Raw genomic sequence first — 230,686 nt, 5'->3', positions numbered from 1 at the left:
ACCAGAACGAGTAACAAAGCGTTTGGATAAGTCGTTAACTTCAAGTAAGGACTCATGCATTATTTTGTCTCCGTATTAAGCGGGAAATGACAGGAAAATTTATGTCCTTTAATGATTTTAGAATACGGTATCTCCACACATTGTCGTTGAGCATAAGGACAACGAGGTCCCAATCGACAGCCGATTGGTAAATGCTGTAAAGGAGGAATGGAGCCCGGTAACGATTGCAGCTTCTGTTTATGAGGGATCCAATTATTAAAGTCCGGCATCGCTTTAAGTAGTGCGACAGTGTACGGATGCTTAGGTTTAGTGAGTATTTGCTTGGTTGCAGCCGATTCAACAGACTGACCACAATACATCACCGTAATACGAGTTGCCCACTGAGTAATAGTGGTCAAATCATGACCAATCAATAATATGGTTGTATTGTGTATTTGATTCATCCGACTCAACAATTTGAGTATTTGAGTCTGAGTAATTGGGTCTAAATCATTGGTTGGTTCATCTGCGATCAGCATTCTAGGTTTGGCTGCTATTGCCATCGCTATCATTACTTTTTGGCACTCACCATCGGTTAGCTCGTACGGGTAACTGCCCATGACTCGACGATGATCTTTGATGCCCACTTTGTGTAATAAAGCTTTCGCTTGTTTTTTTCGCCATTTTAGGCGCTGCCACCATCGACCTTGGAAGGTTTTAGACGGTATTGATTCGGCTAATTGATTACCAACCGCTTCGGAAGGATCTAAACAAGTTGAGGGTTCTTGGAAAATAATGGCAATATCTCGAGCAATGACTTTTCGCCGCTCTCTTGCGGTTAATTGCAATAAATCCACATCGCCAAAACGCATTCTATCGGCACTAACGCGCCAATTTTCTTTGCAGATGCCAACGATAGCTTTGGCCACCAAGCTTTTTCCTGAACCGGATTCTCCAACTAAACCACGAATATCACCTTCTTGAATGGTTAGGCTCATACGATCGACGGCTTTAACCAAACCATGTGGTGTTTCTATTTCTATCGTTAGATGTCTAAAATCAAGTAAAGGCATTATTCGACCCCTGCATTTAAGGCTTGTCGAACGCCTTCACCAACTAAATTGATTGAGATAACCGTAAACATAATGGCAAGTCCCGGAAGCGTCACCGTCCATGGAGCAAGGTAAATAAGCTCCACTGAATCACCTAAAATAGAGCCCCATTCTGTGCTAGGTGATTGGGCACCTAATCCTAGAAAACCTAATGCCGTGATATCCATAATGGCAATGGTAATCGCCATAGTAACTTCGGCAGCGATAATCGACAAAATATTGGGAAAAATGGAATTGATCAGTAAATAAATATCATCGGCACCATCGAGTCTAGCCGCGATTATGTAGTCTTTTTCTAATTCACCGTGTATCGCGGTGTAAATAGAACGTATAAATCGAGGGATCAGAGCCAGCCCTATCGCTAATAAAATATTAAACTCGCCAAAACCTAAAAAGGCGACAAATATAATGGCTAGCAGTAACGAAGGAATAGACATGATTACATCAAGCATATGGTTTAACGTACTGGATAAGAGCCCTTTGGTCATTCCGGCTAAAATGCCAATGAAGCAACCAATAATGCCAGCAATGAAGGTAACCAGTACCGCCGCACCAAAAGTGTATTGTGATCCAATTAATATTCGCGACAAAATATCTCGGCCTAGATCATCGGTACCTAAAAAGTAGTCAATACTGCCTTCGGTTGCCCAAGATGGAGGAATGAGTAAATGTCCGGTTTGTAAGTTAGGGTCGTGTGGACTTATCCATGGAGACGTTATGGTGACGATAATTACGATGGAGAGACACCACATTCCGAACATTGCTAGATTATTACTTTTATAGCTTTTAGCGAAACGTTCAAACTGAGTTGGAATATGTTCTTCTTGATAAATATTATTGGTTAACATACCACTCTTTCCTTACTAATGGGTTTGCTAACGTGCCGAGCAGGTCAGATAGAATATTGGCTGATAATACAAAAGATGCGACCACAATCACGCCAGCTTGAATAGACGCGAAGTCTTGATTGGATAAAGCATTCAGAAGCCATCTACCAATGCCTGGCCAATTAAAAATGGATTCAGTGATTATCGCAAAAGTAAGCATACTAGATAACTGAACGCCAAATTTAGGAAAAATAGGTGGTAAGGCGTTTCTAACCACATGTTGGGTGACGATCTCCCATTTTGATAAACCTTTAATTCGTGCTGCACGGATGTAATTTTGTGTCATAACTTCAGCAACTGAAGCGCGCATTAAACGAATAATTTGGGTGGTTGGTGCTAAGGCTAATACCAAACAAGGCAGTATTAAATGGCCCAATACACTTTGTAAGGCTTCGGAACGATAGTGTCGATCAGACAAAAAAGCATCAATAATAGCAAAGCCAGTCACGTGATCTATTTCGTAAAGTAAATCGTATCGACCAGAAACTGGCAGAAGTTCTAGATCCAGTGAAAAGAACATAATAAGTAGTAAAGCTACCCAGAACAATGGAGCAGAATAACCGGACATCGATACAAACGAAATGACGTTATCTATCATCTTGCCTTGGCGCATACCAGCCAAAGTACCTAATGGAAGACCAATAAGCAAAGCAAGCGCAAAGGCGATAAAAACTAATTCTAGTGTGGCAGGAAACACGACAACAATATCATCGATGATAGGCGTCCCTTGTTTGTTAATGCCTAAATCTAGATGCCATAAATTTTGAACATAACGCGCCCATCCTTGCAGATAATTCATGTCAGCCCATGGCGAATTTGGATCCAAGTTAGTAATGCTAAAACCAACAATGGTCAACATTACCAAGGTGATGGCAAAGAGGTTAAAACGACGAATAGTATAACGAAACATCTATTTTACTCTCCTTACTTTATGGAAGCTCTGAGTGCTGAAAGGGCTAGATTCGAAGCCTTGTAGCGATTCATGATAAGCTAAAAATTGTGCCCCATGCGCGAGAGGAATGATAGGGACTTCTTCATTCATTATATATTGCGCTTCTTTATATAAGTTTAGTCGGTATCTTTCTTGATTGGTCTCTTTTGCTAGATCTAGCAAAAAATCAAAATCTGGATTACACCACATGGAAACATTTAACCCCGATTGTTCGGCACTACACGACAGCAATGGTCGCAAAAAATTATCTGGGTCACCGGTACTAGCATTCCATCCAGTAAGAATTAAATCCATAGACGCATGAGTATTCAAGTCGGTTCGGTTAAATCGGTCGCTGGTAAATAGTTCTAACTCTATGCCAATATCGGCGTAATTAGACTGTATTAATTCTGCCGTCTTTCTTGGACTAGGGTTGAATGGTGTCGCTTCCAGTGGCACCCACATGGACAATTTTAGTCCAGTCATATATCCCGCTTCTTTCAATAAGCCTAATGCATAATTTTTATCGAATCGAATTTGGTTAGAATCATTTTCGTAAGCCCAAGAGCTTGGTGGGAGAAGTGAATATGCTTGCTCACCGGTTCCATAGTACACCGAGTCTAATATGTTCTTTCTATTTATCGATAAGCTTAGGGCTTTTCTTACGCGCGGATCACTTAGGGCAGGGTGGTCGGTATTGATGGCGATAAATGAAACATTCATCGAAGGTTTCGCTTCCAGTACTAAGTTTTCATCTTGTTTTATTATTGGGATTTGACTAGATAACGGAGCATATAATACGTCACATTCTCTACGTAATAATTTGGCTAATGGGCCAGTGCCACGTGATGAAATGTCAAAAACGACTTGGTCTAAATCAGGAGTACCTTGCCAATATTTTGGATGTCTTTTTAATCGAACTAAATCTCCTACTTGGTATTCTGACAAATAGAAAGGACCAGTACCGACAGGGCGTTCATCAATCAGGTTCTTCTGGCCATTTTTTTCTAGTTGCTGTGCATATTCACGTGACAGAATAACCGCATGCGTAGTCGCAATGTTAGATAGAAAGGTATTATCTGCTTTACTTAATGTAAACTGAACAGTTTGAGAATCTAATGCTTCGACTTTTTGCAGAAGACGACTAAAATCAATACTTTCAAACCATGGGTAACTGGCATCACCAACGGCGTGGTAAGAATTGGAGTTATCAATAATACGATTAAAACTAAAAACAACGTCTGACGCATTTAACGGTCTGGTAGGTGTAAACCAAGCAGTAGTCTGGAATTCAACATCGTGTCTTAGCTTGAATGTGTAAACCGTGCCTTCTTGATCAACCGTCCATGACGAAGCAATGTTTGTTGTTGGCTTTAAAGAAGTAGGATCAAGGGTAAGTAAGGAATCGTAGATCTGAGGGCTTAAAGATTCATCGGTAAATCCACCTTCAACTACTTGTGGATTGAATGAGTCAGGAGAGCTGTGTCCACAAGAGACAAATCCTTGTTTACGAATCGTCGAGTGATCAATACTGTTGTCACATCCTGCAAGTAAGCCTAAGCCCATAATACCTGCGGTAAACTTTAAAATTGCTTTCATAGATAGAGCTATCATTGATTGAAAATAGGCGAATTAAATACCCATAGAACGGACTAATTTAACATTTTTTCTTAGTCATACCAATTCTTTAGTGTGTAACACCTATTCTGGAAGAAAAAATCGTTTGACGATATAAGGATTAATCCGCTTTTGAATCGGTTAAGAGGTTGATTAAATCGTATTTTCTTAACATTCCTCTTAGTTGGTGATAACTAAGATTTAATAAACGCGCTGCGTTACGTTGGTTGTATTTTGCTTTTATCATTACTTGTGTAAGTAATTGTATATCATGTTGTTTCTGCCACTCTTTGTAATCAATGGGGAGTGAATAATCGTTTTTAGCGAGACCTGCCACAGTGGTTGAATCAAGGTGATCACGGTTGAGGCGCTCATTATTATTGTTCGAATCATCCACCTCCAATTCACTAATAAAATGCTCTTGGGTTATTGAAGGGGTATGATCATCACTTTGCCATTCTGCTATAAAGGGATCGAATATTAATTTTGCAATTGGTGTTTCCGAAGTGCCATGCTGATATACCGCTCTTTCAATCACATTTTTAAGTTCTCGAACATTTCCAGGCCAACGATAATGAATTAACTGATCAATACAATCATCACTGAATCCAACAAACAAGGGTAGAGATAATTCTCGACACATCTTCATTGCATAGTGCTGCGCGAGTGAAATAATGTCTTGTTGTCGCTCTCTTAATGGTGGAAGGTGGACGACATCGAAGGCTAATCTATCAAGTAAATCCGCACGAAAACTATTATTGGCGGCCATGGCGGGAAGGTTGGCATTAGTAGCACAAATCAATCTAACATTGGCGTTTAATAACTTACTACCACCCACTCGTTCATATTGGCCGTACTCAATAACCCGTAATAATTTTTCTTGTACCGATAACGGTGCAGTAGCCAGTTCATCTAAAAAGAGTGTACCGCCTTCTGCTCGTTCAAATCTGCCTTGATGTTTTGCTTTTGCTCCCGTAAACGACCCCGCTTCATGACCAAATAATTCCGAGTCTATAAGTCCTTCACTCAAACTTGAACAATTGAGCGTAATTAGTGGTTGATCCCAACGTTTGGAAAGGTAATGCAATCTTTGGGCGATAAGTTCTTTACCGGTTCCTCTTTCCCCAATGATGAGAACAGAGCGCTCTATTGGCGCAAGTCGCGACACTTTATCTAATACAGATAAAAACAGCGGTGACTCGCCAATCAGGGTTTGCTTTTCCATATTAGAGACCTATTTGAGTGGTTATTTTTACCAACTATTGGTTATATTCATCATAGCATATCAAAAATAAGATGTTTATTTTTATAAGCGACTGTATTTTAACAACTAAATTTTTGGCATGGATGTTGTATTGTAATAAATGTGCTGAACAAGTTTTTTGAAATACACTAACCGGTTCAAAAATGACGATAATGATTAATTAAGGAATTCAATTATGGGTATTTTTTCTCGTTTCGCTGATATTATCAATTCAAACGTAGGTGCTTTACTAGATAAAGCCGAAGATCCTGAAAAAATGATTCGACTGATTTTACAGGAAATGGAAGACACGTTGGTTGAAGTCCGTACCAATTCGGCCAAATCTATTGCCGACAAAAAAGAGCTAAGTCGACGGGTTAATTCAATGGAATTACATATCGAAGAATGGCAAGCAAAAGCAACATTAGCTTTGACTAAAAATCGTGAAGATCTAGCCAGAGCGGCTTTAATTGAAAAGCAAAAGCTACAAGATTTAGTGAAAAATTTGCACACCGAGCAAACTCTAGTTGAAGAGACGATTGATAAACTTACTGGCGAAATTAGTAAGTTAGAAAGCAAAATAAATGAGACTCGCGCCAAACAACAAGCGTTGATTATTCGTCGAGAAACGGCAGGAAATAGAAGAGATGTGCAAAAGCACCTGCATACCAGCCGTACTAACGAAGCATTTTCAAAATTTGAACAGTATGAACGTAAAATAGATCAATTAGAGGCGGAAGCTGATACGTTTGAAATGTCGGGTAAAGCGAAATCTTTAGATCAAGAATTTGCAGAACTACAAGCAAATGATGAAATAGAAAAAGAGCTGGAAAAGCTTAAACAGCAAATGAATCAAGATAAATAATTAGGAGTGAATTTATGACAGCGGCCATTATTACAGGACCTGTAATTGTATTTTTGATCTTTGTGGCTCCGCTTTGGTTGTTTCTTCACTATCGTGGTAAAAGAAAATCAGAGCATGGATTAACTACGGAAGATTATGAGCGATTAGAATCTTTAACCTCACAAGCGGAATCATTGAAAAAAAGAGTGGATACATTAGAACGAATCCTAGATTCAGAATCACCTAGTTGGAGACAGAAGCATGAGAGATAGGCAACTCTATCGGGATCCATTTAACGGTAAATTAACCGGTGTTTGTGCTGGTATTGCGAATTTTTTTGGTTTAGAAATTTGGCTTGTTCGTATTTTGGTAGTGTCTGCCGCGCTGCTTGGTGGCAGTTTTCTGGTAGTGTTAGCGTATATTGCTTTTACCTTGATGCTTGAAAAACAACCTTATGAATACCAAGAAAGCATAAAGGAAAAGCAAGAGCACATTATCAAGAATAAGGCATGGAAAACGGGTCAAACACCAGAACAGTTACTCAATAATATCGACCGAGAATTACAGCAAGTTGATGTTGGTGTTAGAAATATAGAGGCATACGTTACGTCTGAGTCATTTCAAGTCAACCGAGAGTTTAGTAAGCTGTAATTACTAAAAAGTGCGCTAATAAAATAACAAGAAGTTAAATATGTGAAGGAACAATAGATGGCACGATGTGGATGGTTAGATGAGACAAAAAAAGATTATGTCGAATATCATGATCAGGAATGGGGTGTGCCAGTCTATGACGATAAGGTTTTCTTTGAGTTCTTACTTTTAGAGTCCGCTCAAGCAGGGTTAAGCTGGTACACGATCCTCAAAAGACGACAAGGCTACCGAGAAGCTTTTGCTCAATTTGACCCAGCTAAAGTGGCAGAATTTGACGCGGCTAAAGTTGAAATATTACTGCAAAACGAAGCAATAATAAGGCATCGAGCAAAAATTGAAGCAGCGATTAATAATGCCAAGCAATTCATTGCCATTCAAAATGAGTTTGGCAGTTTTAGTGATTATGTTTGGGGTTTTGTCGGGCATAAACCGATAGATCAGCGTTCAGAAAATCAGGCTATTCCAGCCACAACCAAACAGTCTGATTTGCTATTTAATGATTTGAAAAAACGTGGTTTTAAGTTTTTAGGCAGTACAACGGTTTATGCTTTTATGCAAGCAACCGGGTTGGTCAATGACCATGATTTAAATTGCATCGCAAGACAGAATAGGTCGATGTAAGCAAACTTATAAACTTATAAACTTATAAACTTATAAACTTATAAATTTGTAAATTTTTGTAAGACTATGGGAGAAAAGTCTTCATTTTTGCCGTTTTACAACTAAACTTAAATTAGCAACGCCCGAGAGGTATTTATATTGAATATTTCAAAAAAGGGCTTAAAAGGCTAATTTAGGAATTTGTAATGGATAGGTCCATAGAACGCTTACAACCAGTGCAAAGTACCTCTAAAAAGCTAGATTCTTTATATCATGAGTTAGACGATATTCATCAACGTATTAGAGGCGAAGTTGCATCGGTAGATAGGGTAGCCTTAGTACTATATAACCCGAAATCAGGCAACCTTCATACTCACGCTGAAAGCAGTGCAACCACTTCACGGTTTTCTAGTTATTCTTATCCTCTGGATGCGTGTCCTGAACTTAAAAAATGTGCTGAACATGGTGCAACCAGAGTGATTGATGATATTGCGGAAAAACGTCGCTCTGACAGGAAACACGCTAACTGGTTAGTTAAAAATAGTTTTAACTCGTCTTATACGGTTCCTTTGTACAAAGGGGATAATTTTGTCGGTTTTGTGTTTTATGATTCTCATCAAAAGGCGGCATTTACAAACAAAGTTCAGCAACAGCTTGCTTATTTTAGCGAGTTAATTTGTCACGCTGTAAATACCGAGCACTCCTTGTTAGATGCGATTTTATGTTCTGCAGAGCTAACTAAAGAATTGTCTCCAGGGTATAAAAATGAGTCCAAGGAGCACATGGAGCGTGTAAGTACCTATGCGTTGTTGATTGCTAAAGAAGTTGCCGACATATACGACCTTGATGACGAATTGATTGAAAATGTGCATCTGTTTTCTCGTGTACATGATATCGGAAAATCGACATTATCGTCAGATATCCTGTTAAGCCCTGATTTTTTAGCTGGGTTAGAACGGGAGCAAATACGAAATTATGTGACGGATGGAGTAATAGTCGTCGATCAAATTATTGAAAATTTAGGTTGTCCCTCACACCGTTGTATTGAAATCTTAAAAGAGATTACTGCTTGTCACCAAGAATTCCTCGATGGTTCTGGTTACCCAAATGGCTTAGTTGGTGATGAAGTGCCTATTTCAGCGCGTATTGTTACAGTTGCTAATGTATTTGACGCGTTAACCAGCCATAGGCCATATAAGCAAGCGTGTTCGGTAACATCCGCATTACTTGAACTGGAGAAAATGGTCTGGAGTGGAAAACTAGATAAGAATTGTGTCAATGCGTTACGCAACCATCAACAGTACCTAGCGAGTATTATCCGCACTTTCCCAGAGTCTGATCCTAGTACTTAGATACTTAGGTGTTTATGTGCTTAATGGCTTTACTCTCTCGGCAGGCTAAAGTGTTTGTAACAAACCGGACCTACCAAACACGTAATTTTTCATAAGTGTTTGATAGGTAAATGGTCGCCGATTAACAGATAGCGTGTTGATAAACGGTTAGACCTTGTTCTAAATCAGCAATTAATTCATCAACATTCTCAAGTCCGATATGCAGTCGAATTAATGTACCTGTAAACTTAGGGTTGGCAACGGTCCTAAGGCTATTAAACGAGCTAGGTTCGTTAGCCAAGATTAAACTTTCAAACCCACCCCAAGAGTAGCCCATACTAAAATGCTGCATACTATCGAGTAAAGCGGTAGTGGCTGCTGGTTTAGAGTGTTTCAGGACAAACGAGAATAAGCCGTTACAACCACCAAAGTCTCTTTCATAAAATTGATGACCGGGACAAGTTTCTAAAGCTGGGTGACGAACATGGTCGACAAGTGGATGGTCTGCTAACCATTTAGCGACTTTTATGCTGTTTTCTTCATGTTGACGCAATCTAACATCAAGAGTTCTCAACCCTCGTAAACCTAAATAGGCATCGTCTGGCGAAATACACTGCCCCATTAAGTAGCTTTGATGTTGCAATTGAGGCCAGCATTTTTCATTGGCTACCGCCGTTCCAAGCATAACGTCTGAATGCCCAACGATATATTTGGTACCAGCTTGTACCGAAATGTCGATACCGAAATCAAAAGGAGAAAAATTGACACCTGCCGCCCAAGTATTATCGAGGATAGTGATAATATCGGATTGTTTTGCTATTTCGGTAAGAGTTGGCACATCTTGAACTTCCATAGTAATCGAGCCAGGAGATTCTAGAAAGAGTACTTTAGTGTTGTCTTGAATCAGCTGTTTAATTCCACTGCCTATCATTGGGTCATAGTACGTTGTTTCGATGCCCATTTTTTTCATGATGACATCGCAAAACTCTCGAGTTGGTTCATAGCATGTATCAACCATTAAAATGTGATCGCCAGTTTGAACAAATGAGAGAATGGCATTTGCAATTGCTGCCGTTCCACAAGGATAGAGAGCACAACCTGCACCGCCTTCAATTTGGTTCATTGCTTCTTGGAACGCAAAATGAGTATTCGTCCCTCTGCGACCATAGAATAAAGTCTTGTTGTTACGTTCTTTTGTCGCTTGATTCTTTTCCGCTACGGTATTAAAAACTACAGTTGAAGCCCGTTGGACTGGTGGGTTTACTACACCATTGGTCCATTTTTTATTTCGGCCAGCGGTAACAAGCTTGGTTTGTTTATGTTGGGACATCGATCTTCCTTGTATCAATTTTTATATAAGTTGATTAATTTAAAGCATGATATACCAATTCTACTTGAAGTTGCAGCGGTGTTGATGGCCTGTTTCTGCGATGTGCTACCCGGATTATGATAGAACAGATAAAAATGCCAGTATTGGACTAAAAATTATAATAGCGGACTAAAAAGATAAAAAACTCGCTCAAAAAATCGAGAGCGCATACCACGTTTACGCCATTGTTTAATGTTGATTTGTTGAGAGTCTTGTTTGTATTGATTAAGTAAATTAACCATTTCTAAGGTGAAATCAGGGCTGTCTACTGCAAGCGTTAGCTCGAAATTCAACCATAAACTGCGCATATCAATATTAACCGTACCAACTAAACAATATAAATCGTCTACGACCACCGATTTGGTATGCAAAAGCCCACCATCAAATTCGTATATTTTAACTCCTGCATCAAGTAACTCATCATAATAGGCGCGTGATGCCCATTTCACCATAAGTGAGTCGTTGTTTTTTGGGATAATAATTTCTACGTTGACACCACGTTGAGCGGTCATACGCAACTCTTCAAATAGTTCATCGCTTGGCACAAAATACGGTGTGGTGATACAAATAGATTTAGTTGCTTGGTTAATTGCTAAGGTAAGCACTTGTTGTATCAAGTTTTCAGGCATGCCCGGACCAGAAGGTACGACTTGAATAGGGAGGGCTTTTTTATCATGCGCTATAATACATTGTGGAAATGAAGGCATAATACGATCACCTGTTTCCACTTCCCAATCCCACGCATGAATAGCGGAAAGGACATTTACCGTCGGTCCAGTAATTCGAACCATGACATCAATCCACTGGCCAACCCCAGAATTTTTTTTAAAAAAAGCAGGGTCGACCATATTCATTGAACCGGTATAAGCAACATTGTCATCAACAACAATTATCTTTCTATGTTGTCGTAAATCCAACCGCCTTAAAAAAAAACGTAACGGATTAACTTCTAAAGCTTGGATAATATCAATGCCTTCTTTACGCATCATTTTTATCCAGTGGCTGCGGAAAAAGCGATAACTGCCTGCAGAATCGAGTAAAATTTTTACATCGACCCCTCTTTTGGCCGCTTTGATTAAAGCATAGCTGACAGCGTCGACAAGGCCTTCGTGGTTCCAAATATAAAACACCGCTCGAACATGGCTGGTCGACTGATCTATATCACGAATAATCGACCGCAAAATGTCATTGGGTGAGGATTTGAGCGATAAGGTATTACCACATAATGCAGGTAGCTTCATTCTATGATTACACAGATCATCTATTTTACTGATTTGGTGACTCATTAACTTGGGTAAATGAGCCTCGCAATCGTGTAATTGATAAAACCATTGTTGATAAGGGGTGAACATCTTTTGCGCACGTTCTGCACGTTTCCGACCAAGATTGAGTTCCCCAATCAGAAAATAGAACACGACACCAATAATAGGGAGGATGTAGATAATCATTAACCATGCTAGCGAGACACTAACAGCACGGCGTTTCAGTACCACCCTTATTGTTACGCCAGCTATGACAATCCAATAGATAGCAATGCTTGCAAGCGTCATTATGTGGTAAAATTTGTCCATTTTTCCTCGTAGGCTTTGTTTTATCTAATGTCAATAATGTGCGTATATTAATACGTTTTATACGTTAAGTTTTAGCATACTTACAATTAATTTTAATAAGTAAGACATTTATAAAAACGACCAGCCCCAGACTCAATTATTACAGACTAGCCAGAATATATTATTGAACTGAATTTTTACAAACTGGTTTGGAATATTATCGAGGAATTGTTGGTATGCATAAGGATAAGCGATATAACGACTAAAAGTGCGACATTTATCAATGATTTTGCTTGTAAGCAATAAATTTTAAGCCAACAAGACTTCCAATCTTACTCGCAAACTGTTTTACTTGCCGCGCTTGGCACGTTAAAAACTTAAAATGATATCTGTTCAAAAATATTTACGATTTTAGAGCGTGCTTTTACAGTCCACAAAAATTATTTGGTATAAAAAATGGCAACGAATTCGAGAGCCCAGTTTTCTTCAAAATTTGGCTTCATTATGGCGGCAGCAGGTTCGGCTGTTGGTTTAGGTAACATTTGGGGGTTTCCTACTCAAGCAGCAAGTAATGGCGGTGCAGTCTTTCTGATTGTTTATCTTATTATGGTTTGTGTTTTAGCGTTTCCAATGTTGGTTGCAGAGCTTACTATCGGTCGATATGGACAGTCGAATCCGATTGGTTCTGTAAAAGCGATTTGGCCAAAAGGAAAACTTGGTGCCTCTTTACTCGGTCTTACCGCTATGATCTGCGCGTCTCTTATCTTGGCGTTCTATTCAATTGTTGCTGGTTGGTTAGTTGGCGGATTTGTTGGTAGTGCTTTTGATTTAGTCGGTTTATCGGCTGCTTCTGACTGGGTTAATGGCTTTGGTTCTAGCAGAAATTTATTGCTAATGGTCATTTTTATGGCTTTGACTATGTATGTGGTTAAGAATGGTGTGGCCGATGGTATTGAGCGTTGGTCGACAAGATTGATGCCACTACTTTTCGGACTGTTTGCTGTTCTCATCATTTATATTCTTACTCAAAAAGGCGCTTCGGAAGGCCTTAAAATGTATTTTGTTCCTGATTTGTCACATTTTTCTCCACAACTACTGGTGAGTGCGATGGGGCAAGCCTTTTTCTCGTTGTCATTAGGCGTCGGTTCAATCATGGTTTACGGCTCGTATTTGCCTAAAAACGTCAATATTCCTAAAACTGCCGCGCAAGTTGCTGCGATTGATACAGGTGTAGCGGTTGGTGCCGGCTTGCTTATATTACCTGCGATGTTTGTAGCAAAAGAACATGGCGTAGAAATATTTTCTGCTGCTGGAGAACTACTGAGTTCCGACACACTAGTATTTACTGTACTGCCAGCACTGTTTGATACCATGGGTTCGGTTGGTCTGTTGGTTAGTTTAGTGTTTTTCTTGCTCATGATGATTGCTGCGCTCACTTCTTCAATTTCCCTGTTAGAGGTGCCCGTTTCTAGTGCAATTGAAGAGCTTAAACAAACCAGAGCATTTGCTGTTTTATGGATCGGTGGTTTAATAACGGCTTTCTCCGCTATAATTGTGTTTAATTTTGCTAGCATGTTTGGCTTGGTGATAGAGATTTCGACTGTTTATGGCCAACCAATTTTAGGTTTGTGTTGGGCATTATTAGTTGGATGGATATGGAAGCGTGACCAAGTATTGCAAGAAATAAAGCAAGGCAACCCAGAAGTTGAGCAAGGACTATTCTGGAAAATATGGCCTTGGTATGTGCGTGTTGTATGTCCTGTCTTTATGTTATTAGTATTTTTCGCCTAGTTGTTTTATGAGCAGTGATTGAATGTTCGCTTTTCGGTTGGTTATATCGTTAACTTATTACATTTTAATAGGCTCTGTTTATTGCAGAGCCTTATTCGTTTATACCGCTAGAGTGCGCCAGTTTGGTTGTATTAATTGACCTAAAGAAAAAGCCAATACGTGATAGAACCGTATTGTTGTATGGAGTGTCGTTATGTTTGATATTCTTCGCGTAGAAGACGATTTTGTTGTAATTAACAAGCATCCTAATGTCAGTGTACATAAAGATGACGGCGATACTATGCTGTTGCAAGAGGTGGCTAAAGTCACTCATGACAGCCAGTTATATCTGGTTCACCGTTTAGATAAAATGACTTCTGGTATTTTACTTTTAGCCAGAAACAAACATGCAGCACGGGATTTGTCTGAGGCGTTTGCCCATCGTTTGGTTGAAAAGTACTATCTTGCTATCGGCAGTAAAAAACCGAAGAAAAAACAAGGTGTCATTCGCGGAGATATGCAACGATCTCGCCGAGCGAGCTGGAAGTTGATGGCAAGCCAAGATAACCCCGCTATTACACAGTTTTTTTCTTTTGCTGGCGATTCAGGGGAGCGGTTGTTTTTATGCAAACCGTACACTGGGAAAACACATCAGATCAGAGTAGCACTCAAGTCTATTGGCTCGGGTATTGTTGGAGATTCGATTTATAATTTATCATCAAAAAGCGATAGGGGCTATTTACATGCCTTTGCGATTTGTTTTGAATACGCTGGCAAGAACTATCGTATAACGGCTCAACCAGATCTGGGCATAAAATGGCAGACAGAAGAAATGAAACAGGCGTTACGCCAATGGGAACATCCTTGGGAGCTACCTTGGCCAAGAGTAAAATAGAATATGAAAACAGATAGTTTAACGGTATTTTTTGCACACTTATTAGATGAAATAGCTCACGCACCAGATGAGGTTCGTCGGTTGTTTCATGGCAGAGGACAAATGTGGCCAGGTCTTGAACAACTCACTTGTGATTGGGTGTCGGGTCAACTAATTGTGGGTTTGTTTAAACCGGATTCTTCTGCTTTTTTGCAGGCACTAAGGAGTGGGTTGGTTCAAATCTCTAATCATCAGAGTTGGCAAGAAAAAAATGGCCGAACTATTGTCTTACAACATCGTTATCAGGATGGTGCTCCAGCGGAAGTTATTGTTGGTGAGTTGGATGTTCATCCGGTTGTACTTGAAAATGGCCTTAAATTCAAAATGGATTTAGGTAGAAACCAAAACTCGGGTCTGTTTCTTGATATGAGATATGGACGACAATGGGTACAGCAACGAGCGCAAGGCAAGCGAGTTTTAAATTTATTTGCTTATACCTGTGGATTTTCGGTGGCGGCAATTGAAGGCGGTGCCGAAAGTGTGGTTAATGTAGACATGGCGAAAGCATCATTAAGTAAAGGCAGGGAAAATCATCGCTTAAATGGACATGATGTAAGTAAAGTAAGCTTTTTAGGTTATGATATTTTTAAATCTTGGGGGAAAATAAGAAAAAATGGCCCTTATGATTTAATAGTGATTGACCCGCCGTCTTTTCAAAAAGGCAGTTTTGCTCTGAGTAAAGATTATAAAAGGATTTTACGAAAACTGCCGGAATTGCTTAACAAAGAAGGTGAAGTGTTAGCATGTGTTAATTCACCATCTGTAACGCCTGAGTTTTTAATTGAAAGTATGCAACAAGAAGCACCTCAGTTTCAATTTCAAACAAGACTAGATAATCCACCTGAATTTGCCGATGTAGATGAAAAGTCGAGTCTGAAAGCGTTGGTATTTAAATAGCTAGCCAACAATGCGACCGTGTCTTTATCTTGTTTTTAACGACCGTGTCGCATTTCATTGGAATGACTCTACTGTTTATTCGCTAGTTTTGATTTAACTCTTCTTGTTTTACTGAACGTTTTTGCTGCTGAGACTCACGCTGTTCATGGTCTTTTAAAGTGGTAAAACCGGCCCATATTCTGTTTGTTGTGGTTATCCAACATAAGGCGCTATATATATACGCAATGGTTGAGAAATTGTCATGAAACAAGCAGAATAAAACAAAACAGGCAATAGTTTCGGTTCCTTCGGTTAAACCGGTCATGTAGTACAAGGATTTGTTTTTATAAACTGGACTTTCAATATCTCGTTTACCCGCCATCACTGCAAAGGCTAAAAAGCTAGAGCCTGTGCCTATAAAAGAGAAGATAAGCAATGCGCCAGCTAAGGAATTTTGTTGCGGATCAGCCAGTATAAATCCAAATGGGATCAGTGAATAAAACAAAAAATCTAAACTAATATCTAAAAATCCACCTGAATCGGAAATACCTTGTATCCGAGCAAGTGAACCATCTAAGCCATCACAGATGCGATTAAGCACGATAAATAACAGAGCTAAGTCATATTGCTGAAACGCTAGGCTAGGTAATGCTAAGCAGCCTAGAAAAAAGCCAAATAGAGTCGTTTGATTAGCGGTGATATTGAACTTATTTAGTACTACAGCGGATCGTTCTAACGGCTTTTTGATTATTTTAATACTGAATCTATCTAGCATGCTTTATCACTCCATGGCCAACCTAATCGTTCACTGTTAGAAGGAATATCAGAGTCATCATGGGTCACCATTAAAGCAGGGACTTGTGCATCTGATAATTGCTGAAATACCCAATCTCTAAATTGTTCACGTAGCGTTTTATCCAGTTTGCTGAACGGTTCATCGAGTAACACTAACTTCGGCTTTGCAAGTAACATGCGCACTAAGCTTATTCTGGCTCGTTGTCCGCCTGAAACTTGTTCCGGCATGGAGTCAGCAAGAGCAGATAACTGTACTTTTTCTAGTGCTATTAGAGCTTCTGCATGTCTTTGTTCCGGTTTTACATTATTAGGTAAAGCAAACGCTAAATTTTCCCAAACAGATAAATGAGGAAAAAGCAGATCGTCTTGAAAAAGAATACCGACTTCTCGACGATGAGCTGGCAATTCGCTTATGGCGATATTGTTTAGCGTAAACTCACCTTCAAAAGAGAAATCATCGCCCAGGTGGCCCGCTATTACGCTTAATAGAGTAGATTTTCCACAGCCACTTGGGCCCATCAAGCTGAGTACTTGTCCTGGCTTAACTTCTAAGCAAAGAGGATTAAACAGCGCCACTTTCTTATTGTTATAAATGGTGAGTTTTTTTAGACAAAGGCTCATTAATTGTAAGTTTCCTAATTGGTGTCATCGGCTTTTTTTGTAAGCGATTTATGACAAAAGCAAAAGTAAAAAAGAGGAGAGGGAGTAGAGCTTGCCACAATGCATAAATAGCAGTTACTCGTCTATCATAGCCACTGCTAAGTGCAACTGCTTCAGTTGTTATGGTTACGACTCTACCTGCTCCTAACATCAGCGTTGGTAGGTACTGAGCAAGGCTAACACTTGCACCCACAGCCCAAGCAAACGTGATAGCAGGGAATAAAATCGGCATTTTTATTTTAAACCAAACATGCAAGGGGGGTTTGCCAAGGCTTAATGCTGTATCAGTGTAGCCTTGATTGTAACTGCGCCACGGACCATCGAGTGCTAAGTAGACGTAGGGAAAAGCAAAAAATACATGTGACCAAATAACCCAAAATAAAGTCAATGATGAATTGAGATATAAAGTGGTAACTTGGAGACCAAACAGCAAGGAGAGCTGAGGCACCAACATTGGGATAGCAATCACCAGATTGGGTATACGCAACGAATGTTTGATTTTATATTCATGGGCAATTAAAGCTAATATCAAGGCGGAAAAAGCTGAAATGGTAGCGATAATTAGACTGGTGCTAATGGTCGGGATAATGCTGTCCCACTCTTGTTGCCAAAAACGGACACTAAATGTAGAAGGCAGTAAATCTGGGAAACGCCACCGTTGTGCAACCGACCAAAGAAGTGTAATTGGCAGCAAGCAAAGGTTAATAATCAACAAACCAATAAAAAACTTCACGCCATGTAACGTGACACCGTAGCGACCGGATATTTGCCAAGTGCGTTTTTTGTGCACAATTAATTGTTCAATTAATTTGGTCATTAATACTAACAAGCTACAAATAACAAACAGTATTACTGCACCTGCCGCTGCCCGAGGAAATAGAGTTAGGTCTGGTTCAGAAAACCACTGCCAAACTAATACTGCGAAAGTGGGTGGGTTTGTTGGACCTAAAATTAAGCTCATATCCACAACCGATACGCTATAAGCGATGATGGATAATAAAGGAAAACGGATTTTGGATAGCCATTGTGGCAGTACACATTTCCACCAGAACTGTGCTTGAGAATAACCAAGGCTGGTTGCAACTTTGTATGATTGTTCAAGCTTTAACTGCTGAGTAATAGGAATGCTCATCAACAGTAAAAAAGGCAGCTCTTTGAAAGCTAAAGCGATGGTTAAACCAATGCCATATTGGTCGTTAACTAATATAGAGAAATAGTCTGAATCGAGAATAGGGGAGAAAATACGAGCAAATAACCCTGTTGGAGAAAACAAAAAAGCAAAACCGATTGCGAAGGCGATGTGTGGTACCGCTAGTAATGGTGATAAACTTTTGCTAACCCATTTCCAATAACGACTATTCCATGTTGTTTGTAGAATACAAAATGTGAGAAAGCACGCGAGATAACTGCTCACGAGTGAAGTGAAAATCGTCAATGAAATGGATTTGGTGACGCCACTCCAAGTAAATACATCCGCAAATCCTTGTAGCGAAAACTGGCTAAGTCCCAGAGGGGGAATGTAACTTAATGCAGATAAAACTACCCCTAATACACCAGGTATAGTAGGGGCAATACAAGTGAGAATAACAAATATATATAAGGGACGTAACATAACTGTGATTAGTTTCCGTACCGTTCAAGCCATGCTGCTTCAAGTGCGGTTTGCCAACTCGGGTGAGGTTCGGCAATGGACTTGAATAATTGGGTTTTTTTGGCGCTGCCAGTTAAATATTGGTTCGATAACACCGAAGGATCCCCCCATATATTCAGATCGCCTTTACGCGATTGTGCTTCTGGACTGAGTAAAAAATTGATGGCAACCAGCGCGGCTTCTTTAGCGCTTGCGTTCCATGGAATTGCTAGGAAATGGATATTAGACAAAGCGCCATTGTTCATCGCATAGGCGGTGGTGGTTTCGGCAAGCGTACCGTTATGTTGAGCCGAAAATACCGAGTTAGGGTTAAAGGTGATAGCAAGGTCAATCTGTCTGTCATCTAATAACTGAATGGTTTCAGAGGAGCCTGCGGGAAATTGTTGCCCGTCACGCCACGCGTTTTGGTGTAACTGATCTAGATACTGCCATAATGGTTTAGTGATCAACTCAAAGTCCGCATCGTTTACTGGTAAGTAAAGCGTTGGATCGCCATTGGTTAATTCAATCAGCAGCGCTTTGAGGAAGCTGGTTCCATGAAATTCTGGTGGTTTAGGATAGCTTATTCGGTTTGGATAGGCCTGACTATAACTCAGTAATTCATCGAATGATTGTGGCGGGTTATTTAGTGTTTTAGTGTCATGTATAAACACTAATTGACCAACACCCCAAGGCGCTTCTAGGCCATTGGTTGGCTCGGAGAAGTCATTATCGATAGGCAGTGACTTATCAACAAATTCCCAGTTAGGTAAGGACTGAGTGAACGGACCGTACAGTAAACCATTATTTTTCATTGATTTGAAGTTTTCACCGTTGATCCAAACCATATCAACACTGCCTTGATCGTTCTTATTTGCTGTTTTTTCGGCAAGTAATAATGAGGTGGTTTTGGAAATATCAGTGACTTTAACGTGATTAAAATTGATGCCATAACGGCTTTTAAGTTCTTTTGCAGTCCACTTTAAATAAGCATTAATTTCAGGGCTTCCACCCCAAGCATGAAAATAGACGTCTTGATCTTTGGCTGTCTCTTCGATTTTTTGCCAAGATGTCTGTGCGTAGCTGCTAGTACAGGCAAGTGTCGCGGCTAAAAATAATCTTATTTTATTCATTGGAGCCCTTTTATATAGCTTAATTGAAAAAACTTAATGAGAAAAAGGTAGTAGGGAACTTATCTCTTTTATATTCTAGCTACATAGACCAGAACTTTACTATTTTTCGTTCACGATACGGTAAAAAAAATGAAATAAAAAATGGGCATCGTAAAATGCCCATTTAAAAGTTGAATAATTGAGTTAATTTATTTGTTCTCGACGTTTTTTTTATTAAGTAATTCGCAGGTTTCTAATGAGACAACTTGGTCAATTAATAATTGACCTCGTGGACTACGCATTTTTAGATTGTAAACAACGCCATGTTGCAAATTGCCTTCAACATCGGTATTGGTACAGTAATAACGAACACTGTTGTCCATCAATTGTTGTGGTGAAATAGTGCCATCGTCATTGTATAGCATCATTAATTCGACAATATGACCGTTCGCTTTAGCTTGCATGATAGTCAACGGACCATGTTCAATAGGCAAACTATTTGACAGAATAGTGGCTCTGTGTGAGGCAATCGCTTCAATTTGACGCTCTTTATCACCACTGGACGAACAGCCAGCCACAATGAGTAAGAGTAAAGCGCTAGCAGCAAGCTTTAAAATCGGTTTTTTCATAGTCAAAATACTTTCTTGAAAGGCTTAACAATAACCTGCTGATAGACACCGGCTTCAATATAAGGATCAGCATCCGCCCATTGTTTCGCTGCACTTAATGAATTGAATTCAGCGATAACCGTTGAGCCAGTAAAGCCGGCTTCGCCAGGGTTATCAGCGTCAATAGCTGGCATTGGCCCAGCGGTCAATAACCGGCCTTCATCACGAAGTGCTTGCAATCGTGCGAGATGCTTGTCCCGTACCGATAATCTTGCTGCTAAAGAGTCTTTAACATCTTGAGAAAATATGACATACCACATGGTGAATTACTTCCTTTTTCAACGAGTTAACTCGAGTCTACTAAATACTTTAACTAAATGTGTAAGCAAAGCGAAACAATGTGAATCAATACTTATATTTTATTATCGCGCTCGTTCACTATTGGTCAGTTTAGTGGTTAGTTAGTTCACTAATATTGTAGCTTATTGACGATTGGCTTTTATAGGCCTTGGTTTTCCATTACTGTCGATGGCAACATAATTAAATGTGGCTTCACAAACCTGATAACGTTCACCCACACCGTCAACACTTACCGGTTTAACCCATACTTCTAAATTAACCGACATCGATGTGCGTCCAATTTTGGTGCATTCTCCATGGCAACATACTACGTCACCAACTCTAACCGGTTGTTTAAAAGTAATACTGGATACTGAAACTGTAACTACTCTTCCGCATGAAATTTCTTTTGCTAAGATCGCACCGGCAAGGTCGAGTTGAGACATTATCCAACCACCAAAGATGTCACCGTTAGCATTAGTATCAGCAGGCATAGCCAGTGTACGAAGTAGCATTTGCCCTTTAGGGGCGGTATTTAAGTTATTGCTCATTTACAAATTCCGAAAATAATCCTGACATAGGGGTTATTAACCGCATGTGCCAGGAATACCTTTATTTTGATTGTTCTTTTGGAAGGTGTTTATAAATATAAAACCCAGTAAGTAAGGTGAAGCCAAACGTGGCTGCGAGTAACCCGAAGACTTTAAAGTTCACCCAAACATCTAGTGGTAAACTGAATGCGACATAAATATTTACTAATGCACAGATGGTAAAAAAAGCAACCCAAGCCCAGTTAATTTTATTCCAAACCGTATCAGGTAAGGTTATTTCTTTTCCTAGCATCCCTTTGATTACTGGTTTACCGATTAAGTGAGTAATGAGTAAGCCTAGTGCGAATAACGCATAAACAATGGTGACCTTCCATTTAATAAAATTATCATCATGGAAAAACAGAGTCATACCGCCAAAAACCGCCACAATAACAAAAGTGACTAATTGCATTTTCTCTACTTTCTTATAAATACAATAAGTTAGTACAATTTGTACGGCAGTAGCAACAATTAGTGCGCCCGTTGCTACGTAGATGTCATACATCTTATAGAGTGCGAAAAATATAATTAATGGAATAAAATCAATAAGTTGTTTCATAAAATACTATGGTGTCCTATTAAGATAGCCCACAGTCTACCCAATTTAACGTCAATGCTAAATAGCTGAGTTAAATCTGGATACAAAAATGACCGCCTGTGCGGTCATTTTTGTCGATAATATCTGATTTAAACAGTCAGAGTATTTGCACATACAACGTTTAGCTTGGTAATGTTGCCGCTTTCATTGGTTTAACAAAATCAGCTAATTCAGCGAGCATTTTCTGCGAGTCATCAAGATTGTTCTCGATGATTTTAACCACTGCTGAACCAGAGATAGCACCAGCGGCACCGGCGCTAATGGCTTCTTTTACTTGTTCTGGTTGAGAAATACCAAAACCGAGTAAAGCAGGTGGAGCGTCGTATTGGTTAAGACGTTGCATTAAATGGCTAACCGGCATATTGGCTTTGGTTTCCGTCCCCGTTACACCTGAACGTGATAACAGGTAAGTGTAGCCACCCCCTAGTTCGGCAACCGATTTTAATGTTTCGTCACTGGCTGTTGGAGGCGCAATAAAAATAGGGTCGATTGAATGTTTTTTTGCCGCACTAATAAATTCGGCACTTTCGTTGGTCGGTACATCGGCGATAAGAACGGAATCGATTCCTGCCTCTGCGCAGTCTTGATAAAAACGGTCAATACCACGTGCGAACACTAGGTTAGCATACATTAACAAACCAATCGGAAGTTGAGGGTGTTTTTCTCGAATCTTTCCTATTAACTCAAAGCATATACTTGGTGTGGTATTGGACTCAAGTGCTCGCATGTTAGCGGCTTGAATCGTTGGACCATCCGCCAGAGGATCAGAAAATGGAATGCCTAACTCTAGAGCATCAGCACCCGATTCAACTAAGGTTTCCATTATTTTTAACGACAGTTCAGGGTTTGGATCGCCTACGGTAACGAATGGAACAAAGGCGCCTTGGTTATTGTCTGCTAAACGCTGAAAAAGAGTTTGATAGCGATCCATTATAGCGCTCCTTTTGAGTTTAAAATATCGTGAACAGTGAAGATGTCTTTATCACCACGACCAGAGAGGTTTACCACTAGAAGCTGCTCTTTATCTGGATTATTTCTTACCATCTTCAAAGCATGTGCAAGAGCATGAGCCGATTCTAGAGCAGGAATAATGCCTTCACTACGAGCGAGTTCCTGAAAAGCTTCTAATGCTTCATCATCGGTAACAGAATCGTACTCTGCACGGCCAATTGAGTGTAGATGTGCATGCTGTGGCCCTACCGATGGGAAATCTAACCCCGCTGAAACTGAATACGATTCTTCTACTTGGCCATCCACATTTTGCATTAGTGGCGATTTCATACCGAAATAGATGCCGGTTTTACCGTGTTTCAGTGGCGCGCCATGTTGTGGAGTGTCGATACCTTTACCGGCGGGTTCTACGCCAATCAGTTTTACGTCGGTTTCTTCGATGAAGTCGGCAAACATACCAATAGCATTTGAGCCGCCACCCACGCAGGCAATAACCGCATCTGGTAGACGGCCTTCACGAGCAAGAATCTGATTTTTGGTTTCTTCACCAATCATGTGTTGGAATTCTCGAACAATGGTTGGGAAAGGGTGAGGTCCGGCAGCAGTACCGAGTAAATAGTGTGCCTCTTCATAGGTGGCAGACCAGTCGCGTAGTGCTTCATTACACGCATCTTTGAGTGTTGAGGAACCAGAATGAACTGGAATCACTTCTGCGCCCATTAATTTCATTCGGAAGACGTTAGGGCTTTGACGTTCTACGTCTTTAGCACCCATGTAAACTCGGCATTTTAAGTCGAGTAATGCGCAAGCTAATGCAGTTGCCACACCATGTTGACCGGCTCCTGTTTCTGCGATGACTTCTTTTTTACCCATGCGCTTGGCTAATAAAGCTTGCCCGAGTACTTGGTTGGTTTTGTGCGCGCCGCCGTGCAGTAAGTCTTCACGTTTAAGATATAACTTACTTTTTGTCCCTTTAGTTAAGTTACGAGTTAATGTCAACGCGGTTGGACGCCCTGCATACTCTTGCAGTAACGTCATAAATTCAGCCTGAAATTCAGGATCTTGTTGTGCTTTGATGAATTCGTCTTCTAATTGGTCCAATGCTGGTACGAGTATCTGTGGTACGTATTGTCCACCGAATTCACCAAAGTAGGCATCTAATTTAGCCATGATAATTCCCTTAAATTCTTAAAAATCTTTAATTTCTGCAAACGCTTGTTTTAGTAAGGTTGGATCTTTTATTCCTGGTGATGATTCGACTCCAGAATTTAAGTCCAGTCCAAGGCAACCAAGAGCAGCGGCTTGCTTAATGTTTTGTGGAGAAAGGCCGCCTGCTAGCATGATGTTACTGGTTGTGTTAAGCAGTGACCAGTCAAAACGTTGTCCTGTACCACCAGATTGGTCGCCTACTTTACTATCAAGTAAGTGGCGCGATACATCGTTTTGAATGAGTTGTGGTATAGAATCGGTTACACCATACGCTTTCCAAATAACGCAGTCATTGGATAATTTTTCCTTTAACTCAGTTATATAGCGTTGATCTTCATTGCCATGTAACTGAACCGCATGCAATTTTAAATTATTTGCTATGTCGGCAACGTGTTCTAGTGCCTGATTTTGAAATACACCAACATAGTTTAGCGGTGCGCCTGTCATGATTTGTTGGGCTGTTTGACTATCGACTTTACGCTTGGATTTTTCTGCAAATATTAATCCGCCATACACTGCGCCAGATTGATAAGCAAGGTCAGCATCATCAGCGCGAGTTAATCCGCAAACTTTGTTATCGCCAATCACGACTTTTCGTACCGCGAGCTCTAAGTTTTCTTCTGCCATAAGAGAGCTGCCAATTAAAAAACCAGAAGCATATGGCCTTAGATCTCTCACTTGCTGGTTAGTGTAGATGCCAGACTCGGAAATGATAGTGGTTCCTTTAGGGAGCAAAGGTGCCAGTTGTTTTGTCCTAGATAAATCGGTTGATAAGTCACGAAGGTTGCGATTATTAATGCCGACAACTTTGGCTTTCAAAGCGATAGCACGAGCAACTTCTTGTTCGTTACTGGTTTCGGTGAGGATACCAAGTCCAAGCGAGTGCGCGACGTCAGCCAGTTGGATATATTCTTCATCAGTTAATACGGACAGCATTAATAAGATGGCATCGGCTTTATAGTAACGAGCAAGGTAGACTTGGTAAGTGTCTACCATAAAATCTTTGCACAATACAGGTTGACTGACCTGATCTCTTACTTGAGGCAGAAAATCGAAATTACCCTGAAAATACTTTTCGTCAGTCAGCACAGAGATAGCACTGGCGTGATTACCATATACAGAAGCGATATAGTCTAGATCGAAATCGTCTCTAATCAATCCTTTTGAAGGTGACGCTTTTTTACATTCGAGGATAAACGCACTTTTTGGATTCGATAGTGCATCATAAAAGCTACGATCAGTTGGTTCTAGTTGATCTTTAAAGCTCTCTAATGGTTGAGATTGCTTTCTCTTTTCTAGCCAAATACGTTTATCTTTCACTATTTTTGCTAACACTTCCGCCATGTCGCGGTTTTGCTTAGTGATGTGTTCTGACATGATTAGCCTCTTTGCGCCAGTTGAGTAACAAGTTGATACGCTTTTCCTGAATTCATCACTTCGATGGCCTGTTTGGTATTGGCTTTTAAGTCTTCTTGGCCAAACAAGCGGAGTAATAAAGCGACATTGACAGCAACAGCTGAGATTTGGGCTTCCGTTCCTTTACCGGTCAAAATATCGGTAATAATGGCACGATTTTCGGTAGGCTCTCCACCTTTAATCGCTTCTAATGGGTGTGAGTTTACGCCAAAATCTGCAGGAGAAAGAGTGTATTCGCTAATAGTGCCCTGTTTGATTTCCGCCACCATGGTTTCCCCATGTATCGCGACTTCATCTAGTCCACTTCCATGAACGACTGCGGCACGTTCTAAGCCCATTTTTGCGAGCGTTTCTGCGATTGGTCTGACTAATGATGCATCATACACACCCATCAATTGAATATTGGGTCTCGCAGGGTTAATCAACGGCCCTAAAATATTAAAAATCGTGCGAGTTTTCATTGCTTGTCTTACCGGCATCGCATGGCGAACACCACCGTGATACTGTGGTGCAAATAGAAATGCTACACCTAAATCGTCGATTGCTTTGGCGGTATCTGCTGCACTCATGGCTAAATTAATACCGAACGAGTCGAGCAAATCGGATGAGCCGGATTTACTAGACACACCACGGTTGCCGTGTTTAGCGACTTTAACACCACAACCGGCTGCTACGAATGCGGCCGTGGTTGAAATATTGATGGTGTTAGAGCCATCTCCACCAGTTCCTACAATGTCGGCAAAATCGTAATCTAAACGAGGAAAAGGGTTGGCGTTAGCAAGTAACGCTGTTGCTGCTCCCGCTATTTCATCGGGTGTTTCGCCTTTAATTTTTAGAGCAGTGAGTACTGCAGCTAACAATATTGGATCCATGTCGCCTTTAATAATGGTATCGAATAGTTGTTGGCTCTCCGGTTGTGTTAGCGAAACTTGATCATAGAGTTTATTTATAATGTCTTGTACGGTTTGATTGTTTTGCATAGTTTTCTGTCCAAATTCTGTATTTAAATCCATTTAAGCTAACGGCCTATCGACTGAGACGGTGTGCTTTTTTATTATGATGTTAGTTTAGTAATGAGTTTAGCTTTGCTTGTCACTCAATGCCCATTCAATTGTATTGGCTAGCAGAGTGGCACCATTAGTCGTCATAATCGATTCAGGATGGAATTGATAACCACAAACTTTGTCTTGCTCGTTGACTACCGACATGACTAATCCATCAACCTCTGCGGTAATTGTTAAACTTTCCGGTACTGCGGTTGCAACGAGCGAATGATAACGCGCAATGGCTAGAGGTGATGGCAATCCTTGATAAACGGTATGGTTTTGATGTTCCATCATGGAAACCTTGCCATGAATGATTTCACCGGCACCTTCCACCGTGCCACCATAGGCTTCTACAATGGCTTGATGACCTAAACAAATACCAATAATTGGCACTTCACCTTTTACTCGCTGTAATAATTCAGGCATACAGCCCGCTTCAGAAGGCGTTCCCGGTCCTGGAGACAAAATGATTACAGGATTGTCTAATTGGTTAATCGCCACTTCAATTTTTGTTGCCGCTATATTGTTGCGGTAGATGGTGACAGCGTGCCCTAACGAACGAAACTGATCGACTAAGTTGTAAGTAAAGGAATCAAAATTATCGATAAATACTAAATTTGCCATGGGCCTTACTCCTGATGCGCATGTTGAATGGCGGAAATCACGGCTTGAGCTTTGCCACGCGTTTCATCTGTTTCTGCTTGCGGATCGGAATCGTAAACCACACCTGCTCCAGCTTGTACTTGAGCGATGCCATTTTCTACATAAGCAGAACGAATTACGATACAAGTATCTAAATCACCTTCGCCGGTTAAATAGCCGACCGCACCGCCATAACTGCCTCGTCGAGTTTTTTCAACATCGCGTATTAGTTGCATGGCTCGGATCTTAGGCGCACCAGTCAATGTGCCCATATTCATGCTAGCCTGATAAGCGTGCAGTGCGTCTAAATCGGTTCTAAGTTGGCCGACGACGCGGGAGACGAGGTGCATTACATGGCTATATCTGTCAACTTTGAGCAAATCTGCTACGTGGCGTGTGCCTGCAGTACTGATTCTGGCCACATCGTTTCGTGCTAGATCAACCAGCATCATATGTTCGGCGTTTTCCTTCATATCACTGCGTAGTTCTAATTCAATACGACCATCTAAATCGAGATTAATCGAACCGTCTCGGTTTTTACCGCGTTGACGAGTACCTGCAATTGGATAAATCTCAACTTGATTGGTTGTCGTGCTGTATTTGAGCGCACTTTCTGGCGAGGCACCGAATAGAGTAAACAACTCATCATGCATATAAAACATATACGGGCTTGGGTTACTTTTTTTCAAGCCTTTATAGGCGTTGAGTGGTGAAGGACAAGGCAAAGAGAATCGGCGCGATGGAACCACTTGAAAAACGTCACCTTTAACGACAAATTGTTTTAAGTCGCGAACAATTTGGCAAAAATCTTGGTCCGTAACACTTGGTGTCGCTTGGCAGTTTTTTAATTTTACGGTATCGCGTAGTGGTGCTGGGTCGGTACTGTGACTGACTATTTCTTGCAAACGCTGAGTAACCTGCTGAGTGGTTTGCTGTGTGGCATCAAATACGGAGCCTTGAACCGAGCATGTTTTCTGTTGATGATCGATAATCATCAGTGTTTCAGCTAGGTAAAATACGTAATCTGGGCAGTTTGTTGTGGTGTCTGCTTTACCTAATGGTTCAAAGTTTGCCACTAAATCGTAGGAAAATAATCCCCCGATAAAAAGTGCAAATTTATTTTTATTTTCAATATCAAAGCTGTGACGAATTATTCTCAACGCATCAAAAGAAGACGCTTCTCTTAGTCTGCTATCTTCATCGATTTCAGTATCGGGCTGAGGAAAAATTAAAACCAGATTGCCGTTTTGATACTCATTGATGATGTTGTGGGACAATTGTGATTGAATACGCTTAATTGCATGGTGACCATTTTCTGTTAATGGCTGCATTTCTACGGTATGCCCGTTACATACGATTCTAACTGCTGCGTCAATTAACAGCATACTTTTTAAATCTTCTTTAGAATCAACATCCGCTGATTCAAGCAGTAAGCTATTAGTTTTATCTGCACACAAAACCTGAAAAATGCGAGTCGGATCTTCACTGTAAGGGACAGTCTGCGAGATAACTTCTAATTGGCCTTTCTTTTTAATTTCAATCGCCTTATTCATTAAGACATCCTCTAAATAATACAGCATACTTTAAACCACAGCGTCGATGTTTATACTCTCATAAAGGTTTACTAACCCCAATCTTTAATGAAATCAGATTGCTTTGATCACACTTGATTGCTGAAAAATTGTTCAAACCAAACGCTAATTACTTCTTATTGGTAAAAATATCAACTGGTGTAACAATATTAAAAACATAAAAAAACCCGCTGAAATAAGCGGGTTTTGAATTCGATTCTGTCCATTAAACAGTTTCGTTAACCCACCTAGTTTCAGAATCAATACGCCACCAACACAGAGCTAGTTTGCTTTTATCGCTAGGTTTTTTGATAGATTCTTGTAACATAGGTGACTTACTCCTGTTTGAAATTATGTACTAGTAAGCTAGTACTGAGAGAAAAAGTCAAGTAATAAATGAAAATAGATCTTCACTGCCACACTACAGCGTCAGATGGACGTTTGTCTGCGAAGCAATTAGTAGATAGGGCGATTGATTTTAATATCAATGTGTTAGCTATAACTGACCACGACACAATGGCTGGATATTTAACGGCTAATGAGTATATTCAAACCAATGAACTTGATATAAAATTAATTAGTGGCATTGAACTGTCAACGGTATGGCAAAATAAAGATATTCATATTGTTGGATTAAACGTAGATGTTAATAATGCTGAGTTGCTTACACTTATCGAAGAACAAAAGCAGCGCCGAATTGCTCGCTCAGAACTCATAGCTCAACGGTTAGCGAAAGTGACTAAAGCGTCGATTCTTGCAGAAGTACAAGTGATAGCTGATGGAGCACCGATAACTCGATCTCATTTTGCCAAGTGGCTTGTCGATAACGGTTACGCTAAAACGATGCAACAGGTGTTTAAAAAATATTTAACTAGAGATAAACCAGGTTATGTTCCGCCGAATTGGTGTTCTATTGCTCAAGCAGTACGCGCAATACATGCGGCGGGTGGTAAAGCTGTTTTGGCGCATCCTGGCCGTTATCAATTGACAGCTAAGTGGATAAAACGACTTATTTCGGCCTTCAGTGACGCTGGGGGGATAGGCATTGAAGTTGCACTTCCTCAGCAAAGTCAACAAGAAAGACGAAACTTGGCAGATTATGCTATACAATACAATCTATTAGCCTCTCAAGGCTCGGACTTTCATTATCCATCACCATGGACAGAGCTAGGACGCAACTTATGGTTGCCTGCTGGTGTAGAACCTATTTGGCAAGACTGGGGGTTAGCTCCCACTTTAAGTACCGATAGTATTCGGTAGTGAGGAATTATTATGAGTCAATTTTTTTATGTGCATCCGGAAAACCCACAAGCGAGACTGATTAATCAGGCGGTTGCTATTATTCGTAATGGTGGTGTCGTTGTTTATCCAACAGATTCAGGCTACGCACTAGGTTGTCAATTAGAGAATAAAAAGGCATTGGATACTATTTGTCGTATACGTAAATTGGACGATAAGCACAATTTTACTCTGCTTTGTAGAGACCTTTCTGAATTGTCTATTTACGCACGAGTAGATAACACCGCATTTCGTTTACTGAAAAACAATACCCCGGGAGCGTACACCTTTATTTTTAAAGGAACTAAAGAAGTTCCTCGTCGGTTGATGAATGCAAAAAGAAAAACCATTGGTATTCGAGTACCAGATAATAAGATCGCACTTGATTTACTTGAAGCGTTAGGTGAGCCGCTAATGTCTACCAGTTTGATTTTGCCTAAAAGCGATGTTGCAGAGTCTGATCCGGATGAAATTCGCGATAAATTAGAAAATATGGTGGATCTTATCTTAAATGGCGGCTATTTGGGTGAACAACCAACAACAGTTATAGATTTTAGTGACGATACACCAACCGTAATTAGGTTAGGAGCAGGTGACCCTAGCCCTTTTGAATAACATAAGTACTATTAATGAGTTCAATCAAATTCTAATGTGTGCCAAACATTAAACGCCTTCATTGTGAGGCGTTTTTTTATTGTTTGCAGTTTTAGGTCATCTGATTAATAAAATAAAGCAATTTATCTTTTAAACTTTACTTATGTGCTGCCGATATACTATGTATTAAGCATTGGTATTTTTTTCTGGGTAGTTAATCAACTAATAAGAAAAAATTACTAGATAAAGGTAGTGTCTATGAATCGACAGGATAATAGAATGAATTTTTTCTCCAAGTTATCAATTAAAAATAAACTAATAATCGCAATGCTTTTAGCAGTGGTTGTTTCAACTAGTGTTGTTGCGTTTGTTGGTCAAGTGAAGACCAAAGAACTACTCGTGACTCGCTTAGAACAATCAGATTTGCCTAACTTAGTTTTGCGAGTAAGAAACGCGGTAGATAGCGAAATTTTACGTATGGAAGTGGTAACAAGGTCTATTGCTAACAACGTAATGATATTAGATTGGTTTGAACAGGGGCAAAGTGAGTCTGGTGAACAAAATCTAATTGAGTATTTAGGAAATCTAGCCAATGATAATGGCTTTACTAATGCTTCTTTTGTACATAGAGAAACGGCTAAATATTGGAACCAAGATGGTTTTCTAAGAACATTATTACCAGATAGAGATTCTTGGTTTTTTCAGTTTAAAGACAGTGGAAAAGCTGAGTCTGCGAGTGTGTATTATGGTAGTGAAGGCGATGTTGATATTTTTGTAAACTATCAACAATTAAATGGTCAAGGTGCTGCTGGTGTCTCTAAATCTTTTAAAGAAATGGTGACGTATTTAAATAGTTTTCAAATTGAGCAGACAGGTTTTGTTTACTTAGTCGATAGCTCAGGTAGAGTGAAAGTACATAACGATCAAAGCCTGAATGAGAAGGCGATGATCAAGGATTTATACCCTGAGATCGATTCCGTAAGCTTAATCAATAAGAAAGACTTTGCTTTCCAGTCAACTACCGATTTACTCATCGCGTCAAGCTATATTCCTACTCTAGGTTGGTACGTTATTGCTGAAGTACCAACAAAAGAGTTATACGCAGGTTTGAACAGCTCACGAGATTACATGATCATGACTTTTGGCGTTATTTCATTAGTCTTTATAGCGATTAGTATAATGTTAGCTAATAGTTTGGTTAAACCACTTGATAAAATGGCGGTGGCATTCGAAGAACTTGGTGAAGGTGAGGGCGACCTTACTACTAAAATCGATGAAAATGGTTCGGAAGAAATAGCACGTTTAGCTAAAGGCTTTAATATTTTTGTATTGAAAATAAGAAACGTTGTGAGAGATGTTTCGACTACTGCTATAGAAGTAAAAGGTGCGTCTGAAGAGGTACATCGCGATTCAGAGGGGTCAAGGGTCTCCTCTGACAATCAACGTGATGAGGCTCATCAAGTGTCTGTAGCAATAAATGAAATGGGCAGCACAATTGCAGAAATTGCCAGTAATGCTGGTGTTGCTGCACATTCTACTAATGAAGCAACAGAGATGACGTTAAATGCGCAAGGAGTTGTTACTGAATCTAATTCAACTATTACCCAAATGGCTGAAAATATGGAAGATGTTTCGTCTAATATTGAATCTCTGGCGCAAAAAACAGAGTCTATTACTAGTGTGTTGGACGTTATAAGAGGCATTTCTGAACAGACCAATTTGCTGGCATTGAATGCTGCCATTGAAGCTGCACGTGCAGGGGAACAAGGTCGAGGCTTTGCGGTAGTAGCAGACGAAGTGAGAAATTTGGCACAAAGAACCAGTGAATCTACTGACGAGATTCATAAAATGATCACAGAACTTCAGGATGGAGCTAAAGCTGCAGTTCTATCGGTTCATGAAGGTAAACAGCATGCTGAATTAGGTGTTTCAGCTGCGATTAAAACAAGTGATGCATTACAAGAGATAGTGGGGAATATTCAACATATTTCTGATTTGAATACGCAAATAGCTACCGCTACTGAAGAACAATCAGCGGTAATTAATGAAATAAATGTTCATGTAGTGAATATAAGCGACAGTAGTGATCGAAGTGCACTTTCTGCAGCAAGCATGGAGCGATCAAGTGAGTCTTTAAAATCAATGGCATTAACATTGGATGACTTAGTGAAAAAATTTAAAGTATAAATTAGAGTGTAATTGCGCGAGCGGTATCGGTAGATATCGCTCGCATTCGAGAAACAGCGTAATACTTGTTCTGTATAAAGGACACACATCAAACAGTACCTTGACACTTTAAACAGGACACACACTTTAAAAAGGACACACACCAAATAGTATGAGAAAGCGACTGAGTTTCTGTCACACTTGTTCAATTTATACACGCTCAATTTCCTTTAAATACTCAGCTTGTTATTGTGGTACAAAACACATAAGGATCACCATGACGACGGCACGAAAACAACTCATTTCTTTGGAAGCAACAGCCTATTATCACTGTGTCTCTAGATGTGTCAGGCACAGTTTTTTATGCGGTTTTGATCGCACCTCCAATATAAACTATGAACATCGACGAGAGTGGGTTGAGCATAAAATACAAGCGCTGACTTATACTTATTGCATCGATATTTGTGCCTATGCCGTGATGCATAATCACTATCATTTAGTGGTACATATTAATCGCGATAAAGCTAACGCACTGTCTCAGTTAGGCGTAGTTCAACGGTGGCAGTTTCAACATAAACTGCCCGATTTAATTCAACGTTGGCTGAACCATCAGCTAACCAGCCAAGCAGAACAGAAAAAGTGCCACGAAATCATTGAGATATGGCGTACACGATTATGGTCGTTAAGTTGGTTTATGAAGGAGCTCAACTACGACATTGCCTGTAAGGTGAATCAAGAAGACCAATGCACTGGGCACTTTTGGGAAAGTCGATTCAAAAGTCAGGCTTTGTTGGATGAAAATGCCCTCGCGGCCGCAATGACGTATGTTGACTTAAATCCGATTCGTTCCGGTGTAGCAAAAACAGTTGAAACATCGGAATACACTTCCATAAAATTGAGGTTAAAGTCACTCAACAGTGATGAGTTTACGCCACCGTGCTTGCATCCATTCATTGGTCAATCAGACAACAAAATGCAAAGTGGTCTGCCTTTCAAATTACTCGATTATCTAGAATTAGTTGACTGGACAGCAAGGCAATTCCGAGAGAACAGAGCATCGATGGATGAAACCTTACCCCCGATCCTACAACGATTGAATATCAACCAACAAAACTGGTTACATGTCTGCTCTCGATTGGAACAAAAACGAGCAACAGCCATAGGCTCTGCGAATAGCCTGATCCTAGCAAGAACGGCATTTGATCGAACTAAAATTCACTTATATAAACTCGAATAAAATCTTAGTGAAAATAGTATCTTCCCTCCCTACGCCAGTATAAGACTGGTTAGCTTTGTTTCCCTATCCTTGTTGAATTAGCTCTAATTTTTCGTATCTGCATCAATTTATTAATTTCCATTATGAAATGAGACAGAAAAAGTAGTGTGCGAGACTGTAGTTATCCTCGGTTTACTGGTGCTATTTGTTTAGTGACTGTCCAATATTCGTTATTCGTATATACGAGGTGGTTGTTTCAGTGTATGTCCTAATGGTTCTAATGGTTGGAGCTAGTTGTTAGTGGTGTGTGTCCTAGTGGAGAAGACGTTTAAATAAAGAGCTATCAACTTTAACAATAATTAATGTATAATCTCCGACCGTAAAAAATATTGCACCTGCTCTTATGAATAGAGTCGTCGCAAATTTTACTTTATACAATTATTGACGTCTGTGAAGACGACAACGACGGATATTTTAATGAGCGAAAAATTACAAAAAGTCCTTGCTAGGGCTGGTCATGGTTCAAGGCGAGAGCTAGAAACATTAATAAAATCAGGTCGCGTAAGCGTCAACGGACAAGTGGCAAAACTGGGCGAACGCCTGGAAGATGAAAGTGCAACTATCCGTATAGATGGGCATGTCGTTTCTATCAAAGAAGAAGATGATACGGTATGTCGGGTGTTAGCGTACTACAAACCTGAAGGTGAATTGTGTACCCGTTCTGATCCAGAGGGGCGCAGGACGGTGTTTGACCGATTACCCAAAATTCGGGGCGCACGTTGGATCTCTGTTGGCCGTTTAGATGCTAATACATCGGGTCTTTTGTTGTTTACTACTGATGGTGAACTGGCTAATCGCCTTATGCACCCAAGCCGTCAAGTTGAGCGTGAATATCTTGTTCGTGTTTTTGGTGAAATTAACGAACAAAAAGTACGTAATGTAGTAAAAGGCGTCAAACTTGAAGATGGCATGGCTAGATTCGAAGACGTAGTATATTCTGGTGGTGAAGGTATGAATCATACTTTCTATGTGGTTATAAATGAAGGTCGTAATCGTGAAGTGCGACGTTTATGGGAATCACAAGATACCACAGTCAGTCGTTTAAAGCGTGTTCGTTACGGTGATATTTTCTTAGAGAAAACATTACCGCGTGGTGGCTGGATGGAGTTGGAGCTAAAAGAAGTTAACTATCTGCGTGAACTTGTTGATCTTAAACCAGAAAAAAACACCATGATTGATCCGGATAAAGATTCACGTAAAAGAGAACGTTCACGCCATCAAAAAATTCGTCGAGCAGTAAAACGTCACGAAGAGAGAGTGAGCACTCCTAAAGGTCGCGGAAACCGTAATCGAAAAGTAAGAAAATAGAGTCTAATAAAGAACGGTTTTGAGAGCCGTTCTTTTTATTTCATCGATGGTAATTAGAAACTAGTCTCTTTTCCAAAATATATGACAAAACTTGTGCTCTGCTGAGCGACTAACGAGCATCCTGGCAAAAACATCGTCTAATATATCTGATTCTTCATTAACTAAACCAATTTTTACTTCAGCATAAACTTGTTTGTCTACTTCGAAGCCGACTTCTGCAGACCAATCATCTCCAGTCTCAACTAACTCAGCTGCTCCTCTGTCTTCAAATTGAGCAGTAAATAGCAGTACGTCAGCTGGCTCTAGATTATCTGGCGCCATTTCTAAAAAAATGTCATAAGCCGTATCAATTACGTCATCGTATGACATTAGCTCATTGTTTTCAGTGTTGTCTGTCATTTTTAATCCTTAATCGGCACGACTCATATATTTAGTTTCAGACGTGTTGATTTTTACTTTGTCGCCAGTACTAATGTATTCCGGTACTTGAATGGTTAAGCCTGTAGCAAATTTTGCCGGCTTAGAGCGTGCAGACGCTGACGCCCCTTTAATGGATGGGTCGGTTTCTTCTATCACCATTTCAACCGCAGCAGGCAGTTCGATACCGGCCGGTTTTTCGTCAATCAATACAACTTGAATGCCTTGGGTTTGTTCATTGATGAACAGCAATTCATCCTTAATATCATCGTGATTGAAGGTGTATTGTGAATAATCTTCATTATCCATAAAGATATATTCATCACCATCAACATAAGAAAACATCACATTACGTTTCGTCATTTCTACGGTATCTAGCAGTTCATCACTCTTGAAAGCTTCTTCTACTTTTCCGCCCGTAGCGAGATCTTTAAAACGAAACTTATAGATTTTAGCGCCACCGCGTCCACCTGGAGTTGTAATGTCAAAATCTTTAACCAATAAGATTTTTCCGTTGAGGCTTACGGCAAAGCCTTTTTTGATATCACTTGCCTTTGGCATTGTGTTTTACCTTTACATGAATAAGTTAACCCATAAATTGGGGTATTAAGGATAGAATACAACCTCTAGATTGAAATCCAATTATAACAAGGCATAATTGAAGTTAATATTAGATTTGGTTCTAATTTTGCTAACTTTCATGCTTAATTATCTATGCTAGGCTTATTACATACACACATAAGTATCATTGACATGAAAGCGTTTTATTTGTCTTAAATAGTGAGTATTACTTTGTCATTGCCGGTTATAGACCCTTCTGTTCCTTTTCAAGATGATTATCAACGGGTCATTAAAGAGTTGGTACAAGCACTAGAGAGTGGGTTAGGTAATAATCTACATAGCATTTATTTATACGGAAGTGTTGCTAGAAAAAGTGCAATAAAGCATCGTTCCAATATGGATTTAGTTGTCGCAATTCGGCATACGCCAGATGCTCGTTTTCAAACTTTACTAAGTACGATTAAATGGCGTTTTAGAAAGGCATTTCCATTTGTAACTGAACTCAATTTTCAATTTCCGCTTGTGAATGAAATTTTGCAGATCGACAATATTATTACTTGGGGTTTTATGCTCAAGCATTGTTGTGTTTGTGTGTCGGGTGATGATTTGTCAACACGGTATGGTGAGTTTGAACCAAGTTGGGAAATTGCTAAATTTTGGAATATGGATGTAGAGCAATGGATCGTTAATTACCGAAAAAAAATAGCCGCGGCGACCCGCAAAGATGAACAAGTGCAATATCAAATTGTGATTGCCAAAAAGCTAATGAGAGCCAGTTATAGCCTAATTATGCATAAAGATAAACATTGGTTTGATGATCCGATTCGATGTGCTGAAGTATTTTTATTTTATCATCCTGATAAGCAAAAAGAGATTGAAAGACTCACCATACTGCTTTCAGGACGCTATATTCCCAAACGTTCAGTCGTCGCTTTATTAGATGAATATGGTTCATGGCTTATTAGTGCTTATAAGAAAACTGAGTTTAGGATCGGCTAAACAGTACAGTCACACCTTAACCTGATAATTCATCCAAACCGAGAATAATTAGGCGCTAGAATAAGCCCAATTGCGGGGCATTAATACTATCAAAATCGAGCCCAATGAACGGAAGAATTGCATCTGCAACTGGTCGTAATTGTTTGTTGATATAGTGCTGATAATCGATGGTGCTTTTAAGATATTCGGCAGGTTCTGGACCATTTAGGGTAATAATATATTCGATACGGCCTCTATTTTGGTACTGAAGTGGACGTCCAAGTTTAGTATTAATTTCATCAGCCAGCCTTGCCGCTTTTACTTGCGGAGGGATATTTTTTTGATAATCGCTGAGCTTGCGTCGCAGTCTTTTTTGGTAGATAAGCTTATGGTCAAAATCGCCATTCATGGTTGCTTCAACGTATTGACGGATATATTCACATGGGTCAGCACCATGAAAAACCAATTTATATAGCTCTAGTTGAAATTCTTGGGAAAGTGTTGTCCAGTCGGTGCGCGCACTTTCTAATCCTTTAAAAATAATTTGTTCATTCGTGTCTTCACCAATTAATCCTGCGTATCTTTTCTTTGAACCAGTTTCCGAACCTCGAATGGTTGGCATAAGAAATTTTCGATAATGGGTTTCGTACTCGATTTCTAAGCAGGACGTGAGTCCGTAATGATCTTGTAAATGTGTCGTCCACCAACTATTGATATAATCCACTAACTGTTTGCCGATTTTATTAGCTTCAGAATGGGGTAAAGCTTGTTGTAAGGAAATAAAAGTTGAATCAGTATCGCCATAAATAACGTAATAACCTTTTTCTTCTACCAATTGTTTTGTTTTTTTCATTATTTCATGACCGCGCATAGTGATTGAAGAAGCGAGGCGAACATCAAAAAAGCGGCATCCAGCTGAGCCTAAAACACCATAGAATGAATTCATTATGATTTTTATTGCTTGAGAGAACGCTTTATTGTTGTTTCGTTTCGCGCTATCTCTAGCTGTCCATAAATCACTAATCATCTTAGGTAAGAAATGCTGACTTCGGTGGAATTGGCCCCCGACATAACCTTCAACTGCTTGGTTATCTTTGGCTCCAACCTCAATTTTTAGCCCCTCAATGAGCCCTAAAGGATCGATCAAAAAGGAGCGAATAATTGAGGGGTAAAGACTCTTATAGTCGAGTACTAATACTGAATTGTATAGACCGGGCAAAGAATCCATCACATAACCACCTGGGCTCGGTTGCCAATTATCTGCATGCAGATTAGGGGCAACGTAGCCAGCACGATGCAACTGAGGTAGGTATAAATTAGTAAACGCGGCGACAGAACCGCCCATTCGATCCAATTCAACTCCGGTTAATCGTGAGCGTTCTACAACAAAATCAATTAGCTGGGTGTGCTCAAATATTCGATTCACCAATACACAATCTTGTAAATTGTACTTAGCCAATGCTGGTTTGTCGTGTTTAAACATATGGTTTATTTCAGCCATACGATCATGAACGTTATGGATCGCTTTACCTTCAGAAAGAAGTTGCTGGGATACCGATTCTAATGCCCATGAGCGAAAAGAGTAGGTCGCGCTTTTAAGTGTATCAATACCGTCAAGTACAACGCGTCCGGGAATAGAAATGAAACCCTGTTGAGTTTTGCTAGATACCCTAAAATAGGCGTTTTGATTTGCTCGACCTATGCTTAGCTTGAGTCCATGCACTTCTGCTCGTCTTACTAGCAATTTGAAATCAAAGTCGATAACCATCCAACCGAGAATAAGGTCGGGGTCGTAGCGAGAAAACCATTCAATAAGTGCAATTAATAATTGTTTTTCATTTTCAACCCATTGAACCGGCGTAGAGCAAGGCTCTGGTGAACCAATCATGATAACTCTGTTATCCAAAGTAGAAGCTAGGCCTACAGAATAAAGCTCCCCTGTTTGGGAACATTCTATATCAAGCGAAACGTAACTAAGTTTAGGCTGAAAATCTCCTTTACGGCACTTAGCTTGGGTTACTTCAACATAACTATGGTGATTTTGATTGTCATTCTGTTTAGACGGCGCAGATCGATTACGAAAAACACCAGTAAATTCAACACTACCGCGTATGAACCGCTCCATAAGATATCGTTCTGTTAGACGAATATCGGCTTCGATCGTATCAACGCCTTTCGCTTTGCATTGTGCGATCAGTTGATTTGAAATATGTTGCGTTGGACAGTAGCAAGCCACGATACGATTCTGTTCGAAATCAAGCAAAGATAACGATTTAAATTCCACATGAAAATTGAGATGACCACACAGAGATTCTACATTGGCCAAATCTTCTTGCTTTATGAAGAATAGGACTCTTTCTCCTTGAATCTTTATTTGGGTCGGCCCGCTATCGGTATTCAACCAGAGTTCAATTTGTGTTGACCCGTTGATGTCGCGAGCATGGCGTGTGAGTATAAAGCCCTTATCTAGATTCAAGTTATGACCTTGTGTGCTTAATATAGTTGGATAGTCGCAATTAAAGTTGGCAAATAGCCAGTTGGTAGAGTAATGTTACCTGCGTTGCGCGTTTAGAGCTAAAAAATAAACGATATTTTAGTGAGTTGCTAAGCAATATTACTAATAATTAATCGAAAGTTTGCGCTAGGCCTATATGGCAAATAAGTAATATTACGTAATATAAGTATTCTTAAGTAATATAGGTTAATATCATTATCGTATAGCGTTCAGTACTCAGGTTGAGTACTGAATTGTAAATGTTAGTTGTGTGGAGATACAAGTTTGATAAATGTTTTCCTTGTAGATGATCACGAGCTGGTTCGCACAGGGATAAGACGTATTATAGAAGACGTCCGTGGTATGAACGTAGCAGGGGAAGCTGAAAGCGGTGAAGAGTCTGTAAAATGGTGTCGTAGTCATCATGCTGATGTCATCCTTATGGATATGAACATGCCAGGTATTGGCGGTTTAGAAGCGACAAAAAAAATAATACGCTTTAATCCAGATATGAAGATTATTGTGTTAACAGTACATACTGAAAATCCTTTTCCGACCAAAGTGATGCAGGCAGGTGCGTCTGGTTACCTAACCAAAGGCGCAGCACCCGACGAGATGGTGAATGCGATTCGTATGGTAAACAGTGGCCAGAGATACATTTCACCTGAAATAGCCCAACAAATGGCATTAAGTCAATTTTCTTCTGCTTCTGAAAATCCTTTTAAAGATCTTTCTGAGCGAGAATTGCAGATAATGCTGATGATCACTAAAGGGCAGAGAGTCACTGATATTTCAGAACAATTGAATCTTAGCCCTAAAACGGTAAATAGCTATCGCTACCGTTTATTCAATAAATTGGATATAAATGGTGACGTTGAGTTAACGCATTTAGCCATTCGTCATGGAATGTTAGATACCGAGTCGTTGTAGTGCCTAGTTGTTTTGATTCTGGCTCTTTTTTAAAGACAGTAACCAGTCAGCCCGGTGTATACAGAATGTATAACACCGCGTCTGACATTATTTATGTTGGCAAAGCTAAAGACCTCAAAAAGCGATTAACCAGTTATTTTCGTAAAAACGTTGATGGTGAAAAAACTCGAGCTTTAGTCAGTCATATTGCTAAAATCGACGTTACGGTGACTCACACTGAAACGGAAGCATTGATTCTTGAACACAATTATATTAAGCAGTATTTGCCAAAATATAATGTCTTGCTACGTGACGACAAATCCTACCCTTATATTTTTATAAGTGCCCACAAACATCCAAGAATTTCCTCACATAGAGGAGCCAAAAAACGCAAAGGCGAGTATTTTGGACCGTACCCAGAATCTTCAGCGGTTAGAGAGACATTGCATCTCATTCAAAAAATATTTCCCATCAGGCAATGTGAAGATACCGTTTATGCGAACCGCACAAGGCCTTGCTTAATGTATCAGATAGGTCGGTGTGCGGCACCTTGTGTTTCGAGCATTATTAACGATGAGCAATACGCAGAGTTAGTCTCTCTGGTTCGGTTGTTTTTGCAAGGTAAAGATAATCAGGTTATCTCTGAACTTGTCGACAAAATGGAACAAGCAAGTGCTTCACTACGTTTTGAAGATGCTGCAAAATTGCGTGACCAAATTCAAGCAATTAGACGTATACAAGAACAACAATTTGTATCAGAAGATAGTATGGACGATCTTGATATATTGGGTTTTGCCCAAGAAAATGGTCTTGCGTGCATACACATATTAATGGTACGACAAGGTAAAATTTTAGGTAGTCGCAGTCATTTTCCTAAGATCCCAAATAATACTGAGTCTGAAGAGGTGTTTTATAGTTTCCTGAGTCAGTACTATATAGGACATAACGAGGCTAGAACGATCCCCAGCCGAATTATTTTAAACCAAGGATTACTTGCAGATAGTGAACCTTTGCGACAAGCACTGTCTAGTTTAGCGGGTAGAAAAGTGCATTTTGACCAAAAACCCAACGGTGCTCGTCGTCAGTATTTAAAACTAGCGAATACTAATGCTCTTACTGCAATTACTAGTAAAATAAATCATAAAATGACGATAAAGCAACGGGTCACAGCACTGCAAGATGAATTGGGTATCGATTCTATTCGGCGTATGGAATGCTTTGATATTAGTCATACTATGGGTGAAAGTACCGTCGCATCTTGTGTTGTGTTTAACCATGAAGGGCCGATGAAACACGAATATAGACGTTATAACATTACTGGAATTACCGGCGGTGATGACTACGCAGCGATGGGACAAGTTCTGGACAGACGGTATAGCAAGCAACTTGACGTTGATAAAATTCCCGACATTATTTTTATTGATGGTGGCAAAGGGCAACTGAACCGTGCTTATGAAATAATTTCTTCCCATTGGCAAGATTGGCCTAAGCGTCCACGTTTAATTGGTATCGCTAAAGGGGTGACAAGAAAGCCAGGGTTAGAAACGATGATTACAATAGAAGGACGCGAGTTTAATATGGCGAGCGATGCGCCTGCGCTTCATCTTATTCAACATATACGAGATGAGAGCCATAACCATGCAATTGCTGGCCATCGAGCGAAAAGAGCCAAAACTCGTCGAGTCAGTCCGCTAGAAGGAATTGAAGGTATCGGGCCTAAAAGAAGGCAAGCCTTACTCAAGTACATGGGTGGGTTGCAAGAATTAAAGCGGGCAAGTGTTGAAGATATAAGCAAAATACCTGGAATTAGTATTTCTTTGGCAGAAAAGATACATCAATCATTGAAAGAATAAGTATTTTCGCGCAACATAAGAAAGCAATCTATAAGAGCTAATTAACCATGCGTTATACCATACCAAATATTCTTACTTTATTACGACTAGTACTTATTCCAGTGTTAGTTGTTATTTTCTATCTTCCCTATACTTGGGCACCCTTCGCCGCTGCTATGGTGTTTTGGTTTGCCGCTATTACCGATTATTTTGATGGTATGTTAGCACGTAAGCTAGGGCAAACCTCTAGATTTGGCGCTTTTCTCGATCCAGTAGCAGATAAAGTCATAGTTGCTACCGCCTTGATTTTGATTACTGAATATTATGGCAGCATCTGGATCACTATACCCGCGCTAACTATGATCTCTCGCGAAGTTATTATTTCTGCATTGAGAGAGTGGATGGCAGAGATCGGTAAACGAGCCAATGTGGCGGTGTCCTGGATAGGCAAAGTAAAAACCATGACACAAATGACAGCTTTATGGTTATTGATATGGCGTTATGATGATTGGATGGTATGGTTGGGGTATGCTGCACTCTATGTGGCTATGTTCTTGACTTATTGGTCTATGTTCCAATATTTAGCCGCAGCGAAGGATGATCTTTTAGATAAAGAGAACCAATAGAACCTAAATAACTTAAGAGAAAAGCGAGCATAGGCTCGCTTTTTTTACTTAATAAACCCGAGGTATTTTTTCCCTTTTAAATAAATCAGGTTTTCTTTCCAATTTAGAAGCAATTATGCTTTTAAAATAAGCAATTAAAGAATAATTGATCGCAAAGTAGTCAAACGATCTAAAAAACGAAAATTAGTGTTGACTCAACTCAATGAATCCGTAAAATGCGTCCCGTACTCAAGGGGAACTGAACTAAGCTTTAACAAGCAATTAGTTAACCGATAAGAATACGGCGCGTTGGCAGAGTGGCTATGCAGCGGATTGCAAATCCGTGGACCTCGGTTCGATTCCGGGACGCGCCTCCATTTTCATTGTAGAAAATGATATGCGACACTAGCTCAGTTGGTAGAGCGCAACCTTGCCAAGGTTGAGGTCACGAGTTCGAACCTCGTGTGTCGCTCCAGATAAAAATAAAAAAGCCCTAACATTAGTGTTAGGGCTTTTTTATTTTTATATTTACCAACTTAGACATGGTTTTAAAAAAACAACGCCTCTTAAGGAAAAATAGACTCAAGAGGCAAGGAATAACATTCTGTGCTGAATAAAATGACGGTGTTTGTCGGGTTTTAAGCCGCTTCAATAGTTGAGATAAGGCTATTATCCGAACCAAACTCATTGCTTACATAGTCATCTGCAGCGTGGTCATTTTCCCAAGTTTCACCGTCGATTAAATAGCGAAATTGAAAAGTCTGTCCTTTAGGTAAACGAAGTTTAAGTGAATACACTTTATTTTTTTTGTTAAGTTTTAATGGAGTCGCTTGCCAATCATTAAAGTCGCCAGCAATCCCAACAGTCGTTACGTCGCCTTGTGGCCATTCGAATGTGACCTCAACTTCATCTTTAGTTTTAAAAAAACGCTTCTTTAACATTATTTATCCTATAAGTACCGTGCGAATGCCTAATTTGTAGACGATTTTGTGATGTAGTTCAAGCGTTTTTGCTAGATTATCCACTATTTATGTAAGGAATTTTTAAGGTTTATCGCGAAGGAAAGTTGCTTAACTACATTAACTAATTGGTAACTATAGACATATTATTATTTGCAACGAACAATCGATATCACAAAAAAATTAATGGCTAGATTATCAATAATGGGCACTTTGTGGTGTAATCGTTAAATAATTCTCTTTAATATTTGAATTCTCTACTTTGGAAGGTTGCATTGTCTACACACTATTTAACAAAGACACTATTTAGCAATAAGCGGTACCAGCAATCTGCAGAGAAGGCCGCGCAAAAGGTTACTGAGCAGACCTTAATAAGGCATGCAAAATGGCTTGTTAGTATGAAATATCTAATGGAACAATCAGATATTGACACCGTTCTCAGTGCGCAAGGTGAATATTGCGACCCGGTTATTTTCGAAGAGAAACAGCGTATAACAGAAAACCAGCGAGTGCTGCTTCAATGTGAAAAACTCAAAGTTATTCAACGTAGAGAGCAAATTGAAGAACGACAACTAATATTAGACAAAGTGGTGACACGTGTTTCGATGAAAACCGAAAATCTAATGATTGAACGTTTGGTGTCGATGAGTGTGCCTAAACTACTATGGTCATTTCCTGCTTTTGAACATTTTGCGTCATTTGCTTATTCGCCCACGCTTAATTTTTCAAAGTTAGGCACATTGACAACACTTAGTCCGTCATTAAAGTCGAATATTCTAGATTTGGTCGGTAATGCTAAATTTTGTGAGTTACTAGGTAAAATGCCAAAACACATTAATGACCCGCAAATGGCGATTGGCATTATTGGAATTGAAAATTGCCGTAGATTGTTTCCCGTTTTAATGGCTAAACCGTTACTTCGATGGGCGGACAGCAATACTAAGTTAATTGCACCTAAATTATGGCAGCAATTGATAATTACTGCCAATGTTACTCGTATGAGATTAGCAGCAGCGGGTTATAAAGAGCCTGACGAAGGTGTTTTACTGGGTGTAATTCGTTCGTTGTCTCAAATTGCTATTTGTAACTATTTTTCTCAAATCTTTGAAGATGCGTTAGTGTCAATTATGAAAGAATGTCGCGAGAGTGATGATATGGAATCATACTTTGCTTGTTCGGAGGTGAAACCTACTTTATCGATATTGCCGAATGTGATCTATAAATTAGATAGAGTGTTAACCAAGAACATCGTGGAGCACATCGAATGGGATCCTAAAGTCTCTCATTTACGTAGCGCTTTATTGGAAGACGCGTCGAATAAACCGATTCTCGAACGTAGCTTGCACGGTGTGGCGTTAGGTCAGGGGAGAGCTTATGCGATTTATGATATGTTGCAAAAAAGCTCTGTATTTGTTGAAAGTCATACACCGTATTGGTTTGCAAATGCACAGTTGGATGTTAAAGCGTTGCGACAGCTAAAAAATAGTAGCCCAGGTAAGTTAACGCTTTCTATGTAGTTTTTACATAAAATGTTGAATAATTAAGCCTTGAGATTAAAAAGTGACCATACAGTTAAAAAGTTCATAATTTTTAGTTGACTCATTTTCTGAATACAGTAAAGTACAGCCCTGTTCTGAAGCGAAACATTAGCGCTTTGGAAAAATAAATTTGCGATATTGATTAGTCAGTATCTTGATGGTGTCTAACTAAAATCAGTTAGTAGCACAGCAATAAAGAATTGCGTGCCCTGGTGGTGGAATTGGTAGACACAAGGGATTTAAAATCCCTCGGCGTTCGCGCTGTGCCGGTTCAAGTCCGGCCCGGGGCACCATCTATAAAGTCTATACTCATTGAGTATAGCAATGCGACACTAGCTCAGTTGGTAGAGCGCAACCTTGCCAAGGTTGAGGTCACGAGTTCGAACCTCGTGTGTCGCTCCAAATCGCCTAAGTAGGATCTCATTTCTACAAGCAAAAATAGAAGCCTTAGCAGAAATGCTAAGGCTTTTTACTTTCTAAACCACGAGCTATCTATTCCACAAGTTAATTCTTGTAAAACCTGTCCTAATGAATAAAACGGCTAAAGGCAATGCTCTAATTGGGCAAGTTATCTGAGCCCCGTTTTTTATGACTCAATTTGTATATAAACAAACGTTTAAGCCTTTAGGCTTATTTACGCATATTCATCAGTAATACCTAACAGAAGAGTTATTACAAGGCGGTGATAAATAATGCTAGTTAGCCAATGTTTTCTTACCACAAAAATAACATTGCTAACGGAAAATTTGTTAACTTATATGCTCACTGATTAAGCAGATCGTTGGCACAATATACTGATGGGCTCGTTTTTTAAGCGGTTGAATCAATTGGCTAACATTTTTTGTTGACGCGTTCTGAAAATCGGTTAAAGTACTCAACGTTCTCAGAGAGAAGTTCTGAAAACCCAAATTTTGTAGCATAGGTTTTACCGATGCTTAGATGGTGTCTTACTTTTCAGTAATCCGCATCGCAATAAGAAATTGCGTGCCCTGGTGGTGGAATTGGTAGACACAAGGGATTTAAAATCCCTCGGCGTTCGCGCTGTGCCGGTTCAAGTCCGGCCCGGGGCACCATCTTTAAAAAAGCCTCTGCATTTTTTGCAGAGGCTTTTTACTTTTTCATCGGTGATATTTTACCACTTCAGTTCTGTTTAACCTTAACCTCAATAGTAATGACCTGATTAGTTATTGCTGCAACGACATTTGATTTTCTTGTAGCATTAAATTGCAGGGGCTTTCGGACATTTTCATCGAATCAATAATATCTCTGTCTAGTGTTTCTCTCACCTTTAATGTCTCATTGTAACTCTCAATTCTATAACTATTATTTAAAATCATCTTTTTAAAGCCATCAAGCTCTGTAGCATCAAATCCATTACTAAACCAACATTCAATCGCGTTCTTTTCTTCTAGATAAATTGAATACTGTTTTGAAATACGACCTCGGCCTCGTTCTTTTGCTATTGTATCAATCACATTAAACATTTGAATATAGCTAGCGCGCTTAATGGGTGCCTCAGGAAATTTGTGACCAATATAGACTTCTATGTCATCTCTTATCCCATTGCCGTTGCTGTCGATTTCTACTGCGTCTTTAGGTAGGGTTTTAAGGAAATAACGTGTATCAACCAGTTTAGTCTTGTTATTTGCTATCAACTCATCAGTCAGTTCCTCAACTGATGGCTGCGTTTGTTCATCTATTAAATTCAAAATAGAGTTTGGTCTTAATGCTTGTGAGCGTTCGGGTTGAAAAATTAACACGATCAAACAGACAAGAATGATCGCAATTAAGACATAAATTAGATACTTGAATACTTTCATACAGTCTAGAGAATTTTTTACTGGAAAATTATAAATCCGAGTCTATAACATGGCGTATGACTATTCTAGTTGAGAAAGTAAAATTTGAGTTTCTCACATCTAAAAGTTTAATTAATACAACTTATTATATCGTCAATTATATTAGTAAATACTGTCAAACTATCATTGTATATTTGGAAAAATCGAGGTTTTTTAGATAAATAATGCTTACTTAGTTACGCTTGTTGCGCATGATTACTACTTGGTTTGTCTTAATTATAAGATTTCGTAATGGTTTGTTGATAAAGATAATAATAATTGAGATTTTATATGCTGATAAGACGGAAGAGCTGATAGTATGGTTCGCTTGTTAAAGTAGCTCGTAGTTTGTTCAAGCAACGAAATGGAATTTCAGTTCGCTAACCGCAAAGCTATCAATGATTGGATTTATAACTAACAATGCCCCAGCAAAATAATAGTCGTTTTATCAGCATGTTTGATTCAGCAGTAGAAGGCCTTTGGATCATGGATGTTGATGGAAAAGTCTCTTTCTATAATTATACCTTTTATCAACAATTCGATCTGGTTCTTGATAATTCTACCCTCGATGATTGGTTAGCATTAATACATCCTCTCGATCAGAAAATATTTTCAGCCCAAGTTGATGAACATATTGATGAGTCAGATTCGGAAGAACGGGTTCAGAGTCAATATCGGGTGAGAAAAAAAGACGGCAATTACTGCTGGATAGAAGCGACAGGTGTAATGAAGGAAGATCATTCTGGCCGTTTTATGGTAGGTAACCATCGTGACATTTCTGAACAAAAGCTATTAGAGTCCTATATCAAGCAGTTGGCCTATTACGACAAAGCCTCTGGATTGCCTAACAGCGACAAATTGAAACAAGATCTATCTGAAACAGATTCGAATTATATCTTAGTTCATATACACCTTGAGAAGATTAAATCATACATTAATCAATATGGCGAAGACTTCATTAGCAAGATACTGAAGCGTGTTATTGTCTGCCTAAAAGCGTTTGAAAGTTATCAGTGCCAGTATTATCGAAATTCTATGAATACATTTTCGGTACTTATACACAGTGCGATATCGGAAAATCAGCTTGCAGATATGTGCCAACAATTTGTTGCTGATTTTCGTGAAATGTCACGTGCTGATGGTCAATTTTTTGCTGGTGATGCATTTGTAGGCGCTTATCCATGTACAGACAGTAATAAATCTGCTGAAGAAGTAATCAGCTGGGCTGCTCAAACGTGTGAATATGCACAAAGACATGAAGCGGCACATTGGGCAATAAGCAATCGCGAGGTTCAGAAAAAGGTCGAGCGGTTCTTTTATATAGAAAGTAAAATTAAAAGTGCTATAGAAGAAAATGAAATTAGCATTCGTTTACAACCCATCGTATGTGCTGAAACATTTCGTATAACGAGTTTTGAAGCATTGGCCCGTTGGGAAGAGTGTGAAATAGGAGAAATATATCCTACCGAATTTGTTCCTGTTGCCGAGCGGAAAGGTTTAATCGATCTACTGGGTGAGTACGTGTTAATCAAAGCGTGTAAGTTCCTTTCTGCATATAATAAGAAATGGGGCAGTGATGTTAAAATGAATGTTAACGTTTCTGTTTTACAGCTTTTAGGAGGTAACTTCCCGCAACGAGCTGCTGAAATTGCAATGGAATGTGCCGTTCCTGCCAACTTGTTGAATTTAGAATTAACAGAATCAGTATTACTTGAAGATAAATACCAAGCAATGGGTAAAATTAGGCAACTGAAAGCGTTGGGTTTTAATTTGTCTATGGACGACTTCGGCTCAGGGCACAGTTCTTTAACAGGCTTTTTTAGATTGCCTTTTAAACAGTTAAAAATAGACCGTGAACTCGCTCTTGAAGCGACTAAAGCAACAGAGCCATTTTCTTATTTAAAGTTTCTTAATGAGATGAATCAAGAGCGTGGTGTCTCTGTAACCATTGAAGGCATAGAAACTGAAGAAATGTTGCATCACCTAACCAAGCTAGGTGTTAACTCTTTTCAAGGTTACCTATTTTCTAGACCAATGAAGAGCCTTGACGCATTAATGCTAGATAATAGCTGGAATTTACGTTCTTTCTCATAATTTATATTAGCTAAATTTGGTTTATAAACGACATTTTAGAGAGGGCAAAAGCCACCCTCTATACCTGCTCATTGCTTGGTGCCAATAATAATTATTTATTACTCAAAACTAACAGTCATCATTCAATTTGTATCGATAATCAATTTAGCCAGAATAGCTTTCTACTCAATTACTGCAATTTAAATTGATCGACAATTTTTACCAATTGCTGATTTGAGCTATCTAGATGGTGAGTGCTATTTACCGCATCCGCACCATTGGCATTAAGCGTTTCAATCATCCCTTGAATTGCCACCATATTACGATTAATCTCTTCAGTCACCGAGCTTTGTTCTTCTGCTGATGTTGCTATTTGCGCGGCCAAATCATTTATTTCAATCACGGACTCAGTCATTAAATCTAATGATGTCATTACTTTAGAGGTTGTTTCAGCTGTTTGCTGACAACTCTGTTTAGTTGAGTCCATGCTAGTCACGACGGCTTGCGAACCTTTATTCAGTTTATCAAGCATTTCGTTTATTTCCGTCGTGCTGACTCTTGTTCGTGCCGCTAGCGCTCTAACTTCATCAGCCACAACCGCAAAACCACGGCCGTGTTCTCCTGCTCTCGCGGCTTCTATTGCAGCGTTAAGTGCCAGTAAATTTGTTTGCTCTGCTATATCGCCAATAACATTCAATACCTGACCAATTTGTGAAGTATGCTCGTTCATCGAGATAATCGTTTCAGAGGTATGCTCAACTTCATCAACTAACGCAGTCACACTGTTAACTGCTTCAAGTACGATGTTTTTTGACTGTTCAGCTTCTTTATTCGTCGCTTGAGTTTGTTTAGCCGCTGCGGCGGCACTTTCTGCAACAGAATCGGCTGTAGAGCTCATCTCATTGATTGATGTAACCGCCATTTCCATCTCTGAACTATGATCGGTTAGCAGCCCTTGGTTCGATCTTGCTTGCTCTTGAAGTTGAGAAATTTCTTGTCCGATTTTTAAACTTGAAGACGATACATCAAGCATCATTGATTGTAGGTTTTGTATAAACTGGTTTATTCCTGCTGCAATTTTTCCAAGATCATCTTTCGTATCAACTTTAAGACGATGGGTTAAATCACCGTTACCACTGGCTAAATCTGTCACTACCTGCCTAAGTGAAACGATTGGCTTAAAGGCAATATTTAACGCGATAATACTTAAAGGAATGATAATGGCGGCGGCAATTAGTAAAGCAATGGTAATTGAACGGCTCAAGGTGTCTGTATTTGCTTCGATGTAACCTTTATCAATATATCCTGTGAGTTGCCACTGCTTACCACCTACATCAAAACTATTTTGAACTGGAATAAGTTCGCCTTCCACTTTGTTTGAAAATAGTATATTGCCCGCAGAGTCAGCTAATTCAACATAACTTCCTTTAACTGAAGATGATCTCAATAGTTCTTGAATACGAGTCAGGTCAACAACAAATAAGTCACCACTGTCTGGACCTCTGGAAATGGCAATTGAAAGTAAAGGCGTGTCATTTGAAAAATAAATATCACTGATTATAACTTTTGGGTCTCCTATAGGAATGAGCGACTTATATTTTTCCATAGTTTCGGGATCTTCGATGCCACCATCTTTGTCAAATATCAAACCGTAAGTTAATTTAACAATATTATTGAAATCGGTGGTATCGAGAGTGCTATTTATTTGTGTGATGTTGATGATAGAGTTTTGCGCTAGGGTAACATCATTGTGAATATCACCTACTAGTTTATCTTTTACTAAGTTTAGTTGCGCCTGTATATTATCAGTATCAGAACTAGCAATATAACGGCTAATGAAATAGTTAGCACTAAGAAAAGAGGTCAGTACAGTGACCGAAATAATTACGATTAACAATGTAACGATTTTGGCTTTGAACGGAAATTGATTCATAATATTGTCTATGTTGTTGTCGCCAGAGAAACGTATGTTTATTTAGAAGTGTTAATTTCTAAATGAAGTATTGGTTTGATAACTTAATGTTAGCTTTAAACGTTATGCTTAATTGTAACTTGAAATAATAAATACCTTGAAAAATATGATACCAGATCATTTTTGTTTAGAGCATATAAGAATCTAACTTTTCATTTTAAAGCTCATAGTTTAGAGGTTGTTAACAAATTTAGATGATTTTTATGAAAAGTGATCTATTCAGTTTGCTAATGAAGACGATGCCCAATTTTTATATTTAGACGAATGTGATACAAAATTAATAAAAAAGTCGGCTACGGTTTACATTGTTATGAATTAAGTTCTGCCAATAGTAAAAAGCAACAATGCAATAAGCTATAATGATTATAAACGCATAAATGGATTTTTTGATGGAAGATAAGACGGACAATAAGCGCAATAGTAATTCTCCTTATAAGACGAGTTCTGCACAGCGAACTCATTTATTGCGTTGGCTGGAATGGCCAGTACGTATGCCTTGGTGGGCACTAATTAGTTGCGTTATTTTGATTGTATCGGCAGTAGTCGGTGGAAAAAACCTCTATTTCAGAGGTGATTACAATATTTTCTTTGACAACAACAATCCGCAATTACTTGCTTTTGAAGAGATTCAAGCTCGATTTGCGAAGACCGATAGTTTAGCTATTGTTATTGGCCCAAATGATGGTGATATTTTTACAGAAAGTACACTTAAGTTAATCCAAGAGTTAACCGATAGTGCATGGCAAACACCGTATTCTAGTCGAGTTGATTCATTGTCTAATTATCAGCATACCGAAGCCTTTGAAGATGACCTTTTAGTTCAAGACCTGATTCCAGAGGATTTCGACTTTACTGTGGAACAGATAGAAAAAGTAAAACAAATAGCATTAAATGAGCCGGTAACGAAAAGGTCGATGATCTCTCGTAAAGGTGATGTGTCGGTAATTAATATCACGGTACAACTGCCTGAAATAGATAAGACTGCGGAAGTTGTTGAAGTATATGATTTTGTATCCAATATTATAGATGTTCAGCAAGCCAAGCATCCAGATATTGCCTTTTATAAAACCGGTATTGTGGCGATGAATTATGCGTTTATGTCCTCTGCCGAGAAAGATATTGTTACTTTAGTACCGATAATGCTTTTAGTCGTTTTGGTGTTTTTATCGCTCATGCTTAGATCAATGACCAGTGTCTTGGCTACTTTGGTTATTGTCATTGTTTCTGTTGTTTCGACGCTGGGTATTTCCGGTTGGTTAGGCATGCAGCTAAATATCGCTACCGTTAATATTCCAACCTTGATACTTACTTTGGCCGTTGCCGATTGCGTGCATATCGTCGCGACAATGAAATATCACATGCAAAAATCCATAGCGAAAACAGAAGCTATCTTATTAAGTATCAAAGCGAATGCTATGCCGGTAATTATTACCTCTGTGACGACAGCAGTGGGCTTTTTTATGATGAATATGTCAGATTCGCCAGTGTTGCGAGATTTTGGCAGCTTGGCTGCATTAGGCGTTATGCTCGCGTGCAGCCTGTCATTGATATTGTTACCAGCTTTGTTGGCTTTATTACCTATTAAAATTAAAGCAAGTGAAAATAATACCAGTAGTAATTTGATGGATCATTTAGCCGATTTTGTGGTTTTGAATAAAATTAAGTTATTAGTCTTTTCGACCATTGTAATCATTGCGGCAGTTGCACTCATCCCATTAAATACGGTTAGTGATGATTCTGTTAAATATTTTGATCAAGAAAGCGAATTTAGAACCGCTGTTGACTTTATGCAAGATAATATTAGCGGTATGGGTAGTATCAGTATTGCTATTGACTCTAATGTTTCTCAAGGGATTGTAGCAAATGAGTTTCTGCAGACCGTTGATGATTTTACAAATTGGTTAAGGGCACAACCAGAAGTTAATCATGTATCTTCTATGACAGATATTTTTAAACGCCTAAATAAAAATATGTATGCCGATGATGTAGCCTATTATCAATTGCCAGAGAGCCGTGAATTGGCAGCCCAGTATTTGTTGATGTATGAAATGTCGCTGCCTTATGGCTTGGATTTAAATAATCAAATTAGTCTTGATAAGTCATCACTTAAACTTCAGGTAACAACTGATAACTTAGGTAGCATAGAAATGATTTCGCTAGAGAATCGTATTTATGATTGGTTTGACAACACAGACTATACAATAAAAGCCTCAAGTCCTTCCTTAATGTTTGCACATATAGGTGAAACCAACATGCGTAGTATGTTAATTTCACTTCCGGTTAGCCTGTTGTTTATTTCTTGTTTGTTAATATTTGCATTACGATCATTTAAATTGGGAATATTAAGTATCATTCCTAATATGATTCCTGCAGTTATTGGCTTTGCTATTTGGGCATTGATTTCAGGTGAGGTCAATTTAGGTCTGTCAGTCGTAGCCTCATTAACCCTCGGTATTGTGGTAGACGATGGAGTACATTTCTTAACCAAATATCAATTGGCTAGAAAAGAAGGAAAGTCACCTGAAAATGCAGTGCGTTATGCTTTTCATACTGTCGGTCGAGCTCTTTGGATTACCACGGTTGTTTTAATAGCGGGTTTTTTGGTATTAGCCAATTCTACCTTTAGACTAAATTCAGACATGGGGCAGTTAAGCAGTATAGTGATATTGTTGGCATTGATAGTCGACTTTCTGTTACTACCTTGTTTACTTATGCAGTTTGACAGAGTGAGCAATAAACGTCGATAAGCGCAGCGTTGCGTAATATAACGAAACATACACAAACAGTTATCAGCTGCTAATGATTAGACACGGATCATTACATTGATTGTAGTTATGTGTAGCTTTGATGATAATAAGCTAAATTGTACTGATGAATGTTTGTTAACGAGGAGAATAATATGGGTTTGTACAGTATTTCGCGTTCGATTAAGCGTGTTAAAAGTACAGTAATTTGTAGTGCTGTATTAGGGACTTTGCTTACGATGTCGCCGTTCGTATATGCTGACGCAGACAAAGGCCTTGAGATAGCAAAAGAAAGAAAGCTACGCGACAAAGGTTGGAAAGATAGTACTGCCTCAATGGAGATGCTGTTGAAAAATGCTCATGGCGACACGAGTAACCGCTTAATGAGAATGAAATCTTTAGAAGTCGATAATGATGGCGATAAAGGGTTAACTATTTTTGACGAACCTAGAGACGTCAAAGGAACCGCATTTTTAACGCACTCTCATGTCGAAGGCTCGGATGATCAATGGTTGTACTTGCCTGCATTAAAAAGAGTTAAACGTATTTCGACTAGAAATAAGTCAGGCCCTTTTATGGGCAGTGAATTTGCTTATGAAGATCTAAGCTCGTTTGAAATTGCAAAATATAATTACAACTATTTGAAAGACGAGCAAATACAAGGCATGGATTCTTTTGTGGTGGAACAAACTCCTATCGACAGTAAATCTGGGTACACCAAACAAATTGTGTGGTTAGATAAACAGCATTATAGACCGCTTAAAGTTGAGTATTTTGATAGAAAAAAGGCACTGCTAAAAACGCTTACCTTATCAGACTACAAATTGTATTTAGACAAATATTGGAGAGCACTGAAGCTTGAAATGGTCAATCATCAATCTGGAAAAAGTACGATTTTGAACACCAGCGAAATAACTTTCCAAAATGGACTGGATGATAAAGAGTTCAATCAAAATACGCTTAAACGAATCAAGTAGCTACTGGATTAATAATGACGAAACGTAAATTAGTAAATGGCCTTTGTAATGGCATTATTTCGGTAAGTATTGGTTTGTTATCGTTGCCGATTTACGCAACATCATTATCTGACTATCAGTTAAGTGGACAAGCTAATCTAGAATATAGACAGTTTTTTAATGATGGAGTCTTAGGTCAAGAGAATAACCAGCCATCGATTGTTGTTCAACCTGAGTTATATTGGCAGCTTGAAGATGGTGTGTCCGCTGTTACTTTCATGCCATTTTATCGTTACGACAATATGGACAAAGAGCGTACTCATGCCGATCTTCGTGAACTTCAGTTTATTACCGCTTGGGATGATTACGAATACAAAATTGGTTTTAGCAAAGTGTTCTGGGGAGTAACTGAATCTGCACATTTGGTTGATGTTATTAATCAAACCGATGCAGTCGAAGATGTTGATGGTGAAGATAAACTTGGCCAACCAATGATGCAGTTCACGTTACTCAAAGATTGGGGTATTACGGATTTATTTATCTTGCCTTATTTTCGCGAGCGTACCTTTGCTGGCGAAGATGGCCGATTAAGACCAGCGTTAGTAATAAACACAGACAAAGTGACTTATCAATCTGACCAAGAACAAAAGCACATTGATTATGCTGTTCGGTACTCACAAATGCTTGGTGATTGGGACATTGGCTTAAGTTATTTCAATGGTACAAACCGAGACCCTGATCTCCTTTACCAAGGTGGAGAATTGGTTCCATATTATGCACAAATGGAACATGTTGGCGTCGATGTTCAAGGATTTATTGGCGACTGGCTTTGGAAGTTAGAGGCAATTTATCGTGATAGCACCAATAATTATACGGCGGTTATTTCAGGGTTTGAATATACATTGGTCGGTGCTTTTGATACCGCGATAGACTTAGGGCTGATATCGGAGTTTCTCTACGACACAAGAGGTGAAGGTTCTACCGCGATAGGGCAACGTGATATATTTGCCGGTATTAGGTTTGGTTTTAATAATGAAGATAGTACCGAGTTATTGGTTGGCGTGACACAAGATCTAGATAATACCGATGTTCAAATGTTTAAGCTAGAAGCGTCAAGTAGACTAACTAATCACGTCCGATTAGTTGTCGAAGCGTGGAGCTTTGATAGTGATACCATCGTTGATCCGCTATATTCTGTTAGAGACGATGACTTTGTTGAGCTCGGGCTGCAGTACTTTTTTTAGCTGATACTAGTTTTACTTAGTCCTAATTTAAGTTGTTGATGAGCGAATGTTATTAAAAGCTAATCAACAGCTTGCACTAAATATCGATTGTTAATGTTCGTTCAGTTCAGATTAGTTAGCGTCTGCAAAAGGAAAACACGGTTTACTGTCGGTTACCGTCGAATCAAAAGCACCAATGAATGTTTGTCTATCGGTTATTTCTTGGCTACAAAAATCGACTAAGCTCGGCTTATCACTGCTTGGAAAGCTCACCGCATGCTTATTCAGATCCGAGTGATCGGCATTAATAGAGAAATCTTCGGTTTCTGGAGCGGTGAAAATTGCTCCTAATGGCTCATCGTTTCTAATAAAGCCTCTGGCTAATATTAGATTGCCTTCCGATAACATTGCCGTTGAATTGTCTCTTAGTCTTAGCTTACCGCCAATAACATTATTGATGACATTGGCACTGGTTTGTGGAAAACGTAGGTCAAGTCCCATCGTGTTATATAATGTATTATTATTTATGGTGGCGTTTTTGCCTCGATTGATGTAAATACCAACATCACTGCAATGAATAATTAAATTATTACGTATAGTTATATTTTCCGCTTCGTAAGGCGCATTATTCCTTCTCGATTTCATTCCGCCTCCACCCACAGATAATCCAACAGATGAACTAGGGTATTGGGTTTGAGATGAATTACAAATAACAAGGTTATTCTCGAAATATCCACCGTTTGCGCCGCCTTTAATATAAGCACCATAACTTACTTTATTACCACCTGTCTTAACAAAATCTCTAATAATATTGTGTGAAACAATCCAATCATTTGCATGATCAATATTAATAGGTGTGACCGAGCTAGAGGTGTTTCTAGGTGCGTTGGCATAAAAGTGATTGTGGGTAACCAAACCTGAATCAGGGTATTTATTTTTTGTGCCATTAACTTTAATTGCCGCGTTATAGTCAATGAATTCATTATGTGATATTTCAATGCTGTGAGCATTGCCGACTATATGCATAGCATGCTCACAATTACCTCCGCAATCACCAATAAAACGTAACCCAGAGATCAACCAGTAGGGCTGACTAAGATACAAACCTTCGTTTGAATTCATTGAAATGTTAACTTTACCCGGATTTTGCGCCATTAATCTTATTGGCCTAGTGCGTGTTGGTGTTGTTTTACTGACGTTGATGCGTTTACCGGAAAGCTGATAATCACCATCTTTAATAATAATAGAGGTTCCAGGAAGTGCGCTTTTAATTGCTTGAGCCAGTTGTTTAGAGTTAGATACAAACAAGCGAGAAGTAGAACCGACTAACGAGTGATGGAGGCTAAAGTTAGGGCCGACAGTGGGCCAGTCTTGGGCGTTAAAAGGTTGAGAATAATAGATAGGCGAATATAGTGCATCACTAGCCGATTGTAAGGTTGCCGCAATAGGTTTAATAATTGGTTTGTCCAGTTTTTGTGCAGCAAGCTTTAAAAAACCAGGAAGTGATCCTTTTGCAACGATAGCTTGCGTAGCATAATAACCAGCAACGCCTAAGCCAAGATTGAATATTATCCCAGACAATAGTAAATATTTAGTGACTATTTTATTTAAAACACCCATTGAACACCTTCAGTAGTAGCCTTAGGACACATTTCGTTAATTTAAACAAACGTTTTTACTCTTTCAAAATCAGTATTAAAAACCATTACAAAACACTTAAAATATTAAATCAGACTCTTTATCGTCTTTTTCAACTAAACTTTTTATCGATTTAACGATGAGATGGGGCACTAACATATGTAAAGGCATACGTTTTAAATGACCACGTACGTAAAGTATAGTTTCAACCATAGAATGTGTCGTTCGTCTATGTGGTGGGAAATGATGGCTAAATATTTGTTGAAAAGCAACATCCAAAACCTTTAGGTTTATTGGATTAGGCCGATAGCGGTTATAAAAGGCTTGTATATCGGTTGGTACAGGCATATTAAATAATTTATTGCAGTATCTTAACGCATAGAATACTGAATCACCATTACCTAATTTTTTCTGCAATTCGGTCAATTCTGACCAAAATCGCGGTTGTTGGCTAAATGTTGAAAATAACAAAAATAAGTCGTATAAATCGCGTAATCCTTTATTAAATTCACCTTCATGAAAAAGATGAATAGCGCTATGAATTACCATAGCTTGTGGATTCAAAATTTGTGCGCCAGATTGTTCTTTATTTATATCAATTGTCTGGTTTAGTAGTTCAGTTGGATCGGGTGATTTTTTAAGCGTATTGGGCAGAATATTAAAATGCAAATCGATCTCGGTTTGCCTTTCAACATGCTTTAATGGTGGAATCTCTTGTGACTTCTCTCGATAATATTTATCGTCATAATCATTTAATGCGGTGTGAACCCAACCATTTGCTTTAAGAGCCACTTCAACGCGATTAAGCGCGGTTTGAGAAACTAGAATGTCAATATCTGCCATAATACGGCCTTGAAATTCATTCAATTCAGCTAATTGATAAGCCGAACCTTTTAAATAAATCCACTTAACATTTAGTGCATCAAAAATATTAGCTAATACTGAAGCTTCATAGCGCAGTTGTTTTTGCTGGTTGATAAAAGTGTAGTTTGCTGCATTCATGTGTTGACGCAATTTATCGGGCAAATCAGCCCAAATCTGACAGCGTTCACAGGCGGCCTTTAATTGCGCTAACATATTAAAATATCGAGCTTCAGCGATAATATCTGACTGCATCACCGGTGTAAGTGACAATAAAATATCTGGCTTTGCTAACACATCGATAAGTTTAGTCATGACTACTCTCTTCACTGGTGTAGGTGCAATTGTTATTGATGATGTTGAGCAATTCGTGTTCACAGGCCTGAAAGTTGTTATATTCGATATAATGAACTTCCGATTGACTCACTAAGCGGCGAGCACAATCAAAGCCCTTTTTATTGAGTAGACCGAAGTTAAAACTGTTGCGGACGATTTCAGTAAGCGCGAGGCATTTTTCCACTGGTTCAACGTAGCACCTTTCTGTTTCATTATATTTAACAAAAACAATATGATCTGGCTTGACGGTAAGAGTGGCTTGTTCACAGCTAGAAAGAGGTGGTTTGATTAAACTGATGCTGCCTTTGTGTGTATCTATAGCCATTTGGCTAAAGTCTGACGGCTGATAATAAGCCTGCATAAGCTCAATAGATCTGTTTTTTAAGTTTATGGGTCTGGCTAATCCAACCATATCTAACGAATCTGGTGATAATAGGGCGAGCTCATCCGACAATAATCGCCACCCTTGTGAGACCAGATAAGCGCATAAAGTACTTTTACCAGAACCAGACGGAGCAGAAATAACGATGCCTTTGCCATTTTTTTCTAATGTGGCGGCATGAATAATATAATAGTTGTTTGCCTGACTAGAAATCACCCAATTCATTCCCCACTCGAGCATTGCATGAGCTTGATCTAGAGGCAGAGGTTTGAATGGTGCTGAGTGATTAAAGGTAAAAAGAGCTTGAGGTTTGTATTTTCTACGGTACAAAGGACCGTGTTCAATAGCCACGTGATAATCAATAAAATGGGTACGGTCTGCACTAAAAAGATTATGTTGGTAGTGATGTTGCAAATACGTTTGTACCGCTTTTATGTCAGTTTTGACTGAAAAATTAAAAGGGCCAACTTTTAGAGTGTATGTTTTACTCACGCTTACCACGTTTTAGTCACTTAATTATAGAGATTGAATGATGTTCATCGTCAGTAGTTTATCGATCATATCTTTTGCATGTTGTGGGTAGGTGTCGATAAATTCTAATGTACACGAACTAGAATTTGGGTCGGATTCTAGTTGAGATAAAAACTGAATAACCGATTGGTCGCATAGCATGGTTTCAGATTTCACCGGACTAAAAACTACAGCGAGATTTTTATCAACAAAAATGCATTCCTCAAGGGTAAATGATGGATGCAGAGTGAATTTATTCGACATTGTAATCACGGCTGTAGTTAACGTTGTTTTGGTTCATTACTCGACTATCGATGCCACATTAAGGCCAAATTCGAGGTTAAATTTTTAAGTGGAGTAGAGTAAGGTACATTACTGCTTCGGTTATTACCCAATGTTGTAGCGATCATATGAATAGATTGTGTTACCGCATTCTTAATATCCGTGGGATAGTAATCAGACCGAATGACATCTGGCGTTAATACACTATTTAAAAATCCACACGTCACATTTTTGTGGAAATCATCGTTACAAATGTCTGCCTCATAACGCTGATTTCTATTGTATTTATTTTGCACTCTGACAATTAGTTTTGTTTGCTCATTGCCTGCAAGCGAGCCATAAAACGTGTTGCTACTACATTTATTCTTAACCAACTTATATTTCCAATTGGCATTACTGCAGTTTTGCCAATTAAAACTATTGGCCAAAAACAGAGAGCTGAAAGAACTAGAATGATAAATATTGCTATATTCTAGGGCTTTTCTTATTGCGTATAATGAATCGTGTTCGTAAGCTTTGAATATTTTTTTCCACTGTTCAGGCGGCTGGCAATCTGCTGTTGTGCAGCTACCAATTGCAGAAGCATTACCAGAAACATAAGTGGTAATACTACCATTAGTTGATGTACCGCAACCCCAAGCCATTGGGCTTTTAACTGATAGAAGCAGAGGAGATGCCGCCACCCCTGATTGTAAAAACCTACGGCGCGAAAATCGAGATGACTGAGAATTATCCTCGTTATTTTCACCTGTGGTTTTATTTATATTATTATCTTCCATTCTTAACTCCAGCTACATACCAAACTTGCATGTATTCAAAACACTCAATTAACATTCACTCAACATATATTATCGGCCAGATAACCTATTTCTGCAATGCATATTTTTCCATCAATGCATAAAGTGTGGGGCGTGTGATTCCAAGTAAACTGGCTGTGTTTGACATGTTTCCATTTGATATAGAATAAGCCCTGCTAATTGCTTGTTTTTCCGCTGTTTCTCTCACTTTTTTCAAGTTCAGTCCGATAGATTCTTTGTTTTCATCAATAATAAGATTGAGATCTTGAGTGTTGATTTGTTTTCCATCTGACATTATTACTGCGGTTTTTATTTTGTTTTGTAACTCTCGGACGTTTCCAGGCCAATTGTGTTGGAGCAGTGCATGAATGGCATCATCGCTTAGACCGTTTATATTTTTACCAAGTTGTTGGTTACAGCTTTGCAAAATAGATCGAGCAAGCAATATTATATCTTCGCCACGCTCTCTCAGAGGAGGAATATTAATCGAAATCTCACTGATGCGATAGAAAAGATCTTCTCGAAACTCTTTACTTTCAACCATTTGTTGTAAGTTTTGGTGAGTAGCGCAAACAATTCTAACATCGACAGGAATATCTTCTCTTCCACCTACTCGCGTGACCACTTTTTCTTGTAAGAAACGCAATATTTTGGCTTGAAGTGAATAGGGCATATCACCAATTTCATCTAAAAAGAGTGTACCGCCCTCAGCGCATTCAATTTTTCCCTTAGTGGTTTTATGAGCGCCGGTAAATGCGCCTTTTTCATAGCCAAATAATTCACTTTCAAGTAGGTTTTCTGGAATAGAAGCACAGTTAATGGCTACGAATGCGTTTTTCTCTCGCAAACTTAAATTATGAATCGAACGCGCAATTACCTCTTTACCTGTACCACTTTCGCCAAGTAGTAAAGTGGTGACTTCTGTTGGGGCAATACGATCTACTAAACGACAAACTTGTTGTATTTCAGCACTATCACCAATAAAACCATTCTTATCAAGAGAATAGCGTTTAAGGTTTTCGTTTTCTTGTTCGATATTTGCCAGAAAAAAAGCTCTATTGATAATAACGGATAATATTTCGTCATCGATAGGTTTCTGATAAAAATCATGCGCCCCCATGCTTATAGCTTTTAGCGCATTTTCTTTTTCATCGTTTCCGGTAATGACAATAACTTTGGTTTTTGGAGCAAGCGTCAAAATTTCTTGTAGTGTGGCAAGCCCTTCACTGGCATTATCTTCATCTGGAGGGAGGCCTAAATCGAGTGTGACTACTCTTGGTTCGTGGCGACGAAGAGCCGCGATAGCTGTTACTCTGTCGGTTGCCGCTACGAAGCTATAATCGGAAAAAGTCCACTTAAGTTGTTTTTGAATGCCAAGATCATCTTCTATAACAAGTAGTGTTTCCATTTAATTCTATTCCTATATATCCCAAGTTGAATATTAGCTGAGTTGGGCGCAATGAGACAACATAATATTTATTGCATATGCAGCGGTTAAGCTATTTACTGAATTTCATAAATAAATTATTCATTTATGAGACATTTTTGGTATATCGGTTACAAGTTATTTTGTTCAAACGGTATATGGAGTAGAAATTTAGTACCTTTACCCGGTGATGTTTGTACTTCGACATAGCCACCTAACTGTTCAATCATTTTTTTCGCATCGTAGGCACCGATTCCCATTCCTGAGTTGCCTTTTGTGGTATCAAAAGGTTTAAAAAGCCGATGCTCTACAAAATCATCAGACATACCTTGGCCGTTATCTTCAATACAAATAGTATAAACGTTATCGTTTATGGATGTAGCAACGCGCACCCAATCTTGATTGGGGGTCGCTTCCTGAGCGTTCTGAATGATATGTGCGATAGTACTGCCAAACCTCTCTTTATCGGTCGTAATTGATATGTCGCAACTAGTGTGACTCACAAAAGAGGGGATAGGCTTTGATACGGATCTTTCGGTACAAATTTGCTCAACTAACTGGTCCAAATTAAAGGTTTCATTGAAATTAACGTCGATATTTTTCTTTTTCAAATGGTTAACCACTTTGGTTAGCCGAGCAACAGATGAATCGATGGTTTCAAATGCATCATCTATAAACTCAGGATTATGTCGGTGACGTGTGGCATTTTTTGACAGTAATTGCAGCTGAGCCAGTACATTTTTTAGATCATGAGCTAAGAACGCTGACATACGATTAAAGGTATCGAATTGTTGATTCTCCGCCAATGTTTGGTTGGTATTATGAAGGTTAAGGTAGACCGATAACTGTTTGCTTATTGCCCACATTAAATCGCGATCTTCCCAATTTAATGAATGTGTAGAGGTTGGTTTTGAAATGAAACAGGCACTGCCAATACCGGATTGACTAATAATAGGAACGATATAGCTAAAACAGCTGAGTTCTGACAACTGTTGAGCGTCAAACTCAAATGGGATTTTGCTATTATCTTGTTTCAGTTCATTTATATCGATTATCCATCGTTGGCTAATGGCTTCTTTTGCTAAGTCACGTAAAATCTGCTCATTCGGCTTATAATCGATGTTGAGGTTATAACACGCTCGTTGTTTTAGTTTGCCGCTTTCTACTGTGGCTAGCATGCCATATTCGCAGTCAAAAGGGCGGATCATGGCATTAAGAGCGATTTGATAAGGAGAGTCGATGTTTTCTTCTAAAACTGAAGCAAAGCGCATCCATTCTTCACGATATTCATATTTATTGGCGTAGAAATGTTTAGTGATAAACACTTTGAGCTTTCGTCGTAATACTTCTGATAAAAATAGACTGGCTAATAGCAGGCCACTCAGTGCAAAAAAGATATTCTGTACGGCACTACCCCAATTACCTCCTGCATAGCGAATGTAATATCCAGCCATTGCCATGACCAACAAATAAGCTCCAGCAACCAGTAGTAAAGTGCCTTGATAGACGACATCTCTTGAGATATAAACGCGGGTTGACCAGTGTTTCACTCTACGAGTAGTAAGGAGAATAAAAGGTAAAGTAAGTAATGTGACCCATCCTCTACCATACCAGAATCCGGTATCAATAATATTGGTTAGCAGGGCATTCGCATATAAAGAAAAATCATACGCATAAGTCATGCCTAAGCCTAAACAAAGTGGCTTTATTGCCCAGCGATGGTGTCTTTCGGTTCTACGATACAGCTGTTCAATTAACCACAGGCCAATAACCGATTGGGTTAGGTGGAGCATTAAAATGTGGCGGTAGTCGAGCCATAGCAACCAAGGATAAGCGAGTTCAAATAGTAATATTAGGCTGAAAAACAGGCTGATTGTTCTAACTATGGGGTCAGAGACGAGCAGTGCTGATAATCGTTTTTTATCGGTTAGCGCACTGGCAAGTAGAAGAAACCAACTGAGATTACGCACCGTTTCTGAAGCTAGATGTTGTATTAAGGAATACTGATACTGGATTTGTAAGGCAGAACTTAGTGCCCATAAAGAACCGAGAGAAAAAGAATACAATAGAATACGGCGTTGGAGACTATGCTGCTTGGTCGTGAGTAATAATAAGAATAGAAAGAGAAATCCCAACGAGGTTAATGTATAACCTGCAACACCAAACAGTATATCCAACGTTCAATCCTTTTAATTTTTAACAGGTGCCATTACTTTTAGGTGCTCAATGGCTTCTAACTGAATAATAGTTTACCTAAATTGTTTTTTTTTAATAGCTTGTTGTTAACAAAAATGCTTGGCAAATAAAAAACCTCTGCCAGAGTAAAGGCAGAGGTTTGAGAGGCTTAAAGCTTTTAGTTTTTATTAGGTTCTAGTCACACTATCTTAATTGCAGTATCAGAAATATTACAGTGTGAGAACTTAACCTTGTTGCTTACGGCGACGTTGGAAACCGGCCATACCAAGGAAAGCTAGACCCATTAGGCTCAGCATTCCAGGTTCTGGAATAGTTGCCATAGAATAGTTACCAGTATTCTGTGTAAAGAAGTCACCGCGGTCAGCAGTTAATTCATCATAAGTTACACCAAGACTAGCGAGTAAGGCGTCCAAAGTGTCGTTAGATTCAGATACAATTTGGTTAGTAGAACTTGAGTAACCAAAGTAATATGGTTCATCTTCTGGATAAAGACCCAATAGATAAGAAAGTTCTTCATCGTCGGTAAATACGCCATCTTCATTTACGTCAACAAAGAAGTAGTCTTCTGCTGCTGAGGTAATTTCAAATTGGATATTGATCTGACCATTTTGATCGCCATCTAAGTTTAAATCACCAGTACCATTAACAATTTCAGCTGTTAAAATTAAGTCATCGCCCGAATACCAGTTGATCGTTTTTCCAGCATCGAACGCAAAGTTCACTTCGTCTTCACTAGCATCATAGCTAGTGTAATATCCTGTCCAATCTGTGAACTCAGCGGTGATCGGGTTGTTGTAATCCTGTAGGTCCCAAACCTGATAATCAGGGTATGAAGCAAATTGGTCGCCAGCATCGGTGCCGTTGTAGTAGTAACTACCTACATAGAGATAACCATAATCTGTGAAGCTAGTTAAGCTTGCATCAGAATCGGTATAGCTGTAGCCATCGAAGTTAATATAGTCGACTGCTAGAATAACACCACTAGTAGTACCACCACCTGCAGAGTTAATACCCCAAGTTGAAAGATCATCTAAGCTAACATAAGCTGCGTTAGCTTGACTACTTAGTAGTAACGCTCCACTTAGTGCTAATGTTTTAATTATCTGCTTGTTCATAAAAGCCATCCTCAGTTTTTTTGATTTGATGTCACTATCCCTTAGATTAAAGCAATTTTGATGCCAGCTATAAAAATTATTTTTTATTGTTTAATATCAGATGGTTATAAAGCTTGCTGTGTGAGGTGTTAACGGTCTGGTGACTAACTGTAAAAATAACTGTCACCTTTGTTTGACTTATTGCTGCCAGTTAATTATCAATATTAATATTAAGTTTCAGAGCATTAATTTATATTGTTAATTTACATGAACTTATAATTGAGTACTATATCTATTAATGCGCCCGGACAAGGTTGTAAAATTTTCTGACACTTGTCATTGTGGCGTATGTTTATCTTTATGGTGTGCCTGACATTGGCTTAACAATGGCTTGACATAACCATTAAGTATTTTATTTATTATCCGCAAGTAAACCATGGATATATTTGTTTGCCATTTTCGGATATTTGTCCTTTGAGTAATATGATTATTACGTATATTACTTTTTAATTATCAAGCGGTAATCGGCATCAAAAACTATATAACGAGAGGTTCTGATTGCTTTTATAATACGACACAGTCCTATTTTATTTGATATAGGTAGAATATTCATTTTTTTTTGAGTAATTCATTCTCCTGCTTTAGTTAATTGTTATATACTAATTTTACTTACTTAAATTAATTTTATTACTAAATAAGGAGTATTGTGTGGTTGATACTCATACTAAAGCACCGGAGCTAAACGGAAGGAATGTACCTGTGGAAAGACGTAAAGATGTGCGTATTTCTAAAGACAGTACAAAAGATAAACCTGAGGTGCGTGCTGTGACCTATAAGATCGCGGTTGAAAAACAAGAATTGGAAAAAGCATTTTCATTGGTATGGGAAAACTATGTAGAAACAGGGTTACAACAAAATGATAATTTAGGACTTCGTTTTACTAAATATCATTTGTTACCAGATACACGAGTATTTATTGCCAACTTTCATGAAGAACTAGCCGACCAAAAACCAGAAAAATACACAGGTAAAGGTATCTGTGTGGGTACTGTCACCCTAGTTATGGATGGACCCATGGGTTTACCTATGGAAGAATTTTGTGGCGAAGCTATCGATAAAATGCGAAAAGAAGGCCGTAAAGTTGCTGAAGTGGTTGCATTTGCAGTTGACCCAAAATACACCAAACATAAAGTTTTCTTGCATATGTTTAAGCTATTATTTCAATTTGCTGCAATGAAAGGCGTTACAGATATATGTTGTTCTGTTACAGAAAGACATATTCGATTTTATAGAAGAGTTTGTTTATTCGAACCAATTGGTGAATTGACGCCATATTCAGCCGCTTATAAGCATAGAGTTCAAGGGCATAGGTTAGATATTAGCAGAGCAAAAGAAAGGGCTAAAGAATTTTACGGTGGTCGTGAGTTTGATGCGGATTTATTTCGTTTCTTCTTTGGTGAAACATACAATCGCCAGAAAGGGGAAGGTAAACCGTTGTCTGAAGAACATATTGAATATTTTGCCAATAAAAAGACCAAATTTATAGAAACATTAGAAGGACAAGAATTAGAGGTGCTCCGATCTGAATATAATAAAGTCGGGATGTCATTTCCTTTTTAGATGTTGGTTTTTAGAGTATTAATTATTCTGATAATAGTACAGTAGTTTCAAGACGATAATATAGTCAACAAAAATTCCAAGGATATAATAAAGGATAGAAATAACGATGGATAATGATGAATATTATAAATTAGCGGTTACCCGTAATCTCGGACTTGTTAATGAGCAAGAACAAGAAATATTAAAAAATGCTCGAGTAGCGGTAGCAGGATGTGGTGGGCTAGGCGGCAGAGAATTAATCGATTTAGTAAGAATGGGTATCGGTGCGTTTAATATTGCTGATTTTGATGAATTTAGTATTAAAAACATTAATCGTCAGATAGGTGCGACTTCTAAAACGGTGGATCAGTCAAAAGTAGAAGTAATGGCTGAATTATCTCGTGATATTCATCCTGGCGTTGACATCACCGTATTTGATAAGGGGATTCAACCAGAAAATATCGATGAATTTGTTCGCTCTGCTGATGTTATTGTTGACGCGGTGGATTTTTTTGCGATGCCTGCTCGACTTCTTTTGTACAGAACCGCGAGGAAGCATGGCAAACCAGTGGTGTTTTCTGCTCCACTAGGTTTTTCAGGCACATTAAACGTATTTATGCCGGATGGGATGACTTTCGAAGAGTATTTCGATATCAATGATGACATGGATTTGTTTGATCAGCTTATTGCCTTTACTGTTGGTGTAGTACCGTGGGGCACGCATTGGAAATACATGGATACCGGTAAGGTTGATTCTTCTGATCATGCTGGACCGTCGTTATCTTGCGCTTGTAATATTGCAACAGGCATGTTGACTGCCGAAGTTCTTATTTTACTACTCAACAAACGACCACCGATGGCAGCACCACATTATGCTCAGTTCGACCCTTACCGTTGTGTGTATAGAAAGGGTAAATTACGTTGGGGTAATAGAGGTCCATTGCAACGTATAAAGAGAATATTAGCAGCGAAGAAATTTGCTAGTCAGCGTCACTTATTAGATCAGAGTTAATTATTAATTTAATGGCTGCGTTGAATCAATTTGAACAAGTTCAACTTGATTCAACATGGTCTTTTCAGTGATCAGATTTTAAGGTGGTTTAAGTGGCAACTATGATTGATCGTGATGTATTACTTGAGTTTGTTTCTGCTGGTATCCGGGCATCTTCTCCCGATAACAGTGAACCGTGGAAATTTAAACTTACGGATGATGGTATTGAGTTATATCTCGATAAACGATTTTTAGGGATGTTTTTTGATGTTAACTGCTATGCAAGTTTGTTAGGTTGTGGTGGTGTAATAGAAAACATTCGCCTCACGGCGTCGACAAAAGGCTATCAGACCAGCATTACTAAATGCTCTGCTACTCAACCAGAATATAAGGTCGCTTCTCTTTCGTTTCAACCTAGCCAAGATATCCAAGTTGATCCTTTAACCAGTGCTATATATCAACGTAGTACTCATCGAGGATTTTACTATCGTGACCAAGTTATCTCACCGACCATTATTGATAATTTAGAAACAACCGTAAAACAATCATATTCGGATGCATATATTCATTGGTTTACTGGCGAACAAAAAAATCAGTTAACGGATATTATTACCGATACTGATCGTCTACGTTATACCCATCAAGAGTTGCATAACGATTTTTATTCTAAACTACGCTTTGGCAAACAGAGTGATGTGAAAAACGATGGTTTAGCAGTCGACACATTGGGATTAGAGCGAATATTTTGTTGGGCGCTGCCATTATTGAAATCTTGGTCTTTTGTCAAACTACTGAACAAATTCGGCATGCATTACTTTATGGCCTTTAGAGGCGCTAAAATGCCATTGCAAAATGCCGCTCGTGTTGGAGCATTAGTTATGCCAAGGCATGCTGATACTCTCTCTAAAGGGACTGCTCTACATCGCCTGTGGTTAGCAATCAACGCCAATCAAGACTTATACTGCCAACCGTTTGGCGCTCTACCGCTATTTATTTACCGAATGAACGAAGTAGCCGGAGAAGGCTTCGATGAACAGCAAAGAAGGTTTTTAGCCACTGAAATAAATAAACTTAATCAACTTATCGGGTTAGATTCCGATAGCGAACAGGTGATTATTATTTTCCGCATTGGTTACTCAACGCCACCTGCTGCTTATTCTAGACGTCGTCCAGTTGAGAGTTTTTTGTTACAAGATTAGTGGTTCGCATAAAGAGAACACCAAACACAATTCCTGTAATGTTAGCCAAAAAATCATTAATCGAAGGCTCTCTTAGTGGAACGAGTGTTTGGGCCAGTTCAAGTAACAAGCTGTAAACAGCAATAGCTAGGCAAGATAGTATTACGCCTTTTCTGGATGAAAATAGCCATAGTGCACTGCAAATTAATAATCCGTAAGCAGCGAAATGGGCCAATTTATCTAAGTGTTCAATACCATAACTATTGAGATCGGGGACAGGCGGAGGATCGTCAACGGAATCATCAACCAGAGATAAGTAGCCAATGAGTACTGTACAACTTGCTAGTAACGCTACTTTGAAAAACTTAACAATATCATCCATCATTTCAGACTATCCAACATCTCACTTAAATAACTAATCGGAATGGCATAAGTAATAGCACTTGGATCAGATAATAACGATTCCTTACTTGATTTTACCAGTACTTTATTAATTATCGCAATCACTTCACCTGTTTCAGGGTAATAGACTGGGCTACCACTATTTCCTGGGTAGGCGGTAGCGTCTAGTTGATACACTAAATATGGGTTGTTTTTAAGTCTTTTCAGCTGTTTTATTGATAGCTCTTTAGACGAGCGAGCTGGAATAGCAATGGGCGTAATACTGGAAATAATCCCCCGATGGGTAACAGGATATAGCCCTAAAACTGAGCCTATCGGATAACCAGTAAAGCTAATATCTTGGCCTTCATGCACTGATTTACTCGACAGTTGCATAGGGTTTAGCGCTTTACCACTAATCTGTAATATCGCAATATCTTGCTCTTTGTTAATAGCAACAACTTCCGCAGAACGAATTTCAGGGCTACGGCCTTGGCCAACAAATACCACGAGTTTCTGCTTTTTTCCCAAATCTAATTGTTCAGGGACAACGTGCGCGTTTGTAGCAACATATTGGCCATTAGCAATGGCGAAGCCTGTGCCTAAAAAGCGAGAATTCGGTGATGCTAATCTACTGTATGTACCAACAGCAACGATAGAAGGCTTAATGGACGCAATGGTTTCTGGCAGCCCCGCTAAAGCAGTATTGATGCCTGAAAATAACAATGCAAAGCAGTAAAGTAATCGCAATAATGTCGTCATTTGATTGATTTATTTGGCTTATTTACCCGTCATATTTCCTTTATCAAACTATTTCTTTTATCAAACAAAGAAATATGACGGTAAAGTGGTTAATAATCTATAATTTACTCTCTAAAGTCTGTTTTAGAGAAACGAAGTTCGGTTCTTCAGTATTGATACCAGCTAATACTGTTCTAGCCAAGTCGTCTTGATTATTTTCGATTAAACTTTCTGCATAATGCAGTGCTATTTCAGTATTATCAGGTAGCTGCTCGTAAGCTGATTGTAACACCTTCACCGACTCGTTAGTTTGACCCGTTTTCAATAAACTATAACCATATGTATCAGAGACTAATGGACTCTTACTAGCCAGTTTATAAGCTTGTTCTGCAAGTGTGTGTCCTTTTTCAAATTCACCACTATTAATATATAGCCACGCGAGATTATTAGCGGCAACAAAGTTTTTTGGTTCTCTGACAATAATGGTTTGATACTTTTCAATTGCGGCTTGTGGGTTTGACCTAATCTGTAGATCAGCGAGCTTAATTTCTAATGCTCTTGCTTTTTCCGGTTCTTTGGCGATGACATCTTCCAAAAAGTCTACCGCTTGTTGGCGTTGATCGTTCAAAACATAAATCGAGGCGAGCTCATTGGCCGTCTGTAATCCTGGCTGTTTGTTATATCTTAATTTATGGACTTCAATTGCAGCGGGTAAGTCATTCTGCGCTATATAAATTAACCCTTGTAGTTTTAACCCTAGCGGCGTTTCTTGCGCTTGTTTATCTAAACTATTCAACACCAGTTGACTATTTTCTGGCTGGCCTGCTTTTAACAATAGACCGGCTTTCATCATAGGGAATCGAGGGTCATTAGGGAAAGTGGTTGCTGCTTTATCCGCTATATTGACACCAACAAGATATTTTCTCGTCATTTCCTTAATGTTGATGTTTCTAACATAGGCTTGTGGATTTGCTGGAGTGAGAGCAAGCCATTGTTCATACGCGCGTTCTGCATCTGTCCATTTTTTTTGTGTATAGTAAACATCACCGATTAGCTGCCAAGTTTTAGAACCTTTATCCGTATCTGGAATATTTTCTAATAAATTAACCGCATTCGAAGCTTGGTTATCTAATGTTAATGCACGAGCTTTTTGATGCAATAAAGTAATGTTCGACGGATCGTCTGCTAATTGTGTATCGATCAATTCTAGTACTTCTGAAATACGATCCAGCTGTTTACCAGTTAACAGTAAAATTTGATTTGCCGTAGTATTAGTCGCTTCTTGTAGTTTTGCTTGATAGGCCATTTGATAGGCTTTATCAAACTCTTGTTGCTCAGCTAATAGTTGCGAATAGTAAATTAACGCTCGTACATTATTGGGTTCAGATTCAAGTACTGATTTAAAAATAGCTTCTGATTGTTCTCTATTGCCTTCTGCTTTAAGTATTTGTGCTTTAAGTAATTGTGCATCAAAATTTTCTTTGTTGTTGGATAATAATTCATCCGCGATCGTTTTTGCTTCTTCGAAACGACCAAACTTCAAATAATAGTAAGCTAAGCCTACGCGAGTTTTGTCAGTATTAGGTTGTTGAGCAATCGCGGCCTGAATATTGTCAAAGCCACTCTCATCATCTCCTGACAACTTAATTAACCCAAGCATCAGTTCATCTGTCGAATTACCTGAGTTTTCTGATACTTTCTGAACCAGCTTCAACGCTTCTTCATCTCTACCTAATTTAGATAGTTGTAAACTGGCAGTGGATAAAAACTGGCTATCATTTTCAGATTCGACTTTAAAATCATTCATTGATTCGATAGCTTCATCTATATATCCCAAATGAAGTTCTGTCGCGATATATAATCTTCTGGCAAAGTGATTCTCTGGCAATTGAGATTCTATTTGTGAAAGTCGACTGTACGCTTGCTCAAATAGTTTTAACTGATAAGCCGAAACTCCCGCAATAAGGGAAGTTGATATTTGTTGTGATCCGTTTTGCAAGGCTCTATCGGCGTATTCTTTGGCTTTAGCATAGTCTTTACGATCATATTCGATAGTGGCCTTAAGCTCATTACTAATAGTATGGTTTGGGGCTTGGGCTAGGATGTTATCTATATATTTTTCTGCGCTATCAAACTGCTTTGCATAAACCAATGATCGAGCGATATAAATAGTATATTGAAATGCATCCGGTGTTAATTCATAGGCGGTTGTATAACTAGTCACCGCATCGTCATATTGCTGTTTTGCACTATCTAAATGGCCTTTAAATAACCAAACATCACTGTTGTCTTTTGTTTCAGCTAAAATACTTTCAACTGACACCATAGCCGTGTCGATATCGTTTTTAGCAGCGCTTAATCTAGCTTGAGCTAACTGAGCGTATAAGCGAGTATCACCCGCATCCTTTACTCGTTTGATTGTTTCTTCTGCGCCAGATACATCCCCAATGTTTAGTTGCGACAGAGCTTTTAGTGATAATAATTCTGTTTGTACTTCGTTATCGGTAATTGAGGCGTCATCAATCAATGTAATTGCTTCATCATTTCGGCCTTGGGCTGCGATCGTTCTAATTAATGCAGGCAATACAGTATCTAATTGAGCTCCCAGTTGTATAGCTCGAGACAATTCTTTTTCCGCACTAAGGTAATTACCACGATTTAAATAGATTTCGCCCAACATTATTCTTGGTTGAGCTTCTTTAGGGGTAGATTGAATTGCATTTTTTAATTCAATGATCGCTGAATTGACATCTTTCTCTTGCAGATATTTTTCAGCACTTTCTATATATTTATTGGCATAAGTCGTGCCACTAGTAATAACTGCAGTAGAAACTAGACTAAAGAATGCAATTTTTTTTAAAACCTTGTACGCTTGATAAGACATAATGTTCCTTGTACTTGCCTAACAATTGGGTCAACTTATTCATAATAGACTTAAAATTTGCTGCATATAAGTGGTAATGTGTTTTTTTTCTTTGTTCTCATATATTTTACGCTTAAAAGGCTATATTTTTACCGAACGACTCGATATCGTGAGTGACAATTTTATTACTCATAATATGAGAGATATATAAGGAAGTATTTTGACAGTGCGAAAACGTAGTAATATTCAATGTGAGTGGTTTGAAAACCCTGATCGACAATGGTTAGAAAAAGCTTGGATTGAGCTGGAACAAGACACTCAAGCTAGTTTCTTTTTAAGTTGGTTGTGGATTGGCACATGGTTAGATACTTTTGTTGAAAATTTTACCGTTATTGAAGCAAGACGAAATGGAAAAACAGTAGGTTTAGGAATTTTAGTTACTCAACCCTTTTTATCTAAAATGAATCCATTTAGACGTAAGCATTATTTGCATCGAACAGGGATAGGTCAAGAGGATCAGATTTGGATAGAATACAATGATTTTCTAGTCGCCAGCGACCATGCAGCCGAGATTCGTACAGCGATGCTTTCTAGCTGTGCTTATTGGATGAACAAATCGGATGCATTAATTGTTGGTGCATGTGGGACTAAAGATTTCAGTTTTACCAAGCAATTGGGTTTATTAGATCGAACAACGTGGGAAACAACTCACTACTTTTTACAGCTTGAGCCTCTTAAGCAAAGCAAAGATGCATTGCTCAAATCTATTTCACGAAGCGCACGTTATCAAATTACCCGCAGCTTACGAAAATATAGTGAAATTGGTGACATAAAGATAGAGAGAGCGACTACGTTTCCAGAAGCCGTAAATTTGTTATCCATAGCAGAACCTTATCATAAAGCTCGCTGGGGAAATGGTAAGCAAGGAAGTGGCTTTTATAATTCTAAGTTTATGAAGTTTCATATGAAATTAATACAGAATGGGCTCTCAACCTCTGCTATTGAAATAAACCATGTTCGAGCTGGAGATGAGACGATTGGCATTGTTTATAATTTTCGATACAAGAATAGGGTGTATTTTTATCTTGGAGCGATGAATTACAAACACAGCGAACCTCAATATAAACCCGGGTTAGTTGCTCATTATTTATTGATAGAAAAAGCAATAGAAGAAGGGGTTGATATATACGACTTCATGGGAGGTGTTGCGCGCTATAAAGCGACATTTTCTGATGTGCAGGGTAATTTGGCGGTATATCAATTCGAACATCCGCGACCTCTACTTTCTTGTGAAAATCAGATCCGAAAAGTTAAGCAAAAGATAATCGAAAAGAAGCAACAACATTATTGCAAATAATAATGGATGCCAAACTAGCTTACTGGTGAGGGTTTTCTGGTCAATAATATTTGTTCTTAATAAACATTTGATGGCCGAATAACAGGATACCATCAAGGATGCCGCTAAAATCAGCTTAATATAATAAGTAAGCATACAACGAGTGCTATTGCTAAATGAGTGCAAAATTAGAAAAAAAAATGGCGATTGGTTACATTTGGAATTTACTTTCGAAGTGGGTTAACCGCTCAATCGGCGTTATCAGTTCTATTATTCTAATTCGATTACTAGAACCGGAAGATTTTGGTATTGCCGCACTAGCAAGTATTGTTATTGCTTTATTTGTTATGTTTTCCGATTCTGGTGCGGAAAAATATGCAATAAAAGCAGAAGATTGTAATGATGAATTGCTTAATAGTGCTTGGTCATTAAATATTCTCCTAAAGTTATGCTGTGCTATGTTAATTGCTGCTTTCTCGCATTTGATCGCAGAATTAACTTATGAGCCCGTTTTAAAAAACGTACTATTGCTTTGTAGTTTCCTTCCAATTATCAGTGGTTTTAAAAATATTGGTTTAGTTCATTATGAGCGAGAGCTAAACTATAAACCACTGGCACGTTTGTCAGTAATAACTAAACTGATTGTTTTTCCAGTTACTATTGGTCTAGCGCTATGGTGGCAAAATTATTGGGCATTAATATTAGGAAGTATCATTAGTGAATTAATGCTAGTCATTGGTTCTTATTGGATACATCCATACCGTCCGAAATGGTCATCAAAACTGTGGCGTACTCAATGGTCGTTTTCACAATGGGTGATGATCTCTACTGCGACAGGGTATATTCGTTCTCGATTAGACGTGTTGCTCATTGGACGTTTTCTGCCTAGCGAATCGGTGGGCGTTTATCGCGTTAGTCAAGAGTTCGCATGGTTGCCATTTTCCGAATTGATATCGCCAGCAACTGCCTCTTTTTATGCAGGAATTACAAAAATTTCTCACAATAGAGACGAGTTGAACGATAAACTGCTGCGGTATTTAACAGTTACTTATATTTTGGTTGTGCCGTCTGCATTTGGTATCTATGCGTTACAAGATCAAATTGTAGCGGTCGTGATGGGAGAACGGTGGATATCGGCTGCGCCAATAATGGGTTTGCTCAGTTTGCTGATGTTGTCAATGCCATTAAATGTTGCGTTACAAACCGTGCTAATAAGTTTGAATAAAGTTAAGTATTTAGTCGTCATTGATATCGTAATGATCGCAGCGATACTATTTAGTTTTATGACACTTAATCAGGTCAGTTTTACTGAGCAATCTCGGTTATACGGTGTAGAAGGGTACACGTTAGTCAGAGTAGGGTTGGTGGGACTATTTATTCCTTTACTGTTCCTAGTTTATAAAACTGTTTTGAATATCAATTGTATGCGAGCATTTTGTGCTTGTTTTATACCAGTTATACCTAGCTTATTTATGCTATTTGTGATTGAACACTTTGAAAGCGTTTTAGCGTTTTCTGAGTGGATTAATTTGTGCATTTTAATTGTTTGTGGTGTTGTAGTTTTTTTACCTAGCATGATAGTCGTTATTTTCGCGACTAGGAATATACTTTCAGAGAGTGATTATTTATATAAAGTCATGTGCAATAGCGTATTAAAAATTCGTAAAAAATTCAGAGCATAAGTAAATTAATAACCTGATGTTTTGTTACAAATATTTTGCTGAAATAAAGGTTTTATGGCAATCTAAATGAGATTTTTATGCGCACAGATTAAGGCTTACGTCTTGATGATATAGACGAATATTTTCTAGTATCGCCAGTTTAGTTAAGTAAATTAATATTAAAAATGAATAAAAATCAAAGTAAATCAGAGTCAGTGATGGATGTTGGAATTTTAGGTTAAGTGAGTAACCATGGCGAAGAAAAATAAAAAGCAAAAGCCGTCTGTATTGGTATTAGGTGAAGATACTCGCAGTTTTTTATCTGTCGTACGATCGTTAGGTAAAGCAGGCTATAGAGTACATGTTGTCTGTTATGATCAATTAAGTCCTGCACTTAGAAGTAAACATATCCAGTCGGCACAATACTACAATTACCAATCTTGCAGTCCTAACGAGTGGCTTGATAACGTTATTGCGCTAATAGAGCGCTATAATATTGATCTCGTTATCCCATGTGATGAAAGAGCGATTTATCCTTTATGGAGTGCTAAAAATCGCATGTCACCGAACGTGCAGTTAGCTATCGCTAATCAGGAAGCGTTAGATGTGTTGTTTGACAAATGGGAAACGAAACAGGTCGCGTTAGCGTGTGATGTTCCGGTTGCTAAAGGCCAGATTGTAGATCTTTCTAGTACCAGTTATTCCACATTACAACAACAATTTGGCGACAAATTTGTAGTTAAGCCTTTGCAGTCCTTTGAACACACAAAATTACACCAAAGACAAAAAGTCGCTATTGTTAAAACTGACGCCGATTATGTTGCGTATCAAAAACATGTTGCCAGTAATCAACCTTATTTAATCGAAGCATTTTTTACAGGTAAAGGTGAAGGGGTATCAGTCTTATCTGTGGATGGAGAAGTGCAAGCAGCGTTCGCCCATGTGCGCGTGGCAGAACCAGAAGAAGGTGGGGGCAGTTCTTATCGTAAAAGTATTCCGCTAGATTCACAACTTCTTGAAGCGACAAAAGCCGTGTGCAAAAAAACCAAGCTTACTGGTGTCGCGATGTTTGAGTATCGCCGCAATTTAGAGACGAATGAATGGATATTAGTCGAAGTGAATGCAAGGTTTTGGGGATCGCTGCCACTGGCTGTATTCGCTGGGGTCGACTTTCCAAGCTTGTATGCAGATTATTTATATTATCAACGCCAACCAAGTGAGCCTATCCTCAGTTATGCCAATGATGTTTATGCTCGGGTATTAACATCAGATATTTATGAGATTAAAAGAGAGTTTGAATTAAAGCGACACAAAGAATCAACCGTTACAGCGTTTAAACACATGATACTGCGTATGCTGAATATACTCCGTTTTTTAGGACCTAGCGAAACGATCGACAGTTTTACGCTTTCCGATATGCGACCATTTTTCATTGAAGTCACCGCGATAGTTAAAGCGCTTAGTTGGTCTATTGCGAGAAAGAGTAGTCTGTTTTTACGGGTGCGCAGAATTGTTGCTCGGCGTAAGTTAGTAAAACTATTCGAAGTGAATCAAAACAGAAAAATCTTATTTGTCTGTTATGGCAATATTATGCGTAGTCCTTTAGCTGAACAGAGCTTTCGTTTGTTGGCCGCTCAATCAGCTAGTCAGCTGAGTGTTGATTCTTTCGGTTTTCATTTGCAAGAACAGCGTAACAGCCCCGAAAAAGCAATTGAAGCAGCTAAAAGTCTCAATATTGACTTATCTGCACATCATTCAAAATGGTTAACGCAAATGGACATCGGAGATTCAGATATTATCATTTACTTTGATGATAAAAATAAGGATAAATTAGCCTCTTATTATCGAATTAATCACGCATTTTGTGCGGCTGACTTCGTTGATAATTCATTGTCGATATCCGCTGAAATTGACGATCCTTATGGTGGCGATTTAGACACGGTACTTGGTTGTTATCAGCAAATCGAAAACTCAATGCTAAATTTATTGGCACTTTCAAAGGGACCAAATTGATGACATCTGCAGTTAAGTTATCTGTCGTTATTCATGCTGAAGAAGAGTTTGATTGGGATGGTGGGTTTTATCGTTCAAACCATCAAGTGACCCACCATAATGGGCTCATTGCGGTTGTTGATCAGATTATTGAACATGGCGGAAAAGTAACGTTAGCAATGGATTACGCGTTTGTTACCAGTGCAGGTGGCCAAAAAGTTGTCGATTATTATCGACAACAAGAAGGGGATAATATTGAGTTCGCTACCCATCTTCATCCTTGGGTTAATCCACCATATGAAAATGAACAAAATAAAATAGAGAGTCGCTATTCTTATCCGTGCAATTTAGAGCAGGAACAGGAATACCAAAAGTTAAAATACTTAACCGAGACAATCGAAACCATTACTGGTGTAAGACCAACGACTTACTTAGCCGGTCGATACGGAATTGGAGACAATACGGCTAAAATTCTGAAAGAGTTGGGTTACTCGGTTGATCTTAGCATTAGTGCCTATGTTGATTTTACTCACCAACAAGGGCCGAATTTTAGTCAGTTTACTAATCGTTGTTTTACACAAAATGACATTCAGTATTTTCCACATACAGGGTCAGTTTTGTCTTTATTGCCACCATTGACCAATTATCTCAATCGGAATCCTGAATTGTTCACCCGTATTGGCGAGAATAAGCTTTCAAGTTTAGTTGGTAAATTTCTAAGGATTCGCCGTTATAGACTCTCGCCAGAAGGCTTTACGTTCAAGCAAATGAAACAAGTGACAGAATCACAAATGGCGGTTGGCCAAGAGGAATTTATCTTGTCTTTCCATTCGCCTAGTGCTAAGCCAGGGCTAACACCATACGTAAATACTCAAGCTGACTTGACGGAGTTTAGAAGTCAAATTGCTCAGTATCTTTCATGGTTTTTTACACTAGAAAATAGTTGTTCGCTATTGCCAAAACAAAAATAAGGAAGGCCATCCAATGGAACTCAATACGCATGTGGACCCGTTTTTTTCCGTCGTTATTCCGACTAGAAATCGACCTGAACTATTTAAATTGGCTTTAGATTCGGTTTTATCGCAAAAATTTGACCGATTTGAAGTGATTATTGTTAACGATGGTTCAACAGACGAATTTTTACAGCGCTACCAAGTAATACAAGACCAAGCGGATGACAAGGTTACCTTTTGTCGTTTAGTTCATCGCCCAAACGGTCATGGTCAAAGTTACTCTATGAACTATGGTGTCCATCAAGCAAAAGGTGAATATGTCTGTTTTCTAGATGATGACGATTTTTGGATTGATGATATGCATTTGCAGAAGGCTTATGATTCTATAAGTCATTCTCAGGATCAGGTTGATGCTTATTATACAAATCAGGATGCCTACTTTGCCGATGGTAGCAAACAAACTAATAATGTTTGGATCGAAGATCTGCAATATAAGTTAGCTGACCAAAAATGTGATAGTGCAGGCAGTTATCAAGTGGACTTGGGTTTTTTACTTTCTAGCCAAGGCTTTGCACATCTAAATTGCAGTATTGTTAGAAAAGAGTTGTACCAACGCATTGGCGGAATGGATGAAAATATTCGATATGAATGTGATCGTGATATTTACAATCGAACCATTGATGCGTCTGATAATATACTCTATAACCCAGCAGTAATATCAAAGCACCATATTCCTGATGTCAGCAAAAAAGATAATATGTCTACATTAGTGAGTTTTTCCGAAAAATTGATTTATCAATTACGAGTGTACGAAAAAGGTATTGCTTTATCTAAAAATCACCAAATGGTTAAGTATTGTGCCACTGGTAACATGTATATATTAAAAAAATTGGCTCAAGGTTTTTATGAGCGACAAGATATTAAACGTGCAGCTTACTTTGCAAGACAGGCGTTAGGATTGAAATTCACGCCTCAGTGGTTTGCATTTTCGATGTATTTAACCATTATGTCGTTTAAAAAAAAACCTTCACTAAATGATAAACGTCGTTCAATCGAATAGTAGCGACGTTGCACTTTGTATCTCAAGCTAATTAATAAATATCTAGGTCTGAATATATGATTCATCAACTTATCAAAAGCCCACAAATCATTTTCCCCAAAGAGCATATCTTTTTAATCAGTCATATGAGGGCGAATACAAGCTTATTTGGGCATTTACTTGGTAGTTCAGATGAAATTTCTGGGTATTATGAAATGCATATTGGTTATTACAGTTGGAAGAGTCTCATTCGCCAACAGTTAATTTATAAACAACAGCATGAAAACTCAAAGCCAACTCGTTTCTATTTTGACAAGTTATTGCATAATGAACATGACTTAAGAAAGACGATAATGGATAAGTCCAACTGTAAGTTCATTTTCATGCTGAGGAATCCAGCAAGAACCATACAGAGTACCTGTAATCTGTATCAAAAAGTTGAACCTGAGCATGAGTTTGCCACGGTAGAAGGTGCGGCGAACTATTACCTTGAGAGAGTAGAGCATATAGGTGCGATGTTAAATCAATTTGATGATTTTAGTCGTTGCTATTATTTAGACGCAGAAGCGTTAATCTCTAGTACAGAAGACACCTTAGAGTCGTTATCGACTTGGTTAGGCTTACGGCAACCTTTATCTCCAGAATATAAGAAATTCGAACTAACCGGTTCGAAAAAACATGGAGACTCTTCTTCTTATATTAACCAAGGAAAAGTAAGAGCAAGTAGAGAATCATATAACAATATCGAATTGCCTGAAGAGCTTATACAACAGTGTGACGAAAAATATCGCCTAGTACGTGACGGTATGATCAATAAATGTACCATGCTGTCGCTAGATACTCCTAATGGCGGTACGTAATATGATATTAGCATCAAAAATGGGTGCGTAAGGGTAGTAATTGTAATGATAGGTAATATAACAAATATTTGTTATGAGTAATAACGTAATGCTTAGGTTTGGTACGGTGTAGTAATGACTGACAAAGTAAAAAAAGTAATGAAAGCATCTTTCTGGATGCTAACTGTATCTTGGTATTCAAAAATACTCTCTATGTTTACTGTGATTATTTTAGCGAGAAATTTAACAAAATATGATTTTGGGATCTTAGCAGGATGTTTTGTCGCGAGAGCCTTTTTTAACGCGATATCAAATGTTGGTAGCGAAAATTATCTTATAAGAAAAAAAAACATATCAAACGATCAAATTAATACAGCATGGACAATAAGCATTTTTTCTAAGTTTTTAGTTGGATGTATGATTTTTTTGCTATCAGATCTTGTTGCGAATTTTATGAAAATTCCTGAACTTAGTTTAGTTTTAAAAGTGATGTGCTTATCCACGATATTTAGGAGTTTCCAGAGTCCAGCTTTAACTATTAACATGAAAAAGTTAGAGTATAAAAAAATTGCTTTTTTAGAGGCTTGTGCCAAGTCTTTTTCTAGCACAATCTCAATTGTTATCGTTGTGCTTTATCAGACTTATTGGGGTGTTATAGTAGCAGAAGTATTATTCAGTTTTGTTTATGCATTAGGAAGTCAATTCATAGTTAAACATAAGTTAAAATTATCTTTAATTGGTCTGTCAGAACAATGGACCTTTTCCAAATGGATTTTATTGAAAGGAATAGTTAGCTATACCAAGTCAGGTTTTGACCGAATAATGGTAAGCCGAAGTTACTCAATTGGAGAGCTTGGGCTTTATAATTTTGCACTCGAGTCGTCAATAACAGCGTTACAATTTATCATTGATCCAGTCAAAAATCTAATCAACCCTAGCTTATCTGATTATATTTATGATTCAAAAGTTTTTGCGGATAAAATTCATAAATCATTATTAGTTCTCAGTATTATATATATGCCAGTGGTAGTTGGTGGCGTCACTCTTTCTGATCTTATAGTACCCATTGTTTTTGGTGAAAAATGGAACGATGCAATACCATTTTTCGATCTGTTTTTAAGCATGACGTTTGTAGGTATGTTAATTTCTGTATTGACTGACATTTTTACACTTACTGGCAGAGTTAAGTTGCAATTTTATTTTGAATTAGTTACATCTTTTATAGTTGTTTTATTATTAATGAATGCAATTTCTTTAGAACTAGAAATGTTTGCATTGTATCGAGCGTTAATACCATGCCTAATGTTGTTTTTATTACTTTTTACCTTAAAGTACTGTGTTGATCTTTCAATCTTTAGGTTGTTTATCTTATATATCCCTTTACTTATATCCTCATTAATAATGTTATTGAATGTAAGTTGGGTAGCCACATATTTATTTGAGGATGTTTCTATTTTTTCTTTGTTTATTTTGATTCTTATAGGTGCGATAACTTATGTGTTTACAATGCTGCTGATGATTTACTTGTTGAAATTTAAAGTTAAAGAATATGATTTTTTATATAGTAGTTTTGTTTTGCCGATTATGAACTTGATTAAAATAAAGAACCTACAATAAAATGAAAAATGTATTTAGAATTATCAATAGCCAAATAGTACTCAGTTTTGATTTTTCTATATTCACAAGGTTTAGTTTTGCATATTCTGATGGCTTAATCGTATTTGAATTCAATATTTTTCCTTTTCGAATGTTATCAGACATATCTCCAATGCCAGCTATTTGAGTATCGGAATGAACTTCATAAGTTTGGGTTAAAGGAGAAGGTAAATCTAAAAAATCAGTGAGTCTAGCTAAAATAATATCTGTTTCATTTGTCAATTCATGTGAGTTGATATATTTTTTCATTTTTTAAATTACTCCAATAATTCTTGAGGATAGCTAATTGTTCTAGATAATACTCTTCTAGTTTGAATACTGTTTCGACGCTATTACATTGTAAATGCCTATTAATCAAACTTAACATTGTTCGTTCAGGTTCTTTCTATAAAAAGATATATCGAATTTTTAAATTAAAAGTACGTTCATCAACAACTAATCTATTATGAAGTGATTTATCTAGTAGGTAATCTGATTAGACAAAATCATCATTGTTTTTAAAATAAACTAGATCTTGACCATATTAAGTCTAATTTTTTTGATATCTTGAATGGAGTTCTTCTTTATGGCTAGTTATTTTTGAATGAGATGCAATACATGGATTAATAATGTATTTGTTAAACTCATATGATTCATGATAATGAATCCACTATTTTGTTCAACTTTATCTGAAATTTCAGAAAGTGGGCGATTTACTATGATATCTGAATTAAGTTGAATCACGTAGCTATCTTCTACTAAACTAGCGACACAAAACAATCGCTTCCAGGAAATATAGCTAAGGCCTTCATGAGTGTTGAAATCATTTGCATTCACAATAGTTAAATTGCAATGTGCTAATGTAAAGTATCGAGGTCGTCATTAGTTATTGGGCTATCGCTAATCGCAACAATAAGTCCGTATTTAAAATTACTCATAAATGTTTTTATTGCCATTAAATAGATAAATAAAACAAGAATTGTGTCCTACCATTGATACAATTTTTACTTTGTCATTATAATTGTATGTAATTAATTCGGTTTTTACTATTTGGGTGATGATTCTCTCGAATTTTAATCTTTCTATTTTTTCTAGTAATTTTCTTAACATGATTATTGTTTGATAAATTTGGCTTATTTTGGATATAGAGCAATCAACCTATGCGCTTACCCTTCATGTGATAAAATAGTTGTAAAGCAAAAGAAGCTGTATCGAGTGTTATATCTCAGCTCTATTTGAAAGCTGTATCTTTTTGAGAAACTAGCTACAAAAAATAGTGAGAATAATATCGTGTATTTATTAGTATTTTCATATAGTTATGATAAATATTATTTGTGTCGAAAAACTTGCTAAAAAGTTTATAATATAGCGTGTTAGAACGCTAGACATTAAGCATTCAATTATGTATAAATTATAATATATTTATATAAAAGAAATTTTTATAATGCACAATGATAAAATACATGTTTGCCACTTGGTTTATTGTTTTGACGTCGGTGGGTTAGAAAGAGTTGTATTAAATTGTATTAATAACCTTCCTAGTGAAAAATTTCGTCACAGTATCATTTCATTGACTAACGTTGGTGCTTTTATTACCGAACTTCCACAATCGGTTGAATACCATTCTTTGAATAAGAAATCAGGCAATGATCCTTCAATATATTTCAAACTTTATCGATTGTTAAAACAGATTAAACCAGATGTGTTACACAGCTATAATTTAGCTACAATCGAGTATCAGTGGATAGCTCTTCTGGCCAGAGTTAACTTACGTGTTCATGCGGAACATGGCCGTGATACATATGATCCGAATGGTTCGGTAAAAAAATATCAATTGATTCGACGCTTTTGTAGCCATGCTATTCATCGCATAATTTCGGTTTCAGGTGATTTGGATGATTGGCTGTCTACTGACGTAAAAATCCCGAAAAATAAATTACGTTTGATTAAAAATGGCATAGATACCCATTATTTTGATCGGAGTTGTGTTGAAGTAGAACAGAGAGAGAATCCTTTTAAAGATAAATTTGTAATTGGTCATGTGGCCCGGTTACACGGTATAAAAAACCAAATGTTATTGCTGGAATCTTATGAATTAGCCTGTCAACAATGTGCAGATTTTAATCGCGATAGCGTGCTCGTGATTGTCGGTGATGGCCCTGATAGAGAGATGCTCGAAAACTATGTATCTAATAGTGACGTGATCACTGAAAACGTGCATTTTGAAGGCGCTAGAAATAATGTTCATGATTACTATACACTCTTTGATATATTTGCGATGAGTTCAATTGCAGAAGGAATACCGATGACATTGCTGGAATCAATGTCTATGTCAATACCACACTTAGTTACCTCAGTAGGTGGAATAAAAGAAGTGGTGATTCAAGGACAAACGGGTTTAGCGGTAGAACCAAATGATATCAGTGAATTTTGTGCTGGCTTGATTGATTTGTATTCAAATACAGAGTTGAGAGATAAGATGTCAATAAATGCCAGAAAGCGCATCGTATCTGAATTTAATCAACAGATTATGATGGAACAATATACAAATATTTATTTACGGAAAAACTGAGGGATTATGGAAACAATATTATTTGCTGGTTGTTTGATTTTTATTGTCTATCTTGCTGTGATGGCAATAAAAGCGGATAACAACAGTAATAAGAAGGATTAGTTATGCGTGACCTGTTTTTTCTTGGCATTTTTTGTATTTTATTACCACTGGCCTTGAAGCGGCCCTTTATCAGTCTATCTCTTTGGTTTTGGTCTGGATTATTTGTTCCGGTGTATTGGTTATATGGAATAGCTCAATCTATCAGTTATAATACGGTGTTTGCCGCATGTACTATAGTTGGCTATCTGGTTATGAAAAATAAACCACAGTTCCAAATCAATTCTTTGTTTTTATCAGTTTGTCTTTTTTTTATACACACCACGATTACCAGTTTTACTACTATTGCATTGCCTGAGATTGTTTGGATCTCGTGGGAGAACTTCTTCAAAGTTATTTTACTGTTTGTTTTGACTTGTTTAATTATTCGAGAAAAACATCAGTTTGAATTTTATATCTGGATGTTACTTCTTTCTATTGGTTTTCTTGGTTTTGTCGAAGCACTCAAGTTTGTTGCATCGGCTGGTGGCCACCATATCAAAGGCCCTGCTGGACATATATTGTCGGATAATAATCATATGGCGCTGGCACTTTGCATGACACTACCGATGATCATTTACTTAATCAGTGAAACCAAACAACGGGTTATTAGACTTGGGCTGATTGCAATGCTTTTGTTATGTACCTTAGCGATTCTAGGTACATTCTCTCGTGGTGGTTTTATTGGATTGTCGGTTGTTGGCGGCTATTTTTGGTTAAAGAGTCAAAGTAAATTGAAAAGTTTGCTTCTTTTTTCTATTGTCGTTGCTATTGCATTATCGATTCTTCCTGAACGATGGTTTGTTAGAATGAATACCATGGAAAGTGTAGAAAGTACCCTTGAAGATAGTTCTTTTGCTACTCGACTAAACTCATGGAAAATACATACTTTAATGGCGATGGATAGACCATTAGTCGGCGGTGGTTTTAAAGCGCCTCAGTTTGGTTTTGTTTGGCGTGAGTTAGCATTAGATATTGATAAACTTAATTTTGTTGAGACGCCAGATCCAGGTGAAAAGGGTTGGGCTGCGCACAGTATCTATTTTCAAGTATTGGGTGATCATGGTTTTGTCGGTTTGATGTTGTTTCTTGCCATTATTATTCAAGCTTTTATCAGATTATATATAATAGAAAACTTTTATAAGAAAAATAATATGATGACCTGTTGGCAAGCTAATTTGACCAAGAATTTACGCTTATCCTTAATGGCATTTTGTATCGCTGGTGCTGCTTTATCTTTGGCTTACGTAGAAATACTCTATGCGCTAGTTGGACTTATTTTTTGTTTATCTGTTCAACTGTCTTTGCCAGATGAATCTAACTCAAAGCAAACAGCTGAAAGCCCATAAAGTTTTGTCGCTCACTAGTTAAGATTTGTAGTTTACTAAGAAAAGCGGCTCTTACATCGAGCCGCTTTCTGAACTGCTTAGTGATTGGCGATATGACTTATGTGGCTGATTTGGATGTATCAACCATTAATTCGGTAATCACCTCAGCGTTTTGCAACCATGTTAATCGCAGATCGGTAATCGTTTGATGAGCGTTATGCTGTAAGTTTTTACGTAATTGTTCGTCATTTACAATAGTTCTGATTGAATCAATCATGTCACTTTGGTTGTGGTTATCAAACAATAACGCATTGTGATTATGGGTGAGTAACTCTTGAATGTTATCGGTGTCTGGTGCAACAATCGCTTTGCCCTTAGCTAAATATTCGATCAATTTTAGTGGTGAACACCAAGGCGTAACCGCAGATTGAATAGCAATATCGATTTGATCTAACCAATGCGGCATATCAGTTCGTTCCACCAGGCCAGTGATATGGAAGTTATCCTCAATACCAAGGTTAATTGCATGTTGCTGAAGTTGTTCGGCAACAGGGCCGTCACCGACGATTAAGAACATCAAATTTGGATTATTCTCGTTGGCGATGAGTGTCATTACTTCATCAAGTTTGTGCCACTCGCGACAAAAACCAACGAAACCGATGGTTAATTTATCACGAAATCTCTCATCGCGATTGTTGTCTGTTGTTGGAAAGAATCGACTGCGGTCGATGCCATTATGTAACACTGTGATTCGAGAAGAGGGAACACCCGCTGTAATAACGTAGTTAGATAGCACTTTAGTGACTGGCAACACATGATCGGCATTGCGCCATGTATAGACCTCTGTCCATTTTGCTAACCAATCTAACGTGATCCCACCATATTTTTTTCGTTCATCATATAAGGGAGAATTTACTTCTAGGATAAGTTTTAGATCAAACAGCTTTTTAACCCATATACCCGAAGGTAAAAAGAGGTTGCATCGTTCATAAATGGCATCTGGACGATGTTTTATAATGGCCAAGCATAATTTAAAAAATACATAAAAAGCATAAGCAAACTCTAGTAGCTCAGAGACAAACCTTGGCACGCTAGAACGTATTTTCGATACCCAGCCACCGTCACTACCAAAGTCTCCTTTTTCCGCAACCTCTGGAGCAACAATGATAACTTCATGCCCAAGAGCTCGCATGGCTTTAATAATTTCTTCGACATGTACATATTGCCCGTCTTTGGATGCAATGCGATGGTGGTACAGAATTTTCATGTTGGCTTCCTAGGCTTTAATAAGTTTTAATTATTAATTTTCGTTCGAGAATCACGTATTTCAGAGTTTCAGGTAGCACTCTTATCGGCCAGCTAATATCAAGACTAATGTGGAGTATTTTTTCAAATAACGAAAATTTTTCATAGGATTCAATATATCCCATAGAGAGCATGCTATCGCCTGCGATCCATTCAAACCGTCTAGCTTTAAATTTACTCCAGTGTGCGAACCTATTTAGTGGCTTGAAGTCATCAGATTTCTTTACAGGTTTCCAATCAATATTTTTACTCTGTTTTTTTTGTTCGGAGGAGCCCGATATATGTAGTCCTTTTATATCGTCAACGGAAACATTATCTTCAGGTAAATTTAAAAAACGAAAAATGTCTGCTACTTCTTTGTCTGGTGACTTTATTAAGTTTTCGTAGCACACTAATTTTATATTATCGTTATTTTGGATGTTATCTAATTGAAATTTTTTGATTTTTTTTGCTGCATAATTCCAATCAAAGCAGGCTTTTTCAAAATCCCAATTAAAAGACCGACAACCAGATTCAACAAGTGACCGCCCGTCTCGAATTAAAATGATTAATTTAGTATCCGGGAACAAATCTATAAAGTTTTTAATGTTCTTAACCGATGGAGTTTTACTAATTAAAACAGTGTGTTCTACAACAGTTTGTGTTTGGGACTGCAAATAGGATGCAGATAAAAACTGTTGTAAGCCGTTGCCAACTGCTTTTAGCAAGGAGCTTGTAGTAACGTGTTTACTATCCTTTTCCCAATCAGAGTTCCAGCGTCGATTAACACTTTGCGCGTATTTGACTAATTTATCTGATTCACTTACCAAAAAATCTTCATAGATTGGTGCACAATCAGTACACTGATCATGCAAAGTAATGATGTTTTCTAGATAATTTGTTCCAGATCTTGGCATTATACCAAGAATAAAGCAAAGCTTAGCCATGTAAGGTCCCTAATAGTATTAGTCTTTTTTTAATATACTTTTAATCAATTGATATTTTTTATTAATGGTTTCATCCCAAGAAAATACTTCGGCGTACTGTCTAGTTAACCGTCGATTGTTATTGTTATTCAAAACTTTTTCGATGCCGGATGCGATATCGACTGGATTGCGTTCAACTAATACACCTGCGCTTTCTGTTTTAACCACTTCTGGCGTTCCCCATATGTTTGTTGCTACAACAGGGGTGCCACATGCCATGGCTTCTAGCAATACGTTCGCCCATCCTTCACGACTAGAGGCTAAAACCATTAAATCACAAGCGCCATAATATTCAGCGAGTTGTGATTGGCTTATACTGCCTAAAAAAGTCACTCTTGAGCCTAAATTGAGTTTTTGTACTAATTGCTGCAAATTTTTCTGCTCAGGACCATCACCCGCAATTAATAAGGTCAGTTTAGGTAAGTGGCTAAGTGCTTCTATAACTAGATTGTGTCCTTTACGTTCAATTAAATGTCCTACTGAAATAATAATAGAGTTATCAGTGGGCAAATTAAGTTGTTCTCTTAACTGGTGTTGTTGTTTATCATCTGAAAATGAAAACAGCTCAAGGTCGACACCATTACGTAAGGTAGTGACTGTAGTTGGCTCTGCGCCTAACTTTATCATTTCTTGTCTAAGAGCTTCACACACAGCAATATTATGATTACTGTCTTGCAGTACCTGTTGTATTTGCCTTTTTGGTTTATCAAATTCAGGGATAAGGTTAATATCTGTTCCGCGAGCAGTGACAGTAAAAGGTTTATTAAGTTTTTTTGCTACATTAGCAATGGCGATACCATCGGGATAAAAATAGTGACCATCGATTAAATCAAAGTCATAACCATCTGCCAATAGTTTTTTCGCTTGCTGATAAATGGCTTTTTCTAACGTAATAGGTGTTATTGTCATACCTATTTTTGGAATGACTAGATAGCGCGGATGGTAAACCTGCATACCATATCTTTCTTCAACCATCGGTGCTTTATTAAACTCAGCATAATGGCCAAACATTTTGTTTGAAAAAGGAAAGTAAGGAATAGGGGCGATAACCTTAATCTCTACATTTGGGTACTGTTTTTGTAAATGACGTAAACGAGTCTCTACAAAAATCCCATGTTTAGGATTGTTGTCATACGGAAAAAGAGTCGTTATTGTTAGTAATTTCATTGTTTATTTATTGCCGATTTAAGAATTGAGAAAACATCAATAGGCACCATAAAGCATCGCCATGATCGCTTCTTCCACTAGTATGTTCATTAACCATATTGGTTAAGTTTTTGGCATCAAAATAGCCGCTATCGAACATTTTCTCTGACAATACGTTACTTCTCAGTTTGTCTTGTAAAGGCCCTCTGAACCACTGTGATATTGGAATACTAAAGCCCATTTTAGGTCGATATAAAATGTCGCTATTAACGTATGGTTCTAACGCTTTTTTAAAGGCAAACTTACCTTGGTTACCGCGAATATTGTCTTGATTTTGGATAGAGAATGCCCATTGCATAAAGTTGTGATCCAATAAAGGTGCACGGACTTCTAATGAGTTTGCCATGCTTGCACGATCCACTTTGGTCAGTATATCGCCAGGAAGCCATGTTTTAATATCTAGGTATTGTATCAGCTTCAAAGGGTCGTCAGTTGGCGCATTAGTGGCTTGCTTTTTGATGATCTCTAAACCAGTGTACCCGTCAAGCTGTTGTAAATATTCTGGCTTGAATAAGGCATTCCTTTGTTCGAGACGCAATCTAGACATAGTATTGCCATAGGCTTCTACCGTGTTCATCGCCAGTGATTGGAATGTGGTTTTTGCTCTAAGGTAACGTGGCGCCCAATCTGCTTTTGGGTAAAGACTTCCAAGCGTTCCGAACAATGGTTTTCGGATAGAGTAGGGAATGCGTTCACGCAATTTACTTTCATTCATTTGCAAGCGATGACGACGATATCCAGCAAAAATTTCATCACCACCGTCGCCAGAAAGCGCGACTTTTACTGATTGTCTGGCGAGTTTACAGACTTGATAAGTTGGTAAAGCTGAACTGTCGGCAAACGGTTCATCATAAATATCGATTAGCTGGTCAATTAGGCTATGTTCGTCAGCGGAAACTATTTGCGATACATGATTGGTTTTGTATCTACTTGCTATCTGATTAGCGTATTCGGTTTCATCAAACGCAGCTTCATTGAATCCAATTGCGCAAGTATTAACTGGGTCTTGTTGTTGGCTAGACATTAATGCAACGATTGCACTCGAATCCACACCGCCGGATAGAAAAGCTCCAAGTGGAACGTCGGCTAACATGCGTAAACGAACGGCTTCTTGTAACTGCTCGATTAATGAATCTTGGGTATCTTGCCAAGATAGATCGCTTTCTGGTGCCGCAAGATCCCAATATGGCTTTTGCTCAATAGGACTTTCTGGAGACATTAATAAATAGTGCCCCGGGTTGAGCTTGAAGACGTTTTTGAAAGCGGTGTACGGATCAGGGATATAACCGTACATCAAAAACTCTTCAGCCATTTCGGTTCGTAACGTTGAGTCAACGTCTGGGTGAGCTTGTATTACTTTTAACTCTGAACCAAACACCAGTTGGCCGTTAGCGGTTTTGGTATAGTAAAGCGGTTTTTTTCCTAATCTATCTCGGGCGATGAAGAGTTGCCTTTTATTGATATCCCAAAGGGCAAAGGTGAACATGCCTCTAAATCGTTCTAGGCAGTCTGTACCCCATTGCTCCCAAGCATGAACAATAACTTCGGTATCGGAATGAGTAGAAAAAACATGTCCTAATTCGCGAAGTTCAACCACTAATGATTCGAAATTGTATATTTCACCGTTAAAAACAACACAAACGGAATTGTCTTCGTTAAATACAGGTTGATGGCCACCGGAAAGGTCGATAATAGATAAACGACGGTGAGCAAGTCCAACATTGTCATCAATATAATAGCCTTCATCATCAGGGCCGCGATGCGATTGAACTCTATTTATAGCTTGTAATATGCCACTGTTTATTGGAGGCGCTTTGTGTATATTAAAAATCCCTGATATACCGCACATAGTTGATTCCTATTTCTTTTTAGCGTCATTGGCTAGCCAATTTTGTGCCAACACCAGCAGTTGGTTTTGAGACAATTTCTTACTTGCAATAGCGTGTATATCTGAATAGCCGCCATTGCCTATGATCAGTTGGTAAGCTTTATAAAGCTTGAGTTTGATTCTGCTATTAGAGCAATAATTGTTAATACAGTGCCAATAAACAACATTCATTGGTTCGCCCAAGTAATTGATTATCTGAATGTATTTAATTTTTATATTTGTTTCATTATCGACTAATAGCAGGTCTTTAGATGAATTTATTGACCAATAATTTTTATTAAATAACTGATTTTCATAACTGACTAACTCGCCATCTAATTGATTTAACGCGTAGCGTGCTACAAAGTATTCTGTTTGAGTTTTGTGTGCGACTACATGGGTTTTCAATTGAGCTTTAGGATAGGTGATACCCCATTCCGATGAATTAATAGCAGATGTTTGTTCTGGTATAACATTTGCCGCAGCAACCAATGTTTCACCGGTTGTTATCCATTTACTCCATTGAGAGGCACTAATCAGTATCGCCATCAGTAAAACACTGACCACCAAAACCATAGATGAACTTTCTGCTTTGTTGGTCGCTTTTACAGTTTGGCTATCATGTGATGATGTTTGGCTAGATAAGGTTTCTGTTGCCAATTTAGCTTTAGACGAAGCCAAGGGTTTGTCTGAAAATCGCAATGCGGTAAAGAACATCAGCAAGATGATAAGACTAAAGAACACCCAACCGTATATCAAATGATCGGCACCGGTAGCTAAGGTCATATCACTCAGATGACCAATGATTATAATACCGTAGGCTCTAATGCCGTTGGCAATGATTGGAAATAGGCAGGAAAATAGGACAAATAAGCCACTTTTCCACCAAGTTGAGAAAAACAAGTAGGCAAACAAACTGCCTAGTGCGATGCTGGAAATAAGAAAACGGATCCCTGAACAAGCTTCTGCTACTTCGAATTTACCATTTGGAATGGTTAAAAATAGACCTTCCCTATAAATCGGAATTCCTGTCCATTGTACAGCGATAACAGAAATATCGGCCGTGAACGACTGTAAGTAGGGGACCAATTCTTCACCAAATGGCACGCAGAACAGTAAATATAGTATTGGGAAGAAATAGGCTTTGGCTAATTGATTGCCTAATAAGCTCCATAAGATCAGTTGCAGGCTGATTACGGCTGCCAGATGCTCAAAGAAAGCGATTCCAGCGATATTGCCAATTAACCAAAGTAGTGCAGGAAAAATTAAACCTATGCAGGGGAGCCAAGCAGTTGATAAACGGAACTGTTGAAATTTTTCTTTTTCGTTCCAAACTATCCAAAGACTGATAGGGATTATCAAAAAACCATGTTCGTAGGTTTTAGATTGATTCCATACCGTGACCATTCCAACAATTGAATCGAAATATACCCAGCCCCAAATCAATAGAGGTAAGGTCAACCTTTTCATCAGCATACTAATCACTTGTACGGTCCAAATAGTTAAGTAGAGGCGCGAGTTTGGCATCCCAGCTGTAATTTTCTTGCAGCCAAAGTCGAGAATGTGGTTGTGGCTGGATATCTTGCTGTAATTTATCAATCACCCACTGCGCGGTTGGTTGCGGTTTACTTGCCAGTGTTATTCCGTTTTGTGGGTAATCTTCAATTCCTTCCATGCCTAATTCAGTCGTCAAGATAGAACGTTCCATAGACATCGCTTCGAGAATTTTATTTTGGATGCCTCGAGCAGTTTGCATCGGTGCTACTGCACCTTTTGCATTGCTTATATAAGGTCTTATGTCTTCTACCCGTCCGGTAACAATAACACCTGGCTCTTGTTGTAAGCTCAAGACTTGTTTTGATGGTGACGATCCAACAATGTAAAACTTACCATCAGGCACTTGCTCTTTAACCAGTGGCCAAACTTCATTTACAAACCATACTACCGCTTCTACATTGGGTCTGTAGCCCATTGCGCCAGTAAATACCACGTAGTTATCTTGCTCAATGGGATAGCTTTCGTGTTTCAGTGCATTGTTTTCTTGTTTATATGAATCGTTGTCGTGTGTCGGTGATCTGGTGACAGGTTCAGTTTTAGGGCAAAAGTATTCACTGTCGATTCCATTACTTAATGTACACACTTTATATTGTTGTTCTGGAGGGAGCATGTCACGAAACATGGCGCATTCGCTATCAGAAACGAAGCAACTTACTTCGGTTTGGTTGGCAACATGCTTTTCGTAGTCAGCGAGTTTCTTTTGTTCTCTGGCATAAACCCAGCGCACCAATCCGGTACTTTTTTGTGCGTATTGCCCCCATTTGTCTGAATCAATATCGACAAAATGCATGACTTTATGGGCGTGACGGTTTGATTCCGTTAAGGCAAATTGCGCGACACATGCCGAAAACATAAAGATTTTTTCAATCCCATTATCAGCCATAGTGCGTTTTACCCATTTATGCATATTTGGGCTATGGTAGTGCGGTACAGTGAGTGGTTTGCCGGTAATAAATGCGCTCAGGCTTTTTAATTTTGATTGCAAAGGAGACGCTTGAACAAAATGTGCTTCTTTACACATCGCTCGAACGTCGTCTTGGTATTTATTGTCGAATGGGTCGTCAATAAAACAGCCAAGATATACGTCATAGTGTTTATTTAAGTATCTTAAAATATGGTACGCAGCAATCTTATCCCCTTTATTTGGGGGATAAGGTATGCGGTGACATAAATAAAGTAGCTTTTCTTTCATAATATCGGCTTATTACCCTAGATACTTTGACAACATAGGGCCAACAATTCGGCTTAATTGAAGTGGCATCTTCTGCCATAAATTAATAAACAATTTATACTTAGGGTTATTCGGCGATAAATTTGGCCGTTCTTTACTCTGCACTAATGCAATACGATAGTGCAGTTTATCTTCTTGCATACCCCAGTGTTTTTTGTATTTGTAAGAACCAGAATCATTTTTGCTGCGTCCAAAATCAAAGCTTGTAAAGCCTTTTTCTCGTGCGATACACATCAACTGATAATACATATAATCGTTACTTTTCAAATCTCGCGCCTGTCGATTTCCGCCTCCATAGTATGGTAATACCGTGTCTTTGTAGTAGAAGCTCAATACGCTGGAAACGGCTTGCCCGACATCATCTCGGATAATCAGAGTTTCGCAACGGTCGGAAAATACACTTTTCAGTGTCGTAAAGAGTTTTTGACTAAAGACAGGTGTACCCAAATTACGCACACTTTCAGCATAGATGTCATAGCAGAGTTTGGGGTCATCACTATTACTCCATGTTAAATCATTTTTTAATGAATGACGTATCACGGCACGTTGTTTACGTTTAACGGATGTTAAAATTTGCTCTGGCGTCTCTTCTATCTCGCAAGAAAAGGTAGAATGATGGCAATGAGATAACCAAGGGCCTTCTATTGAATATTCTTGTTTATCACGTAGCTCTACGTAATCAACTTTGAGTGAACAGCCCAGTTGGTAAGCTTGTTGTTCTAACGCGATGCGGATCTCATCATTGTCAGCTACTACACCGCCGTAAACACAAAACGGTGTTGACACTAAAGCATGGCCAAATATTAGGCTTTTTTGTTCAATTAATGGTAAAACACCGACGATTCCGTGGTTAGATTCTGCTACCAAGTAGTGATGTTTATGGCCAAAGACTGACCGAGCAATTTCTATCCAACCAGTTAGATGGAAGAAACTTCCTTGAACATGGCTATCTACGTATTTATCCCAGTTGGCAAAGTCTTGATCAGTTATTTTTCTGATCTTCAGATCTGCTATCATCTAATTGTCCATTTAGTTGGTAAACATTACTCATCGTATCCCAGTTGAAATCACTAAGAAGCGAGTTCAAGCGGTTTTCCATACGATGAAGGTTCAAATAATGACGCACTCGAGATTTAAAGGGCGCGTCTGTCATCTTGGGTTGATCATGATCAATTTCCCAAGGATGAAAATAAAAACTGTATGGTTTATTGGTTTCGGTTAAAAATTTGTTGATAAGGTATTTACTTAACGCGTACGGATATAAACGGAAGAATCCGCCACCACCAATTGGTATGTTTTTGCCAAAACTTTGGGTTGTTGGAATAGGTATTTCTATAATTCCTTCCGGTCGTAGGTACTTATGTCGAGGCCAATCAGGTGCGCCATATAAATCGTGTTTTACTGGATAAGTACTGCTGCTGTAGATAAAACCAAGATCTTTAAGCACTTGGAATGCCCATTCATTGCTTGGATCTATTGAAAAACTCGGTGCTCGATAACCGATTATTTGTTGACCAGACGTATCTTCTAAAAAGGCTTTGCTACGATAAACGTCTTGTTTAAACACATCGAGCGATTGCTGGTTCGCTCTTTGATGAGCATAACCGTGACTGGCCAATTCATGTCCTTGATCAACAATATGCCTTACTAGTTGTGGGCAAGCTTCTGCTACCCAACCCAATACGAAAAAAGTGGCTTTCACATCGTGCTGCGAGAAAATATCGAGTATTCGATGTGTGCTTTTTTCTACTCGTAATGGATACTTTGTTCCCCAGTCAGAGAGCTTTACGTTGTTGCTAAACGCTGACACCTGAAAGTAGTCTTCTACATCGACAGTCATGACACTACTGCTTGAATGTTTCATGAATGTTAACCTTCTAAATATTCTTTAATGGCCATCGTGGTGTTTTAACATTAGCTACAAGGTAACTATAGCGAAAACCCAACTATCAATTAATTACACATCTATGAACTTATACACAACTATGGCCATCGCTGGCCATGTTGTTATCGACCTTTACCAAACAAAATTATTTCTGCTGTTCTGAGCAAAATGAGTAGATCAAATAAAAAAGCTCGATTCTTAATGTAGTAAAGGTCATATTTCAATTTTTCCAATGCATCTTCTTGGCTGCTTCCATATGGATATTTCAACTGTGCCCACCCGGTTAACCCTGGTTTTACATTAAGACGATGATTGTAATAGGGGATGGATGTTTCAAAATCATCAGAAAACTGAGGACGTTCAGGTCTTGGCCCTACAAAACCCATGTCACCTTTAATTACGTTATAAAGTTGCGGAAGTTCGTCAACTCTATATTTACGAATAAAGTTGCCAACTTTCGTTGTTCGAGGATCTTGCTTAACCGCCCATTGAGCACCATTTTGTTCAGCATCTGTCCTCATACTTCTAAATTTATAAATATCAAATAGTTTTCCGTTTAATCCGGTTCTTTTTTGGCTGTAAATAATAGGGGCTTTTAAGCCTTCTTCCAGTTTAATTGCGATAACGGTGATTATCATCAAAGGGAAGGTTAGGGAGAATATAAACAGCGCTAAGGCACAGTTAAATGCCCATTCAAATATAAGTTGAGCGGTGTTTGTTGTTGTTCGTTTACTGTATATCATCCATGATGGATAAATATGGTTTACTGCAACCTGGCCGGTTTCTTTTTCGACGAAATCAATAATATCAGTAACTCGGATACCTAATTGTTTGCATTTAAATAATTTTTGGTTGGGCAGTACGTTTCGTCGTTCATCAGATGCAATTACTATTTCCGCAACATTGTTTTTGGTTGCGAATATTTCAAGCGATTCATCCAGTTCAATGATAGTTTCACGTTTCAAGCCATCTTCAGAGCAATCACCCGGCATAGCAACAAAACCAATAAATTTGATTCCAACACGGTCTGCCTGCCTACGCATGCTTTTTTCTATTATCGTAGCGCGTTTACCTGCACCTAAAACTAAAACGCGTCTTGAACCAATTTGTTTAAATTGTGTTTTGCTAATAATGAATCGGCTTAAAACGAAGAGAGCAAATATGCTAAAAAAGTAAACTTCATTAAAGTAACCTGGTAAGTCTTTAATAACAGTAACTTTAAATATGATTATTGTTATTAAGTATGCAGAAGTAATACTAACTAAAATTCTAACAATAATACCATTGAATGTTTCACGTAGTTTTTCGTTATATAGCCCCACTGCAAATACGGACAATAGTACCACTGGCGCTATAACAAGTAACTGAATGATAAAGGTGTGGAAAATATCATTAGTTGCTAATAAATCGTCAATATTCGATGAATTATAATAATTCGAAAATATTGTCGCATTAATAAGAAATATTGCAGTTAATACAATTAGATCTGTTAATATAATAATAACGGAACTGGTTTTTAGTTCACGAAAATGTGATTCACCCATAGACACAATTCTCTACACTGTATGGAGTACCATTAGTAGGTATCAGTTTTTATATAAATTATTAACGGTACTAAAGTATGGATAGGTAGGGAAATCTAGTTACATGTCTTTGATATTACCCTCTCTTATGTCTAGGTATATAGGCGATAAGAGGTGGTATATCTCGCAACAGCGCTAGCTTTACATTTTGGTAAAATAGTTTAATGAGAATAATAAGCAATGTTTGTGCTTTACTGTTACATACTGATTTTCACTCACACTATTTTTACTTAGAAGATATCCCTATCTAGCTTTAGTTAATACCAATATAATCTGCTTAACATCAGATCAATGTCATATATTATCGTATTTTTATAGTTAAGTCTTTCATTAAACGTTTGTCTAAAGTAATTTTTTATATGTGTCAGTGTAAAAGCTAAATAAGAGTGATCAAGAATTAAACTAATCGCCTGTATAGTAAAAAATAATATACAAAATACGTAATATCGCGATAGTATTATGCGTCTAGTGATGGTTTGTGTTGAGAGATCAATTATTTCAACTAAAGTATAGGATAACTGTTGGTATAAAATGGTAAACATGGATGAATATAAATCATATTTTGGAGAATACTATGTTGCGGGTTAGAAGATTATTAGGTTGGTTTTCAAGGGCAGGGGTAATATTTAGTTTACTGTTTATTGTGGCTTGTTCGTCGCAGTCTTCAGTGGAGTTGCCGGCGGCTACAGTTCGTGCTTCTTTGACTGACAATATTAATGATTATAACTATTTAATTGGCCCAGGTGATGAGCTAGAAGTATTTGTATGGGGTAATCCAGACATTTCAAGTTCATATACTGTGCGTCCTGATGGGAAAATTTCTACCTCATTAGTTGATGACTTAGAAGTGTCAGGTAAAACACCAACCGAGTTGGCACGAGAATTAGAATCTCATTTGAATGAATATATACGCGACCCTATAGTTTCGGTAATAGTAAATGAATTTATTGGACCGTTTAGCGAGCAGATTCGAGTTATTGGTGAAGCATCAGATCCTCAAGCAATTAATTACACTGAAGATATGACGTTATTGGACGTTATGATTCAAGTAGGTGGCCTGACTGAATATGCAGATGGTAATGACGCAAGTTTAATTCGCGTAATAGATGGGCAACATAAGAAATTTGCTCTAAGAATGGACGATTTACTGACCTATGGCGAAATCGAAGCTAACGTAGATATCTTACCCGGCGATATAATTATTATCCCAGAAGCATGGTTTTAGAATAGTTAGAATAGGAAGTTAAAAAATATGCAGGAAATGTTAGATGATGTCCTTCAGTTGGTTCGGGGTGTATGGTTAAAACGCCGATATATTTTGATATTTGGTTGGTTGTTATGCCCTGTAGGTTGGACTCTCGTTACTATGCTTCCGGCTCAGTACACGTCAGAAGCTAGAGTATACGCTGACACTAGGTCTATTCTTCAACCTTTATTACGTGGTTTAGCCATACAAACTGACCCTACTCGCGAACTTCAGTTGATGGTTAAAACGCTGTTGAGTCGTTCTAATCTAGAGATAATTGCACGGGACATAGATGCCGATATTCGAGCTTCTACCAGTCAAGAATATGAAGCGATTATTGATGATCTAGAATCTAATATAAAAATTCGTTCCGCAGGAAGAGAGAATTTATACACAATAAGCTACATCGGTAATGAAGCTAATTACGCGAAAGACGTCGTGCAATCTGCTCTGAATGTGTTTGTTGAAAATACACTCAGTGAACAGAGAATCGATACTGACCAAGCGAATGAAATTATTGGTAGTCAAATAGCTGATTATGAAACTAGGCTTATTGATGCAGAAGTTAAGTTGGCCGACTTTAAGCGTGAATATCGTGGCTTTATGCCTGGTAGTGGCACTGGATATTATTCTCAGTTAGAGCAAAATCAAACCGCTTTGGAAGATACTCAGCTTGCGTTGAGTGAAGCAAAAACAAGATTGGAGTCGGTGAGAAGTCAGCTTTACAGAGAAGAATCTAGAGCGACAGATCAGTTGTCACGAGTTCGTACCAAGCACGATGAACGAATTGATGCGTTACAAACACGTTTGGATGATTTGGTGTTTAGATATACTGAAAACCATCCAGATGTGATTGAAACTCGTCGTCAACTAAAAGTATTAGAAGATTTGAGAAGTAAAGATCTGGCTTCTTATTCGGTCAAAGAAATACTGGTTAATAATCCAGTTTATCAAGATCTTAAATTAACGGTCAATCAGCTAGACAATGAAGTTGCATCGCTCACGGTACGTGAAAGACGTTACGTAGATAAAATAGCCGATCTGCAGAACAGACTGGATACAGTGCCAGATGTAGAAGCAAAACTAACGGCTCTTACACGTAACTATAATATTACGAAAGAAAAATATGAGCAGCTTTTATCTCGCAAAGAGAGTGCTCAAATTTCACAGAGTGTCGGAGACTCATCTGACGAAATTAAATTCCGTATTATTGATGCACCAAGAGTCCCTTTAGAGCCGTCAGGTCCACCAAGAGTACTGTTTTTAACCGTAGTGCTTATCTTTGGTTTGGGTAGTGGTGCCGCAGTGTCATTCGCACTAAGTCAAATTACGCCAGTGATTTCATCTACTAATCAGTTACATCAGATGTTGGATTATCCAGTGTTGGGCGTTGTGTCAGCTAGTAAAGTGTCGGGTCTTGCCGAGAGAGCAAAAAGACGAACTAGATGGTTTGCGTTACTCAGTGCTTTATTATTGTTGGTTTTTGTTGCCTTTATTGCCGTCAGTGCTTTTCCACCCGTTCATGAACGATTAATGCAGGCAGCAAACGTTATAATTCAAGGAAGCGATTTTCTCAAAGAATGGTTCAGTGTTTTGATTCGTAAGGTGAATTTCTAGTGAGCACAATCGAAAAAGCGATGGGGAAGCTTAAACAAGCCCCAACACAAAATGATGAGGTGTCTGCTGATAAAGAATCGGCTCATGAGCCAAATTCTGCGATAAGCACAACTCAAGCCAATGTAACCGTACAACAGCAAAGCGCTGCAAGCGGAGTTGAACTTGGTCAGACAGAATTTAATGATGACAAAGAAACACTTCAAATCGACCGAACGCATTTAACTAAATTAGGTGTGATATCTAAAGGAAACGATATTAATGAACGGTTGATGAAAGATGAGTTTCGTACCATAAAACGTAAGTTGATTAGTAGTGCATTTGGTGGCAGCTCTGAATATCTAACCAATGGTAATTTAGTCATGGTTACCAGTGCCAATATGAATGAAGGTAAAACGTTCGTTGCGATAAACCTTGCTATGAGTATTGCTTCCGAAAAGGATAAAACAGTCTTGTTGGTTGATGCAGATGTTTTGAGTCCTAGTATTGCTCAAATGCTTGAATTCGGCGATAAACCGGGACTTATAGATTATCTACTTGGCAATATTGATGATGTGTCTGACATTATCTACCAAACTAACATTCCCGGCTTAAGAATTATGCCAGCAGGTGAGTACCATGATTTGAGTAATGAACTTTTATCCAGTGATAGAATGGCAGCCTTAACTCAAGAATTAGCCACTCGTTATCCTGATAGGATGATTGTAATGGACAGTCCTCCAATTCTGGGTGTGGTAGAAACGGTTACCTTATCAAGTTTAGTCGGACAAGCAGCGGTGGTTGTCGAGCAAAATAAAACCAAAGTGTCAGACGTTAAACAGGCAGTGTCATTGTTGAATAGTGAGATGTCAATAGGGTTCATTATCAATAAAACTTTGAAGAAAGCGGATTATGGATATGGCTATGGATACGGCTACGGATATGGTGGGAAAGACAAGAAGGCATAACGTTTTTCTTGTTGGAATAATATCAACACTGGTGAGTTACAACTTATCGGCCGCAGACGTGAAAATGTCTCCTTTTGTGGAAAGCGGAATAACATTTACCGATAATGTCGATCTCACTAGTTCAAATAAGCAGAGCAGTGAAATACTCACGCTTACAGCAGGAATTGATGTGTCCGTTGATGGTAATGACGGCAACTTATTATTGGCATATCAAGCTAATCAATTGGCTTATTCTCATGATTCTAATGAAAACGAATTATATAATCAGCTAACGTTTAGTGCCGATAAAGGGTTGTTTAACACTGGTTTTGCTGTGGATGCGGTCGCTTCAATAGACAATGTTGCACGTTCTATATTGGATGATGCGAGTAATGATATTTATACGGGTGAGACTGTAGAGACTAAATCATTTGATACCGGTCTTTCTTATCAAAGTAATCCGGCTGGTATCGTGGATCTGTATAGTCGGTTGTCGGCTGGTATGTACGCCTACGATGATGGTGAAGGCGACTACAGTGCTTATAATGCGGTGGTTGATTTTACCGAAGGCGAGCGAGTTAAAGACTATTTTTGGCAATTGAACTATTCTGGAACGAGAAATATTGGTAAAGAGAGTTCTACTCGTTCGAGCTTGCAGACGTTGGATCAAGAGCTGGGTATTCAACGAGGCAAAGGGTTGAGTCCGTTTGTACGTTCGTATTATGAGAAATACACCAGTGAAGCAAGCGATGAAACGACAGAATTTTCTAGTTGGGGTATAGGATTACGCTACTATATTCATGACGACTCATATGTTGAATTTAGTCGTGATTTTGCTTTAGACGATGAGAGTGACGATTACTGGCAAGGTGCAGTACATTTAAACCCGAATCAGAGAACGTCTTTAGATTTTGAATATACCAATCGTTTTTATGGTGATGCATATGAATTTAATTTAAGTCACCGTAGCCGTCGGCTAACCAATGAAATTAGCTATACCGAAGAAGTAAAAAATTACGATAGAGATATTTTTATTGATGGTGAATCAATAGAAGAACTGACTCTTGAACGCCAGTTAGCATGGACATCCACGCTAAATTTACGACGTAGTACGTTTTCAGTCGAGATTAATGGTGGTAAAACCACACCAATTAATGAGTCATCCACTAATTCAGATACGCTGAGATATGGCAGCAGCATTGAGCTATCGCATAATTTGACTCGTAAGATGTCCATATCATCAAGTTTTACTTATGATTACTACCAGTTTGATCAAGACGTCTCTAACCCACAGAAAGATTATTATCGAACTTGGGATCTTGGTTTGTCACGTCAATTTGCCAGAGATTTTTCTATGGATGTTACACTTACGCACCAAGATAAATCGTCTTCTGAAGATGATGGGTATAAAGAAAATAAAATTGATTTGAGTGTAAGGAAAACCTTTTAATTATGTACGAGTCTTATTTTGAGCTGTCAGGAAAGCCGTTTAAACTTAGCCCTGATCCTAACTTTTTTTACGCTAGTCCTCATCACGGTAAGGCGATTTCTTATTTGCGCTACGGTTTAGAATTAGGCGAGGGCTTTATTGTTATTACTGGTCCTATTGGTACCGGAAAAACAACCATCGGACGCAGTTTACTCTCCTCGCTGAATGACTCTATTGTTGCTGCTCAAATTGCTACAAGTAGTTTGTCACCTGAAGAATTGGTTAAGATGGTCGCCGCAGAATTCGGTCTGCAAGTAGAAGGTTTGAGCAAAGCCGATATTCTAATAAGACTTGAACACTTTTTGGGGAATTTGCATCTCAAAAATAAGCGCGCATTATTGATTATTGATGAAGCGCAAAACTTATCTTCAGATACGATTGAAGAGTTAAGAATGTTATCCAATTTTCAGGTGGATGATAAACCTTTAATACAAAGCTTTTTGCTAGGACAGGAAGAACTAAAACCTATTATTGAATTGCCTCAAATGGAGCAATTTAGGCAGAGGATCATTGCTTCTTGTCACCTTAAGGCATTCTCGAAAGAAGAAACTCGAGATTATATTTTACATAGGCTGAAACAAGTAGGTTGGGCCAATAAACCTGAATTACCGGATGTGATATTTGAGCCTATAACCAATTACACTCAAGGCATACCACGTAAAATCAACCTATTTATGGATAGACTGTTCCTGTTTGCTTTTATGGAAAATATTACCTCGATTAATGTTGGTCATGTAGAAAGTATGATCAAAGAAATGGGAGGAGAGCTATCCGGGAGCCTTCAAGCTCCATCGGCAAAGCAGATTAATAAACCGGCCAGCAGACCACAACCGTTGCCATCGCACAGCACCGATAGCGGTTATGATGTCTCTAAGCAGCACAAGATATTATTTGATGTGACTCGCATTTTGGATGATGTGGTGTATCGCAAAACGTTGACCATAAAACATCTTGATAAACTGATTAGAGAAAAACGCAAAATTTTGTCAAATTCCACTGATGACCCATTTGATAAACGTTTAGCGGAAAGCAAACTACCCGAAAATAAATTTGCAGAGAGTGAATTAGCTAATAGACACTGGTTTAAGCAACTCAGCAAAGATCAACAATCGGACTGATTGGCTTTTAACCAGTCAGTCCAAACAATCCTTAAAAATCGAATTAAAACCAGATATTATGTTCGGTCCAAGTTATGTTTAGGTTCAATGTAACGTAAGCAATGATATGAAAGGCCCAACCCTTTATATCTTTAATTTACTGTTTTTATTAAATTATTTTAGGTGAGTTTCGTGCGTAAAAGTGTGTTAGTTATTTGTACTGGAAATATATGTCGCTCTCCTTATGCAGAATCAAAATTAAAGCAGTTATTACCTGGTTCAATTATTGAATCTGCCGGGTTAGCGACTAAAGTTAGCCGCTTACAAGGTAAGCCGGCTAATAGCGTGGCAATCAAAACCGCAGAAGAAAATGATGTTGATATCAGTCAGCATAAAGCTAATCAACTTACTGATGAATTAGTGGACAAATACAATATTATATTGGTAATGGAACAAGATCAGATGGATGAAATCATTGATAGGTTCCCTGCGGCTAAGCATAAAACCTTCCTTTTTGGTCAATGGATAAATGTAAACTGTATTGACGATCCATATCGACAAGGTAAACATGTCTTTAGATACGTATTTTCTACTATTAATAAAGCAGCAGAAGAGTGGGCTAAAAAGTTAGCGTTATTTTAACGTTAACATCTTACTCTATTAACCATCGTTATTTTGTATGCCACAACAACCAGCCATTATCCTTAAATCAGTTTGTCAGCAATTAATCTAGTTGAGGTCTTGCTGATACGGCGCCTATTTGAGCACAACAGTCTCCCTGATGGTTGGCTGTTGTCGCTTACTCCATTTTGTACTTAGCACCATTTATTCCCAGCATTAGATTATTCAATATACCGATGAATTTATATCGCTTTGTCATGTAATTTTAATACATCAATGAAAAAATAGTTCTTATGAAAAGTGAATTTGTTGGCGTAAAAACTCTAGTAATTGGTTAAATTTACGTGTTATTAGCGTCTAATGTTTTTTGTGTTGATATTTTAGGCGGTTTAATAATCTTGATGTCATTTTCGTAATATTTCTGTCTCAGATATGAAACAAATGGACAATGATGTTACTCATTTGTTGAATTTATGAGAGTTACATCACACAATGAATTTGTAGTTTATATACGGAAATTAAACACAAACTTTCGGCTAAGAATCGGAATGAGTATTTAGGATTGGAACCCTGTGAGGGGTTCAGGCTTCCTACTTTTAGGATAGAGAAATGTCAGTTGTTAGCGCATTAGGAGCTAAAAACCTAAGGGCGGTAGCGTACTTAAACGAAAGTTTTGCTAGGGATTAGTTATGTTATATGTCGAAAGGATTCGAAATCAGGGCGAAGAAGCGTCTTCCGCCTACCGTATCTTTGATATTGCTTTAATCATATCGATTCTGTGTGCTTCTACTATTATTTATATAGGAGAAGTTAACCACAGCTACTTGCTTGTTGGTTTTGCGGCTATCGCTTTATTTACCATCATTGCAGAACTGACGGGTGTCTACCGGTCAGTCCATCCCTGTCCTCTGCGTGAAACTCTCATACTTATTTTTATCTCTTGGTTTCTTTGCGCCACTGTTCTTCTTTTCGCTGCATTCATTTTCAAATCTACTGATACCTATTCTCGCGTTGTAATGGGCGCGTGGTTTTCTTTTACGCCAATAACATTAGTCGCTTGGCGATGGCTAAATAAACAAGTGGTTAAGTTTTACGACAGAAACAATGATTACAAGCAAAAAACGGTCATTATTGGTGCGACAGCCTCTGGCTTACAACTTGCAGAAGAAATACAAGAGCATACAGATTTAGGCTTAAAGCTGATTGGCATTTATGATGATCGACCTTTAGAACGTCTCAAGCTCAATCCTGATGAAATGCCCGTCATGTACAAGGGTACGATTGATGACGCGTTACAGTTAGCCAAGTCGAGCAGTATAAAAAACGTATATGTTACTTTACCACTTGAAGCATCAAAACGAATAAAAGAGATACTGCATCACTTTAGCGATAGCGCTGCTAAAGTTCATATAGTACCTGATTTTTTTGTGTACGATTTGATGCAAGCTAAATGGGGTAACGTAGGGTCTCTTGCAACGCTCAGTGTTCATGATACGCCGTTTTATGGTTCAAGTCGTTTCATGAAACGGTTGCAGGATTTAGTTATCTCTTCTCTTATTATCTGTTTAATTAGTCCAGTATTGATTGCTGTGGCAATCGGTGTAAAACTCTCTTCTAAAGGCCCTATTTTATTCAAACAGCAACGTTACGGTTTAGACGGCCGTTCTATCTCTGTTTGGAAATTCCGCTCAATGAGCACCATGGAAAATGGTGCGGTGGTGAAACAAGCCACTCAAAATGACCCTCGCGTTACCCCTTTTGGTCGCTTTATTCGCAGAACTTCTCTTGATGAATTACCACAGTTTTTTAATGTGCTGACCGGCCAAATGTCGATCGTCGGTCCGAGACCTCATGCCGTTGCACATAACGAAGAATATCGAGGCTTAGTTGACAAGTATATGTTACGTCATCACGTTAAACCGGGTATTACTGGTTGGGCGCAAATAAATGGTTATCGTGGTGAAACCGACACATTAGACAAAATGGAAAAACGTATCGAGCATGACTTGATCTACATTCGTCACTGGTCCTTATGGCTTGATATGAAAATTATTTTCCTTACAGCTTTTAAAGGTTTTGTAAGCAAGACTGCTTATTAAACATTTTGTTGTTATACCTTGTTGTATTACATATTGGGTGAAAAATGCACAAACAGATTTATAAACTGATCATACTTTTTTTTCTTACTACTTCTGCTGCGTATGCTAATACAGGTTACGTGTTATCAGCAGGGGATACGATTCGTATTTCAGTTTATGGCGAGGAAGATTTGACCTTTGAAGAGCTCATTATCGACAGTAGCCAGAGTTTTGACTTTCCATATTTAGGTATTCTCAGCACCAGAGGTAAGACATTGAAGCAAGTTCAGCAGATGATTACCGACGGATTATTAGGTGATTATTTAGTTGACCCTAAAGTGAATGTTAGCATTATCAAATATCGCAATGTTTATGTTAATGGCGTGGTTAATAAACCCGGAGCGTATGAGTATCAACCCGAGTTAACTGTTGAAAAAGCCATTACATTGGCGGGTGGCTTTATGGCCAAATACCGCAAGACTAAAGGTATCTATTTAACAAAAAATGAAGAAGTAAAAGGGCTAAGTGATGCTCAAATCAAGACACTACTAAAAGAGCGCGAAACTGTTTCGGTTACTGAAACGGTTAATCCAGGCGACACGATTTATGTGGTTAGTTCGTTTTGGTAATCCGATTTAAGGGCACGTCTTGTGGGTTACTTTTTAATTTAATTACTTATTTAGGTTTTTCATGCAGCAGATATTAGAAGAAAAAAAACGGTCAACTGAAGAACTAGTAGACTTGTCGCATTATTTTAAATTATTGAAAAAGAATTGGTTTTATATTTTATTGTTTACAACACTGGTCACAGGTCTGGCTGTGTTAGTGGCATTGTCTCTTACGCCTAAATATACTGCCACTGCTACGTTGCTGATTGAAGCAAAGCAAAAACAAGTGGTATCTATCGAAGATGTTGTTGGGATTGATAGCACTCAAGCAGAATATTACCTAACCCAGTTTGAAATATTAAAGTCTAATAGCATTGCCGAAAAAGTCATCAAGTCGTTGAAACTTAATGAAATCCCAGAGTTTAATGCAACACTTCGAAATGAGAAGTCAATATTAGATGACATCAAGGCGTTGCCACTGATTGCTTCACTGCTCAATAAAGAAGCAGTGAAAGCACCAAGTGAAGAGGCAGTTAGACAATCAGTTTTAGGTACGTTTAAAAGTAAATTATCGATATCTCCTTTACGTAAAACCCAGTTAGTTAAAATTAGCTTTACCTCCGAAGACCCAAAACTTGCGGCGCAAATTGCTAATGCTGTTGGGTATGCCTACATAGACATTAATCTGGAAGCCCGTTTATCTGCCACTCAATACGCGTCAGGTTGGATTACAGAACGTTTAACCGCATTAAAGTCAGAGCTGGCAAATTCTGAAAAAGCGCTGTCAGACTTTTTAGTTGAGGAAAAGCTTATTGATGATAGCGGTATTGACGCGCTTGCTAGCCAAGAATTATCTAATTTAACCACACGTTTATCTGAAGTGCGTGACCGACGTATTGAAGTCGAATCGGCTTATACGGCTCTTCGCGCAACTAATGCTACCGATATTTCTGCTATCTCGTCTATACCTAGCATTTCATCTCACCCCCAAGTAATTTCTATTCGCCAAGCTGAAATTGAAGCAACTAATGACGTGCAACAACTTGCTAAACGTTACGGTCCTAAGCATGACAAAATGCAAGAAGCCATTGCCAAGTTGAAATCTGTACAGGCTCAATCGAGCAGTATCATTAAGAAACTTATCAACGGGATAGGCAAAGAATTACAAGCAGTCCGTAAACAAGAAGCTCTCATTTCTTCAGAAATTAATAGTCGAAAAGGCGAGTTTCAACAGATTACTCTAAAGAAAAGCCAATATGAGGCTTTGAAGCGGGAAGTAGAGACGAATCGAAACGTATTAAATGTATTCTTAAATAGACAAAAAGAAACCACGGCGACCAGTGACTTTCAATCTGCCAATGCACGTTTTACTGATCAAGCACTTATTCCTCAATTTCCAAGTGCACCAAAGAAAAAAATTATTGTTGCGTTAGCCATCGTTGCTAGCCTTGGTTTTGCGGTAGTAATGGTCTTTATTGTCGATGCAATGAAAAATACCATCGAATCGATGAAAAACTTCGAGGATAACTTTGGTTTGATGCCATTAGGTGGATTGCCAAAAATTAAAGTTAGAAAATTCAGAAAGAAACCGCTTGATAACAGTGTCTTTTTTGATTCGAAGTATGGTGTATTTATCGAATCAATCCGTTCGATACGAACATCACTTATGCTTAGCTTGATGGGCTCTGAAAATAAGAAAATCGCAATTACTTCATCGGTAGCAGAGGAAGGTAAAACAACCTTGTCTATCAACTTGGCGATGTCATTTGCTAAAGTAGAAAAAGTGTTACTCATTGATTGTGACTTGCGTAAACCTTCTATTGCCTCCCGTTTTGGCTATAAAAAATACCAACAAGGGCTTACTAACCACTTATTAATGGGCTCTCATCTAGACGATTGTCTTCTTTCTGATGAACAATCTGGGTTAACGATCTTGCCTGCAGGTATGTTAACACCTAACCCGCAAGAGTTGCTGAGTTCTAAAGCATTTGCACAATTATTAACTACATTAGAAAGTAAATTTGACCGGATTGTCATTGATACGCCGCCAACTTTACCAGTGAGCGATTCTTTAATTGTTAGTCAATTAACGAAATCTGTGTTGTTGGTTGCCAAAGCTAATTCGACTAAGCAACAAGTCGTTCGAAGTGCGATATCCAAATTGCTTGCTCATCATATAAAAATTGACGGAGTAGTCATCAATCAGGTTAACGCAAAAACTGCTTTGTCTGATTATGGTTATGGTGAATATAGCCAATATGGCGATGCGACCAATTAGTGCGCTTAATTGAAGTGGATTCGTCTACTTTATGTTTTTTTAGAAAATAACAATTAGAAGTTGGATATGAAAAAAAGTAGACGCATTCTAGGGTTAGAATTCTGTACGGAAAATGTAGATAAGATAGTTGAGCTGGTTATTAATGAACAAGTTCTTAATACGCTGAACGAAGACAAGCTGTCTTCACCTCAACAGCCACATCCATCTAGAGAGTTACAGTTGTTGGTTACACCTAATGTAGACCATGTTGTCACCATGACAAAAGATCCGCAGTTTAAAGAGTTGTGTCAAAATGCATGGCTACTTACTGCAGATGGCTTTCCGGTAGTGAAATTGCTCAGATATTGTGATGTGGATATTCCGGGCCGTATTACTGGTGCTGATTTATTCCCCGCGATAATGGATAGACTCACCGTCGATGTCCACAGTCCATTCTTTGTCTGTTCTTCTACTCAAACCGCTGAATTTTTGTCTGACTGGCTTAGAAAGAATGGCTTTTCAAGCGCAGAACAACGTGTAGTTGTTCCTGATTTTGGTTTCGAAAATGACCCGGCGTATAACCAGCAACTTATCCAACAGATTAACGCGTTAGATACTACCCATCTATTTTTTGGTGTTGGTGCGCCTAAGTCAGAGAAATGGATGTACACCCATCGAAATGAATTGCCCAACATGCTTGGTTTTGGTTTTGGTGCAGGCTTAGATTTTTTTGCTGGGGTAAAAAAACGCGCACCGTTATGGGTACAAAATATTAAAATGGAGTGGTTTTGGCGTTTATCTAGCGAGCCTAAACGCCTAGCTAAACGTTATCTTATCAACTCTTGGGTGTTCTTAGGCGTTGCGTTAAAGGAAATGAAACAGCACAAAAGGGACTTCGGTTAATGGATTTTCACAACGATAAACGTCCTGACTTGATTATTGATTGTACTCACTTAGGACGGCATACCACTGGATTAGAACGCATCACAGAAGAGTTGTTTTCTGCTGAGGCATTGTCTCTAGAGACTTGCTCTGCCGAAGAGGTGGTCAGCGAAGAACGTATTGTGAAAGAAGACAATGTGATTGAAAAGGACAATAGTGCCAGTCAAGAGCGCGTTTCACTAGCACACAGTAGCAATAGAATTCAGCATGTGCCAGGCGGAAACATTGGTCTGATGATAATGCAGCAGTGGTTTGGTATCCTCATTAGAGCATTGCGGCACACTAAAGCTATCGTGATTACTCCGGGGTTTCCTCCTAGCATTTTGTTGTCGTTATTTATCGGTAAAAGAGTTATTCCATATATTCACGACCTATTTTTATTAACTCGTACTGAAGAGCTGAATTTTAGAGCAAAGTATTACATGAGACCGTCGCTGGCTTTTGCTGTTCGACATTTAGATACGTTTTTTGTTAATTCAATAAAAACTAAAAATGAATTGATACCATTTTGCAAAAAAGATGCTGAAATCATTACTTATCGACCTAAAGTTAGAAATGTTTTTTCGGTCGAAAATAACCACTCACGCTATGAAGCGTTTGAGCTGAACAAACTGAAAATATTAATGATTGGTACAGTGGAGCCTCGTAAAAACTATTCAGGGGCAGTCCGCTTATTCACTGCCTTGCGACAAAAACTAGGCGACAATATAGAGTTACATATTGTAGGTCGTATAGGATGGGGAGAAGATGCCGACCTGCTTCAATCGACAGAAGGTATCGTCTGCCATGGGTACGCAAGCAGCGATACAGTAAAAGATCTTATCGCTCAATGTTCATTCTTTCTTTCTACATCACATGATGAGGGGTTAGGGTTACCTTTATTAGAAGTTCAATATGGCGGGATTGCCGTAGTAGCATCTGATATCGAAGTTTACCGTGAAGTGCTAGGCAGCAGTGGATTGCTGATTGATTCAGATAAGGTTGACCACGCAGTCGAGCAAATTATTACTCAGTTTAGCGACCCAACTTGGCTTGCTACTGCAGCAGAACAATCTTTTGCAAACGTGATATCTTGGAATCAAGAAGCGGAAAAAGACCAGCATGTTGTTTTGCAACGATTAAAAGGACATAAATCGTGAATAAAAAGCCGGTTATTTTAGTCAATCATCTTTTGGAACCAGGCAACAAAATTTCTGGTATTTCCAATTATCTATTTTATCTTTTGAATAAACTTCTGGATAGTGAGCAATTTACCTATGTAATGCTGACGTGTTGGGACGAAAATAAGTTACCAGATATGTTAAAAGGAAAAGGACTGACGGTGGTTACCTTGCCGTATATTGAGTCTACCCCCAAGAATATCTTGTCCCAGTTTAGCCGAGTAAGAAAGTATGCTCGCCAATATAAGGTGGATTTGGAGTTTAATCCAAATCCTTTGGCTGGTATCGATGGACCTGGAATGCCACCGCTAGTCAATGTGGTTCACGACTTGTATTTTGATGTATCGCCTTCGTCATACAAATTTCATCATCGTCTTTGGTGGAGAATGTTTTTTCCATCGACCTTAAAGAGAGCAAAAAAAACCATTTGTGTATCTAATAATACTCAAAATGACCTGATTAAATACCATGAAAAATTTCGACACAAAACAACGGTAGTAAAAGAAGCCGCATGTTTGAATGGTGAATTTGTACGTCGGGAAAGAGAAGACTACGGTTTATTCGTCGCAAGTGTGTCACCGAATAAAGGTGCTGAAGTTCTCATTAGAGCGATGAAGCTACTGGAATATCGCGGTACACCAGTAAAGATAATTCATACGGGACGAGACCCTGTTGGATATTTAACCACGTTTGCTAATCAATATGGTCTGAAAGAAGGGCCTTTTACTGTGGGTTATTTATCAGAACAACAATTAGTCGAAAAATACTCTAAAGCTAAATTTTTAGCATTTCCGTCTTTTTATGAAGGATTTGGACTACCAGTATTGGAAGCGCAGAAATATGGTGTACCAGTCATTGCCACCGACATTGCGGTACTAAGAGAAGTAGCAGGACAAGGCGCTCAGTTTTTTCCATTAGGCGATGCAGAAGCGCTCGCTGACTCAATAGAAAATGTGATTAGTAATCCAGAACAGTTTGAAGACTTATCCAATAAAGCCATTCAAAACGAATCTCAGTTTAGTTGGACTAAAGCAGCGAAGCAGACTGAACAAGTATTTTTGAATGCAATCTAAAGAAAGTTAGGGAAATAATGACTATGAATGGAACGCATAGATTAATATCTATACATCCTTTTGATCCTACAGGAACAAAGGTAGGTGGGATAGAGACCCATATACGACATGTAATTAAATTAGCCCCACCGCATATTGACCTGATTTTTGTTGGGGTAGATGAGAGCAACACGCTTGAGCTGGGGAAATTAGTGTCATTAAAAAGTTCGACTGGGCGTGAATACCAATTTCTACCGGTTATGCATACGCAGCCTCAAGAGATTAATAAAGTCGCTAGGAACGTATTTCAATCTTTAACCTTTAACTATTTTATGGCGCTATTAAAGTATCGAAAGATATTAAAAAGCCTGTATAAAGAACAAAAGTCGACAGTTGAAATTCAACGGTATGAATTTTCTTGGATATGTAAATTATTAGGTTTCGATCATGTGTTACTTACTCATGGTGATATTCCCAAGGGCAGTAATTTCGACTCCCTTATTAGTAAACTATGGTTTATTAACAAGTTTAATGAGAAACGCGCCATTCTTTCTGCTAATAAAGTTATTTCTGTTAGTTCAGCGCAAACAGAAAGACTCAAAAAAGATTATCCTCGAAAAGCGCAAGATATCAACTATATGACGGTTAGCGTTGACGATACTTTATTTAAACCAACCCCTTATGACTGCTCCGATGGGGTTCTAAAACTGGCCTTCGCAGGACGATTGGATATTTTTAAACGTCCAGAAATGATGTTTGATATCGTCGACATACTGTCTAAAAAACTGGATGGTAAAGTTGAGTTTCACTATGTCGGTGTATCTGATACTAATCAATTCCCTGAATACCAGAAAGTCAAAGACAAAGTTATTTTGCATGGCTATAAACAGTCGGCAGAAATATCACAACTTTGGCAACAAATGCATGTCGGTTTAGTCACTTCAACGTTTGAAGGATGGCCAGTTTATGTGATGGAAGCGGTATGCAGTGGTCGTCCTGTCGTGTCATTGAAATTAGATCAGATGGCTGACACGTTTGAAGATGGGCAGTGCGGCACTATGCTACCTATTAACCAAGATGATGCAGCAAACGATATGGCTGATGAGATACTGATTGTCTGGGAAAAAATTCAAAAAGGAGCCGTAACTCCAGAAAGTGTCAACGCTAAAATATCGCCATTTAAAGCCAGTAAGCAAATGAATCGCTTATTTGAAATGCATTTGGGTTTAGTATGAAAAATCCATTAATTAGTATCGTTATCAATAATTACAACTATCAAGAATACGTTGCTAAGGCACTAAATAGTGCATTGGAGCAAGATTATGCAAACGTGGAAGTGGTTATTGTAGATGATGGCTCGACAGATAAATCGGCTGAGATCATACGGTCATTTAATTTAGAAAAAGCCGTGTTTCAAACTAACGCAGGGCAAATTTCAGCTATGAATGCTGGTTTCAACCTATCGTCAGGAGAAGTGGTGATTTTCCTAGATTCTGATGATTATTTATATCCAGAATGTTGCAGCGAAATAGCCAAATGTTTTAAAGAAAATATTATGGCTTATCAATATAAGTTAGATACTGTTCGAGCTGACGAAACAAAGATGAATATAGATGCGCCTCCTTGTGATCTTCTTTTAGATAAGCATCAAGACTTTATTTATAAACACGGTTATATACCTTCCGCACCCATGTCTGGTATGGCGTATTCGAGACAATATCTTCAATCGGTATTGCCAGCCGATCCAAGTATTTGGCAATCTGCTTATGATGGTTATTTAATTTATGTTGCAGCGGCAACGGGTGATGTTGTATCGATTAACCGCTGTTTAGGGGCATATCGACAACATAATAAAAGTGAATCTGAACACGGAAACACGAGCATGAGAAAACATAGACATATGCTCGATTGCCAAATCCTCTATGCCAAAGGAATCAAGAAAAGAGCCTTTCAAGTTTCTTCATTGTCATTGCAGTTAGATAACTTATTAGGAGCTTATCACTGGAAACGCCGATTAGATTCGTATTTGTTGGATCGATCTAATCACCGATATAGCACTGATAACAAGTTTTTCTTAGCAAAAAATATGTTCAAAGCGTTCTATCACGACCCTTTGATTGACAGCAAGCGCAAAACTAAAAATTTATTTCTTTCTCTTTTATATATGCTTGCTCCCACTAAGCTGTCTGTTTATTTATCAGGCAAATTATCTGACTATCCTGATCTTAAATCAGGAAAAATTTAGACACTTCCTATGTTAATTAAACGTTCGTTACAGTTTTTACCTGCACAGCTATTAACGCCATTAGCTCAGTTTGTCTCTATTGTTGTGTGGACATATTATTGTTCAGCAGAAACGATAGGTGTGATTACTTTGTTGGCGGTCTTTCAAGAGTTAGCACAAAAAGTAGTCTTCGGTTGGTGGACCCATTATACGTTGCGTTACCACGGAGATTCAAATGAGCACTGGAGCGAATCAGATTCGTTTTTGCTGTTGTTACTGTTCGTACAAATTGCCGTCTCGTTTGTTGCTTTATATTGGTGGTTTGGCACTGGTTACGACATGGTGTTTTATTCAATAGTGGCATTATATATGGCGCTTAGAAGCCTAAATCAATACTTTGTAATAGTATGCTCAATTAAAGGACAGGCTTTAGGGTTTAATATTTGTTCTTTATCTGGCCCTGTTATTGGACTATTGATTAGTATAATACTTATTATCAATTTTGGTGATCACCCCATTTATCCAATTACTGGATTTGCAATAGGGGAGAGCCTGTCGATTATTTATTATTACTTTACTTCAAACTACGCGATACAAATGTTATCTAAGCAAGTGGTTAAGAAGGCACTTTATTATGGAGCACCTTTATTAATTGCAGGTGTTTTTTCATGGACGGCACTGAATATTTCTCGCTTCATGGTTGAATGGAACTTGGGGCTGGCTGCAGTTGGTGAATTCGCAGTTGGATTTGGGTTAGGGCAACGGGCTGCCAGTCTTGCATCTATGTTAGTTACACCCGCAGCTTTGCCAATGGCAATGCAAAAGATGCGAGATGAAGGTCAAGTAGCCGCTATGAAACAACTCGCGGATAATTTTGCGTTATTGATGGCAGTTATGTTACCTGCATTGGTAGGAATCTTCATGATAAAGGATGAATTTATCCCATTAGTTATAGCCGATGATTTTCAGTTAGCTGCATTAGCGACATTTCCTTGGGCATTATTGTCTGGTGGTCTATTTGCTGTAATTTACAACTATTGCAATCATTACTTTCTGGTAGTAGCAAATACTAAACCATTAATTTGGGTAGACTTTTCATTAGCCATCGGTGCCGCGGTATTTTCGTGGTGGCTAGTTCAAAGCCAAGGTATGGTTGGTGGTGTAATTGCAATGGCAATTGCGTCGGCAATAGTGACCGCGGTGCTGTTAATTTATTTAGTGAATTATAAGGGGCTAGTTGTTCCTGTTAAACCTCTATTGGTGACTTTTTCTGCTGCTATTGCAATGGCAATTTCTGTTGAGCTAGTGCGAGGCTCTGTTGCTACTGGGTGGTTAGGTGTTGTTATGTTAATTTTAGTCGGCGCTAGCGTATATACGGCTGTGATGTACCCGTTTTATAGAAAAGGGATAGTATTAAAATATGCTTAGTGATTACGATGAAGGTTTGCCTAGATTGGCCTTTATTTTTTTTGCAGCTTCTGTAATTTCGTTGATTACGTTGTCGACTGATGTATTAGCATTGTTTGGCTATCGTTATGGAGATCCTTACGCGAATTTTATATTTAAATTTCATCCTCAAGTTTATTTTATATGTATTTGCTTTTTGATGGTTTGTATGAAACAAGGCTTGTCTGGTTTAAAAAATATTTTGTTGGCGAAGAATATATTTTGGTCTTTAGTTATTTGTATTTTATGTTTTTTATACGTCACCATTATATTAAAAAAACCGCTAACAACTATAATTACCACTTGGTTATGTCCAATGTTTTTGTTGGCTTTATATTTACATTGCTCAAATTCGCAAAAGCAATTTCTCTACAAAATTTGTATCTATATCATTATAGTTAATGCCTTGTTAGGAGTATATGAATATGTGTTTTCACATCATGTAATCCCAAAGAATTATTTTTCAGCTGTGGATGGTGAATTGCTTGATCTAAGCGAATGGGACTTTTATCGTTCAGTCGCTTTATACGGTCATCCATTGACAGCGACTTTAATCTCAGGTCTTGTTGTAATTGGTTTGAGCGCTAAAGCTAGAACTACGAACTTGTGCAAGTTAGACCGAATAGCGTTAATGGTTTCCTGGGTTTCTTTGCCTGCTTTCGGTGGACGTACCGCAATTGCAGTAACAGTAATGTTGGTTTTTATTATGATGTTATCCAACATTTCAAATGTTATTAAGCAGGGTGTTAGTCATAAAAAAATGATTTTGTTTCTTGTTGGATTATTTGTCACTCCACTTATTATTTTGTTAGCTTTTGATTTCGGTCTTTTTGATAAATTGATAGACCGATTAAATGATGATAATGGCAGCGCAGCTACTAGACTTGTTGCCCTCCAAATTTTCTTTGACACACCGGTGTTAAGTTTATTGTTAGGTGACTTTAGTAACGAGCTTTTCAACAGACAAATATCATTTGGTACATCATATGGTATAGAAGTGTTTTGGCTCGCAATAATATTGAGTTGGGGGTTTATTGTTTCTATACCTTTGTTTTTTGTTTTATTTTACTCTTTTAGAATATTAATTCTTAATGTTGGTGGACACGTTTTTTGGGTCAACCTCGGTTTTGCATTAATCCTCTCGTCTGGTGTTGGCCTAAGTGTTAAATCTTTATTGTTTTCTCAATTTATGACCATTGTTCTGTTTGTTTTAAATGGAGGCAATGTTTCGACTAAGAGACTTAAAAATGCAACTGATATCTAAATATAGAAGTGAGGTTATGGGGGGTTGCTATTTTATGGGTGATGTTATTTCATTCTAAAATAGTAATATCTGAAAGTATATTTTATATACCTATTAAAATATTAAAATCTAGTGGCTATATAGGCGTTGATATTTTTATACTTCTCTCGGGTATGGGAGTGTATCATAGCATTAATGATGGGTTTTGTTTTAAAAAATATATTTCTCGAAGATTATTGAAAATAATACCAGCATTTTGGTTTTCTTTGACGATTTTTTATATTTTGAAGTCATATGATGGATTTCAATATGAAGCCTCAGAGATAATTTATTCCTTTCTAGGATTGGATTTATTTATAAATGATTCAATAGTGTACTGGTTTATTCCTTCCATATTTATTTGTTATCTTATAGCGCCTATTTTGGTTAAAGTTTTGGATTCGTGTTATTCTGATAGATATAAACTCACTTCCTTGCTTATTTTATATATTCTAGGTTTGATTATAGTTTATAATTTTTTGAGCGTAATACTGATTTTTTATATTAGAGTGCCTGTTTTTTTCTTAGGTCTGTATGTAGGGAAATGTATCGTTAGAACTTCTGTGACACCTCAAAATCTGGTTCGTAATAGCACAATCATCACTATAGTTGGTATGCTTGTCGTTGCGTTGATTTTAGGTATGTTTGATTGGCAATATCGAAAGGAAACTGGTATCTCATGGTATATATCAGCAGTGTTAGCATTCCCTATTACTATCGTTATTTGTGAATTTTTTGAAAGAAACAAAGTAAATACTAGATTACTTAACGTATTTTTTAGAAAGTTAGGTGTATTAAGCCTAGAGTTGTATTTGTTTCATATTATTATATTTGAATTTTTGGTTAATGTTGAATTTTGGCGTGGTGATTGGAATTTTCTTCGAATCCCAGAATATATCTTGTACGTTATTTTTTCATTCTTACTTTCAGTTTTATTTGTGAGGTTTTTAAAAACATTTCAAGTAATAAATATATTAAACAGGTCAAGATGAAGTCTTTGGTTTTTTGTTTTAAACTTAATTTCACATTTTTGCTATATCAGTAATTAGTATGCTGATTTTTGGTGACCATGGTAATATTTTGTTAATCAAGTGCTAAATTTTCCAAGGTGCTATTAGTGTAATGATAGTTCTTGCTTCTACTTTTTACTAAGTACAGATCTAAATGTTAAATCTATTTTTAGTTTCTGTTTTGTTAACCGTTTTGTAATTAGGTTATATTAATAATTAAATTTAAAATTTTATGGTGCGATTTTTAGTTATGTGGATTAAATAAATATTATGGATAATAGAAATTTAAAAATTGATACGTTGAGAGGTATTGCTTGTCTGTTGTTGGTTGCATATCATGTAATCGGTTCTTCCCCCGGAAATGGTCTAAAAATTTCCGAGGGTTTTTATCGTGATATTAACGATACCTTAGCATATATACGTATGCCATTGTTTACATTTCTTTCCGGATTTGTTTATGCTTACAGACCATTTAGTAAAAATATACCTCTATTTTTATCTAAGAAAGTGCGAAGATTAATTATTCCAATGTTCACTGTCGGCACTATTTTTGCTGTGTTACAAATGCTCGTTCCAGGATCTAATACATCAATCGATAATTGGTATCTTTTGCATATAAAACCTGTCGCGCATTTTTGGTTTGTCGAATCATTATTTTTAGTGTTTATTTTAATTGTTTTTTTGGAGTCGCTTAAATTATTAGATGGTTTTTTTAAATGTGCACTAGTGATTTTCTTTATGTCTATAATATATTGTTCTCCTATTGGAGGTGAATATTTTTCTTTTTCTGGATTTTTTTACCTGGCACCGTTTTTTTTATTAGGAATGAGTATTGAAAGATACGATTTGCTTAAAAAAATCCCTGTTAAAGTGAAATTGTTGGTTGTGATTTTATCCATTACTCTTCTAGCTTGTGTCTATTTTGGGCTTATACCTATGTATGGAAATCGCACTCTTTTCGCACTCGTTTTAGGTGCTGTTAGTTGTTGTTCTATGCTCTTCTCAGAACTGAAAGTCAGTCTTTTTGCAAGAATTGGAGCATATTCATATTCAATTTATTTGTTTCATGTGTTTTTTACAGCAGGTAGTAGAATATTTTTATTCAATTTTAATATTTATAATACTGAATTGGTTTTTGTTTTGTCTTTATTTTTAGGTGTTTTGGGTCCAATGGTTACAGAAGTAATATTGTGTAGATTTAATTCCACTAGAGTGTTTTTTTTGGGGAAGGCACCAAAGAGAATAAAATCAAATGTTAGCTCAGTTTATTTTTTTAAATAATAAATCATTCTTATATTAAAAATAAGTCTTCTTATTTATCTATACACCAGTGATTATGATTAAAAACGTATTACACAATGCCATCTATTATTGTATACCTAGAGTGATGTAGACTTATTTGCGTTATAAAAGAGATAACATTATGAAAAGAAGGGATTTTCTTGCTAAGGCTGCGGTAGGTACTTTGGTCGGTACGAGCCTGACACAATCTGTTGCTTGTTCACAAGTTATTCAAAGCTTGGATAAACAAATCGATGTCGAAGGTCATCGAGTTTTTACCATTGAAGATGCGGGATTTTCTCTAGATTCATACAAAAATACACCAATCAATATTATTAATCGAACCTTAGCTTATATGGCGTCTTTTGGTGGGGGTACGTTAATTCTACCTAATATAAGTGTACGTATTAATATTGGTGAAGAGAACGATCATTCTTATTCTGGCTTAGCGCGAGTAATCATTCCCGCTAGAAAAGGGCTTTGGTTTCGTATTGTGGGTGGGGGCATGAATGCTCCATTTTATTTAACACAAGATAAGCTAACAGGAAAAGATACTAAAGATTGGAATTTGTTTAATGTTGGCGATCAGAAAAGTGGTAAAGAGTGTTGGTCGTTCATTACTAAACGCTCCGGAAGTGACGACCCTGCTGCTATCGGATATGAGAACTCTCGCATACTTGATTTTGTTCAATTGCAAGATATTACTATCATTGGTGATGAACCTGATGGGAAAATTGGCCTAAAAAGGAATGAGAGTTACCAATATCACATAGGTGGTGTTCGCCTCTCAGGTGCCCGCATTATAAAAGTTAATAATGTACAAGTTTATAATGTATTGAATAGCTGTATTGTGTTGGCATTTGCTGAATTGATGATTGCAGAAGATTGCTATGGTGCTCAATCTGGTCATCGTAAAGCAAAATATCAACCGGCTAATTTTATTGATATTGTCGGCATGGGCTCAAATTATGCCGTAAAATCCAAAGCTATCATTCGCAACTGTCATTGTGCTGATATTTATAACGTTGCTTATATGGGTATTTGGTCTGACGTTACTATTTCACAAAGTTCCTGTATTCGAACTTTGATCGCAGTTGAGCATCAAGCATCGTGGGCTGAAACTCAGCAAACTGATATTGGTGGTAATTATACCGTTGAAAACTGTTATTTCGACTGTGATGTAAGCTATTGGCAGAACGAACAAGAGTTTCTTCGTTTGGGCGATGCCATTATCACTAATGGCGGTAAAAACAAAACGTTTACTCTGCGTGATACTCGAATCACCAGCCCTTCTAACATGGCTGTCGCAGGATATATGCAAGATTCTTCTGTACTATTAGACAATGTCACTATCGAGAATGTTGGTCATGGCCGTTATTCATTTCCAGAATTTCCCGCCATACTTGCGCGTAATGGTGACCTACATATTTCAGGTGGGCGTGTAGTAAAATGCAATAAAGGGTTGATTCAATTACTTGGTCGAGCAAATTTAACGTGGGGTAATCGCAGTATTATCCAACAACTCGATACGAAAGTATTATTGAGTAAAGGAGCCGACACTCTGTTTCATTCACGATTACATTTGATCGATTCAAAAGCCAGAATGTATCTCGGTGAAAGCGATCAGCCTAGTTACAATTATGATGTTGATATTAAATTTGATAATTTCCAAGGCAAGCATTTTATCGATCTGGCTTCTTGGAACGGAAAGAGTGTTGAGGTCAGTGGAAAATTCAAGTTGGATTGCGCGGGAACCAAAGCCGATTTTGTGCCGCTACATAGCCAGATAATCGGCAATAAAGCGCAGATTGAGTTACAACTAGATAATATCTCTCATTTAACGCCACCTAAAAAAAGTAACACTTTATATGGTTACATTCATCCGGATAGTTACGTTTATATAAATCATTTTGAACCGCTACGTGCTACGCAGCAAAAAGGTATCGGTGTCGATTTTATAAGGTGTAAAGACTCTACTGGCACTTTTGGACGCAAGCTGGATAATTTGCGCTTTGGTTTTATTAATCAAATGGGGTTGCAGTTAAACCAACTATCTTCTCTTGGTAGTGAGGTAGCATCGAAAGACGATTCTCTAGAAGACGCGTTGCAAGTTACCCCTAATGAAGTGGAAAAAGTATTCTCAACTCAACAATGGACGGTACTGATGAGAGTCGGTGATTTTCGTTTCTATTTACGAGATGTTGATGAATTACAGAGTGCTGATTTTAAAGAAAATAGCACAACAAAACCTGTTAAGCCTCTTGCGATGGCGTATTATGATTATGCCAATAAAACAGCAACAACTGGCCAACAAAAATTAGAGTTGTTTTGGTCGGATAATGATGATGTCGAACAAATTGTCTTGAAGTTAGAGGAACAACAAATATCATTGCCTCAATCACCTGTAGACGGTGATATTAGTTTGGCTTTGTCGTGTCATGGTGATGGCCGCTATACGCTGGCTGTAAATGGTCGAAGTCAGCAATTACATACCAATACTTTGATTAAAATACATGCGTTCTTTATCGGTTTAAACGATAGTCGTTTTACTGATTCAAATCCAGAAATGGTTGATTGTTTTCTGAAGAGCTTTACTGTGGTGCAAACTAGTTTTCATCCACAGATTTTACAAGAAATAACTAGTAAATAGAAAGGCTTACAATAGACGGTTGTAGCTGGTTTAGTTTATAATTATCAAATTTGAGTACCACTTAGTTCAGAGTGGGTAGTTACTAATTAAATTACTTAGTGGCGAAATAAATGGTTCAACTAATTAATATTCTCGACATATTTAATATAAATTTTAGCGATATAGGCTTAAATCTTTAAGGGAAAAATATGATTCTTCCAGTAATAATGGCAGGCGGAAGTGGAAGTCGTTTATGGCCACTTTCACGTACTGAATACCCAAAGCAATTCCTTTCTTTGGTTTCTGATAACACGATGCTTCAAGACACGGTGACTAGACTATCGGATATCGAACATCTGGCTCCGTTGTTTATTTGTAATAATGAGCATCGATTTATTGTTGCAGAGCAACTAAGAGAATTAGATTCAAAGCATAGTGGCATTATTTTAGAACCTGTCGGGAGAAATACCGCGCCAGCAGTTGCTCTTGCTGCATTGCAAGCAATGAAAGACGGCGATGATCCGTTGTTGCTTGTTTTAGCTGCCGACCATTTAATCAAAGATGAACCCGCTTTTATTCAATCGGTAAATAGTGCCGTTGTTCAAGCAGAACAGGGTAATCTAGTGACGTTTAGTATTGTGCCTACTGCGCCAGAAACAGGCTACGGTTATATTCGTAAAGGCGAAGCAAAAGGTAACACCAGTTATGAGGTGGATGCGTTCGTCGAAAAACCTGATTTGGAAAAAGCACAACAGTATTTATCTAGTGGCGAATATTACTGGAACAGCGGTATGTTTTTATTTAAGGCTTCTGTTTATTTAGAAGAGCTACAAAAATACCGCCCAGATATTCTAGCGGCGTGCAAAGAGGCGTATATCGGTAGTTATACCGACCTTGATTTTATTCGGTTAAATGAGCAGGTTTTTTCAAATTGTCCTGATGAATCGATAGATTACGCAGTAATGGAGCCAACAAAGAGTGCTGTCGTTGTGCCAATGGATGCGGCGTGGAGTGATGTTGGTAGTTGGTCTTCTATTTGGGATGTATGTGATAAAGATAGCCAAGGCAATACTCAACGTGGCGATGTGATGATTGAGGACAGCAGCAACAGTTATTTTTACTCTCAAAGTAAATTGGTAGCAGCGGTTGGGGTTGACGATTTAATTGTTATCGAAACTAAAGATGCAATATTAGTCGCTAATAAGGACAAAGTTCAAGACGTTAAGAATATTGTGAACCGAGTGAAAAAAGAAGGGCGTACTGAAGCTCAACACCACCGACAAATTTATCGTCCTTGGGGCTCTCATGATGCGATAGCTGAAGGCGATCGATTTCATGTTAAACACCTTTTAGTCAAACCTGGCGAGAGAATGGCAATTCAAAAACACTACCATAGAGCAGAGCATTGGGTTGTGGTGTCAGGAACAGCAAACGTTATTCGTGGTGATGAAGAGTTTTTATTAAGTGAAAACCAATCTACTTATATCCCTATTGGTTTAGAACATGCAATTGAAAACCCTGGAAAAGTACCATTAGAAATCATTGAAGTGCGTTCAGGGAGTTATTTAGCAGAAGACGATATTGTCCGAATTGATCGCAAGGGATACGTTGATTCTGAAATTGCTCTGCTTGAGTCGAGTTCTATGTTGGATAACAAAGCTAAGGAAATAAAAAAATAACATGGCTATGCAAAATAATCACAAAGAAATTACTTGTTTTAAGGCATATGATATTCGCGGCAGACTTGGTGAACAACTGGATGAAGATGTTGCCTATCGTATAGGTCGAGCTTACGGTGAAGTACTTAAAGCAGAAAAAGTGGTGGTAGGTGGTGACGTAAGATTATCTTCTGAATCGCTTAAAGCGTCTTTGGCTGAAGGTTTACTTGATGCAGGGGTTGATGTTATTGACCTTGGCTTAACGGGTACCGAAGAGATCTATTTTGCCACTGCCGATATGGGAGTTGATGGTGGGATAGAAGTGACGGCTAGCCACAATCCGATTGACTACAATGGCATGAAACCCGTTGGCAAAGGCTCTGCTCCGATAGGTTATTCAAATGGGCTGGGTGAAATAAAAACCTTGGCAGAAAAAGGCGAGTTTGCACAAGTAGAACAAAAGGGTAAGTTAACCGTTGTTGACCACAAGAAAACTTATGCGCAACATATTGTTAGTTATATCGACCCAGCAAAAATAAAGCCGTTAAAACTCGTCGTAAATGCAGGCAACGGTGCGGCGGGCCCTGCTTTTGATGAAATACAAAGGCAACTTGAACAATTAAATGTGCCTATTGAATTTATCAAAATTCACCATCAACCAGATGGCAATTTCCCTCATGGTATTCCAAACCCTCTTTTACCTGAGAACAGAGCCGCGACTTCAGAGGCAGTATTAGAGCATAATGCTGATATGGGAATAGCGTGGGATGGTGATTTTGACCGCTGTTTTTTGTTTGATGAAAAAGGTCGATTTATCGAAGGTTACTATATTGTCGGCTTGTTAGCAGAAGCGTTTTTACAAAAACAGCCTAAGCAAAAAATTATTTTCGATCCTCGTACCTATTGGAATACTGAAAAAATTATAGCTGACAATGATGGTGTTCCAGTAATGTGTCCATCTGGTCATGCGCTAATTAAAGATAAAATGCGCGAAGTTGACGCAGTGTATGGTGGAGAGATGAGTGCGCATCATTACTTCAAACAATTTGCTTACTGCGATTCTGGGATGATTCCTTGGTTATTAGTAGCAGAGTTGCTTTCTGTGAAGCAACAAAAATTATCCTTTTTAGTCAATGATATGATTGAAGCATTTCCATCATCAGGAGAAATTAATTTTAAATTGGATAATCCTAAAGCCGCGATAAAAAGAGTTACGGATTGTTATATTGATAGCGCTAGCAGTATAGATCACATTGATGGGATAAGTATGGCGTTTGACAACACGGACATCGCATGGCGCTTTAATTTACGCTCGTCAAATACTGAGCCTGTGGTACGTTTAAATATTGAATCGGCGGGCGACCAAGCAATTGTAGATGAAAAGGTGATAGAAATTTCTCGGTTACTCAATAATGAATCGTTCTAGTTTTGCTTTAGTTTTAATGTCACTGATTTCGGTGGCATTAATTTTTTATGCTTCTCATTTTGCTATGGGCTCGTTATATAAAATCGGCTTAGAGAATGAATTTAAGCAGTATGAGCATTACGTTAATCAAACCCATTCTCAAGGCGTTGATCAAAGTGTATTGGATAAAAAGTACGATATGCTTACTCGAGTAAATTTGTTAACCGACCAAATGATGGTCTGGAATCAATATGATCCTAATCATCTCTCTATGGCGGCGTACACTCAATTACTCAATAGCTACGCAAATCAGAACTTAGATATATATGATTCATTCTTAACTGAAGGTTTAATGTTGAGTAATAAAGCGATTGCTTTGCGACCAATATTTCCCGACGTTCATGCACAAAAAACCTACCTATTGAGTAGTTTAAAATACCCAGTAGAAGATGTATTTGACCAACTATATACTGCCGAAAAATTTGGTCGTTATGAAGAAGTGACTACGAGGGCAGGTTTAGATTTCTACTTTGCTTTTTGGGGAAGCATTACTAATCAAGATAAAATCAAGGCTACCAGATATTTATTAGACCCAGAAAAATATGGGTTTGCCTTTGGAAATTTTGATAGATTTATTGCTAATGCTAGTTACCGAGACAAAGCCTGTAATATTCTATCGATTAGTCGACAGTCAATTCCCGCTTGCAATGAAAAACCAACTAAATAGTATAAGAATTGTGTGCTATTGATTTGAATGTATTGTTGACAATTTTTGACCGACATTTATCCAGTTAAGGAGACGCTTATTTTTTCTGTTTATTATCGTTTGGTCATATTCTATGGGTGTATATTCTTCGCAGGGTTGGCATCTGTGGCAAAGAGTACAGGTTTGTTTGCTGATGATATTAAATCTTTTGAGAATTGGCTTGGCGGCGATCAATATCTACATTTTATTGTTGCTACCATAGTAGGGTTCTTAGCATTGTGGTCAACTAAAGCAAATCAAAAAAAATGGTTATTTAACCTAGTTGGTTGGCAATCTATTGCGGTACTTTGCCTAGTGATTAGTGACGAGATTATGCAGTACTTTATTCCTAGTCGTGATTACTCATTAGTCGATTTATCCATCAATACTGCTGGTGTTGCACTAGGAAGTGGCATTGCAATTATGATTAGTCTCAATAAAGATAATAGTGTGAACTTGATCAAATAACTTCTTGCTTGTTTGCTAAGCAATTAATATTATTTAATTTGTTAAACAATTTTAACTAAACTTTACCGTTGCTAAGGATTAATACGGTTATCTACGATCTAAAGTTTTTAAAAGGGATATTATATGAACTTAAATCCAATCGCATTTGCCCTTGCGGCCAGTTTTTCGTTGGTGTCATTGCCAACTTATGCTAATACCGATACAGAGATACAAACGGGTGCTGATACACAAGTTATTGAATCGACAACTTCAGTTCCTGAATATGTTATTAGTGACGCTGAACAAGCGCAAATTGAGGCATACTATAACGACAATCAAACAGACAGTTTGTCGGGTTTAGTTAACGGCTTGGTTGAGACATTTCCGTCGATACCTGAGCCAAATTTAGTTGTCGCTCTCCTAGATCTTCTTCCTGAAGTTCCTTCTGCCGATTTCGTTATTGCGGGTTTGCTAGAACTCTTTCCCGATTTATCCATCGAGGATATTGTAGCCAGTGTTCTGACTGCCATGCCTGATCAGCAAGAAACCATCGTCCTTTCCGCTATGACGCTTGCACCAGAGCAAGCAGCAGAAATCGCTAGAACTGCTGCAGATATGGGCGTGTCCGCTGAAGTTATTACTCTGGCTGCTGTTAGTGTTCCTAGTGTTGATATTGCTGCTGTTACTATCGCTATTGAAGCTCAAACAGCGGCGGGTATTCCTACTCCAGCTGCTGCTGCGCCAACACCTACGCTGAATACTTTTGCTAATCGAGGTAACGGTGTTTCTCCTAGCTAGTTTTCTTTATTGCTAATTGATAACGTTTGTTAGCAATAAAGATCGTTAATCTTTTAGATTATTAGTTAGTCGATCATCAAGCGAATTTATATAATGGACTTATAATGACAAAAATAGAAATAGTTTGTTTCTATAGTTTTTTGTTGCTTGTTATTTGGCTGCCGATTCCATTAGCAAGTAACCGTGTTTGGGCTTGGTCGATTTTTGAAGTGTGGATTGCGCTCCAGACACTAGCATTAATTTTTTCTCTTAGAACTCACTTCCCTTGGCAGCGACTAAAACGATTTTTATGGTTACTGCTACCACTTATTCTGTTTCAGGTTTGGATTGCCATTCAGATTATTCCTTTACCTGACGCGCTACTTAATGTTATTTCACCCAGTGCATTTCGCATCTATAGCTTTTTAAATTTAGAGTCTAAAACTATTTCATTAGATTGGTTTGCTACGGTTTCTGGATTATTAAAAGGTGTTGCTTATACCTTGTTTACTTTTAACGCGATCATTTTAATAAACAGTATCAAAAGAATAAAACAAGTGATTCTGGCTGTGGTGTTTAGTGGAACCCTTCAAGCATTTTATGCTGCGTTGATGATACTAACCGCAAGTACACAGAGTTGGGTTTTTGGTCTACCGCAAGGAAGTAGGGCAACTGGCTCATTTGTGTACCATAATCACTTGGCGAACTATTTGATTATGACTTTGTCATTGGGTATCGGTTTAATCGTGTCTCAAATGCATCAAAGCGAATCTGGTTCTTGGCAGGTACGTTTTCGTCGTTGGTTTGAAGCTATATTGTCACCTAAAATGATTATTCGTTTGTGTCTGGTGGTTATGGTGATCGCTTTAGTAATGACTCGTTCAAGAATGGGTAATACCGCGTTTTTCTCGATAACCATTATTGGTGGTCTCGTCGCACTGTTTTTCTATAAAAATAAACCGCGAGCGTTAACGGCGTTAGTGATTTCCTTTTTGATCATAGATACTTTAGCTGTAGGGACGATATTCGGTTTAGACAAAGTAAAGGAACGTTTAGAAAATACAGCAATGAATACTGAAACTCGTGACCAAGCCGTTTTGTGGAGTATGGATATTATTAAAGATTATCCGTTAACGGGAACAGGCTTAGGTAGCTTTTATTCTACATTTCCAAGTTATAGCCAATATAATATTGGTTATTATGATTTTACCCATAACGATTATATTCAATTTGCAGCTGAAGTTGGTATTCCAGCTGTGTTGGTTTTAGGTTGCATGGTACTTATTGGTTTGTGGTTTAGTTTTAATGCAATGAGAACAAGAAACAGCAGAATATTAAAAGGAACAGCGTTGGGGTGTTTTATGGCTATTATTGGCATGTTGATACATATTACAGTCGATTTTAATCTACAAGCACCTGCAAATGCGGTGACTTTTTTATTGGTCTTGGTCTTGGCGGGCTGTACTCGTGTTATTAAGAATACGGTTGTTAGCAAGCCTATTCAGTAAACAGCGTTGTTAATAAAAGATATATAGCACCAAAAATACTATTTTCGCAATATTCAGTATAGTCGATTGACATTTTTAACCTATATATTGACTCAATATTGCACAAGGAATGAATAATAAAGGGAGAATTAATAATGAAAAAGTCACTATTAGCCATAGCGGTATTTGCGGCTGCCACTCAAGTTAATGCGGCAGAAATGTATGCACAGGATGGCGTGACCATTGATATTAGTGGTGAGGTTGACGTTCAGTATTTTAAAACAATGGCCGAGACGAAAGACTATTCAACAGAAATAAAAGATGCTCAATGGAGAGTAGATGAGGCTAACTTTGGATTTAATCTTGGCTTTGAAATGAGTGAAGATTTTAGCATGGGTGGTCATTTTGATATTGACGCAAATAATGAAGATGACAGTGTAACCAGAGGCGATGTTTATTTTTATGTTGATATATTAGATGCACATGTTATTTCTGCGGGTATTCAGCCAACAATTTTAGATGACGCAGGCATTGGTGAGGATTACGAGTTTGGCTTTAATGCTTTTATTGAGAATTTAGACTCATCTGGTGAACAGGTTATAAAGTACAGATATGATGGTGGTAATTCTTTTTATGCAGGAGCGGCTTATTCAGCGTATAAAAATGAAAGCGCAAGCACAGAAGATGATTTTGAGTTAGATGGCAATGTAGGTGTGCGTTTAGGCGATTTGGAAGCCACTTTATTTGTTGCAATGGGCGAACATGACTCGCTAAATGCCAATGCTTATATTGCTGAAGTGCGTTATGTTCTTGGTGATATAGGTATTGCGGGGACATATTCTTATGCAACCACTGAAACGGTTTCTGGGGAAGATAGTGATATTAATGCAATGGGCTTAACGGGTGTTTATCGACCTGAAGGCCGTTTTGAATACGCTGCAGGTTGGGCGGTAATTGATAATGATTCGAATGATAATGGTACGGTAAACGATATCTATATTAATACTTCTTTCTATTTTACCGACGCTGTTAGTGCATACGCTGAATTAGGCTTAACCGATGAAGACAATACTGACGTAGGTTATGTAATTGGTATAGCGGGAAGCTTTTAATTTTGCGCATAGTCTCAATTATATTTGAAATATATTGTCCACCAGCAGGCCAATTTATTTCAATAGTCTATAATTAGTTATTTATCGCTATGTACTAATGATTTTATCGTTGTAAATATCCAAGGATTTTTGTGTTCAAGAGTATACTTGTTTTATGCACTGGCAATATATGCCGGTCACCTTTTGCAGAAGCTGCGTTGAATAAGTTATTACCGAATATTGAAGTAACCTCAGCGGGTATTGCAACGGATAAAAATGGTTTACAGGGTGTTCCTGCTGATAAGGTTGCAGTAGAAATGGCGTTGAAGTACGGCGTTGATATGAGTGAGCATCGAGCCAAACAAGTTGATCAATTTTTGATTGATCAACATGACCTTATTCTCACGATGGATCGAGAGCAACTCGAGCAGTTATGTCAATTGTTTCCTGAAGCTCGCGCAAAGTCTTGGGTACTTGGCCACTGGATAGGAATGAGTAGTATCGATGATCCATACCAGAAAAGTGATGTTATTTTCAATCAGGTATATTCTGTTATCGACAATTCTGTTAGAGCATGGGTGAGAAAATTCAAAGCATAATCAGAAGTTTTTATCGGTATATGCCATGGAGAAATCATTATTGAAGGTATTTATTTAGCTTTAAGCACAAGATTACACGTTAGAAAATCACGAAATTAAAATGAAATTAATAGCGAGATATTAAAGTGTACTAATAATATGACAATTTTCGAGTGTTTTACCAATAACGATATACGCGGAAGTGCTAGTCATTTACTGACTCCCGATGCTGTCTCGCGTATTTCTAGAGCTTATGCTCTACACTTAAAACCACTAAATGTGGTTGTTGGTTGTGATGGTAGTGTCGCGTCAGGCTACCTCAAAGAAATTATCGTGCACAGCTTACTTGAGTTTGGAACCGATGTGATTGATTTGGGGCGAGTTGGCAAAGAGGAGCTTTTTTATGCTCTTGGTCAAGGCTCATACGCTGGCGGTATAATGGTCAATGCGGCGGTTAACTCAGTCAATTGCCATGTTCTTAATTTGATTGGTAAAAATTGTCAGCCTATAAATAACAGCAATGGGCTACTCGATATTAAGAAAATGCTATCTTCCCCAGAAACTAATCACCATCCCTCCGTAGTCAAAGGTTTACTTCAACGCGGTTATTCGAGAGAGCATTATATTTCGCGACTGCTCGAGGATATAGATAGCCAATGCTTTAAACCTATGACGCTAGTAGTAAATTCCGGTTACGGTGCGGCAAGCATGGTAATTGATGAGTTAGAAACAGTGTTTAATCAGACCAACGTCCCTATTAATTTCATTAAGATCAATCATGCTAACGAGAATGAGCCGATTGAAATTGCGTCTGGCGTATCTATCCATGATTTTAGATTGGATACGGCTAAACTGGTGGTAGAGTCAGGTGCAGATTTTGGTATTGCTTGGGATAGTGATTTTAACCGTTGTTTCATTATTGATGATACCGGGCATCATGTTCCAGCTTATTATATGGTTGGTTTTATTGCCGAAGCTCTATTAAGAAAAAATCCGGGCTCTAAAATAGTGCACGACCATGTTTTATATTGGAATACGCTTCAAACAATAGTAGCCAATGGAGGAGTAGCCGTAGCAACTAAAATTGGCCGAGAATACTTTAAACAGAAAATGCGTGAAGTAAATGCAATTTACGGCGGAGAAAGTAGTGCTTATCACTATTTCAAAGACTTCACTTATTGCGGTTCAGGTATGATTCCGTGGTTATTACTTATAGAACTAATGTCATTGCGTGATGCGAAATTATCACAGTTGGTTGCTGAACGGGAAAAAGCGTTTCCTATTTCAGGGGAAATAAAAATTCCGGTACAGAATCCTAAACGCTCAGCTTGTTATTTACTCGAATATTTTAAAAATAAGTACAGTTATAAAGAACTGAGTGATGGAATAGGTTTAGAGTTTGAAGATTATGATAATGCGTGGCGTTTAAACCTGAGGATGTCCACCAAACAGCAGGTATTAAAACTCAACGTTGAAGGTTATTCTGATAGCCATTTGGTTAATACTAAAGCCAGTGAAATCTTGGATATTCTTGCTCATACGTGATGAGTTGGCGCTTGTTACTTTTGACCGCCAATGGTTAAATATTAGATGTTTGGATAAAGAAAACGTAATCACCAAACTACAAAGCAGTTATTTAAGCTTTGTAGTTTGGGCTCTCAATTTTATTTTTACGCACAAATTTTAGTTCAAGCCATAGATGACATTTTAAGCTAGGATTTGCTGAACACGTTGTGGCTTAGATAAAAAGTGTCCATACAATCGTTATTCAATCAGGTTTTTAATATCACTCTTGTATCTTCACTCAACGATTCTAATTCCTTAGTTACATCATCTATATTGAGTTCTTCTGGTAAGCGAATTGCTAAATTCGCGGTAAATAGGCTAGAACTGACCCCTCCACCTCCCGCAATAAATACCCTATGACAATCCATATCCAAAATATGGATGGCTTGACCATCAAGCATGCTGGTTATTTCGTTGACGATTCCGGCTCTATCATTGGCATCAAGACGCAATTCAAACACTTCCTCTTTTCCGTTCGATGTTGAGTCACTATCAACAAACTTAACTAATAGATCAGAGTTACTCGAAATTGCATCTTTAACGATTTGTTCGTTTTGTTGGGGTAACTCAATCTTGATTACAGCTGCAACTTGATCTTCTATAAAGTTCACTTTGCTGATCAACCATTTGCCATCATTCTCATGCGTGACAGCGGCGAATTCTTTGATTGTAGCGGGCGTCGCTTTTCCTACAAAATTTGCAATAAACGTAGTCATCATAAATGCATCTCCCGTATAAGCCTAATAGGCTAACTATATGAATTAATTTATTATATTAAGTGTAGAAGTATTCGTAACATAAAGCTTGACTCTAGTCCATTTTTTGAACGGAAGTACTGTTAAATCTTAATTTTTTCTTTAATTTGCTAAATTTGGTTATGATGATAGCAAATGTTTGTACAATACTTGGTAAGCTAACCATTGGGTAACAGAAATAGGCTGAGAAATGATTAATATTGCAATGCTAAGTACAGGGGAAGAAGTACTTCACGGAGACATAATCGATACTAATGCTGCGTGGTTATCTCGTCGTTGTTATGACGAAGGATTTAGTCTTTCTAAACGAACAACAGTCGGAGATCAGAAGAAAGAACTTGTGAATGAACTGGTTGCGCTTAGCTTAAACCATGATGTGGTTATTGTTAATGGTGGATTAGGGCCAACAAGTGATGATCTCACATCAGAAGCCGCCGCTATTGCCGCTGATACTGAACTTGAACTTTTTTCGGAATGGTTAGAAGCGATGGAGAAGATGTTTGCGCGTACAGGGCGTAAAATGCATGAGAGTAACCTTAAACAAGCGATGCTTCCTAAAACCTCACAAATTGTCAATAACCCAGTGGGTACTGCATGCGGATTCACTATGCAGATAAATAATGCACGTTTTTTCTTTACCCCGGGTGTCCCTAGTGAATTTAAAGTCATGGTTAATGAACAAATTCTACCGTCACTCAAACGTTTATTTCCTGAGAACAAACCGTTTGAAGTTAGCCGGTTATATACGTTTGGTTTAGGAGAATCCGGCATTGCAATGAACTTGGATAATATTGTTATGCCTGAAGGATTTGAATTGGGTTATCGATCTTATTTGCCTTTCATTGAAGTGAAGCTTTTTGGTCCTGCCGATCAGCCAGAGTCTCGGATTGATTTATTAAAAATCATTTATTCTCATTTGGGTGATAATGTGGTGAGTGTAGATGAACCTATGCTGGAAAATTTGGGTAGCTTGCTGATTGATTCTAACAAGCAAGTTTCTGTTGCCGAGTGTGCAACGGGAGGATATTTATCAAGTTCTCTCCAGTTGAATGAAAAGACTTGTGGACAATTTAAACAAGCTTGGGTTTTAAATAAGGTAGAGTCGCTTGAGAATACGGATCAGGACCCAATAGCCTCTGCATTGGCATTAGCGGCATCCATTCGTGAAAAAACAGTGGTTGATATTGGATTATCGATAGGTTCAATAATGGATAAAAAGTTCGCGATAGCGTTATCTACACCACTTGGTGAGTGGGGACAGTTGTTTGAACTTCGTCGCCAATATGACCGAGAAGATCAAGCAAAAATCATCTCAACTCTGTTACTTGATATGCTTCGACGCCATGAAGAGAAGAAGCCGATTTTTGGCCAATATGGTTCTGTGGAAAGAATTCGAGAGTTATATATTCCTGTCTCACATTTGTGATCTTTTATGCGAAATATTCAGTGAATCATCTTAAATTTAACGCTGAAATTTCGCTATGCACTTGCTAAATATTGCTACTAAAACTACTTATAACAACAAGGTATAAGTATTATCTTATTGATTCTTAAATGATTTAATTTATTGGTGTATATTGTCTCAATATTGGTGCTCACATAAGGTTTGAATTGTCGTACACTTGATCCATTCGTTGAATAAAATACGAATTCCACAGGTGCTAGGAGGTTTTGCCGATGTTAAGTCAATCTAAAATTGAAGTTTGGTATAAAGTTGCTGGTGATAGAATTCTGCTCGGAGAGACTTTTAGTTCGAATAAATTGGATGTAATTTCTCTGTGGGTAGATCTACACAGTGATCAAAGATCTTCTACAAGTAGTGGCTACCGGGTATCACTTTTTGATGATGGTGGGCGACATATCGCTGACAAAGGTATTAGTGCTCTCGATGCTGAACGATTGCTGGAACATAATGAACCATCAGACGTGTATCAGGTGGTCAATCAGCTCAGTTTTTGTGTTGAAAGTTATTGTAGTATTAATAACCGTCGTGACCTTGAAGCGAATAACGGTGTTGATACCAGTTGTAGAGTTGAAAAAATTAATGACGGAAATGACAATCAAGCCAATTTAGCTTTTATCTGATAATTTACTTTTGCTAACACTAGATCTGATTTTGCCTTGCTTATACAGGGCAAAATTTCATTTGTGTTAGTGTAAGCCATTTTAATATTACTTTCTTCTACTTCTCCTCCGATTAATTCACAGCGGCATGCACCACAGTGGCCGTCTCTGCAGTGATATTCAGGTTGTAACCCTGCCAATTCCATCGCTTGTAAAATGGTATTTTCTGGTTGCACATGAATAGGGGTTAAGTCATTAATCGTCAGTTTAAACATGAAGTTTTAGGTGTCTCTGTGTTTTTAGTCGTATCAGTTTGATTCCCTTTCTTATCAGAGAATCAAACTGTTTCAGCTAAGTGTTTTTATAATTCGAAATATGGTTTTTATAGCTCGAAATCTTCAAAGTCGTCTGCATCGACTTCATTATCTATTTGCCCAACAAGATAAGAGCTGATTTCAGCTTCTTGAGGTGCAACTTGTACGTTATCAGATGAAAGCCAAGCATTTATCCATGGAATTGGATTGGATGTTGCTTCTGGGTAAGCGATACCTAGTCCGACGGCTTGCATACGAGTATTGGTAATGTATTCAACATATTGAGAAAGAATATCTTTATTTAACCCAATCATTGAACCATCTTTGAATAGGTATTCGGCCCATTCTTTTTCTTGCTCTGCCGCTGCTTTGAATAGATCGAAACACTCTTGCTTGCACTCTTCTGCTATCTGCATGAATTCGAAATCATCTTGCCCATTACGCAGAAGATTTATCATATATTGGGTGCCAGTAAGATGCAACGCTTCATCTCTTGCGATTAATTTGATTATTTTAGCATTGCCTTCCATTAGCTCACGCTCGGCAAAGGCAAATGAACAGGCAAAACTCACGTAAAAGCGAATGGCTTCTAACGCATTCACGGACATTAGGCACAGATAAAGCTGCTTTTTAAGCGCATGTAGATCAACAACAACGTTTTCGCCATTAATAGTATGATTACCGACACCATAGCGGTGATAATCATTAGTTAAGACAATAAGGTCGTCATAGTAACGAGAAATATCTTTTGCACGATTGCGTATGTATTCGTTTTCAACTATGTCATCAAATACAACGCCTGGGTCATTAACGATATTACGAATAATATGCGTATAAGAACGAGAATGAATAGTTTCAGAAAATGACCAAGTCTCAATCCATGTTTCCACTTCAGGTAACGAGACTAATGGAAGTAACGCCACATTAGGGCTGCGACCTTGAATAGAATCCAGTAATGTTTGATATTTTAAATTACTAATAAATATATGTTTTTCGTGCTCTGGTAATTTATTGTAGTCAATGCGGTCACTAGACACATCCACTTCTTCTGGACGCCAAAAAAAACTCAGTTGTTTTTCAATCAGCTTTTCAAAAATGTCGAATTTTTGTTGATCATAACGCGCGACGTTAACAGGTTGCCCTAAAAACATCGGTTCTTTTAATTGATTATTTTTGGTTTGCGTAAAAGTACTGTAAGCCATAGTCGCTTGTGTTCCTTTTGTTTACTATTTTAATGGTTGTGCGCAATTACTGAGGCTTTCAACAGCCTCAGCCCATAATATTCCAACGTAAGTCGCTATATCTTACAACCGCCGCCTTCACAATCTTCTTCAGCAACGGCAACATCCTTACCTTGTGCATCTGACGCACCATCACGTGTATTATGATAATACAGTGTTTTTACGCCGTATTTGTAAGCGGTTAGTAGGTCTTTAAGCAGAAGTTTCATGGGTACTTTACCGCTTTCATGTATTGCTGGGTCGTAGTTGGTGTTAGCTGAAATCGCTTGGTCTACAAATTTTTGCATAATACCGACTAAGTGCAGATAACCATCATTGTTAGGGATAGACCATAGCAGTTGGTAGTTTTCTTTTAGTGCAATGTAATCTGGTACAACTTGTTTCAAAATACCATCTTTAGATGCTTTCACTGAAACGAATCCACGTGGAGGCTCAATACCATTAGTCGCATTTGAAATCTGCGAAGAAGTTTCTGATGGCATCAGAGCGGTCAGGGTCGAATTTCTTAAACCGTGAGTTTTGATTTCTTCACGCAGTGCTTCCCAATCGTAATGTAACTGCTCATCACAGATTGTATCGACGTCCTTTTTATAGGTATCAATAGGTAAAATGCCTTGAGCATAACGTGTTTCATTAAATGATGGGCAAGCACCTTGCTCTTTAGCCAAGTTAACTGATGCTTTTAATAGATAGTATTGAATCGCCTCAAACGTTCTATGAGTGAGTCCATTGGCACTGCCGTCAGAATAACGAACGCCGTTCTTAGCTAAATAATAAGCATAGTTTATAACACCAACACCGAGAGTGCGTCGGTTCATAGTCGATTTATACGCAGCTGGTAATGGATAATCTTGGTAGTCAAGTAGCGCATCGAGTGCACGAACAACCAATTCCGATAGCTCTTCGAAATCATCGAGTGATTTTATAGCACCTAAGTTGAAAGCGGAAAGGGTACAAAGCGCGATTTCACCTTGGTCATCTTCGACGTTGTTCAACGGTTTTGTTGGTAATGCTATTTCTAGACAAAGATTCGATTGACGAATGGGTGCAACACTTGGGTCAAACGGGCTATGCGTATTACAGTGGTCAACATTTTGTACGTAAATACGGCCTGTTGACGCTCTTTCTTGCATTAGCAGTGAGAATAAATCCACTGCTTTAACGGTTTCTCGTTTGATACTCTGGTCGGCTTCATACTGAGTATAAAGCTGTTCGAATTTTTGTTGATCTTCAAAGAAAGCATCATAGAGACCCGGTACGTCAGAAGGAGAAAATAGGCTAATATTCTGCCCTTTAACCAGTCTTGAATACATGGTTTTATTTATTTGCACACCATAATCCATATGACGCACACGGTTTTCTTCTACACCGCGATTATTTTTCAACACTAGAAGTGATTGAACTTCACCATGCCAAATTGGATAGAAAACGGTTGCCGCGCCGCCACGTACTCCACCTTGTGAGCAGCACTTAACCGCGGTTTGGAAATATTTGTAGAATGGGATACAACCAGTATGGAATGCTTCACCACCTCTAATTTCAGAACCTAATGCTCTAATTCTACCGGCATTGATACCAATACCCGCACGTTGAGATACATAACGAACAATAGAACTAGAGGTGGCATTTATTGAATTTAAGCTGTCATCACACTCGATCAAAACACAAGAACTGAATTGACGAGTAGGGGTACGTACGCCCGACATTATAGGAGTTGGTAAAGAAATTTTGAATGTCGATACCGCGTCGTAAAACCGTTTGATGTAATCTAAACGTGTTTCTTTTGGGTATTTTGCAAATAGACAGGCAGCAACCAATATATAGAGGAACTGAGCACTTTCATAAATTTCTTTTGTTACACGATTTTGAACGAAGTATTTACCTTCTAATTGCTTCACCGCTGCGTAAGAAAAATCAAGGTCACGTTTATGATCAATAAACGCATCCATTTTGGCGAACTCTTCGGTTGTATAGTCTTCTATTAGGTGTTTATCATATTTACCTGCATCAACCAGCTTTTTAACATGATCGTATAGTGCAGGTGGTTCGTATTGACCATACGCTTTTTTGCGTAAATGGAAGACGGCGAGGCGTGCTGCTAAGTATTGATAATCTGGAGTCTCTTCTGAGATAAGATCAGCAGCCGATTTAATAATGGTTTCGTGAATATCACTCGTACTGATTCCATCATAAAATTGAATGTGAGATTTGATTTCCACTTGGGAGACGGAAACGTTTTTTAGTCCTTCCGCAGCCCATGTGATCACTCTATGGATCTTCTCTAGATCGATGTTTTCTTTACGGCCATTACGCTTAGCAACGGTAAGTTGTTGGTTCATTCTGGTTGATATCCCTAATAAGACTGACGAAAGCCCGATTTTTTTTAATTTTTTGAAAACGCTAAGGGCTTCAGTGATCAAAACCCCCTAAATGAAAATAAAACAAACACAACATGTAGGGGTGTGGTGTAGAACGGATTACAAGATAGTGCGTTTTGCTTAACTTTTCAAGAGTGTTAGTTTGTGGATAACTTGGGGAAAATATAAAAGGGTTAGTAATTGCTTACCGAGGACTTTAGGTGCTAATTAGTAGTCAAAAGTAGCCGCTTCATTGAATGTTATTTTTCAAAGAAAATAAAAATATTTCGCTTGATCTTTGCCAACTTTTCAAGATGAGGATCTTTGTTTAATATTTATAAAATAGTGGTATTAAAAATGAGCGAATGCATGGCGAAATTCTAATCTTTTGCCGCTATTTATAGTGAGTGTTTTTTGTTCTAACTGATTTTTATCGATGTTGTTTTTACTGAAAAACAAACCGCATTTGAAAGTTATGTAATACCAATACAGTTAACTGAATAAGTTGTCTCTATTGAGGGGATATTTTACTTGGTAAGCCGTTTCAAAGCGGTTTGATAACGGCTGTTTAGATAATAAATTTTCATGCTTGTCGGCATGTATGGACAATGTAGTTTACATCCACTTTTTCCCCTAAACGATAGCTATCCGTCAGCGGGTTATAATGTAATCCAGTGATCCCTAGTTCTACTAAGGTGGTTTTATCAAGCATATTGAGGAGTTCAGATGGCTTAATAAATTTTTCATGATGATGCGTACCTTTTGGTACCAGTTTTAAGACTTGTTCGGCACCAACAATAGCAAATAAGTAGGACTTAATATTACGGTTTAAGGTAGAAAAAAATACATGTCCACCGGGTTTTACTAATTTTTCACACGATCTTATGACAGAAAGCGGATCGGGAACATGCTCTAACATTTCCATACAAGTAATAACATCGTAACTGTGTGGATTCTGTTCTGCATGATCTTCTATCGTACTTTGAATGTAATTGAGTGTTGTTTGGGTTTCTAGTGCATGTAGCCTAGCAACTTCTAAAGGCTCTTTTCCCATATCTAAGCCGGTTACTTTAGCACCTTGTTTCGCCATACTTTCAGACAGAATACCTCCGCCGCAACCCACATCTAATACCGTTTTATCGAACAAGCCATTCGCTTTCTCTAGTACATAATTGAGTCTGAGTGGATTAATTTGATGTAGAGGTTTAAATTCTCCATCTAAATCCCACCATCTTGAAGCCATATCTTCGAATTTTTTAATTTCAGCTAAATCAACATTTACTACAGGTGACATTGTTTGGTTCTTACTTTTATATAGATGATCGGATGATTATAAACGCTAATGATTCATTCTGAAATCGAAACTGGACGATCTTGTTAATTTTATCAGTGCCATACCAACGCTACTGCCAGACTTTACTAAGATAAATGGATTCACTAACTATATCTGTGAACCTTTAGTATCAGCAGTGAATTGGCGAATCGAACTGACTAGACTAAATAATAAGCAATTTAAGTTGATTAATTCACCGATTATCAATTGATTAGACTGGATTCGATAATATTTATTTGGATTAATCGCAAATAAATGCAATAACGAGGTAAAAGGTGAGTGAAAGAGGTGCGATATAGCATCTTTTTGTGTTATATTTTCCGACCTTGCACGTATTCAATATACGATCAAAATACAGAGGGATAATGGCTCTATGAGCGATTTAGCTAAAGAAATCACGCCCATAAACATTGAAGATGAACTACGAGGTTCATACTTAGACTATGCGATGTCAGTTATCGTAGGACGTGCACTTCCAGATGTACGTGATGGTTTGAAACCTGTTCACCGTCGCGTTTTGTTTGCGATGAATGTACTGGGTAATGATTGGAACAAAGCATATAAAAAATCTGCCCGCGTAGTGGGCGATGTTATTGGTAAATACCATCCACACGGTGATAGTGCTGTTTACGATACGATTGTACGTATGGCACAGCCTTTTTCTTTGCGTTACATGTTGGTCGATGGCCAAGGTAACTTTGGTTCGATAGATGGCGACTCAGCCGCTGCAATGCGTTATACCGAAGTTCGTATGTCGAAAATTGCACACGAACTACTTGCTGATCTAGACAAAGAAACGGTTGACTACGTACCTAACTATGATGGTACAGAATTTATTCCAGCAGTGCTGCCAACCAAAGTACCTGCTTTATTGGTTAATGGTTCTTCTGGTATTGCTGTTGGTATGGCAACCAATATCCCACCTCATAACTTAACTGAGGTAATAGAAGGCTGTCTTGCCTTTATTGATAATGAAGACATCACTATCGATGAGTTGATGGAATTTATTCCAGGCCCTGACTTTCCTACCGCCGCGTTAATCAGTGGCCGTAAAGGGATTGTTGATGCTTATAAAACTGGTCGTGGTAAGGTTTATATGCGTTCTAAAGCGCATATAGAAGCGGATAAAAATGGTAGAGAAACTATCATTGTTACTGAAATTCCTTATCAAGTGAACAAAGCCCGTGTTATTGAAAAAATTGCAGAGCTTGTAAAAGATAAAAAAGTTGAAGGTATAAGTGCATTACGTGACGAGTCTGATAAAGATGGTATGCGTATTGTTATTGAATGTAAGCGTGATGCAGTTGGTGAAGTTGTTTTAAATAACCTTTACTCACTCACGCAACTTCAAACTACCTTTGGCATCAATATGGTTGCGCTTGATAATGGCCAGCCTAAGCTTTTCAACTTGAAAGAGATGTTGAAATGCTTTGTTAATCACCGTCGTGAAGTGGTTACTCGCCGTACTATTTTTGAACTGCGCAAAGCTCGTGAACGCGCACATATTCTGGAAAGTCTAGCGTTAGCGTTAGCGAATATAGATGAAATTATCGAATTGATTCGTAATGCAGCAACGCCGGCAGAAGCAAAAGCAGGTTTGATTGCTCGCGGTTGGGATCTTGGTAATGTTGCAGAGATGCTTGAACGTGCTGGCACCGATGCCGCTCGTCCAGAATGGCTAGAAGATCAATATGGTATTCGTGATGGTCAGTACTATTTAACTGAACAACAAGCTCAAGCTATTCTAGAACTTCGTCTACATCGTTTGACTGGGTTAGAGCACGAGAAAATTCTTGATGAATATAAAGCGCTGTTAGAAGAAATTGCAGAGCTGATGCTTATTCTGTCTAGCACTGAACGTTTGATGGAAGTGATTCGCGAAGAACTAGAAATTGTCCGTGACAATTTTGGTGATGAACGTAGAACTGAAATCATTGCTGCTGTGCATGATATGGACATGGAAGAACTGATTGCGCAAGAAGATGTGGTTGTTACTTTATCGCATGAAGGTTACGTTAAATATCAAATTTTAAATGATTATGAAGCGCAACGTCGTGGTGGTAAAGGTAAGAGCGCGACTAAAATGAAAGATGAAGATTTCATTGAACGCTTACTTGTCGCTAATACCCATGACAATATTCTTTGCTTCTCAACTAGAGGTAAGGCGTATCGCCTTAAAGTATTCCAACTTCCTCAAGCAAGCCGAAATGCTCGCGGTAAGCCTATTGTTAATATTCTTCCACTTGAAGAGAATGAACGCATCACAGCTATTCTTCCAGTAACGGAATATTCCGATGACAAATTTATCTTTATGGCTACTGGTGATGGTACGGTTAAGAAAACATCATTAGCAAGTTTTGCTAATGTCCGCTCTAACGGCTTGATTGCAGTTAATTTGAGAGATGATGATTCTTTAATTGGTGTTGATATTACCGATGGCAATAGTGACATTATGCTGTTTTCTAAGTCAGGTAAAGTTGTTCGTTTCAAAGAAGAGTTGGTTCGAGCTATGGGTCGAACTGCCGCTGGCGTACGTGGTATGAAACTGGCTAATGGTGATCAAGTTGTGTCACTTATTGTACCTGCCAATCAAGGTAATATTCTTACCGTTACCCAAAACGGATACGGCAAACAAACACCGCTAGACGAGTACCCAACTAAAGGTAGGGCAACTCAGGGTGTTGTTTCGATTAAAGTATCTGAGCGTAATGGTCAAGTTGTTGGCGCCGTACAAGTTGAAGAGCGTGATGAGTTTATGATGATCACCGACGCTGGTACTCTGGTACGTACACGCGTTTCTGAAATCAGTCAGGTTGGCCGTAATACCCTTGGTGTTACGTTAATCAAGACAGCTGAAGATGAGAGTGTTGTGGGTCTTCAAAGAATCGATGAGATTGAAGAAGCTGAAATTGAACAAGTCGAAGGCGATGAAGTCGCAGCGACGAGTCAAATAGATAGCGATTTATCTGCCCAAGATTCCGACCCTGAAGTCGATGATTCTGAACCATCATCAGAACAGTAATTTGTATCTAAATCTAGAAAAACCGGGCTGATAGTCCGGTTTTTTTTTGCTTACAATGTTACGGTTATGAGATTATGAATTGAGCTAGAATTGTTTTTATATGTCTTTTTTTATTTTATGCGTAATACTCACTTTAGTTGTATTTATTGGTCACTTTAAATGGCAAAAATCAACCAGTGTAACCACTCCGATTATAGTCTCTATTTGTTTATCCGCATCAAGCTTATTTGTCTGGTCGTTTATTGTTTCACCTGAACACCGAGTATCAAAAATGACCAAGCTTGAACAACCTATGACGATTGATGAAATTATTGTAGAAATACAAGATAAATTAACACAAGACAGAAACAATCAAGATTTATGGTTTCAATTAGGGCAGGGCTACTTTGCTAATGGCGAGTTTGCTAATGCCAATACATGTTTTGATTACGTTATTCGGTTAACAGAGTCACCTTCTTCTACGGTATATGCAGCGAAAGCAACAGCACTGTATTATCTAAGTTCTCAAAGAATGACCAAGCAAGTACAATACCTACTTGACCAGGCTTTAACAAAAGATCAACTAAATGATACGGCTTTGATGTTAATCGCCAACGATCACTTTATCAGTTTCAGATATGACAAAGCGATAGAAATATGGCAGAAAGTTTTGGATTCTGAACGACAAGGTATTGATAGAGTCGCGATTATAAACTCGATTAATAAAACCCGAGAACTGAGTCATAAATAGTTTTTGCGCTATTTAATATTAGCCTTATTTACATTTTTATCGGTTAGTTATTTACCCTGAGATCGGATTAATTGTTCATACCCAAAAATGCCAGCGTAAGCTGGCATTGATGTTTAAGACTAACTAAATAATAATTTACTTGGCTAGTAACTATACTTAGCTTGGCGTTCCGCCGCTTTCTCTTCCCACTGAGGGACAAGAGTTTTCAAGAACTCTGCTTTCTCTGCCTCCATCTTATCCATGTCCATGCCGAGTGCTTTCTGCGCAGCAGCTTTGGTTGAGATATCTGGAATAGTGACAGGATCATTGATTCCTTTCTTAGCTAACAAGCGGATGATTTTAGTTCGAGCATCAGCAGCTCTATCAACCGCTGTTCCAAGGATTTCTAGAGCAACTTCAGGAGCATGCATATGCACACCATGAGAAGCAATAGCATAATCCCAACGCCACTGTGCATGACGGATATCCATCAGAATAGATTGCATCTCTTCTTCAGTTGCTCCTGCTTTCCATGCTTCGCCTGCTTCAAAATGAGCAGCAACGATTTGTTTTTCAGCAATAAGTTTCATGTTAGTGACTTGAGCTTTACGAGTCGAAACAACTTCTACGAAGTACTCTTTCTCTTGCGTATGGCACTGTGCACATGTGTTGTCGAAGGCATCTAATGGATTACCGACTTTATGATCAGTGTAGATAGTGCCATCATCTTGTTCAACTTTCGGCATATGACAGTCAGCACAAACGACACCATTTTTACCGTGAATGCCCATTCGCCAAGTTTCAAAACCTGGGTGCTGTGCTTTCAACATCGGTGCTTTAGATACTTTATGTGTCCAATCTTTAAAGTTGATTGAATCGTAGTATTGCTCCATTTCGTCAACTGTCGTCCCGTTATCCCATGGAAATTTAACGGTTTTGTTCGGGCCAGTAAAGTAGTACTCAACATGACATTGGGCACAAACAGTGGCCTGCTTTTCTAGATCAGATTGCTCTGAAAAAGGCATATCAATCGTTTCAAAAGCTCGCTCAACGTAAGGTCGAGTGATCATTAGATCTGGCTCACCATTTTTGAATGCTTCGCTTTTTGTGTTGTGGCAATCTGAACAGCCAATAGGATTGACTATTTCATGGCCTAAACGAGCCCATTTACCTTGGAAATATCCATCTTCTCCTTTTTCTTCAATGACGCGTGCTACATCAGGCGATTTACAACTCCAACATGCCATTGGCATAGGACCTGTTTTTTCGTCTGTTGGTGCTCCTGTACGAAGTGTTTCACGTATATCATCGATGGCATAAAAGTGCCCGCGTGCTTTGTTGTAGTCTTTTGCAAAACCGTAACCAGCCCACATGATTACCATATTTGGATCACTCGCTAACGCATCTTCAATAGTACTGCTCTCAGAAGTGGACTTCCAAGTTTCGTACTGTTGACTATGCGCACTTTCAAAGCTTTCATTACGAGGATCGCCTATTTTGCTCTCTTCAGCGACAACATTAGTGACGCTTAATAAGCCCGCCGCTAATATTGTTACTGACTTCGATACCCAGTGCTTATTCATGGTGTTTATCTCCATGTTTGTATGATTATTAAAATAATTACTCCATGATGTTTCTTTTTGTTACCTAGCGTTGTGGACTGGTATCCAAAATAAAAATTGGAAGTACATAGATATGTTAAACATAATATTTAAATAAGATAGAAAGCCTTATTACTTAATTGTTTTAGATCAATTTAAGTAAGTGATCAGGAGCACGGTTTATTCTTTATACCTCTAAAGTGGTATTCGTTGGTGTTTTAATAGTTGTTTTTATTCAAATAGTTATGATGGTTGCTTTTATATTAAGATTGATATTTAGCTTGAGATACGTCACTGTTTTGTAGTAAAAACCAGTATTTTTTTGTGGTTTATTTATAATGGTTTGTATAGCGTTGTGGCTGTCCTAAAATAAGAATTGTTATCGTTTGAAAAAATTTAATAATGTTCAAACGTTTTTATTACTTATTTAGATCTGTTTTCTACACTAAATTAAAATATATATTAATTTAATGTATATATTCTAATTATTTTTTGTAGAAACATTCTGAACTGAGGAAAGGATAAATGGCCAATATAAAATTGACCGTAGCCATAATGCTGAAGTCTCTTCTCATATTATGTCTCTATGGTTTTTCTATAAATGTCTATGCGGACACAGCGAGTGATAATGTCAAAGTTGAACCAGAGCGAAAGAAACTGGTTATCTCTCGTAAAGATAAACAATGCGTAAAATGTCATAAGAAATCTTACGACTCTTTGCATGGTTCTCATGGATACAATGCAGTGGATGAGTTAGGTAAACAAGTTAAGTGTGCTGATTGTCATAATAAAATAAGTTCTCGTCATCGTAATGGCGCACCTAAAGTTACCAAATATTTTGAAGCTCAATCTAAAGTAGGCACGAATAAACGAGTGCTTAGTCAGACCGAAATACTCGCGGCAAATAAAGAATGTACTGATTGTCATAAGCCAGAAGATTTACGAGAAAATTACTGGACACATGATGTACATGCAAAAAACCTCACCTGTACCAATTGCCATAATGTTCACGCAAGTAACGCTAAAGTGCTTGGTTTTGACCATAAGCAGAAAGTTCAGCTGTGTGTTGATTGTCACTCAGATTTTAGCGACGTTAAGCAAGCGATGCCAAAACAGAAAGACAATGAGTAGGAGAGATAACATGAGTTGTTCTAGACGAAACTTTTTAACCGGTGCTGGTGCCGTTATCTTTACTACTAGTATTGCTAGTACCAGTGCTTTGAGTAATAAAACACTCGCGAACACAATGGAAGATGGTAAAAAACGCTATGGTATGGTTCATGATGAAACTGCGTGTATCGGTTGTACAGCATGTATGGATGCGTGCCGAGATGTGAATAATGTCCCCGAAGGCGTTGCTAGATTAGAAATAATTAGAAGTGAACCACAAGGTGAATACCCTGATGTTGATTACCGTTTCACGCGTAAATCTTGTCAACATTGTGATAATGCCCCTTGTGTGATGGTTTGCCCAACAGGTGCGGCTTATAAAGATGAAGAAACAGGTATTATTGACGTTCATCATGATAAATGTGTCGGCTGTGGTTATTGTTTAGCAGCGTGTCCTTATCAAGTTCGATTTTTCCATCCGGGACACAGATCGGCTGATAAATGTAATTTCTGTCGCGATACCAATTTAGCTCAAGGTAAATTACCTGCTTGTGTTGAATCTTGTCCTACCAATGCACTTATTTTTGGAGACTTAAACGATCCCACCTCAGACATTAACACTGTACTGAAGAGTAATATTATCTATAGAGATAAGCTAGAACTGGGTACTAAACCTAAGTTGTATAAAATTCCACACCAGAAAGGGGAGATTTAGCAATGGAAACTGCATTTAATTTCGATACTTTGGTCTGGGACTGGATTATCGCTATCTATCTATTTTTAGCAGGTATGTCCGCTGGTGCGGTAATGATTTCAATTTACTTAAAGCGTAAAGTTATAGAGGGCGACCCGGCGCAAGATGGCATATTGAAAGCCACAGCGTGGATAGCGCCATTTGGTATCATTTCAGGTTTGACTATCTTAATTTTCCATCTAACAAAACCGTTAATGTTTTGGAAAATCATGATCCACTTTAATACCAGCTCAGTGATGTCCATGGGAGTTATTCTATTCCAAGTTTATCTAATGGTTCTGTTCGTTTGGATAGCGATTATATTCAGACAAACCATCAGAAAATATACGCCCAACTCCCTTTCGTTTGTTGATGGTATGATAGTGAAACTGGCTAAATTGGAAAACTTTTGGGAGCTTTTCTTAGGTTTTATGGCGATTATGCTCGCCGCGTACACTGGCTTTTTACTTTCTGCGCTAAAAACTTATCCTATGCTTAATAATCCTGTATTGCCTATTTTGTTCCTGTTTTCAAGTTTATCGTCGGGAGCCGCGGCATGTATGCTGGGCGGGATTGTGTTCTTCAAGCAATCACCAACAAGTATAACCGCTAAATGGGTACACAGTTTTGAACGTCCTGTCGTGATGTTCGAGCTGTTTGTTATGCTGTGCTTTTTTACTGGGCTTATTTTTGGTGGTGGGCAAGGGGAGCTTGCGGCATATAATGCGATCGGTAGTGGTTTTTGGGCTAGCTGGTTCTGGTGGGGAGTGATTGTATTTGGAATGTTAACGCCCTTGGCACTTAACTTCTTTATGCCCGCAACCATACGTCATAAACACAGCTTTATTTTTGTTGTCACTATACTTAGCTTGGTGGGCGTACTGATGTTACGCACGTTTGTTCTTTATGCTGGTCAAATGACCGTTGTATAGGAAATATAGGCTCAACGTTAATCGTACGAGATTTTAACCATTAGGGTTGAGCCTAATTATAATTTTATGTATTCAGATATAGGTCAGTTCTCTCTTATTATTGTTGCTATTAGTTCACTCTTCTGCGTAATTTCAGTTTTAGCGACATGGTTATGGGACAAACAAACCGCTATTGGCAGCGTGATAACGTTGGTTCATGTGTGTTTGCTTTTTTCTTTGTTCTCTATCTTAGCGTTGGCAACTGCGTTTATCTTGGATGATTTCTCGTTAGTTTATGTGGCGGCGCATTCAAATACTCAACTGCCGGTATTTTTTAAAGGCGCGGCAGTATGGGGTGGGCATGAAGGCTCATTATTATTCTGGGTGCTCACACTATCAATTTGGAATTCTGCGATAGCACTTAAGCATAAAACCTTACCTGCGGCTTATTTGTCCAAAGTGCTATTAGTTTCATCATCTTTAGTTTCTATTTTTGCTTTCTTTACGCTTCTAGCTTCGAATCCATTCGAATTAAGTGGTATTTTTCCTCAAGAGGGAAGAGATTTAAACCCGATGTTGCAAGATGTTGCACTCATATTTCATCCTCCACTTTTGTATATTGGTTATATTGGTTTTGCTTCTAGTTTTGCGTTTGCGTTGGCGGCATTGTGGCAAAAAGAGATCCCAAGTGCATGGTTAGCGGTTAGTCGCCAGTTTAGTCTTTTTGCTTGGACTTTTTTAACCGGCGGAATATTACTCGGTGCGTGGTGGGCTTATTATGAATTAGGTTGGGGAGGATGGTGGTTTTGGGATCCAGTTGAAAACGCATCATTGCTTCCTTGGTTGACAGCAACAGCATTAATACACAGTTTATTAATTAGTCAACAGGAAAAACGGCTACTTAAATGGACCTATGGGTTATCATTTATTACGTTCTCTTTAAGTATATTAGGCACTTTTGTCGTTCGTTCAGGTGTCATCACTTCAGTGCATGCCTTCGCAGTTGATCCTACTCGGGGCTTAGTTTTAATTGGTATATTGGTCGTGTTAGTGCTGTTGGGATTTGGTAGCCAAATTATACGAAGCAATGATATTCGCTCAGCGGTTATTACGCGTTACAGAAGTCGAAGTTTTGTATTTTTACTGGGTAACGGTTTATTTACTATTGCTATGATCACTGTGTTACTTGGTACTTTTTATCCGATGATTTTTCAAATTTTCGGCCTTGGTAAAATATCAGTAGGTGCGCCATATTTTAATACGCTGTTTGCTCCTTTAACGTTTTTGGCGTTGGTTTTAATGACGAGTAGTACCATGCTAGTTCGTGCAAAATTGCAGCTAAAATCTATTTTTTGGTTGACGTTAGCGGCCATTTTGTTAGGCGTTATTTTATATCGTGCTCAGTATCAGGCCTTACAGCCAATGGTTTTAACTACTTGGGTTTTGAGTCTATTGGTCAGTTTTGGTTTGTTAGATAGAGTGATTATCACCAAGTTGAATAAGCAGCGGTTCGCTCTATTGCCAATGATTTTGGCCCACACCGGTATGATTTTGCTTTGTATCGGTGCCAGTATGAACGCTTACCACTCGGTTGAAACCAGTGCCAAACTTGGAGTTGGTGATCAGATAGAGTTTGAACGTTTTCAGATTGATATTGAAAAACATCAGTTATTTGTTGGTCCGAACTATACGGCTGAACAAGTGTATGTAGTGATAAATAGACAAGATAGAGTGGTTGCTGAACGAAGGCATTACCAGGTGCGAGTAATGAATATGACAGAACCGGCTATTGCCACTTATTGGCATGGCGATCTGTATATTACCTTGGGAGAAAAGCTTCACGATGGTTCTTTTGCAGTACGTATTCAGTATAAAGCTTATATACAATGGATCTGGTTTGGAGGGTTGCTAATGGTCATGGGAGGGGCATTGGCTGTATTGATAAATAGCGGCCAATCTAAATTCTATTTATCTAAACGTACAAAGAATCTTGACGAGCAAAAGCATGAAAATAGTTAACATACAATTTGTTAAGCTAGCCAGTTTGTGTGGTCTATTGATCGGTATATTTATGCTGTTTTATTTTGGCTTAGTAAACTCTAATCAGCAATCGACTACGCCGCTGCTTAACAAGCCCGTTCCTCATTTTAATTTACAGTCGCTACTGAATAATAATGGGTTAGATGAAACCATATTGCTTGGTGAGCACTATAAAATTTTAAATGTTTGGGCGTCTTGGTGTGCTGCTTGCAAAGTAGAACATCCTTTTCTGCTTGAATTATCCACAGCAGGTATTGATATAATTGGCTTAAATTATAGAGATAATAGAGCTGATGCAATCAAAGTTATTGAATCAGAAGGGAACCCGTACCGAGAAATTATTTTTGATCCAAATGGTCTACTTGCATTAGATCTTGGCGTACTAGGCGCCCCTGAAACGTTTTTAATTGATCCGCAAGGTAAAATTCAGGCACGTTTCAGCGGCACTATTGATTCAACCATATGGCAGCAACAATTTTATCCTTACTTAATAAAGTAATGGTAAAACTTAGCTAGCGTATTCACGTTTGTTTTTCAGCATGGCCACTTATATTTTTAGTAGGAAATATGAATAAGTTAACCGCTCTATTTACCTTTTTTATTGTTTCAGTATCCATTGTATTGCCAGCGTATGCGCAAGATAGTAACAACACGGTTATTTTTTATGATGATAATAAAGAAGTGGCTATTCAAGCGGAGCTATTCGAATTTGAATCGGAACAGCAACGGCAAGATGCAGTGCAGCTGGCCAAAAGTCTACGTTGTCCTCAGTGTCAGAACCAAAACTTGGTCGAATCTAATGCACCGGTTGCCAAAGATCTGCGTTTAAAAGTGTATCAGATGGTAAAGCAAGGTAAGAGCGATGAAGAAATTATCCAATTTATGACTTACAGGTTTGGTGATTTTGTTCTTTATGATCCAGTGTTATCGTACCGAACATTAGTTTTGTGGCTGTTGCCTATTGTATTGACAGTAATGGGCTTGTTTTTAGCGTTTAAAATGGTCAAAACCAGTCCTTCCGTTGATTGAACTAAAAATGATGTGCTGCCGAATTAATCTCAAGTGCTTACAAACATCCCGATGGTTTAGCTATATTGGTCGATCCAGAGTGAATATCGCTTGAATAGCTAGATAGTTGTTATAGTATAACAATCTGTTAAAAACTGACCTTTGTTAATCGTTGGTTTAAGACTAATAGTGATAACCTAAAGCTATTGTTATGACTTAAAGCTATGATGGTAAAGTTGTTGCTAACAAAGGGTTCGTTGAAATAGAATTATTCACCCCCATGTTGTAATTAATCCAAATAATCCCAAGCTTGTGATGCCATATAGGCGACATGAGTGTGTTAAGTGAGTATAAATATGGCTGAAGTTCGTGCCAGAGTCGCCTTAAAAGTAGGTTTAAACAGTAACATTGATGCAGAAATTCTGTCGTTTCATGGTCTTAAAAGCGATAAAGAACACGTCGCGCTTGTGTTTAAGAATGCAGATCAATCGGGTGAAACTCCATTGGTCAGAATGCATTCAGAATGCTTGACTGGTGATGTTTTTCATTCATCGCGATGTGATTGCGGTGAACAACTAGAAGAAACGATCAACAAAATGGGTGAGCAGGGCGGTATTATCCTTTATTTACGACAAGAAGGTCGAGGGATAGGTTTGTACAATAAAATTGATGCCTATTTATTGCAGAGTGAAGGCATGAATACTTACGAAGCGAATAACCATTTAGGTTTTGGTGATGACTTACGAGATTTTACCGAAGCCGCTGAAATGTTATTTGCTTTAGGGTTGAAAAAAATCAAGCTCATTACTAATAATCCTAAAAAAATCAAGGAAATAAAAGAGTTAGGTATTGAACTTGAAGATGTCATTAACACTTCTGCACATGTAAAGAGTGGTAACGAAAATTACCTTAAAGCTAAAGTTTCTCATGGTAAACATAATTTAGATCTATAAGAATTTCACCGGCACCATTTATCTATAAAACCACTCGTTAAAGCGGGTGGTTTTTTCGTTTTTACCGCTATACCTGACAGCATATTGCTTTTCTTCTATATCTAGCTTTTTCTGCTTGTTGCAATAACTTTCCAATTTAGTATTATACCGAACACGAATAGTAATGATAACCTTTATCATTCGTAACACAGATAGCCAAAAATATAAAACTAATAATATAAAGTTAATAATATTAAACAAGGACAGAATATGCTCAACAAATCGAAAATTGCGCTAGCTACATCGATGTTACTTATCAGTGGTGTAAGTAACGCTGCAACTGTAACTGAAAAGCAAGTAGTAGAACACTATACTGATCTAGCTCACGCTGTATTTTCAGATGCATTAACCACAGCGGAACAATTGGATGCTTCGATCTCAGCCTTTCTTAAATCACCTTCAGAAGAAACATTCCAACAAGTAAAAAATGCATGGTATGAATCTCGTGTTCCATATCAGCAAACAGAAGTTTTCCGTTTTGGTAATGCCATTGTTGATGACTGGGAAGGTCAATTGAATGCTTGGCCGTTAGATGAAGGTTTAATCGATTATGTTGCTTCTGACTATCAATATGAACTCGGTAACCAAGGCGCTACTGCAAATATTGTTGCTAATACGTCTGTACAAGTTGGTGCTGAAAAAATTGACACGGCAAAGATTACTCCTGAGCTTATAGCTAATTTAAATGAAATTGGTGGTTCTGAAGCTAACGTTGCTTCTGGTTACCACGCTATTGAATTTCTATTGTGGGGACAAGATTTAAACGGCACCGGTGCGGGTGCAGGTGCTAGACCTTATACCGATTATGTTATTGGTGAAGCGTGTACGAATGGTAACTGTGAGCGAAGAGCTGAATACCTTAAAGCGACGGCTGAATTATTGAAAACTGATTTAGCTTGGATGGTAGACCAGTGGGAACCAAACCAAACTAACAACTACCGCGCAGAATTGTTATCTAACTCGTCTAAAGATGGCCTACGTAAAATGCTATTCGGTATGGGTTCTCTTTCTCTAGGTGAGTTGGCTGGTGAACGAATGAAGGTTGCATTAGAAGCGCACTCAACTGAAGATGAGCATGATTGTTTTTCTGATAATACTCATAACTCCCACTATTACAACGAGCAAGGTATCTACAACGTTTACACTGGTACTTATGTACAACAAAATGGTGAGTTACTTGCAGGGCCAAGTATTCATGATTTAGTTAAGCAAGTTGATGTGCAATCAGCAAAACAAATTCAATCTGATTTTGATAAAGCACGTGTACAAGTAGGGGAATTGGTGCATTCAGCTGAAGTTGATGGTGTCTACTTTGATCAACTTATTGCGGCTAACAACAGTACAGGTAATGAATTAGTGAATGATTCAATTAAAGCCTTGGTTGTACAAACTGAAGCTATCGAAAAAGCAGCAAGTCTTGTTGGTATCGACAGTTTAAGCCCAGATACTGCTGACCACGAATTCTAAGTAAGTATAAAAATAACAATAATTAATATTAAGGGCTCATTAGAGCCCATTTATCTCTGGAAATATAATGAAGTTATCTACATCTGCAGCGATGCTATTAGCGTCGTTCATTTGTTCCGCCTCGGCAAGTGATCCCAATACAATACGCTCCGGTGGCAAAACAAGTACTAATAAATTAGGTCCGAATGCTTTTTCACAACCGGCTAGCAATTTGTCATTGAGTAAAAAGCTTGATTTTAGCGTGGGCAACAGTTTCTTTCGTAACCCTTGGATCCCTGCGCCAGCCTCAACTGATGCTAGAGATGGCTTAGGGCCTATCTTTAATACCAACGCTTGCCAGAGTTGTCATATAAAAGATGGCCGAGGTCACGCACCAGAAAGTGAAGATGATAATGCCGTTTCGATGTTGGTTCGCTTAAGCATACCTGCTGTTACGGATATACAAAAAGAAATGTACGCAAAAGATGGCGTGGTTCCTGAACCAACTTATGGTGGCCAACTTCAAGACTTATCTATTCCTGGCGCTGAGCCAGAAGGTCAAATCAATATTACTTATCAGGATGTTGTGGTTAACTTTGCTGATGGTGAACATGTCACGCTGCGTAAACCAACCCTAAAAATTACCGACCTAAATTATGGAGATATGCACCCTGATACTCAATTCTCTGCTCGTGTTGCTCCTCCAATGATAGGACTAGGGTTATTAGAAGCGATTCCAGAAAAAGTTATCCAAGATATAGCGGCGAAACAAGCCGCTAGCACCGATTCTATAACAGGGAAAGCAAATAGAGTTTGGGATGTACTTAAGCAAGATTATTCAATGGGTCGATTTGGTTGGAAAGCGGGACAACCAACCTTAATGCAGCAAAATGCGTCAGCTTTTAATGGTGATTTAGGTTTAACCTCAAAGCTGTTTCCAAATCACAACTGCACAGAAAATCAACCAGCATGTGAGCAGTTAGCTAATGGTGGCTCACCGGAAGTGAGTGATAATATTTTAAAGTTTGTTGAGTTTTATTCACAACATTTAGCGGTACCAATTCGCAGAAACGTATCTGATCCTAAGGTTAAAAAAGGTCAAAAGCTATTTGAAAGCAGCGATTGTTCAACCTGTCATCAAAACAACTTAACTACTGCAGTAGTACAAGATAGACCAGCTTTGTCGAATCAATTAATTCATCCTTATACTGATATGCTATTGCATGACATGGGTGATGGATTGGCTGATAATCGTCCAGAGTATTTAGCCAATGGCAGAGAGTGGAGAACCACGCCGCTTTGGGGTTTAGGTTATACCCAAGAAGTGAATGGTCATACTTATTTACTCCATGATGGCAGAGCGAGAAATGTGATGGAAGCCATTTTATGGCATGGCGGTGAAGCACAGAATGCACGAGATAAAGTTATTGCGATGGACAAAAATGATCGCGAAGCTCTACTTGCGTTTTTAAACTCTTTATAAGGACTCGCTAAGATGCGTTTTATACTACCTGTAGTTTTAAGTACTTTTATAGGCGGCGTTCATGCGGGAACCTCTGATACAGATGTTCTTTCTACAACAAATAGTAGCCGTAGCGTTTATCTTGAATTTAAAGGTTCAAGTGCAGCATTTGCTCAATCGACTAAGCAATTGAGTGGCAGCATCAGTCACTATTGTGAAGCTCCGAATAACCAATCAATACAAGAGGTGAGAAACAGCTGGCATTCTGCAATGCTTAACTGGAATCGTCTTCAAGGTTTTGATAGAGGTCCAATCGAGGCTTTAGAAAAGAATTGGTCGATTCAGTTTTGGCCAGACAAAAAGAATACCACTGGTCGAAAAATGCAAAATTTGGTTAACGAAAATAAACCAATTAGTGTCGATGACATTGCGAATAGTAGTGTTACCGTACAAGGATTAGGAGCAATTGAATGGCTGTATTTTGAGCCTAAATCACCACTGTCAAGTGACGGTGTAACAACGTGTCAATTGGCAAGCGTAATCAGTGAAAATCTTGATAACAATGCCACATTTATTGCTCAAGCATGGAATGTGAATCCATGGGTTGAACTCGATGAGCAAGAGTGGACACAAGAGTACGTTAGTTTGTTATCAAATCAGCTAGATTTTAGTATGAAGAAGTTGAGTCGTCCTTTAGCGAAAATAGGCCAGCCTAGACCGTATTTTTCTGAATCTTGGCGTTCTCATTCATCGTTGGATAACTTACAAAGCAATGTAGAATCGTTTAAAGCGGTCTATTTTGCCAATGGTAATGGTATGCACGCAGCATTGATTAATCATGGACATGCGGACTTAGCCACACGAATTGAAAATCAAATTAATCTGCTTGCTGAAAACTGGCCTGAAGAATCTAGTTTATTTCGTTCGCTACAATCTAAAGATGGCTACCGTGAAATATTGAGTGTTTATAACAAGTTTGAATATCTTAAATACTTAGTTTCAGAAGAACTAGCGGTTAACCTAGGTGTTGTCGTGGGGTTCAATTCAACTGATGGCGATTGATTCAACTAGGCGAAATCTAATCAAAGCGGCGTTGTTGGCTAGCATTTCGCCTATGTCACAAGCATTGCCGCTTATTAGCAGTACGGTTGCTACCAGCCGCAAGGTTACTGGGACAGGCGCTTTTATCGGTTGCGCTGTCGATTCCAGTGGTCAATATACTGCGGTTGTTGCTTCTGAAAATGGCGCCCCTGTTCATTCGATCACTCTTCCTGCAAGAGGGCACGGCATAGCCGTGTCTCCAAATCAATTGAAAACTGAAGCGGTGGTATTTGCTCGTAGGCCAGGCGTGTTTTTTCAAGTAATAGATTACGTAACTGGCGAACGCTTACCCTTTATTTCAGCCCAACCTAACCGTCATTTTTACGGACATGGCGCCTATTCGAATGATGGAAATTGGTTGTTTGTTACCGAAGGTGAATCAAAAACCAGTGCCGGTATTATTGGTGTATATGATGCGACAAATTCTTATAAAAAAGTTGAAGAATTAACTGGGTTTGGTATTGGCCCACATGAAATTCGAGTATTAGATAATGATGATATCGTCGTTGCTGTTGGTGGGGTTCATACCAATGGTAGAAGGCCGCTCAACCTTGAATCGATGTTACCTGCTCTGTGTTATTTTAATTCAAAAGGCCAGTTATCAGAACAAGTAAGTCTTAGCGATAAAAAGCTTAGTATTCGGCATTTATGTACGCCTAGTTCGAGTATGGTGATTTCTGGTCAGCAATACAGAGGAGATACCGATGATACTCCGCCATTAATTGCTGTGCACAAAAGAGGGCAAGCATTTTATCATTTACAAGCGGAAGATGAGCAATGGGCTCGCTTTAATCACTATATAGCCAGTATCGAAGTGGTCGACGATTTGCTGTTAGCTACTTCTCCTCGAGGGAACTGTTATGGTATTTGGTCGCTAGCGGATAATCAATTATTGGAAATTGACGTGCTTCCTGAAGCTTCGGGTGTCGTTAAGTACAAGCAAGGTTTCTTTGTTAGTTCAGGTTCAGGTAGGGTGGCAGAAATTAGTCGCAGTGGTGACAGTCACCTGCATAAAACATCGGTCTTGTGGGATAATCATTTAGCTAGGTTAGGGTAATTCGCACAGTATCATAAATGCAAATACTAGAATTTGTTATCCAGTTTGTTGCATGCTCTATTATGCTTAAGCATTCCACATGCTATATTAAGTTTAATTATAAGAGTAATTAAACGGTTGTAGTATGAAGTGTCGTCTGTTCGTATCGTTTTGGGTTTTATGGTTTTCAGCGTCAGCCACAGCGTTAGAAGACCTACCTGATCTTAAAAGTATCGATTTTGTCAATCAAACCGCCTTAGAGATCACTTATCCAGATATTGTGAAGGAAGTTTATGCGACTGAAGAGTTCCAACTGATATGGCATGATCCGACACTTAGCCAGCAATTTGAGTCTATGCTTATTATCATGCATTACTCTGGCCTGAGTGAGCTGTTTTCATCGCGGTTGACTACTTTACAACAGTATAGACATGCTGGTTTATGGTACAAATATGACGTAACGGCGACAGATACCTTATTAAACTACATGCACTATGTTTCGTTAGTCTCAGCACAAGGAGCTGAGTGGTACTACGGCAACAATATTCAATTGCCAATAACTCAGTTAGAGCCAGCTCTTATCCACTCACTCATTAACACTATCAATGAAAATAGGTTGAGTGACTTTATTACTGCATTACATGCAACACCTGAACATCGAGATTCGCTAACACAAGCCGTAACCTTACTTACCGATGCCATAGACACAGGTATCGACAAGTACCAACAAGATGGTGTCGCGCGTAAAGGCGATGTATTACTTAATAAAGCGCAATTATTAGCAAGATTAGATGTGGTTGGTTTGACGTATACTTCCAACACAGAAGCCTCATTGATATTTGATGATGAACTGTATCAATTGGTTAAACAGTTTCAAACAATGCATGGTTTAAAACCTGACGGTATTATAGGTAAGGAAACGTTGTATTGGATAAACGTCGCACCGCAACAACGGTTACATTCATTAGCCTTAAATACCGAACGATCACGCTTAATACCGAGAGATAGACAAAATATTATCATCGTTAATTTGCCCAGTTTTCATCTGTCGTATTGGCATGATGGCGAGACGCGTTTTACTTCAAAAGTTATTGTAGGTAATAAGAAAAGAAAAACGCCATTGCTATCGATAAAAATGGATACATTAATATTTAATCCATCTTGGAATGTTCCTAAAAAATTAGTTCGCGAAGATATTATTCCTAAAATCAAAAAGGATGAGACTTATCTTGACCGTATGAACATGAAAGTGATTAAAAACTGGCGTACCAGAGAGGAAATAGATCCGAGTACGATAGATTGGCAAAATATTGAAGCGGATAATTTTGCTTATAATATGACGCAAGGTCCAGGCAAACAAAATGCACTAGGTGAATTGAAGTTTAATACACCCAATGCACGAGCTATTTACTTACATGATACGCCAGCTAAATATTTATTTAATAAAACCTATAGAGCCTTCAGTGCCGGCTGTATTCGAGTGCAATATGCAGATAAATTTGCGAAGACCTTAATGCAGGTTCAAGGTATTGAACCGCCAAAACAGTCTATCGGCCCGCCAGTTAGTGCTAAAGTTGCGTTACGTCAGCAAATTCCTGTCCACTTAGTGTATCAAACAGCATGGATTAAAGATGACGTTGTCCAGTATAGAAAAGACATATACGATTATGACAAAGTGCCATCAACGTTAGTTTTAACACAAAATTGACAGTTGGCTTAGGTTAATAAAAACGTTGATAAAACTACTGACAATTCGAGTTATTTAATCGGTGTTTGATGCTAAGTGTGATCCGTTTGTTTGACGCTGTTCGATTTATAGGCTAGTTTGCCAAAAATAATTTATTAACTGTTAATTTAATAACTAATTCTTATATGTCTTTTACAAAAAATGATCGCCGTGAATTTTTGAAACGTGTCAGTGGTACAGCTGCGTTTGCAGTTTGTATCCCTTCTAGTGCATTTGCTAGCCTTATTAGTGATAATAAATCAACGACTAAGCAGACACAGCTCAATCAAGTCTTACATAATAATGGTGAGATGAGGTTTAATAATTTGCATACTGGTGAAGTGCTGAATACAGTCATTTCGGCCAATAAGACGATAACGACAAGCGAATTTAGTAAGATTAATCATATTTGCCGTGATTTCAGAAAAAATGAAATTTATCAAATGGATGAACAGTTAATACTTCAATTACATAATATACAAAGTGTGTTGAAAACCGATGCTGAAATTCAAATTATCTCTGGTTATCGTTCACCTGCAACCAATGAAGCATTGAGATCAAAGTCAAATAATAGTGGTGTTGCGAAAAAAAGTTTCCATATGTTAGGTAAAGCAATGGATTTTCGTTTAGAAGGGGTGCGTTTGAGTGACGTACGTGATGCTGCTCGAGGGCTTGCCATGGGTGGAGTCGGATACTATCCCAACAGTAATTTTGTTCATATCGATACAGGACCCGTTCGAACTTGGTAACTCGCTTGTAATATCCACTCTGCAATGTCATAGTTTTGCTATTAGTTTAATTATATGAGCAAAATTATGAGTCTTAAATATCAAATCGTCCCTGTCACTTCTTACGCACAAAACTGCTCTATTGTTTGGTGCGATGAAACCATGAAAGGTATTGTTATCGATCCTGGCGGGGATGTTAAGCAACTCATTATGCTGATCAACGAATTACAAGTTGATGTAGTCAATTTAGTTTTAACTCACGGACACCTTGACCATGTGGGTGGCGCTCAAGAGCTCGCCGAGGCACTATCTGTTGATATTATTGGTCCACATAAAGCAGACAATTTTTGGTTGCAAGGGCTTGAGGGACAAAGTCAAATGTTTGGTTTTCCCCTTACCGAGGCGTTTGAACCACAGCAGTGGTTAGAAGAAGGGGATACCATTTCTTTCGGTAACTTGTCGTTGGATGTTTATCACACTCCCGGTCATACACCTGGTCATGTTGTACTGTACAACGCGAATGCAAAAATTTCTTTTGTCGGTGATGTGTTGTTCGCCGGAGGCGTAGGAAGAAGTGATTTTCCTCAAGGTGACCACGCTACACTTATCTCTTCGATTAAAAATAAACTCTGGCCGCTTGGTAACGATGTTGAATTTGTGCCAGGACACGGACCGATGTCTACTTTCGGTAAAGAGCGTAAAACCAATCCATTTGTCGCTGACGAAATGCCGCTTTACTAATCTTGCCTTAAATAACCCGGGCGTGAGTATTACTTACCCATAATAGAAATTCTTATTTCAATAAAAGTAAGTTCAAAAAACGCCCAAGGTTATGATTAAAAACATTCATATTTGTTTATTTATTAATCTGGCTAATGGCTAGTACTATAAATAGTGTGCTGTTTTTGTTATAAATGCGCCTTTATTTTTTATCGCTAATATAATTTATTTACTACTACTAAAATTTAGGTCGCTAGCTTGTCGTTATTTTGCTTATTTACGTGACTTAGTGGCGCTTTAATTGCTGATGTTAATACGTCGATTAAAACCGAATGCTAACGATTTAAACTTGCTTAGGTAGTGAATTTGGGAAATATATAAATGAGACTTGCTCACAAACGCAAAGTGCAGATGAAACTGCAAAAACAACTAAAAGCCACTGTTATTACTACGGCTAATAAAACTAAAGAAATATTAAATTCAGCGGCATCAATAACCGAGCCTATGCTAGCGGAAGCAAAACCTACTGTTTCTGATCGAGCGAAATCGGTAAGCTTGACGCCTAAGCAACAACAAGTCCTAGATATTGTTCTAAAACAGCCTCAAGGAATCAACTCTAAGAGCATTGGAATAGAAGCAGGTCAAGAAGAAGCAAAAGCGGCGTCTTGGGCAACAGGTGCACTCAAAAAATTGTTAGAAGAAAATTTAGTAGAGAAGATTCAACTTTCTGGTAACAAAGTGCACTATAAAGCAATTTAATTTGAACATAGGTTCTAAATTGCTGAAGTTAAGTTAAAACAGACAAAAGCCCCTTAAGGGGCTTTTGTCTGTTTTATGATCAAATTTTTACATTATTGGTTTTAACTTCTCATCAATACTCGACTTCTCGTCAGGTTTTACTGCGTGATATCACATATTTGTAACAAATAATTTAAATTATCTATTGGTATTTACGTAAGTGAAATTATTAACTCGTGTTAAATATTTTAATTTTTAAACTTTTATAATCAATTGGTTGCTATTTCTTGTGCAATATAGATTACGTATAACTACGTACGACTTAAGTATTTTAACCTCGAAAAATTTTACTCTACTGCGTGTTCTTTCTCATTTTATAGCATTCATAAATTGTTCATTGTTATTGACTCTGCTTATTTAAAATAAGCAAGAATAAAACCACAAAGGACGTAGAGATGAGCCTAATTTTGAAATCAGTGAAACGAGTATTTACAGGTACAGCGATAGTAGCCGCTGCTTGTTCTGTTTTGGTTGCAACGAGTGCAACAGCAGCAGATAAAGTATATAGATTAAAACTTGCTGAAACATGGGGGCCAAACTTTCCTGTTTTTGGTGATGCAACTAAAAACATGGCAGAGATGGCAGAGAAAATGTCCAACGGACGCTTAGTTATTCGTATAGATTCAGCCAATAAACACAAAGCACCATTAGGTGTGTTTGATATGGTGAAATCTGGCCAATATGACATGGGGCATTCAGGCTCATATTATTGGAAGGGAAAAGTACCGAATACACTCTATTTCACATCTATGCCATTTGGTATGACGCCATCTGAACAGTATGCATGGTTTTATCATGGCGGCGGTATGGAGTTAATGGATAAAGTCTACTCGCCACATAACCTACTGTCTTTTCCTGGCGGTAACACTGATATTCAAATGGGCGGCTGGTTTCAAAAAGAAATTAACACCTTGGATGATCTCAAAGGGTTAAAAATGCGTATTCCAGGATTTGCTGGTGAAGTATTAGCGGAATTGGGCGCAAAACCAACCAATATTGCACCGGGAGAACTTTATACCTCTTTGGAGCGTAAAACGATTGATGCATTAGAGTGGGTCGGTCCATCGTTAGATTTACGTATGGGATTCCATAAAATTGCACCTTATTATTATACTGGATGGCACGAGCCAGGTTCTGAACTGCAGTTTTTAGTCAATAAGCGTGTATGGGAAAAATTGCCAGATGACCTTCGTGAAATTCTTAGAATTTCGATGCGTACTGCGGCTTATGATATGTACACGCAAGCAACGCATGAAAGTGGAAAAAACTGGGTATCGATTAAAACAGAATATCCTGATGTTCAGGTTAAAGACTTCCCACCAGAAGTAATGAAAGCGATGCGCGCAGCGAACGATAAACTTTTAGCTGAGCATGCGGCGACTGATCCATTAACAAAAGAGATTCAAGAATCTCAAGCAAGTTACCTAAAACAAGTGCGTTCTTGGACTGATATTTCTCATCGAGCATACCTAAATAGCCAAGCAGCGACGAAATAATTGGAAATTGGCAAAAAAGAACAAGAAAACTAACCGCTTGGTCTAGTAGATAGAGTAGAAATCCATAATAATAGCGAACGCTGCCACTAGGCAGCGTTATATTTTCTAATTATATATTCCACGGAGTACGGAATGAGAAGTCTGATCAAGATGGAACAGATGTTCAATCGTATAGGTGATCTATTAGGCGTCATAGCCAGTGTATTATTTATTCTTCTTGTTATTAATGTCGTTTATGATGTTGTTATGCGCTATGCATTCAATGATGTCTCTATCGCTTTCCAAGAATTAGAATGGCACTTATTTTCGGCGGTATTTTTACTTGGTGTTCCTTATGCTATTCGTGCTGCGGGACATGTTAGAGTTGATATTATTTACGAAAGATTATCAGTAAGAGCGCAATCAATTATCGACCTGCTTGGTACAATTTTTTTATTACTGCCTTTTTGTTTATTGGTAGCTTGGTATGGAATTGATTTCGCGAAAGAGAGTTATGCATTAGGGGAAACCTCGGGCGATCCAGGTGGGCTTCCATATCGCTGGATAATAAAAGCTATGATCCCACTGTGCTTTTTATTTATGGCGGTTAGCGGAGTAGGGCTATTGTTACGCTCCCTCAATAATATTATTCGTCCTAACAGAATGGTTCAAGAATCTCAGGGGAGTGAGTCATGATCGGTATCGTCATGTTTGTAGTTGCCTTGTTGGCGTTATTACTTGGGTTTCCTGTTGCTTTCACTTTCGGTGGTATTGCACTGCTATTTGGCGTCTGGGCCGAAGGGTTCGACATGTTTGCTTTTATGCCCTATCGCATTCAATCGATCATGCAGAATACGGTACTAATGGCAGTACCCCTGTTTGTCTTTATGGGGTTAGTATTGCAAAAAACCAAATTGGCTGAACAACTTTTAGAGTCGATGGGGCGTTTATTTGGTGGGGTGAAAGGTGGCATCGCAATTTCTACTGTTTTGGTTGGTGCGTTGCTTGCAGCATCAACAGGTGTCGTTGGAGCATCAGTTGTTGCAATGGGGCTAATTTCTTTGCCCGTGATGCTTAAATATAATTACGATAAGGGCCTAGCTTGTGGCACTATCTGTGCCTCCGGTACGTTAGGGCAGATTATTCCTCCGTCTATTGTATTGATTTTATTAGGTGATGTTCTAGGTGTGCCAGTTGGTGATTTATTCCATGCCGCAATTGGCCCAGGTTTTGTTTTAGTTGCAGCGTATGTGATATATATCTTGATATACGCTAAACTCAATCCAGAAGCCGCTCAGCCTCTTGAACGAGATTCTAGTATATCTCGTAAGCAAGAAGTGATTACCGCATTGAAAGCAGTCATTCCACCATTGGCTTTGATTGTGGTTGTGCTTGGGTCTATTTTTGCAGGGATCGCGACGCCGACAGAATCTGCTGCGTTGGGTGGTATGGGCGCAATCGTATTGTCACTATTGTATAAGCAATTCAGCTTCAGAATGGTTTACGATGCCTCTAAAGAAACTGTTAAAGTTACGGCCATGGTATTCGCAATACTTCTTGGTGCAACCGCTTTTTCAATGGCATTTAGTTATACTGGTGGCGACCTTCTGGTTGAAGAGTGGATGCTGGAACTACCGGGTGAAAAATGGGGCTTCTTAATCATCGTTATGTTGGTTATTTTAGTCTTAGGTTTCTTTATTGATTTCGTTGAAATTTGTTTTATTATTGTGCCGATTATTTCACCCGTTGCTGAGCTAATGGGCATTAATATGGTGTGGTTTGCTATTTTAATCGCGATGAACCTCCAAACCTCTTTCTTAACCCCGCCCTTTGGCTTTAGTTTGTTTTATTTGAAGGGGGTAGCACCTAAAGGTGTCACAACGTCCGATATTTATCGTGGTGTTTTACCCTTTATTTTGATCCAGATGGCGGTGTTAATCAGTATTTTGATTTTCCCAAGTTTCTACGGAATGTGATCAAATACGAGCTTAAAAGCATGTAATTACAATTTGTTAACATAACTTGATATGATGAAGCCGCTCCTACTGATGAGCGGCTTTTTTATTCAAGGAATACAATGCATCTCAAAGTAAAATTAATCTTATTAACACTTATTCCGTTGATAATGGTTTCAGCGAGCATTAGTTGGATTTCTATTTTTCAAGCCAAATCTCTCGGTAATAAAGAGGTCGAAATATTTCGTGAAAACTTGATTCGAGCTAGTGAATCCGCATTGAAAGATAGCATTGATATGGCCATTAGTGCTATTGACCCTATCTATCAAAGCACCCGTCTAACGGAGAATGAAGCTAAAAATCAAGTCAAAAAAATATTAAATCAATTGAGTTACGGCAGTGACGGCTACTTCTTTGTTTATGACAAAAATGGGACAAATCTGGTTCATCCTATCTTGCCATCTCTAGTTGGTCAGAACCTTATTGATCTGCAAGATAATAACGGTGATTTTCTTATTGAAGCTCTGCTATTTAAGGCTCAATCGGGTGGAGGCTTTCATCACTATTTATGGCAAAAACCTTCGACTAACGAAGTGGTGCAGAAGCTCAGTTACGTCACTTGGTTGGAAAAATGGCAATGGACAGTTGGCACAGGCTTATATATAGAAGACATTAGTACTAAAGTTCTTGAAATGCAGCAGACGGTGAACAGCAATATTGAAACCACGTTTTTCTCTGTAGTCTCTATTTTAGCCGTTACGGTCGCTGTGATTATTGTGCTAACGCTAGCAATTAATTTACATGAACATCGATTAGCTGACCGAAACTTAAAAGAGTTGGCGCATAAAACGGTAATGTTCCAAGAAGATGAAAAAAAACATCTAGCACGAGAGTTGCACGATGGAATAAATCAACTGTTAGTATCAAGTAAGTGTCATTTGGAATTGCTCGATAATAAACTAGATTCAATTGCAATGAGTGACGACCTTAATCAACATATCGTAAAGTCTCAACGTTCTTTATCAATGGCGATTAATGAGGTGAGAAGAATATCTCATAACTTGAGGCCGAGTGCTTTAGATGATATTGGCTTAGAAGCGGCTTTAACGACGTTACTAAAAGATTTTAAGTTACATACAGAAATTGAAATAGAAACTGTATTTGATACTCAACAAGGCAAATTGCATTCAGAAATTGCGACCACCTTGTATCGAGTGACGCAAGAATCGTTAACCAATATAGAAAAACACGCACAAGCGTCTAAGATTACCGTTATTCTGAGCCAGTTAGGTGACATGCTGCAACTGATTATTCGCGATGATGGTAAAGGGTTTAATGAATCAGACGTTTCGGTGAAAAATGGCATTGGTTTGCGCAATATGCGTGAAAGAGTCGAATTTATTGGTGGCGAATTTGAGTTATCGAGTGAACCGCAGCTTGGTACGGAAATTACAGTATTGCTTAATTTGGATGGGTTAATGGTATGGAAACAGCGATAAGAATAATAATTGTAGATGACCATCAAGTCGTGCTCGAAGGATTTATGGCTAGACTAGAACTTGAACCAGAAATTAAAGTCGTGGCTACGGCATCCAATGGTTTGAAAGCGATAGAGTTAGTCAAACAATTTGAGCCTGATGTGGTTTTGATGGATGTCAGTATGCCAGTAATGAATGGTATAGAAGCAACTCAGTTGATAAAAGAAGAACACCCAAAAGTAAAAGTATTGATGCTGACGATGCATGATAACCGTGAATACATTATGAATGTAATGCAAGCGGGTGCGGTGGGTTACATGCTAAAAGAAATTTCAGCGATTAAAATGGTTCAAGCGATTAAAACTGTGAATTTAGGTTCAACTTACTTTTGTGAATCGACAACTCAAACTTTGTTTGCGGAACAAATTATTCCATCAGCGCCAAAAGCAAATCCGTTAAGTCGACGCGAAGAAGCGGTTTTAAAGTTAGTTGCGCAGGGCAGTAGCAGTAAAAAAATTGCTACGTTATTGAGCATAAGTTATCGCACAGTAGAAACTCACCGACAAAATATCAAGCATAAGCTGAATATTCATTCTACCGCCGAAATGGCCAAATACGCAGTCGAGAATGGATTGGTTAATTAAACATATAGCCTATTAAAAAGGTCGGCAAATGCCGACCTTTGGGTTGTTCAAATTTGATTTAAGCGCGTTGGCTATAAAACCGCGGCAATACCTTTACAAAGTGGTCCCATATTAGCTTTAGTCATGCCCGCGACACTTACGCGACCTGAACCAACTATATAAATAGAGAACTCTTCTTTAAGGCGTTCTACTTGATCTTTATTTAGACCAGAAAATGAAAACATGCCGTTTTGACGTGCAATGAAACTAAAGTCTTTAGTTACGCCTTCTGCTTTTAATGTATCAACAAATAATGTTCTCATTTCTTGAATACGGTCTCGCATTTCCGCTACTTCTTGTTCCCATTCTGCTCTAAGTTCAGCATTGTTCAAGATAGTCGTAACCACTGCCGCACCATGTGCTGGTGGGTTAGAGTAGATTGAGCGAATAATGGCTTTTACTTGTGAGAATGCCGTCGTTGCGATTTCATTAGATTCTGCCACAAGAGTAAATGCACCAACACGTTCATTATACAGACCAAAGTTTTTAGAGAATGAACTCGCAACCAACATTTCTTTATTGTATTGAGTAAATGCTCGTAGACCTGCCGCATCTTCTTCCACACCTTTGGCAAAACCTTGATATGCGAAATCGAATAATGGGATAAGTTTTTTATCTGCACAAAGTTTCGCTAATTCTTGCCACTCTTCAAGTGTAGGGTCGATTCCTGTTGGGTTATGACAACAACCGTGCAATAACACAATATCGCCCTCTGAGGCTTTTGATAGATCGGCAACCATACCAGCGAAATCTTTCTCTTTTAATTCAGCGTTGTAATAGCTGTATTGTACAGTTTCTAACCCTGCACCAGTAAATACACCATTATGGTTAGCCCATGTTGGGTTGCTTATCCAAATTTTTGGTGAACCGAGTTGACGTTTAATAAATTCACCAGCAACACGCAACGCACCCGTTCCTCCAGGTGCTTGCGCTGTTTTAGCTCTTTGTGAGCTAACAATTTCAGCATCGGCACCAAACAGCAGTTTTTGAACTGCTAATCCGTATTCGGCAGTACCTTCAATAGTAAGATAAGATTTTGTTTTTTCAGATTCTAGTAATGCAGCTTCTGCTTTTTTTACAGTCGCAAGAACAGGGGTAGTGCCTTGTTCATCTTTATAAATACCAGCGCCTAGGTTAATTTTCTCTGGATTAGTATCTTTTTTAAATAGTTCAGTGAGACCAAGAATCGGGTCAGCAGGTGCGGCATTTACTTTCTCAAACATAATCTTTTTCTTCCGTGTGAATGTGTAATGGATTGCTTTCTTTATACCTGTATGTAAGAAAGCTGACAACCGTAAAAAAGCAGAAAAACACAAATAAAGTTAATTTGCTGGAAATTAATGATGTAAGTCAGAATTCTGGTTATTTTTAGGCTAAATGAAATAGTATTTATTGTTTTTTACAGGGTGTCATTCTCAATAATGGGAGGGATTTAGCAATAAAAAAGCCACTCATAACATGAGTAGCTTCTTTTGTTAATTAACGTATAGACAGCGTTAAATTACGTCGAATTAGAAATTAGCACTTCTTGGAGTACGTGGGAATGGGATAACATCTCTGACGTTAGACATACCTGTTACATAGCTAACAAGACGTTCAAATCCTAAACCGAACCCAGCGTGTGGCACCGTACCATAACGTCTAAGGTCGCGATACCAACTCATGTGTTCAGGGTCGATATTCATTTCTCTCATACGGTTATCTAGTACGTCTAGACGCTCTTCACGTTGAGAGCCACCAATGATTTCACCAATGCCCGGTGCAAGAACATCCATTGCGGCAACGGTTTTTCCGTCGTCATTCATACGCATATAAAATGCTTTGATGTCTTTAGGGTAATTTTTTACAATAACCGGTGCTTTAAAGTGCTCTTCTGCTAGGAATCGCTCATGCTCAGAAGACATATCGATACCCCATTCAACAGGGAATTCGAAGGTCTTACCTGAATCTAACAATATTTGAATTGCATCAGTATAATCAACTTGCGCAAAGTCGGTATCAACAAACTGTTCTAGGCGTGAAATAGCTTGCTTATTAATACGCTGAGCAAAAAATTCAAGATCATCTCTGCGTTCATTAAGTACGGCGTTAAACACATACTTAAGCATATCTTCAGCTAGTTTTGCTACATCGTCCAAATCGGCGAAAGCAACTTCAGGTTCTACCATCCAGAATTCTGCTAAGTGTCGGCTAGTATTTGAGTTTTCTGCACGGAAAGTTGGACCAAATGTGTACACTTTACTCAAGGCACAGGCATACGCTTCGGCATTAAGTTGACCGGATACGGTTAAGAAGGTCTCTTTACCAAAAAAGTCTTCGTTATAGTCAATATCGCCTTTGTCGGTGCGAGGTAGGTTGGTCATATCAAGAGTGGATACACGGAACATTTCACCTGCGCCTTCTGCATCTGATGACGTAATCAGTGGGGCAGACATCCAGTAATAACCATTTTCATGGTAAAAACGGTGAATAGCTTGTGATAGACAGTTACGAACACGAGCAACCGCACCGATCACATTAGTACGTGGTCTCAAGTGAGCAACTTCACGCAAATATTCAATGGAATGGCGAGTTTTAGCCATTGGGTAAGTGTCGGCATCTTCAACCCAACCAACAACTTTAACAGCTGTTGCCGCTAGCTCGAAATCTTGTCCTTTTGCAGGGGATTCTACGATAGTACCTGTTACTTCAACAGAACAGCCAGCGGTCAGTTTTAACACTTCATTAGAATAATTATCTAAATTATTAGGGACCACGGCCTGAATCGGGTCGAAACAAGAGCCGTCATAGATGGCAAGAAAAGAGATACCAGCTTTTGAATCTCGACGTGTACGGATCCAACCACGAACAGTCACTTCACTGTCAACAGTCAATTTTCCGCCTAAGACGTCTTTTACAGGCGCGTAAGTCATTTTTATTTTATTCTCCATAAAGAATTAGATGCGAATAGTAGGATGGATAATATCGAAATCAGCATCGCAGCTAATAAGTGTCATATTTTTATTCAAGGTGAGATATTACCTGTCACATGAATAGCTTCAAGCATAAATGACAAATAAACCAAGAAAAAATGAAAATAAACAACAACTGAGTACAAAATATGCGAGTAAAGGTAAAAAGCTGCTGTGTAAATAGGTCTGCTATGCGCTAAATGTTGCTTTTAAGCTCAATTGAGGAGCTTGCTAACTGCAATTGAAGCGCTTGAATAATTTGTGCGGTGACACCCCATATAAAATGTTGTTTGTATGGAATGGCAAATACACGATGCGAATAAGATTTGAATTGAAAAATCTGGCTATACAATTGTCTAATATCGAATAGATGGCTAGCAGGCACTTCAAAAACAGTTTCCACTTCATTTCGATCAATTTTGGTTTGGTAACGATGATCTATCAAAGCGATAATTGGTGTTACCATAAACTTACTAAACGTCATAAGGGGGGGTAATGAACCAATAATATCGATCCAATCGGATTGTAGACCAATTTCTTCTTCCGACTCTCGAATAGCAGTATGCACCAGTGACGTATCGGTTTTCTCAAGCTTACCGCCTGGAAAGCTAATTTGTCCCGGATGATGGCGTAAATGACGGGCTCGCTTAGTTAAAATAATATTTAAACCGTTGGCTCGTTCAACACAACCGATTAACACCGCCGCAGGCCGTAATGTCTCTGTTTGCATGTTTTTCAGTCGTTGTAGTGATTCGGCATGGTAATCGACTGGTAGATACAAATTAAAGTGGGTTAAGAGTGTTGAACGATCCATGCCTATATTTCCTTTTCCATTAGCTTAATAGCTATTTCTATACACTATTGGTTTGACCAGCCAATTATTTAAATTAACCTGCCAGTCTTATAAACCGATCCGTCTTCACAGACTAAATGCTCCTGTAAACCGACCAGTTAGAGGTTTTCCAGTATAGGGAGTATTTTACTGAGCTTATCGATGGTTTCTTGGTATTCACTTTCCGCATTACTGTCCGCCACTAATCCCCCCCCAGCCCAAGCATAAATAGAATCGTTTTCTGCAACCAAGGTTCGAATAGTAATACTGGTATCCATTTTTCCACAACGACTGATATAACCGATACTACCGCAATAAATATTACGCCGATGCGGCTCTAGTTCTTCGATGATTTCCATCGCTCTAACCTTGGGCGCACCCGTAATTGAACCTCCGGGGAAACATGCTCTTAGACAATCCATGGCACTGAAATTACTGTCTAGTTTCGCTGTTACTGTGCTGACTAGGTGATGAACAGCGGGAAAACTTTCTATTTGAAACAGTGCTGGTACATCAACCGAACCGGGTTCAGCTACTCTCCCAATATCATTGCGCAGCAGGTCAACAATCATCAAATTTTCTGCTTGATCTTTTTCCGCTGTCGCAAGACTAGAGGCATTGGCCATATCTTGAATTTTATTGTTTGATCTTGGTCTGGTGCCTTTAATCGGTTTAGTTTCTATATTTTGATCTTGTATCTGTAAAAATCGTTCAGGAGAAACACTTAGCACGGTGGCATTTTCCAATTGGATAAATGCAGAAAAAGGCGCTTGATTATGATGTTCTAACTGCTGGTAGGCTTGCCAAAGTGAGCCTTTGTATTGTGCATGATAACGTTGGGCTAGGTTAATTTGGTAGCAGTCACCAGAAAGTAAATAGCCCATTACTTTATCGAACTTGGCTGTATAGCTTTGTTTTGACATGTTGGAATGCCAACTTGATGTAAGCTCAAAAGTGTCTTGCGTCTGTTGCTGACTTTGAAGCCAGCGCAGATGAAAATTTAGGTTGTCACCGACCATACAAGCTTTTTGTTCTTGGTGGTCAACGATAATAGCCCAATCGTAGATACCCACCGCCATATCTGGAGCGTCAATATCTTTTTCTGCTAGATTAGGCAGCGACTCCACTCGTCGTCCTAAATCGTAACCAAAGTAACCAAGCGCCCCGCCAATAAAGGGTAAATTTAAGTTATTATTGGAAACAGTAGGTAATAACGAGTTGACTTGCTGCTGAATAAGCGTAAACGGATCGTCAGCCGAACGTTTTACAGATTGACCAACTTTAATGGTAGTCTGGTTATCAATGGTCACTAAAGTCGCGATTGGCTGAGCGACTAGAATATCGTAGCGGCTATCTGGATGAGCCGAGGAAGCTGATCGAAGTAGCATTGACCATGGCTTATTAGCAATGGGAGCAAAAAATGCGTTGGCCAGTTGACGATGATAGTCGAGTGGCATTGTTTTGATATCGTGTTTTTTATCGTTGTTCATTTGTTTAATTTGTGACAAAGGCTTTAATCACTGAATGGCGCTAACTTGTTAGCAAGAGTATCATAATTTAAAAATTAAATAATATTCACTTGATGGTGACTCATCTTCTGAATACATAACGAAATAAAAGAGGCAAGCAATGACAGTCATTCGTAAACAAGATTTAATCAGCAGTGTTGCTGATGCACTTCAATATATCTCTTATTATCATCCACTGGATTTCGTACAAGCCCTTGAAAAAGCCTACGAGAAAGAAGAGAGCCAAGCAGCCAAAGATGCGATGGCACAGATCCTTATTAATTCACGAATGTCTGCCGAAGGGCGACGTCCAATTTGTCAAGACACAGGTATCGTCACATGTTTTGTTAACATTGGAATGAAGGTTCAGTGGGACAGTGATATGACGGTACAAGAGATGGTGGATGAAGGCGTTCGTCAAGCTTATACCAACCCAGATAATCCGCTGCGAGCCTCTATTCTTTCTGATCCAGCGGGCAAGCGAATCAATACCCAAGACAACACGCCAGCGGTAGTACATATTAATATGGTTCCAGGCGATAAAGTTGATGTACAAATAGCGGCTAAAGGCGGCGGTTCTGAAAACAAAACTAAAATGGTGATGTTAAATCCATCCGACGATATTGCCGAATGGGTAGAAAAAACCTTGCCGACAATGGGGGCAGGTTGGTGTCCTCCAGGTATGTTAGGAATAGGCATTGGTGGTACGGCTGAAAAAGCAGCGGTATTGGCTAAAGAGTCATTAATGGAACACATCGACATTCAAGAATTGATAGAACGTGGTCCATCTAATGCAGAAGAAGAACTAAGATTAGATATTTTCGACCGCGTAAACAAACTGGGAATTGGCGCGCAAGGTCTTGGTGGTTTAACTACCGTTGTCGACGTAAAAATTAAAACAGCGCCTACTCACGCGGCGTCTAAACCTGTTTGTTTGATCCCAAATTGTGCGGCAACTCGCCACACACACTTTACACTTGATGGAACGGGGCCTGCGGAATTGACACCACCTAAATTGGAAGATTGGCCTCAAATTACGTGGGAAGCTGGTGAAAACACTCGTCGTGTAAACCTAAATGAAGTGACCAAAGAACAAGTTAAACAATGGAAAACCGGAGAGACAGTATTATTAACCGGAAAAATTCTAACCGGACGTGATGCGGCGCATAAGCGCATTCAAAGTCTGCTAGAAAGTGGTGAAGGTTTACCTGATGGTGTCGATTTTAAAGGCAAGTTTATTTACTACGTTGGTCCAGTTGATGCTGTTGGTGATGAAGCGGTCGGCCCTGCCGGTCCAACAACCTCCACCCGAATGGACAAGTTTACCGACATGATGTTGGAAGAAACAGGTTTAATGGGCATGATCGGTAAGGCAGAGCGTGGTCCGGCGACGATTGAATCGATTAAACAACATGAAGCTGTTTATCTGATGGCCGTTGGCGGCGCGGCTTATTTGGTGGCGAAAGCCATTAAAAAGGCAAGAGTAGTTGCTTTTGAAGAACTGGGTATGGAAGCTATTTATGAGTTTGATGTAGAAGATATGCCGGTAACCGTTGCGGTTGATTCTCGTGGCGCCAATGCTCATCAAATTGGCCCAGATACATGGAAGGTAAAAATCGCGGAAGCGTCTAAATAATGTTCTTATATCTGAAAAAACGTGAGGAAACTTACGTTTTTTCTTGATTTATCAAAGGTATGGTATTTAATAAATAGAGTCGCTGTTTAAATACTATTATCTAAATGCAGTTTGAGACTCAACCGTTTGAGCATAACAGGTTATTCATCGCTGCTTAAAGACAGTTATAGCCGAAAATAAATAACAAGGAAGGAATATAAATGCCTCGTTTTGTCCAGTTTTTACAGATAGTTATTGCCATTATTGTTGGCTTCTTTGTTGTAAGAGATTTAATTTTACATGGCATTGGCGTGTTTAGTCAGCAGTGGGTGATGATAAGTGTCGTAACAACATTGCTGCTTGAATTGTCATTGTTTGTCATTTACAAACTGATAGAAGATGATTAATTTTTTGCTATGAAAACTAAAATGACCGCTCGATTGAATGGCCATTTTAGTTTTTTTCCTTTCTATATCCTTGTCTATTACTCTGTCGTATAAACACTTTGTACAAAATATCTATAGTGTGAAAAACTCAATATCGTTACAACATCAATTAGTTTTGTATACAGTTATTATTTATCCATTTGTCCACTTTCCGTTGTTATTATAAGGGGTAACTGAATCAATGAAGAAAATTCGTCAAGAAGTGAATGATCTTTTTCGTCGTGGCATGGATAGCCATTTGCGTTTGGCCGTGACTGGGCTCTCACGAGCGGGTAAAACGGCTTTTATTACTTCATTGACCAACCAATTGCTGCATATTTCTACCGACGATAATTTGCCATTGTTCACCGCAGCACGAGACAAAAAGCTTATCGGTGCCAAAAGGGTGCCACAAAATAATATGCTAGTGCCACGTTTCGCTTACGATAATGCGATTGAGTCATTACAATCTGATCTGCCTGAATGGCCAGAACCGACAACCGATGTCAGCGAAATTAGATTAGCATTGAGATATAAGCCTAGCAAAGGCGCAAAACGGTTACTGACAGATTCCTCTATGCTCTATTTAGATATTATTGATTATCCGGGAGAATGGTTATTAGACCTGCCGTTGTTAAATATGACATTTGAACAATGGAGCCAGACTCAATTCGATTCGTTGACTGGTATAAGAGCGTCATTGGCTCAAGAATGGCTTTCAACATTGCAAGATCTTGATCCACTTTCGGATGCAAATGAAAAGCAAATAGAACGAATTTCAGCAGCCTATACCCAATATTTATACGACTGCAAAGCCAATGGATTGCATTGGGTGCAACCGGGACGTTTTGTGTTACCGGGAGAACTAAAAGATGCACCGGTACTACAATTTTTCCCTTTGCTTTTTAAAGCAAGTGAACAAGAGCTAAAACAAGTAGCAAGTAATTCGTTGTATGGCATGCTCAGAGCGCGATATAAAGAATACCAAAGCAAAGTTGTTAAGCGTTTTTATCGTGATTATTTTTCAACGTTTGATAGACAAATAGTGCTAGTAGACTGTTTACAACCATTGAACGCTGGCCATGAATCGTTCAACGATATGAAAAGTGCTTTAGAACAAATTATGAAAAGTTTTCGTTATGGTCGTAGTTCTTTATTGAAAAGAATGTTTTCTCCGCGAATCGATAGAGTGTTATTTGCGAGCACCAAAGCTGATCACGTCACGCCCGATCAACATGCTTCCTTGCTTTCTCTTCTGCAACAAATGATTCATCCTTCATGGCAGCATGCTGCTTTTGAAAATATAGCAATGGAATGTATGACGCTCTCTTCAATTAAAGCGACTACCGCCGGTTTTATTTCCAATGGAGACGACAATATTCCTGCATTACAAGGCACAACTTTAAGTGGTGAGCCAATAACACTTTATCCAGGAGAGGTACCTAAAAAACTGCCTAAAGCAGATTATTGGCAAAAAAATAACTTTGAATTTACCAGTTTTAGGCCGATGGAATCTGGTCCCGAAACGGCTTTAAAACATGTGAGAATAGATAAAGCGTTGCAATATCTAATTGGAGATAAACTCAAATGACAGAATATAAAACCAAACAAGTATTTAGCCATGATTTGAGAGACGACGCCTTAGATAAACAAAATAAAGAGAAAAAAACTCTAGACCAAACTGAGACAGAAGAGATTGAGCTAACAGCCAAAGCAACATTTGAGCAACAAGTCGCATTTATTCCAACCCCTGCTGAGCAAGACCAACTTTCCGATTCAGTTGAAAGTCAGTTGGAGGATGTTATTCGTCCTAAAGCTAAAAAACGTTGGTTGGTATCGACAATGGTTATGACGTTTTCCGGATTAATTGCGTGGCAAACCATAGATTCTATTTACTCTGCAATACAGTCATCAGATTGGCTGGCGATAGGGTGGACGGCATTTATCGCTGGTTTAGCAGGGTTAGGTATTACCGCCATAGGCCGAGAGTTATTGAAATTACGTCGTTTACGACACCATTTTTCCATTCATGAACAGAGCGAATCGTTATTACATAGTTCAGGTTTTGGACAAGGGAAATCGTTTTGTCAAAAATTAGCCGAGCAAGCCGGTGTAAGTGATGAAAATCCGAATTTTGTTCGTTGGGAAAAAGCCATCAATGAAACACACAATGATGCTGAAATTTTGCATATGTATGAAGGTATGGTGGTTGCTCAGCAAGATGAACAAGCTAAAAAAATTGTGGCTAAATTGTCGACAGAAGCGGCGGTTTTAGTTGCAGTAAGTCCATTAGCTGTGGCCGACATACTGTTAGTCGCTTGGCGTAATTTTAAGCTTATTGATCAACTTGCCGAAATCTATGGTGTTGAACTGGGTTATTGGTCGCGCATACAGTTGTTTAAATTAGTGCTAACCAACATGGCGGCAGCAGGTGCAAGTGAAGTGGCGACTGATGCCAGTATTGATTTACTATCTATGGATTTAGCAGGAAAAGTGTCTGCTCGAGTCGCTCAAGGGTTTGGTGTTGGGATCTTAACTGCACGATTAGGTATTCGTGCTATGGCACTTTTGCGTCCTATTCCTTGGAATCAAGATAGTAAAGTTCGTCTTGGTGAAATCAGAAAGCTGTTGCTTACTAAACTCAAAAAGACGTTATAGCGGTCTTTTTTGAACGTTCAGATAATCAACTGAGTTTGTATTTATCAACTTGACTGCGTAAAGGTGTTAATACAAACTGGTGTCAACTTTTCCTGACACCCTGATGGAGTTTTCTGTGCGCCTTGAAGTATTGTGTGAAGATAGGCTGGGATTAACTCAAGAACTACTTGAGCTTTTAGTTTCGCGGAATATCGATTTGCGAGGGATAGAAATTGATGTCGTCGGTATAATTTATTTAAGTTGCCGAGAGATAGAATTTGAAGCTTTCAGTGAATTGATGGCTCAGATTAGACGTATTAATGGCGTGACTGATGTACGAAAAGTACGCTTTATGCCAAGTGAAAGACATAACACTGAACTGGTTTCATTACTTGCTAACTTGCCTGAACCTGTACTGTCTATTAGCCTTAAAGGCAGCATTGACACGGTAAACCACGCTGCGTGTGAGCTATTAAGCAAAAGAGCGGATGAGCTTATTGGCCATCAAATTAATGAGTATATACCCAGTTTCAGTTTTTTGAACTGGATCGAGGGGGCGGTAAATCGTACTCGAGTGCCCGTTGTTATTGGCGGTTTAGATTATATTTTAGATATTACTCCTGTGTATATCAGTGGTGAAGACAGTGATGAGTCGGTATTAGCAAGTGCGGTAGTAGGCTTAAAGTCGACCTTACAATCGAAGTTATCGACCCACTTTTTACCTGAATCAAATTCCATTGGATTTGATCACTTTGTCGGCATTTCTAATCGTCATAAATTATTAATATCGCAAGCAAAGAAACTGTCAATGCTTGATCAGCCTTTGTTGATTGAAGGTGAAACCGGTACTGGTAAGGAAATGATAGCTCGTGCTTGCCACGCTCGATCTGAGCGTTCAACAAAACCTTTTTTGGTGTTGAGCTGTGCGTCTATGCCAGATGATGTAGCCGAAACTGAACTATTTGGCCATGCTGCGGGCGCTTTTAACCACGAGATAGCGCACAAAGGCATATTTGAGCAAGCGGATGGTGGTATTGTCTTCCTGGACGAAATTGGCGAAATGAGTCCGCATTTACAGATCAAATTACTACGATTTTTACAAGATGGTACCTATCGTCGCGTTGGTGAAGAGCATGAAATTCATGTGGATGTTCGTGTTATTGCTTCAACTAAACAAAACTTGGCTGAGTTAACTGAACAAGGTAAGTTTAGAGAAGATTTATATTACCGTCTGAACGTTTTGACGCTTTCGATTCCCGCGTTAAGAGAAAGAGCAAGTGATGTGCCAATATTACTGGATTTGTTTATTACACGATATTCGCTTGAGCTTGGTATTGTGAAACCTGATCTTGATGACGAGGTAGTAGAATCACTTTCAAATTATCAGTGGCCGGGTAACATTAGAGAGTTAGAAAATACAGTTCTACGAGCAATTACTCAGTTTAATGGTTCTTCATTGCGAATTGAGGATTTCCAACTTCCTAAAGTTGAATCAACAATATCCGGTCGTACTGGGGTTAATTTAGAAGGATCGTTAGATGAAATAATGAGTGATTATGAATCTCAAATTCTAGATCGATTGTATCAATCATTCCCGTCCAGCCGCAAATTAGCTAAACGCTTAGGGGTTTCGCACACTTCGATTGCCAATAAACTACGAGAATACGGAATTAAGAAACAATAATGTGGAAGCAATACAAATTTCAACGTCTTGACAAACGAGTTGGTGATCTACAGATACGTTTGGCTAGAAAAGAAGACGCAAAATTAATCAGTGATTATTTCATTAAAAATAAACAACATTTAAAACCATGGGAACCCACTAGAGAAGCCGCTTTTTTCACTGAAGAAGGATGGGAAAAGAAGCTGATAAAACTAACGGAGCTGCATCTTTTAGAACTTGGTTTTTATTGCCTTATCCTAAAACAACAAACTGGCGAAATGATAGGCACTATCTCTTTTAGCAGCCTCATTCGTTTTCCTCTACATTCTTGTAGTGTGGGCTACTCACTGGATAAAGACGCTCAAGGTTATGGTTATATGCGACAGGCACTTAATGTTGCGTGTCAATGGATGTTTAAGGAACAAAATATACATCGAATCTCGGCAAGTTATATGCCCAACAATATAAAAAGTGCTGCGGTTTTAAAGTCGCAAGGCTTTCAAAAAGAGGGCTTAGCCAAAGACTATTTATTGATTAATGGGCAGTGGCAGGATCACTACCTTACTGCATTAATTAATCCTCACTGGCGAGATAAAAATGACAAACGATAGATTGAGCCAACAGCTTGAATTGATAATGGAACTAGACAAATTAAAATCTGTATTAAGGCGAACTAGAGTTAAAAGTGCAGATAAACGATTTGAAAATAGTGCAGAGCACAGTTGGCATGTTGCATTGATGGCGATTATATTGCAAGAACACGCCAACGAGCCGGTGGATATTAGCAAAGTGGTCAAGATGTTGCTTCTACACGATGTAGTTGAGATAGATGCCGGCGATACGTTCGTCTACGACCTTGTTGCATCTAAAGATCAACAAGAAAATGAAGTGAAAGCGGCTGAACGCTTGTTTTCTATGCTGCCCGCCGACCAAGCGGAACAGCTGAAAGGTATTTGGTTTGAATTTGAAACCGCTGAATCTGCCGATGCAAAATTCGCCAAGGCATTAGATCGAGTTATTCCGATGTTGATGAATTATCACAATCAAGGACAAAGTTGGTTAGAACACGGAATTGAAAGGCAACAAGTTATCAATATTAATGGTCGAATCGAAAACGGCTCAACAGTACTTTGGCAAAAAGCACTACAAATGATTGATGATTCGGTAGAAAAAGGTTGGCTAAAGCCATAAATTTAGCGAGTGACTAGTAATTCGTCTTAGGTAGTTTGGACGATATTTAAGATTAGCGTGATTTGTATTTGAGCAATTTAGGAAAGTTAATGTCGTACTTGAATTTTAATGAATATCATCGGAAGTGGATCTTCACTCACCATTCAATGCCGGTTGATGAGTCTCTTCATTCATTGATAAAGCCAATGACAGCAGAAAGATCAGCCCAATTTTGGAAAGAGAATGTTAGCGCACAAAGTCCTGATTCTGAGAGGTTTTCTAATCAAGATTGGCCGACAAAAACTAATAGCTGGTTTAATGTTGTTGATTGGATGAGTGAATGGGAAAGTGACGACAATGCGCTACCTGAAGAAATTCTGCAACATATTGATTGGCAAGATGATGTAACCGTTTATTTTTGTTATGAAAAATATAATGTTATCGAAACTAAGTGGTTTGTTTTTAAGCAAAATTGGAAGAATTTTTTATTTTATGATGATGGTCCAATACTATTGGCGAGAAGAAGAAAACAAGCACTTTGGTTTGCCAGTGATGGCAGTGTAAAACTGGGAGAAAAGTCATAATGAACGTTTGCCAGAGTAACCAACCAAAAGGTTATTCATGAATTATAATAGAATTGTATGCTTTGATTTAGAGATGTGTTGCTGGAATATCAACGGGGTAGGTAGTACCGGTGAAATTATCGAAATAGGTTTGGCTGAAATTGATTTAGTGACTCAACAGATAGTGAAGCGAGCACAATATTATGTTCAACCACAACATGATGAAGTGTCGGATTTTTGTACCGAGCTAACGGGAATTACTGCCAAGAAAATTGAAAAACAAGGCCGTCCACTCGACCGTGTGTTAAAGACAATGGTTAAGAATTTTGGCGGTCGTAATAAAATATATGCCGCTTGGGGACGAGATGACTTAGTGCTTAGTCTAGAATGCCAACAAAAAGGTCTGTCCGTTCCGTTCCAAGAGTACATTAACTTAGCAACATTGTTTCGTGTACAAAATCGACTTAAAGATAAAAGAATAGGGCATAAACAAGCACAAGAATCTAAAGGGATTGACTGGGAAGGTAGGCAGCATTCTGGCTATGTAGACGCTTACAATTTAGCAAAACTTGCTTTGACTATTCTATAGTTGGCAATATTTCACTGTTGTGGATTGGATGCATTTGGATAAGTTATCGCGTATTAAGTTGAATATAATCGGTTTAGATAAAAATAGGAAAGGGCTTTGTGCCCTTTCTTTTTCAACTATGACTGTTTTTACACAACGTTTTGTTCTTTTATAGTCAGGTTATTATTTTAAAGTAACATTGATTACCTTACGTTAAGGCTTCACTACACTTAACTTAGCGCGAATGAATTCGCTGTGATCAACGTACAGCAATTCTGCTACTTTTCGAATCACTGCGTCTTCTAATGGATCAATTTCCCCATCAGCATAAGCAACTTGCCACATAGCTTTGATCAGTTCAAATCGATCATTTTGCTCTAATTGACGCAATTGAGTAGTAAAATCATACAAGGACACAGAATCTTTAATATTTTGGTTTGCTTGTACTATTAGGCTTTCAGCTTCTTGTTCGGTGATATTAACTAACTGGGAGAGTAACGTGATTTTTGCTTTTTCTTCGTCTTGCTGAACCTCTGTATCTGCTGCTGCTACTTCGCAAAGTAACGAAGCAATTGCGAGATCAGGGTTATCTAATTGGTTTATTGATAAGTCGTTACCTTCCAATAATTCTTTAAACATCGATTTAATAGATTTGAACATGGGTTAGCCTTGGTTGTTGCTGGTTACTAAAACATATAGATGTTTATTATTTTTTCAAGAGATCCTTACGATACTTTACAAATAATGCTATAAGGTTAGGTATCAACTTACTCTTTACTTATAAGCTTAATCAATATGTTAGATGGCTATTCTCCTGTATTGCTTGCAATGGCAATTATTTTTCTTGGATCATTTGTACAAACGGCGATTGGTTTCGGCTTGGCGATTTTAGCCGCACCCTTACTTATGTTGTTATCTAATGACTATGTGCCCGTTCCGATTGTTATTATCGCTTTATTTATTACCTCACTTAGTACACTTAAAAATCGCTCCAATATTGAGGTTGGAGAGTTAAAAAGTGCCATTATTGGCCGTGTTCCAGGCTCGGTTGTTGGTGGGCTTTTATTAACCTATGTTTCAGTTCAAGTGTTATCTTTATGGTTGGGTATTATCGTATTACTCTCTTTGTTGGTCAGCTTACTGCCATTTCGTATAGAGCCAACCAGAAATAAAATGGCCATTGCTGGCTTTTTGTCCGGATTTATGGGCACAAGTTCCGGTATTGGTGGGCCGCCAATGGCGATACTATTGCAACATCAAGAAGCCAATAAGTTTCGCGGCAACCTTTCTGCATTTTTTCTATTTAGCTCAATTATGTCGTTAGTTGTACAGTGGTTAGTTGGTTATCTAACCGTAGAACATATTTATATGAGTTTACCGTTATTACCTGCTGCATGGTTGGGTTACAAGGTAGCAACACTGGTTGCTCATCGTTTATCTAAGCAATGGATTAGATGGTCTGCTCTGAGTCTGTGCTTAATTAGTGGAGTAGGGGCAATAGTAAAAAGTTTCAGCTAATTTAAGTTCTACTGCCTACTCAGTGTATAACGTACTTGGTAGAAAAGTGATTAGTTAGACTGCCAATTGGCCGGATTGTTTAAAACTTCTAACACTTCATCACTGTTGTTTTCATGACTAACAACAATGAGTTTTAGTAAAATTTCGGCTTTTGTTTTGGGGGGTAAATTGGTCTCAAACATAAGCTGAACGATCTTATCCTTTATCATGGTTATTTCGTGTTCAACAAAGCCTCGTGCTTCTATTTCTCCTGCATCTTCTTCTGGTGCGTTATCAAAATGAAGATTAACAAGGTTGCCATCAAAGCTTGCGTTGATTAATTGCTCTGGCAACCATTCTTCTCCGGTAACAACTTCAGGATCGGTGTTCTCTGGAAGGTTAACTAAAAACTGGATTAATTCAGATGTTTTCACAATAGATCGCTTGAGTAGGATAAGTTTGCGTATTGTAGCGACAATTTTAATAAAAGCGTAAATAATCTTCATGTTTCCTATAAAGCAATAGTCAAAATAATCACTAAAGGTAAACACTTAACAGGCTACAAGTTGTTATGGTGGCTGTGATACAATCAGGCCAATTTTTTAAGTCAAGCAGGGTTTTACGTTGACCGGGTCAAATACAAGATCTCAGCCAAATATTGCTAAGAATACAAATGAAGCCAACCGTTCTAATAAAGATAGCAGCAAGAACAACAGTTCGGCTCAACTACGTTATGCACTTAAACAATGCCTCATAAAAGATAAGTTTAGACTATCGAAAAGAATTCAAGGTGCCGACAGAATTAAAAACCTAGATTCAAAGCACGCGGTTTTTGATGAGATAGCACTAGATATTGCTAAATCTATGATGGTTGTTCAGCAGCGACAACAACAAACGGCTACGATAGTTTATCCTGAGCAACTTCCCGTTAGCCAAAAAAGAGACGACATAGCCAAAGCGATAGAACAAAACCAAGTCGTTATTGTTGCCGGTGAAACAGGTTCTGGTAAAACAACGCAGTTACCTAAGATTTGCAGTGAACTTGGTCGAGGAAAATATGGGTTAATTGGTCATACTCAACCTCGTCGTTTAGCGGCGCGTTCTGTCGCGAATCGCATAGCGGAAGAAATGGATACTCAGCTTGGTGAATTCGTTGGCTACAAGGTGCGTTTTAACGATCAAGTGTCAGATAACACGCAAATTAAGCTAATGACTGACGGTATTCTACTGGCAGAAATTCAGCATGATCGTTTTTTAAATCAATACGATACGATTATTATTGATGAAGCGCATGAACGCAGCCTTAATATTGATTTTATCTTAGGTTATTTGAAAAATCTTTTGCCTAAGCGTCCTGATCTTAAAGTTATTATTACGTCTGCAACTATTGACCCTGAGCGTTTTTCCAAGCATTTTTTTGATGCGCCTATTATTGAAGTATCTGGTCGTACGTTCCCTGTCGATACCCGTTATCGTCCATTAAATAGTGAAGATGCGGATGATACTGACCAATTAGATGGAATATTCAGTGCCGTTGATGAACTCTGTGAAGAAGGACTTGGCGATATTCTTATCTTTATGAACGGCGAACGAGAGATTAGAGATACCGCCGATGCATTAAATAAAAGAAATTTGCGTGATACCGAAATCGTACCGTTATACGCGCGATTATCCGCTGGTGAACAAAATAAAATATTTCAGTCACACACGGGTAGACGTATTGTGTTAGCGACTAACGTTGCTGAGACATCTCTGACTGTGCCAGGAATTCGATACGTGATTGACCCCGGAACTGCACGCATTAGTCGTTATAGCTATCGAACCAAAGTACAACGTTTACCTATAGAGCCAATTTCACAAGCAAGTGCTAATCAACGTAAAGGTCGTTGCGGACGTGTTGCAGAAGGTATTTGCATCCGGTTATATTCAGAGGAAGATTTTTGTTCCAGACCCGAGTTTACCGACCCAGAAATATTAAGAACTAACTTAGCGTCCGTTATTTTGCAAATGACAGCATTGGGCCTAGGTGATATTCAAGCTTTTCCATTTGTTGAGGCTCCGGATAAGCGCAATATTCAAGATGGTGTTAGGTTGCTTGAAGAATTAGGTGCCATTAATCCAGGTAGCAAAGACGGCAAGAAACAATTGACTGCAATCGGCAGAAAGCTAGCTAAATTGCCGATTGATCCTCGTTTAGCCAGAATGGTAATTGAAGCAACTCGCTATTCCTGCCTAAAAGAAGTGATGGTAATCACTGCTGCTTTATCGATTCAAGATCCGCGAGAACGTCCAACTGAGCATAAACAGGCTTCTGATGAAAAGCATCGTCGCTTTTTTGATAAAGAATCTGATTTTCTAACGTTTGTTAATCTGTGGGATTATCTCCAACAGCAACAAAATGAACTTTCATCTAATCAATTTAGAAAGCAGTGTAAGAAAGATTTTCTGAATTACTTGCGTATTCGTGAGTGGCAAGATGTTTATTTTCAATTGCACCAATCTATGAGAGAAATGGATACCAAGTTAAACAGTGAGCCGGGTAACTATGAAAGTATTCATAGTGCATTATTGGTTGGGTTACTCTCTCATATAGGTTTAAAAGACCAAGAAAAGAACGAATATCAAGGGGCGCGTAATGCCCGTTTCCATATTTTTCCTGCCTCAGGCTTATTTAAAAAACAACCTAAATGGATTATTTCTGCTGAATTGGTGGAAACCTCTAAACTATGGGGACGTGTCGTCGCCAAAATTCAGCCCGAATGGATTGAACCACTTGCCAAACATTTAATTAAACGAAGTTACAGTGAACCGCACTGGTCTAAAAAGCAGGGTGCGGTTATGGCTTCAGAAAAGGTCATGTTATACGGTATTCCTATTGTTGCTAAGCGGATGGTTAATTACGGTACGATTGATCCGGTATTGAGCCGAGAACTCTTTATTCGAAGTGCGTTAGTTGAAGGGGAGTGGGATACCAAACATGCGTTCTTCAGTAATAACAGAAAGCTGCTTATTGAAGTTGAAGAGTTAGAGCATAAATCTAGACGACGCGACATTCTGGTTGATGACGACGAATTGTTCGAATTCTACGACCAGCGAGTCGCTACGGATATAGTTTCTGCGAGACATTTTGATAAGTGGTGGAAAGACACCCAAAAAACCAGTCCTGAACTACTTAATTTTGCTAAAGAGATGCTGTTTAGAGGAGATGCTAGCCATGTAACGGATCTAGATTATCCAAATTTCTGGTATCAAGACGGTATTAAGTTGAAGTTGACCTATCAATTCGAACCCGGCGAAGATACTGATGGTGTAACAGTGCATATCCCACTAGCCATTCTTAATCAAGTCGAGCCTTATGGGTTTGATTGGCAGATTCCTGGACTACGAAAAGAATTAGTGATTAGCTTAATTAAATCTTTGCCTAAATCTTTACGGCGGAATTTTGTTCCTGCACCAAATTATGCTGAGGCATTTTTGGCAAGAGTGACGGCTCAAGAAATACCATTATTAGACGCTCTAGAAAAAGAGTTGCGTCGAATGACTGGTACCGAAGTGTTGCGTGATGACTGGAACTTAGAGCAAATTCCAGAACACTTAAAAATGACTTTTCGAGCAGTTGATCATAAAAGACGCAAGCTAAAAGAGAATAAAGATCTGCATCAATTAAAAGAGAGCTTGAAAGAGCAGGTACAGAAAACATTATCACAAGTTGCAGATGACGATATTGAACAGCAAGGGTTACATACGTGGAGCTTTGGTGAACTTCCTAAAGTTTATCAGCAAAAACGCGGTGGTTTCGATGTTAAGGCTTTTCCCGCTATTGTTGACAGCAAAGACAGTGTAGAGATAAAGCTGTTTGAAACAGAGCAAGAGCAATTACAAGCGATGAGAGCAGGGCAAAGGAGACTAATATTATTAAATGTACCGTCGCCGATTAAATATTTGCATTCTAATTTGCCCAATAAATCTAAACTTGGACTCTATTTCAATCCGTATGGCAAAGTACTAGATTTAATAGATGATTGTATTGCTTGTGGTATCGATAAGTTAATTGAAGAGCAAGGCGGTCTGGTTTGGCAAGCTGAGAAATTTAACAATCTAAAAGAAACGATTCGAGCTGAATTAGGTGACACGGTCGTAAAAATTGCGCAGCAAGTAGAAACTATTTTAACGACTGCTTTTGCGATTAACAAAAAATTAAAAGGCAAAGTAGATTTTACTATGGCGTTTGCATTGTCAGATATTAAAGCTCAGCTTGAAGGCCTCATTTTTAAGGGGTTTGCAACAGAGTGCGGTTGGAAAAAATTACCAGATATCCTACGCTACTTAAAAGCAATAGAACGTCGAATGGAGAAGTTACCAATTGATCCGAACCGAGATAGATTGCAAATGCTCAAAATTGAGTCAATTCAAAAAGATTATCGAGAACTGCTTAATAAAATACCAAAAGGCATAACGATTCCGGAAAATGTTAAAGAAGTACGTTGGATGATTGAAGAGCTTAGGGTGAGCTATTTCGCGCAACAGCTTGGTACGCCTTATCCGGTGTCGGATAAAAGAATAAAAAACGCAATTGATGCATGTTAGGCAAGAAAATTGCTTTATACTAAGTATGATAAAAAACACGTAACGTTTGAGGCAAAATTATGCCGCATCCAGAATATAATTAAGAAGGTAAGGTATGAAAAAAACTCTATTAGCAATAGCTTTGGCTAGCTTTACTACAACCGCTGCAGCAGACGCATTAATCTACGGTGGGGCGATGGTAGGTCAATCCGATTATGATGGTGAAACTTCGACATCAACAGAGATTCATGTTGGTACGGGTTTATTACCATTTATTGGTATTGAAGGCGGTTATATTGATCATGGTTCATTTGATGTTGCGGGCGGTGAGTTGAGCGCCAGTTCACTTTATGCTGCGGTTCGTCCAAGCATTGATTTTGGCCCTCTACATATCTATGGTCGTGCAGGACTACACTCTTGGAATTCTGACATTTCTGGTACGACAGTAGAAGACGACGGTATCGACCCGATGTACGGTGTTGGTGTTGAGTACTTTTTGTTTGGACCAATCGCTATTGGTGCCGGTTATCATGTTTATAAAATGGATGACGAAGATGTTAAGAATTTTTCCTTAACTGCAACTTTCCACTTTTTATAATTACCTAGCGAATATGAAGACACCAAGTTAGTTTTTACCGACTGGTGTCTTTGTCTAAAATAATCAGAATCTAATCGTGAACATAAGTGCTGAAGATACAGGTGGTTTGTCTTCTTCAATGGTTAAGAATACCGGTTGTTCGCAGCAAGGGCAGGTTGGTGGCTTGTGGCTATCTTCGAAACTGATATCGACGGCCATATTGCAGGTGGTACATACGTAAGTACCTGTGGGAAAACTGTGAGTCGAAATTGTAGATTGGGTAGTTATTTCATAATCCATTCCACTTCTCCTTATAGTTATTGCTAACATCCAATGTATCGCTTATTAGGTAACTTGTCTAAACGCAGATGTTACTAACTAGATGTGCTTAACATTTGGTGTAAAAAAAGAAAATACGAAGTTTAAATTATTGTCGCATGGATCAATGTTTCTACCGTATAAATATAGCCGTTAGAGTTTAGTGCACAGTAAAATTATCATTTCAATCGGCGTAGGTTTAAGTAGTGCCAGCAGATAACCAAATTTTATCTATTCATTTACCATCATTAATCCATCGTATTGGGTCAAAATGGGTCAAACAAGCCCAAATAGTTGCTCAGCAACACGAGTGCCAATTGAAACGAGTTCGTCGTTCTAGAAATTGGCAGATAGTTGGACAAGCCAGTGACGTAAATCGTTGTCTAAATAAGCTCAAAAATAACTTCGACGCTGAAATGAGTTACCTGATAAAAAAAATAGATACGTCATTAATAGAAAATAATTTTATTGATGAAACTCTCGAGCAGAGATTAGTAAGATTAATTACCGAGCAACCAACGATGACCTTATCCGAGCTAATGGCGCAGACAAATTGCTCTCTGTTAGAAGCTAGACAAGCCAGGTTTCGTGCGAATATATTTTGATTGAATAGATGATAATAATTATTACGTAGCTGGGCTACGTTTTTTTCTCGTTAATGTAAGGAAATAAATCGTCGGGGTTTTTCGGTTTAGAGTAGTAAAAACCTTGCGCTATTTCGCAACCAATTGATTGAAGATGTTTCAATTGTTGTTCGGTCTCTACTCCTTCTGCAATCACAGATAAATTTAAGTTGTGGGCTAAATCAATAATCGACTGAACAATGGTTTTGTCATGTATATCATCAGTAACATTGTGAATAAAAGAACGGTCAATCTTAAGGCTATTGGCTTTAAGGTTTTTCAAATACGATAACGATGAATAGCCAGTTCCAAAGTCATCTATAGCAATTGTTACCCCTATAGCTTCCAGTCGACTCAAAATATAAATGACTTTTTGCGTATCACGAATCAATATAGATTCCGTGACTTCAAGTTCGATTTGCGTCGGTTTAATGCTCTCATTCTTGAGGATAGTCAAAAAGTTATCATGAAAATTAGCTTGTTCAATTTGTTGAATTGATATGTTGATAGCGACACGACCTTGAAACTCCCAACCTTGAGATTGCCAACTGTTAAGCTGTTGACAGACCTGACGTATAACCCAATTGCCGATCTCTGCCATTAAATTGTGTTTTTCAGCAATAGGAATAAAATCTACTGGGCTAATCGAACCCAAATCAGGATCGTTCCAACGTAAAAGTGCTTCTAAGCCAACAACTTGATTGGTATTTAATTGATACTTAGGTTGGTATTGTAGAGAAAAGTGTTGATTGTCTTTTGCTTTAGCAAGTTTACTGGATAATACAATTTCTCGATTGTGCTCGTAGCCAATTATTGTTGTGTAGGCGATATAACTTTTATTCAAAGATTTTGCTTTATACATTGCCAAGTCGGAACGTGACAAAAGCTCTTCTAAGTTACGTCCATCTTTAGGGTAGCTTGATGAACCGACACTAACACCTAAATGATATTTTTTATCTAAAACGTCTATTGGCTGTGATAGTGACTCAATAATATTTTTTGCGAGAAGCGTTGTACTAGAAGGAGTTGAATGCTTATGAATGATAACAAATTCATCTCCGCCAACTCGTGCAATAAAATCGTTCTCAGTAAGTTGATGCGAAAAACGTGTTGCTACGGCTTTTAATGCTGCATCACCTGCTAAATGACCGTGACTGTCATTTAGTTCTTTAAATTTATTCAGGTCAGCGAAAAGTATACTAAAGTTATTAGCGCCTTTAGTTGGAACACTGTTTAGTAGTGATTCCGATTCATTTATAAAATGAGCTCTATTTGGTAAGCCGGTTAGATTATCAAAATAAGTTAGTTTTTGTATTTTATCTTCAGCCAGTCTTTGAGCGGTAATATCTTTTTTTTCTGCTAAATAACAAACAATTTCCCCGCGGTTATTTATAATTGGTGAGATGACCGTTTCAGCTACATATTCATTCCCATTACGATGTAAATTGATGAATATTCCGTGCCACGGTTTTCCTGCTTGTAAGGAAATATATAGATCTCTGTATGTTTCTTCTGAAGTGTGATCGGACTTTAATATTCTAGGATTTTTACCAATAACGTCTTGTAAGTTATATCCACTGAGTTGCTCAAATTTTTTGTTTACGTAAATAATATTCTTATCTACATTAGTTATGACGACAGCATTAGAACTCTGATCAACGATAGAAAAAAACAGCGATGCGTTTTTTGTGTTATCTGTGCCTAATTGTTCAAGTTCAATTGACATAGGATCGAGCGAAGTTTGGGCTAGAAAACCAGAGTTAAAAGTCTCGACAAGATCGGTATTAGAAGCATATGTGGCGTCATTACTCTCTTTCATTTTTTACTCTATTACTTATCGCTATAAAGCGGTAAATCTAAATTTTATCAAATCCAGAGTTTGTTAAGTTTTAATAAGTTAGCGCAATAGCATACTGTTTTACGATATAAAATACCATCATAAGTTATTGGCTATAATATAAGTTATAAAGACGTAGATTGTTTATCTAATCGTCGTGGTAAAGCAACATTATGTGAAATAAAATGTTCCAATTTTTCCAAAAACCTAATGTTGTCAGTGAAATCTATTTACTTACGGTTTGATAAATATTCAAAAAGCTGTGGTAGTGCTGATAGGCGTGGTAACGTTTGTAATGATAATCCGGCTTCATTTCTGTCACTGAAATAATAATTCGCGTCCGACCATTTTTCATGATCCACATGCTCACCAATAAGAATGTTTTCAAATACATTTATATCAAATGGGACATGACCATCTTTCCAATTTGGTAGTCCTAACAGTTGATTGCCTCTTTCTCTTTCCATAATCACCAAATTACTCAGAATCTTTATAGTATGAATTCTGTCAAACGCCATTTTTTCCAGACCATATCCAATGACTTGTCTATTTTGGGTATTATTGTTTTGATGCAATATAGAGTTAGTGATTGTCAGTTCTCCTCCGTTGGAAATGTCGACCAGACGACTATCAAGGCCTTTGTTAGTGGAAATTAAGGTATGGTTTATAGTGGTTTTTTTTGACCGAGATTTAATGGAGTGAGCTTGGCTTAACATGGAGATAAAAGAACAGTGCTCTACGATTAATTCGCCACCATTACTATAAATTCCGTGAGCTCTTCCATTGTAACCCAAGCGTTCAAAACGACTGTATTTGACTAGCGTTGTGCCATTGTTATGGCTTTCGAGAATGCCTTGTTCACTATCATGAAAATAAACATTTGATACAGTAAGATTTTCGCCCTGATGCCTTATACAAGCACCATTATTCGACGTCGATTGAATTTTACTGCATTCAATGTTTTCTATGGTTATGTTGTTGCCAGAAGTAATAATTGCGGCTTTGTTTTCAATAATAGCATTCATAAAATGTGTACCTTCGCTGCCCGACAAAACCACATCATTCGCTTTAATATGTACTCCTTGTAAATATATTCCAGGGCCTAAATATATCGTACTGCCATCTACAATTAGTTTTTGGGCTTCTTTCATGTCTGTTACACTTTTGCCATCGACTACAATTTCAAGTTCTTTTAATACGGCAGAATAAGAGGGCAGTTGGATAAAGAGTAAAAGAAAAACCAAAAGACGTAACATATTTAATTCCTTTTATGAAAATATTGTATTTTCAGTAGTTGGTGACGCTAAATGATATTCTCTTAGCAGTATAGGATATTAAATACAAAATTTTGACATCGTCAATAAATTTTCCATATCATCTGCATCCTTTTCTCATATAAAACAAGGTTATTAAGTCTATTTGATAAAAGTAGTGTTGGCGTATAGCTATTTTTTGAGTGACTGTGACACCATACTATTGGTCTTAATATTTCAATATTGTTAATATGTAATGACATTTCTAACAGAGTCGGCCACGTCTATTTGTGGTAAATTACTTGTTGTTTCTTTTAAAAACCATTTATTCGCCGTTCACCAGTCACTTGTAATCTTACAAGAAAATAAGGCTATTAAATTCGCTTTGTTGGCTACCCCTTGAACCGCGGTAGTTGTAAACTAATATAAGTTATCGTGTATTTGTACAAATCAAAGGAAGGTTAATGTCGTACCAACTTATTCTCATCAGTGTTTCTGCTTTAGTGGCTATCGGAATACTTTTACACCACCCATCCCGTACTTTTGGTATGCCGTCCCTTCTTATATTTATGGGTGTGGGCTTAATGTTGGGAAACGGCGAATTCAATTTTGTCTATGATGATTTACAAACGACTTCTTTAGTTGGGGCAATTGCCTTAAACGTCATTGTGTTTGTGGGAGGTCTCAATACGCCGATGGCTAGTGTGCGTATTGCTTATCGTGAAGGAGGGATTTTATCCACGTTAGGTGTGCTATTTACCACACTATTTTTTGCGATACTGATTTCATTTGTATTAGATTTGCCCTTTATACATTGCTTGCTTTTTGCGGCTATTGTTTCTTCCACTGATGCCGCTGCAGTTTTCTCTATTCTTCAGTCGAAAAAGCTTCATTTGAAAGAACAGACAGACACTGTACTTGAATTTGAATCGGCAACCAATGACCCAATCGCACTTATTTTAGTGGTTCTCCTTACTGAACTTGCCCTTGCGCCTGATCTGCCAATTTCCGCCAGAACGATTGGCACCGAATTGTTCATTCAAATATTTTGTGGCTTAACGGTTGCTTTCTTGGTAGGCAAACTTAGCGTTTGGTTGCTTAATCATATTAAACTAAATGAGTATGGGTTAATTCCGGTATTTATTCTTTGTAGCTTTACATTGGCGACTTATGGCAGTGAGTTTGCCGGTGGTAACATTCTATTAGCATCCTATGTGGTGGGCGTTGTTATCGGTAATGGAGTAAGAAGGGGACGTGAAGTAAGTAAACATTTCTTTAATAGCCTCTCCTGGTTGGCTCAAGCATTGATGTTTATCGTACTAGGCTTACAAATATTCCCTCAACAATTATTTGGTGTTTTTGTCCACTCATTGGTTCCTGCTGCGTTATTAATTTTGGTCGCTAGACCGTTAGCTGTTCAAGCTTGTTACTTGTTGTTTCCTAAAGCGACTTGGAAAAAACGCTTATTTATTTCTGCGATTGGTTTAAAAGGTGCGACTCCGATGGTGTTTGCTTTAATCCCCGCGGCGGCTGGTGTTAGTGGCTCATTAACGATCGTGAATATGGTCTTTTTTATCGTGCTTATTTCGGTATTCTGCCAAGGAAGTGCGATTGACCCATTGGCAAAAAAATTACAGCTTAATATTGAACCCGAAAAATAACTTCTAGGCCTACTAATTAAAAAGTTTACTGGTGGGCTAGGTTGTTTGTCGATATTTCTAAATAGTCCATTGACCAAATGCCGGTAGCAGAAAGGAATAAATACAAATCAATAATTTATTTTCTTGATATATCCGTGTAGTGACATATTCTTTAGTTTGAATATACCAATATTTGCTTATTCCATGTTGTTAGTTTTTTGATATAAACAGTATTAATTATAAGGCCGTATAGCAAAAGGTATTGGTAAATAAAGGTTAGAAGGATTGTTATCACATATGATCAGGTCTATTTTGACCTTGCTTCTATTATTCAGTAGTGGTTTGTTCGCAGCCGATATCACGATTAATGACTCTTTCAAACAGTTGAACTTGAAAGGATCACTGCACACCGCATTGGATATTCAGCGAAGTAGTGTCGAGCAAATACAAGTTTCAGCCATTTTTGAAACGAGTTTGTACCAACAATCTATATCTCCAAATAATGATGTTTATTGGTATAGGATCGACGTGTCTGCAAACCAACTTAATCAACCAAAAGCTCTAGTGCTCGTTTCGGAAAATCACCTGTTACAATTTTTGGATGTTTATCTATTCAAACAAGATCAACTAGTTAATAGTATAAAGCTCGGGGTTAACGACCGTCCGGTGTCACAAGCTATATATACTGGTGATGCTTTTCGGTTTTCCATTGATTCTAAACAAACCCTCACATTACTGATTCGAAAACAGAGTGATGGGCCTGTGATAATGCCCTTGAGTTTAATGGACGAGCAAACCTTTAAATATACAGAATTCGCTACATTATTTCTGTGGGGCTGTGCGATTGGGATATTCCTTGCGTTAGCTTTATATAATGGTTTCATTTTTTCATTGAACCCTAATAGCGCTCAATATGCATGGTATATGCTATTTCAGTTATTTATGTTTCTCCAATTTGCGCCATTGCATGGATTTGGCTATTTGATTATGCCTGATGCACTTTGTCGTTGGCTTGCTAATCATATGGGGGTATTACATTTATTAACTGGTTGGTGTGCGTTGATGTTTGGCCAACACTTTATTGATATTAAGAAGTTTCAACCTAGAATTGGATGGCTAATTGATAAAAGTAAGTGGGTTTTCCCTGTCGTATTGGTAGTAAGTTACAATTTGCTTGAGCTGCAACGTATGCTCATCAATATCCCATTTATTATTATTGTTAGTTATGTTTGTATTTCTACAGCTGTAATTGCATTGAAACAGCGATATTCCCCCGCATCATATTATCTACTCTCTTGGTTGTGCACCGTTACTGGTGCAACCTGTGGTTATCTTACTTATATTAATATATTGCCGCAAAATATCATTACCATGCACAGTTTTCTTATTGGTTCACTAGCTGAACTGTACTTATTGTCGATTAGTTTAGCTAAAAGGTTGCAATATCAAGAAAAACAAAAGAAACATCAAAGATTAATCGACCAAACTTTGAATTTGCCTAATCAGAACTTTTATCAGCATGTAGCTAAGGAGCAGTTTATTGCCCGAGGTATAGATTTGAAGCGTATTAAATTAGTGTTGATTTACTTAGAAGGTGTCGATCACCTTATTAGTGCATTAGGTACAGAGAGAGTAACATCTGAACTTAATAATCTTTACCATAACATATCAAGTAAGGTGTCCGATTTACCATGGCACATTGATCTGGTTTTAGACAAAAAGTATTTTTGTATCTGTATTCCTCCTCAGCAAGTGCTGCTGTTTGTTACCGATGACCAAACGGCTGAGAAGCAAGTAGAGCAATTGTTAGCTATATGGGAACAAGGTTTAACAGACAGCCGCTATTTAGCCGATCTACATATGACGTCATCAAGTTCGCGGTTGCTTAATTCTGAAGACGATTTTCCGCAGTTGCACCAAACGGCTTATCTCGCCCTATTAGAAGCTCAAAAACGTGGCCTGAAATGGCTACCGTTCAATCAACAAATGACTGAGAAAGTCGAGAAAAATGTTAGAATTCATCAATTGTTAAAAGAAGCATTAGCTCGACAAGAACTTGATGTTTATATACAACCTCAACTCGATCTTACGACCAATAAAGTCATTGCGGGGGAAGCGTTGATGCGTTGGTTCCATCCTTCTTTGGGTAGAGTTGCACCGAGTGTATTTATTCCAATCGCCGAGCAGGGGGGTCTACTGCATGATTTGACTCGTATTGCATTTGAAAAAATGTTTGCTTGGTTACATCAGCATCCTATGAGTATCAACTTGTCTATCAATATTTCAGTGCTCGACTTGCAACAAAAAGATTTTGTAGATTTCTTGCAAATTACTAGTGAGAAATATTCAGTCGATGTAGGGTGCATCACATTAGAAATTACGGAGTCTCAAGATCTAGATAATTCTGTAGAATTATTGAATAAAGTTAAAGAAATTAAAAACTTAGGTTTTTCTATCTCAATCGATGATTTTGGGACGGGTTACTCGTCAATGGCTTACCTTAGCCAATTAAATATTGATGAAGTAAAAATTGATATGATGTTTGTTAAAGGAATTCAAGATAACACTACGAATCAAACGATTGTAAAAACGTTATTAAATATGGCCGACGCGCTTGGTGCGCAAGTGGTTATTGAAGGAATAGAAACGGAACAAGAGTTGCTAATGATAAGAACACTAGGAGGCAGCGTCGGGCAAGGCTATTTTTGGTCTCCTGCTATTGCTATGGATGAGTTTGAGAAGCGATTTCTTTAGCCACAAAGTGACGGGTACTATTGGCTAGAGGTGTCACGCTTGAAGGCGAGTAACCGAAGCGTTTTTTAAAAACATTACTAAAGTGAAATGGATCCGAAAAACCGAGTTCAGTTGCTACTTGAGATACGTTTTTATTTCCGCGTTTTAGTACACCCAGTGCAATGTCGATTTTCAATTGAAGATAATAGTCTTTGGGTGACCTGTTGGTATGGGTCAAAAATTGCTTACGCAAATGTTGTTCACTGCAACCAACAAATGTTGCCATTGATTTAACTTGCCAATTCTCCGACAAACGATGGTGCATTTCCTCTATAACAAACTTTACATTATTATAAGATTTGGAGTGAGGTTCGTGGTTTAACATTGTAAGCCATTCATAAAATATTTTATTAAATAATGCTGCAGCATAAAAACGAGCAAGTTTTTCTTTTTGTTCTAACGTATTGATAAGTTCATCAAATTGAATTTCGAAATGTCTATGATTGTCGATCTGGATCACTTTTTCTTTAGGTATTAATTTATAAATTTCTGGCTCTATATATATTTCTATCCAAAATAGCTTCCAAATTAAGCCATTACATTGATAGCTTTTTATTGTTTTAGGATCTAGAAATGTCAAGTTATTACCAAGCGTTTTAATTTCTCTTTTGTCATTTAATCTTATGATTCCATTGCCTTTTTCTGTATATATTATCACTAGTGTGTTATCAGAAAAAGGCAGTTTTCTATCTCTTGGCCAAGCGTTGATATAACTTTCGTCACCGGTTACATCCCAAAATGAACGGATGCTAACACTGCTGAACTTCACATTTTTAGTAATAACTAATGGTTCATTCTTCATAGTTTCGTTTTTTACATTCATTGGTTCGTAACGTACATAGGATGATGTATTAAATTAAATTATATTTCCATAGGTAAACAAAAAGATAATTATCTTTGTGATGGAGAGTAGACATTAAGTACTCATTCTGAATGAAGTGATTGTTTATATAAAAAAAACAAATAAATAATAACGTACCTACACGGAGAGTAAAAAATGATAGCAATGGTTTCATTCATATCGTTTACTCTTTTAGTTGCTTGGATTTCATACAAAGCAACAAAAGAGGAAAACCTCAATCAAACAACTGGCTATTTCTTAGCAGGGCGCAGTTTGCCTTGGTTTGTTATTGCTGGTTCTTTATTTTTAACCAACATTTCTGCAGAACAACTTACCGGATTAAATGGTAATGCATTTATGAACGGTGCAAATGTAATGGCTTGGGAAACTGTCGCAGCCGTGACGATGATTGTGCTGGCGGTGGTATTCCTGCCAAGGTTCTTAAAAGGTGGTGTTGCAACTGTTCCTCAATTTCTTGAGCTTCGCTATGGTAAGCGTATGCGTTCGGTCGCTTCGTTTATTTTTATTTATGCAATTGTCATCGGTTTTCTTCCATTTGTTTTGTATGCCGGAGCAATTACGCTAGGTAAATTGTTCACTGTTTCAGATATTTTAGGAGTAAGTGAAAATGCAGCGACATGGATTATGGTTATTAGTCTAGGTATTACTGGCGGAGTTTATGCGGTATTTGGAGGATTAAAAGCGGTAGCGGTTTCAGATACCGTCAATGGGGTTGGTTTACTTTTTGGTGGATTCTTAGTTCCAATTCTTGCCCTTTATCAATTAGGCGATAGCAGTATAGCTGATGGCTTTAATATTGTTATCAGTGAGTCGCCAGAGCGCATGGCTGCGGCAGGCATCGGTGAAGGCGCTTCTGTACCTTGGCATACACTTTTCTCTGGTATTTTACTGATCAATTTATTCTATTGGTGTACTAACCAAGCTATCGTTCAACGTTCGTTAGGGGCTAAAAATTTAGCAGAAGGACAAAAGGGTGTGCTCGCTGCCGCTATGATGAAAGTGTTTGGTGTCGCTATGTTGGTCCTTCCAGGCATCATTGCTTGGCATATGCATCAAAAAGGTATGATTACCGTACCGACACAAGGTATCACCGATGCAGGTGAAGTTATTTTAGCCAAAGATATGGCGTATCCAACTTTAGTACGTGAAGTGATGCCATCTTGGCTAACCGGATTCTTCGGTGCAGTGTTATTTGGTGCTGTGATGAGTTCATTTAACAGTGGAGTGAATAGCATTTCAACCTTGGTGAGTTTAGATATTTATAAACAGATAATTAATCCGACCGCCGATGATTTAAGTGTGGTGCGTATAGGGAAAATCTTTGGTTCAGTAACCATTGCCATCTGTGTTTGTATTGCTCCTTGGATCGCTCAATCGGATGGTTTGTATACGTTAATGAGAACCATTATGGCGGTAATTAATGTACCAATTCTAACGGTTGTTTTGGTTGGTGTGGTTTCTAAACGAACACCTGCATTAAGCGCATACATTGCATTGCCAATCGGCATGTTAACTTTTTTTATCGCTAATTTTGTACTTAAAAATGACTTCGGTTGGTTTCAATTACATTGGTTGCATACTGTTGGTCTGAATTTCTTATGGATGGTGGCTATTATGATGCTTGTGCGATATATCAAACCTATGGACACTCCTTACCAACAAAAAGCCACAGATGAAGTTGAAGTTCAACCATGGAAACATGCGACAACAGCAAGCTGGACAATTATCGCTATGCTGGCTGTACTTTACACCGTTTTTTCTAACATCGGTATTTTAGGTAGTCAAGGAAGTGCGATTAAAGTGGTGGCAGTCTTGATAAGTGTGGCGGCGATTTGTTATGGAATACATCGGTTGATTCAGAGGAAAACCCAACAGAATGTCATTGCAGAAAAACTGACCTAACAAAAAGCTTACTTAACTAGGGCAGGGATCTAAACCTGTCCTTTTACCTACATTTAATTATCAACTTATTGGCTTCTATTTTGGATATATATGATGAATCAAAAATTCTTAAAACCTAAACTGCGCGAAGGTGGCTACAACACGGATCCTTCGGTCAAGAAACCTAACATGATTTTCATTACGGTTGATATGATCTCACCAGATTGTTACTTCGATAATCGACCACTTTCTCAAGTAATTAATACACCAAATATTAATGCAATAGCGAAAGACGGAACACGTTTTACACGTACGTATACGACTAGTCCTTTATGCGGTCCAGCAAGAGCTGCGATGTTTACTGGTATGCATCCACCTTACTTAACCAACGGTGAACGTGCACCATCTGGTTCGCAAGTTGATTTACGGGTAAGCGATACAATTTTTCAAGATTATCTTAAATCGGAAGGCTACGTGATGAAACACTCTGGTAAGTGTCACGTTGGTGTGGATAAATTTATTGGTACTTTTGGTGAAAACTTACACGCTTGGGATCGTTGGGGGCCACCATTAGCCGATGATGATCGATACCTTGATTTCATTGATGATATGGCAGTGAAATTACCACGTTATCGTCATGAGCTTAAAGGATTACGCGTCGATAGAGAAACGCCTGCCAATTCATTTGGCGGTTGGATAGAGCAACAAGACGGTTCAGATTTTCCCAAAGAGGCACATTATTCTACGTTTCTTGCCGATCTCACGGTTCGTCAAATAAAAGCAGCACGAAGACAAGAACCTAACCAACCATTTTTCGCACAAATAGACTTTTTTGATCCACATCAACCCTATTCGATACCTAGTGGTTTTGAACAAAGGTACCAAGAGATTAAACGTGCGGTAAAACTACCTGCGAGTTATCTCGGTCTTGAGCAATCTGATCAAATGCCAGATAACCCTATTTATCATCTGTACCGAAAATATTGGGGTATGTACGATGAACAGACCGTGATTGATTATATTGTCGGTCATTTACTTCAAGTTGAAGTGATTGATTATGCGGTTGGTCGTATTATTAACTATCTTAAAGCCGAAGGTCTTTGGGATGAGAGTGTGGTGGTATTTTCTGCGGACCATGGCGACATGAATGGTCGTCTGGGAATGGCAGATAAAGGTGTGTATTTCCAACCAGATATCTTTGCTATTCCGTTATATTTAAAACCGCCAAAATCAGCTCTACCAGTGGCCAAAAATGTCGATACCGTATGTTCTGCATTGGATATAGCGCCAACATTACTCAGATTTGCCGGTATAGATAAACCTTGCCATATGGAAGGAAGTGAGTTGTTGAAAGTAGCAAAAGGGCAGGATAGAGATAAGTTGGAACCGGTATTTCAAACGGGCATGCATGTAGGTATGAACCTAGGCGCGGGTATTCGCATCGAACTAATGGGAAAAGAGTGGTTCTATGGCTATAACGTATCAACTGGTTATCAAGAACTTTATGATGTTGATGCCGATGTTCAAGTTAATCAGTTTTACCAAACTGTCGGCATAGAGTTGCGTCCGCAGTTGGTAAATAAAATGGCTGAAGTGTTAAGTTCAGATCCGCGCTGGCGTGGCTATTGGGCTTCATATCGTCTTCACAATATGGAGTATTTGTCTGAGGACGCTAATAATGATATGCAGATGCTTAAGCCAATCTATTAATTGACTTCAAGCAATGGTCTTCTCCCAAATCAATATAACGGTCTGCGATTGAACAAGAATAAATACAATCCAGCTGGGAGCAGACCTTTTTCCTTGACGATGCATAAGAGATCAGTGATTCAAAATTCAGCTAGTGCTATTCACCTCTACACCACTCTTTTTAAAAAATAGGTTTATTCTTATTGTTAAAATAGAATGCCGTACTGATGGCAACGAATAAAAAAGTAAAGTAATAAAAGAAAGAAGAAAGCGAAGCTAAGAAGTCAATATGCTGTTCTATTTGTTGTTCAGTGTAATTATTAGAAAGCAGTTTATAGTAATAAGCATACAAGATACCGATAGATCCATAGCCAAGATTAAACATTAACCCCTTAAAGCTTAGTACCGTTGCTCTATTGTGTGATTCGGTCTGTTTATTAAGGTGGTAACTAATGAAAATATTCATTGTCATAATAATAAATATTAAGATTAGGGCAGGAATTACTCCGTAAATCGACCAACCTAAACTTATCCCATAGTAACTCGCAATACAGGCGAACCCCATCACTGCAATGAACTTTTTAGGCTCCATGCTTTCTGCTAATCGACGGCTTTGCGCGGCTAAAATAATCTTGAGTAAACTTATCCCTGCGCCAATTAAACCGAAATAAATAATTGGTATGTCGATAGCCTTATAGTATTGGCTGTTCATGGTTAAAAACATTCGAGACGTGTGTTCGAACAAGCTGTAATAGAGCAAAATAAATAGTACATAAGGGGTAGAAATTACCCACTTCCCTGTGATTAGTGTGAGTTTTAAACTGGCAATTGTGGTGGATATTTTATTGTGATTATGTGGTAAGTGTTTTTGCTCTTCTTCCATATTGAACGCTGAATAAATGGCAACCATAGCGACAATCAAGGTAGCATAAACCGGGATGCGCATGATTTCCTGCGTGCTTTCGGGTTCTGTTAAGCCGAGTATATGATAAATGTGAGCCATTACGTTTACGTCGTACATGGCTGCGCCCAGTAAGGTGACAAAAATGCCGATACTAGAGGAAAGACGAAGTTGGATTTGTAGAACTCTTGGCCATAATTCTTCTTTGCCTTGTTCCTTTAAGGTGTCATAAGCTAAGGCTTCATCGGCACCGCTTGCTAAAGCCATGGCTAAGCCACTTAATATTCGGTTAATCAAAAAGACAACGAAGACCAAAGAAGGGTTGCCAGTAGGAACGACAGCGATCATGGTAATTTCAATAAACATGACAATTGAAGACAGTATCACCAGTTTTTTACGTCCCAGAGTATCGGCAAATGCACCGGATGGAACTTCCGCTAGAACAATGGTTGCGGCCCAAACTACGTTAAGCATGGCAAATTGAGACAGACTTAAACCGTAGTCTAAGTAGAGCAAGGTAAATACTGGATAATAAAAACGTGCAAAGTAGCTGCTTCGAAACATTAAGAAGTAGCGTACATTACCGATTTGAAGAATTTCTTTAAGCGTCATGAAAAATACAAAACTTTAAATTATATAAGATCATGTATATACCTCTTTTACTCAATAGTAAAAGGTCAGTTGTTAAACTGTCGAGTTTTAGCCATAACGTTCACTGTTCTGATTGAATAACGAGAGGTACAATTTCGTGGGTTTGTGCGGTTGTTAAACAAGACATAGACAAAAGAAAAAGCGATAGAGTAATAAACTCCACTGCCCGAATGATCGAAGGTATATTGAATAGTTTAGAAACTATATAATGAACTCACTGCTATCTATATTAAGTAAGCGACCTATTCCTTCACCGTATGCAGGATCGGCTTTGAAACAAGGTCTTAAAACGGAATAGACCACCGCTTTGAATTATTGAATCAACATCAACAGTTTTCTTCATTGAAGCCATAAATTGAGCAGCATACACAACGCCCAATGCGTATCAAAGGAAATAGCAAAATGCGCCGTCTGTCTAGTGCAGAATGTAACTTGCATTCTAAGTTGGTTATTTCTTTGTTACTGTCTCAGATAATGCTCGTAGTTTACATGTTCAACATCTTGTACAGCTAGTATGATTTAGATATACTTGTTCAGTAAGTTGTACATATGGAGGCTCTATGAGAATCGTATCTTTTACAGAAGCACGTAATGGTCTAAAAGCCGTTTTGGATGGTGTCGTCAACGATGCAGACACAACTGTTATTACAAGACGTGATACTCAGGATGCTGTTGTGATGTCCCTTGATTATTACAATAGTCTTATGGAAACCGTTCACCTGCTACGATCCCCTGCTAATGCGGAACATTTAAGTCGCTCAATCGAGCAATACAAAAATGGAAGAGTAACTCAGCGAGATTTAGTTGATGAATGACAGGTTGTTGGTGTGGACCGATGAAGCCTGGGACAGTTATGTATATTGGCAAGGGCAGGATAAAAAGACTCTTCGGCGCATAAATAAGTTGATAAATGATGTTAAGCGCTCACCATTTGAAGGTATCGGGAAACCTGAACCTTTAAAAGAAAACTTAACGGGATTTTGGTCTCGCAGAATCGACGATACTAATCGGTTAGTTTATGCAGTAGATGAAGGCAGTATTACTATAATTTCATGTAGATATCATTACTAACAGATATTTTTGCATGCGAACATTTGCTCGCATGCATACTACTTAATTACAAGTAACGACTTTTTAAATGAGGACTTAAAATGATCAGCATTTAACGTTTCGCCAGTCGCAGATTTAACCAACTCATCCGTGGTCAACAAACTCCCTTTACTCCAAATATTTTCCGATAACCAAGAGAAAATAGTAGAGAGGTTACCAGTTTGAATTATTGAATCAACATCAACAGTTTCTTCACTGAAGCCATAAACTGAGCCGCATACATCGCACTTAATGTATAGGAAGGGAAATAGCCAAATGCGCCATTGTCTGGTGAACAGTGATCACTAAAGTGTGTGGGTAAATTGAGGTCGTATTTGCCCACAGCGTAATCCTGACATAAGATTTCTGTATAACTTTTAGTGAGGTCGCTATGAACAAGACTCATACAATGTCGCAACGTGCAGAAAAAGACTGCCTTGGTAATCCCGATGCATTTAAAGGAGGTTGTGTCGTAACAAAAAATGGTACGGCAGAACTATATATTCAAACAGCGGAGAAAGAGAGCAGGAAGAAAGGGTTCTCCATCTAGAGCGGCAAGCAAATGCGCTATTAAAATTGGCTATGATGGCTAAAGAAGATGTTGTTGTTGGTCGTGTTCATTCAAAAGAGCAGGTGTTAGATCGCCTTCGCGCTGCAAGGAGCTAACTCTTGGAAGTTGTTTTTACTGAAATGGCGGTTAACAGTTTATTAGAAATGGAATCTCTTGGCGTTGAAAATGACTCCGAAGAGCAAGTGGCAGTATTTACCGATGGTTTAGTAGATCGGAATTTTGATGCGATCTCTGAGAATCCTGAACGTTACAGATTCAACGCAATACTGTTAGATTTTGGCATTAAGTTTCAGGAAAGGTCAGATAGTTCATATCGATGCTTATATGAAGTAATCGATAATAAAGCTTATGTGGTGCTTATTTTGAATACCAAGTAAGATCTGATTAGCGCTCTATATCGGCATCAGATAATCAAGAATTTCAATTAGATAAATTAGTTTAATGAGAGGACAGTCTAACAGACCGTTCTCTCAAGGGTTCGTTACAGATAACGACTTCTCAAATGCGCTTGAAAGTGATCAGCATTTAACGTCTCACCAGTTGCAGATTTAACCAACTCATCCGTTGTTAAAAGACTTCCCTTACTCCAGATATTTGTCGATAACCAAGAGAAAATAGGGGATAGGTCACCACTTTGAATTACTGAATCAACATCAATAGTTTTCTTCATTGAAGCCATAAATTGAGCAGCATACATCGCACCTAATGTATAGGAAGGGAAATATCCAAATGCGCCATCGGTCCAGTGAATATCTTGCATGCAACCATTTTGGTAATTGTCTTTAGTGGTTAATCCTAAATAGGCTTTCATTTTTGTATCCCATAACTCCGGTACATCGGAATAAGAGATTTTTCCGTTAATCAGATCTTTCTCAATTTCATAACGTAAAATCACGTGAGCAGGGTAGGTTAACTCATCTGCATCGACACGGATAAAGCCTTTTTCAACTCTGGTGTATAGTTTTTGTAAATTACTTTTTTCAAAAACAGGATCATTTTTACTCTCGAACGATTTTGCCGCCATTGTGGCTAAGTGAGAAATGAAATGATCATTTCTACCGATTTGCATTTCAAAAAAGAGTGATTGAGATTCGTGGATCCCCATTGAACGAGCCTCACCCACTGGCAACCCTGCTAATGCTTTTGGCAAACCTTGTTCATATCGTGCGTGTCCTGTTTCATGGACTGTCCCCATAAGTGATTGAACAAAGTCATTGCTATCGTAACGTGTGGTCAAACGAACGTCAGTTGGAACCCCACCACAAAATGGATGAACACTTTCATCTAGCCGACCATGAGTAAAATCAAACTGAAGTAACTTCATTACTTCAAGCCCTAATGCTTTCTGGGTACTGCTACTATAGTGACCATTCGGTTTGATAAGAATATCTGATTTTTGTTGGTCGATTGCGTTATCTATTAGGTCCGGTAACCAGCTGCTTACGTCACTGAACAAGCTATCTAAAGCGTTGCTGGTCGTCCCTGGTTCATAAAGATCCAGCATGGCATCATAACGGCTAACCCCTGTTGCTTCGGCTCGGATTTGCGCTTCTTCCTGAGATAAAGCGACGACTTCTTGCCAGTTTTTTTGGAAGCCAGACCAATCATTTTGTTCACGTTGAGTTCTCCAAGCATGTTCGCATCGAGAGCCTGCTAGTGATTTTTTCTGCACTAACTCTTCTGGAAGAACATTCGCTTGCAACCAAGTACGTTTTAATTCACGTAGGCTGGCTTGTTGCTCGATGCTGAGTGACTCGTTTTTCGCTTTATCGAACCATTCGGCCAATTGTGGCTCTGTCATAAGTTTATGAATATGAACAGATAACTCTGCCATTGCTTCAGAACGCGCTTGATTGCCGCCTGTTGGCATTACTGCAGCCTGATCCCATCCGCAAATAGCGGCAAGGTGATTGAAGTGAGCAATTTTTTTTGAGTGAGTTTCGAGATCTTTGTAAGCAGACATAATAGTAACCAAAATACGAAAAAAATCAGTTTATCATTGTTATATTACGTTAGAGAAGACTTGGGTTTCGCTTAATTACCTGATATAACGAAATAACTGCAGTTTTTTTAAGGTATAACAAGGATGCATATTTTAAATATCGAATCATTTTTGATTACGATAACGATTTTAACTTTGACCCCAGGATTAGATACCGCGGTGGTTATTCGTAATACTAGCCGCTCGGGTATGAAAGATGGTTGTGTGACCAGTTTTGGTATTTGTTTAGGTTTGTTTGTGCACGCCACTTTTTCTGCTATTGGTATTTCGGCGATTTTGCTTCACTCAGCCGAAGCCTTTCAAGCGATGAAATGGATAGGTGCGGCGTATCTCATTTATCTTGGTGTAAATGGTCTGCGAGCGACCTTCAAAGGCAATAGTAGTTTAGCGATTAATGAAGCAAAACACGCTGATTTTAAAGTAATGAAATCTTTAAGAGAAGGATTTCTATCTAATGTACTAAACCCTAAAACAGCGGTGTTCTATTTAGCCTTTTTACCACAGTTTATCGATCCTGCTTACTCGCCTTTGTTGCAGTCATTAGTAATGGCAATGATTCATTTTGTTATAGCTATGGTATGGCAATGTGGTCTCGCGGGGGCGATTAATTTTGCTAAACGCCTGGTGCAAAATGGTTCTGTGATGACATGGATGGAGGGGATTACCGGTGCGGTATTGATAGCGCTTGGTATTAAGTTATTGCTAGAAGAACCACCAGTGCCGAAAATATAGCATTTTACAGGTATATTAGTTCGGTAAATGCTTTCTTTTTTAGACAACTAGCTTTTAGACAGTTAGCTTTTAGACAACTCGTTGCTAGACAATAGCGAACAATAAGCCCGCGAATTTTCGCGGGCTTATTGATTTTTACGGACTTATTGATTTTTAGAGGCTGATCAATGTCAGTAAATTTATTTGTGTTAACGGTTAAGTACGGCTTTACCTTCGCCTTTAACTAATCTATTAAAATACTTATTGGTTTCATCCACTACAATATGACGTAAGGCAATTAAACCAATTAGATTTGGCACCGCCATTAATCCATTAACAATATCGGCAATGATCCAAATCATATCCAGTTTCAAGAATGCACCAGATGCTACCAATAGCAGAAAAATAATTTTGTAAGGTAATACGGCTTTGGTTCCTATCAAAAAGACAACGCAACGTTCACCATAATAGTTCCAACCAAGAATAGTGGTGAAAGCAAAAAACATTAAACCAATAGAGACTAGCATTGGCCCCAATGTTTCCGAATGTAGACCAACAGCAAAAGCGTGGGTGGTCATCTCTGCGCCAGCGTAATCACTCTGCCAAGCACCAGTTAAAATCAACGCTAAGCCAGTCATTGTACAAATTATAATGGTATCGAAAAACGTGCCAGTCATGGATATAAGACCTTGGCGGACGCAAGAATCTGTTTTGGCTGCTGCTGCTGCCATTGGAGCGCTACCCAAACCTGATTCATTGGAAAACACACCCCGCGCGATACCAGATTGAATTGCCAACATCATGCCCGCACCTAAGAAGCCGCCAGTTGCCGCTGTTTTACTAAAGGCGGATACAATCACCAACTCTATTGCCGAAAACAGTTGGTCAGCATTAGAAATTAATACCGACAAGCAAGCGAGAACATAGAATACGGCCATAGTAGGAACCACTCGTCCCGCTACTTTGGCAATTGACTTGATTCCGCCAATAGTGACCACCGCAACCAATAAAGTTAACACAACCGCTGATATGTCTCTTGAAATACCGAACGAAAGCCGAGAAGCATCCAATATGGCGTTTACCTGCGGGAATGTGCCAATACCAAAACACGCTACGCCAAGAGCGAAAATAGCAAAAAGGGTTGCGAGCAGTTTTGAACCGACACCGTACTGAAGATAGTACATTGGGCCACCAACCATTTGGCCTTTGTCGTCTATTTTACGATACTTAACCGCCAGTAGGCATTCCGCATATTTAGTTGCCATGCCAAACAAAGCGGCCAACCACATCCAAAACAGTGCGCCAGGGCCGCCCAGTTTGATTGCCGTTGCAACACCGACTATATTGCCCGTCCCGATTGTTGCTGATAATGCGGTACACAATGCCGCAAAACTGGATACATCACCTTGCGCTTTTTTGTTGTCAGAGCGACTGAAAACTAACTTTAAAGCGGTAGGAAGATGTTTAAATTGGATCAAATCTAAGCGAAAAGTGAAATATGCTCCGGTACCAACCAGTAAAATTAAAAGTGGTGGTCCCCAAACAAAACTGTCGACGGTTTGTAATGTAGCTTGAATGTTACTCATGGTTCCCCTTAATAAAATAATAAATTATCAAGAGAAGAGGGAAGGTTGCGCTAAGGCGCTCATGTTACGTTTGTAATAATTACTTCTGTTACAAGCGTTTACTACAAGGATCGTTTACAACAAAGGACCGCTTACTAAGAAGGCAGTCACTTTATGATGGATGCACAAGATACCTATAAATACACTTTCCACTCCTCTGTCCTTTTGCCTGAGAGTTTCACCTGATTACGATAATCAGATTTGCTCCTTCGGCGGCCGAATATAGTCTTTCAACTGAGCATATCGGCTCTCTCCAGAGGTTCCTCCAACGACAGTCCTTGCAATAAACCACGGCTGTATTCGCGTTACATATTGCACCTGAAAGATTTACTTCTTCGGTGGGGTGATTTAACTAATTATTAACAAATAATTAGCGTTATACCCTCTCTCCTGACGTCTTCATCGGAACAAATACCTGAATTATTCTATTATTCAAGTATTCTGCGCTTGAATAATACCGGACATTTAAATGGTTGTCAGCAGCGAGATATTTGATTGCGCAAATTTCAATCGCTGAGTGGCTAATTAGTGAAAAAACAACGTAAAACTTATCAGAAGATGCTATATATAAAAGAAAATAGGAGGCCGTATGACCAGAATTGTCGCGATAGCAGCTTTTATTCTACTTGCCGTTGTTCTGATTCGTTATAGAACAAACAAGAAGGTGCAGTATGGAGTGGTACTTACATTTTTGATTGGATTGGCCACCTATATCAGCCTACTTGTAATAAGTGAATTGGTTAGGTAACAAGGAGAGAAAGGAGAGTGAATCAACCTATGAATTCTTCAGATCAAGATGATGAAGTTGTTGTTATTGAAGAGCGAGATAAGCGAACCTTAATTTATATCGGTATTGCTGCTGTTTTAGGCATTGCCGTTGGCGGTTTATTCGGGTCGGTAGTAACGGAGAATAAATGGCAACCAGCCTATCAGGCGTTGCAAGAAAAAGTTGATCAGGTGACTAAACTGCATACAGATGTAGTGAATAAAAAACAGCAAGCCGCGGAAGATAAATCTCAGGATGTGGAGAGTGAAATTCAGCGCAGAGTGAAAATGCAAGTGGATTCTATTGCTTTGCAAAGTGAACAAGAGCAACAAAAATTGCAAGCGATGATTATTGAGTTAGAAAAAGTGAATGACGAGTTTGAATCGCAGATTCAATCTCAAGCCGAACAGATTACTGACAAGCAGAAGATAATCGCTGAATTAGAACAACAAATCGCTATGCAAACTAATATATTCCAACGCTCACGGGAGTTATTTCAAAGAGAGTTGCTGATTAAGCAAGATTTAGATCGACTGCAAAAAGAACGAGATACCCTAGAGCCAAAAGTGTCACGTTATAAAAAACAGTGCGATATTTACTTAGAAGGGACGTCTTTTGATGCAAATTCATCTGCTTGTGATAAACAAGACGAAGCAAATTCGACCCTTTCTCAGCTTGATCAAATGATAGAAATTAATAAGTTGGATCTAAGAGAGATAGAAAATATTGCCAGTAATATTGGTTTATAACGCTTGTGTCCTATTTGGCATAATATTTTAGCGCGAGGTAAGCCAGTAATCCCCAAGCGATAAATTGCATCCATAACAATTGCCATTGCTGATTAACAACAGAAAATTCGGCTCCCATTTGATTGACCTTGAGCAAAGCCTGTATTGCCGGCGTGCAAGGTATTAAGTTGGAGAGCCAAATTATTGGGCTAGGAATGCTTTCCAAAGGCCAAATAAACCCTGCACTAAAAACCAAAGGCATAGAACAGACTAATACCACAACAGTAACCAGTTCTCTGCGTGGTAATAGAGCGCCAAGTACGATCCCTATAAAACTACTGGTGAACAAGAAGGGCAGTAACAGTGTGAGTAATATTACTGGTTGTGCAAGTCGATGAATGGAATAAAAATCGAAACTAAAACCAAAATAGTACATGGCTAGAAAATAATAAATGAAGACAAAAATCGCTGATCGAATCACAGTCAATTTTAAAGGCGGAATTTTTGTCCAATAACCACGGCCATGTTTCTGTGTACCACCCAATATACCCACACCCATGATTAACGTTTGTTGCAATATCAGTACAAATACCGCAGGCACTACGTAATTAACATAGCCTATTTCTGGATTAAAGGTCGGTTTCATATTGACGATGGAAGAAGCATAGTGGTGAGTGGCATTCACCATCGGTTCGCCTTCGATAAGCAGGCGATTAATTGTCGCTTTGGCTGCTAAGGTTCCACTCGCACTGGCTAATCCTTGAACTATAGTACCGTAGACCAAGAAATAGGACGCATCTCCGGCAAAAGAAAGCGTCGGGCTTTTACCTAATAATAAATCTTTATAAAAATGCTCTGGAATGACTAAAATACCGTTTACATCGCCATTTAAAAACTGTTGTTTCGCTTCGGATATTGAATGGGCTCGTTCAATTAGTTGTATTTGTGGTGTGGCGTCAACCATCCTTTCTAATTGAAGGCTAGTCAAGCTGTTATCTAGATTCACCACTGTGACTTTTTGCTCTTGTGGCGTTTGATTAGCGTAAGGTAGAGGGTATAAAAATGAATAAAAAACCACTCCTCCAAATATGGTGAGCAATATTACTGGATTAGTGAAAATCGCTTTTAATTCATTTTTCAGCAGATCAAGGTAACTCATGATGTCACCTCCAGTTTAGCTTGATGTTTTTTACACAATAGATACGTTAATGCCAATGGAATGAGATAACCTAATAAGCCAGTTGAGATGGTGTTTATTGCATCCCATGAAGTGACGCCGTAACTAGATTGACCAATTTGCACTTCAATATAATGACTGATGGGCAGACATGAACGCCAGATTGATGCTAAATAATTCATATCAGAAACTGGAAAGGTGACACCCATAAAGGCAAAACTTGGTGCCGTAAATGCGCCGGCAAAGCTCATCGCTCGTGCCGGATCAAGCGTTAGAAAAAAGAAAAAACAACCCATTATCACACAAGCAATTATCGTCAGTAGCTGCGCATATATCAGTGGAAATAAGGTGCCTTCAAAAGGCCATTGAAATCCTAAGTAGAACCAGGTTAAAAAGCCAAATCCAAACAATGAAAATACAGGGACATAAAAAGCAGTGATTCGACATACCTGTCGCATTGGTGACGACCCTAACATAGCTTTTAGGCCGTATATTCGATGATTGGCAGTTAAAGCCAGTATGGTTGAAACAATAATCACTATCTGCCAAAGTGCAGGAATAATAGCGCTCACCAGAAATTGGGCATAATTAGAATTTTTATTGAACAAAGGCGTGATTTGACTCTGAATCGTTACCGTTTTTCCTGTTGCAGCAGCAATAGTGCCTGTCCCTTTAGCTAGCTGTTTGGTTACACCAATTTGAGCGTTAAATGTGGCATGAGCTTGAGCTATTGCTGAGTTGATTAATTTACCAATAAGAATGTATTGGCTATTATAAAACACCGTTACTTGCGGTAGTTTGTTCAAGTAGATATCGCGGCTATAATTGGTAGGAATGACCGCATAGGCATAAATATCGCCAGCCACGAGTGCTTGTTTAGCTTGCTGGACGCTTTGATAAACATGCGTAACTTTAAGTGATGGCGTGGCATCAAATTGTCGGATTACATTGCGAGATAAATTGCTGTCTTCGAGGTTAACCACCGCAATAGATAAATCACGAGCAATACCTTGCGAAAAAATCCACCATATTGATAAAGCAAGTAAAATAGGGATCCATGTAATCGAGGATAATAACCATTTATCATTGCGCAATACATGCCATTGAGACAGCTTACTCGTAACATTGATATGTCGAGCTTTGTCTTGCAAATCTAACGATCTGTGTTGAAAATCGTCTGCCATATTATTCTTCTACGTCTAATGTGACAGAAACACTCATGCCCACCCTGAGGTTGTCAATTTTTTCTATTGGTTTTGCTTCCACTTCAAAGGTCCTTAAATCGAAGCCCTGTGAGGAATCGGTTGAACGCCAAGTCGCAAAATTACCCATTACAGAAATATGAGTTACTTCAAATTCAACGTCTGAATCTAGTGCGGGTAGGTAAGCAGCAAAGCGAGAACCTTTATTGAAGTGTTTTAATCTGTCTTCTCTAATATTGAACACCGCCCACGCATCATTCATATCAATCACCGTCACTACCGGGAAACCTTGAGGCGCTAATTCTCCGCTATGGAGAAGGACCTGTGACACTTCACCGTTAAACCAACTATTTATTTTGGTGTCTTTGGCATAAGCCTCGACTTCAGCAACGGCTCCGGCAGCCATGCGTTCTTTTTCATTGGCTGCTTGTTTTGTTTCTTGTCTCGCGCCTTCTTTGGCCATTTGATACATTTGATAAGCGGCGCTTTGACTATATTTGGCAGCTTGCCATTGAGTCATGGCTTCATCTCGTTTTTGTTCAGCAACCACGCCGTCATTAAAAAGGTTATCCACTCGTTGAAAGGTTTTCTCAGCTAAAGAAGCCGCGGTTTTGGCTTTTTGCCATTGATCTTTCGCCGCGGCAATTTGTTGACTTCTGGCACCATTCTCAGCTTGAAGAGCCAGTGCTCCAGCGGCTTTTTGTCCTGCAAGAGCTTGATCTAGTTTCGCTGTTATTTCAGGGCTGTACAAAGTGAAAATAGGGTCACCTATTGAGATAGTTTCGCCTTTTTCCACCATAACTTCATCAATACGGCCAGCAACTTTAGACGATATACTGTATTGCTGCGCTTCTATTTGACCTTGAATTTGTACCGGTTTAGGTTGATAGGCATGATAAAAACTCAGACCAATCCAAGAACAGATACCGACAGCAGCGATTGTGATGATGATGGGTTTAACGACTTTCATTGTTTTACCTCTGATTTTACCGTCTGTGATGGATTGGATGAATATTGGTTAAAGGTTTTCATTTCACTACTCAATGCTAAAAGTTTATTCAATGAAATGAGATAATTAAAGCTAGCAACTTGTTGCTGTGTTCGTACACTGGCGACATATAATTCTGCGTCAACCACTTCTAAAGAGGTGGCAAGTCCCTGATTAAATGCTTTCGTTCTTAAGCGTAAATTTTCTTTTGCTAAGGTTAAACTAGAGTTAAGCCCTTTAACTTCATCAATAGCTTGTTCTGCTTCAAAATAGGTCTTTTCGACCAATACCGTTAAATCTCGTTTGGCTTGTTGTCGAAGATGGTTGACCTGCAATTTGGCACTCTGTGCGGCTTGAATTGATTCTGAACGGCCATTGTTATCCAATAATGGGACGTTAACACCGACACCAACTAACCAATCAGGTGCAAGTTGTGATGCTAAACTGTCATCTTCGTACAAAGTGTAATTACCATATAAATAAACCTGTGGGTAATAACGCCCGCGTTCTGCCGATATCAATTGGCTAGCTTGCTTGTCTTTGGCCTCTAGTATAGATAAACCCGGATAGGTGGTTAGCGTTTGAGTGATAAACGCATTTAGAGGAGGTAATTTATCGTTGATAAATAGCGTGGTTTTTGGCAAAACAGCTTGATCTTGATTTAGGATTTTCGTTAACGCGGAGATAGCAATTTCGACGTCTTTTTGTGATTTTTTTCTATCGACTATCGCCTTATCTAATGATGCTTCTGCTTGCAGCCGTTCCACTCGAGCTATTTGACCTTGTTGTTCTAATTTAATCGCAAAATCGCGATGTTTAGTGAGTCCTTTCTCGACCGATATCTTGGTTTGTAAAACATCTTTGGCCAGCACGACACCAAAATAATATTTTGCTAGATCGTCATATTGCGCTTGCGTTTCCATAGCCAACTGCGCAACGGCTTGGTCAGTTTGTCCCGATGCGATTGCTTGTGCCGCATCTATTCTGCCACCAGTAAAGATAGGCCAGATGGCACGGATAGATGAATTAAACAGATCTTTTTCTGTCACGGTGGAGGTTATACCCGCTAAAAGCGAACTTAAGCCAGTAGACGCTAATAATGCCGTACCTGTTGAATTAAGGCTATCTGCTAATTGTTCTCCTGTAACGGTAACATCATCATCTAATCTTGTATAATTAGCCCCTAAAGTAATGGAGGGTAAATTTAGAGCAGATTTCGCTTTTTCTAGTTGCTGATAACGATCAACATTGGCTCGTTGTGCTGCGATAGCACTATTTTCTGTTTGCAGTAATCCCCAAGCATCTTCAAAACTGATTTCGCCAGCAACGCTTGTCGAACTAACGAGACTCGAGGTAGAAAATACAACAGATGCAAATAGAAATGTGATCTTGCTTTTGTAATTCATAGCAAAACAACCTTAGGATAATAAAAATAGAGCATATACTCTAGGTTAAATCGTTTCAACACGATCGGGTTAAAACTTTACTAACCTTATAAATTGTTTTTAATTAACAAGGTGCGAATCGGTCAGGGGAATTACATCACGCTGTTGTCACCACAGCTAAATGCAATGGTTTGACTGATTTCTGTAAAGCTTCGTCCAGATTGCTGTTGCCACTCAACAAAGGCTGAGTTAGTCGCCGTCATTGCTCTTTTTGTCGTTCGACCTGAATCAATAATTCCAGTGTTACGTAGGTAAGCCTCTACATCTGAAGACAAAATAAAGGTATCCACACCCATTTGGCGTAAAGTATAAGGGCCAGTATTTCCGCCAAGTCGAGAGCCATGTTTTTTCAAATAAAGCCACAGACCAATCATATCCTCATTTGGCCAGTCAGCAACCATGCTGGCAAACGAAGGGTGCTCATATCGAGCCGATAGGATCATCTGCGCGTTCGTGGCAATTGACATTACCTTGGTTAAGTGACGGATAATTTTGGGGTCTTTAGCTTTTTGTTCCCACTGCTCTTCTGACAACATCAGTAGTGAGGGGATATGAAATTCAAAAAATGTTTGTTCAAAATTCGGCCATTTATTCCTTACCACACGCCAAGATATACCACATTGAAATACTTTCATGGTGAACGCGGACAGCCATCTATCATCTGTAATTTGCAGTAATTGTTGTTTTGCTAAAGGTCGATTTAATAGAGATTCAAGTGCTTGTTCGCCACCTTTACGCTCGGCTGCTCGTTGATAAATTGAAGCAAATTTTTCCATTTTATACTCGTGCTTGTAGACCATGGTTGGTTTCATTGGTGAAGCATCATTGTAGATCGCTTGCTGGATTTTTAGAACTGGTATCACAACAAGATTAGGTTTGTCTGAATATTCACTCTCTCTGATTGACTACCTATCTAGTTTGTTACGATGATTGAAAGGTTAGACATTAGTCTACATTGTCGACAATTAACTTGAAGCGATCGGCCTTTATCCGTTATTTTAGCGTTTATTAAATAATATTGTTAACAATGAAGGTTTTTGTGAATCAGGTTATCGACAAAGTAGTCGCTACAAATGACAAAGAAAATACCAAGTCAGAGAATCTGACCGAGTACCTAATTGAAGCTATTGTGACCGGTGATATAGAGTCAGGTGCAAAAATATCCGAACCTGAACTAGCCAAACGTTTTGGTGTCAGTCGAGGTCCGTTACGTGAAGCGATTATGCGGGTAGAAGGGCTAGGTTTAATAGAACGCATCCCACATGTGGGGGCTCGGGTTATTTCGTTTTCTCAACATCATTTATCAGAGTTATACGCAGTAAGAGAAGCGCTAGAAGGCATGGCAGCACGTTTGGCAGCGCGTCATATCAGTGAACCAGAGCTGGTTGCGCTTCAACAGTTATTGTCGAAACACTCGCAACATATAGATGAAGTGGAAGGGCGGTCATATTTTCAACAGCAAGGTGACTTCGATTTTCATTACCGAATTATTAAAGCCAGCCGCAACACAAAATTAATCGCTTTATTGTGTGATGAATTATATCACTTGCTACGCATGTATCGCGCGCAATCTCCTCGATCCCACTCTCGACCAGAGAAAGCGTTAGAAGAACATAAATTTATTTTGCAAGCGATACAAAACCGTGACGAAGAGTTAGCTGAAATGTTAATGAGACGACATATCTCAGGTAGCCGATTGCTTATTGAGCAACAAATGAAATCTGTAAAGGAGACAAAATGATGAGTCTAAGCCAAGGTGCTAAATTTCGATTAGCGGTTAAAGAAAATAACCCATTACAAATCGTAGGAACAATCAATCCATACTGCGCAATGATGGCCAAAAACATTGGGCATCAAGCGATATATCTGTCTGGTGGAGGGATCGCAAACGCTTCTTACGGTTTGCCCGATCTCGGTATTACCACTTTAAATGACGTTTTAGTGGATGTAGAGCGCATAACTAATGCGTGTGATCTTCCATTGATGGTGGATATTGATACCGGCTTTGGCGGCGCATTTAATATTGCAAGAACCATTAAAGCAATGGAAAAAGCCGGTGCTGCCGCAGTACACATGGAAGATCAAGTCGCGCAAAAGCGCTGTGGCCATCGACCGAACAAAGCTATTGTTAGCCAAAATGAAATGGCCGATAGGATAAAAGCAGCCGTCGATGCGCGACTTAACCCCGATTTTGTCATTATGGCAAGAACCGATGCTTTAGCAGTAGAAGGCATTGATGCCGCAATTGAACGCTCTATTGCTTGTGTTGAAGCGGGAGCCGATATGATTTTTCCTGAAGCCATGACTGAGTTAGAGCAGTATAAGACTTTCTCGGCTGCATTGGCGTCAGCGACCGGAAAGCATGTACCTATATTGGCTAATATTACTGAGTTTGGTCAAACGCCACTTTACAGTGGTGATGAATTAGCTCAAGCCAATGTGGATATGGTTCTTTATCCATTAAGTGCTTTTCGTGCCATGAATAAAGCGGCAGAAATGGTTTACCAACATCTATTAGCTGAGGGTAACCAACAAGCAATGGTAACGCATATGCAAACACGAAAAGAACTGTATTCCCACCTTAATTATCACGACTACGAAAACAAACTCGATCAACTGTTTTCGCAAGAATAACGTAGCAACGGGTTAATGGATTTTTATGCTTTCTATCGTAACTGCATTAATACTACTTGTTATAACACAATACAAAACAGCAATATTTTTTACAAAACATAATAAAAAATAATTACAAACAATAAAAAAACCTACAAATAAAACATTGAAAATAACGTGAATCAATCAAAGCGACCGACCAGGTAGCGGATGAAATAAGGAAAGGAGAACCTCATGTCAGATAAAAAAATAGGCGGAGCGGGACTACGAGGGCAAAGCGCAGGAACAACCTCACTTTGTACTGTTGGACAGTCTGGAACAGGGCTAACTTATCGAGGTTACGACATTACCGACCTCGCAGAGCATGCACAATTTGAAGAAGTCGCCCATTTATTGCTACAAGGTCACTTACCAAATCAAGCCGAATTGGACAAATATAAGGCTCGCCTGATTGGTTTAAGAGGTTTACCCAATGAACTAAAACAAGCCTTAGAATTGATTCCTAAAAGCGCTCATCCAATGGATGTAATGCGTACCGGATGCTCTATGTTGGGGAATCTAGAACAGGAAATGGATTTCAGTCAGCAACAAGCGAGCACAGAAAGACTACTTGCTCTGTTTCCGGCGATGATTTGTTATTGGTATCGCTTTAGCCATGACGGCGTGCGGATTGATACCAACGACACGTCTGAAGACACAATCGGCGGCTACTTCTTAAAAATGTTGACTGACAAAGCGCCAACGGATCTGCACAAACAAGTCATGCATTGCTCACTAACTGTTTATGCAGAACACGAATTTAATGCGTCTACTTTCGCTGCACGGGTTTGTGCTTCAACATTATCTGACTTGCATTCTTGTATTAGTGCGGCAGTAGGGACATTGCGTGGACCACTTCATGGCGGCGCAAATGAAGCGGCAATGGAAATGATAGAGGGATGGACGTCGCCCGATCAAGCGGAACAAGAGCTTTTGGTGATGCTGAAGAAAAAACAAAAAATAATGGGTTTTGGTCATGCGGTTTATCAAGATTGCGATCCTAGAAACGCCTTAATTAAAAAATGGTCACAAGCCCTTTCTAAAGCGGTAGGTGATACACATTTGTATGCGGTTTCTGAGCGTGTGGAGGCGGTAATGAAACGAGAAAAAGGTCTATTTTGTAATGCCGACTTTTTTCATGCATCTGCTTATCATTTCTTAGATATTCCGACCAAATTATTTACGCCTATATTTGTAATGAGTCGTCTAACGGGCTGGGCCGCACATGTTTACGAGCAGCGTGACAATAATCGGATCATTCGCCCAAGTGCAGATTACGATGGTCCTGAGCATCAGCAATGGTTGCCAATAGAACAAAGAAATTAGTTGTCGGTAAGTTGGATCGAGTAGTAGAGGAAGTGAATAGATGAATAGTCAATTTAGAAAATGCTTGCCCGGCACGCAAGTTGAATATTATGACGCACAACAAGCGGTAGATAATCTAGTTGAGGGCGCTTACGCAACCTTACCTTATACCTCTCGTGTGTTAGCTGAAAATTTGGTAAGACGATGTAATCCTGACGATTTAGACGCGGCATTGTTGCAACTTATACAGCGTAAAAAGGACTTAGATTTTCCTTGGTATCCCGCCAGAGTCGTTTGTCACGATATATTGGGTCAAACCGCATTGGTGGATCTAGCCGGGTTGCGTGATGCTATTGCGGAGCAAGGCGGTGACCCAGCAAAAGTGAATCCTGTAGTTGAAACTCAATTAATCGTCGATCATTCTCTCGCGGTGGAGCACGCTGGTTTTGATAACGATGCGTTTGATAAAAATAGAGCGATTGAAGACAGAAGAAATCAAGATAGATTTCATTTTATTGAATGGTGCAAAACTGCATTTGAAAATGTAAATGTGATTCCAGCAGGCAATGGCATCATGCATCAAATTAATTTAGAGAAAATGTCGCCGGTTATTCAAGTTAAAAATGGAGTAGCTTTCCCCGATACGTGTGTCGGGACCGACAGTCACACACCACATGTTGATTCGCTCGGGGTTATCGCAATTGGTGTTGGTGGTTTAGAAGCAGAGACGGTTATGTTAGGGCGTCCATCTATGATGAGACTTCCCGATATTGTCGGAGTGAAATTAACGGGTACTCGTCAGCCAGGAATTACCGCTACAGATATTGTGCTGGCGATTACTGAGTTTTTACGCGCGCAAAAAGTCGTGTCAGCATACCTGGAGTTTTATGGCGAAGGGGCGAAAGGACTCACCATTGGAGATAGGGCCACAATTTCTAATATGACACCAGAATATGGTGCCTCCGCAGGGATGTTTTATATTGATGAACAAACCATAAATTATTTAAAGTTAACCGGTCGTGACGATAAACAGATCGCTTTAGTAGAGCAGTATGCTAAGCAGACTGGTTTATGGGCAGATGCATTGCAACAGGCACAATATGAGCGCGTACTTGAATTCGATTTATCAGCAGTTCATCGCAATATGGCAGGTCCATCAAATCCTCATCGTCGATTACCAACATCCGAACTAACACAGCGTGGCATAGCTAAAGCGTGGAGTAAGCAAGAAGGCGAACTACCTGATGGTGCAGTGATTATCGCGGCAATTACCTCGTGTACTAATACCAGTAACCCGAGAAATGTTATTGCCGCTGGGCTATTAGCTAAAAAGGCCAATCAACTAGGTTTAATCCGTCAACCGTGGGTCAAAACCTCTTTTGCACCAGGTTCTAAAGTCGCCAAATTGTATCTACAAGAATCTGGATTATTACCAGAACTAGAAAAACTCGGCTTTGGTATCGTCGGCTATGCGTGTACAACCTGTAATGGAATGAGTGGCGCATTGGACCCCGCGATTCAGCAAGAAATAATCGCAAGAGACTTATATTCCACCGCAGTATTATCAGGGAATCGAAATTTTGATGGACGAATTCACCCTTACGCTAAACAAGCATTTTTAGCTTCTCCGCCACTGGTGGTAGCTTACGCGTTAGCTGGCACCATTCGGTTTGATATAGAAAAAGATGCGATTGGCACCAATAGTGACGGAGAAGCCATCTATTTAGATGATTTATGGCCAACCGATCAAGAAATAGATGATGTTGTGGAACAATTTGTTAAGCCTGAACAGTTTAATCAAGTCTATATTCAAATGTTCAAAATGACTGACCAGTCAGAAAAGAGCCAACCATTGTACGATTGGCGTGAACAGAGCACTTACATACGTCGTCCTCCATATTGGCAAGGCGCACTTGCTGGCAAGCGAACACTTTCTGCAATGCGACCTTTAGCCATATTACCCGACAACATTACCACCGACCATTTATCACCGTCGAATGCGATATTAGCCTCAAGTGCGGCTGGTGAATATTTAACCAAAATGGGTGTGCCAGAAGAGGACTTCAACTCCTATGCGACACACCGTGGGGATCATCTTACCGCTCAACGAGCGACGTTTGCTAATCCGAAACTATTTAACGAAATGGTGACAGAAAACGGAGCGGTGCGGCAAGGTTCGTTTGCCCGAATAGAACCGGAAGGTAAAGTGACTCGAATGTGGGAAGCGATTGAAACTTACATGCAACGTAAACAACCTTTGCTCATTATCGCAGGTGCGGATTATGGACAAGGTTCGTCGCGAGATTGGGCAGCAAAAGGCGTACGTTTGGCAGGTGTCGAAGTGATTGTTGCCGAAGGTTTTGAGCGGATACACCGTACAAACTTAGTCGGAATGGGGGTTTTACCGCTAGAATTTAAGCCAGGTGATAATCGACATTCACTACAATTGGATGGAACAGAATTGTACGACGTTGTTGGAGAGATCAGACCTGAAGGTGACCTTACCTTAATCGTAACAAGGCAAAATGGCCAAAAAGATCACGTCACGGTTACCTGTCGTTTAAATACCGAAGATGAACTTTCGGTATATAACGCAGGCGGTGTTTTACAACGTTTTGCTCAAGACTTTTTAGCTTAAAAAGGGGAATCGTGATGAATAATGGCACCTCTGAACAAATTAATAATAATTGCGTTGGCGTAACACATTTAGCGTCTGAGCAAACCAACCATGGCCAAATTAAAATTCCAGCTACCTATATGCGAGGAGGAACGAGTAAAGGTGTGTTCTTCAATTTACAAGATTTACCTCCAGCAGCTCAGCAACAGGGGGAGATAAGAGATCGTCTATTACTGCGTGTTATCGGCAGTCCAGATCCTTATGCCAAACAAATTGATGGCATGGGTGGAGCAACGTCAAGCACCAGTAAAACGGTAATTGTAAGTAAGAGTAGTCAACCTGATCACGATGTAGATTATTTGTTCGGCCAAGTTTCTATTGATAAACCTTTTGTCGATTGGAGTGGAAATTGCGGTAATTTGTCGGCTGCGGTCGGGCCGTTTGCCATACACAGTGGTTTAGTAGACCAATCAAGAATCCCACATAATGGTGTTGCTGTAGTACGAGTTTGGCAAGTTAATATTCAGAAAACGATTGTAGTACACGTCCCAATTCGTAATGGATGCGTGCAAGAAACAGGTGAATTTGAGTTAGATGGCGTAACATTTCCCGCGGCTGAAATTCAAGTCGATTTTGTTAACCCATCGGCAGGAACAGGGGGTATGTTTCCAACCGGAAATTTAATTGACGAATTATTTGTTCCCGGTATAGGCATCCTCAAAGTCACTATGATTAATGCAGGTATTGCCACAATTTTTATTGATGCGTCTGCTATTGGTTATCAAGGCACCGAACAACAAGATGACATAAATAATGATGCTACAGCATTGCAGTTATTTGAGAAGATTCGAGCCTATGGCGCAATGAAAATGGGTTTGATAGAGACACTTGAACAAGCCGAAACCCGAGCGCACACGCCTAAAGTTGCCTTTGTTTCTGCGCCCAAAGATTATACGTGTTCAAGTGGTAAAATCGTTAGCGCACAACAGATTGATTTAGTCGTTAGAGCACTTTCAATGGGTAAATTACATCATGCCATGATGGGAACCGCCGCGGTAGCCATTGCAGCAGCAGCCTGTGTGCCAAATACGCTAGTTAATATCGCCTCAGGTGGTGGAGAAAAAAATACTGTTACGTTTGGTCACCCATCAGGTACGTTAAAAGTAGGGGCGCACGCTCAACAAAAACAAGGCCAGTGGGTGATTGAAAAAGCAGTGATGAGTCGCAGTGCAAGAATACTAATGGAAGGTTGGGTCAGAGTGCCTGTCGAAACCATTGATACGATCAGTACCAGCAATACTACCAATATCAGTAATACTACCAATATTAACAACTAAATTTAGACACGTTGGAGGAAGCAATATGTCTGCTTATTTTGAAGAATATCAATGGGCTAAAACCCAACCTGAAGACTTTTGGCAAGTACAATCTCAGAATATTGACTGGTTTGAAGCGCCAAAAACAATATTGGAGCAAGATCAAAACGGAATTGAACGCTGGTTTCCAGATGGGGTGATGAATACCGCATGGCTGGCCTTGGATTACCATTGTCAACAGGGCCGAGGTGATAACATTGCGCTGATTTACGATTCACCCGTAACACTAACCAAACGCAAATACAGCTATAATCAGCTACGTGATCAGGTTGCAAAAGTCGCCGGTATGCTGGCCGATAATGGGGTAACTAAAGGTGACCGAGTCGTTATCTATATGCCAATGATCCCAGAAGCTGCGATGGCGATGTTAGCGTGTGCGCGTTTAGGCGCTATTCATTCGGTGGTATTTGGTGGATTTGCGCCGAATGAACTTGCGGTACGAATTGAAGATGCCGAACCCAAAGTTGTTATGACCGCTTCTTGTGGAATAGAAATATCAAAAATAATCCCATACAAGCCACTAATTGACCAAGCAATTATGGACAGTCGTTGGAAACCAGACAAAGTATTGGTTTTTCAGCGTAAAGAACAACTGGCGGAGTTGAATAATAAACGAGATGTCGACTGGATAACGGCGGTGGCTAAGGCGAACAAACACGATTGTGTTGCAGTGAGAGCAACCGATCCACTGTATATTTTGTACACATCAGGAACTACAGGCAAACCTAAAGGTGTCGTGCGTGATAATGGCGGTCATGCAGTGGCAATGAAATACAGTATGAAAACCATTTATAATATGCCACAAGATGGGGTTTTTTGGGCTGCGTCTGATGTGGGATGGGTAGTTGGCCATTCCTATATTGTTTATGCGCCACTGATTCATGGTTGTACTACCATTTTATTTGAAGGTAAGCCGGTTCGAACTCCCGATCCTGGCGCGTTCTGGCGTGTATGTGATGAATATAAAGTGAAGGTTTTGTTTTCTGCACCAACTGCATTTAGAGCGATTAAAAAAGAAGATCCTGATGCGTGTTTATTGGCGAAGTATGATTTATCTCAGCTTGATACTATTTTTATGGCGGGAGAGCGTTTAGACCCTCCAACGTTAGATTGGGTGATAGAAAAAACCGAAAAACCGGTAATTGATCATTGGTGGCAAACTGAAACAGGTTGGGCGATAGCGAGTAATCCTACCGGATTAGAAATGATGGAAGTTAAACCAGGCTCTGCGACTGTAGCGGTTCCAGGCTACAATGTGGTGGTGTTAAATGAAGTAGGTGAACTCGTGCCGCCTAATCAACAAGGGTTTGTCGCGTTAAAGCGTCCACTCCCTCCTGGAACATTGCCTACGGTTTGGCGCAATCATGATAGATTTGAAAGTGGTTACTTGAGTCAATTCGATGGCTACTATATTTCTGGTGATGGAGGCTATGTAGATCAAGATGGCTACCTGTTTATTATGGGAAGAATCGATGATGTTATCAATGTAGCCGGACATAGGTTATCGACTGGTGAAATGGAAGAAATTGTCGGCGCGCATCCAGCGGTCGCAGAATGTGCCGTTATTGGTGTCCATGATGAACTCAAAGGCCAACTGCCCTTAGGGTTGGTTGTGCTCAAAGATGGTGTCAAAATGGATGAATTGGTTTTGCAAGGTGAACTGATTGGTAAAGTTCGTACAGAAATAGGTGCCGTTGCGTGTTTTAAACATGCGTTAGTGGTGGACCGACTACCTAAAACTCGCTCGGGAAAGATTCTGCGTCGCATTATCCGTCAAATTGCTGATGGTGAGTCATATACCGTACCTTCTACTATTGATGATCCAAGTAGTTTAACTGAAATGGAACGAGTGCTTCATCATGATTAATATTAAATTTTCGGAAAATTAGTCACGTAATTGAATCGCTACAATATCGATGACCGATATTACCAGATCAGGCAAAGACGCTTATTAATGAGCGTCTTTGCTTTTTTATTTTGGTCTCATCGCTATTTTTATCTTAGAATGGTGGTTGTTTAGTTTAATTTTTTTTGCTGTGATTTATTTTGAAATGATTGTTGGTATAGTGGTGTTAAATTCCAGTGAATCAATATCTTATTATAGGGTTTAATTTTGACTTCTGTTTTAATCCGTGCCGCGTGTTTAGACGATCTTGAACAACTTAACCGCTTGATGTTCGAGTTGCACGATTTTCACCATCAGAGTTATCCCAGTGATATAAAAACCGCTGAAGAGATTGAACAGCAGAAATCGATTAGTCGCTATTTAGATGACCCAGAATGTTTAGTTTATGTTGCGATAAACCAACAGACAGATGAAGTGCTGGGCTTTGTTACTGGTCATTTTTGTGAATTGGTGTCGGTAATCAGCAAGCCTCTCTTAATGGGCAGTGTTGATGAGCTTTTTGTGTCAACCAAATATAGAAAGCAAAAAATAGCAGAACAATTAATGCAACGAATCGAGCTTATCTTTGAACAATACGGTGTTAAAAAAGTATTCGTTGAGGTTTGGGACTTTAATCAACCCGCAAAAGCCTTTTACCAAAAAGCAGGTTTTGATCATCATATCCATTGGATGTGTAAATCAATAGCCCGCTGATAGGGCCGTAACTAGTGAGTAACTTTGAGTTGATTAAATCCAAGTTACTTAAACTTGGATTCGTTTATCTTGATGACAAATACCGAGCGAGTCATTTAGTTACTTTAGCTACTTAGTATTGAGTATGAATTTTTCTATCACTTGTGCCACACCAGATTCATCATGAGTAGCCGTAATATAGTCAGCTAGTGCTTTTGTTTGTTCAGTGGCATTACCCATCGCGACACCTAATCCGGAATATTCAATCATATGATGGTCATTTTCGGCGTCACCCATACTGATTACTTCGCTTGAGTCTATGCCTAAATGCTTAGCGACGGCCGCCACACCAACTCCTTTATTGCTCTGTTTATGCAGAAACTCCAAAAAGATAGAAGCACTGCGTACAATCGTGTATTCATTATAGAGATTAGACCCAAGTAGTGGGGTAATCACATCAAGTTTTTCTGGTGAATCAGCGAACATCGCTTTAACAATTTCATCCTCATCTTCTAACTGTGAAAAATCGAATTCTTGAGCAGTGATGCCATTTATATCTGATTCATGCTGCGTATATTGATTATGTTTGGGGGTAATTAAGCCATGCTTAATACTAAACGCATGCATGTTGACCCCCAACTCTCGAGCAAGTTGAGCGACTTTTTTTGCATCTTTACCAGTCACAATTTGACTGTGTACCATACCAAGATCAGACACTCTGTGTACATATGAACCATTGGAGGAAACCACAAAGTCTTTGTCGGTGGTCAGTTCAAGTTCTTGCAATTTTTCTTGCATGCCTGCTAATGGTCGCCCAGAAGCGAGGATCACTGTTACACCTAGCGCACGAGCTTGCGCAATTGCTTGTTTATTTCTTTGAGTGATCTGCTTTTCACTGTTTAACAGTGTTCCATCCATATCTAGCGCAACTAATTTATACATACTTAACCTTAAGGTAACAAAAAACAGTCATTTGGATAAAGAATACACTAGTTCTAAACCCGCTTAAATATAAGTTCTATTTGGCGTCAAATTTAAGGTCCTAGTTATTTTAAATATCACTAGTAATTGACCTGATATATAGAGTCAATTAATGTCGTTGCATTAATTAGGCTTGGGGATAATAAATGAAAAAAGCAGTTGTGGTGTTTAGTGGCGGACAAGACTCGACTACTTGTTTAGTCAAAGCTCTAAAAGAGTTTGATCAAGTGCACACTATTACTTTTGATTATGGTCAAAGGCATAAATTAGAAGTTGAGATTGCTCAAAAACTGGCTAAAAAATTGGGTGTTGTTGCCCACAAAGTAATGGATGTGACTTTGTTAAATGAACTAGCGATTAGTTCACTGACTCGCGATGATATTGCTGTTTCAGACGAGCTGCAATCTAACGGATTACCTAACTCATTTGTTCCTGGACGTAATATCCTGTTTCTTACTTTAGCTGCAATATATGCTTATCAGATCGGTGCGAAAGTTATCATTACTGGGGTCTGTGAAACTGACTTTTCAGGTTATCCGGATTGCCGTGATGACTTTGTCAAATCACTGAATACTGCTCTGACTAAAGGAATGGATTGGGAGCTAAAAATTGAAACGCCTCTAATGTGGTTGAATAAAGCCGAAACATGGGCCTTAGCTGATCAATACAACTCACTACAATTAATTAAAGAGCAAACGTTGACTTGTTACAATGGTGTGATTGGGGACGGTTGTGGTGAATGTCCATCGTGTAAGTTACGACAAGCAGGATTAGATGAATATCTCGCTAATCAATTAGAGATCGTTGCTAATTTGAGAGAAAAACAGGCGTAAATTGTCACTTAACACCTAACGTTAGAAAATTCTGTTCGTTGAAAAAAGTTGTAAGAAAATGTAAGTTAAAAGCCCAGTTATGGGCTTTCTCATTTAAAATTTTGGGCTATTTTATAGGTATAATTTGGCTAATTCAGAAGGTTCCATTTCCTTACCTTCTAGGTTGTCATTCCAATTCGTTCCTACGAGTACACCGTCCTCAGCTAAGGTAACTAACCAATCTTCTACAAATACATCTAACGGAATTTCACAAATTTCAAATTCGGCCCATTCTTCGACATTATGAGTAGCCGCATCTTCTCTACTGGACCAAAATGGCATGACTTCGCTGTTTTCAAATTCTGATGAATCACACGCGAGCCAATCTTCATCGTTATTTCTCAACCCCCAAACTATTTGATTTTTTCGTGTGTCTTCAACAAACAATTGTAAGTTAAAAGAGGTATCAGATGTTAGTTTTGTCATGTCATTTTCTCAGTGTTTTTAGTAGGTAGAGATTATCACCTTTAGCTATATAAAATAATACTTTTTTATTCAGAAAATTGTATAGCATGATATACTGTTAAATAATAAGCAAACGTTTAACAAAATTACAAAAACATGAACTGATTTAAAAAATCATCCAATCCATCATGTGGCTTATTCTTTTGATAAATAAAGAAAATTAGCTAAACCATTCCAAGGTAACAGTGTTAGGGAACCTAAGTATGACTGAACAAATATTAACTCAAAATGCCGTAGTGACATCGATTGTTGGTGACGCGATTTTGATTCGCCCAGGAGCAGCAGCACAAAACGTCCAATCTGGTATGCAGTTATTAGCGAATGATATTTTACTTACTCCTGACAACGCTGAAGTCATTGTGCAGATAAATGGTCAGCTTGTTATTGTTGATAAAAATTGCGTATCTTGCCTCGCTCCAGAAAATTATGGTGAAGGCACAGATAAGCCATTAGTTGTCGGCCCAGTAGGTGCCGAGTTGACGGTAGATACTAATGCCGTTGACAACCAACAGTTATCATTTGAAGGCGATGATATTGCCGCAATACAACAAGCTATTTTAGATGGGGTCGACCCGACACTTGCGTTAGAAGCTGCTGCGGCAGGTGGACCAGGTGTAACGAGTGCATTGGGTGGGTTCGGTACTATTGATTATACTTACGCTGAATTACTTGCCTCTACTTACTTTCAAACTCAGGGTTTTAATAACACAGAAACAGAAGAAGATGAAGATAGAAACTTACTTCTTCCCGGCCAAGGTGGTGAAAACGCCAGCGTATTGCTAACGGAAGGTGATATTGGTTCTGCAACAGGGGTTTCTTCTTCGGTAATTACTACTGTGGTTGAAGCTGGTACCCGGCCGCTTGACCCAACAACTTTTGGATTTGAGCCAGAACAACTGGCAGCGGTATTAGCAGAACTTAACAATGAAATTACCTCATCTGGAGAAGCGGTAGAATTCCGTTTTGATGAAGAGAGTAACAGTATTATAGGTGTTCAAGGTGATGTCACTGTTGTCACCATCACTTTGGACATTAATTCTGTTGGCTCTAATGTTGAACTTTCGCTAACAACAACGTTAGAACAGCCTATTGACCACAATGTTTCTCAAGGAAATACTGGGCTAGTAAGATTTGCCGACGATACATTATCAATCGATTTATCGATTCAAGGTCAAGATGTAAACGGAAATGATCTAGTTAACCCTGTCATATTAACACCAGTTATCGTTGATGGCTCAAATCAAGCAGCAATCGATGTCGATATAGAATATACAGAAACAACCGACTTGAGTATCGATAATCCCGCAACTTTCGAAGGTGCAGTATTTGATATTGGCTCTGATTATCTTGAAAGCGTAACGTTTGACGCGAGCATCTTAGACCTTTTCAGCGACGTTTCTAGTAATAATAATGAGTTAATCGCGGTATTATCAGATGATGGAACGACACTAACTGTCTATGTTGATGGCGATCCCGATAATGTTGTATTAGACGCGAGCATTAATCTTGATGGGACTTACCTGATTAATCAATATCAATCAATTGAACAAGTAGATGGGAATAATGATCAAATACTATTTGATTTACCCGTCACCTCTACGGATTTTGACGGTGACGTTGTAACAGGAACAATCTCCTATACCATCAACGATGGACAAAACGCGAGTGTTGTTAATAATGATACAAGCGTTGTACTTACAGAAACAACGACTTTAGTTGATAACCCGATTAGTAGTACATCTAGTCCACATTTCGAAGCTGGTACCGATGTAATCGAGAGTGTTGAATGGGTAATATCAGCAGAAACTAAAATATTACTCGATAATCTAACCACCAATGATAAGCCCACTTCTTGGTCTTTATCAGATGATGGTAAAACGATCACGGTAGTACGTGAAAGTGACGGTAAAGAAGTTCTTAGTCTGACTATTGACGATTTAACAGGACAATATACAGTCACTCAGTCACTGCCAATCGATCAAGATGTGGAAGCGACAGACGGCGACGCCGATGGAAGCGCCGAGTCAATAAGCTTAAGTGATCTGAACTTAACGTTAAAAGCGACCGATTCCGATGGCGATGAAACCCTCGCTAACACAACTGTTTCTGTACT

General features: G+C 38.7%; 194 protein-coding genes, 5 tRNA genes, 2 pseudogenes, 1 riboswitch and 1 other annotated feature (1 of these 203 cut by a window edge). Of the genes and pseudogenes, 125 read left to right on the top strand and 76 right to left on the bottom strand.

All coding sequences use genetic code 11. The features are described 5' to 3' along the window. The 6 genes from R3X26_RS01000 to pspF form a co-directional block, all read right to left on the bottom strand. Positions 1 to 60 carry the start of an ATP-binding cassette domain-containing protein gene (locus R3X26_RS01000; RefSeq protein WP_317715256.1) on the bottom strand. 735 nt of this gene lie to the left of the window's left edge, so the window shows 60 of its 795 coding nt (coding positions 1-60); its start codon is at positions 58 to 60; its stop codon lies off the left edge, out of view. Further along, positions 60 to 1,052, bottom strand: coding sequence for an oligopeptide/dipeptide ABC transporter ATP-binding protein (locus R3X26_RS00995; RefSeq protein WP_317715255.1), 993 nt, complete (start codon positions 1,050 to 1,052; stop codon positions 60 to 62). The genes R3X26_RS01000 and R3X26_RS00995 overlap by 1 nt, the downstream gene beginning before the upstream one ends. Next, the gene (locus R3X26_RS00990; RefSeq protein ID WP_317715254.1) at positions 1,052 to 1,939 is read right to left on the bottom strand and encodes an ABC transporter permease subunit; all 888 of its coding nucleotides are present in this window, start codon (positions 1,937 to 1,939) and stop codon (positions 1,052 to 1,054) included. Before R3X26_RS00990 ends, R3X26_RS00995 begins: the two co-directional genes overlap by 1 nt. Next, positions 1,926 to 2,888: an ABC transporter permease gene (locus R3X26_RS00985; protein WP_317715253.1), complete on the bottom strand. Its 963-nt coding sequence runs from the start codon at positions 2,886 to 2,888 to the stop codon at positions 1,926 to 1,928. Before R3X26_RS00985 ends, R3X26_RS00990 begins: the two co-directional genes overlap by 14 nt. Next, complete coding sequence (gene sapA / locus R3X26_RS00980; RefSeq protein WP_317715252.1) at positions 2,889 to 4,508, bottom strand: ABC transporter substrate-binding protein SapA; 1,620 nt, start codon at positions 4,506 to 4,508, stop codon at positions 2,889 to 2,891. Positions 4,509 to 4,647: 139 nt separating this feature from the next. Further along, positions 4,648 to 5,751, bottom strand: coding sequence for a phage shock protein operon transcriptional activator (pspF, locus tag R3X26_RS00975; protein ID WP_317715251.1), 1,104 nt, complete (start codon positions 5,749 to 5,751; stop codon positions 4,648 to 4,650). Positions 5,752 to 5,965: 214 nt separating this feature from the next. Here pspF and pspA point away from each other — a divergent pair, with 214 nt between their 5' ends. From pspA to R3X26_RS00950, 5 genes are all read left to right on the top strand, one after another. Continuing rightward, a complete protein-coding gene (gene pspA, locus R3X26_RS00970; RefSeq protein ID WP_317715250.1) occupies positions 5,966 to 6,634 on the top strand; it encodes a phage shock protein PspA in 669 nt (222 codons plus the stop codon). 14 nt (positions 6,635 to 6,648) lie between these two features. Continuing rightward, positions 6,649 to 6,885, top strand: coding sequence for an envelope stress response membrane protein PspB (pspB, locus tag R3X26_RS00965; protein WP_317715249.1), 237 nt, complete (start codon positions 6,649 to 6,651; stop codon positions 6,883 to 6,885). Further along, the gene (pspC, locus tag R3X26_RS00960) at positions 6,875 to 7,264 is read left to right on the top strand and encodes an envelope stress response membrane protein PspC (RefSeq protein ID WP_317715248.1); all 390 of its coding nucleotides are present in this window, start codon (positions 6,875 to 6,877) and stop codon (positions 7,262 to 7,264) included. Before pspB ends, pspC begins: the two co-directional genes overlap by 11 nt. A 57-nt stretch (positions 7,265 to 7,321) precedes the next feature. Beyond that, positions 7,322 to 7,885: a DNA-3-methyladenine glycosylase I gene (locus R3X26_RS00955; RefSeq protein WP_317715247.1), complete on the top strand. Its 564-nt coding sequence runs from the start codon at positions 7,322 to 7,324 to the stop codon at positions 7,883 to 7,885. A 185-nt stretch (positions 7,886 to 8,070) separates the two neighbouring features. Next, positions 8,071 to 9,216 carry an HD domain-containing phosphohydrolase gene (locus tag R3X26_RS00950; RefSeq protein ID WP_317715246.1) on the top strand — a complete coding sequence of 382 codons (1,146 nt, stop codon included), beginning with the start codon at positions 8,071 to 8,073 and terminating at the stop codon, positions 9,214 to 9,216. 121 nt (positions 9,217 to 9,337) lie between these two features. On the opposite strand, the gene R3X26_RS00945 is transcribed toward R3X26_RS00950, so the two are convergent. Further along, positions 9,338 to 10,525: a cystathionine beta-lyase gene (locus tag R3X26_RS00945; protein ID WP_317715245.1), complete on the bottom strand. Its 1,188-nt coding sequence runs from the start codon at positions 10,523 to 10,525 to the stop codon at positions 9,338 to 9,340. A 155-nt stretch (positions 10,526 to 10,680) separates the two neighbouring features. Then, positions 10,681 to 12,135 (bottom strand): cardiolipin synthase, encoded by a 1,455-nt coding sequence (gene cls / locus R3X26_RS00940; protein ID WP_317715244.1) that lies wholly within the window; start codon positions 12,133 to 12,135, stop codon positions 10,681 to 10,683. A 435-nt stretch (positions 12,136 to 12,570) separates the two neighbouring features. Here cls and R3X26_RS00935 point away from each other — a divergent pair, with 435 nt between their 5' ends. From R3X26_RS00935 to R3X26_RS00925, 3 genes are all read left to right on the top strand, one after another. Beyond that, positions 12,571 to 13,905 (top strand): sodium-dependent transporter, encoded by a 1,335-nt coding sequence (locus R3X26_RS00935; protein WP_317715243.1) that lies wholly within the window; start codon positions 12,571 to 12,573, stop codon positions 13,903 to 13,905. A gap of 193 nt (positions 13,906 to 14,098) precedes the next feature. After that, positions 14,099 to 14,779: a TIGR01621 family pseudouridine synthase gene (locus tag R3X26_RS00930; protein WP_317715242.1), complete on the top strand. Its 681-nt coding sequence runs from the start codon at positions 14,099 to 14,101 to the stop codon at positions 14,777 to 14,779. A gap of 3 nt (positions 14,780 to 14,782) precedes the next feature. Next, on the top strand, positions 14,783 to 15,715 hold the full coding sequence (locus tag R3X26_RS00925) for a class I SAM-dependent methyltransferase (protein WP_317715241.1): 933 nt from the start codon (positions 14,783 to 14,785) through the stop codon (positions 15,713 to 15,715). Positions 15,716 to 15,797: 82 nt separating this feature from the next. Here the strand turns inward: R3X26_RS00925 and R3X26_RS00920 are convergent, their stop codons facing one another. The 14 genes from R3X26_RS00920 to R3X26_RS00855 all read right to left on the bottom strand — a co-directional run bounded on the left by R3X26_RS00920 (position 15,798) and on the right by R3X26_RS00855 (position 28,843). Then, positions 15,798 to 16,469 (bottom strand): CDP-alcohol phosphatidyltransferase family protein, encoded by a 672-nt coding sequence (locus tag R3X26_RS00920; protein ID WP_317715240.1) that lies wholly within the window; start codon positions 16,467 to 16,469, stop codon positions 15,798 to 15,800. Continuing rightward, positions 16,463 to 17,110: an ATP-binding cassette domain-containing protein gene (locus R3X26_RS00915; RefSeq protein ID WP_317715239.1), complete on the bottom strand. Its 648-nt coding sequence runs from the start codon at positions 17,108 to 17,110 to the stop codon at positions 16,463 to 16,465. The genes R3X26_RS00920 and R3X26_RS00915 overlap by 7 nt, the downstream gene beginning before the upstream one ends. Beyond that, the gene (locus R3X26_RS00910) at positions 17,076 to 18,761 is read right to left on the bottom strand and encodes a thiamine ABC transporter permease (RefSeq protein WP_317715238.1); all 1,686 of its coding nucleotides are present in this window, start codon (positions 18,759 to 18,761) and stop codon (positions 17,076 to 17,078) included. The genes R3X26_RS00915 and R3X26_RS00910 overlap by 35 nt, the downstream gene beginning before the upstream one ends. Before the next feature lie 8 nt (positions 18,762 to 18,769). Further along, on the bottom strand, positions 18,770 to 19,912 hold the full coding sequence (locus R3X26_RS00905) for an ABC transporter substrate-binding protein (RefSeq protein ID WP_317715237.1): 1,143 nt from the start codon (positions 19,910 to 19,912) through the stop codon (positions 18,770 to 18,772). Positions 19,913 to 20,100: 188 nt separating this feature from the next. Next, a complete protein-coding gene (locus R3X26_RS00900) occupies positions 20,101 to 20,520 on the bottom strand; it encodes a GspS/AspS pilotin family protein (RefSeq protein WP_317715236.1) in 420 nt (139 codons plus the stop codon). Between the two features lie 2 nt (positions 20,521 to 20,522). Then, positions 20,523 to 20,819, bottom strand: coding sequence for a YciI family protein (locus R3X26_RS00895; protein ID WP_317715235.1), 297 nt, complete (start codon positions 20,817 to 20,819; stop codon positions 20,523 to 20,525). Between the two features lie 162 nt (positions 20,820 to 20,981). Beyond that, positions 20,982 to 21,389, bottom strand: a complete 408-nt coding sequence (gene yciA, locus R3X26_RS00890; RefSeq protein ID WP_317715234.1) for an acyl-CoA thioester hydrolase YciA — start codon at positions 21,387 to 21,389, stop codon at positions 20,982 to 20,984. A 61-nt stretch (positions 21,390 to 21,450) separates the two neighbouring features. Further along, complete coding sequence (locus tag R3X26_RS00885) at positions 21,451 to 21,987, bottom strand: septation protein A (RefSeq protein ID WP_317715233.1); 537 nt, start codon at positions 21,985 to 21,987, stop codon at positions 21,451 to 21,453. A gap of 160 nt (positions 21,988 to 22,147) precedes the next feature. Beyond that, the gene (gene trpA, locus R3X26_RS00880) at positions 22,148 to 22,957 is read right to left on the bottom strand and encodes a tryptophan synthase subunit alpha (RefSeq protein ID WP_317715232.1); all 810 of its coding nucleotides are present in this window, start codon (positions 22,955 to 22,957) and stop codon (positions 22,148 to 22,150) included. Then, the gene (trpB, locus tag R3X26_RS00875) at positions 22,957 to 24,147 is read right to left on the bottom strand and encodes a tryptophan synthase subunit beta (RefSeq protein WP_317715231.1); all 1,191 of its coding nucleotides are present in this window, start codon (positions 24,145 to 24,147) and stop codon (positions 22,957 to 22,959) included. The genes trpA and trpB overlap by 1 nt, the downstream gene beginning before the upstream one ends. An 18-nt stretch (positions 24,148 to 24,165) precedes the next feature. Next, the gene (gene trpCF, locus R3X26_RS00870) at positions 24,166 to 25,563 is read right to left on the bottom strand and encodes a bifunctional indole-3-glycerol-phosphate synthase TrpC/phosphoribosylanthranilate isomerase TrpF (protein WP_317715230.1); all 1,398 of its coding nucleotides are present in this window, start codon (positions 25,561 to 25,563) and stop codon (positions 24,166 to 24,168) included. 2 nt (positions 25,564 to 25,565) lie between these two features. Continuing rightward, positions 25,566 to 26,582, bottom strand: coding sequence for an anthranilate phosphoribosyltransferase (gene trpD / locus R3X26_RS00865; protein ID WP_317715229.1), 1,017 nt, complete (start codon positions 26,580 to 26,582; stop codon positions 25,566 to 25,568). Positions 26,583 to 26,681: 99 nt separating this feature from the next. Continuing rightward, the gene (locus R3X26_RS00860) at positions 26,682 to 27,272 is read right to left on the bottom strand and encodes an aminodeoxychorismate/anthranilate synthase component II (RefSeq protein ID WP_317715228.1); all 591 of its coding nucleotides are present in this window, start codon (positions 27,270 to 27,272) and stop codon (positions 26,682 to 26,684) included. A 5-nt stretch (positions 27,273 to 27,277) separates the two neighbouring features. After that, positions 27,278 to 28,843, bottom strand: coding sequence for an anthranilate synthase component 1 (locus R3X26_RS00855; RefSeq protein ID WP_317715227.1), 1,566 nt, complete (start codon positions 28,841 to 28,843; stop codon positions 27,278 to 27,280). 196 nt (positions 28,844 to 29,039) lie between these two features. Beyond that, positions 29,040 to 29,141: a sequence feature (Trp leader region), on the bottom strand. A gap of 116 nt (positions 29,142 to 29,257) precedes the next feature. On the opposite strand from R3X26_RS00855, the gene rnm reads away from it, so the two are divergent. The 5 genes from rnm to rluB all read left to right on the top strand — a co-directional run bounded on the left by rnm (position 29,258) and on the right by rluB (position 35,483). Further along, positions 29,258 to 30,121 (top strand): RNase RNM, encoded by an 864-nt coding sequence (rnm, locus tag R3X26_RS00850; protein ID WP_317715226.1) that lies wholly within the window; start codon positions 29,258 to 29,260, stop codon positions 30,119 to 30,121. A gap of 12 nt (positions 30,122 to 30,133) precedes the next feature. Further along, the gene (locus R3X26_RS00845) at positions 30,134 to 30,754 is read left to right on the top strand and encodes an L-threonylcarbamoyladenylate synthase (protein WP_317715225.1); all 621 of its coding nucleotides are present in this window, start codon (positions 30,134 to 30,136) and stop codon (positions 30,752 to 30,754) included. A 237-nt stretch (positions 30,755 to 30,991) separates the two neighbouring features. Continuing rightward, complete coding sequence (locus R3X26_RS00840) at positions 30,992 to 32,920, top strand: methyl-accepting chemotaxis protein (protein ID WP_317715224.1); 1,929 nt, start codon at positions 30,992 to 30,994, stop codon at positions 32,918 to 32,920. A gap of 256 nt (positions 32,921 to 33,176) precedes the next feature. Continuing rightward, entirely contained in the window at positions 33,177 to 34,136 is a 960-nt protein-coding gene (locus R3X26_RS00835) for a transposase (protein ID WP_317715223.1), read from the top strand. Positions 34,137 to 34,592: 456 nt separating this feature from the next. Continuing rightward, the gene (gene rluB, locus R3X26_RS00830; RefSeq protein WP_317715222.1) at positions 34,593 to 35,483 is read left to right on the top strand and encodes a 23S rRNA pseudouridine(2605) synthase RluB; all 891 of its coding nucleotides are present in this window, start codon (positions 34,593 to 34,595) and stop codon (positions 35,481 to 35,483) included. Positions 35,484 to 35,543: 60 nt separating this feature from the next. Here rluB and R3X26_RS00825 read toward each other — a convergent pair whose 3' ends face one another. Next, positions 35,544 to 35,882, bottom strand: coding sequence for an HI1450 family dsDNA-mimic protein (locus R3X26_RS00825; RefSeq protein ID WP_317715221.1), 339 nt, complete (start codon positions 35,880 to 35,882; stop codon positions 35,544 to 35,546). Positions 35,883 to 35,891: 9 nt separating this feature from the next. Beyond that, a complete protein-coding gene (yeiP, locus tag R3X26_RS00820; protein WP_317715220.1) occupies positions 35,892 to 36,461 on the bottom strand; it encodes an elongation factor P-like protein YeiP in 570 nt (189 codons plus the stop codon). Between the two features lie 231 nt (positions 36,462 to 36,692). On the opposite strand from yeiP, the gene R3X26_RS00815 reads away from it, so the two are divergent. Beyond that, the gene (locus R3X26_RS00815; RefSeq protein WP_317715219.1) at positions 36,693 to 37,460 is read left to right on the top strand and encodes a nucleotidyltransferase domain-containing protein; all 768 of its coding nucleotides are present in this window, start codon (positions 36,693 to 36,695) and stop codon (positions 37,458 to 37,460) included. A 55-nt stretch (positions 37,461 to 37,515) separates the two neighbouring features. Here R3X26_RS00815 and R3X26_RS00810 read toward each other — a convergent pair whose 3' ends face one another. After that, positions 37,516 to 39,915, bottom strand: a complete 2,400-nt coding sequence (locus tag R3X26_RS00810; protein ID WP_317715218.1) for a DNA polymerase II — start codon at positions 39,913 to 39,915, stop codon at positions 37,516 to 37,518. A 303-nt stretch (positions 39,916 to 40,218) separates the two neighbouring features. Here R3X26_RS00810 and uvrY point away from each other — a divergent pair, with 303 nt between their 5' ends. The 5 genes from uvrY (at position 40,219) to R3X26_RS00785 (ending at position 43,754) form a co-directional block, all read left to right on the top strand. Then, positions 40,219 to 40,863, top strand: coding sequence for a UvrY/SirA/GacA family response regulator transcription factor (gene uvrY / locus R3X26_RS00805; RefSeq protein ID WP_317715217.1), 645 nt, complete (start codon positions 40,219 to 40,221; stop codon positions 40,861 to 40,863). Then, positions 40,863 to 42,695 (top strand): excinuclease ABC subunit UvrC, encoded by a 1,833-nt coding sequence (gene uvrC, locus R3X26_RS00800; RefSeq protein ID WP_317715216.1) that lies wholly within the window; start codon positions 40,863 to 40,865, stop codon positions 42,693 to 42,695. Before uvrY ends, uvrC begins: the two co-directional genes overlap by 1 nt. A gap of 47 nt (positions 42,696 to 42,742) precedes the next feature. Then, complete coding sequence (pgsA, locus tag R3X26_RS00795) at positions 42,743 to 43,300, top strand: CDP-diacylglycerol--glycerol-3-phosphate 3-phosphatidyltransferase (RefSeq protein WP_317715215.1); 558 nt, start codon at positions 42,743 to 42,745, stop codon at positions 43,298 to 43,300. 282 nt (positions 43,301 to 43,582) lie between these two features. After that, positions 43,583 to 43,656, top strand: a tRNA-Cys gene (locus R3X26_RS00790). 22 nt (positions 43,657 to 43,678) lie between these two features. Next, positions 43,679 to 43,754: transfer RNA gene (locus tag R3X26_RS00785), tRNA-Gly, on the top strand. A 163-nt stretch (positions 43,755 to 43,917) separates the two neighbouring features. Here R3X26_RS00785 and R3X26_RS00780 read toward each other — a convergent pair. Next, positions 43,918 to 44,220 carry an isoamylase early set domain-containing protein gene (locus R3X26_RS00780; protein WP_317715214.1) on the bottom strand — a complete coding sequence of 101 codons (303 nt, stop codon included), beginning with the start codon at positions 44,218 to 44,220 and terminating at the stop codon, positions 43,918 to 43,920. A 428-nt stretch (positions 44,221 to 44,648) separates the two neighbouring features. Here R3X26_RS00780 and R3X26_RS00775 point away from each other — a divergent pair, with 428 nt between their 5' ends. The 4 genes from R3X26_RS00775 to R3X26_RS00760 all read left to right on the top strand — a co-directional run bounded on the left by R3X26_RS00775 (position 44,649) and on the right by R3X26_RS00760 (position 46,849). Continuing rightward, positions 44,649 to 45,755, top strand: coding sequence for an HDOD domain-containing protein (locus tag R3X26_RS00775; RefSeq protein ID WP_317715213.1), 1,107 nt, complete (start codon positions 44,649 to 44,651; stop codon positions 45,753 to 45,755). Positions 45,756 to 45,982: 227 nt separating this feature from the next. Further along, positions 45,983 to 46,069: transfer RNA gene (locus R3X26_RS00770), tRNA-Leu, on the top strand. A gap of 33 nt (positions 46,070 to 46,102) precedes the next feature. Next, positions 46,103 to 46,178 (top strand) — tRNA-Gly (locus R3X26_RS00765). A 584-nt stretch (positions 46,179 to 46,762) separates the two neighbouring features. Beyond that, positions 46,763 to 46,849 (top strand) — tRNA-Leu (locus tag R3X26_RS00760). A 111-nt stretch (positions 46,850 to 46,960) separates the two neighbouring features. On the opposite strand, the gene R3X26_RS00755 is transcribed toward R3X26_RS00760, so the two are convergent. Beyond that, the gene (locus R3X26_RS00755; protein ID WP_317715212.1) at positions 46,961 to 47,596 is read right to left on the bottom strand and encodes a hypothetical protein; all 636 of its coding nucleotides are present in this window, start codon (positions 47,594 to 47,596) and stop codon (positions 46,961 to 46,963) included. Between the two features lie 438 nt (positions 47,597 to 48,034). On the opposite strand from R3X26_RS00755, the gene R3X26_RS00750 reads away from it, so the two are divergent. Continuing rightward, a complete protein-coding gene (locus R3X26_RS00750; RefSeq protein ID WP_317715211.1) occupies positions 48,035 to 49,708 on the top strand; it encodes an EAL domain-containing protein in 1,674 nt (557 codons plus the stop codon). 169 nt (positions 49,709 to 49,877) lie between these two features. Here the strand turns inward: R3X26_RS00750 and R3X26_RS00745 are convergent, their stop codons facing one another. Continuing rightward, complete coding sequence (locus tag R3X26_RS00745) at positions 49,878 to 51,620, bottom strand: methyl-accepting chemotaxis protein (RefSeq protein ID WP_317715210.1); 1,743 nt, start codon at positions 51,618 to 51,620, stop codon at positions 49,878 to 49,880. A gap of 428 nt (positions 51,621 to 52,048) precedes the next feature. Here R3X26_RS00745 and R3X26_RS00740 point away from each other — a divergent pair, with 428 nt between their 5' ends. From R3X26_RS00740 to R3X26_RS00730, 3 genes are all read left to right on the top strand, one after another. Next, positions 52,049 to 54,406: an efflux RND transporter permease subunit gene (locus R3X26_RS00740; protein ID WP_411572370.1), complete on the top strand. Its 2,358-nt coding sequence runs from the start codon at positions 52,049 to 52,051 to the stop codon at positions 54,404 to 54,406. 179 nt (positions 54,407 to 54,585) lie between these two features. Next, complete coding sequence (locus tag R3X26_RS00735; protein ID WP_411572376.1) at positions 54,586 to 55,380, top strand: outer membrane lipoprotein-sorting protein; 795 nt, start codon at positions 54,586 to 54,588, stop codon at positions 55,378 to 55,380. Between the two features lie 14 nt (positions 55,381 to 55,394). Further along, entirely contained in the window at positions 55,395 to 56,603 is a 1,209-nt protein-coding gene (locus R3X26_RS00730) for a hypothetical protein (RefSeq protein ID WP_317715209.1), read from the top strand. A gap of 111 nt (positions 56,604 to 56,714) precedes the next feature. Here the strand turns inward: R3X26_RS00730 and R3X26_RS00725 are convergent, their stop codons facing one another. From R3X26_RS00725 to R3X26_RS00690, 8 genes are all read right to left on the bottom strand, one after another. Then, the gene (locus R3X26_RS00725; RefSeq protein ID WP_317715208.1) at positions 56,715 to 58,202 is read right to left on the bottom strand and encodes a chondroitinase-B domain-containing protein; all 1,488 of its coding nucleotides are present in this window, start codon (positions 58,200 to 58,202) and stop codon (positions 56,715 to 56,717) included. 96 nt (positions 58,203 to 58,298) lie between these two features. Next, a complete protein-coding gene (locus R3X26_RS00720; RefSeq protein ID WP_317715207.1) occupies positions 58,299 to 59,396 on the bottom strand; it encodes a nucleotidyltransferase family protein in 1,098 nt (365 codons plus the stop codon). Continuing rightward, entirely contained in the window at positions 59,389 to 60,291 is a 903-nt protein-coding gene (locus tag R3X26_RS00715) for an HprK-related kinase A (RefSeq protein ID WP_317715206.1), read from the bottom strand. The genes R3X26_RS00720 and R3X26_RS00715 overlap by 8 nt, the downstream gene beginning before the upstream one ends. A gap of 24 nt (positions 60,292 to 60,315) precedes the next feature. Then, entirely contained in the window at positions 60,316 to 60,573 is a 258-nt protein-coding gene (locus R3X26_RS00710; RefSeq protein ID WP_317715205.1) for a hypothetical protein, read from the bottom strand. 44 nt (positions 60,574 to 60,617) lie between these two features. Next, positions 60,618 to 61,370, bottom strand: coding sequence for a hypothetical protein (locus R3X26_RS00705; RefSeq protein WP_317715204.1), 753 nt, complete (start codon positions 61,368 to 61,370; stop codon positions 60,618 to 60,620). Between the two features lie 85 nt (positions 61,371 to 61,455). Continuing rightward, entirely contained in the window at positions 61,456 to 62,796 is a 1,341-nt protein-coding gene (gene prsR, locus R3X26_RS00700; protein WP_317715203.1) for a PEP-CTERM-box response regulator transcription factor, read from the bottom strand. A gap of 149 nt (positions 62,797 to 62,945) precedes the next feature. Then, complete coding sequence (gene prsK, locus R3X26_RS00695) at positions 62,946 to 64,991, bottom strand: XrtA/PEP-CTERM system histidine kinase PrsK (protein ID WP_317715202.1); 2,046 nt, start codon at positions 64,989 to 64,991, stop codon at positions 62,946 to 62,948. Between the two features lie 243 nt (positions 64,992 to 65,234). Next, positions 65,235 to 66,125 (bottom strand): PEP-CTERM sorting domain-containing protein, encoded by an 891-nt coding sequence (locus R3X26_RS00690; RefSeq protein ID WP_317715201.1) that lies wholly within the window; start codon positions 66,123 to 66,125, stop codon positions 65,235 to 65,237. A 687-nt stretch (positions 66,126 to 66,812) separates the two neighbouring features. Here R3X26_RS00690 and R3X26_RS00685 point away from each other — a divergent pair. The 3 genes from R3X26_RS00685 (at position 66,813) to R3X26_RS00675 (ending at position 69,893) form a co-directional block, all read left to right on the top strand. Beyond that, positions 66,813 to 67,724, top strand: coding sequence for an N-acyl amino acid synthase FeeM domain-containing protein (locus tag R3X26_RS00685; protein WP_317715200.1), 912 nt, complete (start codon positions 66,813 to 66,815; stop codon positions 67,722 to 67,724). A gap of 106 nt (positions 67,725 to 67,830) precedes the next feature. Beyond that, the gene (locus R3X26_RS00680; RefSeq protein WP_317715199.1) at positions 67,831 to 68,715 is read left to right on the top strand and encodes a ThiF family adenylyltransferase; all 885 of its coding nucleotides are present in this window, start codon (positions 67,831 to 67,833) and stop codon (positions 68,713 to 68,715) included. Positions 68,716 to 68,807: 92 nt separating this feature from the next. Beyond that, positions 68,808 to 69,893, top strand: coding sequence for a hypothetical protein (locus R3X26_RS00675; RefSeq protein ID WP_317715198.1), 1,086 nt, complete (start codon positions 68,808 to 68,810; stop codon positions 69,891 to 69,893). Here the strand turns inward: R3X26_RS00675 and R3X26_RS00670 are convergent. The 3 genes from R3X26_RS00670 to prsT all read right to left on the bottom strand — a co-directional run bounded on the left by R3X26_RS00670 (position 69,853) and on the right by prsT (position 73,878). After that, the gene (locus tag R3X26_RS00670; RefSeq protein WP_317715197.1) at positions 69,853 to 70,257 is read right to left on the bottom strand and encodes a VanZ family protein; all 405 of its coding nucleotides are present in this window, start codon (positions 70,255 to 70,257) and stop codon (positions 69,853 to 69,855) included. The two genes, R3X26_RS00675 and R3X26_RS00670, sit on opposite strands and share 41 nt — an antisense overlap. Further along, positions 70,254 to 71,015: a serine protease gene (locus R3X26_RS00665; RefSeq protein WP_317715196.1), complete on the bottom strand. Its 762-nt coding sequence runs from the start codon at positions 71,013 to 71,015 to the stop codon at positions 70,254 to 70,256. The genes R3X26_RS00670 and R3X26_RS00665 overlap by 4 nt, the downstream gene beginning before the upstream one ends. A gap of 97 nt (positions 71,016 to 71,112) precedes the next feature. Further along, a complete protein-coding gene (prsT, locus tag R3X26_RS00660; protein ID WP_317715195.1) occupies positions 71,113 to 73,878 on the bottom strand; it encodes an XrtA/PEP-CTERM system TPR-repeat protein PrsT in 2,766 nt (921 codons plus the stop codon). Between the two features lie 205 nt (positions 73,879 to 74,083). Between prsT and R3X26_RS00655 the strand changes: the two genes are divergently transcribed. The 7 genes from R3X26_RS00655 (at position 74,084) to R3X26_RS00625 (ending at position 83,294) form a co-directional block, all read left to right on the top strand. Beyond that, a complete protein-coding gene (locus R3X26_RS00655; RefSeq protein WP_317715527.1) occupies positions 74,084 to 75,214 on the top strand; it encodes a GNAT family N-acetyltransferase in 1,131 nt (376 codons plus the stop codon). 155 nt (positions 75,215 to 75,369) lie between these two features. After that, on the top strand, positions 75,370 to 76,875 hold the full coding sequence (locus tag R3X26_RS00650; protein ID WP_317715194.1) for an oligosaccharide flippase family protein: 1,506 nt from the start codon (positions 75,370 to 75,372) through the stop codon (positions 76,873 to 76,875). 231 nt (positions 76,876 to 77,106) lie between these two features. Further along, positions 77,107 to 78,867, top strand: a complete 1,761-nt coding sequence (locus R3X26_RS00645; protein WP_317715193.1) for an ATP-grasp domain-containing protein — start codon at positions 77,107 to 77,109, stop codon at positions 78,865 to 78,867. Beyond that, entirely contained in the window at positions 78,867 to 79,817 is a 951-nt protein-coding gene (locus R3X26_RS00640) for a hypothetical protein (protein ID WP_317715192.1), read from the top strand. Before R3X26_RS00645 ends, R3X26_RS00640 begins: the two co-directional genes overlap by 1 nt. A 13-nt stretch (positions 79,818 to 79,830) precedes the next feature. Then, on the top strand, positions 79,831 to 80,859 hold the full coding sequence (locus tag R3X26_RS00635; RefSeq protein ID WP_317715191.1) for a glycosyltransferase: 1,029 nt from the start codon (positions 79,831 to 79,833) through the stop codon (positions 80,857 to 80,859). Positions 80,860 to 80,915: 56 nt separating this feature from the next. Next, on the top strand, positions 80,916 to 81,698 hold the full coding sequence (locus R3X26_RS00630; protein WP_317715190.1) for a sulfotransferase: 783 nt from the start codon (positions 80,916 to 80,918) through the stop codon (positions 81,696 to 81,698). 114 nt (positions 81,699 to 81,812) lie between these two features. Further along, on the top strand, positions 81,813 to 83,294 hold the full coding sequence (locus R3X26_RS00625) for an oligosaccharide flippase family protein (RefSeq protein WP_317715189.1): 1,482 nt from the start codon (positions 81,813 to 81,815) through the stop codon (positions 83,292 to 83,294). On the opposite strand, the gene R3X26_RS00620 is transcribed toward R3X26_RS00625, so the two are convergent. Next, the gene (locus R3X26_RS00620) at positions 83,286 to 83,582 is read right to left on the bottom strand and encodes a hypothetical protein (protein ID WP_317715188.1); all 297 of its coding nucleotides are present in this window, start codon (positions 83,580 to 83,582) and stop codon (positions 83,286 to 83,288) included. The two genes, R3X26_RS00625 and R3X26_RS00620, sit on opposite strands and share 9 nt — an antisense overlap. Positions 83,583 to 84,756: 1,174 nt before the next feature. On the opposite strand from R3X26_RS00620, the gene R3X26_RS00615 reads away from it, so the two are divergent. Together R3X26_RS00615 and R3X26_RS00610 are read left to right on the top strand one after the other, a co-directional pair. Then, positions 84,757 to 85,884: a glycosyltransferase gene (locus R3X26_RS00615; RefSeq protein ID WP_317715187.1), complete on the top strand. Its 1,128-nt coding sequence runs from the start codon at positions 84,757 to 84,759 to the stop codon at positions 85,882 to 85,884. 104 nt (positions 85,885 to 85,988) lie between these two features. Further along, complete coding sequence (locus tag R3X26_RS00610; RefSeq protein ID WP_317715186.1) at positions 85,989 to 87,311, top strand: putative O-glycosylation ligase, exosortase A system-associated; 1,323 nt, start codon at positions 85,989 to 85,991, stop codon at positions 87,309 to 87,311. A gap of 97 nt (positions 87,312 to 87,408) precedes the next feature. On the opposite strand, the gene R3X26_RS00605 is transcribed toward R3X26_RS00610, so the two are convergent. The 9 genes from R3X26_RS00605 to R3X26_RS00565 form a co-directional block, all read right to left on the bottom strand. After that, positions 87,409 to 88,557 carry a glycosyltransferase family 4 protein gene (locus R3X26_RS00605; protein WP_317715185.1) on the bottom strand — a complete coding sequence of 383 codons (1,149 nt, stop codon included), beginning with the start codon at positions 88,555 to 88,557 and terminating at the stop codon, positions 87,409 to 87,411. A 16-nt stretch (positions 88,558 to 88,573) separates the two neighbouring features. Continuing rightward, positions 88,574 to 89,521: a sulfotransferase gene (locus R3X26_RS00600; protein ID WP_317715184.1), complete on the bottom strand. Its 948-nt coding sequence runs from the start codon at positions 89,519 to 89,521 to the stop codon at positions 88,574 to 88,576. Between the two features lie 18 nt (positions 89,522 to 89,539). Continuing rightward, the gene (locus tag R3X26_RS00595) at positions 89,540 to 90,727 is read right to left on the bottom strand and encodes a glycosyltransferase family 4 protein (RefSeq protein WP_317715183.1); all 1,188 of its coding nucleotides are present in this window, start codon (positions 90,725 to 90,727) and stop codon (positions 89,540 to 89,542) included. 7 nt (positions 90,728 to 90,734) lie between these two features. Beyond that, positions 90,735 to 92,615, bottom strand: coding sequence for an XrtA/PEP-CTERM system amidotransferase (locus R3X26_RS00590; protein ID WP_317715182.1), 1,881 nt, complete (start codon positions 92,613 to 92,615; stop codon positions 90,735 to 90,737). A 9-nt stretch (positions 92,616 to 92,624) separates the two neighbouring features. Continuing rightward, entirely contained in the window at positions 92,625 to 94,103 is a 1,479-nt protein-coding gene (gene xrtA, locus R3X26_RS00585; protein ID WP_317715181.1) for an exosortase A, read from the bottom strand. Between the two features lie 7 nt (positions 94,104 to 94,110). Next, a complete protein-coding gene (locus tag R3X26_RS00580; RefSeq protein WP_317715180.1) occupies positions 94,111 to 95,382 on the bottom strand; it encodes a TIGR03087 family PEP-CTERM/XrtA system glycosyltransferase in 1,272 nt (423 codons plus the stop codon). A 12-nt stretch (positions 95,383 to 95,394) separates the two neighbouring features. Further along, complete coding sequence (locus tag R3X26_RS00575) at positions 95,395 to 96,438, bottom strand: FemAB family XrtA/PEP-CTERM system-associated protein (RefSeq protein ID WP_317715179.1); 1,044 nt, start codon at positions 96,436 to 96,438, stop codon at positions 95,395 to 95,397. Further along, a complete protein-coding gene (locus tag R3X26_RS00570; RefSeq protein ID WP_317715178.1) occupies positions 96,404 to 97,285 on the bottom strand; it encodes an XrtA system polysaccharide deacetylase in 882 nt (293 codons plus the stop codon). Before R3X26_RS00570 ends, R3X26_RS00575 begins: the two co-directional genes overlap by 35 nt. Before the next feature lie 143 nt (positions 97,286 to 97,428). Beyond that, positions 97,429 to 98,850, bottom strand: coding sequence for a TIGR03013 family XrtA/PEP-CTERM system glycosyltransferase (locus R3X26_RS00565; RefSeq protein ID WP_317715177.1), 1,422 nt, complete (start codon positions 98,848 to 98,850; stop codon positions 97,429 to 97,431). A 583-nt stretch (positions 98,851 to 99,433) separates the two neighbouring features. On the opposite strand from R3X26_RS00565, the gene R3X26_RS00560 reads away from it, so the two are divergent. From R3X26_RS00560 to R3X26_RS00425, 28 genes are all read left to right on the top strand, one after another. Next, the gene (locus tag R3X26_RS00560; RefSeq protein ID WP_317715176.1) at positions 99,434 to 100,114 is read left to right on the top strand and encodes an XrtA/PEP-CTERM system exopolysaccharide export protein; all 681 of its coding nucleotides are present in this window, start codon (positions 99,434 to 99,436) and stop codon (positions 100,112 to 100,114) included. A gap of 27 nt (positions 100,115 to 100,141) precedes the next feature. Beyond that, positions 100,142 to 101,752 carry an XrtA system polysaccharide chain length determinant gene (locus tag R3X26_RS00555; RefSeq protein ID WP_317715175.1) on the top strand — a complete coding sequence of 537 codons (1,611 nt, stop codon included), beginning with the start codon at positions 100,142 to 100,144 and terminating at the stop codon, positions 101,750 to 101,752. Continuing rightward, a complete protein-coding gene (locus R3X26_RS00550) occupies positions 101,752 to 102,696 on the top strand; it encodes an XrtA-associated tyrosine autokinase (protein ID WP_317715174.1) in 945 nt (314 codons plus the stop codon). Before R3X26_RS00555 ends, R3X26_RS00550 begins: the two co-directional genes overlap by 1 nt. Then, positions 102,653 to 104,125 carry a TIGR03016 family PEP-CTERM system-associated outer membrane protein gene (locus R3X26_RS00545; protein ID WP_317715173.1) on the top strand — a complete coding sequence of 491 codons (1,473 nt, stop codon included), beginning with the start codon at positions 102,653 to 102,655 and terminating at the stop codon, positions 104,123 to 104,125. The genes R3X26_RS00550 and R3X26_RS00545 overlap by 44 nt, the downstream gene beginning before the upstream one ends. 2 nt (positions 104,126 to 104,127) lie before the next feature. Next, the gene (locus R3X26_RS00540) at positions 104,128 to 105,282 is read left to right on the top strand and encodes an XrtA/PEP-CTERM system-associated ATPase (protein ID WP_317715172.1); all 1,155 of its coding nucleotides are present in this window, start codon (positions 104,128 to 104,130) and stop codon (positions 105,280 to 105,282) included. A gap of 171 nt (positions 105,283 to 105,453) precedes the next feature. Continuing rightward, a complete protein-coding gene (locus R3X26_RS00535) occupies positions 105,454 to 105,903 on the top strand; it encodes a low molecular weight protein-tyrosine-phosphatase (RefSeq protein ID WP_317715171.1) in 450 nt (149 codons plus the stop codon). Positions 105,904 to 106,571: 668 nt separating this feature from the next. Further along, positions 106,572 to 107,981: an undecaprenyl-phosphate glucose phosphotransferase gene (locus R3X26_RS00530; protein ID WP_317715170.1), complete on the top strand. Its 1,410-nt coding sequence runs from the start codon at positions 106,572 to 106,574 to the stop codon at positions 107,979 to 107,981. A gap of 44 nt (positions 107,982 to 108,025) precedes the next feature. Continuing rightward, the gene (locus R3X26_RS00525; protein WP_317715169.1) at positions 108,026 to 108,589 is read left to right on the top strand and encodes a polysaccharide biosynthesis/export family protein; all 564 of its coding nucleotides are present in this window, start codon (positions 108,026 to 108,028) and stop codon (positions 108,587 to 108,589) included. Between the two features lie 61 nt (positions 108,590 to 108,650). After that, positions 108,651 to 110,846 carry a polysaccharide biosynthesis tyrosine autokinase gene (locus tag R3X26_RS00520; protein WP_317715168.1) on the top strand — a complete coding sequence of 732 codons (2,196 nt, stop codon included), beginning with the start codon at positions 108,651 to 108,653 and terminating at the stop codon, positions 110,844 to 110,846. Positions 110,847 to 110,912: 66 nt separating this feature from the next. Then, positions 110,913 to 111,728, top strand: a complete 816-nt coding sequence (locus tag R3X26_RS00515) for a WecB/TagA/CpsF family glycosyltransferase (protein WP_317715167.1) — start codon at positions 110,913 to 110,915, stop codon at positions 111,726 to 111,728. Then, positions 111,728 to 112,906, top strand: a complete 1,179-nt coding sequence (locus R3X26_RS00510; protein WP_317715166.1) for a glycosyltransferase — start codon at positions 111,728 to 111,730, stop codon at positions 112,904 to 112,906. The genes R3X26_RS00515 and R3X26_RS00510 overlap by 1 nt, the downstream gene beginning before the upstream one ends. Further along, positions 112,903 to 114,000, top strand: coding sequence for a glycosyltransferase family 1 protein (locus R3X26_RS00505; RefSeq protein WP_317715165.1), 1,098 nt, complete (start codon positions 112,903 to 112,905; stop codon positions 113,998 to 114,000). The genes R3X26_RS00510 and R3X26_RS00505 overlap by 4 nt, the downstream gene beginning before the upstream one ends. Before the next feature lie 23 nt (positions 114,001 to 114,023). After that, entirely contained in the window at positions 114,024 to 115,214 is a 1,191-nt protein-coding gene (locus R3X26_RS00500; RefSeq protein WP_317715164.1) for a glycosyltransferase, read from the top strand. Continuing rightward, positions 115,211 to 116,224: a glycosyltransferase family A protein gene (locus R3X26_RS00495; RefSeq protein WP_317715163.1), complete on the top strand. Its 1,014-nt coding sequence runs from the start codon at positions 115,211 to 115,213 to the stop codon at positions 116,222 to 116,224. Before R3X26_RS00500 ends, R3X26_RS00495 begins: the two co-directional genes overlap by 4 nt. A gap of 9 nt (positions 116,225 to 116,233) precedes the next feature. After that, a complete protein-coding gene (locus R3X26_RS00490) occupies positions 116,234 to 117,631 on the top strand; it encodes an oligosaccharide flippase family protein (RefSeq protein WP_317715162.1) in 1,398 nt (465 codons plus the stop codon). Further along, the gene (locus tag R3X26_RS00485) at positions 117,624 to 118,913 is read left to right on the top strand and encodes a VpsF family polysaccharide biosynthesis protein (protein ID WP_317715161.1); all 1,290 of its coding nucleotides are present in this window, start codon (positions 117,624 to 117,626) and stop codon (positions 118,911 to 118,913) included. Before R3X26_RS00490 ends, R3X26_RS00485 begins: the two co-directional genes overlap by 8 nt. Positions 118,914 to 118,921: 8 nt before the next feature. Continuing rightward, complete coding sequence (locus tag R3X26_RS00480) at positions 118,922 to 119,923, top strand: acyltransferase (RefSeq protein ID WP_317715160.1); 1,002 nt, start codon at positions 118,922 to 118,924, stop codon at positions 119,921 to 119,923. A 288-nt stretch (positions 119,924 to 120,211) separates the two neighbouring features. Then, on the top strand, positions 120,212 to 121,222 hold the full coding sequence (locus R3X26_RS00475) for an acyltransferase (protein WP_317715159.1): 1,011 nt from the start codon (positions 120,212 to 120,214) through the stop codon (positions 121,220 to 121,222). Positions 121,223 to 121,364: 142 nt separating this feature from the next. Next, positions 121,365 to 123,872 carry a hypothetical protein gene (locus R3X26_RS00470; RefSeq protein ID WP_317715158.1) on the top strand — a complete coding sequence of 836 codons (2,508 nt, stop codon included), beginning with the start codon at positions 121,365 to 121,367 and terminating at the stop codon, positions 123,870 to 123,872. Between the two features lie 188 nt (positions 123,873 to 124,060). Further along, entirely contained in the window at positions 124,061 to 125,530 is a 1,470-nt protein-coding gene (locus tag R3X26_RS00465) for a mannose-1-phosphate guanylyltransferase/mannose-6-phosphate isomerase (RefSeq protein WP_317715157.1), read from the top strand. A 1-nt stretch (position 125,531) separates the two neighbouring features. Then, positions 125,532 to 126,935 carry a phosphomannomutase CpsG gene (locus R3X26_RS00460; RefSeq protein ID WP_317715156.1) on the top strand — a complete coding sequence of 468 codons (1,404 nt, stop codon included), beginning with the start codon at positions 125,532 to 125,534 and terminating at the stop codon, positions 126,933 to 126,935. Beyond that, positions 126,922 to 127,641, top strand: coding sequence for a hypothetical protein (locus R3X26_RS00455; RefSeq protein WP_317715155.1), 720 nt, complete (start codon positions 126,922 to 126,924; stop codon positions 127,639 to 127,641). The genes R3X26_RS00460 and R3X26_RS00455 overlap by 14 nt, the downstream gene beginning before the upstream one ends. Before the next feature lie 144 nt (positions 127,642 to 127,785). Beyond that, positions 127,786 to 128,127 carry a VanZ family protein gene (locus R3X26_RS00450; protein WP_317715154.1) on the top strand — a complete coding sequence of 114 codons (342 nt, stop codon included), beginning with the start codon at positions 127,786 to 127,788 and terminating at the stop codon, positions 128,125 to 128,127. A gap of 123 nt (positions 128,128 to 128,250) precedes the next feature. Beyond that, positions 128,251 to 128,904: a hypothetical protein gene (locus tag R3X26_RS00445; protein WP_317715153.1), complete on the top strand. Its 654-nt coding sequence runs from the start codon at positions 128,251 to 128,253 to the stop codon at positions 128,902 to 128,904. 104 nt (positions 128,905 to 129,008) lie between these two features. Next, positions 129,009 to 130,391 (top strand): O-antigen ligase family protein, encoded by a 1,383-nt coding sequence (locus R3X26_RS00440; protein ID WP_317715152.1) that lies wholly within the window; start codon positions 129,009 to 129,011, stop codon positions 130,389 to 130,391. 134 nt (positions 130,392 to 130,525) lie between these two features. Continuing rightward, the gene (locus R3X26_RS00435) at positions 130,526 to 131,482 is read left to right on the top strand and encodes a porin (RefSeq protein WP_317715151.1); all 957 of its coding nucleotides are present in this window, start codon (positions 130,526 to 130,528) and stop codon (positions 131,480 to 131,482) included. A 131-nt stretch (positions 131,483 to 131,613) separates the two neighbouring features. Further along, complete coding sequence (locus R3X26_RS00430) at positions 131,614 to 132,060, top strand: low molecular weight protein-tyrosine-phosphatase (protein WP_317715150.1); 447 nt, start codon at positions 131,614 to 131,616, stop codon at positions 132,058 to 132,060. 138 nt (positions 132,061 to 132,198) lie between these two features. Continuing rightward, a complete protein-coding gene (locus R3X26_RS00425; RefSeq protein WP_317715149.1) occupies positions 132,199 to 133,584 on the top strand; it encodes a phosphomannomutase CpsG in 1,386 nt (461 codons plus the stop codon). A 227-nt stretch (positions 133,585 to 133,811) separates the two neighbouring features. Here R3X26_RS00425 and R3X26_RS00420 read toward each other — a convergent pair whose 3' ends face one another. Beyond that, on the bottom strand, positions 133,812 to 134,324 hold the full coding sequence (locus R3X26_RS00420; RefSeq protein WP_317715148.1) for a glycine cleavage system protein R: 513 nt from the start codon (positions 134,322 to 134,324) through the stop codon (positions 133,812 to 133,814). Between the two features lie 226 nt (positions 134,325 to 134,550). Between R3X26_RS00420 and R3X26_RS00415 the strand changes: the two genes are divergently transcribed. After that, positions 134,551 to 135,786, top strand: a complete 1,236-nt coding sequence (locus tag R3X26_RS00415) for a CinA family nicotinamide mononucleotide deamidase-related protein (protein ID WP_317715147.1) — start codon at positions 134,551 to 134,553, stop codon at positions 135,784 to 135,786. A 251-nt stretch (positions 135,787 to 136,037) separates the two neighbouring features. Beyond that, positions 136,038 to 136,445, top strand: a complete 408-nt coding sequence (locus tag R3X26_RS00410; protein WP_317715146.1) for a hypothetical protein — start codon at positions 136,038 to 136,040, stop codon at positions 136,443 to 136,445. Here the strand turns inward: R3X26_RS00410 and R3X26_RS00405 are convergent. From R3X26_RS00405 to ubiG, 4 genes are all read right to left on the bottom strand, one after another. Beyond that, positions 136,421 to 136,699, bottom strand: a complete 279-nt coding sequence (locus tag R3X26_RS00405) for a 2Fe-2S iron-sulfur cluster-binding protein (RefSeq protein WP_317715145.1) — start codon at positions 136,697 to 136,699, stop codon at positions 136,421 to 136,423. The genes R3X26_RS00410 and R3X26_RS00405 overlap by 25 nt on opposite strands. Before the next feature lie 107 nt (positions 136,700 to 136,806). After that, positions 136,807 to 137,940 carry a class Ia ribonucleoside-diphosphate reductase subunit beta gene (gene nrdB, locus R3X26_RS00400; RefSeq protein WP_317715144.1) on the bottom strand — a complete coding sequence of 378 codons (1,134 nt, stop codon included), beginning with the start codon at positions 137,938 to 137,940 and terminating at the stop codon, positions 136,807 to 136,809. A 95-nt stretch (positions 137,941 to 138,035) separates the two neighbouring features. Beyond that, complete coding sequence (gene nrdA / locus R3X26_RS00395) at positions 138,036 to 140,318, bottom strand: class 1a ribonucleoside-diphosphate reductase subunit alpha (protein WP_317715143.1); 2,283 nt, start codon at positions 140,316 to 140,318, stop codon at positions 138,036 to 138,038. A gap of 601 nt (positions 140,319 to 140,919) precedes the next feature. Beyond that, positions 140,920 to 141,630 (bottom strand): bifunctional 2-polyprenyl-6-hydroxyphenol methylase/3-demethylubiquinol 3-O-methyltransferase UbiG, encoded by a 711-nt coding sequence (gene ubiG, locus R3X26_RS00390; RefSeq protein WP_317715142.1) that lies wholly within the window; start codon positions 141,628 to 141,630, stop codon positions 140,920 to 140,922. 412 nt (positions 141,631 to 142,042) lie between these two features. On the opposite strand from ubiG, the gene gyrA reads away from it, so the two are divergent. Further along, a complete protein-coding gene (gyrA, locus tag R3X26_RS00385; RefSeq protein WP_317715141.1) occupies positions 142,043 to 144,691 on the top strand; it encodes a DNA topoisomerase (ATP-hydrolyzing) subunit A in 2,649 nt (882 codons plus the stop codon). 100 nt (positions 144,692 to 144,791) lie between these two features. Further along, entirely contained in the window at positions 144,792 to 145,421 is a 630-nt protein-coding gene (locus R3X26_RS00380; protein WP_317715140.1) for a hypothetical protein, read from the top strand. Between the two features lie 143 nt (positions 145,422 to 145,564). On the opposite strand, the gene nrfA is transcribed toward R3X26_RS00380, so the two are convergent. Continuing rightward, positions 145,565 to 146,983, bottom strand: a complete 1,419-nt coding sequence (gene nrfA, locus R3X26_RS00375; RefSeq protein WP_317715139.1) for an ammonia-forming nitrite reductase cytochrome c552 subunit — start codon at positions 146,981 to 146,983, stop codon at positions 145,565 to 145,567. A gap of 543 nt (positions 146,984 to 147,526) precedes the next feature. On the opposite strand from nrfA, the gene nrfB reads away from it, so the two are divergent. From nrfB to R3X26_RS00275, 20 genes are all read left to right on the top strand, one after another. Then, on the top strand, positions 147,527 to 148,132 hold the full coding sequence (nrfB, locus tag R3X26_RS00370) for a cytochrome c nitrite reductase pentaheme subunit (RefSeq protein ID WP_317715138.1): 606 nt from the start codon (positions 147,527 to 147,529) through the stop codon (positions 148,130 to 148,132). A gap of 10 nt (positions 148,133 to 148,142) precedes the next feature. Further along, on the top strand, positions 148,143 to 148,826 hold the full coding sequence (gene nrfC / locus R3X26_RS00365; protein ID WP_317715137.1) for a cytochrome c nitrite reductase Fe-S protein: 684 nt from the start codon (positions 148,143 to 148,145) through the stop codon (positions 148,824 to 148,826). Between the two features lie 2 nt (positions 148,827 to 148,828). Continuing rightward, positions 148,829 to 149,776, top strand: a complete 948-nt coding sequence (nrfD, locus tag R3X26_RS00360; RefSeq protein ID WP_317715136.1) for a cytochrome c nitrite reductase subunit NrfD — start codon at positions 148,829 to 148,831, stop codon at positions 149,774 to 149,776. Positions 149,777 to 149,842: 66 nt separating this feature from the next. Beyond that, positions 149,843 to 151,774 (top strand): heme lyase CcmF/NrfE family subunit, encoded by a 1,932-nt coding sequence (locus R3X26_RS00355; RefSeq protein WP_317715135.1) that lies wholly within the window; start codon positions 149,843 to 149,845, stop codon positions 151,772 to 151,774. Further along, positions 151,761 to 152,294, top strand: a complete 534-nt coding sequence (locus tag R3X26_RS00350) for a DsbE family thiol:disulfide interchange protein (RefSeq protein ID WP_317715134.1) — start codon at positions 151,761 to 151,763, stop codon at positions 152,292 to 152,294. The genes R3X26_RS00355 and R3X26_RS00350 overlap by 14 nt, the downstream gene beginning before the upstream one ends. A gap of 68 nt (positions 152,295 to 152,362) precedes the next feature. After that, positions 152,363 to 152,824: a heme lyase NrfEFG subunit NrfF gene (nrfF, locus tag R3X26_RS00345; RefSeq protein WP_317715133.1), complete on the top strand. Its 462-nt coding sequence runs from the start codon at positions 152,363 to 152,365 to the stop codon at positions 152,822 to 152,824. A 335-nt stretch (positions 152,825 to 153,159) separates the two neighbouring features. Further along, positions 153,160 to 153,756: a GTP cyclohydrolase II gene (locus R3X26_RS00340; protein WP_317715132.1), complete on the top strand. Its 597-nt coding sequence runs from the start codon at positions 153,160 to 153,162 to the stop codon at positions 153,754 to 153,756. Positions 153,757 to 154,005: 249 nt separating this feature from the next. Beyond that, entirely contained in the window at positions 154,006 to 155,262 is a 1,257-nt protein-coding gene (locus R3X26_RS00335) for an imelysin family protein (RefSeq protein ID WP_317715131.1), read from the top strand. A 91-nt stretch (positions 155,263 to 155,353) separates the two neighbouring features. Then, the gene (locus R3X26_RS00330) at positions 155,354 to 156,724 is read left to right on the top strand and encodes a di-heme oxidoredictase family protein (protein WP_411572375.1); all 1,371 of its coding nucleotides are present in this window, start codon (positions 155,354 to 155,356) and stop codon (positions 156,722 to 156,724) included. A gap of 12 nt (positions 156,725 to 156,736) precedes the next feature. Then, positions 156,737 to 157,765 carry an imelysin family protein gene (locus tag R3X26_RS00325; RefSeq protein ID WP_317715129.1) on the top strand — a complete coding sequence of 343 codons (1,029 nt, stop codon included), beginning with the start codon at positions 156,737 to 156,739 and terminating at the stop codon, positions 157,763 to 157,765. Next, entirely contained in the window at positions 157,755 to 158,861 is a 1,107-nt protein-coding gene (locus R3X26_RS00320) for a DUF1513 domain-containing protein (RefSeq protein WP_317715128.1), read from the top strand. The genes R3X26_RS00325 and R3X26_RS00320 overlap by 11 nt, the downstream gene beginning before the upstream one ends. Positions 158,862 to 158,985: 124 nt before the next feature. Further along, positions 158,986 to 160,548 carry a murein L,D-transpeptidase gene (locus tag R3X26_RS00315; protein WP_317715127.1) on the top strand — a complete coding sequence of 521 codons (1,563 nt, stop codon included), beginning with the start codon at positions 158,986 to 158,988 and terminating at the stop codon, positions 160,546 to 160,548. 164 nt (positions 160,549 to 160,712) lie between these two features. After that, positions 160,713 to 161,315, top strand: a complete 603-nt coding sequence (locus R3X26_RS00310) for a DUF882 domain-containing protein (protein ID WP_317715126.1) — start codon at positions 160,713 to 160,715, stop codon at positions 161,313 to 161,315. A gap of 66 nt (positions 161,316 to 161,381) precedes the next feature. After that, complete coding sequence (locus R3X26_RS00305) at positions 161,382 to 162,035, top strand: MBL fold metallo-hydrolase (RefSeq protein WP_317715125.1); 654 nt, start codon at positions 161,382 to 161,384, stop codon at positions 162,033 to 162,035. Between the two features lie 360 nt (positions 162,036 to 162,395). Beyond that, a complete protein-coding gene (locus R3X26_RS00300) occupies positions 162,396 to 162,773 on the top strand; it encodes a MarR family transcriptional regulator (RefSeq protein ID WP_317715124.1) in 378 nt (125 codons plus the stop codon). A gap of 434 nt (positions 162,774 to 163,207) precedes the next feature. Beyond that, positions 163,208 to 164,308, top strand: a complete 1,101-nt coding sequence (locus R3X26_RS00295) for a TRAP transporter substrate-binding protein (RefSeq protein WP_317715123.1) — start codon at positions 163,208 to 163,210, stop codon at positions 164,306 to 164,308. Positions 164,309 to 164,440: 132 nt separating this feature from the next. Continuing rightward, positions 164,441 to 164,983, top strand: coding sequence for a TRAP transporter small permease subunit (locus R3X26_RS00290; protein WP_317715122.1), 543 nt, complete (start codon positions 164,441 to 164,443; stop codon positions 164,981 to 164,983). Beyond that, a complete protein-coding gene (locus tag R3X26_RS00285; RefSeq protein ID WP_317715121.1) occupies positions 164,980 to 166,263 on the top strand; it encodes a TRAP transporter large permease subunit in 1,284 nt (427 codons plus the stop codon). The genes R3X26_RS00290 and R3X26_RS00285 overlap by 4 nt, the downstream gene beginning before the upstream one ends. A gap of 101 nt (positions 166,264 to 166,364) precedes the next feature. After that, entirely contained in the window at positions 166,365 to 167,741 is a 1,377-nt protein-coding gene (locus R3X26_RS00280; RefSeq protein ID WP_317715120.1) for a cache domain-containing protein, read from the top strand. After that, positions 167,726 to 168,364, top strand: a complete 639-nt coding sequence (locus R3X26_RS00275; RefSeq protein ID WP_317715119.1) for a response regulator transcription factor — start codon at positions 167,726 to 167,728, stop codon at positions 168,362 to 168,364. Before R3X26_RS00280 ends, R3X26_RS00275 begins: the two co-directional genes overlap by 16 nt. Positions 168,365 to 168,435: 71 nt before the next feature. Here the strand turns inward: R3X26_RS00275 and R3X26_RS00270 are convergent, their stop codons facing one another. From R3X26_RS00270 to pabB, 4 genes are all read right to left on the bottom strand, one after another. Next, entirely contained in the window at positions 168,436 to 169,626 is a 1,191-nt protein-coding gene (locus tag R3X26_RS00270) for an amino acid aminotransferase (protein WP_317715118.1), read from the bottom strand. Between the two features lie 288 nt (positions 169,627 to 169,914). Continuing rightward, complete coding sequence (gene asnS, locus R3X26_RS00265) at positions 169,915 to 171,315, bottom strand: asparagine--tRNA ligase (protein WP_317715117.1); 1,401 nt, start codon at positions 171,313 to 171,315, stop codon at positions 169,915 to 169,917. Positions 171,316 to 171,550: 235 nt separating this feature from the next. Continuing rightward, positions 171,551 to 172,168, bottom strand: coding sequence for a CoA pyrophosphatase (locus tag R3X26_RS00260; RefSeq protein WP_411572369.1), 618 nt, complete (start codon positions 172,166 to 172,168; stop codon positions 171,551 to 171,553). 137 nt (positions 172,169 to 172,305) lie between these two features. Next, the gene (gene pabB / locus R3X26_RS00255) at positions 172,306 to 173,676 is read right to left on the bottom strand and encodes an aminodeoxychorismate synthase component 1 (protein ID WP_317715116.1); all 1,371 of its coding nucleotides are present in this window, start codon (positions 173,674 to 173,676) and stop codon (positions 172,306 to 172,308) included. A gap of 139 nt (positions 173,677 to 173,815) precedes the next feature. Here pabB and R3X26_RS00250 point away from each other — a divergent pair, with 139 nt between their 5' ends. The 9 genes from R3X26_RS00250 to R3X26_RS00210 all read left to right on the top strand — a co-directional run bounded on the left by R3X26_RS00250 (position 173,816) and on the right by R3X26_RS00210 (position 182,356). After that, the gene (locus R3X26_RS00250; protein ID WP_317715115.1) at positions 173,816 to 175,330 is read left to right on the top strand and encodes a fumarate hydratase; all 1,515 of its coding nucleotides are present in this window, start codon (positions 173,816 to 173,818) and stop codon (positions 175,328 to 175,330) included. A gap of 200 nt (positions 175,331 to 175,530) precedes the next feature. Continuing rightward, the gene (locus tag R3X26_RS00245; protein WP_317715114.1) at positions 175,531 to 175,716 is read left to right on the top strand and encodes a hypothetical protein; all 186 of its coding nucleotides are present in this window, start codon (positions 175,531 to 175,533) and stop codon (positions 175,714 to 175,716) included. A 220-nt stretch (positions 175,717 to 175,936) separates the two neighbouring features. Beyond that, positions 175,937 to 177,325 carry a YcjX family protein gene (locus R3X26_RS00240; protein ID WP_317715113.1) on the top strand — a complete coding sequence of 463 codons (1,389 nt, stop codon included), beginning with the start codon at positions 175,937 to 175,939 and terminating at the stop codon, positions 177,323 to 177,325. Further along, positions 177,322 to 178,392, top strand: coding sequence for a TIGR01620 family protein (locus R3X26_RS00235; RefSeq protein ID WP_317715112.1), 1,071 nt, complete (start codon positions 177,322 to 177,324; stop codon positions 178,390 to 178,392). The genes R3X26_RS00240 and R3X26_RS00235 overlap by 4 nt, the downstream gene beginning before the upstream one ends. Before the next feature lie 115 nt (positions 178,393 to 178,507). Beyond that, complete coding sequence (tyrR, locus tag R3X26_RS00230; protein WP_317715111.1) at positions 178,508 to 180,055, top strand: transcriptional regulator TyrR; 1,548 nt, start codon at positions 178,508 to 178,510, stop codon at positions 180,053 to 180,055. Further along, positions 180,055 to 180,645 carry a GNAT family N-acetyltransferase gene (locus tag R3X26_RS00225; protein ID WP_317715110.1) on the top strand — a complete coding sequence of 197 codons (591 nt, stop codon included), beginning with the start codon at positions 180,055 to 180,057 and terminating at the stop codon, positions 180,643 to 180,645. The genes tyrR and R3X26_RS00225 overlap by 1 nt, the downstream gene beginning before the upstream one ends. Beyond that, positions 180,632 to 181,225 (top strand): HD domain-containing protein, encoded by a 594-nt coding sequence (locus R3X26_RS00220; protein ID WP_317715109.1) that lies wholly within the window; start codon positions 180,632 to 180,634, stop codon positions 181,223 to 181,225. Before R3X26_RS00225 ends, R3X26_RS00220 begins: the two co-directional genes overlap by 14 nt. Before the next feature lie 89 nt (positions 181,226 to 181,314). Next, positions 181,315 to 181,788, top strand: a complete 474-nt coding sequence (locus R3X26_RS00215) for a DUF2947 domain-containing protein (RefSeq protein WP_317715108.1) — start codon at positions 181,315 to 181,317, stop codon at positions 181,786 to 181,788. A 37-nt stretch (positions 181,789 to 181,825) separates the two neighbouring features. After that, positions 181,826 to 182,356 carry a 3'-5' exonuclease gene (locus tag R3X26_RS00210; RefSeq protein WP_317715107.1) on the top strand — a complete coding sequence of 177 codons (531 nt, stop codon included), beginning with the start codon at positions 181,826 to 181,828 and terminating at the stop codon, positions 182,354 to 182,356. Positions 182,357 to 182,548: 192 nt separating this feature from the next. Here R3X26_RS00210 and R3X26_RS00205 read toward each other — a convergent pair whose 3' ends face one another. Continuing rightward, positions 182,549 to 182,995, bottom strand: coding sequence for a TerB family tellurite resistance protein (locus R3X26_RS00205; RefSeq protein ID WP_317715106.1), 447 nt, complete (start codon positions 182,993 to 182,995; stop codon positions 182,549 to 182,551). Between the two features lie 135 nt (positions 182,996 to 183,130). On the opposite strand from R3X26_RS00205, the gene R3X26_RS00200 reads away from it, so the two are divergent. Further along, positions 183,131 to 183,853 carry a sulfite exporter TauE/SafE family protein gene (locus R3X26_RS00200; RefSeq protein WP_317715105.1) on the top strand — a complete coding sequence of 241 codons (723 nt, stop codon included), beginning with the start codon at positions 183,131 to 183,133 and terminating at the stop codon, positions 183,851 to 183,853. Between the two features lie 50 nt (positions 183,854 to 183,903). Here the strand turns inward: R3X26_RS00200 and R3X26_RS00195 are convergent, their stop codons facing one another. Continuing rightward, the gene (locus tag R3X26_RS00195; RefSeq protein WP_317715104.1) at positions 183,904 to 184,266 is read right to left on the bottom strand and encodes a hypothetical protein; all 363 of its coding nucleotides are present in this window, start codon (positions 184,264 to 184,266) and stop codon (positions 183,904 to 183,906) included. Positions 184,267 to 184,489: 223 nt separating this feature from the next. Between R3X26_RS00195 and hrpA the strand changes: the two genes are divergently transcribed. The 4 genes from hrpA (at position 184,490) to R3X26_RS00175 (ending at position 189,898) form a co-directional block, all read left to right on the top strand. Beyond that, complete coding sequence (hrpA, locus tag R3X26_RS00190; protein ID WP_317715525.1) at positions 184,490 to 188,419, top strand: ATP-dependent RNA helicase HrpA; 3,930 nt, start codon at positions 184,490 to 184,492, stop codon at positions 188,417 to 188,419. 94 nt (positions 188,420 to 188,513) lie between these two features. Further along, entirely contained in the window at positions 188,514 to 188,996 is a 483-nt protein-coding gene (locus R3X26_RS00185) for an outer membrane beta-barrel protein (protein ID WP_317715103.1), read from the top strand. A gap of 76 nt (positions 188,997 to 189,072) precedes the next feature. After that, complete coding sequence (locus R3X26_RS00180; protein ID WP_317715102.1) at positions 189,073 to 189,216, top strand: hypothetical protein; 144 nt, start codon at positions 189,073 to 189,075, stop codon at positions 189,214 to 189,216. 283 nt (positions 189,217 to 189,499) lie between these two features. Further along, the gene (locus R3X26_RS00175; RefSeq protein WP_317715101.1) at positions 189,500 to 189,898 is read left to right on the top strand and encodes a ribosome recycling factor family protein; all 399 of its coding nucleotides are present in this window, start codon (positions 189,500 to 189,502) and stop codon (positions 189,896 to 189,898) included. 34 nt (positions 189,899 to 189,932) lie between these two features. Here the strand turns inward: R3X26_RS00175 and R3X26_RS00170 are convergent, their stop codons facing one another. Both R3X26_RS00170 and R3X26_RS00165 read right to left on the bottom strand, forming a co-directional pair. After that, positions 189,933 to 191,735, bottom strand: coding sequence for an EAL domain-containing protein (locus R3X26_RS00170; protein WP_317715100.1), 1,803 nt, complete (start codon positions 191,733 to 191,735; stop codon positions 189,933 to 189,935). Positions 191,736 to 191,983: 248 nt separating this feature from the next. After that, complete coding sequence (locus R3X26_RS00165) at positions 191,984 to 193,009, bottom strand: right-handed parallel beta-helix repeat-containing protein (protein ID WP_317715099.1); 1,026 nt, start codon at positions 193,007 to 193,009, stop codon at positions 191,984 to 191,986. A gap of 461 nt (positions 193,010 to 193,470) precedes the next feature. On the opposite strand from R3X26_RS00165, the gene R3X26_RS00160 reads away from it, so the two are divergent. Together R3X26_RS00160 and R3X26_RS00155 are read left to right on the top strand one after the other, a co-directional pair. Continuing rightward, positions 193,471 to 194,667, top strand: coding sequence for a potassium/proton antiporter (locus tag R3X26_RS00160; RefSeq protein ID WP_317715098.1), 1,197 nt, complete (start codon positions 193,471 to 193,473; stop codon positions 194,665 to 194,667). A 276-nt stretch (positions 194,668 to 194,943) separates the two neighbouring features. Beyond that, the gene (locus R3X26_RS00155) at positions 194,944 to 197,400 is read left to right on the top strand and encodes an EAL domain-containing protein (protein ID WP_317715097.1); all 2,457 of its coding nucleotides are present in this window, start codon (positions 194,944 to 194,946) and stop codon (positions 197,398 to 197,400) included. On the opposite strand, the gene R3X26_RS00150 is transcribed toward R3X26_RS00155, so the two are convergent. Further along, positions 197,369 to 198,241 carry an AraC family transcriptional regulator gene (locus tag R3X26_RS00150; protein WP_317715096.1) on the bottom strand — a complete coding sequence of 291 codons (873 nt, stop codon included), beginning with the start codon at positions 198,239 to 198,241 and terminating at the stop codon, positions 197,369 to 197,371. The two genes, R3X26_RS00155 and R3X26_RS00150, sit on opposite strands and share 32 nt — an antisense overlap. 195 nt (positions 198,242 to 198,436) lie before the next feature. Between R3X26_RS00150 and R3X26_RS00145 the strand changes: the two genes are divergently transcribed. Beyond that, entirely contained in the window at positions 198,437 to 200,203 is a 1,767-nt protein-coding gene (locus R3X26_RS00145; protein ID WP_317715095.1) for a solute:sodium symporter family transporter, read from the top strand. Between the two features lie 90 nt (positions 200,204 to 200,293). After that, positions 200,294 to 201,892 (top strand): sulfatase-like hydrolase/transferase, encoded by a 1,599-nt coding sequence (locus R3X26_RS00140; protein ID WP_317715094.1) that lies wholly within the window; start codon positions 200,294 to 200,296, stop codon positions 201,890 to 201,892. A gap of 160 nt (positions 201,893 to 202,052) precedes the next feature. Here the strand turns inward: R3X26_RS00140 and R3X26_RS00135 are convergent, their stop codons facing one another. Both R3X26_RS00135 and R3X26_RS19050 read right to left on the bottom strand, forming a co-directional pair. Beyond that, positions 202,053 to 203,384 carry an MFS transporter gene (locus R3X26_RS00135; RefSeq protein WP_317715093.1) on the bottom strand — a complete coding sequence of 444 codons (1,332 nt, stop codon included), beginning with the start codon at positions 203,382 to 203,384 and terminating at the stop codon, positions 202,053 to 202,055. Between the two features lie 307 nt (positions 203,385 to 203,691). Continuing rightward, a pseudogene (locus R3X26_RS19050) lies at positions 203,692 to 203,838 on the bottom strand (carboxypeptidase M32); the annotation flags it as partial. A 145-nt stretch (positions 203,839 to 203,983) separates the two neighbouring features. On the opposite strand from R3X26_RS19050, the gene R3X26_RS00130 reads away from it, so the two are divergent. Both R3X26_RS00130 and R3X26_RS00125 read left to right on the top strand, forming a co-directional pair. Further along, complete coding sequence (locus tag R3X26_RS00130) at positions 203,984 to 204,238, top strand: type II toxin-antitoxin system prevent-host-death family antitoxin (protein ID WP_317715092.1); 255 nt, start codon at positions 203,984 to 203,986, stop codon at positions 204,236 to 204,238. Then, positions 204,231 to 204,494: a Txe/YoeB family addiction module toxin gene (locus R3X26_RS00125; protein ID WP_317715524.1), complete on the top strand. Its 264-nt coding sequence runs from the start codon at positions 204,231 to 204,233 to the stop codon at positions 204,492 to 204,494. The genes R3X26_RS00130 and R3X26_RS00125 overlap by 8 nt, the downstream gene beginning before the upstream one ends. A gap of 46 nt (positions 204,495 to 204,540) precedes the next feature. Here the strand turns inward: R3X26_RS00125 and R3X26_RS00120 are convergent. Next, positions 204,541 to 204,798 (bottom strand): annotated as a pseudogene (locus tag R3X26_RS00120) (carboxypeptidase M32); the annotation flags it as partial. 105 nt (positions 204,799 to 204,903) lie between these two features. Between R3X26_RS00120 and R3X26_RS00115 the strand changes: the two are divergent. Together R3X26_RS00115 and R3X26_RS00110 are read left to right on the top strand one after the other, a co-directional pair. After that, a complete protein-coding gene (locus R3X26_RS00115) occupies positions 204,904 to 205,062 on the top strand; it encodes a hypothetical protein (RefSeq protein WP_317715091.1) in 159 nt (52 codons plus the stop codon). 119 nt (positions 205,063 to 205,181) lie between these two features. After that, positions 205,182 to 205,460, top strand: coding sequence for a type II toxin-antitoxin system RelE/ParE family toxin (locus R3X26_RS00110; RefSeq protein WP_317715090.1), 279 nt, complete (start codon positions 205,182 to 205,184; stop codon positions 205,458 to 205,460). Between the two features lie 104 nt (positions 205,461 to 205,564). Here R3X26_RS00110 and R3X26_RS00105 read toward each other — a convergent pair whose 3' ends face one another. After that, positions 205,565 to 207,046, bottom strand: a complete 1,482-nt coding sequence (locus R3X26_RS00105; RefSeq protein WP_317715089.1) for a carboxypeptidase M32 — start codon at positions 207,044 to 207,046, stop codon at positions 205,565 to 205,567. Positions 207,047 to 207,169: 123 nt separating this feature from the next. Between R3X26_RS00105 and R3X26_RS00100 the strand changes: the two genes are divergently transcribed. Continuing rightward, complete coding sequence (locus R3X26_RS00100; protein WP_317715088.1) at positions 207,170 to 207,817, top strand: LysE family translocator; 648 nt, start codon at positions 207,170 to 207,172, stop codon at positions 207,815 to 207,817. A 188-nt stretch (positions 207,818 to 208,005) separates the two neighbouring features. Here the strand turns inward: R3X26_RS00100 and R3X26_RS00095 are convergent, their stop codons facing one another. After that, positions 208,006 to 209,382 carry a sodium:alanine symporter family protein gene (locus R3X26_RS00095; RefSeq protein WP_317715087.1) on the bottom strand — a complete coding sequence of 459 codons (1,377 nt, stop codon included), beginning with the start codon at positions 209,380 to 209,382 and terminating at the stop codon, positions 208,006 to 208,008. 186 nt (positions 209,383 to 209,568) lie between these two features. Then, positions 209,569 to 209,688: riboswitch (glycine riboswitch) on the bottom strand. Between the two features lie 322 nt (positions 209,689 to 210,010). Between R3X26_RS00095 and R3X26_RS00090 the strand changes: the two genes are divergently transcribed. Both R3X26_RS00090 and R3X26_RS00085 read left to right on the top strand, forming a co-directional pair. Next, the gene (locus tag R3X26_RS00090; RefSeq protein ID WP_317715086.1) at positions 210,011 to 210,169 is read left to right on the top strand and encodes a hypothetical protein; all 159 of its coding nucleotides are present in this window, start codon (positions 210,011 to 210,013) and stop codon (positions 210,167 to 210,169) included. 29 nt (positions 210,170 to 210,198) lie between these two features. Next, entirely contained in the window at positions 210,199 to 210,936 is a 738-nt protein-coding gene (locus R3X26_RS00085) for a chromosome partitioning protein ParA (RefSeq protein ID WP_317715085.1), read from the top strand. A gap of 10 nt (positions 210,937 to 210,946) precedes the next feature. On the opposite strand, the gene R3X26_RS00080 is transcribed toward R3X26_RS00085, so the two are convergent. From R3X26_RS00080 to R3X26_RS00060, 5 genes are all read right to left on the bottom strand, one after another. Further along, the gene (locus R3X26_RS00080) at positions 210,947 to 212,074 is read right to left on the bottom strand and encodes an ABC transporter permease (protein ID WP_317715084.1); all 1,128 of its coding nucleotides are present in this window, start codon (positions 212,072 to 212,074) and stop codon (positions 210,947 to 210,949) included. After that, positions 212,071 to 213,276 carry an ABC transporter permease gene (locus tag R3X26_RS00075; protein WP_317715083.1) on the bottom strand — a complete coding sequence of 402 codons (1,206 nt, stop codon included), beginning with the start codon at positions 213,274 to 213,276 and terminating at the stop codon, positions 212,071 to 212,073. Before R3X26_RS00075 ends, R3X26_RS00080 begins: the two co-directional genes overlap by 4 nt. A 1-nt stretch (position 213,277) precedes the next feature. Then, on the bottom strand, positions 213,278 to 214,264 hold the full coding sequence (locus R3X26_RS00070; RefSeq protein ID WP_317715082.1) for an HlyD family secretion protein: 987 nt from the start codon (positions 214,262 to 214,264) through the stop codon (positions 213,278 to 213,280). Then, a complete protein-coding gene (locus R3X26_RS00065) occupies positions 214,261 to 215,688 on the bottom strand; it encodes a TolC family protein (protein WP_317715081.1) in 1,428 nt (475 codons plus the stop codon). The genes R3X26_RS00070 and R3X26_RS00065 overlap by 4 nt, the downstream gene beginning before the upstream one ends. 131 nt (positions 215,689 to 215,819) lie before the next feature. Further along, positions 215,820 to 216,503: a DNA-3-methyladenine glycosylase I gene (locus R3X26_RS00060; protein WP_317715080.1), complete on the bottom strand. Its 684-nt coding sequence runs from the start codon at positions 216,501 to 216,503 to the stop codon at positions 215,820 to 215,822. Between the two features lie 263 nt (positions 216,504 to 216,766). Between R3X26_RS00060 and R3X26_RS00055 the strand changes: the two genes are divergently transcribed. The 7 genes from R3X26_RS00055 (at position 216,767) to R3X26_RS00025 (ending at position 226,276) form a co-directional block, all read left to right on the top strand. After that, positions 216,767 to 217,468, top strand: a complete 702-nt coding sequence (locus R3X26_RS00055; protein ID WP_411572368.1) for a GntR family transcriptional regulator — start codon at positions 216,767 to 216,769, stop codon at positions 217,466 to 217,468. Then, the gene (prpB, locus tag R3X26_RS00050; protein ID WP_317715523.1) at positions 217,468 to 218,361 is read left to right on the top strand and encodes a methylisocitrate lyase; all 894 of its coding nucleotides are present in this window, start codon (positions 217,468 to 217,470) and stop codon (positions 218,359 to 218,361) included. The genes R3X26_RS00055 and prpB overlap by 1 nt, the downstream gene beginning before the upstream one ends. A gap of 213 nt (positions 218,362 to 218,574) precedes the next feature. After that, complete coding sequence (prpC, locus tag R3X26_RS00045; RefSeq protein ID WP_317715078.1) at positions 218,575 to 219,705, top strand: 2-methylcitrate synthase; 1,131 nt, start codon at positions 218,575 to 218,577, stop codon at positions 219,703 to 219,705. Positions 219,706 to 219,745: 40 nt separating this feature from the next. Then, on the top strand, positions 219,746 to 222,322 hold the full coding sequence (gene acnD, locus R3X26_RS00040) for a Fe/S-dependent 2-methylisocitrate dehydratase AcnD (RefSeq protein WP_317715077.1): 2,577 nt from the start codon (positions 219,746 to 219,748) through the stop codon (positions 222,320 to 222,322). Between the two features lie 14 nt (positions 222,323 to 222,336). Next, complete coding sequence (gene prpF / locus R3X26_RS00035; protein ID WP_317715076.1) at positions 222,337 to 223,638, top strand: 2-methylaconitate cis-trans isomerase PrpF; 1,302 nt, start codon at positions 222,337 to 222,339, stop codon at positions 223,636 to 223,638. 25 nt (positions 223,639 to 223,663) lie between these two features. Continuing rightward, a complete protein-coding gene (locus R3X26_RS00030) occupies positions 223,664 to 225,544 on the top strand; it encodes a propionyl-CoA synthetase (RefSeq protein ID WP_317715075.1) in 1,881 nt (626 codons plus the stop codon). Between the two features lie 246 nt (positions 225,545 to 225,790). Then, entirely contained in the window at positions 225,791 to 226,276 is a 486-nt protein-coding gene (locus R3X26_RS00025; RefSeq protein WP_317715074.1) for a GNAT family N-acetyltransferase, read from the top strand. 108 nt (positions 226,277 to 226,384) lie between these two features. Here R3X26_RS00025 and R3X26_RS00020 read toward each other — a convergent pair whose 3' ends face one another. Next, complete coding sequence (locus R3X26_RS00020) at positions 226,385 to 227,197, bottom strand: Cof-type HAD-IIB family hydrolase (protein ID WP_317715073.1); 813 nt, start codon at positions 227,195 to 227,197, stop codon at positions 226,385 to 226,387. 185 nt (positions 227,198 to 227,382) lie between these two features. Here R3X26_RS00020 and queC point away from each other — a divergent pair, with 185 nt between their 5' ends. After that, positions 227,383 to 228,069, top strand: coding sequence for a 7-cyano-7-deazaguanine synthase QueC (gene queC, locus R3X26_RS00015; protein ID WP_317715072.1), 687 nt, complete (start codon positions 227,383 to 227,385; stop codon positions 228,067 to 228,069). 111 nt (positions 228,070 to 228,180) lie between these two features. Here queC and R3X26_RS00010 read toward each other — a convergent pair whose 3' ends face one another. Next, positions 228,181 to 228,534 carry a DUF2750 domain-containing protein gene (locus R3X26_RS00010; protein ID WP_317715071.1) on the bottom strand — a complete coding sequence of 118 codons (354 nt, stop codon included), beginning with the start codon at positions 228,532 to 228,534 and terminating at the stop codon, positions 228,181 to 228,183. A gap of 242 nt (positions 228,535 to 228,776) precedes the next feature. Between R3X26_RS00010 and R3X26_RS00005 the strand changes: the two genes are divergently transcribed. Continuing rightward, on the top strand, positions 228,777 to 230,686 hold a 1,910-nt coding region (locus R3X26_RS00005), incomplete at its 3' end, for a retention module-containing protein (RefSeq protein WP_317715070.1).

The organism is Vibrio sp. TH_r3 (assembly GCF_033101115.1).
Lineage (GTDB): Bacteria > Pseudomonadota > Gammaproteobacteria > Enterobacterales > Vibrionaceae > Vibrio.
The sequence above is the reverse complement of the archived record's forward strand: the minus strand, read 5'-3'. Positions and strand labels throughout refer to the sequence as shown.

Coding starts and splice junctions, on each gene's coding strand:
- R3X26_RS00555 (WP_317715175.1), top strand. CDS start 100,142: ATGCAGGAAATGTTAGATGATGTCCTTCAGTTGGTTCGGGGTGTATGG.
- R3X26_RS00950 (WP_317715246.1), top strand. CDS start 8,071: ATGGATAGGTCCATAGAACGCTTACAACCAGTGCAAAGTACCTCTAAA.
- R3X26_RS00335 (WP_317715131.1), top strand. CDS start 154,006: ATGCTCAACAAATCGAAAATTGCGCTAGCTACATCGATGTTACTTATC.
- R3X26_RS00490 (WP_317715162.1), top strand. CDS start 116,234: ATGTTAATTAAACGTTCGTTACAGTTTTTACCTGCACAGCTATTAACG.
- R3X26_RS00070 (WP_317715082.1), bottom strand. CDS start 214,264: ATGAAAGTCGTTAAACCCATCATCATCACAATCGCTGCTGTCGGTATC.
- R3X26_RS00485 (WP_317715161.1), top strand. CDS start 117,624: ATGCTTAGTGATTACGATGAAGGTTTGCCTAGATTGGCCTTTATTTTT.
- nrfA (WP_317715139.1), bottom strand. CDS start 146,983: ATGAATAAGCACTGGGTATCGAAGTCAGTAACAATATTAGCGGCGGGC.
- R3X26_RS00310 (WP_317715126.1), top strand. CDS start 160,713: ATGTCTTTTACAAAAAATGATCGCCGTGAATTTTTGAAACGTGTCAGT.
- R3X26_RS00640 (WP_317715192.1), top strand. CDS start 78,867: ATGACATCTGCAGTTAAGTTATCTGTCGTTATTCATGCTGAAGAAGAG.
- R3X26_RS00845 (WP_317715225.1), top strand. CDS start 30,134: ATGAGTCAATTTTTTTATGTGCATCCGGAAAACCCACAAGCGAGACTG.
- R3X26_RS00105 (WP_317715089.1), bottom strand. CDS start 207,046: ATGTCTGCTTACAAAGATCTCGAAACTCACTCAAAAAAAATTGCTCAC.
- R3X26_RS00985 (WP_317715253.1), bottom strand. CDS start 2,888: ATGTTTCGTTATACTATTCGTCGTTTTAACCTCTTTGCCATCACCTTG.
- R3X26_RS00455 (WP_317715155.1), top strand. CDS start 126,922: ATGAATCGTTCTAGTTTTGCTTTAGTTTTAATGTCACTGATTTCGGTG.
- R3X26_RS00150 (WP_317715096.1), bottom strand. CDS start 198,241: ATGAAGAATGAACCATTAGTTATTACTAAAAATGTGAAGTTCAGCAGT.
- R3X26_RS00305 (WP_317715125.1), top strand. CDS start 161,382: ATGAGTCTTAAATATCAAATCGTCCCTGTCACTTCTTACGCACAAAAC.
- R3X26_RS00900 (WP_317715236.1), bottom strand. CDS start 20,520: ATGAAAAAACCGATTTTAAAGCTTGCTGCTAGCGCTTTACTCTTACTC.
- acnD (WP_317715077.1), top strand. CDS start 219,746: ATGAATAGTCAATTTAGAAAATGCTTGCCCGGCACGCAAGTTGAATAT.
- rluB (WP_317715222.1), top strand. CDS start 34,593: ATGAGCGAAAAATTACAAAAAGTCCTTGCTAGGGCTGGTCATGGTTCA.
- pgsA (WP_317715215.1), top strand. CDS start 42,743: ATGCGTTATACCATACCAAATATTCTTACTTTATTACGACTAGTACTT.
- R3X26_RS00495 (WP_317715163.1), top strand. CDS start 115,211: ATGAAAAATCCATTAATTAGTATCGTTATCAATAATTACAACTATCAA.
- R3X26_RS00235 (WP_317715112.1), top strand. CDS start 177,322: ATGACAGAATATAAAACCAAACAAGTATTTAGCCATGATTTGAGAGAC.
- R3X26_RS00200 (WP_317715105.1), top strand. CDS start 183,131: ATGTTAGATGGCTATTCTCCTGTATTGCTTGCAATGGCAATTATTTTT.
- R3X26_RS00445 (WP_317715153.1), top strand. CDS start 128,251: ATGAACTTAAATCCAATCGCATTTGCCCTTGCGGCCAGTTTTTCGTTG.
- R3X26_RS00780 (WP_317715214.1), bottom strand. CDS start 44,220: ATGTTAAAGAAGCGTTTTTTTAAAACTAAAGATGAAGTTGAGGTCACA.
- yeiP (WP_317715220.1), bottom strand. CDS start 36,461: ATGCCAAAGGCAAGTGATATCAAAAAAGGCTTTGCCGTAAGCCTCAAC.
- R3X26_RS00740 (WP_411572370.1), top strand. CDS start 52,049: ATGGAAGATAAGACGGACAATAAGCGCAATAGTAATTCTCCTTATAAG.
- R3X26_RS00010 (WP_317715071.1), bottom strand. CDS start 228,534: ATGACAAAACTAACATCTGATACCTCTTTTAACTTACAATTGTTTGTT.
- R3X26_RS00670 (WP_317715197.1), bottom strand. CDS start 70,257: ATGATGGATGATATTGTTAAGTTTTTCAAAGTAGCGTTACTAGCAAGT.
- R3X26_RS00620 (WP_317715188.1), bottom strand. CDS start 83,582: ATGAAAAAATATATCAACTCACATGAATTGACAAATGAAACAGATATT.
- R3X26_RS00160 (WP_317715098.1), top strand. CDS start 193,471: ATGTCGTACCAACTTATTCTCATCAGTGTTTCTGCTTTAGTGGCTATC.
- R3X26_RS00925 (WP_317715241.1), top strand. CDS start 14,783: ATGAAAACAGATAGTTTAACGGTATTTTTTGCACACTTATTAGATGAA.
- R3X26_RS00125 (WP_317715524.1), top strand. CDS start 204,231: ATGAATGACAGGTTGTTGGTGTGGACCGATGAAGCCTGGGACAGTTAT.
- R3X26_RS00410 (WP_317715146.1), top strand. CDS start 136,038: ATGTTAAGTCAATCTAAAATTGAAGTTTGGTATAAAGTTGCTGGTGAT.
- R3X26_RS00595 (WP_317715183.1), bottom strand. CDS start 90,727: ATGAAATTACTAACAATAACGACTCTTTTTCCGTATGACAACAATCCT.
- R3X26_RS00340 (WP_317715132.1), top strand. CDS start 153,160: ATGGCTGAAGTTCGTGCCAGAGTCGCCTTAAAAGTAGGTTTAAACAGT.
- xrtA (WP_317715181.1), bottom strand. CDS start 94,103: ATGAAAAGGTTGACCTTACCTCTATTGATTTGGGGCTGGGTATATTTC.
- R3X26_RS00355 (WP_317715135.1), top strand. CDS start 149,843: ATGTATTCAGATATAGGTCAGTTCTCTCTTATTATTGTTGCTATTAGT.
- R3X26_RS00290 (WP_317715122.1), top strand. CDS start 164,441: ATGAGAAGTCTGATCAAGATGGAACAGATGTTCAATCGTATAGGTGAT.
- R3X26_RS00115 (WP_317715091.1), top strand. CDS start 204,904: ATGAACAAGACTCATACAATGTCGCAACGTGCAGAAAAAGACTGCCTT.
- R3X26_RS00090 (WP_317715086.1), top strand. CDS start 210,011: ATGACCAGAATTGTCGCGATAGCAGCTTTTATTCTACTTGCCGTTGTT.
- R3X26_RS00590 (WP_317715182.1), bottom strand. CDS start 92,615: ATGTGCGGTATATCAGGGATTTTTAATATACACAAAGCGCCTCCAATA.
- pspF (WP_317715251.1), bottom strand. CDS start 5,751: ATGGAAAAGCAAACCCTGATTGGCGAGTCACCGCTGTTTTTATCTGTA.
- prsT (WP_317715195.1), bottom strand. CDS start 73,878: ATGTCTTATCAAGCGTACAAGGTTTTAAAAAAAATTGCATTCTTTAGT.
- R3X26_RS00885 (WP_317715233.1), bottom strand. CDS start 21,987: ATGAAACAACTTATTGATTTTATTCCATTAATTATATTTTTCGCACTC.
- R3X26_RS00285 (WP_317715121.1), top strand. CDS start 164,980: ATGATCGGTATCGTCATGTTTGTAGTTGCCTTGTTGGCGTTATTACTT.
- R3X26_RS00825 (WP_317715221.1), bottom strand. CDS start 35,882: ATGACAGACAACACTGAAAACAATGAGCTAATGTCATACGATGACGTA.
- R3X26_RS00350 (WP_317715134.1), top strand. CDS start 151,761: ATGAAAATAGTTAACATACAATTTGTTAAGCTAGCCAGTTTGTGTGGT.
- R3X26_RS00610 (WP_317715186.1), top strand. CDS start 85,989: ATGCGTGACCTGTTTTTTCTTGGCATTTTTTGTATTTTATTACCACTG.
- pspA (WP_317715250.1), top strand. CDS start 5,966: ATGGGTATTTTTTCTCGTTTCGCTGATATTATCAATTCAAACGTAGGT.
- R3X26_RS00170 (WP_317715100.1), bottom strand. CDS start 191,735: ATGAAAGAGAGTAATGACGCCACATATGCTTCTAATACCGATCTTGTC.
- R3X26_RS00705 (WP_317715204.1), bottom strand. CDS start 61,370: ATGGAAGATAATAATATAAATAAAACCACAGGTGAAAATAACGAGGAT.
- R3X26_RS00955 (WP_317715247.1), top strand. CDS start 7,322: ATGGCACGATGTGGATGGTTAGATGAGACAAAAAAAGATTATGTCGAA.
- R3X26_RS00625 (WP_317715189.1), top strand. CDS start 81,813: ATGACTGACAAAGTAAAAAAAGTAATGAAAGCATCTTTCTGGATGCTA.
- pabB (WP_317715116.1), bottom strand. CDS start 173,676: ATGAACAACGATAAAAAACACGATATCAAAACAATGCCACTCGACTAT.
- R3X26_RS00515 (WP_317715167.1), top strand. CDS start 110,913: ATGAAAAAAAGTAGACGCATTCTAGGGTTAGAATTCTGTACGGAAAAT.
- R3X26_RS00240 (WP_317715113.1), top strand. CDS start 175,937: ATGAAGAAAATTCGTCAAGAAGTGAATGATCTTTTTCGTCGTGGCATG.
- R3X26_RS00030 (WP_317715075.1), top strand. CDS start 223,664: ATGTCTGCTTATTTTGAAGAATATCAATGGGCTAAAACCCAACCTGAA.
- R3X26_RS00995 (WP_317715255.1), bottom strand. CDS start 1,052: ATGCCTTTACTTGATTTTAGACATCTAACGATAGAAATAGAAACACCA.
- R3X26_RS00020 (WP_317715073.1), bottom strand. CDS start 227,197: ATGTATAAATTAGTTGCGCTAGATATGGATGGAACACTGTTAAACAGT.
- R3X26_RS00665 (WP_317715196.1), bottom strand. CDS start 71,015: ATGACGACATTATTGCGATTACTTTACTGCTTTGCATTGTTATTTTCA.
- R3X26_RS00750 (WP_317715211.1), top strand. CDS start 48,035: ATGCCCCAGCAAAATAATAGTCGTTTTATCAGCATGTTTGATTCAGCA.
- trpD (WP_317715229.1), bottom strand. CDS start 26,582: ATGCAAAACAATCAAACCGTACAAGACATTATAAATAAACTCTATGAT.
- R3X26_RS00380 (WP_317715140.1), top strand. CDS start 144,792: ATGTCTTTTTTTATTTTATGCGTAATACTCACTTTAGTTGTATTTATT.
- R3X26_RS00220 (WP_317715109.1), top strand. CDS start 180,632: ATGACAAACGATAGATTGAGCCAACAGCTTGAATTGATAATGGAACTA.
- asnS (WP_317715117.1), bottom strand. CDS start 171,315: ATGACTTACGCGCCTGTAAAAGACGTCTTAGGCGGAAAATTGACTGTT.
- queC (WP_317715072.1), top strand. CDS start 227,383: ATGAAAAAAGCAGTTGTGGTGTTTAGTGGCGGACAAGACTCGACTACT.
- R3X26_RS00465 (WP_317715157.1), top strand. CDS start 124,061: ATGATTCTTCCAGTAATAATGGCAGGCGGAAGTGGAAGTCGTTTATGG.
- R3X26_RS00250 (WP_317715115.1), top strand. CDS start 173,816: ATGACAGTCATTCGTAAACAAGATTTAATCAGCAGTGTTGCTGATGCA.
- ubiG (WP_317715142.1), bottom strand. CDS start 141,630: ATGTCACCTGTAGTAAATGTTGATTTAGCTGAAATTAAAAAATTCGAA.
- R3X26_RS00730 (WP_317715209.1), top strand. CDS start 55,395: ATGACGAAACGTAAATTAGTAAATGGCCTTTGTAATGGCATTATTTCG.
- R3X26_RS00635 (WP_317715191.1), top strand. CDS start 79,831: ATGGAACTCAATACGCATGTGGACCCGTTTTTTTCCGTCGTTATTCCG.
- R3X26_RS00060 (WP_317715080.1), bottom strand. CDS start 216,503: ATGGAAAAATTTGCTTCAATTTATCAACGAGCAGCCGAGCGTAAAGGT.
- R3X26_RS00225 (WP_317715110.1), top strand. CDS start 180,055: ATGTGGAAGCAATACAAATTTCAACGTCTTGACAAACGAGTTGGTGAT.
- prsR (WP_317715203.1), bottom strand. CDS start 62,796: ATGGAAACACTACTTGTTATAGAAGATGATCTTGGCATTCAAAAACAA.
- R3X26_RS00425 (WP_317715149.1), top strand. CDS start 132,199: ATGACAATTTTCGAGTGTTTTACCAATAACGATATACGCGGAAGTGCT.
- R3X26_RS00545 (WP_317715173.1), top strand. CDS start 102,653: ATGGATACGGCTACGGATATGGTGGGAAAGACAAGAAGGCATAACGTT.
- R3X26_RS00215 (WP_317715108.1), top strand. CDS start 181,315: ATGTCGTACTTGAATTTTAATGAATATCATCGGAAGTGGATCTTCACT.
- R3X26_RS00210 (WP_317715107.1), top strand. CDS start 181,826: ATGAATTATAATAGAATTGTATGCTTTGATTTAGAGATGTGTTGCTGG.
- R3X26_RS00835 (WP_317715223.1), top strand. CDS start 33,177: ATGACGACGGCACGAAAACAACTCATTTCTTTGGAAGCAACAGCCTAT.
- R3X26_RS00320 (WP_317715128.1), top strand. CDS start 157,755: ATGGCGATTGATTCAACTAGGCGAAATCTAATCAAAGCGGCGTTGTTG.
- R3X26_RS00460 (WP_317715156.1), top strand. CDS start 125,532: ATGGCTATGCAAAATAATCACAAAGAAATTACTTGTTTTAAGGCATAT.
- R3X26_RS00580 (WP_317715180.1), bottom strand. CDS start 95,382: ATGAAAGAAAAGCTACTTTATTTATGTCACCGCATACCTTATCCCCCA.
- R3X26_RS00905 (WP_317715237.1), bottom strand. CDS start 19,912: ATGAATAAAATAAGATTATTTTTAGCCGCGACACTTGCCTGTACTAGC.
- R3X26_RS00570 (WP_317715178.1), bottom strand. CDS start 97,285: ATGAAACATTCAAGCAGTAGTGTCATGACTGTCGATGTAGAAGACTAC.
- R3X26_RS00645 (WP_317715193.1), top strand. CDS start 77,107: ATGGCGAAGAAAAATAAAAAGCAAAAGCCGTCTGTATTGGTATTAGGT.
- R3X26_RS00475 (WP_317715159.1), top strand. CDS start 120,212: ATGGATAATAGAAATTTAAAAATTGATACGTTGAGAGGTATTGCTTGT.
- R3X26_RS00690 (WP_317715201.1), bottom strand. CDS start 66,125: ATGAACAAGCAGATAATTAAAACATTAGCACTAAGTGGAGCGTTACTA.
- nrfD (WP_317715136.1), top strand. CDS start 148,829: ATGGAAACTGCATTTAATTTCGATACTTTGGTCTGGGACTGGATTATC.
- pspC (WP_317715248.1), top strand. CDS start 6,875: ATGAGAGATAGGCAACTCTATCGGGATCCATTTAACGGTAAATTAACC.
- R3X26_RS00315 (WP_317715127.1), top strand. CDS start 158,986: ATGAAGTGTCGTCTGTTCGTATCGTTTTGGGTTTTATGGTTTTCAGCG.
- R3X26_RS00135 (WP_317715093.1), bottom strand. CDS start 203,384: ATGACGCTTAAAGAAATTCTTCAAATCGGTAATGTACGCTACTTCTTA.
- R3X26_RS00470 (WP_317715158.1), top strand. CDS start 121,365: ATGAAAAGAAGGGATTTTCTTGCTAAGGCTGCGGTAGGTACTTTGGTC.
- R3X26_RS00895 (WP_317715235.1), bottom strand. CDS start 20,819: ATGTGGTATGTCATATTTTCTCAAGATGTTAAAGACTCTTTAGCAGCA.
- trpA (WP_317715232.1), bottom strand. CDS start 22,957: ATGGATCGCTATCAAACTCTTTTTCAGCGTTTAGCAGACAATAACCAA.
- R3X26_RS00920 (WP_317715240.1), bottom strand. CDS start 16,469: ATGCTAGATAGATTCAGTATTAAAATAATCAAAAAGCCGTTAGAACGA.
- trpCF (WP_317715230.1), bottom strand. CDS start 25,563: ATGTCAGAACACATCACTAAGCAAAACCGCGACATGGCGGAAGTGTTA.
- nrfB (WP_317715138.1), top strand. CDS start 147,527: ATGGCCAATATAAAATTGACCGTAGCCATAATGCTGAAGTCTCTTCTC.
- R3X26_RS00525 (WP_317715169.1), top strand. CDS start 108,026: ATGCACAAACAGATTTATAAACTGATCATACTTTTTTTTCTTACTACT.
- gyrA (WP_317715141.1), top strand. CDS start 142,043: ATGAGCGATTTAGCTAAAGAAATCACGCCCATAAACATTGAAGATGAA.
- nrdA (WP_317715143.1), bottom strand. CDS start 140,318: ATGAACCAACAACTTACCGTTGCTAAGCGTAATGGCCGTAAAGAAAAC.
- rnm (WP_317715226.1), top strand. CDS start 29,258: ATGAAAATAGATCTTCACTGCCACACTACAGCGTCAGATGGACGTTTG.
- R3X26_RS00565 (WP_317715177.1), bottom strand. CDS start 98,850: ATGGGTGAATCACATTTTCGTGAACTAAAAACCAGTTCCGTTATTATT.
- R3X26_RS00710 (WP_317715205.1), bottom strand. CDS start 60,573: ATGTCGAATAAATTCACTCTGCATCCATCATTTACCCTTGAGGAATGC.
- R3X26_RS00680 (WP_317715199.1), top strand. CDS start 67,831: ATGGATAATGATGAATATTATAAATTAGCGGTTACCCGTAATCTCGGA.
- R3X26_RS00500 (WP_317715164.1), top strand. CDS start 114,024: ATGAATGGAACGCATAGATTAATATCTATACATCCTTTTGATCCTACA.
- R3X26_RS00745 (WP_317715210.1), bottom strand. CDS start 51,620: ATGAATCAATTTCCGTTCAAAGCCAAAATCGTTACATTGTTAATCGTA.
- R3X26_RS00605 (WP_317715185.1), bottom strand. CDS start 88,557: ATGAAAATTCTGTACCACCATCGCATTGCATCCAAAGACGGGCAATAT.
- R3X26_RS00440 (WP_317715152.1), top strand. CDS start 129,009: ATGACAAAAATAGAAATAGTTTGTTTCTATAGTTTTTTGTTGCTTGTT.
- R3X26_RS00130 (WP_317715092.1), top strand. CDS start 203,984: ATGAGAATCGTATCTTTTACAGAAGCACGTAATGGTCTAAAAGCCGTT.
- R3X26_RS00420 (WP_317715148.1), bottom strand. CDS start 134,324: ATGATGACTACGTTTATTGCAAATTTTGTAGGAAAAGCGACGCCCGCT.
- R3X26_RS00080 (WP_317715084.1), bottom strand. CDS start 212,074: ATGAGTTACCTTGATCTGCTGAAAAATGAATTAAAAGCGATTTTCACT.
- R3X26_RS00855 (WP_317715227.1), bottom strand. CDS start 28,843: ATGAATAAGGCGATTGAAATTAAAAAGAAAGGCCAATTAGAAGTTATC.
- R3X26_RS00415 (WP_317715147.1), top strand. CDS start 134,551: ATGATTAATATTGCAATGCTAAGTACAGGGGAAGAAGTACTTCACGGA.
- R3X26_RS00155 (WP_317715097.1), top strand. CDS start 194,944: ATGATCAGGTCTATTTTGACCTTGCTTCTATTATTCAGTAGTGGTTTG.
- R3X26_RS00275 (WP_317715119.1), top strand. CDS start 167,726: ATGGAAACAGCGATAAGAATAATAATTGTAGATGACCATCAAGTCGTG.
- trpB (WP_317715231.1), bottom strand. CDS start 24,147: ATGGCTAAATTAGATGCCTACTTTGGTGAATTCGGTGGACAATACGTA.
- prpB (WP_317715523.1), top strand. CDS start 217,468: ATGAGTCTAAGCCAAGGTGCTAAATTTCGATTAGCGGTTAAAGAAAAT.
- R3X26_RS00185 (WP_317715103.1), top strand. CDS start 188,514: ATGAAAAAAACTCTATTAGCAATAGCTTTGGCTAGCTTTACTACAACC.
- R3X26_RS00600 (WP_317715184.1), bottom strand. CDS start 89,521: ATGGCTAAGCTTTGCTTTATTCTTGGTATAATGCCAAGATCTGGAACA.
- cls (WP_317715244.1), bottom strand. CDS start 12,135: ATGGACAAATTTTACCACATAATGACGCTTGCAAGCATTGCTATCTAT.
- R3X26_RS00650 (WP_317715194.1), top strand. CDS start 75,370: ATGAGTGCAAAATTAGAAAAAAAAATGGCGATTGGTTACATTTGGAAT.
- R3X26_RS00095 (WP_317715087.1), bottom strand. CDS start 209,382: ATGAGTAACATTCAAGCTACATTACAAACCGTCGACAGTTTTGTTTGG.
- R3X26_RS00530 (WP_317715170.1), top strand. CDS start 106,572: ATGTTATATGTCGAAAGGATTCGAAATCAGGGCGAAGAAGCGTCTTCC.
- R3X26_RS00295 (WP_317715123.1), top strand. CDS start 163,208: ATGAGCCTAATTTTGAAATCAGTGAAACGAGTATTTACAGGTACAGCG.
- R3X26_RS00540 (WP_317715172.1), top strand. CDS start 104,128: ATGTACGAGTCTTATTTTGAGCTGTCAGGAAAGCCGTTTAAACTTAGC.
- R3X26_RS00100 (WP_317715088.1), top strand. CDS start 207,170: ATGCATATTTTAAATATCGAATCATTTTTGATTACGATAACGATTTTA.
- R3X26_RS00775 (WP_317715213.1), top strand. CDS start 44,649: ATGGAACAATCAGATATTGACACCGTTCTCAGTGCGCAAGGTGAATAT.
- R3X26_RS00520 (WP_317715168.1), top strand. CDS start 108,651: ATGCAGCAGATATTAGAAGAAAAAAAACGGTCAACTGAAGAACTAGTA.
- R3X26_RS00280 (WP_317715120.1), top strand. CDS start 166,365: ATGCATCTCAAAGTAAAATTAATCTTATTAACACTTATTCCGTTGATA.
- R3X26_RS00860 (WP_317715228.1), bottom strand. CDS start 27,272: ATGGCAAATTTAGTATTTATCGATAATTTTGATTCCTTTACTTACAAC.
- R3X26_RS00630 (WP_317715190.1), top strand. CDS start 80,916: ATGATTCATCAACTTATCAAAAGCCCACAAATCATTTTCCCCAAAGAG.
- R3X26_RS00615 (WP_317715187.1), top strand. CDS start 84,757: ATGCACAATGATAAAATACATGTTTGCCACTTGGTTTATTGTTTTGAC.
- R3X26_RS00725 (WP_317715208.1), bottom strand. CDS start 58,202: ATGGGTGTTTTAAATAAAATAGTCACTAAATATTTACTATTGTCTGGG.
- prpF (WP_317715076.1), top strand. CDS start 222,337: ATGAATAATGGCACCTCTGAACAAATTAATAATAATTGCGTTGGCGTA.
- R3X26_RS00165 (WP_317715099.1), bottom strand. CDS start 193,009: ATGTTACGTCTTTTGGTTTTTCTTTTACTCTTTATCCAACTGCCCTCT.
- sapA (WP_317715252.1), bottom strand. CDS start 4,508: ATGAAAGCAATTTTAAAGTTTACCGCAGGTATTATGGGCTTAGGCTTA.
- R3X26_RS00935 (WP_317715243.1), top strand. CDS start 12,571: ATGGCAACGAATTCGAGAGCCCAGTTTTCTTCAAAATTTGGCTTCATT.
- R3X26_RS00085 (WP_317715085.1), top strand. CDS start 210,199: ATGAATTCTTCAGATCAAGATGATGAAGTTGTTGTTATTGAAGAGCGA.
- R3X26_RS00945 (WP_317715245.1), bottom strand. CDS start 10,525: ATGTCCCAACATAAACAAACCAAGCTTGTTACCGCTGGCCGAAATAAA.
- R3X26_RS00755 (WP_317715212.1), bottom strand. CDS start 47,596: ATGAAAGTATTCAAGTATCTAATTTATGTCTTAATTGCGATCATTCTT.
- R3X26_RS00260 (WP_411572369.1), bottom strand. CDS start 172,168: ATGGATCGTTCAACACTCTTAACCCACTTTAATTTGTATCTACCAGTC.
- R3X26_RS00405 (WP_317715145.1), bottom strand. CDS start 136,699: ATGTTTAAACTGACGATTAATGACTTAACCCCTATTCATGTGCAACCA.
- prpC (WP_317715078.1), top strand. CDS start 218,575: ATGTCAGATAAAAAAATAGGCGGAGCGGGACTACGAGGGCAAAGCGCA.
- R3X26_RS00330 (WP_411572375.1), top strand. CDS start 155,354: ATGCTATTAGCGTCGTTCATTTGTTCCGCCTCGGCAAGTGATCCCAAT.
- R3X26_RS00075 (WP_317715083.1), bottom strand. CDS start 213,276: ATGGCAGACGATTTTCAACACAGATCGTTAGATTTGCAAGACAAAGCT.
- R3X26_RS00270 (WP_317715118.1), bottom strand. CDS start 169,626: ATGTTTGAGAAAGTAAATGCCGCACCTGCTGACCCGATTCTTGGTCTC.
- R3X26_RS00300 (WP_317715124.1), top strand. CDS start 162,396: ATGAGACTTGCTCACAAACGCAAAGTGCAGATGAAACTGCAAAAACAA.
- nrfF (WP_317715133.1), top strand. CDS start 152,363: ATGAATAAGTTAACCGCTCTATTTACCTTTTTTATTGTTTCAGTATCC.
- R3X26_RS00990 (WP_317715254.1), bottom strand. CDS start 1,939: ATGTTAACCAATAATATTTATCAAGAAGAACATATTCCAACTCAGTTT.
- yciA (WP_317715234.1), bottom strand. CDS start 21,389: ATGAGCAATAACTTAAATACCGCCCCTAAAGGGCAAATGCTACTTCGT.
- R3X26_RS00560 (WP_317715176.1), top strand. CDS start 99,434: ATGAATATAAATCATATTTTGGAGAATACTATGTTGCGGGTTAGAAGA.
- R3X26_RS00915 (WP_317715239.1), bottom strand. CDS start 17,110: ATGAGCCTTTGTCTAAAAAAACTCACCATTTATAACAATAAGAAAGTG.
- R3X26_RS00510 (WP_317715166.1), top strand. CDS start 111,728: ATGGATTTTCACAACGATAAACGTCCTGACTTGATTATTGATTGTACT.
- nrdB (WP_317715144.1), bottom strand. CDS start 137,940: ATGGCTTACAGTACTTTTACGCAAACCAAAAATAATCAATTAAAAGAA.
- R3X26_RS00325 (WP_317715129.1), top strand. CDS start 156,737: ATGCGTTTTATACTACCTGTAGTTTTAAGTACTTTTATAGGCGGCGTT.
- R3X26_RS00245 (WP_317715114.1), top strand. CDS start 175,531: ATGCCTCGTTTTGTCCAGTTTTTACAGATAGTTATTGCCATTATTGTT.
- R3X26_RS00720 (WP_317715207.1), bottom strand. CDS start 59,396: ATGACTAAACTTATCGATGTGTTAGCAAAGCCAGATATTTTATTGTCA.
- R3X26_RS00065 (WP_317715081.1), bottom strand. CDS start 215,688: ATGAATTACAAAAGCAAGATCACATTTCTATTTGCATCTGTTGTATTT.
- R3X26_RS00145 (WP_317715095.1), top strand. CDS start 198,437: ATGATAGCAATGGTTTCATTCATATCGTTTACTCTTTTAGTTGCTTGG.
- R3X26_RS00930 (WP_317715242.1), top strand. CDS start 14,099: ATGTTTGATATTCTTCGCGTAGAAGACGATTTTGTTGTAATTAACAAG.
- pspB (WP_317715249.1), top strand. CDS start 6,649: ATGACAGCGGCCATTATTACAGGACCTGTAATTGTATTTTTGATCTTT.
- nrfC (WP_317715137.1), top strand. CDS start 148,143: ATGAGTTGTTCTAGACGAAACTTTTTAACCGGTGCTGGTGCCGTTATC.
- R3X26_RS00840 (WP_317715224.1), top strand. CDS start 30,992: ATGAATCGACAGGATAATAGAATGAATTTTTTCTCCAAGTTATCAATT.
- R3X26_RS00435 (WP_317715151.1), top strand. CDS start 130,526: ATGAAAAAGTCACTATTAGCCATAGCGGTATTTGCGGCTGCCACTCAA.
- R3X26_RS00575 (WP_317715179.1), bottom strand. CDS start 96,438: ATGATAGCAGATCTGAAGATCAGAAAAATAACTGATCAAGACTTTGCC.
- R3X26_RS00140 (WP_317715094.1), top strand. CDS start 200,294: ATGATGAATCAAAAATTCTTAAAACCTAAACTGCGCGAAGGTGGCTAC.
- R3X26_RS00205 (WP_317715106.1), bottom strand. CDS start 182,995: ATGTTCAAATCTATTAAATCGATGTTTAAAGAATTATTGGAAGGTAAC.
- R3X26_RS00910 (WP_317715238.1), bottom strand. CDS start 18,761: ATGTTACGTCCCTTATATATATTTGTTATTCTCACTTGTATTGCCCCT.